The following is a 230,686-nucleotide window of genomic DNA, read 5'->3' on the forward strand; positions in this document are numbered from 1 at the left end:
GTTTTGTATTGGGCCTGGGTGCCTTTTTAATTGCACAGTCGATTTATGCCGCAGGCTTTTTTGTGCGTCGCGCGCAACCGATTAGCGCACAGCATAAGGGACGTTTATTTTTTGTGTTGGTAATAAGCCTGGCCTTGGCCACTATCATTTTGCCGCGCACCGGCGCCTTGGCAATGCCCGTCACGGTTTACCTGTTGGCCATTGCTGCCATGGCGGCAACCGCAGCCACTGTCCCCAAGGCGGGGGCCGCGTTATTTTGCGGGGCCTTATTGTTTGTACTTTCAGATGCCTGCATAGCAATCAACAAGTTTGTGTACCCTTTCAACGGCAGCGACATTGCCATCATGAGCACCTACTACGGCGCACAGGCACTTATTTGCTATGGGGTGCTACGCCACCAGCGTCAGGTGCAGCGCTAAGGTCTTGGCAGTCAGCCACTGATTGATCGGCCGCGCGCTGAAAAAACAGCGTTACCCGGGCCACGGTAATTCCCCACTTTTTGATTGCCGCCTGATTAAACAAGTGGTCGTTATCCAGCTGGTACATCCAGTCGTCAAAGCGCACATGGTATTGGGAATCGCCCACGGGCAAATCCATTGCATACTGCCACTGCAGGGCAAACCCTTCACTGCGCCCGGTAGCTGTGCCACTGATGTCTGCCGCACGCCCGGTGTAATGACCTGCGCTACTTTCATCAATAACCCATTGCCGGAACTGCGTTTCACCGTCGTCATAAAGAAAGTGCTCGTCGAGCACCAGCTGACCATCGCGCACGCACCCAACAAGATCTACGGTGAAACGTCGAACCACCTTGCCCGTGTAATCCCGCACCATGCCCCAGGCGCGGGATTGGCCGTTAAAAAAATGCAAAAGATCTACCCGCTGCTGCTCAGCGGGCGTGGCCGGTGCGTAACTCTCTATGCCGCTGCACCCCGCCAGCGCCAATAACATCGCTGCAGCTATAAGCCATTTTTTAAAGCAAATCATTCCGCAAGCCCCGCCAGTTGATTGCGAACCGATGTGTTGCGGGCATTGGGGTGCAACCAAATGGCTGCGAAGGTAGACGCAAACTGCGCGTGTTCTACGGCGCCTAACAGCTGGCCGTTCATGTAAAACTTCGCCCGGTCATCGGTATCGACCCACAAAGTCAGCTCGTCACCTGCTTCTACGCTTTGCCAAATAGCCCGAAGCTCGGCAAGCCACGCTTGCGTGTGTTCACCGACAAGGCCCAAGCGTTGCCACTCGTCGCGGGTGGTTTCAATCAGGTCTTGGCGGTCAATGTCCCGGTGATAGTGAATCACCAGGGCAAAGGGTTTCGGCAAGGCCTTGTGATCAACAATTGCGCGCCCTTCGCAGCCGAAGGTGTGCGCGCGATAAATTTTAATTCCCCAATAGCGCAACTCGGCTGCCCCGATTTTTTGCAACTGCTCAGTGGCAGGCGCTTCAACCGGGCGTTCGCAGGCTACACTTGGCAGAGCGCAGATCAGCATCACCAACAGCAGGAAAAACCGTTTCATAAAAGTGTCACCCATAAACCCTATGTACTGGCATACGGCCAAATCCTAAAATTGGATGAGACTTACAGGCCCAGCCCGTTTTCCGGTAGAGTGGCCACCTTTTTTCCGGCAGCAGGACTCGGTGCCATGAGCCACACTCAAGAACACGCCCACAGCGAAAGCCAGGTTCAGCAAAAGGGCCTCTGGGGCATGACCCGGCCCATGTTGCTAGAACAAGCGCTGGTGCTCAGCATTCCCATGACGGATTTGTTTTTTCTGAGCCGCATATCCGACAGTGCAGCAGCCGCCGTGGGTGCCATCACCCCTATTTTGTACTTTTCTTTCACCTGCCTGTGGGTGGTGGCCTTTGCGGGCTCCGCGCTGACCTCCCAGCGCATGGGAGCAGGCGATTACCAAAAGGCCAATGCCACCATAGGCGTGTACGGGCTGTGGCTTTTGCTGTTTAGCCTGCTGGCTACCGCCATGGTGTTTTACGGCGGCCCTTTGGTTTCCGGCTGGATGGGCCTTGAAAGTGCAATAAAAGCCGATGCCGATACCTACCTGCGCATTACTGCCTGGATGATAGGCGTGTGGGGTATTCATTCACTCACCCACAGCATCCTCACCGTCTACGGCCTGCCCCAATGGAACCTGCTGGCCAATGCCGTGTATTTCATCAGCAATGTGATTGGCAACAGCTGTGTGGTTTTCGGCTTGTTTGGCCTGCCAAAACTCGGGCTCGAAGGCGTAGCCTGGGTGAGCGTTTTTTCATCGCTGCTAGGGGTTGTGATCGCAATACTGGCCATTAGATTGAAACTTAAACTGCACATTGCATGGGCCAGGGTGCGCGCTGATTTTCGGGGTCACTCCCGCCAGCTGGGGCGCATTGCGCTACCCAGCATTGCCGAGCCACTCTCCTTTGATGGCCAAATGATTGTGCTGAGTGCCATCGTGGCCGTGGGCGGTACCACGGAATTGGCGGCGCGCGCCTACACCTTTAATACCTTTATGGTGCTGCTGATTTTTACCATTGCCATCAGTACCGCTACCGAAGTTCTGGTGGGGCAACATGTGGGCGCCGGCCACTTCAAAAAGGCGCACAAACAATTGCACCAAAGCCTGAAGGCGGCCTATTGGGGCGCACTTGGCCTGGGTGTACTACTGACGCTATGTGCGCCCCAGATCATGGCGCTCTACACCAACGACGCCGCCATCCTCGCCATGGCCTACTTCTACTTTGGCTTATCGCTGCTGGCAGAGCCCGGGCGGGTAACCAACATCATTGTGGGCAACACACTCAGGGGCACCGGCGACGGCTGGTTTATCTCGATTGCCGGGGTTCTGTTCAGTTGGCTGGTGGCCGTACCACTGGCCTGGTTGCTGGCCATTCACTTAGGCTGGGGGCTTTTGGGCGTGTTGGTGGCAGCAGCCATGGATGAGTGTTGCCGCTCGCTGATTTACTACCGCCGCTGGGGCCAGGGCCACTGGCGCCATAAAAACGCCACCGCGCTCGAACGAGCCCAACAACAATTGAACCAAACCGGCGATGGTATTTAGGGCAGGTTGCGTGGTTGGGCCATAAATTCCATAAAGCGCGCGTGCAGTGCGCGCGCCTCCTGTGGCTGGCCAGCCAAAAACAATAATTCAATGGCGCACTCAACCGTGCACAGGCCACCCGGGCGTTGATTGCGCCGCAGCCGAAACAGCGAAGGCCCCTCACGCACCAGAGCCAGGCGCGGTACATCGGCCAAATAAGGGCTGTGGTTCACCATTTTCTGTGCTTGCTGCCAGGTGGCATCCATCAAAATCACTTTTACAGGGCCACCCAAGCGCGCGCGCAGCTGATTTTCAAGGGGTTCGCGCTGCAGGGATTCAGGCACACAATCAAACGCCTCACCCTGCATGCCAAGCAGCGGGTATACCAACCAGCACTCCTGTCTGGCGATGGCCGTTAATAGCGCGGCATCCGGTGCTTTGCGCGCCCAAATAATTTGCCTGGCGCGAATTGCAGGAAAGTGCATAAGCAACTGGCCGGTGTTGGATTTCTTAGCCAGCTCACGCTCATGGCACAGCAAAATAAATTCAAGCAACTGATCACCCTCTGTTGCCGATTACAGCCGTTAAAGACATAAAACAAACGCCCATAAAAAAGCCCCGGCAAGCCGGGGCCTTTTAACTACACAACAATTACTCGGCAGCGGGTGCCGGGTCTTCGTTGGCAGCTGCAGCTTCAGCAGCGGCTTCTTTGATAGACAACTTAATGCGGCCACGCTGATCTACGTCCAAGCACTTAACGCGCACAACCTGACCTTCTTTCAGGTAGTCGTTTACGTCATTCACGCGCTCTTCAGCAATTTGCGAAATGTGCACCAAACCGTCTTTGCCTGGCAAGAAGTTTACAAACGCACCGAAGTCTACAATACGCACTACAGTGCCTTCGTAAATGGCGCCCACTTCTGCTTCGGCAGTAATCGCACTGATACGATCCAATACGCTGCGAATCACATCGCCGTTGGCACCGAAGATACGCACAGTACCGTCGTCTTCGATATCGATAGATGCGCCGGTTTCTTCGGTCATAGAGCGGATAACGGCGCCGCCTTTACCGATGATGTCGCGAATCTTGTCGGGATCGATCTTGATCACTTCAAAACGTGGCGCGTTATCAGAGATCTCACCACGTGGTGTGGCGATCACTTTGTTCATTTCCGCCAAGATGTGCAAACGCGCGTGCAGAGCCTGCTCTAACGCAATTTCCATAATCTCTTCGGTAATGCCTTCGATCTTGATGTCCATCTGCAGCGCAGTCACACCGTTGGCGGTACCGGCTACTTTGAAGTCCATGTCGCCCAGGTGATCTTCATCGCCCAGAATATCGGTCAGTACGGCGAAACCGTTGTCTTCTTTAACCAGGCCCATGGCAATACCGGCCACAGGAGCCTTCAAGGGTACACCTGCATCCATCAGCGCCATGCTGGTGCCACACACAGAAGCCATTGAAGAAGAACCGTTAGATTCGGTGATTTCACTTACCACGCGCAGGCTGTAAGGGAAATCATTCATGTCTGGCAGCATGGCGGCAACACCGCGGCGCGCCAGGCGGCCATGGCCGATTTCACGACGACCGGTAGCACCCATACGACCGCACTCACCCACTGAGTAGGGCGGGAAGTTGTAGTGCAGCATGAAGGGGTCTTTGCGCTCGCCTTCCAGGGCATCAATAATTTGGGCATCGCGGGCACTGCCCAAGGTAGCCACAACCAATGCTTGGGTTTCACCACGGGTGAACAGAGCAGAACCGTGAGCCTTTGGCAGCACGCCCACTTCCACATCAATGGCGCGCACGGTTTTGTTGTCGCGGCCATCAATACGCGGCTCACCAGCCACCACGCGGGTACGCACAATATTTTTCTCAAGCTTGCCAAACGCTTCGCGCACGTGCTCTTTGGTTACGCCAGACTCTTCGTCTACCAGCTCTTCAATGGCCTGGGTACGCAACTCACTCAAGCGGTCGTAGCGCTTGGCCTTATCGGTAATGCGGTAAGCAACACCAATGGAGTCTTCAAAGCCTTTCACCAGTGCGGCTTTAAGCTCTGTGTTTTCAGCAGGCGCTTTCCAATCCCATACGGGCTTGGCGGTATCGCGGGCCAAATCATTAACCGCTTGAATAACCGCTTGCAGCTCCTGGTGTGCGTAAAGCACGGCGCCCAGCATGATGTCTTCAGGCAGCTCATTGGCTTCGGATTCAACCATCAGCACGGCGTCTTGGGTACCGGCAACCACCATGTCCAGCTCGGAATCTTTAAGCTCGGTGTAGGTTGGGTTCAGCACATAACCCGATGCCTGGGTGTAACCCACGCGCGCGGCACCAATGGGGCCGGCAAAGGGAATACCAGAAATCGAAAGCGCAGCCGAGGTGCCGATCATTGCGCAAATATCGGGATCAACATCGTTGTTTGCAGACAGTACAGTACACACCACCTGCACTTCATTTTTGAAACCATTGGGGAACAGCGGGCGGATCGGGCGATCGATCAAGCGCGAAGTCAGGGTTTCTTTTTCGCTCGGACGGCCTTCACGCTTGAAGAAGCCACCGGGAATCTTGCCCGCAGCGTAAGCCTTTTCGATGTAGTGTACAGACAGGGGGAAGAAGTCTTGACCATCTTTTGCTTCTTTTGCGCCCACTACGGTACATAAAACAGAGGTGTCACCAATGCTGGCAATTACAGCGCCATTGGCCTGGCGCGCTACGCGGCCAGTTTCGAGGGTGACAGTTTGGTTTCCGTATTGAAACGATTTAATTACAGGATTCACTTATATCGTCCTTTTCTCTTTGCTTTCAATTAATTCTAAAATTCGACTAACTACTTATAACGAACGTGTATTTAACAAGCTTGCTCGCACAAAGCCTTGCACAAGCATTGGTGTGAGCCACCACGACACAATTTGATTTCGGTATGCCGACAGCCTTACTCACAGCGTTGAGGTGCATATCACACCCATCGCATTCTTAAATTCCAAAGCGTGCAGCCGCACACAATTTTGGCTGCACATAAAAAAGCGCCCGCTTGCGCGGGCACCGAAACTTAGCGACGCAGGCCGAGTTTCTGAATCAGGGCAGTGTAACGCTCAGCGTTTTTACCCTTCAGGTAATCCAGCAACTTACGACGCTGGTTTACCATGCGGATCAGACCACGACGTGAGTGGTGATCTTTCTTGTTCTCGGAGAAGTGACCCTGCAACTTGTTGATGTTGTAAGTCAACAAAGCTACCTGAACCTCTGGAGAACCAGTATCGCCTTCAGCTTGCTGAAAGTCTTTTACGATGTCCGCTTTTTCTTGTGCACTAAGTGCCATATCATTCACCTTTACGTATGACTACGTTTAAATATGCAAGTTACTTAACCACAGGGTGGTTATAGCAACCGGTTATAAAAGGCCTGTCCGTGCATATTTACAGACAGGTCTGCGCCCCACCGGGGCTATTCGGTAGCCGTTAGCTACCAGAATTTGAGGCCACCAGCCGCTTGGGAGCGACCCGGCCATCATCGGCAAGGGTGCCGATGCCTAAAAAAACACCAGTTTGATCAAAGACACGCACCATATCACCTTCATCACCCAAGGCAAAGGCCCGCGCATCCATCACCGGATTACCCTGGCGAAAATAGTAGGCGGTGGCCTCGGGAAGCGCCAGCGACGGCAGCTGCGCCACGGGTGCATCCACAGGTAATAACAGTGAATCCAATACCTCAGGCTCCCCTTCACCGCGCATGTCAGCCAGAGTTTCCAAGGATACGGCCTGTGCATCCGTAAAGGGGCCAGCCTGGGTGCGATGCAGGCGTGCCACATGGGCACCCACGCCAAGGGCTGCGCCCAGGTCTTCTGCAATGCTGCGGATATAGGTGCCTTTGGAGCAGTGCACGGCGATATCTGCCTCGGCCACTTCACCGGGGCGAAAGGCCAGCAACGCGATGCTATACACCGTTACCTGGCGGGCTTTGCGCTCTACCTCTATGCCTTGGCGGGCAAGCTTGTAGAGCGGTTGGCCATCTTTCTTCAATGCCGAAAACATCGACGGCACCTGGCTGATCTCGCCTTTGAAGGCCTTTAGCTGCTCAGCCACCAAAGCCTCGGTAATATGTGCCGCGCTTTTGGCTTCGATTACCTCGCCATCAGAATCGCTGGTATCGGTGCGCTCACCAATACGGAACGTACTGGCATAGCCTTTATCGGCATCGAGTAAAAACTGGGAAAACTTGGTTGAATCACCAAAACACAAGGGCAACACGCCCGTTGCCAGCGGGTCCAGGCTGCCCGTGTGGCCTGCTTTGGCGGCGTAATACAACCGCTTGGCCTTTTGCAGGGCGGCGTTTGAACTCATGCCGCCGGGCTTATTGAGCACCAGCACGCCACTGATCGGGCGACCTTTAGGTTTTCTTGCCATAAAACGTGCGCTACTCGGCCGGATCTTCGGGGTTTTTGGCTTTGTCGTCAGCCACTGCCCGGTCAATCAAATTGGCCAATTGGTTGCCGCGAATGGTGGTTTTATCGTACACAAACTGCAGGCGCGGTGTAGTACGTAAATCCAAATCCTTCGCAACAAGGCTGCGCAAAAAGCCGGCCGCCTTGTTGAGGATTGCCAGCGCAGCTTCACACTCTGCATCGGTTTCGCGGCCAACAAAAGTGACAAAAATTTTCGCAAACGCCAGATCACGGGTTACCGTTACATCGTTTACGTTCACCATGCCAATGCGCGGATCGCGGATTTCTTGCTGGATAAACCGCGAAACAGATCGCTGCAGCGCATCTGCTACGCGATCTGTACGTTTAAATTCACGAGCCATTGCAGTACCTCAAGCAGGAGAGCTAATTAAAGCTCTCTTGCTACTTCTTTAACGTCGAAGACTTCGATCTGATCGCCGACTTTTACGTCGTAGTTCTTCACGCCAATACCACATTCCATGCCGTTGCGAACTTCTTTAACGTCGTCTTTGAAACGGCGCAGAGATTCCAGCTCGCCCTCAAAAATTACCACGTTATCGCGCAATACGCGGATGGGCTTGTTACGGTACACAGTGCCCTCAGTCACCATACAGCCGGCTACCTGGCCAAACTTGGGCGAACGGAACACTTCACGTACATCGGCAATACCCACAATCTCTTCAACACGCTCGGGCGCCAACATACCGGCCAGTGCTGAACGGATTTCATCAAGCAGCTGGTAAATAATGCTGTAGTAGCGAATCTCAACAGATTCAGCTTCAGCCAAACGACGCGTTGCAGCATCGGCACGTACGTTGAAACCAAGCACGATCGCGCCAGTAGCCAGCGCCAGGTTCACGTCGCTCTCGGTAATGCCGCCCACACCGGAAGACACCACATTCACTTCAACTTCTTCGTTGCCGATATCAGCCATGGAACTCAAAATGGCTTCCAGTGAACCACGCACATCGGCTTTAACAACCACGGAGAGAATCTTCTTCTCTTCACTGCCCATGTTGGCAAACATGTTTTCGAGCTTGGCTGCCTGCTGGCGCATGAGCTTTTCGCTGCGCTCTTTCTCTGCGCGGTGCTCAGCCACTTCACGGGCCTTGCGCTCATCGGGTACCACGGCGAAGTCTTCACCGGCACCGGGCGCGTTGTTCAAGCCCAAAATTTCAACGGGCGTTGAGGGGCCAGCTTCTTTCACAGTTTGGCCTTGCTCATTTACCATCGCACGCACGCGGCCATAGGCCTGGCCTGCCAACAGCATGTCGCCACGCTTCAGCGTACCCTGCTGAACCAATACCGTGGCAATGGCACCGCGGCCTTTATCAACACGGGATTCAACCACCACGCCCTTGGCGGGCACATCAACGGGCGCTTCCAGCTCCAGGATTTCAGCTTGCAGTGAAATAGCTTCGAGCAGTGAATCCACACCGGTACCGGTGTGTGCCGACACCTCGATAAACTGCGTATCGCCACCCCAATCTTCCGGAATAACTTCATGCTGAACCAACTCGTTTTTCACGCGATCCGGATCGGCAGCTTCTTTATCACACTTGTTGATTGCAACAACGATTGGCACGCCGGCAGCCTTCGAGTGCTGAATTGCCTCAATGGTTTGCGGCATCACGCCATCGTCGGCGGCTACCACCAAAATAACCACGTCGGTTGCCTGGGCACCACGTGCACGCATGGCGGTAAACGCGGCGTGACCGGGAGTATCCAGGAAGGTAATTTCACCCAGGCTCGTTTTTACACGGTATGCACCAATGTGCTGGGTAATACCACCGGCTTCGCCTGCGGCCACTTTGGCTTTACGAATGTAATCGAGCAGTGAGGTTTTACCGTGGTCAACGTGACCCATTACGGTAACTACCGGTGCACGGCTGATCATTTCGCCATCGTGAGTGATAGAAAGCTCCAGCGCCTCTTCCAGCTCGTTATCGCTCTTGAGCTTGGCCGAGTGGCCCATCTCTTCAACAATCAGCTGTGAGGTTTCTTGATCCAGAGAATCATTTAGTGTGGCCATCACACCCATTTTCATCATGCGCTTGATCAGTTCATTCGCTTTGATGTTCATGCGTGATGCCAGGTCGCTGACTGTAATCAGCGGGGGTAATTCAACTTCCAAAATTTGCTTCGCCGTCGGCTTCTTGAAACCGTGTTTGTTATTTAGCTTCAGCGAGCCACGTGCACGACGCGGGGTTGCCAACTCATCTTCCAACTCATCCAGACGCTTCAAATCAATACGTGCGCCCTTCTTGGGTGCGGCAGGTGCCACAACTTTCTTGCTGGCGCGGTGGCCGGCTTTTTTCGTGTGCTTGCTAGCCTTGTCTTCGGCATCATCTACTTCAACATGGCGCGATTTTTTCGGCGCCTGGCCGTGCTTGCCTTTGGTCTCTTCTTCTTTCTTGGCCTTGGCCTCAGCATCAGCGCGCTGCTGGCGCAACTCTTCTTCGGCCTTGCGCTTGGCTTCTTCGGCCTTCAGGCGCTCTTCTTCTTCCTGCTTGCGTCGCGCATCCAGTGCCGCCAGGCGACGCTCTTCCATATCGTCTACACGAGTGCTGGCAACCTTGGGGGCAGCGGGCTCGGCCGGGGTTGGTTCGGCGGCCGCAGTTTTTGCAGCTGGCGTTGCTGCTTCAGCAGCGGCACTTTTCGCCTCTTCTTCAGCGCGCGCTTTGGCAGCGGCTTCGGCTGCGTCTGCTTCGGCTTGGGCCTTGGCGGCGGCTTCAGCTTCCGCTTTGGCCGCAGCTTCTGCAGCGGCCGCTTCTGCAGCTTCCACTTCAGCCGGGTCACGCTTTACGTAGGTGCGCTTTTTGCGCACTTCAACGTTAACCACTTTGCGCGAAGCACCGGAACCTGTTTTCAAGGTAGTGGTGGTTTTGCGCTTCAAGGTAATTTTACGTGGCTCGGCCACTTCCTCACCGTGACTGCTCTTTAAAAAGCGCAGCAAGGTTTGTTTTTCTTCATCAGAAACCGACTCATCAGCTTTCTTGTGCTTCAAACCGGCTTCTTGCATCTGCTTAAGCAGACGCTCGACGGGAGCACCGACTGATTCGGCGAGTTCGCTTACAGTTACTTCAGCCATTCTCTTTCCTCGGTATTATTGCTCGCCTGCGCTGTCTGACTCGTCAGCAAACCAGGGTTCACGTGCTTTCATGATCAGTGCCGCTGCGCGCTCTTCATCCATACCTTCAACGCCCAACAGGTCGTCTACGGATTGCTCGGCCAGATCTTCCATTGTGATAACGCCGTTAGCCGCCAGCAGGTAGGCCAGGTGCTTATCCATACCTTCCATGGTCAGCAAATCTTCTGCGGGCTCGGTATCCAGCTTCTCTTCAGAGGCCAGTGCCTGGGTAAGCAGTGCGTCTTTCGCGCGAGCACGCAATTCTTCGGCGATATCTTCATCAAAACCTTCAATGGCCAGCATTTCCTCCAGGGGAACATAGGCCACTTCTTCGAGGGTGGTGAAGCCTTCGTCTACCAGCACCTCGGCAACTTCTTCATCCACATCCAGTGCGGCCATGAAGTTTTCAACAATGCTGCCAGATTCTTCCTGCTGCTTGGCACTCCACTCTTCTTCGCTCATCACGTTGATGGTCCAACCGGTGAGCTCGGATGCCAGGCGCACATTTTGGCCGCCACGGCCAATGGCCTGAGCCAGGTTATCTTCGGCTACGGCCACATCCATGGAACCTGCGTCTTCATCAACCACAATGGATTCGATTTCAGCGGGCGACATAGCGTTAATAACGAACTGGGCCGGGTTGTCGTCCCACAGCACAATATCCACGCGCTCATTGCCAAGCTCATTGGATACCGCTTGTACGCGTGAACCGCGCATGCCCACACAAGCACCTACCGGGTCTATGCGGCCATCGTTGGTTTTTACGGCAATTTTGGCACGCGAGCCAGGATCGCGGGCCGCACCCTTGATTTCAATAACTTCTTCTGAAATCTCCGGCACTTCAATTTTAAATAATTCGATCAGCATCTCGGGGCATGAGCGGCTCAGGTAGAGCTGCGGGCCACGGGCATCGGGGCGCACATCCAATAGCAGTGAGCGCACGCGATCATTCATGCGAAACACTTCGCGACCCACTAACTGATCGCGCGGCAACAGGCCTTCTGCGTTGTTGCCCAAATCTACAATCACGGCATCGCGGGTGACTTTCTTAACAGTACCGTTAATCAGCTCGCCTACACGGTCGCGGTACTCTTCCACGATTTGCGCGCGCTCGGCTTCACGTACTTTTTGTACAATCACCTGCTTGGCGGTTTGCGCGGCAATGCGGCCGAACTCCACGTTCTCCACCTGCTCTTCGTAGACGTCACCGGCTTTGAGCGCCGGGTCTTTTTCCGCGGCTTCTTCCAGCGTGAACTGGGTGCCAAGCTCTGCCAGGGTGTCGTCATCTACCACCAACCAGCGACGGAAGGTTTCGTAGCTGCCGTCTTTGCGGTTAATTACAACGCGAATATCGGATTCTTCGTCGTAGCGCTTTTTAGCAGCCGTTGCCAGCGCTATTTCAATGGCTTCAAAGATCACATCACGGTCGACGCCTTTTTCATTGGAAACCGCTTCGGCGACCAGCAAAATCTCTTTGTTCATCATGGTTTAGCCTCTTAAATTCCATCTGGCTCCGGCAACTAGAATTGCGGAACGATGTTAGCCTTTTCAATCGAATCTATGGGAAACAGGTATTCTTCGTTTTCTACCTGCAATATCACTTCGTCGTTTTCGATACCGCTAATGACGCCACTGAACTTGCGGCGGCCATCAAATGGGGTGCGTAAACGTAGCTCGGCCTTGTGGCCTTGAAAGCGTTGGTAGTGGTCTAGGGTAAAGAGCGGCCGATCAACGCCGGGAGAAGAAACTTCCAAGGTGTACTCGCCACTGATGGGGTCTTCGACATCGAGCACAGCGCTAACCTGGCGGCTGACTTTTTCGCAATCTTCCAGCATGACGCCGTTTTCGCGCTCGATGAAAATGCGCAAGGTGGTGTGACGCCCCTGGGATAAATATTCCATACCCCAAAACTCACATTCCATAGCCTCAGCTACGGGTGCAATCAGTGCCTGCAAGGTTTCTTGCTTTGTCGCCATATACGCTTCTGTGTTCTCGTAAAACAAACAAAAAATGGGCACTAGGCCCATTCTTATTATGACTGCCTTAGCTGGCAGTAATATCTTGCGCCGCCCGGAGGCTTGGCAATTCGCGCATACAAAAAAGCCCCAAACTGGGGCTTCTCGGCACGTCTTGCGACGCAGTTCGATAGCCAAAAGCCGATTCTGGTAATTCGGCCTTCGCCCGGCTATGCCGGCCTGTTGTAGCTCACTATAACCCAGTGGCGCTACGGGTACCAAACTTCAAAATTGGTAGCGGGGGCTGGATTTGAACCAACGACCTTCGGGTTATGAGCCCGACGAGCTACCAGGCTGCTCCACCCCGCATCAACAACTTGCTTCAGAGCTGTGCTCTCAACCAAGGCCGCGAATTATAGGGAGCACCCCACCCTCGGTCAACCCCCTTTTGCATTTATTTTATAAAAACAATTACTTAGATTAGTTTTACAGCAATAAGCACAAAAACACGGCAACCACAGCCCCATCGAGCAGCGCACCAAGCGAGCGCCTATACAAAAGCACCAGCCACAGCGCTACGCAAACTTCACAAGCCCCTCTCCAGCAAGGCGGCGAACGGCCCGAAGGGTGAGCGCATCGCGCGAATCAACGCCGGACCTTGGTCCGGCCTGGCAAGTAAAAAAAAAGCCCGATGCGTTAGCATCAGGCTTCTTCAATTGGTGCCCACTAATCGAAGATTAGGACCGCGCAGCGGCCCGGAGGGTGAGCGCACTGCGCGAATCAACGCCGGACCTTGGTCCGGCCTGGCAGGTAAAAAAAGCCCGATGCGCTAGCATCAGGCTTCTTCAATTGGTGCCCACTAATCGCAGATTAGGACCGCGCAGCGGCCCGAAGGGTGAGGCATCGCGCGAATCAACGCCGGACCTTGGTCCGGCCTGGCAGGTAAAAAAAAGCCCGATGCGTTAGCATCAGGCTTCTTCAATTGGTGCCCACTAATCCCAGATTAGGACCGCGCAGCGGCCCGAAGGGTGAGCGCATTGCGCGAATCAACGCCGGACCTTGGTCCGGCCTGGCAAGTAAAAAAAAAAGCCCGATGCGTTAGCATCAGGCTTCTTCAATTGGTGCCCACTAATCCCAGATTAGGACCGCGCAGCGGCCCGGAGGGTGAGCGCATCGCGCGAATCAACGCCGGACCTTGGTCCGGCCTGGCAGGTAAAAAAAAGCCCGATGCGTTAGCATCAGGCTTCTTCAATTGGTGCCCACTAATCGCAGATTAGGACCGCGCAGCGGCCCGAAGGGTGAGCGCATCGCGCGAATCAACGCCGGACCTTGGTCCGGCCTGGCAGGTAAAAAAAAGCCCGATGCGTTAGCATCAGGCTTCTCCAATTGGTGCCCACTAATCCCAGATTAGGACCGCGCAGCGGCCCGGAGGGTGAGCGCACTGCGCGAATCAACGCCGGACCCTGGTCCGGCCTGGCAGGAAAAAAAAAGCCCGATGCGTTAGCATCAGGCTTCTTCAATTGGTGCCCAAGGCCGGACTTGAACCGGCACGACTTGCGTCACTACCCCCTCAAGATAGCGTGTCTACCAATTTCACCACTTGGGCTAAACCTTTACTCACTGCTCTGGCGCCTGCGGCACCTCATCAGCGGCATCTTCAACTACGGGTACTTCGGCGTCGCCAGCAGACTGCTCGACAATGGCGGGAATACCGGCATTGGAAGAAATATCTGCTTTGTTTTTGGCCACAATGGCCAAGCCGAAGCTGGTGATGAAGAAAATCAATGAAAACACAGCTGTGGCGCGCGAAAAAAAGTTACCACCACCAGAGCTGCCAAATACTGTTTGCGAGGCACCACCACCAAAAGACGCGCCCGCTTCGGCACCTTTACCTTGCTGCAGCAAGATCAGGCCGATAATGGCCAAAGCTGCAAGCACGTGCACGATAATAATCAACTGTTCCATAATATTCTCTACATTCGAGCCTTAAGCCAAGTGACTTATAGCACTCTCACAAATTTTGCTGAACTCAACACTGTCAAGCGCCGCTCCGCCCACCAAGGCGCCATCAATATCTGGCTGCTTGAACAGCTCATCGGCATTGGCAGATTTCACGCTGCCGCCGTATAGCACACTTACGCGGCTACCGGCTGAACCCAGCTGCTCGCGAATGGCTGCGTGCACTGCCTGGGCTTGCTCAGGTGTTGCCGTTTTACCGGTGCCAATGGCCCATACCGGCTCATAGGCAACCACGATTTCGCTAACATCTTCAACCGCTTCTATAACTGCGGCCAACTGCCGTGCTACCACAGCAAATGTTTGCTCTTGCTCGCGCTCTGTAAGGGTTTCCCCTACGCAGACTACCGGCGTGACACCTGCAGCCAACGCCGCCTTTGTCTTTGCCGCCACCAGCGCATCCGACTCTGCCTGATACTCCCGGCGCTCGGAGTGGCCAACAATCGCATACTCACAGCCGACATCTTTTAACATGGCACCGCTGCACTGGCCGGTAAAGGCACCATTGGCTAGCTGATCGCTCACATCTTGCGCTGCCAGTGCAATACCTGCGCGCTGAAACCGCTCACTCAGCACCGCCAGGTAAGGCGCAGGCGCTGCGATTGCGACATCCACAACGGCGGCCTCCGGAATTCTGAAACCCTCAAGCCACTGCGCATTGGCAGCGTGCGAGCCGTTCATCTTCCAATTGCCCATCACCAGCGGACGACGCATAGATTCTCCTTGCTATAGGTCGCACCCAAGGGCGACTTATTTGCTCCCAATAGCGCAGGCGAAGCCTGGCAGGGGGCTTGAACACACCACACTCATGGGTGCCTCTCAAGCGGGCGCCAATGTTAGCGAAGTCGGTGCCGAGATACAACGGCTTTTTGCTCACTAAATCAATCAATTAGCAGGCGCACTAACTAGGCGCCCACAGCGGCCTGAACCACCTCTGCAAGCTCGGCGGCCAACTTCTTGACGGCGCCTGCCTCATCGCCTTCAACCATCACCCGCACCACAGGCTCAGTGCCCGAGGGGCGCAAAAGCACGCGCCCGCGCCCGGCCAGCACAGATTCGGTTTCAGCAATGGCCGACTGTATAGAGGCGTTGCCCGCCAGCAACGATTTGTCTTTCACCCGCACATTTATCATGGTTTGCGGGCACTTGGTCATGGCGGATTTCAATTCGTGCAACCCCTTGCCGGTAGACACCATGGCGAGCAGCACCTGAAGGGCGGCCACAATGCCATCACCGGTGGTGGTTAAGTCGCCACAGATAATGTGCCCGGAAGATTCACCACCCAGATCCCAGCCGTTGTTGCGCATGGCTTCAATCACGTAACGGTCGCCCACATCGGCACGCACCAGGTCTACACCGATGTTTTTCAGGCCCAGCTCAAATCCGAAGTTGCTCATGAGCGTGCCCACCACACCGGGGCATTCACGACCCTGTTCTATGCGGTGCGCGGCAATGATATACAAAATCTCATCGCCATCGACCACCTGGCCTTTGTGATCTACAAAACAGACGCGGTCGCCGTCGCCATCAAAGGCAATGCCTAGGTCGGCGCCCAGCTCCAACACTTTTTCGCGCAGCACTTCGGGCTTTGTGGAGCCGCACGCGCGGTTGATGTTGGTGCCGTTCGGCTCGTTGGCAATGGGCACCACCTTGGCACCCAGCTCACGGAACACGTCCGGCGCCACGTGATAGGTGGCGCCGTTGGCGCAATCCACCACTATTTTGAGGCCCTGCAGAGAAAAGCCCCAAGGCAAGGTGCCCTTACAAAATTCAATGTAACGCCCGGCGGCATCTTCAATGCGACGCGCCTTGCCCAGCCGCTCGGCGGTGGACATCGGCTCATCCAGCATTTGCTCAATTTTAAGCTCTACGCTGTCTGGCAGTTTGGTGCCTGAACCGCTGAAGAATTTGATGCCGTTGTCGCCATAGGGGTTGTGCGAAGCACTGATAACAATACCGGCTTGCGCTTGAAAGGTGCGGGTTAAATAGGCGATGGCAGGCGTTGGCATGGGGCCGAGCAGCCCCACATCCACACCGGCGTTAATCAAGCCCGCCTGCAATGCAGATTCGAACATGTAACCGCTAATGCGCGTATCTTTACCAATCAAGATGCGCTTGGGGCCCTCAAAGCGCTCCCCCAGCACATGGCCGGCCGCCCAGCCGAGCTTCAGCATAAAGTCTGGGGTAATGGGGAATTCACCCACGGCACCGCGAATACCGTCGGTACCAAAATATTTACGAGTCATTGAATGTGTCCTATGTGGCGTCCATGCAGGAGGCAAAATAATGCAAACCGCCGATTCTACTGGAAATATGGCAGCCGCTAAAGTTGGCCGTGCACGGCAGTCAGCACCTTGAGTAGATCGCAGGTTTCCGCCACATCATGCACGCGCAATATGTGGGCGCCGGCCTGGGCTGCCAGTAGCGCAAATGCCAGGCTGCCCGCAAGCCGCTCTGGCACCTCGCGACCGCATATCTGCCCCACCATGGATTTACGCGACACACCCACCAGCAAAGGGTACTGCTTTGCAAAATGGCTGATCGCCCGGAACAGTTGCAAATTGTGTTCAAGGGATTTACCAAACCCGAAACCCGGATCAAGTATCAGGCGATCAGGCCCTATGCCCGCGGCCAGGCACGCCTGCACCCGCTCGCCTAAAAACTGCTCAACTTCTGCCACAACATCAGAATATTGCGGGGCTGCCTGCATGGTTTTGGGCTTGCCGCGCATGTGCATTAAACACACGGGCAAGCCCGTGGCGGCCGCTGCTGATAGCGCGCCTTCTGCGGTGAGCGCACGCACATCGTTAATCAGGCCCGCGCCACCGCGGGCGGCTGCAGTCATCACGCTCGCCCTGCTGGTATCCACGCTAATGACCGCAGAAAAGCGCGCGCAAAGCGCCTCTACCACAGGTACAACCCGATCGAGTTCTGCCTGCTCGGGCACAGGCTCGGCACCGGGGCGCGTGGATTCGCCGCCCACATCCAATATGCTGGCACCGGCGGCCAGCATGCCGGCCGCCTCATCAATCACCCGCTCAATGCGCAGCCCGCCATCAAAAAAGCGCCCGCCATCGCTGAAGGAGTCTGGTGTGACATTGAGTATGCCCATGACCTGTGGGCGCGAAAGATCAAGCGTAGGTGCACCAAAAATCATTCAATACCTCATTGAGTAGCGGTTCGCACACCGCTTGGGATAGTTGCTAATCAAAGCGCATAAAACCTGCAGAAATCCCGCACCACGTAATTCAATACATCATAAAAAAACACCAGCGCAAGGCTGGTGTTTTTAATCAGTGATCCTTGGCCGGCCCGCCGATTGGGCTTGAGGGCTTATCAGGATCTTTCCCGTCGTGCGATTCCTCGCCGCGGCCACCTTTGATGTGGCCGTTGAAATCGTTGTCGTCCCAATCCCTTGGCGGGCGCACCTTGCGACGGGCCATCAAGTCATCAACCTGCTCGGCATCAATGGTTTCGTATTCCATCAAGGCGTCTTTCATGGCCTCAAGAATATCGCGATTATCTTCAAGAATTTTGGTTGCACGGGTGTAACAGCTATCCACAATGCGGCGCACTTCTTCATCAATCATGCGCGAGGTGCCATCAGAGTGGGCAGCGTGGAAGGTGCCCGGGTAGGCGCCCTCTTCTTCACCGTAATTGAGCGGGCCCAATTTTTCCGACAACCCCCACTTGGTAACCATATTGCGCGCAAGCTGGGTGGCGCGCTCAATATCGTTGGAGGCACCGGTGGTAACGCCCTCAAAGCCCAGGGTCATTTCCTCGGCAATGCGGCCACCAAACAGCGTGCACAACTGGGATTCCAGCGCGCGCTTGCTCAGGCTGTACTTGTCGTCTTCGGGCAAGAACTGGGTTACACCCAAGGCCCGGCCACGGGGAATAATGGTGACCTTGTGCACAGGGTCGTGCTCTGGCACCAAGCGGCCAACAATGGCGTGGCCCGCCTCGTGGTAGGCGGTGTTTTCCTTTTCTTTCTCGCCCATCACCATGGTCTTGCGCTCGGCACCCATCATGATTTTATCGCGGGCTTTTTCGAACTCTTCCATGGTTACCAGGCGCTTGTTGGCACGGGCGGCGAACAAAGCGGCCTCATTCACAAGGTTGGCAAGATCCGCACCAGAGAAGCCAGGGGTTCCGCGCGCAATAATGGATGCCTGCACTTTTTCATCCAAGGGCACTTTGCGCATGTGCACTTTCAGAATTTGCTCGCGCCCGCGAATATCCGGCAAGCCTACAAACACTTGGCGATCAAAGCGGCCGGGGCGCAAGAGGGCCTTGTCGAGCACATCCGGGCGGTTGGTGGCAGCAATCACGATGATGCCTTCATTGCCTTCAAAACCGTCCATCTCAACCAGCAGCTGGTTCAGGGTTTGCTCGCGCTCATCATGGCCACCGCCATGGCCGCCGCCACGGTGGCGGCCCACGGCATCAATTTCATCAATAAAGATAATACAAGGCGCCTGCTTCTTGGCCTGATCGAACATGTCGCGCACGCGCGAAGCACCCACGCCCACAAACATTTCAACAAAATCTGAGCCGGAAATAGAGAAGAAAGGCACCTTGGCTTCGCCTGCAATGGCCTTGGCCAGCAGGGTTTTACCGGTACCGGGTGGGCCCGCCATCAACACGCCCCGTGGGATCTGGCCGCCCAAGCGCTGAAAGCGCGATGGGTCACGCAGGAACTCCACCAGCTCCTGCACTTCTTCTTTGGCTTCATCCACACCGGCTACGTCTGCAAATGTGGTTTTAATCTGGTCTTCACCCAGCAGCCGCGCCTTGCTTTTGCCAAAGCTCATGGGGCCGCCACGGCCGCCACCACCGCCCTGCATCTGGCGCATAAAGAACATAAAAACGGCAATAATCAGTAAAATCGGGAAACTTGCGAAAAACAGCTGCTGCCAGAATCCGGCCTGCTCGGGCTGTTTACCTACCACCTTGACGTTGTGGTTGAGCAGATCATCCATCAATTTCATATCCACCAAATTCGGGCGAATCGTTGTGAATTGCGAACCGTCTGCCTGGCGGGTCCCCTCGATGACCAGGCCATCGATTTTCACCTCCTTCACCCTGTCGGCCTGCACTTCCAGTACAAACTCCGAGTAAGGAATTTCCTGCTTATTTGGGGTGGCACTAAAGTTCTGGAATACCGATAACAGCACAGCGGCGATAATCAGCCACAGAACTAGATTTTTTGCCATATCATTCAAAGGGTTACCCTCACATCATTACGTCAGCAAGTTACTTTGCAACCGGGATTTCCGGGGTGTTTTACCAAGGCGGTATGCATACCTATCAGCATGATACAGCTACGCACCGGTGTAAATGGTGGATTTCACAGCGAAGGACAAAAGCCCACACAAAGCCGACCAATTGAGCCGTTGGGGTAAAATGGGGGCCAAGTGCGAAAATACAAGCACCGCCCACCAATTGCACCGACTGACTGCTAACTTTAGGCTACAATGCCGGCTCTGGGGTATGAGCCCCAATACGATTAGATAGAGTTCAGGATTTTATATGCCAGTCAGTGCAGAGCGCAGAAAACAGTTTCGACAAATTGGTCACAACCTCAAACCCGTGGTTATGGTCGCCGAGAAAGGCTTATCAGAGGGTGTTCTGGAAGAGCTTAACCGCGCCCTGGAAGATCACGAGCTGATTAAAGTGAAGATGGTGATCAACGATCGAGACGCACGCAAGGCTGCCATTGAAGCCATGTGCAAGGCCGCCAGGGCCGAGGTTATTCAGGAAATCGGCAAGATCGCCCTGATTTTCCGCGCCGCACGCGAGCCCAACCCCAAGCTTTCCAACATCCTACGCTGATTGGCAAGGGCGCCCAAAGGCGCCCGTCACCCCTAGCGGTGATACACCGCGTCTATTTCGTACTCCACTTCACCCGCGGGCGTGCGCACCAACGCCACATCGCCCACTTCTTTGCCAATCAAAGCACGGGCAATAGGTGAGGTAACCGAGATCATATTGGCTTTAACATCGGCTTCATCTTCACCCACAATTTTGTAGGTTTGAATGGCATCGGTTTCCAGGTTCAAAATATCTACGGTGGTACCGAAAATAACCTTATCGCCCTCCGGAATGGTGGAGATGTCGATCACCTGCGCATTACTCAGTTTGGCTTCAATTTCCTGAATCCGCCCCTCGCAAAAACCCTGCTGTTCACGCGCTGCGTGGTATTCGGCATTTTCTTTTAAATCGCCGTGCTCGCGGGCTTCTGCAATGGCCGTAACAATGCGCGGGCGCTCAACTTTTTTCAGATGCTCGAGCTCGGCGCGCAACTTCTCGGCGCCGGCTACGGTCATTGGATATTTGGTCATGCATGTATCCTCTTATGCAGATCTTGCAGGCGGCGAACCTCTGTCTTTAACCCGAAACGCAAGGCAACACACAGCGCTTCTGCCGCTGCCAGCGTAGTGGTGTAATAGACGCGATGGCCCTCTGCGCCCCGGCGAATAGACGCCGAGTCTTTAATGGCTTGCTTGCCCTCGGTTGTGTTGATAATCAAATCGATTTCATCGTTTTTGATCATGTCCACAATGTGCGGGCGCCCTTCTGTCACCTTATTGACGATCTGTACCGGCACACCCGCAGCTTCAATTACCGCCGCAGTGCCCCGGGTCGCCACAAGCTCAAAGCCCAAATCTGCCAGTTCTTTGGCCACGGTCAACATGCCGTCTTTATCGAAGTCGCGCACTGAAATGAACGCGCGCCCCTTGGTGGGCAGCACATCACCGGCACCCAACTGCGCCTTGGCAAAAGCTTCGGCAAAGGTTTCGCCCACCCCCATTACCTCGCCCGTTGAGCGCATTTCCGGGCCCAGAATCGGGTCTACCGTTGGGAACTTGTTAAAGGGGAATACAGCCTCTTTAACGCTGTAGAAATCTGGCACGATTTCCGATGTAAAACCCTGCTCGGCAAGGCTTCGGCCGGCCTGGCAACGGGCCGCAACTTTCGCGAGCGACACACCAATGCACTTAGACACAAACGGCACGGTACGCGAGGCGCGCGGGTTTACTTCAATTACGTAAATCTCGCCGTCTTGATAAGCAAGCTGCACGTTCATCAAACCCACAACACCCAACTCCAGGGCCATTTTGCGCACTTGCTCGCGCATTTCATTTTGCACGTCCTTATCCAGTGAATAAGGCGGCAGCGAACAGGCCGAGTCACCGGAGTGAACACCGCACTGCTCAATGTGCTGCATGATGGCACCAATCACCACTTCTTTTCCGTCGGAGACGGCATCAATATCCACTTCAATGGCATTGTTAAGGAAGTGATCTAGCAACACCGGCGCATCATCAGATACCTGCACGGCTTCGCGCATGTATTGCTTGAGCTCGGCTTCGTTGTACACAATTTCCATGGCGCGGCCACCCAACACGTAGCTGGGGCGCACCACCAAGGGGTAGCCCACGGCCTCGGCTGCGCGCAGCGCTTCTTCCGTTGAGCGCACAATGGCGTTGGAGGGCTGCTTCAAGCCCAAGCGAATCACCATTTGTTGGAAGCGCTCGCGATCTTCGGCGCGATCAATGGCCTCAGGGGATGTACCAATGATCGGCACGCCGGCCTCTTCCAGTGCGCGGGCAAGTTTAAGCGGCGTTTGGCCACCAAATTGCACAATCACGCCTTTAGGTTTTTCCAGCGCTACAATTTCCAACACATCTTCAAGGGTAACCGGTTCAAAGAACAGGCGATCACTGGTATCGAAATCCGTGGACACTGTTTCCGGATTACAGTTCACCATGATGGTTTCAAAACCGTCTTCGCGCATGGCGAGCGCTGCGTGTACACAGCAGTAATCAAACTCAATGCCCTGGCCAATGCGGTTGGGGCCACCACCGAGCACCAGAATTTTATCGCGATCAGAGGGCGCTGCCTCACACTCTTGCTCGTAGGTAGAGTACATGTAGGCAGTGGAGGTAGAAAATTCTGCGGCGCAGGTATCCACACGCTTGTAAACCGGGCGAATATCCAGGCTATGGCGGTGCTTGCGGAAGGTTTTTTCGGTAACACCCAAGAGTGTGGCCAAGCGTTTATCGGAGAAGCCCTTGCGCTTTAAGGCAAACATCTTATCGGCATCTATGGCCGATAAGGCCATGGAGGCAAGTGCGGTTTCCTCTTTCACAATGTCTTCAATTTGCACCAAAAACCACGGGTCGATGAACGAGGCTTCAAACACCTGCTCAACAGTCATACCCGCGCGGAAGGCATCTGCCACATACCAAATGCGGTTGGCACCGGGTGTGGTTAAATCGCGACGGATTTTGGTGAGCGCATCGGCCTCTGTGAGATCAACAATGGGCTCAAATCCTGCGCTGCCCACTTCCAGGCCGCGCAGGGCTTTTTGTACGGATTCCTGGAAGGTGCGCCCGATGGCCATCACCTCACCCACAGATTTCATCTGCGTGGTCAGGCGGGCATCGGCATCGCCGAATTTTTCGAAGGTAAAGCGCGGCACCTTAGTGACCACGTAATCAATGGAGGGCTCAAACGAGGCAGGCGTGGCGCCGCCGGTAATTTCGTTTTGCAGCTCATCGAGGGTGTAACCCACAGCCAGCTTGGCGGCAATCTTGGCGATGGGAAAGCCCGTGGCTTTGGAAGCCAGCGCCGAAGAGCGCGAAACGCGCGGGTTCATTTCAATAACAACCAACCGGCCGGTTTTGGGATCTACGGCAAACTGTACGTTAGAGCCACCGGTTTCAACGCCAATCTCACGCAGCACCGCCACCGAGGCGTTACGCATGATTTGGTATTCTTTATCGGTGAGGGTTTGCGCCGGCGCCACGGTGATTGAATCACCTGTGTGCACACCCATCGGGTCGAAGTTTTCGATAGAGCACACGATAATGCAGTTATCGTTTTTATCGCGCACCACTTCCATTTCGTACTCTTTCCAACCAATGAGCGATTCATCAATCAACAGCTCGTTGGTGGGCGACAAATCCAAACCGCGGGTACAAATCTCTTCAAACTCTTCCCAGTTATAGGCAATACCGCCGCCGGAGCCTCCCATGGTGAACGATGGGCGAATAATGCACGGGAAACCGAACTCTTTAGGCACTTCGCGCGCCTGCTCCATGGTGTGTACGATTTTCGCACGCGCACACTCAAGGCCGATTTTTTTCATGGCCTGATCGAACAACTCGCGGTCTTCGGCTTTATTGATGGCCTCTTCATTGGCGCCAATCAATTCGACATTGTACTTTTCAAGCACGCCGTGCTTGTGCAGTGCCAGCGCGCAGTTGAGCGCTGTTTGCCCACCCATGGTGGGCAGCACCGCATCCGGGCGCTCTTTTTCAATAATCGCCGCCACCGTTTGCCACTCGATGGGCTCGATGTAGGTGGCATCGGCCATGGCCGGGTCGGTCATGATGGTGGCGGGGTTGGAGTTCACCAAAATTACGCGGTAACCCTCTTCGCGCAATGCCTTACAGGCCTGTGCGCCGGAGTAGTCGAATTCACACGCCTGGCCAATCACGATGGGGCCGGCGCCGAGGATCAGGATACTTTTAATGTCAGTTCTTTTTGGCATTGCTGTCTGGCCTGAAGCTTAAAGTGTTTAAAAAGGGTTAGAGGGCGCCGATCTAGCGGCGCGCTGCCATCAACTCGATAAAGTGATCGAACAAGGGCGCGGCATCGTGCGGGCCGGGGCTCGCCTCTGGGTGCCCCTGAAAACTGAAGGCCGGTTTGTCGGTGCGGTGGATGCCTTGCAGCGAGCCGTCGAACAAGCTTTTGTGGGTGGCACGCAAGTTTTCCGGCAGGCTGGCCTCATCTACGGCAAAGCCGTGATTTTGCGCGGTGATCATCACCTTGCCGGAATCCAGATCCTGCACCGGGTGGTTGCCGCCGTGATGGCCAAATTTCATTTTTACGGTTTTGGCACCACTGGCCAGCGCCAACAGTTGGTGCCCCAGGCAAATGCCGAACACGGGAATGTCGGTTTCCAGCAGCTGGGTGATCGCCTCAATAGCGTAATCACAGGGCTCCGGGTCGCCTGGGCCGTTAGAGAGGAAAACGCCATCGGGCTTGAGTGCCAGCACGTCCTCGGCTGTGGTTTGCGCAGGTACTACAGTGAGATCGCACCCGCGATCCACCAGCATACGCAAAATGTTGCGTTTCACGCCGTAATCAAAGGCCACCACCTTGTAGGGCTTGTGGCTGGGCGTGCTGTAGCCCTCGCCCAATGCCCAGGAGCCTTCTACCCAGGGGTAAGCTTTTGCCGCCGTCACTTCTTTGGCGAGATCCATGCCTTTCAGCCCGCCGAAAGCCTGCGCTTTTGACAGGGCGGCATCAGCGTCCACATCGCCTGCCATAATGCAGCCGCTTTGTGCGCCTTTGTCGCGCAGAATACGGGTGAGCCTGCGGGTATCTATGTCGGCAATACCCACAACATTGCGCTCGGCCAGGTAATCCTGCAGTGATTGCTCGTTGCGGAAGTTGCTGGCCAGCAGCGGCAAATCGCGGATCACAAGGCCTGCAGCCCAAACGCGATCACACTCTGCATCCTCGGCATTGGTGCCGGTGTTGCCGATGTGGGGGTAGGTTAAGGTGACGATTTGGCGGGCATAGGATGGGTCTGTCAGGATTTCCTGATAGCCGGTCATGGCGGTGTTAAACACCACCTCGCCAACGCTCGCGCCAGAGGCGCCTATGGCTGTACCTTTAAAAATGCTGCCGTCTTCAAGAACAAGAATGGCGGGACGTGGGGCACCAGTAGACAAGTCGACCTCCTAGGCAATGGCTGGCATTTTGACTTTTTTCAGGCTGAGCAAAACAACCATGCTTTTGACGGCATGTTGTGCGAATTTCGCATCATTTTTCGTAAAGAATTTCACCGCAGGTTGTAAAAAAGCGAGATGAAACCACTGTCTCATCTCGCTTTTTTAAAATTCTGTCTCGATCTATCCCCTGCGGTCGAAAAGGCGATTTTGCCCTGCTCTGACCTAAAGCAACTTAACCGCGCATTTTACGGAAAGCGCCCTTGGCTGTCCACGCGCAATTTAAGTTAATTTCCGCAAGCCCCGCCCGTTAAACCTTAAACTGCTTCACAATCTTGGCCATACTGGCCGCCATTTCTGCCAATCGTGCTGTGCTGGCCGCAATTTCCATAGAACCTTCCGACGCCTGACGGGCCACACCGGCAATGTTTTCCATGTTGCGCTCCATTTCACGGGTAGCGGCGGATTGCTCTTCAGTGGCACTGGCAATTTGATTGGTTTTGTCTTTGATAGACCCAACCCCTGCGGTAATGGCATCGAGCGCGCGATTGGCCTCTTCGGCCTGGGTTACCGATTCACCAGCTTGCCCCGTGCCTTTATCCATCATTTGCACAGCTTCACGGGCGCCCGACTGCAGGCGCTCAATCATTACCTGAATTTCCTGGGTGGAGGTTTGGGTTCTGGAGGCCAGTGTGCGCACCTCATCGGCTACCACGGCAAAGCCGCGGCCTTGCTCACCTGCGCGCGCAGCCTCGATGGCGGCATTCAACGCCAGCAGGTTGGTTTGCTCGGCAATGCCGCGAATGACATCCAGCACGCTGCCAATACTGTCGGTTTCAGAGCGCAGCTTGTCGATCACCTCTGCCGCGGCATTGATATCGCGTGCGAGGCCTTCAATTTTGATTACCGTGGAAGACACCACCGCCTTGCCACTATTGGCCTGGCGATCCGCCTCTTCGGCGTTGGCCGCAGCCTGTGACACGTTGCTGGACACATCGCCCACCACCTCGGCCATTTCGCGCACGGCAGTAACCACCTGCTGGATTTCTGTTTGCTGGCGCACCACGCCGCGCTCGGTTTCTTTGGCCGTGCCTGAGAGCGAGGTAGCCTGCTGGTTGAGATCCGTTGCGGTGACCGAGAAGTCGGCAATAATGCCGTGCACCTTATCCACAAAGGTGTTGAACGCGGTAGACAGGCGCCCTACCTCGTCGTCTGAATTAACGGGCAAGCGCTGGGTGAGGTCGCCACCACCACCGGCAATATCTTCCAACGCCTCTGCCACCTGGTTGATGGGGCCCACAATGCCGGCCTGCAGCACATAACTGATAATGGCCGCCAGAATGCCAATCACCACCACAGTGCTAACCGCACCCCACACAGCGTCTGCTACCGCCTTGTTCAGCTCATCCAGGCTGGCAGAGAGGTATATGGTACCCACTTTGGCGCCATCAGCCTGAATGCCTGCCATTACATCCACCCGTTCATCGTGCACGGTAATGCCCAGGCTACCGGGCGAGCGTGGCGCGATGGCGGGCGGGCTATCGGCGCCTTTCACACCGCGCTCATACCACACAAACGGCTTGCCGTTTTGGCCGTAAATCACCGCCCCCAACACACGCCCCTGCTGCTGCAGGCTACCGAGAATGTCCCGCGCCGAGGCGCTATCGCCAAAAGCTATGGCGCCCACAGTGGCATTGCCGATAATTTCGGCCAAATCCTGGGTGTCTGATTGAATGGTGGCCTCCACGCGCTGCACCTCGGCGCGCACGGCCAGGGTGCTGGAGAGGATTACAGCCAGAATACTGGTGACGGTAATACCTAAAAACACCTTCAATTTCAACGACATACTGAACATATTCATCAACAATGCACCTTGTTATTTCGCGCCCCAAATACGCCACTGCGGCCTGGCCCCGGGCAAGCACCCCTTCATCGGGCCGCCCGGCGATTACTCAATGAGGTTATCGCGCAGGCCAACCAAATCTTTAATTAATCACAAGCGCCTAAGCACAGCGGGCTCGGGCAAGCTGCCATGAAGGGGCAAGCAGGCACTATTGAGCATAGTCAGCACTGGCGAAATCACCAAATACCGCGCCCAATGGCGTGCAGGCCCGGCAAGGCAGCGCTTGGGCTGCCAAATGGCCAGAAAAACTACGGGAAAGTGCAGAAAAACAGACGCAGGCGCACGGGCGCCCGCAACAACAGAGGGGAAAAAGCGCGAGGGTTAACGCAGGCCCAAGACATCTTGCATGTCGAACATGCCGGTTTTTTTCGCTTGCAGCCACTGGGCCGCACGCACGGCACCACGGGCAAAGGCCATACGCGAGGAGGCTTTGTGGGTGATTTCAACCCGCTCGCCCTCGGCCATGAACATAACGGTGTGATCACCCACCACATCGCCGCCGCGCACAGTGGCAAACCCGATGGTATCGCGCGCGCGCGCGCCGGTTTGGCCTTCGCGCCCGTACACAGCCACCTGATTGAGGTCGCGCTCCAGGGCACCGGCCAACACTTCACCCATACGCAAGGCAGTGCCTGAGGGGGCGTCTACCTTGTGGCGGTGGTGCGCTTCATACACTTCCACGTCGTAGTCGTCGCCCAGGGTTTTGGCGGCCTCGGCCAGCAGCTTGAACACCAGGTTTACGCCGGTGGCGTAGTTGGCAGAAAAGCACAGGGCCGTGGCATCTTGCGCGGCCAGCAGCGTGCTTTTTTGTGCTTCATCAAAGCCTGTAGTACCCACAACAATTTTTTTATGGGCATCGGCACAGATGGTCACATTTTCAAGGGTGGCCTTGGGTGTAGTGAAATCGATGAGCACATCAAAATCTTCCACCACTTCGTGCAAATCGCCCACCAGGCGCACACCATTTTTACCAATGCCGGCAAGCTCACCGGCATCGGCGCCCACAAGGCTTGAGCCCGGGCGTACCACTGCGGCAGTTAAGGTCACACCTTCGGCTGCTGCAATGGCTTCAATCAGCATTTTGCCCATGCGCCCGGCGGCACCGGTCACTGCAAGTTTAACGGTCATAAATGATCCTGTATTGCGGTCACGCGTTGCTAGCAACTAGCCGCTTTTATATTTTCATGTCGCCGAAAAAGTTTTTCATGCCCTCAAACCAGGAGCTTTGGCGCGGCGAGTGCTTGCTGTTGCCCATGGTTTCCTGGAAGTCGCGCAGCATTTGCTTTTGCTTGTTCGAGAGGTTCACCGGGGTTTCAACCACCACGCGGCACATGAGGTCGCCCGGGGCGCCGCCGCGCACGGGCACCACACCCTTGCCACGCAAGCGGAACATCTTGCCGGTTTGGGTTTCCGGGGGCACTTTCAGCTTCACCCGGCCATCGAGTGTGGGCACTTCCAGCTCGCCACCTAAGGCTGCATCCACAAAACTGATGGGCACTTCACAATAGAGGTTGCGACCGTCGCGCTCGAATATGGGGTGATCATTAACGTGCACCTGCACATACAAATCACCGGCCGGGCCGCCGGCCTCACCGGCCTCACCCTCACCAGACAAACGAATGCGATCGCCCGTATCAACACCTGGCGGCACTTTTACAGACAGGGTGCGGGTTTCTTCCTTGCGGCCCTGGCCATGGCAGCTGGTGCATGGGTCGGTAATGATGGTGCCGCGGCCACGGCAGTTCGGGCAGGTTTGCTGCACGGCAAAGAAGCCTTGCTGCATACGCACCTGACCCACGCCACCACAGGTGCTACAGGTGCTGGCCTTGGTGCCCTTTTTCGCGCCGGTGCCATCACAGGGGTCGCACGCAACCAGGGTGGGCACTTTGATTTTTACCGTGGTGCCTTTAACGGCACTTTCCAGATCGAGATCCAGGGTGTAGCGCAAATCGGAACCGCGCGCTGGGCCTCCGCGCCCACGGCCGCCTCCGCCGCCACCAAAAATATCGCCAAACACGTCGCCAAAAATATCTGAAAAATTACCAAAGCCCTGGCCACCGCCACCACCGGCCATGCCTTCCACACCGCGATGACCGTATTGGTCGTAGGCGGCACGTTTTTGGCTGTCTGATAAAACCTCGTAGGCTTCACTCGCCTCTTTGAACTTCTCTTCGGCGGTTTTATCGTCGGGGTTACGGTCGGGGTGAAACTTCATGGCAACGCGACGATAGGCCTTTTTCAGTTCCTTTTCGTCAACGCCACGCTCCACACCCAGCACTTCGTAATAATCACGTTTTGACATACGCTGCTAACTTCACTTGGGTACCCCACACTTACCGGGGTACTGGGTTAATGCACTACGGCAAAAACAATGGCGCGACTCATTACAAGCCGCGCCCTGTTCGCTTACGATCAATTCACTTCGGGGTTAACCGAAACTTACTTTTGATCGTCTTTTACCTCTTCAAACTCGGCATCTACTACACCGTCGTCTGCTTTGGCTTTGGCGTTATCGGCGTCGGCTGCACCGGCACCGCCGGCGGCTTGGCCTGCCTGGGCCTGCTCGGCGTACATCTTCTGCGCCAAGGGTCCTGAGGCTTCGGTCAACTTCTGCGTTGCCGCATCCATTGCCGCCTTGTCATCGCCTTTCACTGCCACTTCCGCTTCTTTCAGGGCTGCGTCGATGGCGGCTTTCTCTTCATCGCTCGCCTTGTCGCCCGCCTCTTCCAGGGTTTTCTTGGTGGCTGAAATCAGGCCATCAAGGGTATTGCGGGTGGTCACCAGCTCTTCGAACTTCTTGTCCGCTTCGGCGTTGGCCTCGGCGTCGCGCACCATTTTTTCAATTTCTTCATCAGACAAGCCAGATGATGCCTTGATCACAATGGACTGCTCTTTACCGGTGGCCTTGTCTTTCGCGCTTACGTTCAAAATACCGTTGGCATCGATGTCGAAGGTCACTTCAATTTGCGGCATACCGCGTGGAGCGGGCGGAATATCGGCCAAATCGAAACGGCCCAGCGACTTGTTTTGTGCCGCCTGCTTGCGCTCACCTTGCACCACGTGAATGGTTACCGCGGTTTGGTTGTCTTCAGCGGTTGAGAACACCTGCGACTTTTTGGTCGGGATGGTGGTGTTCTTTTCAATCAGTGGTGTGGCTACACCGCCCATGGTTTCAATGCCCAGAGTCAGTGGTGACACATCCAGCAGCAGAACGTCTTTTACATCGCCAGAGAGCACGGCACCCTGAATGGCTGCACCAATGGCTACCGCTTCATCGGGGTTGACGTCTTTACGTGGCTCTTTGCCGAAGAAATCGGTGACGTATTTCTGCACCAGTGGCATACGGGTTTGACCGCCCACCAAAATTACGTCGTTGATCTCGCCCACTGAGAGGTCGGCATCGGCCAGCGCCTGCTTAACGGGCTCCATGGAACGCTTAACCAGCTCTTCAACCAAAGACTCAAGCTTCGAGCGCGTAAGCTTCACAACCAAGTGCTTGGGGCCGGTGGCATCTGCGGTGATGTACGGCAGGTTCACTTCGGTCTGCTGGCTGGAAGACAGCTCGATCTTGGCCTTTTCTGCGGCTTCTTTCAGGCGCTGCAATGCCAGCGGGTCGCTGTGCAAATCAATGCCGTTGGTTTTCTTGAACTCGTCGGCCAAGTACTCGATCAGGCGCAGGTCAAAATCTTCACCGCCCAGGAAGGTGTCGCCGTTAGTGGCCAGCACTTCAAACTGGTGCTCGCCGTCTACATCGGCAATTTCGATGATCGAGATATCAAAGGTACCGCCACCCAAATCGTATACCGCGATGGTGCGATCGCCTTTCACTTTGTCCATGCCGTAGGCCAGTGCTGCCGCCGTTGGCTCGTTGATAATGCGCTTAACTTCAAGGCCTGCGATCTTGCCGGCATCTTTGGTGGCCTGACGCTGGGAATCGTTGAAGTAGGCCGGTACGGTAATTACCGCCTCGGTCACTGTTTCGCCCAGGTAATCCTCGGCGGTTTTCTTCATTTTCTTCAGCACTTCGGCAGAAATTTGTGGCGGCGCCTTGCGATCGCCTTTCACTTCTACCCAGGCATCGCCATTGTCTGCACCCACAATTTTGTAGGGCACCATTTTGATGTCTTTTTGCACAACATCGTCGGTGAACTTGCGGCCAATCAGGCGCTTCACCGCGAACAGGGTGTTGTGGGGGTTGGTGACTGCCTGACGCTTGGCGCTCTGGCCCACCAGTACCTCACCGTCATCGGTAAAGGCCACGATGGAGGGCGTAGTGCGATCGCCTTCAGCGTTTTCGATCACGCGCGTTTTCTCGCCGTCAAGTACAGACACACAAGAGTTGGTCGTACCCAGGTCGATACCGATGATTTTACCCATGAAATTTCTCCAATTACTTAATCGTAAAATTCTTTAATGCGTTTCGGTGGCCAGCCACCGCTGTTCAATTTGTCTTGGTTTCGCGATGCGCTTGGCGCTATCGGCTACTTGCTGTGTATATTGGCGCATTTGGCGGGTTTTCAACCCCTGTACGCCAATTTATCGCCCTTATTCGGGCGCTTTGGCCACCACCACCATGGCCGGGCGCACCAAGCGACCATGCAGGGTGTACCCCTTCTGGAACACATCCATCACCGTGTTGGGCTCAACCTCGGGGTTGGGCACCATGGTCATGGCCTGATGGAACTCGGGATCAAAGGGCTCGCCCTTAGGATCTATTTGCTCCACCTTGTGGCGCTTCAAACCGTCGATGAGTGATTTGAGCGTGAGCTCCAGGCCTTCGGTGACAGACTTGAACTGCTCGTCGGCGCCTTCCACCGAGGCCAGCGCGCGCTCCAGGTTGTCTGCCACTACCAGCATGTCAGACACAATCTTCTCCTGGCCGAATTTGTGGGCTTTCTCCACATCGGCTTCCGCCCGGCGACGAATATTCTGCGCCTCGGCTGCTGCGCGCAGGGTGTTTTCCTTGGCTTGCTGCAATTCGGCCTCAAGCTCGGCAATGCGCGCCTCAAGGCCCGCGGGCTCAGCAGCTTCTGCACCTTCGGGATTGGCCTCTGCCTGGGCCTCGGGCGCCTCGTCTAGGGGTTCTACCTGTGGATTTTCTTGCTCGGTGGTCACTGTGGGTTGCTCCATCTCAATGTCTTCAATGGCGAGGGCTCGCCTTATAACAATGCAGCCTATATGGGGCCGCGCCAGAGACATTCAAGGGAAATTTACTCAAGGGATTGCATACAGTGAATTTTACTGTATAAATACACAGCAAAAGAACCTAGGAGCCAGCCATGCTCACACACCTCAGCATTCACAACTTCACCCTGGTAGAACACCTGGAGCTGGAGTTAGACCAAGGCCTCACCGCCATTACCGGCGAAACCGGAGCCGGCAAATCGCTGCTACTGGATGCACTGGGCATGGCGCTGGGCGACAAGGCCGATGCCGATAAGGTGCGCGCAGGCTGCGACCGTGCCGACATTTCCGCCACCTTTGATTTAAGCCAGCTGAGCAAGGCCTGCAAGTGGCTGAAGGCCCACGAACTAGAGGCCGAAAGTGAGTGCATACTACGCCGCACAGTGAGCGCTGATGGCCGCTCGCGGGCCTACATCAACGGGCAATCTGCCACCCTTACCCAGCTGCGCAGCCTCGGCGAGCTGTTGATCGACATCCACAGCCAACACGCCCACCAGCGGCTCTTGAAGAAAGACCATCAGCGCGCGCTCATCGACCTCTACGGTGGCCACACCAGCCTCTACCAGGCCGTAAAGCAGGCTTGGCAAAGTTGGCAGGCGCTCGCCACGCAGCTGCAAGAACGCCAGCAAAACGATGCCGAAATATCCGCCCGCACCCAATTGTTGCGCTATCAGGTTGAAGAACTCGACCAGCTGGCACTGCAACCCCAAGAGCTGGACGCCCTGGAAGCCGAGCACCGCCAGCTGGCCAATGCAGAATCTGTGATGGAGGCAAGCCAGCAGCTGGCAAACCTCTGCAATGACGATGAGCAAGGCCTGCTGGAAGGGCTAAACAAGGGGTTGCAGCTGCTAAAAAGCCTGCCCGATAAAAGCGAGCAGCTGCAAGAGGCCGAACAACTGCTGGTTACCGCACAGATTCAAATAGAAGAGGCCAGCCGCGCCATCGACCACCACATAGACAGCTTCGATGCCGACCCGCAGCGCCTGCAATGGCTGGAGCAGCGGCTGGACGCCATCTATCAGATTGCCAGAAAACACCGGGTGAGCCCGCAGGAGCTGTGCGATTTGCACCAGTCTCTGGCTATGGAGCTGGCGAAACTGGCCGGTAGCGATATCGACCTGGATCAACTGGCGGCAGATACCCAAAACGCGGAAGCCGGCTACCGCAAACTCGCCCTCGAACTCGGCCAGCAACGCCGCCAGGCCGCCATGCGCCTGGGCCGCGCCGTGAACCGCCAGTTGCAGCAACTGGCCATGACCAACGCCTCCATTGAGGTGAGCTTTACCGATTGCGCGCCTTCGGCCACGGGCCTTGAGGAGCTGGAAGTGTTAGTAAGCACCAACCCCGGCCAACCACACCGCAGCCTGGCCAAGGTGGCCTCTGGCGGTGAGCTCTCGCGCATCAGCCTTGCCATTCAGGTGTGCCTGGCGCATAAGTCTGCCATTCCCACATTGATCTTTGACGAGGTAGACGTAGGTATTGGCGGCGCTACAGCCGATATTGTGGGCCGCCTGTTGCGCCAGCTTGGCCAGGCAGGCCAAGTGCTGTGTGTAACCCACCTGGCGCAGGTGGCCAGCAAGGCGCACCAGCACTTGCAAGTGCGCAAGCTCACACGCAAATCCGGCAGCGAATCCACATTAGTGGCACTGGAGGGCGACGCCAAAACCGAAGAAATAGCCCGTATGTTGGGCGGCGTAGAGCTTACAGAGCAGTCGCGTGCCCATGCCCGTGAAATGCTGGAAATGGCCCAATAAACGCCAATTACGCGTAGGCAAACAAAACACGCCGGGCGCACCTCTACACACTGATTTATAGGGCCGAGCGGATATATCGAGCGGGTTGAATTAAAGAGGCCAGAAACAGCAGCCGCGCCAACGCGCGGCCTGGGCGGGATTACTTTTTAGGCTTAACGTAGAGCACCAGGTTGTGGTCGGTGAGCTCGTAGCCGTGCTCTGCGGCAATTTTTTCCTGCAGGGCTTCAATTTCATCATTGTGAAACTCAATCACCTTGCCGGTTTCAGTGCACACCATGTGATCGTGATGCTCGCCGCGATCAATTTCGAACACCGAGTGGCCCCCATCGAAGTTGTGACGGGTTACAAGGCCTGCGCTTTCAAACTGGGTAAGCACCCGGTATACGGTGGCCAGGCCCACATCTTCACCCTGCTCCAGCAAGGTTTTGTAGACTTCTTCTGCACTGTAATGGTGGCTGCCGTCAGACTCCAAAATTTGCAAAATTTTCACCCGTGGCAACGTGACCTTGAGGCCAGCTTTGCGCAATTCCTGATTTTCCGAAGTCATCTAGCATCCTCTATGCAGTGTCTGGCGAGTCCGGTATTATCCCCGTTCGCTTAAGTTTGTGGAAGCCCTACAATGTTGTCCCTGTTTCGCGCACCGGTTGCGCACCTGTTTTGTGTAAAAACTGTACTGATATTAAGCTTGGTTCTGCTTAGCGGTTGCAGCTATTTCCGTTTTCCCGGCGTGTACAAGATCTACATTCCCCAGGGCAATATCGTTAAAGAAGACATGGTGGACCAGTTGCAAGTGGGTATGACACGCCGCCAGGTGCGCTTTGTATTGGGTACGCCGCTCGTTGAAGACACCTTCCACGCCGACCGCTGGGACTACGTATGGACCTTGAAAGATCCTAAAGGCGAAACCCAGAAAAAGATTTTCACCGTATTCTTTGAGGGCGACCAGCTCACACGCTTTGAGGGCGACTACCACAAAGGCGCCGTACAAAAAGAAGAGGAAAGCCCGGCCTCTATAGCCGAGGCCAATAAAGTAGATGAAACCGCAGAAAAAGCGGCGGAAGATACCGTTGGCCCGCCGAAAGAAGACATCTAAGGCAATGACCAACTGTTAGCGCCCGCGCGCTAACAGTGCCCTTGCAGACGAGATAGCGCAAAGCAGACCAATAGCGCAAACCCCGGCTATGTAAATTCCACCCCCATCACGCTATAACCCGCCTATTCCCGCACAGCTAGTTCCCGCACAGCTAGCTGCGGTAAACACTCGAACATAAACAAGCCTGGGGCATAAACCCAACCGGCCCATCGCAGGAAAGCGTTCGGCAAGCCCTTAACTTTCTGCTTTGGCTTTCTCGGCCCGGCGCCTGCGCGCCTCTTTCGGGTCTGAAATCAGTGGGCGGTAGATTTCTACCCTGTCACCCTCTTGCAGCTCATGCTCGCGTGCAGCCTTCAGGCCCTTGGTACCCAGCGCCTGGCCGAAAATGCCCATTTTGGCGGTTTCGATATCAAGATCGGGAAAGAAGTCGGTAATGTTCGAGCGTACCACTGCCTGATAGGCGGTGGTGCCTGGCTCTACCAGCAACGCCACAATTTTTTGCTGATGGGGCAGCGCGTAGGCCACCTCCACTCGAATTAAGTCGCGATCAGGCATCTTGGCTCCTCAGCCGCTGTAGAGTTGTTCGGCGCGCCGGCATAGGCAGTCTACTTGTTGGGAGGCCACGGCCTCAAACACCTTGCCCGCAGCCAGCGCGACCAATCCGTTCTTTAAATCAAAATCCAGGCTGAATACAATTTTGCAGCCAATATCCCCCAGTGCAATGAATTGCCATTGGCCGCTGAAGTGCGAAAAAGGGCCTTCTACCAGCACCATGTCCATGCGGGTGGGCGGCGTTAGCGCATTGGTGGTCACAAAGCTTTGTTCAACGCCTGCCGCTTTCAAGGTCAATCTGGCCGTCAAGTGGCTTTCGCTCGCCTCAAGCACCTCAGCCGCCACACAGCCTGGCATGAATTCCGGGTAGCGGGCCACATCGTTTACCAGTGCAAACATCTGCTCAGTGGAAAATCGCACCAGCGCACTGCGCTCAATTCTGGCCATAACAGGGTTGCCCGCCATCCAAGGGATCTAGTTGCTGCCGGAACGCTGCCGGCAAACACAAAAGGAGGGGCATTTTAGCCATAGGGGCCCCCCGCGGCCAGTGCCGACTTGTGGCAAAGGCTGTTAAGATCGTCTCTTTGATGCCTGCCATCGGGCCAAGGGCCGGATGCGCGGGAAATCTGCGCAAAAAATAACCGCAACACAAAATAATAGAAGAAGTGACATCTATGACTGCACCCAGAGAGCAATTCGGTTCCCGCCTTGGCTTTATTCTCGCAGCGGCGGGTTCCGCTGTCGGCATTGGCAACCTGGTGGGCTTCCCCGTGAATGCCGCCAAAAACGGCGGTGGCGCCTTTTTGTTGATGTACGCCATTTTCGTGTTTGTGATCTGCGTGCCCGTGATGATGGCAGAGCTCGCCACCGGCCGGCACTCCGCCAAGGGCCCGCTGGGCGCCTATGCCTCGCTCACCCAGGGCAACCGCCTGTGGAGCATCGCCGGTTGGCTCTCGACCATAACGCCCTTCATGATTGCGGTGTTTTATACGGTCATTACCGTTTGGCTGTTTGAATACCTGTTCAGCGCCATTACCGGTGATCTGGATTTATTGGCCAATCCGGAAACCTTTGGCACCTTCATTACCAGTGGCGACATTTTTATCCACCTGGCCATTGTGGTGGGCATTGTTAACCTGATTTTGGTGGGCGGTGTAAAAGAAGGCATTGAGCGCAGCGCAAAAATTCTCATGCCTACGCTGTTTGTGATGCTTATTGGCATGGTGATTTTTGTACTCACCCGCGATAACGCCATGGCCGGCCTGAAGTTCTACCTGATTCCCGATTTCAGCAAAATTACCGGCCCCGTAGTAAGTGGCGCGCTGGGCCAGGCGTTTTTCTCACTAAGCCTTGGCATGGGTATTCTGATTACCTACGGCTCTTATATGGATAAGCGCAGCTCCATATCAAGTTCGGCCAAAATGGTAGCCCTGGCTGATACCTCGGTAGCTTTTTTTGCAGGCCTGATGATTTTGCCCGCCATTTTCAGCTTCAACCCCAACACAGACCCAACCCAGCTATCAGACTCCTCCGTTAGCCTGATTTTCACCTTCCTGCCCAAGATTTTCCTGGCGCTGCAGGCAAGCATTGGCTACCTGGGGGCCAGTATCGTGGCCAGTGTGTTCTTCTTGCTGGTGTTCTTTGCAGCACTCACCTCGCTGGTTTCCATTATTGAAGTGCCAGCGGCAAGCCTGGTGGACCAAAAGTGCTATAGCCGCCGCAAGGCACTGTTGGTTCTTAACATCGGCATGATTGTGTTCACCATCGCCTGTACCGCCTCTTTCGGCATGGTGGGCTGGCTTACGGAGTTCGTAAACTACGCAGGCGCGCCAAAATCCCTGTTCGATGTGGTGTACGACGTCTTCTACGACACCATTTTGCCCTTGAACGGCCTGCTCATTTGTTTGTTTGTGATTTACCGCTGGAAGAAATCCAACTTCAATGAAGAGCTTGAAACCGGCGATCCGGCCTTTAAGGGCTCGCTGCTTGAGCGCTACATGAACTTCTCACTCAGCACCTTTATCCCGGTCATTCTGGCGCTGATTTTCATCAATACTGTGGCCATTAAATTCTTCGGCCAATCGCTGCTGGCCAGTATTGGTTTCTAGGCTTGCCAACACCCGCCCGCCTTTTGGTAGGCGGGTGTTGTAGCGCTCCTCACCGCTCCCCTATATAATCGCCGCCCTATGGCTAAACCTAAGAAAAAACCCGCAGACAACACCATCGCGCAGAACAAAAAAGCGCGCTTCGATTACGCCCTGGGCGAAAAGTTCGAGGCGGGCCTGGAGCTGCAAGGCTGGGAAGTGAAGAGTTTGCGCGCCGGTAAAATTCAACTGGTAGACAGCTTCGTGCAATTTCACAGAGGCGAAGCCTGGTTGATGGGCGCGCTCGTCTCGCCTATGCAGTCTGTATCTACCCACTATGTGGCCGAGCCCAACCGCAAGCGCAAGCTGTTGTTGCACCGGCGCGAGCTGGCACGCCTGCAACAAGGGGTGGAGCAAAAGGGCTATACGGTGGTGTGCACCGCACTCTACTGGAAAAACCACCTGGTGAAGGCGGCCATCGCCCTGGCCAAGGGTAAAGCTGAACACGATAAGCGCAATACGGAAAAAGAGCGCGACTGGAATCGCGAAAAACAGCGCGTAGTGCGCGACCACAACCGCTGATATAGTCCCATTTAGGCGGCCCGCCACTTGCGGAAACCCGCCCGCCAACCGTTTTACCTAGGCGCCCGGCCAGACACCGGGGCCCAACACCGGCCAAGCGCCGGTTTTTCACAATAATAATCGTAAGATGGACGCGTTCATGAGTGCACCCAGAGGTCAGTTCTCCAGCCGATTCGGATTCATCATGGCTGCGGCAGGTTCTGCCGTAGGCCTGGGCAACATTTGGGGCTTCCCCACCCAAACCGCCAGCAACGGCGGTGCCGCCTTCGTGTTGGTGTATTTGGTGTTAGCCTTCGTACTGGCCTACCCCGCGCTCATGGCAGAGCTGGTGATCGGCCGCCACGCGCGCGCCAATATCGTAACGGCCCTCGGCGGCTTGAGCCATAAACCCTGGCTCAGCCGGCTGGGCAGCTTCACCGGCCTCTACGGCGTGCTCACCGCCAGCCTGATCCTGAGCTTTTACACCATTGTGGCCGGCTGGATGATGAGCTTCCTGGCCGCCTCTGTTACCGATATCGCAGGCCTTGATGCCGCCACCGCGTGGCTCACCACCATGTCCGTTGAGCGCAACCTGCTGTTTGGCTTTTTGTTTGCAGCCTTAACGCTGTTCATTATTTCTTCTGGCGTGCAAAACGGCATCGAGAAGTGGTCTAGCCGCTTGATGCCCCTGCTGGTGGGCCTGTTGGTGCTGCTGATCATTTACGTACTGATGCAGCCAGGCGCCATGGAAGGATTGCGCGTGTACCTAATGCCCGACATGAGCCGCGTGCTGGAGCCCAAGCTGATCATCAGCGCCATGGGCCAGGCCTTCTTCTCGCTCTCGCTGGGTGTGGGCACCATGCTCGTTTACGGCTCTTACCTTTCCAAACAAGACAGCCTGCCGCGCCTGGGCGCCATTGTGACGGTGGTGGATTTGGGCATCGCCTTTATAGCAGGCCTATTGATTCTGCCGGCCATGTTTGTGGCCAAAGAAGCGGGCATCAACATTACCGATGCCGCAGGCAATCTGATTGGCGATTCCGACATTATCTTCCAGGTATTGCCACCGCTATTTGATTCTATGGGTGGCGCCGGCCAATTTGTGGCCATGGCATTTTTCGCACTCATGACCATCGCCGCACTCACCTCCTCCATCAGCATGCTGGAAGTGCCCGTGTCACTCGCGGTGGAGCGCTTCGACGTGCAAAGGCCCGTGGCCGCGCTGGCCATTGGCGGCAGTATTTTCGCGATCTCCGCTGTGATTATCTTTAACTTTGGCAGCCTGTTCGGCTGGGTGATAGACCTCACCACCAAGTACTCACAACCCCTGCTGGGCGTGATGATCTGCTTGTTCTGTGGCTGGGTTTTCAAGCGCAACCAGTTATTGGAAGAGCTGAAACAAGGCCACGATGGCCTGGAAGACGGCCTGTTCTGGAAGATTTGGCCCTTCTACGTAAAGCTTGTGTGCCCGCTGCTCATTCTGTTTACCTTCTGGCAATCTATTGCCTAGCACCCAGTTGCCAGTTCGAAAGCGCCGCGCTCAGCGGCGTTTTTTTTGCTAAAAATTCGCACCTTTTCCTCTTGAATTCCGCCGCTGCGCCCCTAAATTCCCCCCGATCTTTCGCAAAACTCCATAAGGCGCTGTTGCCTGCCACTCGGGAACCTGGACATGGCTTTTTTCGCGAGATACCCCACTCCTATTCCGTGCTTCCTGCGGCCCTTTGCACTGCGCCCTGATTTTTTCTACCCGTTGACTTTTTCCCACAATAACGGAGGACGCTATGCTGGAAGTCAGCCAGTTAAGCCGGCGCTACGGCGAATATCTCGCCGTGGATTCGGTGAGTTTTTCAATAACAAAGGGTGAAATTGTAGGTTTACTGGGCCATAACGGCGCGGGTAAAACCACCATCATGAAAATGCTTAGCGGCTACCTTGAGCCCGATACCGGCAGCATTGTGGTAGATGGCCTAAACCTGGCCCAGCACACCAAGAAAATTCAAAAGGCCTTGGGCTACCTGCCAGAAAGCCTGCCGGTGTACCCTGAAATGACGGTGGCCGACTACCTAGATTATGCCGCCGATCTCAAGGGGCTGGCTGGCAATCACAAGCGCGAGGAAATCAAACACGCCATTGGTGCCACCGACATAAGCGCAAAGCTGAACGCGCCCATTGCCACTTTATCGCGCGGCTTCAAACAGCGCGTCGGCGTGGCCCAGGCCATACTGGGGCGCCCGAAGCTGCTGATTTTGGATGAGCCCAGCAACGGGCTGGACCCAGAACAAACCCTGCAAATGCGCGCGCTGATCCGCGATATCGCCAAAGATGCCACGGTGATTTTATCTACCCATATCATGCAAGAAGTAGAGGCCTTGTGCTCGCGGGTACTGCTGGTTCGGGCAGGCCAACTGGCCGTAGATGCACAGCTTGCCGAGCTGCAACAAAGCCACAAAATTACCCTAGACACCAACCTGCCCCTCAGTGATCGCCAACTGCTTGAGCAGCTGGCAGAGGTGAACAAAGTTGATGCCGCTCCGGCAGAGGGCGCTGCAGACCCAACACCTGGTTATCGCTATACGCTCACTGTCAATCCTGCAGCGAACCAGCGTGCACTGCTGGCGCGCATTGCTGAAAAGCTGATCACCGCTGGCTATCAGTTATGGTCGCTCACACCCCAAAGCCGGGATCTTGAATCCCTGTTTAATGAATCACAAGACATCAAAAACCCACATCAGGAGGTGAACCGTGCAGCCTGATCACAACACACTTGTAAATAAATCCGCACGCCACCCTGCGCTGCGGGTGGCGGCAAAAGAAATCAGCCTGTTCTTTGCATCGCCCATCGCCTACTTATTTTTGGGCGCCTTTGCCGCCATTACCTTGTTTGTATTTTTTTGGGGTGAGGCATTTTTCGCGCGCAACATCGCAGATGTGCGCCCACTGTTTGAGTGGATGCCCCTGCTACTGATATTCCTCAGCGCCACGCTCACCATGCGATTGTGGAGCGATGAGCGACGCACCGGTACCCTTGAGCACGTACTCACCCAATCGGTGCCACTGTGGCATTTTGTGGTGGGTAAATTTTTAAGCTGCCTGTTTTTACTGGTGCTTGCCTTGGCGATTACCCTGCCACTGCCCATTACCGTGGCGCTGCTGGGCGACCTTGATTGGGGGCCTGTATGGGCGGGCTATTTGGCCACACTGGCGTTGGGCGCGGCCTATATAAGTATTGGCTTGTTTGTGTCGGCGCGCAGCGATAACCAGATTGTCAGCCTGATTATCGCCTCGGCGCTGTGCGGTGTACTTTATTTACTGGGCCACCCGGTGCTCACCAACCTGTTTGGCCACGCCACCGCCGAATGGCTGGCAGCACTAGGCACCGGCACCCGCTTTGATGCCATCACCCGCGGCGTGATAGACCTGCGCGACTTCTACTATTACCTAAGCATTATGGCGGTGTTTCTCACGCTCAATACACTGGTGCTTGAGCGCGAGCGCTGGGTGCAACATGCGCGCAATTCGCAACACCGCCGCTGGCAATTTGTTGCGGGCCTGTTGATAGCCAACGCCTTGGGCGCCAATTTATGGCTTGGGCAAATAACGGCCTTGCGAGTGGATGTGACCCAGGGGCAAATGTATTCGCTGTCTGATGCCACCGATAACTACTTGCAACAGTTGCAAGAGCCGCTGCTGATCAGAGGCTATTTCAGCAACAAAACCCATCCACTGTTGGCGCCACTGGTGCCGCAGATGCGCGACCTGATGCGCGAATACGAAATCGCGGGCCAAGGCCAGGTGCGGGTGGAATTTATCGACCCGCTCGCAAACCCGGAGCTTGAGCAGGAGGCAAACCAAAAATACGCCATTACCCCGGTACCCTTTCAGGTGGCCGACCGCTACCAGTCGTCCATTGTGAGCAGCTACTTCAATGTGCTGGTGCAATACGGCGACGAACATCAGGTACTGGGTTTTCGCGACCTCATTGAAGTACAGGCCCGCTCGGAATCCGATTTAAATGTGCAATTGCGCAACCCCGAGCACGACCTCACCCGCGCCATCAAAAAGGTACTGCAAAGCTACCAGGCCGGTGGCAACCTGTTTGATACCGTAAAAAGCGAACTCACCTTCACGGCTTACTTGTCTCCTTCAGAGAAACTGCCGCCACAACTCGCCACTTTCCGCGAGACAGTGGAAGCTCAACTGACACAATACCAGGCACAAGCCAAAGGGCGCTTGCGCGTGCGGTGGGAAAACCCAGAGGCAAACGGTGGCGAGCTCGGCCGGCAAATTGCCGAAGACTACGGCCTGCGCCCCATGGCCACCAGCCTGCTCAGCAACGAGAGCTTTTACTTTTACCTCACGCTCACAAACGGCGAGCAACTGGTACAACTGCCCCTAGAAGACCTCAGCGAAGCAAGCTTCAAGCGCAATCTGGAAGCGGGCATCAAGCGCTTTGCCACAGGCTTTACCAAAACCGTGGCGCTGGTGGCACCGGAAAACGGCTATTCGCCCTACGGGAGCCCGCGTACATCGTTTCATCAGCTGGAGCAGTTTCTTAGTGCAGACCTGAATATTCAGCGCGAAGATCTAACCGATGGTAGCGTGAGCGGTGAAGCCGATGTATTGATGCTACTGGCGCCTGAAAACCTTGATGAGAAATCACTCTTTGCGGTGGATCAATTCCTCATGCAAGGGGGAACAGTAATTGCGGCAACCTCGCCCTTTTCGGCGTCATTAAGCAACCGTTCGCTCAGCCTGCAAGACGTCAACAGCGGCCTGGAGAGCTGGCTTAAGCACCACGGCATCCACATTGAAAAGCAGTTGGTGTTAGACCCGCAAAATACGGCGTTTCCGGTGCCAGTTACACGCAATCTGGGGGGATTTCAAATTCAGGACATGCGCCTGATAGACTACCCCTACTTCCCCGATTTGCGCGCCGATGAAATCAACCAAGTTCACCCCATGACCCGCGCATTGGGGCAACTGACGCTCGCCTGGGCCTCACCGATTACAGTAACCGAAAGCCAAGAGCGTACCGTCACTGAGCTGCTGCACTCCTCTGGCAGCGCGGGCCTTTCAAGTGCGCGCAATATTATGCCGCAGCTCACCGAACAAGGGCTTACCCCCATGCAGCCCGAGCAGGATATTGGCCGCCATCTGCTTGGGGTAGTGAGTGAAGGGCGCTTTGAGTCTTACTTCAAAGATAAACCCTCACCCCTCATAGAGGCGAGTGAGGCCGCAGCCGAATCAGATGCGGCCAAAGACGCGAGCACCGAGGCCGCTACAAGCTCGCCCTTCAGTCGCGTGATCAGTCACTCGCCCGAAGCTGCACGAATAATCCTGTTTGCATCAAACGATTTTTTAAGCGATCAGGTGGTGCGCTTAACCGGCAGCGCACAACAGGGTGAGTACCTGGCCGGCTTACAACTGGCCAACAACGCCATTGACTGGGCGCTGGAAGACGCAGGCCTCACGAGCATTCGCTCGCGAGGGCACTTCAATCGCACCCTGCCACCGCTAAGCCAGAATACACAAATGTTCTGGGAATACCTGAACTATGTACTGGCCGCACTGGCACTGGCTCTCATTGCCCTGCTCGCCCATTACCACAAACGCGCCAAGGCGCAACGCTACAGCGCTTGGCTGGCACATTAAAGGAGGCTCCAATGACCACATCTTTCAAACGGCTGCCCCATTGGCTAAGCGGTTTGCTGGCAGCGCAGCTGCTGTTGGCAACTGGCATTTTCTGGGCCAATCAGCAGGGCACGCAGGTGCCTGCCACACCGCTGTTGGCAGACATACAACAGCCAATCAATAAACTCACATTCACCGAGGGCGACCAACACACCACCCTCGTAAAGCAGGGCGATCAATGGCTAGTTGCCGGGCACCACAAGCTGCCGGCCAAACAATCCGAAGTGGAGGATTTACTGCAAGCGCTTAAGCAGCAAAAAACCCTGCACCCCATTGCCACCCAGCGCAACAGCCACGCGCGCTTTGAGGTGAGTGATGAGAATGCACAACACAGGCTTGAAGCCTTTGCCGGTGATACAAAAGTGGCCGAGCTACTGCTCGGCAGCTCACCGGGGCTGCGCCAGGTGCACTTGCGACGCGCCGGTGAAGACGCAGTATTCGTAGCCAAACTCAATCGCTACGATTTCAGCGCCCAGGCCGAGCATTGGCTGGATCGCAAGCTTTTGGCCACAGAGGCCCCCATTGAAATTTCAGGCCCGGATTTTACCCTGGCCAAAAAAGACGATCAGTGGAGGCTCGCCAACGCAGAAGACAAACCCGTAGATTCCGGTAAAGCGAGCGAGCTTGCCCGCGCACTGGAAAACCTGCAGGTGCAATCGGTGGCAGAGGGGGTTTCACTCGAGTCTCTGGAAAGCACAAAACTGGAGGTTAAAATCCAAGGCCGAACTGAACCTTTGCGCTACCGCTTGGCAGAACTTAAGGGCAACCACTACATTGCCCGCGATGACATACCTGCGGTATTTAATGTCAGTGAGTTTGACTTCAAACGGCTCAATCAAACAGCGCTAACAGACCTTATAGCCAACCATGAAGCAGACGCCCATGCAGGCCAATCAGGCTCCTAACCCCTAAACGCATCACGCGTTTACCTGGCCCCGCAAAGCGGGGCTTTTTTATTTCAAAATAAAATATAAACCCCTGCGGTTTTTACCAAAAAAAATAACCGGCATCCTTGAAATTGGCCAGCGCGCTACTAAATAGTTACCTGCCAAGGGCGAAGCTTTACAAGATTGCCCGCGGCAACCATTGTTTTTCACATGTATCGCTTAAAGTGAGGATATATTATGAATGCAATAGATCTTACCCCCCTCTACAGAAACAGCATTGGCTTTGACCGTTTGGCGCAACTGCTCGATAGTGCGCTAAGTGCCGATACTGTCACTTCCGGATACCCTCCCTACAATATTGAGGAGCTGGAAGAAAATCGCTACGGCATCACCCTGGCTGTAGCCGGTTTTGAAGAAAGCGAACTCGATATCACCGTAGAGAAAGGTGTACTTACCGTGCGCGGCAAAAAGCACAAAGAGGAAGACCGCAAGTACCTGCACCAAGGCATTGCCAATCGCGCCTTTGAACGCAAGTTCAACTTGGCAGACTATGTGAAGGTATTGGGTGCAGAAATGAGCAATGGTCTGCTGACCATAAGCCTTGTGAAAGAAATCCCCGAGGCGATGAAGCCACGCACCATTACCATTAACCAGCGCAGCAATGTGCTGGAACACAAATCTGACAGCAAGCGCGAGCAAGCTGCCTGACGTTCTCGGCCGGTGCCACTAAGGTACCGGCCTTTTTATGAAAGTCGCGTCACCCGTGCAGGAGCTCGCAGCCAACATTGCATTGAACTACCCAATGACGCTGATATTGCCACCCTGGAAACCCATTGGCACGACAACGCCTTGACCTTATCACTCAACCGCAAGCAAGATAGCCCCGGTTAAAACATGGGCGGCCTTCGCCCGCCAATGCACAGATAAATACTTAAGGACACACTATGAATTTGGTGCTTCAGCGCACCCTCGTGGGCGCAGGCCTTTGGTTAATTGCCACCTTAAGTGGCGCGGCCCTGCCCGCAGAAGGTGCAGACGGCAAGCCCTTCCCCTCGTTGGCCCCCATGCTGAAAGCCGTCAACCCGGCGGTGGTGAATATCGCAACCTATTCCACGCAGCAATACAGCTACAACCCTTTGCTGAACGATCCCTTCTTTCGCCATTTTTTTAATGTACCCCGTGGCTACCAACAACCGAAAAAGCGCCAACAAAGCGCAGGCTCCGGTGTGATAGTGAACGCCGAAGACGGCATTATTCTTACTAATTATCACGTTATTAAAGACGCAGATCAGGTACAGGTTTCACTGGTGGATGGCCGAAGCTTCGCGGCAAAAGTGCGCGGCACAGACCCGGAGCTGGATGTCGCGGTTCTGCAAATTGAGGCCCGCCAACTCACCGCGGTACCCACACGCTCACGCCACCGGCTGGAAGTGGGCGATTTTGTAGTGGCTATCGGCAACCCTTTTGGCCTTGGCCAAACGGTGACCACGGGCATTGTAAGCGCACTGGGGCGCAGCGGTTTGGGGATGGACGGCTTTGAGAACTTTATTCAAACCGATGCCTCTATTAACCCCGGCAACTCCGGGGGGGCATTGGTGAATCTGGCCGGCGAGCTGGTGGGCATTAACACTGCCATCATCGCGCCCGCCGGTGGCAACGTCGGCATCGGCTTTGCCATTCCTACCGCCATGGCACTGGCCAGCATGGAACAAATTTTAACCCATGGCGCCGTACGCCGGGGGCATTTGGGGTTAAGTGCGCAAGACATCAGCTCGGATTTACGCAGCGCATTTAACCTTCCCCCCGGCCAACACGGCGCGCTGGTGGTAGAGGTTTACCCCAACTCCACAGCGGAGGCTGCGGGCCTGCGGGCCGGCGACATAATCGTCGCGGTAGATGCCGAACCCGTTCACTCAAAAGCCCAATTGCTGAGTTTACTGGCAGTGAAAGCGATTGATGATCAAGTGCAACTCACCTTGCTGCGCGAAGGCCGTGAACACCGGCTTACAGCACGCATAGAAACCTTCCGCCTGGCGCATACCGACACCGCAGAAATACACCCGCTGCTGGCAGGGCTGGAACTTGAAAATGCACCCGATAACCAGGGCGTTTGGGTCACCGGCATGGTTCGCAACGCGCCTGCGGCTTTTAACGGCCTGAGGCCCGGCGACGTAATAGTGGCGGTCAACAAATACAGGGTGAAAAACCTGCGGGAGCTAAGCACACGTGCCGCCGCCGGTGGGCCCACCTTACTGCTACAAATTGTGCGCAATGGGCGTAGCTACCACGTTCAGTTGCGCTAGGCCGGCCAACACCTTGCAAGGCGTGCGCTGCTACAGCTCAGCGGTGCGCGCCTAGCCAAGCCTGCACCACATTGGCCAACGCTTGTGGCTGCTCCAGCGGCAACATATGGCCACAATTTTCTACGCTGTACACCTTTGTGGCAGGCCGGGCCTCAACCAGGCGCGCTACCCACGCCTTGGATACAAGCGCATCCTGCTCACCAAAACAAAGCGCCAAAGGCTGGGTAAACCCAGCCAGCGCGCCCAATAAATCCTCTCGCTTGCTGGTAGCCGCCAACTGGTTGAGTAGATGCCCGGCCCCAAGGCGTGCATCCATAGCTTTCATACAGGCACTGATTTCGGGCCGGCCAATATTTGAAGGCCCTACCATCTGCGCAATTTTTTGGTTATTCAGGCCACGGTAGCCCAACCTTTTAATGGCCTGCACCAGCTGCTCGCGCCCGCGAACTTCTGCTGCGGGCAGTGCGCAGGCACTGTTTGCACACACCAATAACCGGCTCACCCTCGCAGGGTATTGGGTTGCCAGGCGCGCACTTAAATAGCCGCCAAGGGAAAACCCAATGAGCGCAACCGGCGCCTCAGGCAATTGCGCCAACAGGCCTGCAACCATCTCATCAATTGAATTGGCCAGAGGGATGCTGAGATGGGTGCATTCATGTGGCGCAAGCAAAGGCCAAAGCCCGTGCCAAAGCTGTTCATCACATTGGGTGCCGGGAACAAAATAAAGGTGCGCGGGTTTCATATTCAGCCTGCAAATTCAACTGGCGCATACTTACACAAGCGCCCGGTGTACGCCAGCCAGTGCTTGGTAAGGGCCTTCGGTGAACCTTGGGTGAATAATGGCTGCGCGCGAGCCACCCCAAACTACTGGGGGTTGGCTTGCAATATGCGCCGGGCGGCTTGCAGATGTTCTGCCACTTCACGCCCCAGGGCCGTTAGATAACCGCCATCCACGTGATCCACCAACCCCTTACGGTAAAGCCTGGCAGCAGCTTCAACCGCACTCGCATCGGCCTTGCTGTGCACCTTTAAGCCCGCCAGGGTTGTGCTTAAATCAAACTGCAACAGCAGGTTTACTTCTTCTTGTAACTCGGGTGACAACGCCATGGCTTACCTCTGTTTTATTGTTGTTGAATTTCGACATTAGCAGCCCGTCACCCCATATGCCAATGAAACGCTGAAGGCCTGCGGGCTTTTGCCACCCGGCCATTGCCAGCCAATAAAAAACCCGATGCTTCGCCCGCGCCGGCCTTTCATGTAACCTGCCCAAAGGCTGCACACTGGCAACACCGCGATGGCCCACACCTGGCAGAGCCACAGCCGGGAAAAACAACCGGGCGCAAAGTGTGCAAACTTACAACTACCCAGTAAAAAGAGACAGAGGCGCCCATGAAGTTCTTACTCGCACTAGCCGCAACACTGTGCTTCATTACCCAAAGCCAGGCAGACGAGCGCGACCTGCTCAGGGCCTCTCTGGATGCCTTTTTAGCCGGTGCTGCAACCGACGTAGCGCAACATCAACGCTTTTGGGCTGATGATCTCATTTATACGTCATCGGGTGGCGAGCGCTTTGGCAAAGCAACAATCATTGAGGGTATGCAGGCCTCAAGTGCGCCGGCCACGGTGCGCTACTGGGCTGAAGATGTAGAAATCAAACTCTATGGCAATGCTGCAGTGGTGGCGTTTCGCTTAATGAGCGAGCCTCTTATTGAACAGCAGATCCAACACCAGGCCCAAGAACAGGCCCCGACACAGGGCCAAGATGCCAAGCACCAAGAGGCAACCGCAAACCGGGCTGCCGGCGCTTACGGCCAGCAGTATCTAAACACCGGCACCTTTATCAAACGCAACGGCGAATGGGCCGTGGTCGCCTGGCAGGCCACCAAAACAGCTTCAAGTACGGGGCGCTAGGCCTCGGCCATAAGCGCCTGCTCAACATCAGACAGCTTGCAGCCTTTGCCCTCGTCATTTAACAACTCATCCAGAGTTAACTGGTAGCTGGGGGCAAACACCTGCAGAAAATAATCAACCTCTGGCAAAGCGTAGGCCACCAGCCGCTCGGCAATGTCTTCTGCCGCCTTGCTGAACTCGCGGTTGCCTGTGGCAAGCTCCGCCTGGCACTTTAAATAGGCAGAAAGCGTATCTGCGGCTTTTATAAGCTGGCGGTGCTCTGCCGGCAACCGGTGCTCCAGCATCACCCGGGCGAAATCTTCTCTGAGCGCCTCCGGCAATAGCCCTACCAGCTCTTGCTCTGCCTCATGCTCAATGGCCTTGTAGGCATGCTGAATAGCCGGTGAATGGTATTTGATGGGTGATGGCATATCACCGGTAATGACTTCGCTGCAATCGTGGTAGAGCGCGGCAGTCACCACTGCGTGAGCATCTACATTACCGCCGTACACGCGATTGCGAATAACCGCCAGTGCATGGGCAATGGTAGACACCTCCCAACTGTGCTCCATCACATTCTCGGCAATGGCATTGCGCTTCAGGCCCCAGCGAATTATCCAGCGGATTTTGCTGATGTAAGCAAAGAAATGGCTCACCTTAAACACTGTATATATCCCCAGTAAAAATGCCATTGTAGGCTTATCAGCTGGATGCTTCAAGGCCCAGGCGCCGGTTGCCCTTTAGCCATTAGGTGCTAAATTTAAAGGGTGTGCCCCAGCTACAGCCCCCTATTCACTGGGCCGTTCACCCGCTCGCCTCACGTGCTGCAACCAAGGGATCACTCGCTCACACCATGTTGAACTGCCACCGCAACTCACGCCATCACAACTTACGCCATCACAAATGCAAATGCCTGCTGTTTGCGGCGGTTGCAGCCTTATTCAGCAGCACGGGTTTCGGCAAAACGCAGGTGTTGGCCACCTACATCCCCTTGGCTGATCACTACCCCGCTATCGTTGCCTACGAGCGCTACCGCGATGCCATGGAGCACGCAGACTTCAACATCCAACAAATGCGCAATTGGGATCTACTGCGCGCGCACTTTCGCAGCGGCCTTGCCGACATGAGTTTTATGATGAGCCCCTTGGCGCTCGACACCTACGCCAAAGACGGCAACTTCCGCTGGCTTGGCTTGATGCACCGCGATGGCAATGCGTTGGCTATTAACGCAGTACTCGAAGCAGACATTCAACTGCCCCCGCACCGGCAGGCGCGCAAGCCCGACGCGCAATTGGCTCACGCCATTGCCGAGTATCACCGCGCTACCGGGCGCCCCGTTGAAATTGCCGTTCCGCACATTTTATCCACCCACACTGTGGTGCTGTATCAATACCTGCAAAGCCACGGTGTGGCCATGAGCCTCGCCACAGGCACTAGCCTGCCCGCGCGGGCACTGGCTATTGCGCCATCGCAATCACCGGCGTTTATTCGCGATAAAAGCAACCGTCGCCTGCCGGCCGCCTTTGAGCAATCGCTGCCTTTTGCAGACATTGTTGAAACACAAAACTACGGGCGTATTGCCTGGTACTCCAAAGATATAATTGTGCACCCCTTGGGGCATGTTGAGTGCCTGGTGATTGCCACAGATGCAGCTCTTACAAACAAACGCACGGCAATTCGCGAGGTCAACCGCTATATTCGCCGCGCCGCAAGCGATATAGAAACGGCGAGAACCGCCGGTGGCCCGGCGCTTGATGAAATTATCCGCCTGATCCGAAAACACATTCCCTCGCATACGGAAACTGCCATCCGGGCAAGCTTGAACCCAAGCCTTCGTGTGATTAATTACGAAAGCCTGGATGTGGACATTGAAGGGCTCAACACCATCATGGGCATTGCCCTGCGCGCAGGCCTGCTTGCAAACCCCGTTAACTTGCACGAATTTTCGGAAGATCTTGAGGCGGGTGATGAATAGCGAAACGCACACACCCAAAAGCCCCCGCCCGGAAGCGGGTATACCACTGGAAAGCACTGATGCAGAAAACGCCACAGCAAATAATCCAGACACAGCAAAATGCGGCAGCATTCGCAATGAACTGTTGCGCTGGCTAATTCCCGTCACCCTTATTCCGCTCATACTCGTTGCCACAGCAACATACGTACAAACCAGTAATCTACTGAAAGGCCAAATGGAGGCCGCGCTTACAAAAGAATCCAACTACATCAAAGGCTTTATTAACAATTGGTTTGACTACCGTTATATGGATTTACAGCGCAAGGCAAAAGATCCGAAAAATGCGGAAATTATTGAGCGCATCAATTCCCGATTCACGCCGCTGGAATTAAAAAATGGCAATCTCTCGGCCAACTACCAATGGGAACTCATCGCCTCGGACTACAGGCAATCCCATATCCACCTGATCAACAGCTACGACTACATCAAAGATATCTACCTGGTTGATAACAGTGGCCACCTGCTATTTGCCACCTTTAACAGCCAGTATATCGGCCGCAACCTGTTTACCGGCAACTACCCGCACAAGCACTTTGCCAATGCCATTCGCGCCAGCATTCAATCAGGCACTACCAGCTTTTCCGACTTGGCCAGCAACAACGATGGCGATACCGCGCTGATTGCCGCGCCCGTAACCAATACCTTGGGCGATCGCATTGGGGCCGTAGCCATTGAAATTGAACTCAAACGTATAAAGGGTGTACTTAAAACCACGCACGACTACAACATAGTGCACTATTTGGTAGGCACAGACGGCAAGCTTAGAAACAACACCCTAGCGCTGCGTGAATCCCCGGGAGCGCACACCGTTGACACCGACTTGGTAAACGCGTGGATAAACCTGCCCGGTGAAAATTTGCAGCAAGGGGTTAACGAATACACAGGCCCCTCGGGCCGGCCGGTATTCGGTACCCAACACGAAATTACTGTGATGAACCAGCGCTGGTTACTGGTCAGTGAAATTGATAAAAACCTGGCCCTGCTGCCCGCTACCTGGCTTGCGTGGATTATCGCCAGCATCACCCTTGCCGCCATTTTTGTAGCCACAGCGATCATTTTCTATGTATCTGGCCGGCTGACCAAGCCCATTGCAGATCTTTCCTTGTCTGTACAACAAGCCGCCCAGGAAGGCAGCAACCAGCAAGTAAATGTACACGCCAACAACGAATTAAAAATGCTTGCCAACAGCGTCAATGCCATGCTGGATGCACGCCACAAATATGAACAAAACTTAATCAGCGCCCGTATTGCCGCCGAGAACGCCGCCAAAGCCAAGAGTGAATTTTTAGCCGTCATGAGCCATGAAATCCGCACGCCCATGAATGGCGTGCTGGGCATGCTAAAACTCATGATCAATCGCGGGCTTGATAACGCACAAACACGCATGGCCAATATGGCGCTCTCAAGCGCCAACAGCTTGCTGAATGTAATTAACGATATTCTGGACTACTCCAAAGCAGAAGCCGGGAAAATTGAACTCGAAGCCATCGATTTTAATTTGGCACGGCTCACCGCCGACATCGCCAACCAGCTGGCCATACGTGCAGAAGAGCGAGACTGCGAACTCATTCTTGATTTAACCGAAGTAAACACCAGCAGCGTAAAGGGCGACCCGGCCCGTTTCACGCAGGTAATCAACAACCTGGTGGGCAATGCCATTAAGTTTACCGAGGGCGGCGATGTCATTATCAAACTCCACACCCGTGCAGAGGCGGATAGCCAAACCGTTTGGGTAACACTCACCATTAGCGACACAGGCATTGGCATTCCCGAAGATAAACTCACCCACCTGTTCGACGCCTTTACCCAGGTAGACAGTTCCACCACCCGCAAGTACGGCGGCTCGGGCTTGGGGCTTGCCATCGTGAAGAAAATTGTCTCCTCCATGGAGGGCACTATTACAGCGGCAAGTGAGGTGGGCAAAGGCAGCACATTTACCGTGCAAGTGCCAATGGCGGCTGGCCTTAGCGAACAACACAGTATCCCAGATGTGGATATGAGCACCCTGCATATTTTGATCGTGGACGACAACAGCACCAATCGCTACGTGCTACGTGGCCAGCTGGAAATTTGGGGCGCCAGTGTTGAAGAGGCCCAAGACGGGCAAAGTGCGCTGAACCTTTTGGAATACAAAGCCGGGCGCAGGCGCACTGACGAACAACCGATCTTTCATATTGCGCTGCTCGACATGAACATGCCCGGCATGGACGGCATGGAGCTGGGGAAACGCATGCAAGCAGACCCGCGCTACAGCGCCATCAAACTCGTGATGATGACATCCCAAGGGCACTTGGGTGAGCACAATGAATTTGCCGCCGCCGGATTCAGGGCCTATTTTCCAAAGCCTGTAAACACCGATGATCTACTGAATGCGCTGGCCATAATCAGCACCGATGATGAAACAACCCCCAATAAAGCCATTGTTACCCACAGTTATTTGCAAAGTTTTAGCATGCGTCACCAGCAAGCGCTCACACCAAACGACACAGCATGGGCACAAAACGCGCGCATTATTATGGCCGAAGACAACGCCATAAATCAGGAGGTGGCGCTGGGCATGCTGTTGGATTTAGTGCTAGAGGTAGACGTGGCAATCCATGGGCGTGAGCTGTTAAACAAGCTATTGCTAAGCACCGATAGCGCCCCCTATCAATTAATACTGATGGATTGCCAAATGCCGGAAATGGACGGCTATGAAGCCACACGCCGTATTCGCATGGGTGATGCAGGTGCCAGTTACGCGAATATACCCATAGTGGGATTATCGGCCAACGCCATGGAGAGCGATCGCAAACTCGCACTTGCCGCCGGTATGGATGACTACATTACCAAGCCGCTGGAAATGGAAGATCTGGTCAATTGCCTAAAGCGCTGGCTGACAAAAAACAGCGCCCCCAACCCCATGCAAACTGCGCACTTGGCACCGCCACAGGCCGCAGCCCAACCCCCAAAAAAAGTCATAACCAAAGATGAAACCCAGGCGGCAATCCAAAACACCCCCAAGGAAGAATTGAGTGCCCCGCCGCTCGACTATAATGCCTTGCTGAGGCGCACCAAAACCCCCGAACGCGCACACCGAATTTTGCAGTTGTTTGTTCAGGAAGCGCCTAGGCTGGCCGCCGAAATAGAAACCTGTTACACACGCCGTGATCATGAGAATACACAGCTTCACTTACACAGTTTGAAAGGCGTGGCTGCAAACGTAGGTGCAACAGCGCTCGCCGATTATTGCCTGGAGCTTGAGCAATTGGCCAAAGGCCATGAACTTATTGATACAAACCTGGAGCACTTGCGGGCATTGGTTGAGCAAGCACTAAGCGCTGCAGAGGCAGCGCCCGAAAGCTAGCCGCTAACGCTGAAATTTGCGCAAATACACACAAACCGGTAATCACTGACTGCTACCAGCGCTCACCGTAATCTTGCCAATCCAGCCCTGCCACACGTAGCTGCTCTGCGTCTGAGAAATGATACGCCCGCAACGACTGCACCAAGGCGCTCGCCACCGGGGGCTGTGCCAACAGGCTTTCCAACTCAACGCGGTAACGCGCAAGGCGCGCTTGCCACTCGGCCCGGGCCTGGTCACGGGCCGCCAACCGCTGAGCTGCATCGGTGCCAAAAGCCGCCTGCCTTCTTGCCTGCAACTGGGCGGGCTGATGTGCATCAGCCTGAAGTTGTGCATCAGCAGCCAACTGGCGCGCCAGCAATCGATCACTTGTAGATGCCCGATCAACACCTGCAACTTGTGCGGCCTCTGCCAACCGCGCTTGGCGCTGGCTTTCGTTTAACGAGGCATCCTGGAGAATTGCAACCCGTGCCAGCGCATAATCTTCAAGGGTGTCTTGCGCGGCAAAGAGCGCGCTTGTATCTGCTACTGAAAACAACTGGCCACGGGCCATACGCATGGCCGCTTGCATGGCGCGGGCCTGCTCGAGGCTAAAGCCTGCATTGAGCTCGATATAATCGCTGCGAATAATATCTTGCTGGTTGCGATATTGAATAAACGCCTCTAACAGCGCGTTTGCTTGGGCAAGCGCTTCACCTTGCAGTGAAAGCCCAAGCTGATGACGAATGCGAACCAACACTTGAGCCAACGGCTCCTCACCCAAAGCCGATAAATAGTGCTCAAAGAGCAGCCGCAAGCGGCTATCAACAATTAACTCACCTGCGGCATTTACCGCCGGTGCCGCAGGCGGCGGCACATCTTTGAGCGAAGCCGGCACTCGGGCCAAAAACGCCGCGCGCCCCAGATCTTCTTGGGTAGCGCTTAACACAGAATCAAGTGCCGCCGCCTCTAGAGGCGCGCCTTTGATAATCGCCACAGGCTTAGCCGTAATCGCAACCTGGGGCTGCACTGCACTTACAACAGCAGGCACTCGTTTGAATCCAACCAGGTACACAGCTAGAAGCAGCAGGCCCCCTGCAACAGCAAAGGCAAGCGACCTTAAAGGCAACATGTGCATCACAAACCTGCCGCTTTCAACCTGCGAGCATGGGCAACATACAACTGCAGGGGGTTAGTACTCCACAACCCCCGCAAGCCAAACATGCCGTTCACTTCGTCTGTGTGATTCAAGGTGTAGTCATCGCGGATTACCTGCCCCATGTGCGACGAACAACGCCCAACAAGGCCATCGTTTGCCTCACCAATAGCAAGCCAGGTAACGCCTAACAGCGCATCGGCCGGGTCCAGCAGGTTGGAGTCGAAGGCGGGCGTATAGGTACCGCTCCAGGAGTAGTAACGCACACCGTTCACTTTGCGCGGACCATCGTTTACTGAATAGTCTTTCACATAGTTAGGCCACCACCAGCTGCCAGCATTATAAGTGGGCGTGGTTTTACAGCTGCCCGTGCGTAAGCCTTGCGGATGCAGCGCATTAAACGCCTTGGCCCCTGCGGTATTGAGCGAGGCGAGCGCACCCATGGCATTTTGTTGTTGCGAGGCATCACCGGAAAGTGCAGCCAAGAGCGCACCCACGGCGTTGCCAATGGCCAGCGCCGGGCCTTCAAGGGGTGAGTTTTGCAATAAATCTGCCACCGGCGAGCCAAAATGCGGCGAGCCCACCGATGTGACCGAAGCCACGAGTTCCGGGCGTACGGAAGCCACATAGCGCGCCGTGGCGCCACCTTGGGAATGGCCAATTAAATTTACTTTGGATGCACCGGTTATGGCCAGCAAATCCTCAACATAGGCAAGCAGCTCTTCACCGCGCGCCTCGTTGCTGGCAAAGGCCGTCACCTGTGGTGTGTACACCTGGGTGGCACCCACATCGCGCAGTGCACCTTTAACGCCGAAAAAGTAATCTGCCAGAATGCTGTCGAAGCCCGAAAGGCCATGCACTAATACAATGGGGTGCTGCGTGCGCCCGGAGTTATCTGCACTGTGGGCTGGCAAACCAAAAACAATAAAAGAGGTGAACAAACTGACGAAAATCAACACATACTTGATAGGTTTCATGGGGAGCTCTCGTGATAATTTTATTATTTTTCACGCGCGCGACGCCTAACAACACACCTGCCGCGCGTTCACTCACTCTGCCTGACCATTTACCTCAAAAAACGCCGTGGTTTACCCCATTGTGGCCAAAGGCTAGCCGCTGAATAGTGGCGCTATTGGCTTATACATCTCCACAAACCATCCACGGTGGCCGCGAGAAAGTGCTAACAATCTAGCCAGCGCACCCTGCCTGCACAAATAAATTCGCCAACTTTTCGTGACGCACGGGTCACTGTTACCGAAGGAAACCGTGACCGAAAAGTCACCTAACCGCCCGCACACCTACCGAAAGGCCAGTAACAGATTTCGGTACGAAAGTGCCACGCAGCAGCCTGGGTGCAAATACAGCCGCAAGAAAAACCCCCGGCAAATACGCACGGTTTATTGCAATGTAAATAGCTAGATTATTGGAAACCAGCTCAAACACGCGAAAGGGGGAGAGGGGGAAGCATGCCGCAAGGCCGCGGCATGCTTTGGCAACAACTAGCTGTAGTTTTGCACCGGCGTGCCCGCCAGGGCTGCGATATTGAGCAAGCCGCGCGCGGTGATGGTGGGTGAAACAATGTGGGCTTTATTGCCCATGCCCATCAAAATCGGCCCAACTTCCAGGCCATCTGCACAGACTTTTAAAATATTGCGCGCAGCACTTGCGGCATCGGCATTGGCAAACACCAACACATTGGCCGGCTCACTGAAGCGCGCATTGGGGAAAATACGATTGCGCAGCTCAGGGTCCAGAGCTACATCGAGTGTCATCTCCCCTTCGTAGGCAAAATCCAGCGCCTGGGCATCGAGCAGTGCAATGGCCTCACGCATGGTATTGCCCGAGCGCGAATCCATATTGCCAAACTGCGATTGCGAGCAGAGCGCTATGCGTGGTGTAAGGCCAAAGCGCCGCACATGGCGGGCCGCAGCAATAACGATATCTGCAATTTGTGCAGGCGATGGCTCCGGGAAGACGTGGGTATCGGCAATAAACAGCGGCCCCTTTTCCTGCAGCATTAACGAAAGCGCACCCACCGGGCGTAGATTATTTGAGCCCAATATCTGTTGCACGTAATTCAAGTGCCAAAGGTACTGGCCAAAGGTGCCGCAAATCATACTGTCAGCATCGCCGCGCTGTACCGCAACCGCGGCAATGGCGGTGGCGTTAGTGCGCATGATGACCTTGGCAAGATCTGGCGTTACCCCTTTGCGCTGCATTAAGGTGTGATAACTCGCCCAGTAATCTGCGTAGCGCGCATCGTGCTCTGGGTTAATCAGCTCGAAATCACGGCCGGGCTTAATGTGCATGCCAAAGCGCTCAAGGCGGCTTTCAACCACTTCAGGCCTGCCAATCAAAATGGGTTTGTGGTTCATTTCCTCGGTAACGGCTTGGGCTGCACGCAGCACCCGCTCGTCTTCACCTTCGGCAAAAATAATGCGCCTTACGGCACTTCTGGCCACATCAAAAACCGGGCGCATGATAAATGCCGATTTAAATACAGAGCGGTTTAATGTGTCTTTGTAAGCGTTCAGGTCTTCAATGGGGCGCGCGGCCACTCCCGTTTCCATGGCGGCCTTGGCCACGGCACAGGCCACCGTTGCCAAAAGCCTTGGATCAAAGGGTTTGGGAATTAAATACTCGGGCCCGAACTTTAAATTTTCCCCTTTGTAGGCAGCGGCTGCTTCGGCACTTGTTGAGGCCCGTGCCAGTGCCGCAATACCCTCTACGCAGCCGATCTCCATGGCATCGTTAATTTCGGTGGCACCCACATCCAGCGCGCCGCGAAAAATAAACGGGAAACACAAGACGTTATTCACCTGATTCGGGAAATCCGAGCGGCCGGTGGCGATAATGGCATCGGGCGAAACCGCGCGCGCCTCATCGGGCATTATTTCAGGCGTTGGGTTGGCAAGCGCAAAAATAATGGGCCGCGGCGCCATTTTCTTTACCATATCGGGTGTTAATACACCGGGGCCAGATAAACCCAAAAACAAATCGGCACCCTCAATGACATCGCCCAGAGTGCGCAGGCTACTCGCTTGTGCAAAGGCCGCTTTTTGCTCGGTCATTTGGCTGGTGCGCCCTTCGTACACTAGCCCTTCAATATCACAGAGCCAGATGTTTTCGCGCTTTACACCCAGTTTTACCAACATGTTCAAACAGGCAATGCCCGCTGCGCCGCCACCGGTTGATACCACTTTAATATCGGCGAAGGATTTTTCGGCCACATACAGGGCGTTGGTAACTGCCGCACCCACCACAATGGCGGTGCCGTGCTGGTCGTCGTGAAATACCGGAATATTCATGCGCTCGCGGCACAACTTTTCCACCACAAAGCAATCGGGCGCTTTAATGTCTTCCAAATTAATGGCGCCAAAGGTGGGCTCAAGGGCGGTAACGATATCGGCAAGTTTTTCCGGGTCTGATTCATTTACCTCAATATCAAAGCAATCGATATTGGCGAATTTTTTAAACAGTACCGCCTTGCCTTCCATAATGGGTTTAGAGGCCAGCGGGCCGATGTTGCCAAGCCCGAGTGCCGCCGAGCCATTGCTTACCACCGCCACCAAATTGCCGCGGGCCGTGTATTTGGCTGCCGCTGCCGGGTCTGCCACAATTTCCATACAGGCCTCGGCCACGCCAGGTGAATAGGCGCGCGCCAAATCGCGGCCATTAGCCAATGGCTTGGTGGCGCGAATTTCTAACTTTCCGGGCTTGGGGAATTCGTGGTAATCCAGCGCCGGGTGGCGGCTGGGGGGTTGGCGATCGTCCGACATGAAAACCTCTGAATATTCGATGGGCAAAGCCCGGGGCCGCGCGAAATGCGCGCCGCTGATGGCGCAAAGGATAGCACTTCACACACCCCCAAACGAACCCCGCCCATGAGGCCAATTGGCCACAGGCTAAGGGGCCAGTGGGCGCGCGTCTCAATTATGAACTTCGCTGTCGCATGGCTGCAGGCACAGCAACCGCCAAGGCCTTGCGATAGGTTAATCAGCAGGCCAATGGCTCGCCTTGGGCGGGTGGGAAATAAACCCGAGCGTGGCCTTGCGCCCACTGGGGGTATTTTTTCATGCACGCAAGAAATGTCTCAGATGCCAGCCAGCGCTCAAGCCAGGCAATCACTAATGGGTAGGGGCTTTGGTTAAACCAGGCCTTATCCACGTGCGCGAACTGGCGCACAAAGGGCATGATGCCAATGTCCAGCCAGCTGGGCGCTACACCCAATAAATAATCGCCCTGCGTGGCTGCAAGCTGCTGCTCAAGGCGTACCAAAAATGCTTCACCCTGGGTGCGGTATTCACGCTGTGAACCCTCGGGGTAGCGATCTGCGTACTTGTAGCGATCTAACCAATATTTAAATTGCTGGTCGTTGTCGTCGAGCCAGGCGTTAACAAGCGCAGGATTTACCGCGCCATAGCTGCTGCCCGGCCCCTGTGTGAATGCCCAGGCCATAATATCGCGGCTTTCATCTATTACCTCGCCCGCTGGCAGCACCAGCACCGGCACCGTGGCCTTGGGTGACACCGCGCGCAATTCGGCCGGTTTATCGCGCAACACCACTTCGCGTAACTCAACCTGACACCCGGCCACCAACAGCGCCAAACGTGCGCGCATGGCATAGGGGCAACGGCGAAAGGAATAAAGTACGGGCGCGCTCATGGTCTGGCCTTTAAAAAAGGGCACAATTTTAACAGCTTTCCCACGGCCTATGCATGGGCTGCCAGCGCACGGCGGCACAGGGCGGCCAGGGCTTCAACGCTGGCCAGGCGCGAATAGTTCGGGCGCACCACAAAGGCAATGCGCCGGTGCGGGCCGGGTTCATTCAGGTGTAGCGCTGAAAGCTGGTCGTTGTGTTTAATGAGCGGCTCCAGTGCCATGGCCGGCACCAGCGTGCTGCCAAGGCGCCCCACCACCATTTGAATAAGGGTGTTTAAACTTGTGGCACCAAAGCCATGGTTGGCCGTTTGCTCGCTTAATTTACAGGCTTCCAAAATGTGATCTTTCAAGCAGTGGCCTTCTTTTAACAACATCAGCTTGGCCTGATCCAACTCGTGGCTGGCAATGTCTCGCTGGCGTTTGTTCACCTGGCTTTTGTGGGCCACCCAATAAAAGTCTTCCGCCCAAAACTCAAACGCCAGCAAGCCATCAAGGGCATAGGGCAGCGCCAGCACTGCGGTATCTATTGCACCTGTGCGCACCTGCTCAAGCAGTTGCTGCGACTGCTCCTCCACCACCGCCAACGAAAAATCCGGGTGCTCGGCCTGCAACAACGGCAAGATGCGCGGCAGCAAATAAGGCCCCACAGTGGGAATAAAACCCACGCTCATGGGGTAGCTTAAGGGCGCCTTGTGGGCATCGGCTAGGCGCTCGAGCTCTTGTACTTCCTGGGTAATGCGCCGGGCACGGGCCAACACTTCCCGGCCCTGGGGTGTCACCAGCACGCGCTTGTTGTCGCGTTCAAATAAATGAATACCCAGCTGCTTTTCCAGTTCATTCAGCGCCGTGCTCAGCGCCGACTGGCTCACATGGCAAGCCTCTGCTGCGCGCTTGAAATGCAGGTGTTGCTCTACCGCCAGTGCGTAACTTAGCTGCTTCAGGGTGACCATGGGTGCTCCTCACAGGGTTTCATATACCGGTTTTGCCACAACCTATGATCTATTTTATAGATCATTAAGTACAATTTATTAAATTATACTAATCAATAGCCTGCCCCTATAGTGAGCCTCGTTCCAACGGAAACCCGTTCATTCACTTAATCAGGAGGCGCCCATGGCCCTAATTAACACCCCCATCAAACCCTTTAAAGCCCAAGCATTTAAAAATGGCGAGTTCATTGAAATTACCGATGAGGCCTTAAAAGGCCAGTGGTCTGTATTCTTTTTCTACCCTGCAGATTTCACCTTCGTATGCCCCACAGAGCTTGGCGACCTGGCCGATCACTACCAAGAGTTCCAGCAGCGCGGCGTAGAAATCTACTCGGTATCCACCGATACCCACTTCACCCACAAGGCCTGGCACGATGCCTCAGACACCATCGGTAAAATTCAATACACCATGATTGGCGACCCAACCGGCCAAATTACCCGCAACTTTGATGTGATGCGTGAAGATCAGGGCCTGGCAGATCGCGCCACCTTCGTGGTAGATCCAAACGGCATTATTCAAGCGATGGAAATCACCGCCGAGGGCATTGGCCGCGATGCCGAAGATTTACTGCGCAAGGTAAAAGCCGCCCAGTTTGTTGCCAACAACCCAGGCCAGGTGTGCCCGGCTGCCTGGAAAGAAGGCGAAGCAACACTGGCCCCTTCACTGGATCTGGTTGGCAAAATCTAAACGCTGTCACCCACGTTTTTACTTCTCACCTAAAACCAAGAGCCGGCAAGCCGGCTCTGTTAATCACCAAAGGAGTCGCCTTGTGTTAACTCGGGAATTACTCACAACCCTCAAGCAATACACTGAAACGCTGTCACACAATGTTACCTTTGTGGTGCAAACCGGTGATCACCCGAAGCGTGCGGAGCTATTAAGTTTTTTAACCGATTTCGCAGCCGTAAGCGATAAGCTTTCAATCACCGAACGCGATCACGCGCTTCAAAGTGCGGTGAGCTTCAGCATCGAAGCCAACCACCAGAATACAGGCATTCGCTTCTCTGGCATTCCCGCCGGCCATGAATTTAACTCATTGGTGTTAGCCGTTCTGCAAGCAGGTGGCAGCACCATTAAGCTTGATACCAGCCTGCAAACGCTGATTGCACGCGCGCAGGAGCCACTGCACTTTGAAGCGTTTATCAGCTTAAGTTGCCACAATTGCCCCGACGTTGTGCAAGCGCTCAACCAATTTGCCCTGCTAAATCCGAACATCACCAGTGAAATGATTGACGGTGCGCTATTTCCCGCGTTAATTAAGCAGCGAGACATCCAGGGCGTGCCTTCGGTTTACCTAAACGGTGAACCCTTCGCCACAGGCAAGGTAAATGCCGCCGAGTTGATTGAAAAACTTTTGGCGCGCTACCCGGAGCTGGCCGCTGCCAGTAATGATCAGCCGCTGCCATTGCAAGACGTTACGGTTATTGGCGGCGGGCCCGCCGGGGTTGCCGCTGCAATCTACAGTGCGCGCAAAGGTTTAAAAGTGAGCCTGATTGCCGATCGCATTGGCGGCCAGGTAAAAGACACAATAGACATTGAAAACCTTATTGGCACACCCAAAACCACTGGGCCTGAACTTTCGAACGCATTGCTTGCGCACCTGCAAGATTACGACATCACCCTCAAAGAGCACTTGAAGGTTACCGAGATAAAATATGGCGACATCAAGCAGGTCACGCTTTCATCCGATGAAATCATTCACACCAAAACCCTCATTGTTGCCACCGGTGCCAGGTGGCGCGAGCTGGGTATTCCGGGCGAGCGGGAGTACGTGGGCAAAGGCGTGGCCTACTGCCCACACTGCGATGGCCCCTTTTTCAAAAACAAAGACGTGGCGGTTATTGGCGGCGGCAACTCAGGTATTGAAGCGGCGCTGGATTTATCGGCCATTGCAAAATCGGTCACGGTGTTTGAGTTCATGGCCGAACTTAAAGCAGACAAGGTGCTGGTAGATAAAGCCACCGCAAAAGCCAACATCCGCATACACCGGAATGCAGCCGCACAGGAAATCACCGCCCAAAACGGCAAAGTGGCGGGCCTGCGCTATCTTGATCGCGCTACCAACCAGGCCTATGAACTGGCACTTGATGGCGTGTTCGTACAAATAGGCCTGGTGCCCAACAGTGGCTTTCTGGGCGATGGGGTTGCACGTACAGCCGCAGGCGAAGTGCAGATCAACGAGCGCTGCCAAACCTCGGCTACCGGCGTTTTTGCCTGCGGCGATGTCACCACCGTGCCCTACAAGCAAATTGTGATTGCCATGGGCGAAGGCGCCAAAGCGAGCCTCTCGGCGTTTGAGTACCTGTTAAAAGAAAGCGACAACCTAGATGCCGCCTTTGCGCAAACAAGCCCACGCGCACCGGAAAAACTCGCCTCCTAGCAACCACGCGTGCCGCGGCAGCTCAAGGCCGCGGTAACCATGCCCGCCATGCAACATCGGCATAGGTCGGCTAGGCTAACCTGTGCCACATAGGGATTTATGGACAACCGCCATGCGCATATTCACGTCACTCTTGTTGCTGGCCGCACTCTGCCTTAGTCATTTGGCGCTCGCGCAGCCGCTCGATGAGCTTGTGTACCTCTCTGAAGATGCCCCGCCCATTAACTACTACGATCAAGGTGTATTCAAGGGCATCGCCGTGGATCTACTGGAGCAAACCACCGCCGCCGCAGGCGCGCCTGTAACTCGCACGCAAGTTCAGGTGAAGCCCTGGGCGCGGGCTTACCGCGAAGCCCTGCGCGGCCCTAAACGCGTAATATTTGCCATTTACCGCACGCCAGAGCGCGAGCATCTGTTTAAGTGGGCGGGGCCCTTCAATAAAAGCGAGCTGGTGCTGGTGGCAAAAAAACGGCGCCATATCACACTTAAGGATTTAGGCGCGCTGAATCAGTATGTGGTGGGCGCACAGCGCGAAGATGCGGCAGAAATTCACCTGCGCAATCTGGATTTAGAAAACATGGCCATCACCTATACTGTGAACCCCCTGCTATTGGCGCGTATGATGATGAGCGATCGCATCGACATCTGGGCCGGTGGCCTGCACGGCATTTTTGCGCATTTGAATCAAGCCGGAGCAAACCCTAACGAGTACGAAGTGATAGGCACGCTGCACCAGGCGGATTTATATTTTGCCTTTAGCCGTGACGTAAGCGACGGTACCGTGCAACGCTTCCAACAAGCGCTAGAGCGCGTATTAAATTATCAACCCGTAAACATCTCCAACCGGAGCAACTAGCCGCGCGCTTGGCAACTAGCCGCGCGCTTGATAATAACTGGCAATTTTTGGCAGCTGCATCATCTGCTTGGCGTGCTCAGCCACTCTGGGCGCTACCTCTGCCAGCAAGTCCGATGGCACGTGATCCAACTGGCCAGACATCAGCCACTGGGCAAATACAAACACTTTTAAATCTGCAATGGTGGGGGAGCCTGCGGCAAAGTAATCACCGCCTTGCTTCACCAAGCGGGAATTCAGCCAGGTTAAATAGGTACTAAAGGGGCCTGCCACCAGCGCCTGGCGGGCAGCTTTTAACGCATCACCTTGCAGCCCAAAGGTGGCCACCACCTTGTGGGTAACATCTTCAATGGCATCCATCACTTCATCACACAAAAGCGCTTGGTAGTCATCTTTGGGGTAGAGCCCGGCCTGCTTGCCAAAATAGCGCAGCAGCGCATTGGATTGCGTAATCACCTCGCCATCGAGGTTAACCACCGGCACCTGCCCAAACGGCGTGTGCGCCCGTACATCGGCAAATTCTGCAAATGAAAAGCGGTGATCTTCAAACTGGGTGCCCGCCCAATGTAGCGCCAGGCGCAAGGGCTCTGCCCGCCCACCGTTTACGTCAAAATAGGTGACTTTAATACTTGTCATACTCACTCCCGTTTAAAAATTATGCCAAGGCGGCAATGGCCTTAAGTGCTTGCGCGATATCCTGTTCGCTATTTAACAGCGAAGGGGCAAAGCGTGCATGGCTCACCCGGTAGGGCGTTGAGCTCATGATAATACCCTGCTTATGCAATTTACCAACCACGGCATCGGGCTCCATACCAGCCACATCAAAACACACAAGGCCAGAGGAAAGCTCTGGCGCTATGGGTGTGTGCAGTTTTACATGGCGCATACCCGCCAAGCCCTCTTTGGTGAGCGAATTAAGCGCGTGAATGCGCGCCTGCACCTGGGGTTTGCCCAAGGCCAGATGCAATTTAAATGCCTCTGGCAATGCCCAGCGGTGCTCGAACGAGTGAAAGCCGCCCGGTGACATATGCTCACCCACGGGTACTTTATCCTGGCTTAGCAGGCCCATCCACACCTCATAAGAGGCGCTAAAACTCGGAATAACCGGCTGGTTTTGCGCCCACGCGCTCGTTGCCCCAAATCACCCCCGTGCCCCTTGGCCCGAAAATCCATTTGTGGGTGCCGGCCACAAAAAAATCGCAGCCCAACAGGCTTACATCCTGGTCTTCAATACCAAAACCATGCACACCATCTACACAAAATAGAATCTGGTTGCGGGCTTTGCGCTTGGCGTTAACTTTTTGAATTTCATCGGCCATAGCGCGAATGGGCAATTTCACACCTGTAGATGAATGCACCCAGGTTACCGCAACCACTTTGGTGCGGGCTGAAATACCACGGGTTAAATTTTTCAGTATTTAATCCACACTTACGTCAGCAGGCTCATCATAAAGCGCAATTTGCCGCACCTTGGCGCCGGTGCGTTGGGCGCGGTAGTGAATCGACATATCGGTGGAATAATGATCGTGGGTGGTTTGCAAGATTTCATCGCCCGGGGCAAGTGCCAGGCCACTGTAAATCATCGCAAGCCCCATGGTGGTGCTGTCTGTGAGTGCGATCTGCTCGCCCTTGCCGCCCATGTAATCGGCAGCAGACCGGGCGATATCACGGTCTATGGTTTGAAAGTGTGCGTGCCAATAATCTGCGGGGTTTTCATCAAAGGCGCGACGGTGGCGCTCTATGGCATTGCTAACGGGCAAGGGGTGTGAGGCTAATAAAAACGTGGCCAGTTGCACGTGATCGCGGGTAAGGGGGAAGAGCTCGCGCAGTGTGTGCCAGTCGCCCTTGCCAATAGCCACTGCCTTCGGCTGTACAGTTGCAGCGGCTGGCGCACCGGCCAAGGCTAATGGGGCCAATAACGATTGGGCACCGGCCCCTAAACTGCCCAAACCCAATGCGGCCAAAAATGAACGTCTTAGCATAACTCACTCCTTGTCATGATGAGCTAGAACGCGCAGCCCCACACACAAGGTTGCCCGCGTACACTCGAAGCGCACCAGTATAAAGCGCAGCATGCCGCCACTAATCTATTGTTTCGCTATATAAAGAATTTTTGTTAAGCCTTAATTTTTCGCACCACCCTTGGCGCTGGCTGCAGCTTTCGAAAATTCAGCTGCCGTAATCCATCAGCGCGTTAACCAAATTGATGGCAGGCAGTTGTTGCACCTGGTTAGCACGGGTATTGGCAAGCGCCGGGTTGCCCACCACTACCGCCAGGCACTGGGCGCGCGAAACCGCCACGTTGATGCGGTGCCTGTCGAACAAAAATTCTGCGCCACGGGGCGACTCATTGGCATCGCTGGCGCACATACTTAACATTACCACCGGCGCTTCCTGGCCTTGAAATTTATCCACACTGCCAACGCGCGCCTGCTCGCCCAATGCCTGTTGTAATAAACGCACCTGCATGTTGTAGGGCGCAACAAAGAGGATGTCTTGCCAATCAATTTTCCGTGTGGGGGCCTCTTTTTTACCGGTATACATTGTGCGCCCAAGTAAGGTGTGGGTAAGCGCAACAATGGCCTCAACTTCTTCGCAGGCCGCCTGGGTATTGCCCATGTGATGCACCGGCACAAACGTGATGCCCGCGGGCTTATCAAGCAAGCCCCGGTAGCCCGCGGGCACGGCAATGTAGCGTGCATCGTTAGATGGGTGTGATTGCAGCTGGCCTGCATAAATGTGCCGGCTAATAAAATCGTTTACACGCGAATGCATACGATAGGTTGTGCCCAAAAACACGCCCATGTGCGGGCTGATGGTGGGCGCGTCGTGTAACAGGTAATCGAGCACACTCAAGCCAGACTCCCCCGGGTGGCTGCCCTGTGATGGCTGGCCCAACTGCATTTGATCGCCCATGAGCACCAGATTTTTTGCGCTGCGGCTCATGCCCACAAGGTTCGCCACCGATACCTGGCCTGCCTCATCTATAAATAAATAATCCAGTTGGCCGGCCATGTCTTCACGGGCAAAGCCCCAGGCAGTGGTGCCCACTACGCAACCGTCCACAAGCGATGCCGCCAGCGCGTTGTTTTTAAGCTCAACCACTTCCAGCGCCTCAAATTCGGGCTCGGTGGCCTTGCTGCAAAAAAACTGGCCGCGAATTTCGGCCGCGCGGCAATATTTGGCAGCCCCAAGCAATAGATTATTGATGGCCTTATGGCTGTTACTGGCAATGCCCACGCGCGCACCTTGTGCCAATAGCGCGCCAATAATGCGGCTACCTGTGTAGGATTTTCCGGCACCGGGCGGCCCTTGCAGGGTGAGGTAGCTGGCATCAAGCTGTTGCACCCGCTCGATAATTTGCGCCAGCCGCGCCTCGGGCGTTGTTGCCGTAATCAAGGGCGCGCCCACAGGCAGCTCGTGGCTCAGGCGCGGTGCACTGCGGTTAAGAAAATCGGTAATGGCGCAGGCGCCCAGCTCGCCCTGTAAAAAAGCGCGTGCCTGGGCTGCAATGGCCGAGGGCACGGGCTCAGGGTTAATAAATTCATCAGGCACAAGCGTTACGCGCGCGGGCAATTCAGTATTGCTTTGCAACGCAATAATGCCTGCATCCAATTGGCTGTGGGATTTTTGAAGGTTTGCCTTTACGGGTTTGCCCGCGTCATCTTCCACCCCCAACACGTAAAATGCCGTGTGCGCGGCTTTAAAGGCCTGGGCAGGCTCAAAGCGGTATTCAAAGGTCAGGTTGCGCGCGCGCGGGCTGTGTTTAAAGGGGGCTTTTTCCGTGCGTGTGCAGCCTGCCAGGCAATCAAGATCATCGGCCAGCTCGTCTTCACTTAACCCTAGCCTGTCGAATAAACGCCAAAACAGCGGCTTGGCCTCACGCCGGTGAAACTCCAACAAGCCCGCCCAGGTTTCACACAACTGGCAGGCCAGAGGCTCACTTTCGCGCAGCTGCTCTGCACGCGTAGTCAATGCATCGCGCAATTCGGCGGTGGCAGTGAGTGTGTCGCTCTCGGGGGCGGCCACAGGTTCCGTGCGCCCAAGGTAGGGAATATTGTGTGCGCTTTGTTGTTCGCGCAGCCATTCAACCAGCTCTTGGGTGGAATCGCTGTCATCAATATTGTAGGCGCGAATGCTGTTTAATATGGGCGAGCTCTGCCAGCTATCGCCTTCAATGCCCTGTTGATTCAAGGCGCGCCAGCGCTCATACACCACCACTGAATCGCCGCCATTACCCACATCGGTTGCGCGCGCGGGCCGGTAGAGGTGCTCTACATTTTTAATAGAGTAACGGGGCTCGCCCAGCACCAGCGCCCCCTTCACCAGCGTGTATAAATCCACAAACACGTCATTGCGCAGCAGCTGGTCTACCTGATGCTCACACACGCCGTAGCGGCCCATGAGTTTTCGGCAGGCGGCGATTTCGTAATTGGCATAGTGGTAGATGTGCATGCTTGGGTCTTGCTCCCAACGCGCGTACACCCAGGCAATAAATTCCACAAAGGCCTGCTTTTCCTGTTCGGCATTGTGGGCCCAAAAATCGCGAAACTGGCGCTGGCCCTGCTCGTCAAAGTAGCTTGCGCCCCACAGGTACTCCAGCCCGCCGGGCACCAGCGGAAAACCTTCAATATCAAAAAACACATCCAGCCTGGATGCCGGCGGCAATAGCGCAAGGCCTGCTTTTTCGCCGGGCGCAGGTTTCAGAATTTCATACCAGGGCTGCGCCTTGCCCGCAGCTTGTTGCTGACGGCTGTGTATTTGGGCACGGGCTTGCACCTTCAGGCGCGCCAATATCGCCGGTGCCATGCCCGCAATGTAGGGCTGCTCGCAATCGGCCAACTGGCGCAAGGTGTGAATACCTGCGCCATTGAGTTTTTTAATTTGGCCCTTGGTAATGTTGGCCACCTGAAACAGATGATCGCGCGCGATCAATTGCGCCTGCGCCGCCTGCGACCACTCGCCCCAGCTGTCGGATTCCGCGGGATCTGGCATTTGGTTCGGCTCAAAATGCAGCTGCTGGGCCAGAAAGGCCTGTTTGATGGCGCGGTAGTAATAGAAGAAATCGTCTGTTCGAAATAGGTGATGTTCGCCATCACCGGTAACCACGGTCAGCTCTGCCGGGCGTACACCTTGCAACTGTGCCAGCATATCGGCGTAGCAACACAGTTGCACCAAATGTGCAGGCTTGGGGTTACCGGTGAGTTTGGTATCCCACACGGTGTAGTGATAATCGCCCAGGCTACTTTGCCCGGGCACCTTAATTAAAAAGTCGGCGTAGCCTGCAAAGGGCGCGTGCGCCAAATAGCCCTGAAAAATCACATCAACACCGCGCGCCATGGCCGCCCGGGTATTAGCAAGGCGCGCGCACGCATCCTGCCCATCTATCGTTTCGGCACAGAGGCCCTGGCTTGTAAGCTCGCGCAGTATGCGCGTTTCGTGCTCGAAACCACGGCGTTGCAACACATCCATCAGTGCCTCTGGGGCGTCGCGTTCGGGCGCCTCGTCCGGGCACTGCAAGGCCTGCCTGTTCATCCAGCTGGCAAAGGGGCTGGCTAAATAGGTGGTGAGGTCTGACGGGGCAAACACCCATTGGCCCTGTTGCTGCTGCATACGCTCTCCTGTTGGCTGGCTGCCGCGCTAGATTAACACGCCCATTTGAGTGGCATGGCCGGTGTGGGATGCACCTCTGGCTCCGGGGTATTGCACCAGGCCACGCACAGGCCCGCCGCGGTCATTTCATTGAGCTCTTGCACTGTGTAGGCACGATGTACGGTTTTGCCGCAGTTGTTGCAATAGCGCACGCTGTTATCGGTGGTGCTGGTGAGGTCGTCCCACTGTTTAGTGCACTTGAATTGGCCCTGGCTGGTTTCGCAGGCAATCATGGTTTTACCGCGGACAAGATTTTTCATGGCGTAATTCTCCGAAAGTTGTGTGTGTTGTCTTATGGGCTTTGCGGCTTGCGTTTGCCACTCGTTAAGGCCATATTAGTCGCCAGCGGCTACATGTCTACACCGGCTACATATTCATGTCGCTTTTTCAATCACATTCACCCACACATCAGAGGCACCCATGACAGATACCTGGGCTATTCGCTGGGATTTACTGGCACGTTACCGGCTGATTGAAATTATCGCCCTGTGGGAGGGCCGGCTCACCACCAACCACCTGTGCGACACCTTTGGCATGGGCCGCCAGCAGGCCAGCAAAGACATCAACACCTACCTGAAAGACATAGGCCCGGGCAACCTAGTGCTTGATCGCTCCATCAAGGGGTATGTGCCCACCCCCACCTTTAGCCCGCAAGTGACCAAGGGCGTGGCAGACGAGTATTTGCAGCTGATGGCGCGCAATAACGACCTGAGCCTGCGCTTTGAGAACCTGCCGTTGAATGTGGCCAATACCGAGGTACTCAGCCTGCCCATTCGCAATGTGGAGCCGCGGGTAATCCGCACCCTGGTGCGCGCCGCCCGCGAGCAAAAGCGCGTAGAGGTAGATTACGTAAGCGTGCACAACCCCAACCGCGAGGGCCGCATCATCGCCCCGCATACCCTGGTGTTTACGGGCATTCGCTGGCATGTGCGCGCCTGGTGTGAAAAGAATCAGGGCTTTAGGGATTTCGTGCTGAGCCGGTTTCGCGGCGAGCCGGAATTGCTGGATATGTCGCCTAAACAGGCAGATGACGATACCGCCTGGAACACCCAGGTGCCCATAGAGATCACCCCCGACACCCGCCTAACGCCAGATAAACAAGCCGTGGTGGCAGCCGACTACGGTATGGAAGACAACCGCCACCGCTTCACCGTGCGCGGCCCACTGGTGCACTACGCGCTGAAGCTTTTGCAGATTGATTACAAAACCATGGAACCCACGCCCGAGGCCCAGCAAATTGTATTGGCCAACCGCGAAGCACTGAAGCCCTGGCTGTTTGATTAGCCTTAAAACGCAACAAGCACCTACAGCACACTGAGGCCTCGGGATATACTCGCAGCCGCAAACCGGAAGCTCGACACAAAAGGACGCCACCGATGAATCACCTAGCCCCCCTCCCCTTGCGCGCCTTGCTGCTGGTGGCCGCCCTACTGGCCGGCTGCGCCACCAAAAACCAATACACGCCCATTGCCCAAGCACCGGCATTTGAAGCGGGCAACCTGCCCCCCATTGCGGTATTCACGCAGCATCCAAGCAACGCATTGCGCAAGGCCTGCAGCGAATTCACGCAACAATCTTTAATGCATCACTGCCGGTTAAATACGGTGAGCGGGGAAAAAATTCAACAAGCACTATATAAAAGCGGCCAATTCAGCGCGCAAGATGAGCCCCAATACACGCCCGACTACACCCTGCAGCTAGCCACCGCCCGCTATCATGAAGAAAAGGTAGAAGACTTGGGCAACGCAGTGGTTTCAGGCTTGTCGCTCATGTTGGTGCCCCTGTTGCAAACCTTTGAATTTCACACAGAGGTTAACCTGCGGTGGCGCGGCCAATTGCTGGATACCTTTTCTGTAACCGCACCCTTTACCCAAAGTGTCAATTTGGCCAACCCGCAAACCAAGTTTTTTCAACAAACTGCCGAGGCCGTGGCCGCAGCCCTTTTGGCAGAGCTCTCCGCGCGCAACAGTTTCTCGCCGGAATTTTTGGCGGAAAAGCTGCAATCCACTCACTATGGGCGCGATTTACAGCTGCCCCAAAGCGCAGGCAATTACCTGCTTGATGAACGCCTATGGCTGCGCCACCCGTTGCAGGGCACAGTGGTAAATTTTATTCACAAAGATTTTCAGTTTGATCAATTCACCCTCAGTATCTACCCGCTGCGCCGCCTAGACTGGCACGACACAGAGGCCGCCATAGCCTACGAGGCCAACGCCCTGCAAGCAGACATACAAGCAACGGCGGCCGCGCACAATACCGAAGTAAGCTTTGATACACCGGCACATCTCACCTGGAAAATACGCAATACCAAGGTGCCTGTAATCTACCTCACCGGGAAACACACAGGGCCCGAAGGTGAGCAACTGACCTCACGCATTTACATACTGGCCCAGCAAGATAAAGCCCTGCTGGCCTCCAGTACCCTAGAAGGTGAAAACCCGCCACTGGCGGGTTTTGAACAGGCAGTGCAAGCGCTGACGGCGGAACTTCAGGTGCCGCCGGAATCGCCTTTTATGGCCGGCCTGCGCACGGAGTTACGCAAGCAACAAACCAAAGCCGCTAAACAAAATTGAGGCTAGGCGCCCGCGCGGCTCTGGGCCAATACGGCGTCAATATCGGCCGCGCTATGGCGCTCTTTGAGCTGACGGGCTTCATCGCCCCACACTTTATTTACCAGGCGCCCGCGCTGTACCGCCGGGCGCGCCTTAATGGCATCGGCCCAGCGTTTGACATGGGTGTATTCATGCACCGATAAAAACTCCCCGGCCTCATACAAACCGCCCTGCACCAGCAAACCATACCAGGGGTACACGCAGATATCGGCAATGGTGTAGTCATCACCGGCCAGAAAGTTGCGCTCACTGAGCTGCTTATCCAACACATCAAGCTGGCGCTTTACTTCCATGGCGTAGCGATCAATGGGGTATTCCAGCTTCTCGGGCGCGTAGGCATAAAAGTGGCCAAAGCCACCGCCCAAAAAGGGCGCGGCCCCCATTTGCCAGAACAACCAGTTCAGCGTTTCAGTGCGGGCGGTAAATTCTTTAGGCAAAAACGCATCAAACTTTTCGGCCAAATACAGCAATATTGCACCCGACTCAAACACCCGGGTGGGCGTGGCGGTGGCGTGATCTACCAGCGCTGGAATTTTTGAATTGGGGTTTGCCGCCACAAAGCCGCTGGCAAACTGCTCGCCCTCGCCTATGTGCACAAGCCAGGCATCGTACTCGGCCTCTGAAAAACCGAGCGCCAACAGCTCCTCCAGCATAATGGTTACCTTCACCCCGTTGGGTGTGGCCATGGAATACAACTGCAGCGGGTGCTTACCTACGGGCAGTGCCGCCTCGTGGGTGGCCCCGGCAATGGGCCGGTTGATATTGGCAAATTTTCCACCGCTGTCTTTATCCCAGGTCCATACCTTGGGTGGGGTGTATTTGGTTGAATCAGACATACATTACTCCAACTGGGTGGTACATAGGGGCGGGCATGCGCCCGCCGTATCATCGCCTTACAGATCAACAATGTAGCCTGTTGTTACGAAATCAACCGCAGAGCTCATCACAGCCGGTAAATGCGCTGCCACATTGTGCAAAAAACACCCAACCCGCTCGACTTCGGCCCGCCAACTCTTTATAGTGCGCCCCCCTCGCGTTGGCCCAGGCCCGCATTCCGGCCCCGGCCACACACGCACACCCAGGTATTTTTGTGATCTCCACCGCTAACATCACCATGCAGTTTGGCGCAGCGCCCCTGTTTGAAAACATTTCCGCCAAATTCGGCAATGGCAACCGCTACGGCCTGATTGGCGCCAACGGCTGCGGCAAATCCACCTTCATGAAAATCCTGAGTGGCGCACTGGCCCCCAGCGCAGGCAATGTGTCTATTGAGCCCGGCTGCACGGTGGGCACCCTAAGCCAGGATCAATTCGCCTTTGAAGAACACACAGTGGTAGACACCGTCATCATGGGCGATGTAGCGCTATGGAAAATCAAGCAAGCGCGCGATGCCATCTACGCCAAAGCCGAAATGACAGAGGCAGACGGCATGGCCGTGGCCGAGCTGGAAGTGCAATTTGCCGAGCGCGACGGCTACAGCGCCGAAAGCCGTGCCGGTGAAATTCTGCTGCAGGCAGGCATAGATGAAAGCTTTCACTTCGGGCTGATGAAACAAGTAGCCCCTGGCTGGAAGCTGCGCGTGCTGCTAGCCCAGGCGCTGTTTGCCAACCCGGATATCCTGCTGTTAGACGAACCCACCAACAACCTGGACATTCACACAATCAGCTGGCTGGAAGACATGCTCAATGCGCGCTCAAGCACCATGATCATCATCTCCCACGATCGCCACTTCCTGAACGCCGTGTGCACTCACATGGCAGATATAGACTATGGCGAGCTGCGCATCTACCCCGGCAACTACGAAGCCTTTGTGGCCGCCGCCAATTTAGCGCGCGAGCAATTACTGAGCGAGAACGCGAAGAAATCCGCGGAAATAGAAGACCTACAGGCCTTCGTAAATCGCTTTTCCGCCAACGCCTCAAAAGCCAAACAGGCCACTTCACGCGCGCGCAAGCTAGAAAAAATCAGCCTGGATGAAGTGAAAGCCACAAGCCGGGTAGCCCCATTTATTCGCCTAAAGCAGGATAAAAAATTACACCGCCAGGCACTGGTGCTGGAACAACTTGGCCACGGCTTTGAAGCCCCGCTGTTTGCCGGTGGTGAACTGATTCTGGAAGCCGGCGCCAAGCTTGCCGTCATTGGTGAAAACGGCGCGGGCAAAACCACATTGCTGCGTTGCCTGATTAACGAAATCACTGCCAATCACGGCACGGTAAAGTGGGCCGAAAACGCCACCATCGGCTACTGCCCACAAGACAGCACCGCCGACTTCAACTGCGACCTCACATTGTTTGAATGGATGTCGCAATGGCGCACACCCAAACACGACGACCTGCAAGTGCGCGGCATGCTCGGGCGCCTGCTGTTCACCGCAGACGACGCCAACAAAAAAGTGCGCGTATGCTCCGGCGGAGAAAAAAATCGCCTACTGTTTGGCAAGCTCATGATGATGGATTTAAACGTGCTGGTAATGGATGAACCCACCAACCACCTGGACATGGAAGCCATTGAAGCACTCAACAACGCCCTCAAAGGCTTCGACGGCACGCTCATTTTCGTAAGCCACGATCGCGAGTTTGTGTCATCACTTGCAACCCGCGTGCTGGAGATAAAAGACCGGCAGCTAATCGACTTTCAAGGCACCTTTGATGAGTATGTGGCGCACAGGGCGGGGGCTTAAAGCGGCTTGGTGCACGGGTAGAGGCTCGAATTTTATCTAATGGTTATCGCTTTTAACCTCACCGTTGATTCCGATCCCCGCATTCACGCCAGTAAAAGCTTGATACATCTGCCCGCCACCTTTGCAATGGATTTGTTGGAGGCGGACAGAAATTGATTCAGGCGATGCTTGATAGTGCTGGGAGCCTATCTCGCCTAGGGTAATTAACTCCGACCCTTTTATCCGGACAATATGCTAGTTTATTGATCGAAGATCTGCACTGGTTTCACTGTCAACGCCACTCATTGGCCGCCGTCCAACTTTTAACAAAAGGCTGACCCGAGCGTGCTGCCTCTATGACAGGCGCAAGAAAGCTTGTTACTTGAGCGACGATATCAGAAAAATCGTTTGGTAAATGCTCCTGATTAATTCGCCGGCAAAATGCTGCCCACTGAACCTGTTTTTCTTCGATGAATGGTGCTTGGAATGCGACGATATTATCTGACAGGGCTGTGCCGCGCTGTTTAAATGTAAGCTGAATTGCTTGGGCTAATTGACTGCCATTGAAGTTAAACTGTCGCGAGAGCAGCCAAATATCATAAAAGTCCTTCATTCGGCTGTTCAGAACTCCGAGCTTGACCATCGCTTCGAACTTCTCCGCGATAGCGCTCTCACGGCTGTAGCAGAGCAATCTCGGAGCAGTGAAGTCGAGCATGGTCGGCAGATCACATTCCTCCGGACATGGGTGCACAATATCGCCGAACCCAATGTCAATCTGCATATTAATTCTGGCTGAATCAAGAGTGCCGCGAAACCTTATGCGAACACCCTGATAGTCTGCATCCTCTTTGATGCGTTCAGATTGAATTGAGTCAACGTCGAAATCCAAACCGTCGGGCTCAACCGCCAAATTAAGAATTTCAGTTATCTGCGATACGATATTGGCTTCATCATTGCTGGTTTTTCCCAGCATATCGATGTCCATCGTTGGCCTGAATTCCGGTGATTCCCAAACACGCAGCATCAGAGCACCTTTAAGGATGAAGTGCTTTGAGTGGGTTGATTGGGACAAGCGATATAAAAATCTCTCCATGGCATAGTATTGGAGCAATTCGGCAAATGGCCGTTTATCGCTTCTTGCGCGGTTCAGTAGTTTTTGGCGTACCGAGGCTGCGATATTTTTAGTTGTGTTCATGGCGCACATCCTTGTGCGCCACCCTTACGGGCAGCCTGCGGCTGTGCAAAATTTCTATCCTGAAATTTTGTCAAAGTGTGGCCTCTAAGTAGGGGCGCATTATTTTTTCGACTCGGCAGACTCTTGCATACATTATTAGCTTTTCGAGATTAAATGTTTTGCGCGCTTTATAGAATTTCAGTGCTTCTAGCACTATGTCCATTCCCAGCTTGTTTCTGAATTTAAAGCAGTCAGCCAGAGTCTTTTCTGGGCAGTAAATATTGATTGAAACACCATCAATCTGATGCGTTTCAACCCCTTCTTTCAGTGCAGCCTCAGAAAACCTATGCACCGAGATCGGTGGATAGTCTACCCGAGGAGTTTCCGCGCCTTTGGGCAGAGCAATAGAAACAGCATGCGGAATTTGGGTGGTGATATCGTGATAAGCCAGTGCCGAAACGAGGCAGATGACTGCTTGAGGAACCCGTTTGGCAACGATCACAAGGTCCGGATCAGATATTTGGTCCTGATCCATAAGGCGATAAACACCACGAGATAGGACCTCTAGCTCACCGGAATCTCTGAGTTGGTACAGAGTTCGAGGGTGAATCCCCGCCTGGATTGCATCCATTGTCCGAATTGTGCCCCCCAGCTCTCGGATGGCATCAAGGGCCTTACGGCAGGCTTTGCTTGTTGCAGGCATTCTGGCCACGGATAATAAAACCTATAGAAATAAATATGTATAGGTAATACTATCCATTTGAGTGGGAGTCGGCAAGTAATGAATGATGAAGGGTAATTGCCGTGTAACATGGCTAACCACCTGAGGAGTGACTTGCTCACCGGCCCGCAGCTTCATCCATGATGTTGCTAAATGTCGGCAATTATCAGGATTTGCCGACGTTTAGTTACAGGTGATGGGTTTAGAATTGTCGTGATACTTAAACCCAGGGTTTAACAATCGACGATATTTCAAACCATATGCCTTTCCCGCTGTTCCGACCACAGCCTTGGTGGATCCACTGCCAAGTCAAACAGGGTGATATTAGGCGGCAAGCAGTCATCCAAAATGGCCTCGACGATGTCCGGCGCCAACGTGGTCAGGTTAACCATCCGGCTGATGTAGCTATTGTCGAGCCCCTCCAATTGGGCGATCTCGCGCAATGAGCTGACCTCGCCTGTTTCCAGCATCTGCAACCAACGGTGCCTTCGAGCCAGCGCCAGCTGCAGTGGTGTTGGCTGGGTATCCCAAGGCCTGGGCTCCTGGACGGTTCCGTCTGGCAAGGTGATCAAGCGCCACCCGCTACGGCGCTTCAGGTTGATGGGGACGTTGATGCTCAGCTTGCCGTCACTGGACTCGACAACACTGGCCGCACCTGGTCGCTCGAGCTCAAAGGGGTAGCCGCTACCTTTGTTGCTCACCCCGTCCTTCGGGCTCGCCGCTTCGCGGTCCACAGAGCGGTCTAATTTTTTTCCTGAAAAATTTGTCATGCCACATCCTCCTGCTTGTAGAAGTCCGCGATTACAAAGGTGGCGAAATCCGTAAACCCTTGCCAAATAGGGCCTGTAATGTGGCGAACCGACAATAAGAAACCCCACCTTCCTTCGAAGGTGGGGCTTTGTATTGGTGGTGGGTCGGGACGCCGGTTCGATTCCCTCAATAGGAACTCAATTAGCCCCTCAATTACGTCAGCAAGCTAATGCGGGTTTATGCTTCCGCAGGAACATCAGAATCTTGTTTGACAGTGTTTTGTCTTAATAGGCAATGCTCGGGAAAATATCACTTTTAAGCATGTGCTTGCGGTGGCTTGATCAGAGACTCAGCCGGAATACCCAAGCCCTCATGCAGCTTCCAGATCATTTTTAGGGTGAGCGAGCGTTTGTGATTGAGAATTTCATAGACCCGGTTGCTTTTACCAATCATGGGCTCGAGGTCTTTCACTGTTAGACCTTTGCGCTCCATCTCGAACTTGATGGCTTCTACAGGATCAGGCAAATCCATAGGAAAATTTTTGGCTTCATAAGCTTCGATAAGTGTGACCATGACATCCAGCTTTTCACCTTCGGGTGTGTCAGGGCCAGCCATCATCAGACTTTCAATTTCTTTTAATGCCGCTCGGTAGTCGGCATCAGTTTTGATCGGTTTGATGTCCATAATTTTTACCTCTCGTTTCTACCTGGTAGGCAATTAAATAGTTTGCACGTCAATTTTGTCGTATTGCGCATGGGTACCGATGAATCGGATGTACACAACGCGATAGGCATAGTTGATCCACGCGACCAAACGGTACTTGTTACCCGCAATATTGAAAACCGCACGCCCATCTTTGAGGATGCTGGCATTCCTGAAATCCTGCTTTATATCAGCTGGTGCGCTCCAGTCAGCCACTAAGGCATGTCGATACCAAGCAAGCGTAGGCTCTTTCGCATCCATGTATTCCGGGTGTTCTTCCCAGAAAGCTTTCAGTGTCGATAAGGCAATGATTCTCATAGAGTCAATAATAGTCCCAAAATGGGACTTGCTCAACTAAAATTATATCCACGGATGGATGGTATGCCGCGAGCGCATGGATGTGCAGGAGCGGCTGGAGGATCAATATGAATGAATTTCAAGCACTTATGACAGAAAGAGAGCTGTGTAATCGATGGCAGGTAAGCGAGGCGACACTGGAGCGATGGCGATCTGAGGGCATTGGCCCAATTTGCGTGAAACTGGGCGGCCAAGTCAGGTACAGGCGAGAGGATGTGGCCAGTTGCTTGAGAAGGAGCTCATTCAGCAGGGCTTGTTGTTTGTCGGTTAAGTTGGTCATCCAGGCCTCCTTGGTAGCCTATAAGATAACCACTTACACAGTTTGATTTACACCCTCTCTGGGCGACAGGGGATGTTGATTTAGGTGCCACAAGGGTCCGCCGCGCCGATGCATTAAAACACAGCGTCATTTTTAGAGATTGTTGAAATTTGTTGAAATTTTGACCAAGCGATTCCTCTGCATGATGCAGTTTTCCCGCTGTATAAACACCTATGAAAACCAAATCCTATACCTCAAACAACCGTACTGACTGCTAGAGAGGCTACCAATCACTCAAGTACACTGGCTGGCGCTTAACGCAAACATGGAGAAGTAGCGTGATTAAAGATATGACATTTAACGGCAGACAACTCATTTGGCCGGGTAAGGGAACGTTTAAGGCGACCTCTGGACTGCCAGAACACCAAATGCCCAAGCACCAGTGCGTTAAAGATTTTGGCCCCATTCCGGAAGGCAACTACAAGGTGTTCATTGCTGACCAGGGTACCGCCAAGGATGATGGAACGGGGCGCTGTGCCATTTCTCCAGCATGGGGTATTCAAACTATCCCACGCGGTGAAGCCGCCAAATACTGTGAACCGTATTGGGCCAACTGGGGGTTTAATCGCGCTCGCATGGAACCTGCTGATAACGCCACCAAAAATCGCTGCGCACCCATTTTTAGGAACGGCTTCTATTTACACGATTCAACGAAGGGTTATAGTCACGGCTGCATTGAAGTGGAAGGGCGCATTTTCCGCATGCTGCGTGAATACAATCGAACTTCCAACAAAAGCACATTACTCATCAATGTGACCTACACACCAGGAGTGTCTACCAATGGCGGCACCAAACGTTAAGTGGTTAGCGATACCACTGCTCGCTTCATGTGGCCAACTTTCAGTAGCCAACCCGCTAACGATTGAAAATAACTTGGCGTCTTGCCTAACCGTTGAAAAGGCTACGCTCCAGCGCGTGGAGGGTTACGCCATAGCAAATCTAAGCTTCAAACTTACCCAATCCACTGCCGCCTGCGGATGTAAATCAAGATTAAATGACTACACCGTGGTGGCTCAGTACGCAGACTGGCAGCGTGTGGTCATGCAGGGTAAAGTTGCGCTAAATGACAAAGGCCAGCAAAGTATTCCTGTAAGTGCAGACTACGCATTGGTTGAAAACCAGCCGCTTACGATGACTATTGGCTGTGCCGAAGCGGACTAACACTGAAAACGTAAGGCGCCTTTCTTAAAGCGCCTTTGCTTCAGCTATCAAAGATCATTTGTATTGGTGGAGGCGGGGCGGTCCGACGCTTCGGGATTTCATTCGGGCAGTCCTTGGCCCTCACCCCTTGGGGCGCCTTTGGCGTGCAAAGCGGCTGTCCTGCCGCTTTGTGGCCGCGCCTGCGTATCCATGCGCTCTCGGCATTAGTGCATCCCTGCACGTCAACCATAAGGGGGTTCTGCATACCACCTTCTTCCAGCCAATAAAAAACCCCACCTTCCTTCGAAGGTGGGGTTTTGTATTGGTGGAGGCGGGGGGATTTGAACCCCCGTCCGACAGTACTCCGCCGTCAGCTCTACATGTTTAGTTCCACTATTTGATTTAACAACTTACAGCCCAGTGGCCAAGACGTAAGAAGCGATCCTGATAAGTTTTAGCAGATCCACCCCAGGCAGGCTTCACAGCGATCCAGTTCTATATGACAGTCTTCAACGCGGTACTGGCACCTTGCTAAAGACCGCTAAGGGCGAACCCTTAGTTAGTGCTTCATCAGCAGCTTACGCTGCTAACTGGGCACCGTAGTTGTCGTCGTTGGCAACTAATAGTTTGCAGCTTTGGATTAAGGTGATTAGCTACCCTCACCACATGCACATCGGGTTTTGTTACCGCCGTCGAATCCTAATCGCCCCCTTTTCTTCGTAGAAGCGCTTATGGCTGCGTTGCGGTGCTGTCTCGCAGTGCTCATGTACCTGTGTACACTCCGCGCTACCGCGTTGCGCGCCTTGCCCTAAACGCTTCTACTTAAACCTTTGGGGTAACGGATGCGCCGTTACGGCCAGAACACCGGCAGCGCTGGGCGGCCGGGCTGGGGATTATAGGAAATCCCCGTACTTATATCTATGGGCAATTTGGCGGCACTTCAAGCAATTGGCCGCAAGCCCTGTTTACAGGCAGGCCAACGGATGCTGGGCTAGACTTTCCCTACCTATCAAGGCGCCTTGCTATGCAGCTTGTTTACATACTATTGGCCGCAGGGGCCTATTACCTTGCGGGCCGCTTGGGGCTGCTTTTGGCGATACCCCCAGGCTTTGCTTCGGCCGTGTGGCCCGCAGCCGGTATTGGCCTTGCCTGCGCACTGCTGCTTTCGCGCCAAGCGGCCTGCGCGGGCGCCGCTATTGGCTCGTTTTTTCTCAACCTTGGGGTTATAAGCCAGGGGTTTACCGAGGTGAACGCCGCGATGCTGCCACTGCCCACGGCCATCGCAACCGGAGCCGCCATTCAGGTGTGGGTTGGGCACGGGCTTTACCTTCGCCTTATAGGCACACACCTGTGCATAGATACCCCACGCCAGATTGGCAGCTTTCTTGCCCTTATCAGCCCTCTCGGATGCCTTGTGGGGGCAAGCGTGGGTACCACAGGCTTACTCTTCAAGGGCTTTATAGAACCCAGCCAGCTGGGCTTCACCTGGTTTACCTGGTGGCTGGGCGACACCATAGGGGTCATGCTTTTTGCCCCATTGCTGCTTACCCTTGCCGCCAAAGATACACGCCTAACCCCGCTGCGGCGGGTGAGTATTGCCACACCCATTGCGGTTATTTTTACTGCCGTTACGTTGCTGTTTGTGTGGTCTAGCGGCAATCGTGCAGAGCAAGACGCAAAATATATCGACACAGAAAGCGCAGAAATCTTTGAAGATGCCGAGGCGCGCCTGCAAATTGCCTCGAACCTGTTAAATGCGTTTGATGCAGCTCTGGCCGATGCCGGCAATCTGACCCAGGCACAGTTTGACCAGATGGCGAGCATTTTGCTCACTGAGGCAGACTGGGTAAAAGCTGTCAGCTGGGTACCTATTGTGCCCCAATCTGAACGCAAGGCGTTTGAAGAGTTGATGCAGAGGCACACCCATGAAAATTTTACACTGGTAGAAATTGGCGGCGCCCAAGCGCTGGTACCTGCCTCAGAACAACATACCTATTACCCCGTGCAGTTTATCTACCCCCAACAGGGCAACGAGCGCGCCATTGGCTTGAACCTTGGCGCAAACGGCTCACGGTTAAAAGCACTCGAAAACGCCCATGCGCTGCGCAGGCCTGTTGCCACAGAACCCATTCAGCTGGTGCAATCTGAGCAAACGGTACCGGCGATGATTTTATACAAGCCCATTTATCAACGGGCGCTAGAACAGGTAAGCGCCCAACATCCCATATTCAGCCGCACAAAACTGCACGGTTACATTAGCGGCGTTTTTACCTTCCCAAAACTGTTTGGCGATTTGTTTGAAAGTGCTGCCCACAAGCAGTTAAGCGTATCTCTGGAAGACCTAACAGAACCAGCCAAGCCCCAAATACTTATTACCAATAGCGAGCCCGCGCTGGCGGGCTATACCCCGCTCACCTACGCCACTCATTTTGGTGAGCGGGTATACCGGTTTACCTTCACACCCAGCAACGCCTTTGCCAGCTCGGCTAAAGATTGGTCTAGCTGGAACATTCTCACCTTCGGTTTTCTACTTGCGGCCCTGTTCCAGGGCTTTATTCTTCTACTTACCGGGCATACCAAATCCGTAGAAGCGGAAGTTGCCCGGCAAACCAAATTGCTACAGCACGCAAAAGAACAAGCAGAAAGCGCGAGCAGGGCCAAAACCCGATTTTTAGCCAACATGAGCCATGAGTTGCGTACGCCATTGCATGCAGTAACCGGGCTTTTGGCCATGAGTTTGAAAACACCCCTGAACGCCCAGCAACAACACTACCTTAACAAGGCGCAGGTGGCAGCCAGCGCGTTGGTGGCTTTGATCAACCAAACCATAGACTACTCAAAAATCGAAGCCGGCAAACTTAGCCTGAAACACGAAGCGTTTAGCATTAAAACCCTGCTGCACCGGGTGCACACTATTTTTACCGTTGAGGCAGAGGCCAAAGGCATAAGCCTAAGCTTTCATCTGCCACAACAGGTGCCAGAGCACTTTATTGGCGATTCTCTTAGAATTGAACAGGTGCTAACCAACCTGCTGGGAAATGCCGTTAAATTTACCGAACAAGGCAGGGTAGATTTTTCACTTTCTATTGAGCTTGATGAAACGCCACACACCTGTGCAAAGCTGGCATTTGAAATAACCGATACCGGCATTGGTATTTCACAGGAGAATACCGAAACCCTGTTTGAAGCATTTCAGCAAGGTGATAGCAGCAATACACGCAAGTTTGGCGGCACAGGGCTAGGCCTGAGCATTTGCAAAAAGCTGGCAGAAACCATGCAGGGCAGCCTTGCCATCAGCAGCCAAGCCGGCCAGGGCACTTGCGCGCGGTTTTCAATCGCTTTGCCCGTAGAAAACCCAGAGGCAACCGTTAACCTGCAACTCACGCCCAGCCAAACCAAGAGTGCACTGGCACAATTACCCGAAATAGATGCAACCTTCTTGCAGGGGCACTCGGTATTAATTGTTGAAGACATTGAGATTAATCAAGAGATTGCACGCTTCATGCTAGAAGACCACGGCGCAGAGGTATGCGTGGCAAACAACGGCCGGGAAGCCCTTGATATTCTAAGTAACAAGCCGGGGTTTGATTTGATTCTTATGGATATTCAAATGCCGGAAATGGACGGGCTGGAAGCAACGCGTAGAATTCGCGAATTAAATGATGTAAATCACATACCCATAGTAGCGATGACAGCAAACGCCATTAAAGGTGACATACACGACTGCATGGCGGCGGGCATGAATGCACATGTTGCCAAACCCATAGATGAACAAGACCTGATGACCAAAATTCACCAATGCCTGTTGGGCAATCGCGCGAGTAACGCCAACGCCTAGTGATCTGCCCCGCTTTTTAGCAAGCGATTCAAATGGCGCTCGTATATTGCCTCATACTCACCCGAGGCCTTGAGCTCAGCCAAGGCTACGTCAAACGCTTTACACAACGCCTCGTCTTTAAAGCCCATACGGGTTTCAAGCGCCGGAAATATTTCATGGAACACCACATCGGCAGTGCCCTGCCCCCGCGCGCGCAAAGCCTTGCGCGCATGCAGGAAGATAAACATGTCGCCCGCGCTTACCTGGTAGCGGCCACCGTATAGCATTTTGGCCTGCAGGCTTGGCTTGTTAACCTCCTGATAACGGCCCTCTTCTACCACCGCCGCAAAACTTTCACCAAAATAGGTTACCGCCCCTTCAAAGGTCACAATGCTCTTGCCGCTCAGATCACTCACACTGCTGATGGCAAAACGGCTATCGGCAAGGGTGATTGCCACATCGCGAAACCGGAACGCAGGCTCGCTCTTGCAGGCCTCAAAGGGCATGGCTTCAAGAATGTTCGCCACTGAATCAAGGCGGCCGGCCTCGAAGCTTGCCCACAGGCCTTTATTGCTGTGGCCGAACACAAAAGCCGGCTCGTAGTTGGGAATTCTGGCGAAGGTTGCGCGAATGATGTCGGCAAATACGCCCGACTGGCTCTCTGCGATGAAATAGGGCTCAAAATTGCCCATGCCCACGGTAACAGCCTGAACCTGAGGCCCAGCCTCTGCCATATGGGCCACTGGCCCTTGGCCCAGCGCGGGTAAGGCCGCCCACCACAAGGGCAGGCCCAGTAAAATTGGTTGTAACGACAACTTGGCTCGTTTCATCTACCCCATTCCTCTTGGGCGCACATTCCATCTAATGACTATAGCTTAGTTTCTGAACAGGCATTCACTCAGCCAAAGCGCTACCCAAAAGCCACGCCATTAGGGTTGCCAAGGGCCATTTGTTAACATGAGCGCCTTTTATGCGCCCAGATGGAATTTCATGACTATTGAACTTAGTAGACGCCTAAGCGCCCTCACCCGAATCATTGAGCGGCAGCATGCGCGTGTTCACTACCAAATACTATGGGATTGCTGCTGCGATCACGGCTTGCTTGGCCGCCATTTTCTTGCACAAGCATCTATTGAAAGGGTGCATTTTGTAGACAGGGTTTCAGACATCACGGCACGCCTTTCGCCAATGCTTCGCGAATTTGGCCCAAGCCGCTACCAGCTACTTACACAGGATGCCGCAACACTGACGCTCGACACTGAATCACAGCATTTGATTGTAATTGCAGGTATTGGTGGCGAACTGGCCACCCACATCCTTCAAACCCTGGTAGAGAACAATCCGCACGCCCAAGTGGACTTTCTGCTGTGCCCGAACAACGCAATTTTTAACCTGAGAGATTACCTGGCAGCAGGCCCTTTCAACCTGCTACACGAGCAGCTAATCAGAGAGCGCAAGTGGTTCTATGAAGCCATACTGGTAAGCAAAGGAGTCGCAACCACGCCGGTATCAGTCACCGGTGAATTTTGGAATGAGGGCAATAAAGATCATGTGGATTACATGCAACGCTTGGTTGGGCACCTGCATTCTCTAACGAAATCCAAAACGCCAGAGAATGCGAAAGCAAGGCTGAACGCCTACAACCTGTGCTTCAAATAAATCTGAAAAATCCGCTTGGCGCGCTGTGAACTTAACTGTGAACTTAGCTTTGAGCTTATGAGGTACACCGCAAAATCGCGTAGCGCCCTTCAAATGTTACCGCCTCACTACCGCCACAAGCGATGCTGGCCTGAAGGGTAATACTGGCTTTACCCCGTGAATGAAAGGCTTCAAAAAATTGCGCGAGCGCATCGCTACCGGGTGTTTTGCAAATGGCCGTAATATCCCCTTTTACCGGTGCCAAATATTTGATGTGGCCCTCTGCCACCACCTGATTACATACAATACCCGCCTCTTGCGTTTTGAGGTAGGCAAAGCCCCAGCAGGCCATAACGGCTGCATTGTATAAGCTGCCGCCGAAGGCTGTGGATTTATCGTTAATGTTGGGGGCCAAGGGGGCTTTGAGCACCAGTGTGTGGCCGTCGTAACTTGCAAGCCGCAAACCCATAAAGCCCGTGAGCGGCAGGTGTTCATCAAAAAAGTGATTCAGTGTGTGGGCAACGTCGGCAGGTGGCTTCATGGTGTACAACTTTTACTAAAGGTGTTTTAGTGCGTGACTTTTTGTATTTGGTGTATCGCAGTCAACGTTTGGGGCGAGCGGCGCACTACTAGAGCAAATCCACAATGGTCTTTGCGGCTAACAAGGGCGTGGTAGTGTTTTCAACTACCGCCTGGTGAAGTTCACCCATGCGCTTTTGCACCTGTGGATTTTCTTTCAGGCGCTGCTCAAGCAACTGGTGAATCAGCTTTTTCATCCATTGGGCATTTTGTTTGGCACGCTTGCCTTCAAAGGCACCACACGCTTCGGCCAATTTTTGATAACTGGCAATCATATCCCACACGCTGTTTATGCCGGCCTTATTCAAGGCCGAACAGGTTTCTACACGGGGCGTCCAGAAGTCGCCGTGGCGAATTAAATGAAAGGCGTTTTGGTAGTGTTGTTGGGTGCGTGCGGCCAAATTTACACTCTCACCATCGGCCTTGTTAATTACCAGTGCATCGGCAAGCTCCATAATGCCGCGCTTGATGCCTTGCAATTCATCGCCGGCATTAGGGAGCATTAATACCAAAAAGAAATCCACCATGGCGGCCACTTCATATTCCGACTGCCCCACGCCCACGGTTTCTACCAAAATTACATCGTAACCTGCGGCTTCACACAAGAGCATTGTTTCACGGGTTTTTTGGGCAACGCCGCCTAGCGCACCTTCCGAGGGCGAAGGGCGAATATAAGCGTTTGGGTCGCGGGAGAGTTCTTCCATGCGGGTTTTATCGCCCAAAATACTGCCACCGCGCACCGGTGAGGAAGGGTCTACCGCCAGCACCGCCACTTTTTTACCCAGCCCGATAATGTACTTGCCAAAGGCTTCTATAAATGTGGATTTACCCACCCCGGGAATGCCGCTAATGCCAATGCGCAGGCTCTTGCCGGTATCGGGCAGCAGGGTTTCAAGCAGTTGCTGCGCTTCAATGCGGTGCCGCTCCAGCTTGCTTTCCACCAAAGTGATGGCTTTAGCCAGCGCGCGCCGGTTGCCCTGCTTTAACTGCTCGATATCAATCATAAAGTTTGCGTAGGCACCTAATTGCGGGCGGCTTTAATGGCTTCCAATACCTGGCGGGCAGACACGGGAATTTTTGTGCCCGGGCCAAAAATGCCCTTAACACCTGCCTGCTCAAGGAAGGGATAATCCTGCTTGGGAATCACACCGCCGGCCACCACTATGATGTCTGTAGCGCCTTGTTTTTCAAGCTCGGCAATCAGCTCGGGAATCAGGGTTTTGTGGCCGGCCGCCTGGGATGATACGCCTACCACGTGTACATCGTTCTCCACTGCCTGGCGCGCCACTTCTTCAGGTGTTGAAAACATGGGCGATAAATCAATATCAAAACCCACATCGGCAAAGGCTGTGGCAATCACCTTGGCGCCGCGGTCGTGGCCGTCTTGGCCCATTTTACACACCAACATACGCGGGCGCCGGCCCTCGGTTTGCTCGAAGGCTTCAATGTCGGATTTGATGGCGGTCCACTCAGGGTCATTCTCGTATGAGGCGCCATACACACCGGAGATGGTGCGCGCCTGTGCATTGTACCGCCCGAATACTTCTTCCATCGCGTCTGATATTTCTCCCACCGTGGCCCTGAGCCTTGCCGCTTTTACCGACAAGTCTAACAGATTACCCTGCCCGGTTTTGGCGGCTGCAGTAATGTCGGCCAGCGCCTGCTGCACGGCGGCATTGTTGCGGCTGCCACGCACCTGATTGATGCGCTTGATCTGCGATTCACGCACGGCCACGTTATCGATATCAAGAATTTCCAGATCTTCCTCTTCATCGAGCACATATTTATTCACGCCCACAATCACGTCTTCACCACGGTCAATGCGGGCCTGCTTTTTGGCGGCAGATTCTTCAATGCGCAATTTCGGCAGGCCCGCCTCAATGGCTTTGGCCATGCCGCCGTTTTCTTCAATTTCTTCAATCAGCTCCCAGGCTTTATCGGCAATTTCCTGGGTCAGGGTTTCCATCATGTAGGAACCGCCCCATGGGTCTACCACTTGGGTAATGCCGGTTTCTTCCTGAATAATAATTTGGGTGTTGCGGGCAATGCGGGCCGAGAATTCCGTAGGCAGTGCTACGGCTTCATCCAGCGCGTTGGTGTGCAGCGACTGGGTGCCGCCAAACACCGCGGCCATCGCCTCAATGGTTGTGCGAATCACATTGTTGTATGGGTCTTGCTCGGTAAGCGACCAGCCGGAAGTTTGGCTGTGGGTGCGCAGCATAGATGACTTGGGGTTCTGCGGCTTGAACTCTGCCATGATTTTATGCCACAGCAAACGGCCGGCGCGAAGCTTCGCGATTTCCATGTAGAAGTTCATGGAAATACCCCAGAAAAACGACAGCCGCGGGGCAAAGGCATCTACATCCAGGCCCGCAGCCAGCGCCGTGCGCACATACTCACGGCCATCAGAAAGCGTATAGGCAAGCTCAAGCGCCGCATCGGCACCGGCTTCCTGTATGTGATACCCGGAAATGGAAATGGAGTTGAATTTGGGCATGTGCTGGCTTGTGTAGCCAATAATGTCGCCGATAATTTTCATGGAAGGCGCAGGCGGGTAAATATACGTATTGCGCACCATGAATTCTTTCAGAATGTCGTTCTGAATGGTGCCGGCAAGCTTATCTTGCCCCACACCCTGCTCTTCTGCCGCCACTATGTAGTTTGCCAAAATTGGCAGTACGGCGCCGTTCATGGTCATGGAAACAGAAACTTTATCCAGAGGAATGCCATCGAACAGAATCTTCATGTCTTCCACGGAATCGATGGCCACACCGGCTTTACCTACATCACCGGCTACCCGCGGGTGATCTGAATCGTAACCACGGTGCGTGGCCAGATCAAAAGCCACAGACACACCCTGCGCACCGGCTTTCAGGTTTTTACGGTAAAACGCGTTGGATTCTTCGGCCGTTGAAAAGCCAGCGTATTGGCGAATGGTCCAGGGGCGGCCTGCGTACATGGTGGCCTGCGGGCCACGCACGTAGGGTGCAAGGCCCGGCAGCGTATCGGCATAGGGCAGCTTATCCAGATCGGCCCGGGTATAAAGCGGCTTGATGTGAATGCCCTCCGGCGTATGCCAGGTAAGGTCTTGGGGCGTTAAGCCTTTCAACTGCTTGGTTGCCAGGGCTTCCCATTCAGCCAGGGTATATTTCTTTTCTGTCATCAGAGCCTCTATGCCCGCTTGGCGAGCGAAATCATGTTAAATCGCGTGTAATCAGTGCTCGCCCATGGGCTGGCTCAATTCAATCAACACGCCGTCACAGCTTTTGGGGTGAATAAAAATCACCTTGCAATTGTGCGCGCCCATGGAGGGCGCCTCCGATAAAAACTGGTAACCCTTGCCTTTTAGCCGCGCAACGTCTGCCTCTATGTCGTCTGTACGAAAGCACAAATGGTGCAAGCCTGCACCGCGCTTTTCCAGAAACCCCGCAATGGGGCCTTCACCGTTTAAGGGGTGTACCAGTTCGATTTGCGTTTCCGGCAACGGGAAAAACGCGGTGCTGGTTTTCGCACTGGCAACGTCTTCACGGCCGTTATAGGGCAGGCCAAAATCCTCCATAAACCGCTTGATGGATTTCTCCAAATCGGGCACGGCAATGGCGATGTGATCGAGTGCAGTTATCATAATTTATCCCTTGATGCTGGCCAGAAATTTGTCGGTTTGTTCACGGCGCCTGGCAGCAACGGCCTCGGGCGATTCGATTTCTATTTTTTCTGCCGGCGTTATTTTAAATAACGGCTGGCCTTTTTTGATGATGGCGCCGTCATCGGGTATCAGTATTTCATCAATGGTGCCAGCAAAGGGGGCGTTCACCTTGTTGAACATTTTCATCACTTCAACAATGTAGAGCGGATCACCGGCCTTGAACCGGCTGCCCACTTCCACAAACGGCGGGCGCCCGGGCGCCTCACGCGCATAGAACATGCCACCGCTTGTGGCCAGAATTTCATCAGATTTTGCCACCGGCGGCGGCACCAGCACCTTGGCCATGGCGGCCTGCAATTTGGTATCGGCCAGCCGCTCTGGAATGGTGATGGTTAAATCTTCATTCACGCACAGCTCAAAAAATGCCGTTTGCGTGGCCAGGTACATGGGCAGCGCCAGTATTTCCATGCCTGCCTGATAACCGCGGTGGGCGGCCTGTACCTTGGCCCAGGTGGTGTCGTCAAAGCCTTCCTGGGCGGGGGCCTCCAGCAGTGTGGCCATGGTGTTGTAATCGCGCTCGCCAAGCTTTTCTTCCAGCGAGCTGTAAAACGCAAGCGCCGCACTCAGCACCTGGTGATCGTGATCCCAAATCATGTTGGCGGCTGGGCGATCCGCGCGGTAATCCATGTTCAGAAAATTGTAGGTGTCGGCCAACAAGTGCACGGGGTTAATGCGCCAGCGAATGCCCGCCGGGGTTAGCTCTGCGTGGTGCTTGTGGATAGACACCCACCCGGCCAACACATGGGGAGATTCTAACAGCAAGGCAATTGGGCGGGTAATGAGCAGCTGTTTCTGTGCCAGCACCGCTTGCAGGGCCTCTTGCTCACTGGCCTCAGCACGTGCAGCCAATTCGGCACACAATTGCTGGTAGGCGTATTCCAAATCCTGATTGTCGGCCGCTTGTTTCAGCAGGCCAACAGCTGTGAGGTAGGGCACAATAAAGCGCGTGGTTGGCCGGGCGTTGATGTTGTTACCCAAAAACCAATTCACCAGGCCGTAGTGAAACTCAAGATTGGTGGCTAAATCTTTGCCTCGCAATTGGGTAACGCGCAAAATTTCCGCCATGCGCTCGTAGGTTTGGCGGCGGTTATCACCCACGCTCAAAAGCAGCGCAATGTTGGAATCGTAGGCGCCGGCTAAGTGATACTTCATGAACACATCGGTATCGGGGTTGTGCAGGCTGATGCCCTGATCATCGCGGATTTCACCGGAGATTGCATCAGACCACTTTTCAATCACACCGCCTGCGTGGGGCTGCAAGGCCTGATTGGTTGCATTCAGCCGCGCTTCAACAGCCGCCTTGTGGCGCATTACCCGGGCAGGCTTGGGCAGCCTGGGGCCGTGGGCTGCCAGCAACACCATTGCCTCAACCAGCGAGTTCACCACAAAACTTTCGTGGGGCTGTTCGGGGTTGGTAAATTTGAGGGCGTAACACAACTCGGTTACTCGGTGTTCTACCTGAATACGGGTATTCATTTCCATAAAAAAGTGTTTGTCGCGATCAACAATACACTCGAAGGTAGACACAGAGTCCAGCCCTACCGCGCGCCCAAAGATCTCTGATTCCTGCTCCATTTTTTCAAGGGTTTGAATATCCTGACGCAGCACGCGGGCTTCGGTTTCATTGCCGCTTTGCTCGGCCTCGGCCAGTGCGGCTTGCAAATCTTCTGAGATAACCGAAACTTCCAGCAGCTTTTGCTCGTGCATTTGCAATGAGCAATCGCGCCCGCCGAGCGCGAGCGCCCAATCGCCATTACCAATCACCTGGATTTCCTGGTGACGGGTGGTTTCAATATTGAGCTCTACCAGTACGTTTTTGTTGTCGCCAACGCCTGTGGTTTTTACCTCGTTTAAAATCTCAAGCACAAGCTCCGGCGCTTTGGCAGCTGCTTGCTCAATGCGTGAGGCCAAATCACCTTCATAGGCAGAAGGCGAGTTCAAGATGCGCTGGCCCTTACCGCCACCGCCGCCGATGGCCTTCAGGCGAATGCGATTTTCCGGGTAATCGCGGCTCATCGCCATCACTTGCTCGCGAATGGTCTCGGAAAGCTCGGCAATGGTGTAGAGATCTATGCCCTTGTCGTAACTTCCGGCCAACACAAGATCGGCCTTTTCTTCAAGGCTTGTGGCGCTATCAGACAGTTTGCTGCCATCCACTGCCAGCCCGTGCTCATGAACCAGCGCCTGCAGCGCTGCGGTATCGGGGCATTTTTTCAAAAGCGTGAGGGCCGTGGCGTTATCTACCCCCGGTGTAACCGACACACCCACCTTCAAGGCTGTGCGCTTGGCTTCATCTTTTAGGCCCGCATCATGCACGGTGCGCGAACAGGGGCCAATGAAATTAAGGCCCGCGGCCTCCATAGCGGCCACCATGGTTTCATCTTCGGCCATGAAGCCATAGCCTGCAAAAATGGCGTTGTAACCATTGGCGCGGGCAATGTTAATAATTTGCCCAATGCGACTTTCCCGCTCGGCCTTGTTGGCGCCGGTGTAATCGGGCACGCGGTGTACGCGACTTGGGTCTGTCAGTTTACGCAGCTCCGGCGCCAGTGCATTCTGGTAAACAATTGAATCTTTTTCAGAGAGCAAAATGCCATAGTGGTTTATGCCCATTTCTTCAAACACATCCATGGCTTCTTTGCGAATGGGGCCACGGCAAATAATGAGCGGGCGAATATGCGCGCAATCGAAGGATGTTACCCAGGCGCTATCGGCCTGTCCCAGGCGGCGGTCGCGGTGAATAAGCGGGTTATTTAAGTAATAATTGTTTGAGTGTTCCACTGTGTCAGTCTCTGTATTTTTTGTTTGCCATGAGCCGTGGCTCAGTGAAATTCACGCTGCACGCCGTTAAAAGGCTCAGCCACATAGTGCGCCAAATGAAATGCCATGTTTTTGCACAGTAGCGCACGCAGATCACAGGGCATCACAATTTGTGAAATTGAACCCAGCGATAGTGCTTCATTGGGGTTCATCAACTCGCGTTCATAGCGTACTTTCAGCGCCGCCTCCTGCTCTGTTTGCCAGGCTTTTACCGAGGCTGCATCTTCACCGCCGGCGATGCGCAGCGATACTTCGGCGCGCATTTTTTGCAGCTCTTCCTTGTACACAAATTCCACACCGGCAGGCCCCATTACGGCGGCGCGGGTTGACGGCAGGGCCACCACCAGATCGGCGCCGGTGGGGTAATTGTTATAGGAGGCGTAGGCACCACCAAAGGCGTTGCGCACAATCACCAAAAAGCGCGGCGTGCGCAGATCAATAATGGCATCTAGCATGGCGCGGCCGGCTTGTACAATGCCATTTTGCTCTTGCTCTTTGCCGGGCAAAAAGCCTGTGGTGTCTTCCATGAAAATCACGGGGATGTTGTAGAGATTGCAAAAACGGATGAAGCGCGCATTTTTATAGGCGGCGTCTATGTCTATCTGGCCCGAGGCCACCGCCGAGTTGTTGGCCACAAAACCCACCACATTGCCACCCATGCGCCCGAGGGCGGTAATGGTGTTGCGCGCGCGATCGGGTTGCACTTCCATAAAATCGCCGTGATCACACAGCTGCTGAATGATGATGGAGATATCCAGGGGCGTATTAAAGCCGCTCGGGGAGTTAAAGGCTTTTTTCAGCAGAATGTCGATATCCCAGGTCTTGCGATCTACCGGATCGGAGGTGGGCTGGAAGGGTGCCAGCTCGCTGTTGTTGCTGGGCAAATAATTCAACAACGCCCGCACTTTGCGAAGCGCGGCTACTTCATCTGGCACCACAAAATCCGTAACGCCGGATTGCGAATGTACGCCTGGGCCACCCAGCTCATCGGGGGTGACATCTTCACCCAGCACCGATTTCACAACCCCCGGGCCCGTTAAGCCGAAAAAGGTGTTGTTTGGCTGAATTAAAAAGCTGCCCTGGCGTGGCAAATATGAGCCGCCGCCTGCGTTAAAGCCAAACATGCACATGATAGATGGCACCACGCCCGAGATTTTGCGCAGCGCCGTAAAGGCCTCGGCATAGCCATCGAGCCCGCCAACACCGGCGGGCACATAGGCGCCGGCAGAATCGTTCAGGCCCACCAGGGGAATGCGGCGCTTGCCCGCAAGCTCAAACAGGCGCGCGAGCTTTTTGCCGTTGGTGGCATCCATAGAGCCTGCGCGCACGGTGAAGTCGTGCCCGTACACTGCCACATCGCGCCCGCCAATTTTCACCACCGCCGTTACCAGCGAGGCGCCATCGAGATTCTTGCCCCAGTTTTGAAACAGTACCGTGGGCTCTTCATCGGTAAGCACCGACAAGCGCTCCCAAATGGTCATGCGACCCTTGGCGTGTTGGCGCTGAATGTTGCGCACGCCTGCGGCCTTGCGCGGGCGCTGAATCAGATCGTAGCCCTGTTGCAGGCTGGCCTCATACAGGCCTGGCTCGTAGCTGGCTTGCCCCGGCACCGAAAACTCCTGCGGGCGCGCGGTATCGAAGGGGTTCTCCAGGCTCACTTTTGGCGTGGCTGATTTTGTCATGGCAATTCCAAGAGTCTTTAACTATGGGTAAGGGCCTTTAAAAGGCCGGCCTATTACAGATGGCGCGATGATAAACAACAATGTCTACCTTAAAAACTCGCACGATTCGCCTAAAAATTACACAAATTCATCTTATATTATTGATTTGTATAACAATATAATTAATTACAACTGAAACCAATCACAAAAATCTATACATAAAATAGACATTATCAACCACGTAATGTCGCTATATGTCTTAAGCTTTGATGGTTTTTGTCTATTGCGGCAGAAGTTTAGGGCGTAACCCCGCGCCCCATGGCGCCTGCTTCACAGCATAGCCCACGAGCGCGCGCGCCCGTGACGCACGTGGCTGCCTGGCAAATGGCTAACGGAACAGGTGGTCGGGCAAATCCAGGGCGCCACGGGCTGCACGCTCGGCACGAAATTGGGAGGGGGTTTTGCCTTGCCATTGGCGAAATGCCCGGGTGAAGGCGCGCGGCTCACTGAAACTCAATAGCCTGGCCACCTCGCTAATGGACAGGCTGCGATTTGCCAACAACTCTGTGGCCACATCGTTGCGCAGGTTGTCTTTTATTTGCTGGTAGCTGATGCCCTCTGCCGTTAATCGACGGCGCAGGGTTTGCTCGCTGATGCCTAAAAGGTTTGATACCTCCGCCGCATTTGGCAACGCCAGCACCTGGCCCTGCTGGGGTTTTAGCAGCTGGTTAATACGCGCGGTAAGGCTTGTGTCTTCGCCGGGAATGGTGAGCATGTCGATAGGGGCGCGGCGCAAAAACACCTGCAGCTCGCGCCGGCTTTTAACCAGTGGCTGGCTCAAATAACCGCGGTGAAACACCAAACGGTTAACCTTGCTTTTAAGGTGCGTTGGGCAGCGAAATAACAACCGGAATTCTTCGGCATCGATGGGTGTGTAGTTGATGTAGGCGCCCACAAGTTTTATGGGCTTACCGATGTACCAGCTGGCAAAGCGATGCCAGATGACGTGCCAATATTCAATATAAAAGTGCTCGAAATCCAGCTCCGGGCGTTTGAACACTGTGGTGAGATATACATGCTCGCCTTCGTAATCGAGCGACATCTGCAATTCATCGGTAATCTGGTTGTAAAACCGGATGCCACGCTGCAGCAGGCCCTCTAAGGTTTCCGCCGTTGATACCCACTCGGCCATCAAGGCGAAGGTACCAAGTTTGATGGGGCGCTCGGTAAAGCCCATAAACTCATCGTTGAGTGCTTTGGCGATGCCGTAATAGAGCCTGGCCACCAAATCCACATGAATACGCGCCTTCGGGTCGCGCAGCGGGCGCTCGGGAATGCGCGCCATGCGCAGCAACGCCTTGGGGTTCAGGCCTCGGGCCTTGGCACCACCGAGTGCGCTTTTGATGTAATGAGTGCCAATGGTCGCCATGAAGATGTGCCGTTATCCAGCTGTGAGGGTGCGGGCTTAAATCTTACCAAAGCGCAGGCAGCACACACCAGCTACGCCAAAGCGAGCCCTTGGCGCGTCCAACCGAACACCCAAGGCCACACCAGCGATTAACCTTGCGGCCAGGCACGGTTGAACCGTCAATTTACGGTGCGATGGCAACGCCGAGGTGCAGCCATTAGATCGCGCTTAATCCTAATGACGTTAATTATTCCAATACATGGGTTTATCGCTATGAAATCCTGGTTCACTTCAATTGCCATTGTTGCCCTGGCCGGCAGCGCGCTGCTTGCCTGCACCAATGCGCCGGATAAATCGACCGCGCTCACGCGTAAAGACGCACCCTTACTCGAGCGCCACGTCGCTGCCGCACGCGCAGAGCGGGTGAGCAATGTGCATTACAAGTTCGCGCTTAAATTACCGGCAGACAATGTGCCCTTTACTGGCACCGCGCACATCAGCTTTGATCTTTCCGATGCAAGCCGGCCCCTTACCCTGGACATGATTGACGGCGAGGTGCAAAACATCGAGCTAAACGGCAAGCCTGTGGCTGTGGATCACAACGGTTTTTACATCACCTTGCCTGCCAGCGCGCTCAGCACCGGCAAACAGGCGCTTACCATTCACTACACCCACCCCTACCGCCGCGATGGTTCCGGCCTGCATTGGTTTAAAGATCCGGAAGACGGCGAAACCTATTTATACACGCAATTTGAAGACTACCACTTCAACAAAGTGTTTCCGGGCTTCGATCAGCCAGACCTCAAAGCCACCTACACCTTGGTGGTGGATGCACCAGCGCACTGGCAGGTGATTTCAGCCAAGCGGGAATCACAAGTAGAGCCGCTTTCAGAAAATTACCAACGCTGGCATTTCCCGCGTACAGAGTTATTTTCTACGTATATTTTCTCTTTGCATGCAGGCCCCTACAAAGTGTGGGAAGACAACAGCCACAAGGTACCCATGCGCTTGTTTGCCCGCCAAAGCTACGCGCAATATGTTGGTGTAGAGCAGTGGTTTGAAGTCACCCGCCAGGGTATGGATTTCTTCGAACAGTATTTCGAATACGACTACCCCTTCTCCAAGTACGACCAAGTACTGGTGCCCGATTTCAACTTTGGCGCCATGGAAAACGTAGGCGCCGTTACCTTTACCGAGCGCCTGCAGCCACGCCGTGCCCACACACGTAAAGACCAGGAAACCATGACCATGGTGGTAATGCACGAACTGGCACACCACTGGTTTGGCAATCTGGTTACCATGAAATGGTGGGACGACATCTGGCTTAACGAAAGCTTTGCAGATTTCATGGGCTACTACGCCACCGCCAAGGCCACGGAATTCACCGAAGCCATGGACAGCTTTTCCGGCAGCCGCAAGAGTTGGGGCTACAACGAAGATCAATGGATCACCAGCCACCCCATCGTGCAAGACATTCCCGATACCGAAGTGGTGATGGCAAGTATTGATGGCATCACTTACGCCAAAGGTGCCTCGGCACTGATTCAACTAAAACACTACATAGGCGACGATAAATTCCAGCAAGCCCTGGCGCTGCACTTTGATCGCTACGCCTTTAAAAATGCCCAGCTCAAAGACTTTCTGGCCACGCTCAGTGAAGTGGCCGGTGAAGATTTAAGCACCTGGAGCGCCCAATGGCTTGAAACCGCCGGCGTGAACGCACTGCAGGCGAAATTCAGCTGTGACAACGGCGCCATCACCCACTTCGATATGGTGCAGTACCCGGCCAACGTGAGCGGTAGTCTGCGCACCCACAAGCTGGATGCGCTACTCATTGGCAAAGATGGCAACAAAACCACCATTGATGTCAATGTAACCGGTGCCAGCAACCCACAACCGCAAGCGGTAGGTAAAGCCTGCCCGGCATTTGTATTGCCAAATGTTTCAGACTACACCTTTGCGCGCATTTTATTAGACGAGCAGTCGGTTGATTATTTACAGAATAATCTGGGCGCGTTCAAAAACCCCATCCAGAAAGCGATGATCTGGCGCAGCCTGTATGAATCTATGATTGACGGCAAGCTTTCGGCCACTGCACTGCTGGATTTAGGCCTTAAAAACCTGCCCGCTGAAACCAACCCAACGCTATTGCGCTCGGCCCTAGGCAGCGTTGAAACCGCCTACAGCTACCTGGTGCTGCGCCCTTATGTGCGCAACACCGATGGCGCAAGAGCAGCGCTTTACAGAAAGCGCCTGGAGCAAATGGCCTGGCAGGGCTACCAAAAACAAGCGGGAGCGGCACAACGCGCCTGGTTTGGCACCTGGTTAAGCATGTTGCACACGCAATTGCCACAGGCCATTACACTGCTTGAAAAGGCAGAGTTAAGCCTGGATGACCGCTGGCGCATTGCCGGTGCACTGGTGCGCGAGCAACACCCCAATGCCGAACACTGGGTGGCCAAGTTGAGTGAAGAAGACCAATCCGCCGGCGGCAAAGTGAACCAGGCCGCGGCCCTTTCGCAAGCGCCCAATGCAGAAATCAAGCGCCAATGGATTAACGAGGCCACCCAAGCAAGCAGCGAATTTGCCTACAGCGAAATGCGCAGCATCTTGTGGGGGTTGATTCCCGTTGAACAACACGGGTTAAACCTTGAGCTTGAAGCAGACATCATGGCGGCCTTCAACCGCATGACCAATGTGCAATCGCCGGTACTGCAGGCGACTTTTGCCGGGTCTCTCATACCCCGCCACTGTTCGCTGGAGGCACAGGCCACGCTTTTGGCCTTGGCTGAAAACCCTGAGCTTCCCGCTACTGTCGTGAAAACTATAAAGAAAACCTCACAAGCCGAAGCGCGTTGTGTGAAGGTGCAACAAAAACTGGATGCAGAGCTGTAACTCTGGTGCGTAATATCGAAGCCACCTATGGGTGGCCTTTTTTATGGTGCTTTAACGCCAAAGCGATAATCTCTGGCGCCCCGCTTCAATCTGGGCAGCCGCGCCAGAGGCCTGCCCTGCCCGCCCCTCACTCACCATTGGGCCAAGCCCGTGGGCCTGCTAGGATAGATGCACGCAATATTAAAATTACCCGATCATAAACAGGAGCACCCCGTGGGCAACAGATTGTCTAAAATTTACACTCGCACCGGCGACGACGGCACCACAGGCTTGGGCGATGGTGCGCGCATTGCAAAATACGACTTGCGCATGCAAGCCATTGGCGATGTGGATGAAACCAACTGCGCAGTGGGCCTACTGGTGGCAGAACTGCCCGCGGCAGACCCGCTCCAACCCTGGCTCTCGCGCATACAGCATCGGCTGTTCGATTTAGGTGGCGAACTTTGCCTGCCTGAATATGAGCTGATAAAAGCCGAGCACACAGCCGAGCTAGAAAACTGGCTAGATGAACTCAACGATACCCTGCCACCACTTAAAAACTTTATATTGCCGGGCGGCTCAAAAGCCGCAGCCTTTTGCCACCAGGCGCGCGCCGTGTGCCGACGCGCCGAGCGAACCATTGCCCAACTGGCCGCCCCCGATGCCAACACAAAACTGCCGGGCATTCGGCCAACACTTACCGCTTACATAAATAGGCTCAGTGACTTTTTATTTGTTGCCGCACGGGTCATTGCGCGCCGTGACGGCGGCAGCGAGGTGCTGTGGGTGCAAGGCCAATGAGGCTTTTGATTTTGGGCGCAACCGGTGCCGTAGGCGCAGAATTGCTACACCAAGCGCTGAAACAAGAGCAGATTACACTGGTGATTGCGCCCACACGCAGGCCACTGCAAGCCCACCCCAAGCTCATGAATCCGGTTGTGAATTTTGATGCACTGGACCCAGAGGCAGATTTCTGGCATGTGGACATTGCCATTTGTGCACTCGGCAGTACACGTAAACAGGCCGGGTCAGACGATCAGTTTATTCGCGTCGACAAGGGCATTCCCCTGGAGGTCGCAGCCCTCGTAAAAAAAGCCAATGCAACCTGCTTTGGCCTGGTGTCATCGCTGGGCGCCAGGGCCTGCAAGAATTTATATTTGAATACCAAAGCAGAGGCAGAACAAGGGGTGCGCGCACTGGGATTTACGCGCACCGTGATTGCACGCCCGTCATTAATAGACACAGAGCGCACACCAAAACGCACCGCAGAATCCTTAGGGCTAAGGGCCGCCAAATTGTTGGGCCCATTACTGCCTGCCCGCCTTCAGCCTATTAAACCGGCCACCATTGCCCGCGCGCTACTCACCCAGTGCCTGGAAAACACCGCAGGCACCGTGGTTTTGGAATCTGGCGACCTACAAGCCATGGGCGAAAGCCCCACATAGCACCCTGCCAAGCCACTAGGTTTCAGTAACCTCAAAGGGCCTATCAACCGCCGCCGGAAATTCCGAAGCTGGCCGTGCACGCCACGCGGCCCGGTAGCGATAAAATGGCACCGAGGGGTACAGGTGGTGCGACAAGTGATAATTTTGCATGGTGAGCAACGGGCACAACAGCCAATCTGCATACAATAAATTAGCGGTTGCCTTGTGGGGGTTATCTTTGGCGCGCACCTGATGCGGGTGGTGCGGCAGAAAATCAAAACAAAAGGCCAGAAAAAATACCGCAATGCGCGTAGGTAAAATAAACAACACCAAGTACTCATAGGTATAAGGCGTGCTCACAAAAAATAACAACACCAATAGCGCCCAGCCCAGCGCTAACAAAAACGCCCTTTGATCTGCACGGGAACGGGCGCCAAAACAGCCCGGCTGTAAATAGCGATACATGTAATACAGATCGAGCGTTGCCCAGCGCAGCGGCAAACTATACCAAGGGCCAGTGCCGCAGTAGTGATCGGGATCAACAACCGGTTCATTCACATGCCGGTGGTGCTGCATATGCATAAAGCGGAACATACGGAAAAACGGCACTGGCGATAGCAGCAAGGTGCTTAAAAAACCGGCGCCGTCGTTTAGCCAACGGTGGCGGCTTACCGCACCGTGCGCCGCATCGTGGCCCACAGTAAACACAGCGTAAGCAGCAATAGCGTTAATGAGCACAGCCGCTCCCCAATGCAGCCCGCCTGTGATGGCGGCCCATACACTCAGCCCGAACGCCAACCAACACCCCAACAACAAGGCCAAGGTGGGCCAGGCGATCTCAGGCCTTTTTAACATTGCTTTAAACGCTTGCTCTGTGCTCATGTGTGCCCCGCTTTTTATCCTGTTTTACGGCCTGATTGCGCCAGGCGCAACTGCCAGCCTTCAGGGTGCCGCATCCGCCCGCCCCGCCCCAGAGCCCAAGGTGACAACCGGGGGACATTTGATGACAAAACACCTACACTCATGGCGCACACGAAAACATTGGCCAACCCATGCACATTTCCGCCCCCTTTCCACTTACCTATGCGCGCATTGCCTACCGGTTTTTAAACCCCAACGCAGAGCAAGCCGCCCGCCTGTTTGCCAACACCGGCCTCAACGAGAAGCAACTGTTGACCCTGGAGCATGCACTACCGCTGGCACAGCAATGGCAATGGTACGAGAACCTGCTAGAAGTCAGTGGCGATGCAAACCTTGGCTGGCGGCTCGGCCGCCATTTGCAGCTTTCGGCACACGGCGCACTGGGCGTGGCGTTTTATTCAGCGCCCCGTTTGGGCGAGGCCATGGAGTGCCTGGCGCGCTTTATTCACCTGCGCGAACCTTTCTTTCACCCGCGCCTTGAGCGCACCAATACCGGCATTACCGTAAGTTTCACCACGCAAGTGCCGCTGGGTAGGCTTGCGCGATTTTTTACCCAAGCGGTGGCCGGCGCTGTGTGTTCTGCCATTAGCAGCTGCATTGGCAAAGAGTTTGATGGCCAACTGCACCTGCCATTGAATGACCCACCCGGCGCGCGCACCTGGATGAACTTGCCAGAGGTAAGCTTTAACGCACCGGCGCTTGCCTGGGAGATTCCAACGTCACTGCTTGCCTTGCCATCGCTCCTTGCCGACGCGCCCCAATTCCAGCGAGCACTGGCCGAGTGTGAAGCGGCGCTTGCCACTACCGCAGGCACCCACTCGCGCACCAGCCACCCACGCCCCTATCGCGCGCGGGTGGCTGAACTTATGCGCAACAACCCGGGCCAACTCTGGACGCTTGAAGATTTGGCCGAACAGCTGCACATCAGCGCGCGCACGCTGATTCGCAATCTGGCAAAAGAAGGCACCCACTTCACCGCACTAAAAGAGCAGCTGGTGCTGGAGCGCGCCTGCCAGTACCTGGCCAACCCACATTTAAGCATGGATGCCATCGCAAGCCTTTTGGGGTTCCACGATGCCGCGAGTTTTCGCCGCAGCTTCAAGCGCATGACCGGGTTTACCCCGTCGGCCTATCGCCGCGCGCAAACCTAGGCCGCGGCTTCTAACGGCCTTGCAGGCGCGCTACCATACACGCCCACTTTCAAAGAGCAGACGTTATGTTAAAGCCCGTTTCCCGCCTGCTTGGCTGCACGGCTGCATTCCTTGCCACCACACTTGCACAGGCACAAACCACGCAAGGTGCCGAGCTTTGGGTGTACGCCGGTGGCGGTAAACAGTTGCACACAGATAACCAGCACAACCAGCTTGTGGGTGTGGATGTGAATATGCTGCACCATCAATACAGCGACATTCAAACCTGGAGTTTGGGCGCGGGCATTACCCACCTGAAAACAGATCAAGGCGAGATAAACGAACTGGTGGCGGTTTCCGTTTACCCGCAACTCACCCTTAAATTGCCCACAGCACAGGGCATTAAGCCGTTTTTCTTTGTGCGGGCACTGGGGCCTACGTATTTATCTGCGCGCGGCTTGGGCGAGCGCCGGCAGGCGTATTCCTGGGCGTTTCAATCGCAGGTGGGTGTGGGCGCATATTTGGGTAATACGCAACAATGGACGGCCAATGTGTCTTTCAGGCACTACTCCAATGCCGATACGGGCAAACCCAACGAGGGTATAGACGGCCTGTTAATTTTCACGCTGGGGCATCGTTTCTAGCCCCGGCAGGGAAGGCCCGGCGGCTTTATCGGCCACGACGGGCACCCGCTCGCACCCGGCAGCGGCACGCTTGAATGCGGCCTTGTAACCGGGCAGTTCTGTGCCCATCCAGCGATCCCACCAGGTGAAGTACAGGGCGTAGTTGCCGTTGAATTTCTGGTGATGTAAATCGTGGTGGGTGGGCGTAGTGAGTGCATCGAGCGGGGTATCTACCCACCAATGCGGGTGAAACTCAACACCGCAATGGCCCATCGCATTGCGCACAATCATCACCGCCAGAAAAATAAAAATCACCCCCACATGCAGTGGCATCAGCACCACCACCAGCGGCATAAATAACGCCATCACCACCGCCTCCCCCGGTGCAAAACTGTAAGAGGCCCAAGAGGTGGGCGTGCGTGACAAATGGTGTAACCGGTGAAAGCGCTTGAAAAGCTTCGGGTGATGCATGAAGCGGTGTACCCAGTAAAAATAGGCATCGTGCACTATGAGCACCAAGGGCACACTCAACACCGTGTACACCCAACCGCGTTCGGCGACCTCCATGTAAATCAGCGAATAGCCGCTTTGCTCAACGCGCATGGTGAACAAGCCCACCAGCGCAAACACCGCCGTGGTTACGAGCGACCAGGTGATTTCACGGCGCACATCGGCGCCGGTAGCGCGCCGTTGCTGAATACGCCGGCGTTCAGACCAGCGGCGCGCCAACACAAATAATACAAACAGCACCACCCCCACGCCTGCAAAGTAGCGCAGGGTATCCACCGTAAAAATGGCAAGCCAGGCCAATGCTTCTCCCTGAAGCACGGCCCAAAACTCATTCGAAAGCGTGACCATTGGATGCCCTTCTAATTATTTATTGCTATGCTAAACCACCGACTCACCAGCAGCGATAACCCCATGAATGCCACTATCGGCCAACTTGCCAAATCACTGGGCATTGGCACAGAAACCATTCGTTACTATGAGCGCGAAGGCCTCATTGCTCAACCGGAAAAACCGGTGCAGGGGTACCGGCGCTACTCGGAGGCGGTGCGCGACCGCATCTTGTTTATTCGCAAAGCCCAGAGCCTCGGCTTCAGTTTGGCACAAATCAAACACCTGCTAAGCCTGAATAATGCGCCCTGTAACGAAGTGCAGGCCCTTGCCACCGAGAAGCTTAACGAGGTACAAAGCCACATCGACGACCTGCAACAACTAGCCAGTGCACTGCAGTCGCTCATACAGGCGTGCCACAACAACCGGGGCGAACAGTGCCCGATTATTGAAATCTTCTCCAAAGCTTGACCCTGTACCCCACTACGGGCCTTAGAATGCCCAACAGTTAACTCACAGGCCTCCGGGAGCTGCCCGGCCCAAGACGATGCAAAATAAACCCAATACTCCACAAATTCGCAGCGTAATTACCTGCCCCCATTGCAAGGCTGCAGCGCTGGAGCACATGCCCCTGGATGCCTGCCAGTGGTTCTACCGCTGCAATAGCTGCAATGAATTGCTTACCCCCAAAACCGGCGATTGCTGCGTATTTTGCTCTTACGGCACCATCCCCTGCCCGCCTGTACAGCTGGGCGATTCTTGCCGCAAGCCTGCCTGATCATTAGACTGCGCCTCCTGAATTAACCCGGAGGCCCCATGGACGCCTTTCTCACTGCCACCCTGGCCGTTACCCTGGCTGAAATTGGCGATAAAACCCAATTGCTGGCACTGGTGCTCACCCTGCGTTTTGCCAACAAACCGGCACTGGTTGCGGGCATTTTGGTGGCCACATTGGTAAACCACGGGGCATCGGCCTGGCTTGGCCACTGGCTCGGTGGCGTGCTGGATGCCACTTGGGGGCAGGCTGCCATGGCCATCAGTTTTATTGCACTGGGTGCATGGCTTTTGGTGCCCGACAAACCCGATGACGAAAACCCCGGCTTCGACAAATACGGCGCCTTCATGGTGGCGCTGGTGCTGTTTTTTCTGGCGGAAATTGGCGACAAGACCCAGGTGGCCACGGTAGTACTCGCCGCCGAGTTCCAGTCACTTTTGTGGGTAACATTGGGCACCACCCTCGGCATGCTGATTGCCAACGTGCCGGTAGTGTATTTGGGGGAATCGCTCATGCGGCGCATTCCCATGGCGCTAACCCAGCGCCTGGCTGCGGCCTTGTTTATCGGGCTTGGGGTAATTGCGGCGGGCCAGCTATTGGCCTAGCCCAGCCACACAGGGGCAAGGGGCAACTCTAAGCGCTACACTGACAACCAATACCCGCTGATAGACGTATCACACTCATTACTCAAGACTTCAGGTATGCCCGCCAAAAAGCAACTATGCAACCGAATTCAGGCGCCCACCGCTCACGTCTAACCTCGCCGCGCTTGGTGCAGCTAGTGGCTGCGCTGTGCCTATGCGCCGCAGGCACACTGGCCGACACCGCCCCGCCGAACGCAAGACCAACCATTACCTTCACCTGCGCCGTGGTACCCGATTCACGGGTGATTGCCGTACTGCATGCGCTCTATACCTCAGCCTTCGACAGCCTCGGCTACGACTTCGTGCTAAAAGAACGCTCCGGTAAACGCAGCCTGGTTGACGTAAATCAAGGGCGGGTAGATGGCGAGTGTGCCCGCAACGGCCAGCTGATGGCCGAGAGCGGCTACCATAACCTAGTGCGTGTAGATGCCGAATTGATTCGGTTTAACATCAACCTTTACAGCTTTGATGCCACCCTCGACGCACTCACTACGGCCCAGATTATCGAACGCAATCTCACCGTTGGCTACCAACGTGGCGCACTGGTGCAAGACCTGCTACTGGCAACGTTGCCCTCACACAAGCGCATTTTATTTACCGAGCTAACCAGTGGCCTGCGCATGCTGCACGCCGGCCGCATTAACCTTGTTGCCGCTCCGGGCGCACTGATGGGTGCTGCGGTAAACAAAACCCAGCTGCCCGCACCCACGCGAGTTGGCGTACTGGCAAGCTTTGGTGCCTACCCCTACCTCAATAGCCAGCACGCAGATTTGGCCGCGCCGCTGGCGGCCGCAATTAAGGCCCAGCTCAATAACCCCGCCCACCCCTTGCACCAATTTAGCGAACCCCACTAGCACGCAAAGCCCATAACTCAGCTGAAGGTCACTCAACTGGCTGGGATTCAGGCCGCATATACGATATTTCATATATACGAATTTTCATATATATTGCACGGAAATTGCCAAAGCCCGGGAGTTGCCGTGCAACCCACTGCCTTTTTCAAATTGCTGGCCGATGAAACCCGCCTCAAGAGCCTCCTGCTGATCACCCGCGAGGGCGAGCTTTGCGTGTGCGAACTCACCTGCGCGCTCGGGGAAAGCCAGCCCAAAATATCGCGCCACCTGGCGCAGTTAAGGGCGGGCGGCCTGCTGGAAGATCGGCGCCAAGGCCAATGGGTGTATTACAGGCTTAGCCCCACACTGCCCGAATGGTGCCAATCACTGCTGGCCGATACGTTGGCAGCCAACCCCCGCTTTTTAACCCCTGCGGTTGCACAGCTCGCGAAAATGGGCGATCGCCCGGCACGCGCGCGCGCCTGCTGTTAACCCTGAACAACCAATACACAACCCAGCACACGAGAACATCATGAGCATCAAAGTAGGTATCAACGGATTAGGGCGCATGGGCCGCTTGAGTTTGCGGGCCGGTTTCAATCAGGCGCCGCTGGAATTTGTACACATTAACGAACCCGCCGGTGGCCCAGAAACGCTGGCGCACCTGTTGAATTTTGATTCCATTCACGGGCGCTGGGCCAACACAGCGGAGCACTCTGCAACGGCCATTAGCATCAACGGCAAGCCAATCCCGTGCAGCCACAACAGCGCCATTGCCGATACCGATTGGTCGGGCTGCGATCTGGTGATTGAAGCCTCCGGCAAATTTAACCGCTCGCAAGATTTGCAAGCCTACCTAGACCAAGGCGTGAAGCGCGTGGTAGTCACAGCGCCGGTTAAAGAGGCGGGGGTATTGAATGTGGTGATGGGCGTTAACCAGCATCTGTTTAACTCGGCCGAACATCCCATTGTGACGGCAGCCAGTTGCACCACCAACTGCCTGGCCCCGGTGGTGAAAGTGATTCACGAATCTCTTGGTATTGTGCACGGCTCCATGACCACCATTCACGACCTCACCAACACCCAAACCATTCTGGACGCACCCCACAAAGATCTGCGCCGTGCGCGCGCCTGTGGGCAGAGTTTAATTCCCAGCACCACAGGCTCAGCCACGGCCATTACGCACATTTTTCCCGAGCTTAAGGGCAAGTTGAACGGCCACGCCGTGCGCGTACCCTTGGCCAATGCCTCACTCACCGATTGCGTGTTTGAAGTCGCCCGTAAAACCAACGCTGAGGAAGTAAACGCGCTTTTGCAAACCGCAGCCCAAGGCGAGCTTGCGGGCATTTTGGGCTTTGAGACCCGCCCACTCGTGAGCGTCGATTACAAAACCGATGCGCGCTCTTCCATCATTGATGCGCTTTCAACATTGGTGATTAACGGCACCCAGGTAAAAATTTACGCCTGGTACGACAACGAATGGGGCTACGCCAACCGTGTAATAGACCTGGCCCGATTTGTCAGTAGGCACCCATAGCCATGGCTCTCACACCGGCGCTGCGCCAATACGCCATTATCACCGGCAACTACTGGGCCTTTACGCTCACCGACGGTGCCCTGCGCATGTTAGTGGTGTTGCACTTTCACGCCCTGGGTTTCAGCCCGCTGGCCTTAGCCATGCTGTTTGTGCTCTACGAATTACTGGGCGTGGTGACCAATCTCTTAGGCGGCTGGCTGGGCGCACGGCTGGGTTTAAACCACACCATGAATCTGGGGCTGGGCCTGCAAATTGTGGCGCTGGGTTTACTGCTGGCACCCACCCACTGGCTAACCCTGCCCTGGGTGATGGTAGCCCAGGCCATTTCCGGTGTTGCCAAAGATTTGAATAAAATGAGCGCGAAAAGCGCCATTAAACTGCTTGTGCCTTCCCATGCACAAGGCAAGCTCTTTCGCTGGGTGGCACGGCTTACGGGCTCAAAAAATGCACTTAAGGGTGTGGGGTTTTTCCTGGGCGGTGCCCTGCTTAGCGGCTTTGGATTTGCCGGTGCGGTGTTGGGTTTATTGCTCTTTTTATTGCTGGTGTGGGTGGCAAGTTTACTCAGCCTTTCCCGGGGCCTTGGCAAAGCCACACGCAAGCCGAAATTTCGTGAACTGTTTTCTAAAAGTGCGCCCATTAACTACCTTTCGGGTGCCCGGTTGTTTTTATTCGGCGCGCGCGATGTGTGGTTTGTGATTGCACTGCCTGTGTACTTGGCCAGTACCTTTGGTTGGAGCCACTGGGGCGTGGGCAGCTTTCTGGCCTGCTGGGTAATTGGCTATGGCGTAGTTCAAAGCCTGAGCCCGCGCCTGTTTAGCAGGCCTCCTGAGCGCCAACACGCCATCGGCTGGGCGCTGGCGCTGGCGGCAATACCTGCACTTCTGGCGCTTGGCTTGATGCCCGCACCCGGCGCACTTGCCACCGGCGCGCTCGGCGGTACATCTGCCCAGTTATTGATGGTTGTTGCAGGCCTTGGAATTTTTGGCGCGGTGTTTGCCATCAACTCTGCGCTGCACAGTTATTTGATAGTGCGCTATGCAAACCGCGATGGCGTATCGCTGGATGTGGGTTTTTATTACATGGCCAATGCCGCAGGGCGCTTAATGGGCACGGTGCTTTCGGGATGGCTGTTCCAAAGCGCGGGCTTTACGGCTTGCCTTTGGGTGTCGGCGGCGTTGGTGGTACTGGCTGCTGTGTGCTCACTAGGGCTCCCCGCCGAAGAGCTGCCCGCCCGGGAGCTGCCCGACAAAAATTAGCGGGGTAATGGTTTGCTAGCGGCCTGCGCCACATACTGCTGCAGCCGCGCGGTAAAACGCTTACTGGCAGCAGCCACAGCTGCAATACTGGACTTCAAACCGGTGGCATCACAACGCGCGGCATCACCCTCCAGGGTATCAGCGCAGGCTTGTAGCTCGCGCCCGCCAAGCTGCCCGGCGGCACCTTTTACGGTGTGCGCGAGCAACTGCAACGCCGAATAGTCTTCCGCTACCATGAGCGTCTGGGCGCGCTGGGCCACATCGCCAAAGGAATCCAGGTAGCGCTCTATTAACCACAGTAAACGGTCTGTGCGCTTGCGCACGGTTTGCAGGGCAAACTTTTCATCCCACACGGTGTCGGCCGCCACAGGCTCAGCAGTTTCCACCGTTTGGGCTGCGTGGGCCAACCAACGGGTCAACACCACCTGCAGCTCATCTTCTTCAATGGGTTTGCTCAGAAAATCGTTCATGCCTGCGTCCATGCATCGCTCGCGATCACCGCGCATGGCATTGGCGGTGAGCGCCACTACCGTGAGTGAACGGCTGTGCTCACCGGCATCGCCCGCGCGAATACGGCGGGTGGCTTCCAGGCCATCCATTTCAGGCATCAAGCAATCCATAAACACCAGGCTGATATCGGTATTGGCTTTTAACACCGTGAGCGCGTGACGCCCGTTTTTAGCGGTGAGCACGCGGGCGCCTAAATCCTCCAGCATCATGGTGGCCACTTCGCGGTTAATGGCGTTGTCTTCCACCAGCAAGACTTTTTGCGATTGCGCCACAACCGCGGTAGCCGCTTTCGCCACGCTTTGGCTGCCACCTTCAGTGAACAACGCCAACAGGCGCGACTCGGTAACGGGTGCGGCCACTCTATCGGTAAAGCCGAGCTGCATCATAAAATTGGGATCCGGGTCTAGATGCTGGCCATGCACCAGTACCCGCGCCTTGTGCGCCCGCGCCCAACCGGGGCTTGTGGCACTGAGCCCGCCCGCCAAACAAAACTCACGCCCCACAAATACCCATTGATAATCGCGTGCGGCCAACAGTTCCTCGGTATCGGCCAAATTATCCGCCTGAAACACCTCGGCTCCCGCCTCTTGCAGCAAATTTGCCAACGCTTGGATAGAGGGCGCATTTTCGAGCGCAATGAGTACAAATTGGCCGGCCAGCGAAGGCAGTGAACCACGGCGTGTGGGCGTGACATTGGTAAGTTCAATGTGAAAGCTGAAGGTTGACCCCACGCCCGGGCGAGATTCCACCGATACCTCGCCCCCCATCAGCTGGCACAGCTTGCGGGTGATGGCCAGGCCCAAACCCGTGCCCTCAAAGCGCCGGGTAGACGAGCTGTCTACCTGGGAGAAAGGCGTAAATAAATCGGCCAATTGCGCCTGGCTCATGCCAATACCGGTATCGATCACAGCTACCGTTAACCGAGTACTTTCAAGGGCAACCCGCACCACCACCTGGCCAACTTCTGTGAATTTAATGGCATTGTTGATCAGGTTTATTAAAATTTGGCGCAGCCGGTCTGGGTCTGCGGTGACTTTAACGTGGCCTACTTGCGCTTGATCAAGCACCAGGTAAATGCCGCGCTGGTGTGCCGAGAGCGCCAGAATTTGCACCACGTCTTCCAGGGTTTGGCGCAAATCAAATGCACGAGGCATAAGCTCAAGCTTGCCGGCATCCACCTTGGAAAAATCCAGAATATCGTTAATGGTTGAAAGCAGGGTAATGGCGCTGCGCTGGGCAATATCCACATGGTGCGCCTGATTGGCGTTCAGGGGCGTGCGCTTTAGGAGGTTCAGCATTCCCATTACACCGTTTAACGGCGTGCGGATTTCATGGCTCATCATGGCCAGAAATTCACCCTTCACTTTCACCGCGTTTTCAGCCTGCTCTTTGGCAGCACGCAAGGCCTGCTCTACGGCCTTGCGCTCGGTAATATCCTGAAAGGAGCCGTACATGCGCACGCAACGGCCATCAACCATGTGTGAACGTCCCGTTGAGGCAAGCCAACGGCGCTCACCTTGGGCGGTAATAATGGGTAACTCCACCTGCCAGGGGGTGCCCTTTTTCAAGCCGTTCATCAGGCATTCAACAATGACTTTTTCGCTGTCGTCTACCCGGTAGAATTTGAGGGTGTCTTCAATATGGGGTTCAAAGCTTTCATCCACACCGTGAATTTGTTTGGCCATGAGCGACCAGGTAGATTTCTTGGTGTGGGCATCGTATTCCCAGGCACCAATGCGCCCTTGCTCACTCATGGCCTCCAGCATTTCCTGTTGGCGCTCGAGCGCCTGCTGGGCGCGTATGTTGTCGGTCATGTCTATGCCGGTGGAGTAATATTTTTTGCGCATCGGATCTGCGCGGGTGCTCCACACGAGCGTAATGTAATCGCCGTCTTTTTTTCGAAACCGGCTGGTAAATTCCACACTCTGCACGCCCGAACGCAGCTTGCGCATTTCCTGTTTTACACTTTCAAGGTCGCCTGGATGAACCAGATCAATAATGGGGGCACCAATCACTTCTGCGTGGTTATAACCCAGTTGCCGCGTGAAATGGCTATTGACCACTTCAAAATAGCCTGCGTCGTTTGAGATACCCATAAACACGGGTGAAAGCGAGAAAAAGCTATTGAGTTGCTCCTGCGATTCAATCAACTTGTGGGTGGCGCGCTTGCGCTCGGTAATATCGAGCACAGTGCCCACCATGCGCACAGGTTTACCCTCGGCCCATTGCACTATGCGCCCGCTAAAACTCAACCAAACCCAATGCCCGGCCGCGTGACTGACGCGCACATCCATGGCAATGCTCGGCTCCACATCTTCGCGAGCGGTAGCCACAAAATTTTCCAGTTGAATGCGGTCTTGCGGATGCAGCCAGGCAAGCCAGTCGCTGGCATCCACCCCCTTCTGCTCTGAAACTTCGCGCCCCAGTAACTGTTGCCAGCGTGCATTTAGCACAATGCTATTGCTCACCAATTGCCAATCCAAAAAGCCGACGCCGGTGCCATCTACCACCAGATTAAGCTGCTGATTGGATTCCTTTAACTGGCGCGACGTGCGCTCGCGCGCGGTGATGTCTTCTACCATTACCCAAATAAACGAGGCAGCGCCGGTGCCCGCCACGCGCACGGCCTTCACCAAAACCGACTGCACCTTGCCTGCTTCGCTGACAAACGAGGCGCGAAAATCAATAGCAGAGGTGGCACCTGAAAGCAGATCAATCCAGACACCTTTATAGGCGCGATCGGGGGGGAGTAGTTTTTCTGCAGAATTGCCGTAGGCACTTTGGCCCAGAATCACTTTTAAGGCTTCGTTGTGATGAAGCACTGTGCCGCCTTCTGCATCGCACAGTGCAAGGCCCACAGGTGAGTGATTAAACAAGCCCTGTAGCCGCAGCTGTTCGGCCAGGCGATGGCGCAACAACACGGTAACAAAGCCCAAGGGCAACATAATAAGCGCGATTATCAGCGCCAGGCCCGCCTGCAACCAATGGCGGTTGGGCGCAAGGTGTGACCAGCCGCCAATGGGTGTGGCGGCCATTACCCAATGGCCGCTGGGCAGATTGATCTCCTGCAGTACGGGCGCCTGGTCAAACAAGGTGGCATCGCCATAAAACACCGCACCGGCTGCCCCTTGCCCATCCTTGCCGCGCAGCGCCACGTTGAGTGGCGCACCCAACAGCCCGCTGGCGGCATAAAAGCGCTGCACATCAATTACCGCTGATATCATGCCCCAGAATGTTTCACTGGAGCCTGCAAACACCGGCACCCGCCCGATAAACCCCTGCCCGCCCTGCACCAGGTTAACGGGGCCTGCCACAACAATTTCGCCCGTAATTTTGGCCCGCAACGCCGCGGCCTTTTGGGCCTCATTAGCGGCCAGATTAAGGCCAATGGCGCCCTCGTTGCCGGCCAGCGGGTACATCAGCTGTATGACCATGTCCGGCGCGCCACCCAGGTTCCTGAGTTGGTTGCGACCGGCAAAAATCTTGCTGGCATACTGGCCAAACTTGGCCTGATCTAGCGCGGGCTCTGCAGCAATGACTGCGGCCAAGCCCAACACAGATTGGATGTTGTTGTTAATATTGCCCTCTAGCTGGGCGCGCAGCGTAGAGCTTTGCGCCAGCACCAGCGAGCGCTGCTGCTCCAAAAACCGCTCACTGTTAAGGTTATCCAGGTACCAGGCACCCACGCCCAACCCCGCGCCGAGTGCGAGCATCAGCACCCACATCACCGGCAGCGCAAAGGAGGACAGTTGGGCCAGGCGCAAGTAGTTCTCCCGTTGTATTTAAAGACGCAGCGTTCAGTATAGCCAGCTCACTGGATTCAGCTGGCCGTTGTATTGGGCTGCCACTCTTCCTACAATCGCGCCATCAACCAAGCAGGACACCCCATGGATAAGGCCGAACTCCAGCGCCAACTTGAGCAAATCGCCTCCCATCCAGACAAGCACGCCCTGCGCGCGCTGCTGGCGCACCGCCACATCGCCGATCTCTCTGACGCGCTGGCAAGCTTTACGCCGGAAAACGCGGCCAAATTGCTGGATTTGCTCACCCTGCACGACCACGCCGAAGCCTTTTCCTACATGCCCGAAGAACGCCAGGCAGAGATTGCCTCGGTGATGCCGCGCAATGATCTAGCGGCGCTGTTTTCACAAATGGAGTCCGACGAGCGCGCCGACCTCTACAACCGCCTCACCGAAGACCAACGTCACGCGGTGCTACCGGGGCTGGCACAGGCCGAGCGCGAAGATGTGCGCCGCCTGGCCAGCTACCCGGAGAAAACCGCCGGCGCCCTGATGACCTCAGACTACGCCACACTCAGGGCCCACTGGACGGTAAAAAAGGCCCTCTTGCGCATTCGGCTTGAAGCGCCCGACAAAGAGACCATCTACCAAGTGTATGTGGTAGACAAAGACCGCACCCTGCGCGGCACCCTGTCGCTCAAGCAGCTGATATTGGCCCACCCTGAAGCCTCCATCGCAGACCTGATGCTCACCGACGTAGTGAGCGTTGATGTACAGGAAGATCAGGAAAAAGTGGCCGAGGTGATACGCCACTACGACCTGCTGGCGGTGCCGGTGCTCGACAACGAGCAGAAGCTTGTGGGCATTATTACCTACGATGACGCCATGGATGCCGCCGTAGAAGAGGCCACAGAAGATGCCCAAAAGAGCGCCTCGGTGGCCACCCTCGGCTCATCGTTTAAAGACATAAGCCTCGGCCAGTTGTACTTAAAGCGCATCGGCTGGTTGCTGTTGCTGGTATTTGGTGCACTGTTTTCCGGCGCAGGCATTGCATTTTTTGAAGACATCATCGCCCAACAGGTGGCGCTGGTGTTCTTCCTGCCCCTGCTGGTGGGCAGTGGCGGGAACGCGGGCTCACAGGCGGCAGCCCTGATGATCCGGGCGCTGGCCACGGGCGAGGTGCAAATGCGCGACTGGCTGACGCTGGTGGGGCGCGAGATTTTAGTGGCCGGCGCACTGGGCCTGACGCTGGCCGTGGCGGTGTCGGCACTGGGCTGGCTGCGCGGCGGGCCGGAGGTGGCAATCACCGTGGCCGCGGCCATGGTATGCGTGGTGCTTACGGGCTCGCTGATTGGCCTGTGCCTGCCGTTTGTATTGTCGAAAATCAAGCTCGATCCGGCCACCGCCTCTGGCCCCTTGGTAACCACCATTGTGGATGCCACAGGCGTGATCATCTACCTGGGGTTTGCCTCGCTGATTCTTACAGGCGGCATCAACTTCTAAGGCGCTTACGTGGCTCTGGCGCCACAGTTGGCTATGCTAAAACACTCGCCAACCCAACCAGCTGCAGGCCCGCCATGATTGCACCCGGTATGCCGCCCAACGAACCCCAGCGTCTGGCAGCGCTGCGCAGCCTTGAGCTGTTTGGCAAGCCGCCCCAAGAGCGCTTCGACCGCTACACCCGCCTGGCCCGGCGATTGTTTAATACGCCCATTGCGCTCATCAGTTTAGTGGAGGCAGACGAGCTGTGGTTTCTCTCGCACCAGGGCTTACCCCTTGAGCGGGCACCCAGGGCCAACGCCTTTTGCGCACAGGTGGTGGCCAGCAACCAACCACTGCTGGTGCCCAGCGCCCGGCAAGATGCGCGCTTTAAGCACAACCCAAGTGTGGTAGGCGCAAATGGTTTGCAGTTTTACGCAGGCTGCCCGCTGTGCATTGATCACAAAACAACCCTCGGCACCCTGTGCATTCTCGATAAAAGGCCGCGCAATTTCGGCGTCGATCACCTCAAACAACTGAACAAACTCGCCCAGCTGGCAAGCCATGCCCTGAGTAAACACCTGCCAGACACGGTGGACGGCCTCACCCACATCTCCAATCGCCAGGGGTTTAAAACCCTGGCGCAGTTCGTTATTGATACAGGCCTTGAGCGCGGGCGCAGCACCACATTGCTGCTGTTTAACCTGAAAAATTTTCGGCCACTGAACGATCATTTCGGCCGCGCCGAGGGCGATGTGGCACTCAAAGCGTTTGCCAGGCTGCTGTGCCAGGGGTTTCGCGAGTCGGACCTTGTTGCCCGGCTGGGTGGCGACAAGTTTGCCGTACTGCTGGGGGAATCTGACGATGCCGGTGCCGCCATTGCGCTGGATCGTTTTAAAAAGAATCTTGGCAAGTACAATAGGCAGGCGCTGCGCGGGTATGATCTACGCTTTGAGGTGGCCCGTATGGGCTACAATCGCGATGCATTCGGCTCGGTGAACAGGCTGCTTACCGCAGCCGACGCCACACTCGCCGAGGCCAGCAGGCACAGCCGCCGCTGAACCGGCACCAAATTCTGAGGTAGTTTTGTTAACCGATCCCCTTTTCTGGCTGCTGGGCGGCCTTGGCGTGATTTTAACGGGTATTTCCAAGTCCGGTTTTGCCGGTGGCGCGGGGGTCGTGGCCGTGCCACTGCTGGCGCTCATCATGCCATTGCCGCAGGCCGCAGCACTCATGCTACCGGTGTTGCTGGTGATGGATGCCAAAACCGTGCACTACTATTTTCGCCATGCCCACTGGCCCAGTTTAAAAGCATTGTTACCGGCGGCGTGCCTGGGCATTGGCGCTGGCGCGCTTGGCATGGGCACGCTCTCTGACGCCGCGCTGCAATTGTCGCTTGCCTTACTATGTATCGTGTTTGGCCTGTGGGCGCCATTGTCACACTGGTTTAGCAAATTTCGCGGCGCCGGCTGGGTGTGGGGCGCGGCGGCGGGCACCAGCTCCACCCTGATTCACGCAGGCGGCCCGCCGCTCAACATCTATTTGCTAGGGCGAGGCCTGCCCAAGCTGCAATGGCTGGCAACGGCAAGCATCTTTTTTGCCGTGTTGAATGTGATAAAAATTCTGCCCTACGGGCTCTTGGGCCAGTGGCAGGCCGATACCTTGAGCCTTTCATTGGCGCTGCTGCCACTGGCGCTGCTCGGTGTGTGGGCCGGCAAAGTCATTGCACAAAAAATTGACGATGCCACTTTCATGAACGCCTGCCGTGGCTTGTTGATTATCTCGGGCCTGTTGCTGCTGGCAAAAGCCGGGCTCTGGTGATTTTTGCGTTAGCTGGCATGGCTGTTGTGCGCGCAATAATGATTCCCGCGAGCGGCATGAGATTGACAAGGCTGCCAAATCAAGCAGCCTTATAAACGCGACACGCGCCAAATATTCACCGGGAAATTCCGCCGTGCTAAGGTGAGTTCACGCACAATCACCGGAGCGCCCAGATGCCCTTGTTTACTTTTACCCTATCCCGCCTTGGGCCAATGCTGGCAGCCCTTGCCTGCACCTTTAGCCTTATTGCCTGCACAGGCCCTGGCCAAAAGGCTGGCGCCACTGAAACATCCAACACACATCAAATACCGGCAGCATCGGCCGCGCTGGGGGCCATTATTGACGACCACTGGCGCTATAGCCTGGCCGAAGACCCCATAATGGCCTCGCGTATGGGCATTGCAGGCTACGCCCATGCACTGCCCGGTGTCACCCAAGCCGATCGCGCACGCAGGCTCGCCGCCGAGCTTGCCTTGGTTGCACGCCTGGATGCCATAGACACCCAATCCTTAAGCCAAACAGAGGCAGTTAACCATCAACTGCTGCGCTGGGTGTTGAGCAACAGCATTGATGCCAACAAGTTATTTCTGGAGCGCATTCCCCTTAACACCTTTTACAGTTTTTATGCCGAAGCGCTAGAGGCCAGCAGTGGCCTGGCCATGCAAACCGAGCAAGATTACCGCAACTACATTAGCCGCATTGAGGCCTTTGGCCGCTACTTTGATGAAAATCTCGCCAACATGCGTGAGGGAATTCGCACGGGCTTTGTACTGCCAAAGATTGTAGTGCAAGGCATTGCGCCCACCGTGCGCGCCCAGGTATATAAAGACCCAACCCAAAGCAGCCTCTACAAACCCTTCAGCGAACTGCCCACAAGCCTAAGCGCCAAAACCCGCAAGCAATTGCAAGCAGACGGTGCCCGCGCCATTGCCGAGGTGGCCATGCCGGCGTTTAAACGCGTAGCGGATTTTCTGGAAGGTGAATACCTGCAGGCGGCCACAGAAACCTTGGGCGCCTCGCAGCTGCCCGGCGGCCAGGCCTACTACCGCCACGCCATTCGCACCTACGTAACTCTGGATGAATCGCCAGACAAAATTCACGCCATCGGGCTTGCTGAAGTTGCACGCATTAAAGCTGAAATGCAGGCGCTTATTAAAGCCACAGATTTTGAAGGCAGCTTTGAAGATTTCACTGAATTTCTGCGCACCGATCCGAAATTTTATGCAACAACACCCGAGCAACTTTTAAAAGAGGCCGCCTTTATAGCCAAGCGCGCCGATTACCAACTGCCGGCATTTTTCAAGAAGCTGCCGCGCATGTCTTACGGCATAGTGCCGGTGCCTGCAGAAATCGCGCCCAACTACACCACAGCCTCGTACAACCCGGCCGCCATTGGCGGTGTGCGCGGTGGCGCCTATTGGTTAAATACCCATAACCTCAATCAGCGACCTTTGTATGAATTGCCCGCACTCACCCTGCACGAGGCGGTGCCCGGCCACCACCTGCAAGGCGCACTCTCCCAGGAACTTGAAGATGTGCCGCACTTTCGCCGCAACCTGTACCTCAGTGCCTTTGGCGAAGGCTGGGGTTTGTACGCAGAACACCTGGGCATAGAAATGGGCATGTACACCACGCCCTACGAGCATTTTGGCCGCTTAAGTTATGAAATGTGGCGCGCCTGCCGCCTGGTGATAGATACCGGCATTCACTCCCAAGGCTGGAGCCGCGCACAAGCGCTGGCGTATCTGGCCGCCAATACATCGCTTTCGCAAGACAATGTACGCGCAGAGGTAGACCGCTATATTTCCTGGCCGGGCCAGGCACTTTCTTACAAGATGGGTGAAATAAAAATTCGCGCCCTGCGTGCAGAGGCCGAACGGCAACTGGGCGCGCGTTTTGATATACGCGACTTCCACGACGCGCTACTCAGTGACGGCGCGTTGCCACTGTCGATGCTTGAAGAAAAAATGCGACGGTTTATTGAACGCCATAAACACTAGCCTGCAGCCTTTCACTTGCCGGCCTTCAATGGCCGGCAAGTAATGGCGATTTCAACTGAAGCTGTTCACAAAATCGCGAATGCCGTTGAGCAACATTTGCGTTGCCAGAATCACCAGAATCATTCCCATCAAGCGCTCCAGTGCGCGCGAACCTTTTTCACCGATCACACGCATAATCAAAGGCGATGCCAAAAGCAACGCAGAAGATCCGCCCCAGGCCAGCATCAGCGCTACCGTCCAATCCATAATTTGGCCTGGCTGGTTTGAACTTAATAGCAGCAGCACGGCAATGGTGGAGGGCCCGGCAATCATTGGCACGGCCAGGGGCACAATGAATGGCTCTTCGGCGTGGCCATCTTCGCCGCGCTCTTGGGCTACGGGAAAGATCATGCGCAGTGAAATAATAAACAGCAACACCCCGCCTGCGATATTCAGGGAGCTTTGGGTCAAGCCCAGGAATGCCAAAATTGCGTTACCGGCAAATAAAAACAGCAGCAAAATCACCAGCGCAATTATCAGCTCACGGGTTAGCACCCGGGTTCTGCGCTTGGCATCTAACCGTGAAAGCACGGCGTTAAAAATGGGCACATTGCCGAGCGGATCCATAATGAGAAATAACGTAACCGCGGCTGGTGCAATTTCAATCCAATTCATGGTGTGTGCCTTTGGTGATGATTTCAGATGTGGTGGCAGGTGTGACAGCCGTTGTTGGGCTGGATGGTGTTGAGGATTGGTGTGAAAGCCCCAGTTTGTAAATATCCCCATGCTCTCTGAGTACTGCGTCTACGGCGGTTTGCAGTTGCGCGACCAGTGCCGGCGCCACATCAAGACTTAGGGCAAAGTAGTAATCGCGCGAGGGAAAGTGGTGCACCACCTCAAACAGACGCTCATCTAACCCTGTGGTTTCCAGCACATGCAGCCAGCCGCCTTCCCCAAAGGCCCACAAATCAATACGCCCGGCGTGCAACATTTTGGCCAGGTGGTTAACTTGTGTTGCCAGCACCAGATTCTCATCAGGCAGGCCCACGGCACGCAGATGCTCGGCCGCCGCATCGTCGCGCAACGCACCTATCACGTATTTGTGGAAATCTTGCGGGTGGGTAAAACTGAAGGCATGAACCTTGCGCCCGATGAGCACATCACGCTCTTGCCCTATGGGTCCCACCCATTGAAAATGCGCCTCGCGCTCCGGTGTTCTGAGTGTGCTGAATAACACCGCATGCGGGCCCTGCTTGGCGCTGCGAAAGCCCCGCGCCCAGGGCAGCACTTCAATTTGTGCGCGTGTCATGGGGCTGCCAGCATGCCTGGTTGCCGCCAGCAATAACTCCACCGCCGGGCCATGGGGCTTGCCCTCAAATACGTAATTGAGCGATGCACTTTCTTCGGTGATAAACCTCAGCTCGTTCAGCTCGCCAGCCAGTAGCCCCATACTCCCCGCTGCCAAGGCGAGCGCAAGCATCCATTTTCGCACCCGCTTACCAGGCCTGCCAACGGGTGTACTAATCACTGCTCGCCATCCACTTACCCCTAATAAGCTTGGTTGCCACGCTTTAACGCTATAGCTTAGTGCACGCAGCAGCCTGGGTGAGATCAATAAAGAAGTTGTGGGCGGCTGCGTTGCCCTCAGCCCACAGGCGCTGTATGTCATTCAAAGGCACTGCTACAGGCTCTTGGCCCGAACCTATTGCAAGCAGCAGGTATTCAGAGCCTCGGCGGGTGTTTATATCCAGTGCCTGCCCCACGCGCTGGGTGCCATCGGCCAAGGCCACACGCACGCGCGATTGGCGCATACAGACTATTTCAAAGTAATCGTGTTGTTCGCAGCTAATTGCCATAGCAAGCCCCCATGTAGCAGCAATCAGGCATGACTTGCCTGATTTTCCTAACAGCCTATTGCAACAGCTATTTATACAGCGATTCGTACAAGGCTTAAAGTTATCGCCCCCGGCGCTGTTTGGCTATGCTATAACGGTTGTTCACCGGCAGCACCGCGTTACGTAGCTGCCCCACCAATAAGCCTGAAACCCCAAAAGGATAACTATATGGATTTCGCCAGCTTGAATATTTTTGCAATTTTATGCGCCGCTCTCATCAGCTTTGCATTGGGCGGTATCTGGTATTCCCCTTTGCTGTTTGGCAAGCGCTGGATGCTTGAAACCGGCATATCCGAGGAAGACGCCAAAAAACAAAACATGGCCCGCGTTTTCGGTTTGGCATTTTTGGCAAACCTTGTTATTGCGTTAAATCTGGCCATGTTTTTGGGTGCCGAAAGCACACTGGCCAGCGGTGCCTTTTATGGATTTTTGGCAGGCTTTGGCTGGGTAGCCATGGCCATGGGCGTAAACGATTTATTTGAGCAACGCTCATTCACACTCTACGCCATTAACGCGGGCTTTAATGTAGTGGGTTTTACCTTGATGGGTGCCATCATTGGCGTTTGGCACTAGCCACTGGCTGCTCTGATAAACCCAAGGCCATATAATAGCGCCGGCAAGAATTCTGCCGGCCGTTAAAGGGCGTGCGTTAAAGTGCAAATTACAGTGTGGGCTATGTAGCGAGGCGGCGCGTGTAATACACCACCTCTGCATCACCCAGCGGATCTTTATGAATATCCGTTTTTACATAGCGCATACCAAGCTTTTTCATAACGGCAATAGAGGCCGTGTTGCCCGGCAGTGCAATAGCCGAAAGCGATCTAACCCCCGGTGCGCCGGCAACGGCCTCCGCCACTTGTGCGGCCGCTTCTGTCGCAAAGCCCTTACCCCAATAGGCCTGTTTAAACCGCCAACCCAACTCGAGGCATTGGTAATCTGGCGCGGGGCTGAAAAACTGCATGGGGCGCACCAGTACCCAGCCTAGAAACGCCTGATCTAGCCGGCTGTTTACTGCCCATAAGCCCCAACCCAACGCAGGATTACGGTATGCAGCCATACGTGGGATCATCACCTCGTCAATGGTTGAGCGCGCAGTCACTTTGCCGCCATTGATGTAGCGCATGACCTCTGGGTCTTGATCCAGCTCAAATAATAAATCGCCATCGTTTGCATCCATCAAACGAAAACACAAACGCGCGGTGGGGTTTATATTCATAGCAAGTCTCGGCTTTGGCGCAGCGGTTCGCGGTTCGCGGTTAGGCTAACTGTAAGGCAAGGTAAATTGCACCCATCAAAATTGGCTGATGCACAAGATAAACCAGCAGGCTGTGCCGGCCAGGCCACAAGAGTTTAGCGGAAATTCGCAAGCGGGCGGCCGGGTCGCGCAACAGTGCCGGGCTGTGCGCCAACGCAATACCCACCCACACCAATGCAAGCCAGGGGATGAGCGGCACCCAGTCGGCCGTGTAATCGGGGAACCACTCGGGCCAGGCTGCCACCAGATAACTAAGCGGCCAGGCATGAGGCCAATCTAAAATTGTCGCGCCTAAGAGCATAACCAAGGCCGCCACCAATGCCAGGCGCGGGTGATTTACCAAGGGCAAACTAACGAGGCTTGCCACGGCAATAAAATGTAACACGCCAAAATAAATCCATTGATCGCGCGCCAATATCCAACTTGCCAGGCTGATGGCAACCGCACCCGCCACCAGAGTCAATTCACGCCAGAAAAATAGCCGCCAGCGGATCACTGGCCCATGGGCGAACACCAAGCCCACGCCCACGCACAGGAAAAACAGCGACAAAATCACATAGCGAAATTCCCGCCAGCCTGCGCCATCGGGAATATCCCACTGATGCAGTCCAAACATTTTCAAATCGAAAATAAAGTGAAACACCACCATTAAAACAATGGCAATACAGCGCAATAAATCGACGGTGATGTTTCTTTGTGTATTGCTGTTCATGTGTTTTTAATATCTACACCGGGTTCAGGTATTTTCCGCAGTGATTGCGCGCGGCAATTGACGGGCTCGCCACAGCAAATACACCGCCGGCAATACCAGTAACGTTAACACCACAGAGCTTGCCATGCCGCCCACCATGGGTGCAGCCAACCGGCTCATGATTTCAGAACCCGTGCCCTCGCCCAACAACATGGGAACCAGCCCTGCGATGGTGGCCAGGGCGGTCATGAGTTTCGGCCGCAGCCGCAACACGGCTCCTGCCATCACCGCTTGCTGTAGATCACAAACTGTGGGGCGGGCCTTGCGCTCACGCAATTCGCACCAGGCTTGATCCAGGTATACCAGCATTATCACGCCGGTTTCCACCGCTACACCGGCAAGCGCCAACATACCCACGCCCACCGCAACGGAAAAGTGATAGCCCATGGCATCAATCAACCAGACGCTGCCTACTAAGGCCAACGGCAGCGTTAACATAATAAGCCCCACCTGGGCGAGATTACGAAAACACAGGTAAAGCAGTATCACAATTATCATCAACGTGAGTGGCACCACATACAATAAACGGGCCTTGGCGCGCTCCAGGTATTGGTATTGGCCTGCCCAGTTCAATGAGTAGCCCGGGGGCAACTGCAGGTGCTGTGCCAGATGCGCTTGGGCCTGTGCAACGTAGGTGCTTACGTCGGTATTATCGATATCGATAAACACCCAGGCATTGGGGCGGGCATTCTCACTTTTTATACCCGCAGCACCTTGTTCAACATAGATGTCTGCCACATCGCCCAGAGTAACCTGAAGGCCCGCGGGTGTCACAATGGGCAAAAGTGCCAGTTGTTCGGGCGAGCTGCGGTACTGCTGGGGGTAGCGAATATTCACCGGGTAGCGCTCTTGGCCTTCAACGGTTTGGGTGACATTGCGCCCGCCCACTGCCGTGCCAATCACTTGCTGAACATCACCAATGTTCAGGCCAAAGCGCGCTGCCCGCTCGCGGTTGATGTCTATTTTTATATAGCGCCCGGCCGCCACCCGCTCTGCATACGCAGAGCGCGTACCCGGCAGCTGGCCCAGCAGACGTTCGATTTCTGCCCCCAGGGTTTGCAGCTTATCCAGCGAAGGCCCCGCCACCTTAATACCCACCGGCGTTTTGATGCCCGTGGCCAACATGTCGATGCGCGTTTTAATAGGCATCACCCAGGCATTGGTCACACCGGGCAAATTCACCCGCGCATTCAGCTCAGCTTTCAGCGCCTCTGGCGTTAGCCCTTCGCGCCATTGGCTTTTGGGCTTAAGCCTGATGAAGGTTTCAATCATGGTCAGTGGTGCAGGGTCTGTAGCGGTATCAGCACGGCCCACCTTGCCAAACACCGTTTCAACTTCCGGAATGGTTTTAATGAGTTTGTTGGTTTGTTGCAGCAGTTCGCGCGCCTTGCCAATGGAGATGCTTTCATAGGTGGTGGGCATGTACATCAAGTCGCCTTCATCAAGCTCTGGCATAAACTCGCCACCCAAGCGCGCGAGCGGCCAGAGGATCGATGCAACAAGTAAGGCCGCCAATAGCAGGCAGGTTTTCGGCCACTGCAACACCCAGGTCAACAAGGGCCGGTAGCAGGCCTGGGCGATGCGATTAACGGGATTGGCCTGCTCTGGGCGCATGCGCCCGCGAATAAAGTAGCCCATAAGCACCGGTAACAGCGTCACGGCAATTAACGCACTTGCGGCCATGGCGTAGGTTTTGGTGTAGGCCAAGGGCGCGAACATGCGCCCTTCTTGCGCCTGCAAAGTAAATACCGGAATAAAGCTCACCGTGATAATCAGCAGGCTGAAAAATAACGCAGGCCCCACTTCTGTTGCACTTTTAATCACCAGCTGCCAACGGTTGTGTTTCGTAATTGGGGTGCGCTCTGCATGTTTGTGCAGGTTTTCAATCATCACAATGGCGCCGTCAATCATGGCGCCAATGGCGATGGCAATTCCACCGAGCGACATAATATTGGCATTGAGCCCCTGTGCCCGCATTACCAAAAAAGCCATAAGAATGCCGAGCGGCAGGCTTACCATCGCCACCAGTGATGAGCGCAGGTGAAATAAAAACACTGCGCACACCAGCGCCACCATGAGCAGCTCCTGGCCTAACTTATGCCACAAATTTTCAACTGCCCGCTCAATGAGCAGCGAGCGATCGTATACCGTTACCCATTCAACACCGGGTGGTAGGCTGGGCGTTAAGGCGTCTAGCTTTGCCTTTACATGTTTGATGGTTTGCTGGGCATTTTCACCCACGCGCATGGCAACAATGCCACCCACTGCTTCGCCTTCACCGTTCAACTCGGCCACACCACGGCGCATGGCCGGGCCCAGTTGTACCACTGCCACATCGCGCAACAAAATGGGCGTGCCCTTGTTATTCACCCGCAGCACAATGGTTTCCAAATCGGCAATGCTTGAAATGTAGCCGGTGGCGCGCAGCATGTACTCGGCCTCGGCCATCTCTACCACGCTGGCGCCAAGCTCCTGGTTGCCGCGCTCGATGGCGGCCTGCACCATGGCCAGCGGTATGCCGTAGGCGCGCAATTTTTGCGGATCTACCTGCACCTGGTATTGGCGCACCATGCCGCCAATGGCTGCCACTTCACTGACGCCGGGCAACGCTTGCAGTTCGTATTTTAGAAACCAGTCTTGCAGGCTGCGGAGCTCACTTAAGTCGTGCTGGCCTGTTCGATCAACCAGTGAATAGATAAACACCCAGCCCACACCTGTGGCATCCGGCCCCAATTGAGGGGTGGCACCGTTTGGCAAGCTGGGCGCCACCTGGCTTAGGTATTCCAACACCCGCGAACGCGCCCAGTAGAGATCGGTGTCGTCGTCGAAAATAACATACACATAGCTGTCGCCAAAAAACGAAAAACCACGCACGGTTTGTGCACCGGGCACACTGAGTAGCGCAGAGGTGAGCGGGTAGGTTACCTGGTCTTGCACCACTTGTGGCGACTGGCCCGGGTAGCGGGTTTTTACTATCACCTGCACGTCAGATAAATCAGGAATGGCATCCACCGGCGTTTGCTTAACCGCAACCAAGCCCGCGCCCACCACCAACACTGTGGCAAGCAACACCAGCAGCCGGTTGTGTACCGACCAGCGTATAAGCGCGTTGATCATTGCTCACCCCCGGCCGGCATCACATCGGCAATTGGGGTTGCGCTAATTACCGTGAAAACGCCCTTGCGCGCACGAAACCTGAATTGAATGCGTTGGCCGGGTTTTAAGGCGTTGATATCCACCGATGCTGCAATGCTGAAATCAACCGTGGCCGGGCCACGGCCCCATTTGGCCACCGGCCCCCGGCTGATGTTGGCCTGCCGGTGTTCGGTATCGAGTGTATTAATAACGCCTTGGGCTTGTGCAATATCGGCATCATCTGCAGTTGCATCAGGAGCTAAAGCGCTCTGTGACTGTGCAGACTCTGGCCTGTGAATGTTGATGATCCGAAAGGCTTGGCCGAGCTTTTCAATTTCAATGTGAACAGGTGCACCGGTTGTGAGGTCATCCATTGCAAGGCCCTCTGCCATGGCAAAATCCATGGTCATGGCAGGCCAATCCCATTGCGCTACAGCTTCGTGCTGCACGGTAAGCGTGCCAGCCGGTTGATTTACCGCCTTCACTTCTGCGGCCACCCACACAGAAGACTGGCCGCCCACCGGGCTCATGCGTAAAAAATCCGCGCTTTTGGAAGATTCCGAATCCAATAAAAATTGTGCAGATATCACCACTTCATCGCCAGGGGCCAGGCCCTCTGTGATTTCTATGTAGTGATCATCCATACGCCCCAATTGCACAGCCACCGATTTGAACCGGCCAGCCCCTAAGGCCTGCACAACACGATTTTGCGTGCCCGTGCGAATCACCGCTGCCCGTGGCACTGTCAGGGTGGGCGCAATGGTGTCGGTTTCAATATCAAGCTCGGCAAACATGTTGGGTTTTAAAAACCCTTTGGGATTTTCAAACCGGATGCGCACCGGCAATGTGCGGGTATCGGCATTCATTGTGGGGTAGATGTAGGCAAGCTCACCGGTAAATGTTTTACCCGGCAAGTGCGGCACGCGGATACTCACACGCTGGCCTTTACGCAGCAAGTTCACTTGCCGCGCGTACACATCGGCGTCTATCCACACGGTATCAATGGCGCCAATACTGAACAGGGTGCTGCCCGGCATGACATAAAAGCCCTCGCGAATGGCGAGCGACTCCACCACACCCGCTTGCGGTGCAAAATAGGTGAGCGATTGGCGCACCTTGCGCTCTGTCACCAAGGCATCTATGTGTTGCTCGGCCACTTTCAACGCCCGCAGGCGGTTCTTTGCGCCCTCGATCAAACGCCCCTCACCGCGCGCTAACGCCAGCAGCAAGTCTTCTTGGGCGTTCACAAGTTCTGGCGAGTAAAGGTCGTAAAGCGGCTGACCTTTTTTGACCGGGTCGCCCTCGGCTTTGACATAGAGCTTTTCTATCCAGCCGGCCACGCGCGGGTGCAGGTGTACGAGTTTATCTTCATCGTAACCCACGTAACCTACCGTGGTGATGCGCGCACTCAGGCTGCGCGCGCGCGCTGTGTCTGTGCGCACGCCAATGTTCAGTTCAACCTCGGGGCTGATGGTAACCGTGCCGGGCGCTTCGGTTTCTGTTTCATATACCGGCACAAGATCCATGCCCATGGGTGATTTACCCGGGCCATCGCGCCGGTAGTTTGGGTCCATGGGGGCCACCCAGTACAAGGGCCCTGCGCTGGCCGATTCAGTGGCCACCGGGCCTTTAGCTTCCGGTAAAAGGCTGGCCAGCAACAGGCCCAGCAGCGCGCCACAAACAAGCAGCAATATCGATTTCATAACACATCTCTTCTGGGGTGCGCGGGGTGCGCAATCACTCAACGTTTGCTGTTGGGAGTAAAAGCCACAAACGGCAGACGGATTTTGGGTGTGTTAGCTTTTGCGGGGCGGGTGGTAGAGAGGGTCTTGCAGAAATGAAGGGGCACGATTGGCGAGTGCCTGCATTATGGGTGCGCGGGTAATAGCCCAAGCCTCGGGGCCCGCAACGGGCAGTGCAGCGGCCAGGCTACATTGGCTCATGTCGCAATCACCTGAATCGCAGCAGGCACCTTGAGGGGCATTATTTACGGCACTCATCTGGTGGTGTGCGTGCGGGTCTTCGGCCTCAAAAGCGGCCACTGCATTCATCATAGCGTGGTTGCTGTGCAGGCCTTCTGAAGGCGCCATATCGCTACACCCTTGCGCAGCCGCCATCAGCTGGCTGCCAAAGGCAAGCAGCAACAGGGCAACAATGAGGGTGCGCAGACGTATCAGCATGTGAGGCTCGGCCGTTTGGTGTGCCGCAATAGTAGCCTTTGGGCTGGCGGTTCTGCAATCCGGGCAGCCACCCCCAAGGCACAAAGGCCCCTTGGGGCCCATCGTCAACCTTGGGTGCCGGTGCCCAGGGTATCTGCCATGGCGCCCGGCCCGCGATCGCGAAACCACTTGGTGATGATGGACTTGGTGCCCTCAACAACAGGCATACCGTGATGCTCGGTAAGAGGGTTGGGCGCGCCTGTGGGCTGCAGGTTATTCCAGATGAGCGCGCTGCCCTGGCGCGGGTAAAAGCTGCGCTCCAGGCGGGTAAAGTGGGTTGCACCGCCGGCCGGGGTATTGTTCAGGTAAATCATGAAGGTCCAGCTGCGCTGGCCGCGCGCACCGGCAAACTTGGCGTATTCAGGGGTTGCCGGTTGAAAGTAATCGGTGTGGGCCTTGAACTCCTCGCCTACCTGGTATTTTTGCCCTTGGGTGGCCTCGCCCCAAGCGGGATTAATACCGAGGGTCTGGGCAATGCGTGCATCCACCTCAGCCACAAGCGGATCGTTCATTTGGCCCAAATCGCAGGTTTGACTGGTGCGAAACCCCGCGTAAAGGCTGCCGGTGGTCACCGTGGAAGGCCTGAGCCAGGCATCCATCAAGGCCATAATGGCCTCGCACCGGGCGGCATCCAGAAAGTCTGGGATTTGGTAAAGCTGCACGCGGGTGTCGTCAATTGGGCTCGCGCCCACCGCCTGTGGGTTAGCCACAAGGCTTGGGCGCGACAATGCCACATAATCCACCTCGGCATCGGCCGTGGCTGTCGAGGCCAGGGGGGCACCGGCCAGGGTGAGCGCCTCGGTAATTTCACAGGCCGCGAAGCCTGCCCGCGCCAGTATGGCCTGTAACTCCTGCACATCGCAGCCGCGCGCCACGTTGTGACGCGTCCACTCTAGCCATTGTGCATCCATCCTTGCCTCCGCAAAGCGTTGAATTAACGGCCCCACCTCAAGCAGACCAAGGCCCTGTACGCGCGACTTGTTAGCGAATAAGCCCGAACTGCTGGTGCAACACCTCAATAATTTCGCCTTTCGGGTCGGCCGACAGAGCGATGGGCTGGCCGGTAATTTTTTCAGCAATGCCCGTGTAGGTGCGTGAAATGTCCATGAGCGCCTCAAGTGGCAGGGCGTTGTCGCGCGCCAGCGCCAGGCGCTCCGGGAAGCGGTCTTTATTGAGCAGTATGTCTGGGTCTGGGAAGTGGTTCAGCAAAAACTGGCGGAACCCCTCTTTGGAGTTTTCAACGATTTGCCCTGAGCGGTAGGCCTTGCCATCCCAAATGCGCGATGAATCGGGCGTGCCCACTTCATCCATGTAAATCAGCCGCTCTTGGCCCTCGGCATTTTTTACGTAGCCAAATTCAAATTTGGTATCCACAAAAATCTGATCGATACCCGCCAAGGCGTCGCTGATCACCCCGAAGCCTTCTTTTAACAAGCGCTCGTAGGTATTGATGTCGTCCAGGCTCGCAAAGCCGAAGGCGTTGGTATTTTGCTCTAGATTGGCGCGACTGATGTTAACGTCATCGGCCTCGGGCACTCCCGGAATGCCCTTGAGCACACCCTTTGTTGAGGGCGTAATTAGCAATTCATAGAGCTTTTGATCTTTTTGCAGGCCGTCGGGCAGGCGAATACCGCAAAACTCACGCTCGCCTTTGCTGTAGGCGCGCCACATAGAGCCTGTGATGTATTGCCGGCAAATGGCCTCTACCATCACCGGCCGCGCCTTCTGCACAATCCACACCAAAGGGTGTGGAATATCCAGTATGTGGCTGTCGGCCAAGCCCTGCGCCTTGAACAAGCCAAACCAGTGGTTGGAAATGGCGTTCAGCGCCGCCCCCTTTCCGGGCACACCGCGCACATCACCCTCGGCGTGCCAAATGCAATCAAAGGCCGAAATGCGATCGCTGATCACCATAATCGCCAAGGGGGCATCGGGCGCAACGTTGTAGCCGCGCTCGGTAATCAGGCGCTGGCTGTCTTCGGGGGTCAGCCAATAAACAGAGCGCACCTTGCCGCTGTGCACGGGTTTATGGGTGCGAATGGGAAGGTCATCGTTTACGGCGAGCACTTGGCGAGCGAGGGTCATGGAGGTACCTGATGGGGTAGAACAATAGGGCCAATTAAAGGCTGGCGATTTTACCAGCCTTCGGGCCCTTGCACAGTAACCTAGGGGTTATTTGACGCGTTCAACCCGGGCGAATCCAGCCTTGTCCTCCACATAAAGGTTATTCGCGCCCAGTGCACCTTTTTCAATACGGATTTTGGTGCCAGCTTTGTAGCGAAAACGGGATTTCTCTTTTTCACGCCATACATGGCCATTATCGAGCGTCAGGTAGTATTTACCGTAGGCGGCTTTCTCAGCGGCAGTCACTGTAGCGTGCAGCACGGGCGCCTCCTGTCCATTAGCCTCGCTACCATTAGCTGCACGGGCGGGGAATGCTTGTTCAATGGCGGCATCGGCGGGCGCAGCCACGGCAGCCTTACTGGCCGCGGCCTGAGCGGCAGCCTGGCCCTGAGCTTGGGCACTGAGCTTGCCTGAGTCTTTGGTAAATAACCGGTCAAAACAATCCAGGCGCTCAATGGCTGTGGTTATTTGGCTGCACTGCAGGCCTTGGGCAACCAGCTGCTCGGCTTTTGCGTTGTCTGCCAGTGCACTGCCGGCACCCAGTAACCCCATCAACCCCACTACCCCAAAAAACCCTGTTTTGCGTACCGCTTCTAGATGATTCATACCTTCTCTCTACTCCGTTTTTTTATTTGTACTGATACCGCGCAATTTGGCACCCTGAATGGGTCATTCACACACAGGCGCTGCCCTTCGGCCCAATTCTGCCACCTCGCTATGAGCCATGGCATATCAACTGGGCATTATCTGCCTTTTCTTCATAAAAATGCCAACCAGCGCATAGATTTTTTAAAAACCATTCGAAAACGGTATTGGCCAAAAAATCACCTGCTCACTATAGTGGCCTTCGTCTAATCAAATACCCATCCGGATTGGAGAGCCATCTTGAAGAATGTTTTTGCACTTTTAGTCACTGCTGCCTTGTTTTCTGGCGCAACCTTTGCTTGCGACAAACCGGCGGCACCCGAGCTGCCAGACCCCGCCAGTGCCGTAACGGCGCAAATGATCAAGGCCAAAAACGATGTAAAAGCCTACCTCGATGCTGCCAATAGCTACATTGAGTGTGTTAAAGGCAATGCCAGCCGCCACAACGCCATGATTGGCGAAATGGAAACGGTAGCCGCCAACTTCAACGAGGCCGTTCGCGCCTACAAAGAGCGCATGACTGCAGGCTAAGCCCCTGGTTGCGTTTCCCAAAGCCGCGTATTCACGCGGCTTTTTTATTGGCCGCGGCTCGGTAAACCCCTGGGCTTGGCTAGCTGCGAGCCTTAGCTAACCAGGCGCCGCAACCAACCTTCACATTAACGCTTTAGAAAAAACATTAAGAAAATTCACTTTAATTTCATTTCTTTATATGCGGCTAGCAAGTCAAGCTGCAGCCACCCACTAAATACCCTTTCCGCTCAGCCAAACCGACTACACTTTCCTGGCAAACAAAGGCTCTTAAACACTTAAGGTGCCGGCTGCCTGCGGGCAGGTGTATTGAAGCCACCCCAGCACATTCACTCAAAACGCCAAAGCATGTACGAAGGGATTATTGCATGAATATTTTCTACCTTGGCCAGCAGGTCATTGGCAATCTCAAGCTTAGCCACAAGTTTTCCGTTATTCTGGCACTGCTGTTGTTACCCATGATTTATGCCACCGTCGAGATAGTGGGCAGCTTCAGAGCTAACATCACCGCTTGGGATACAAAGCTCACCGGGGCAAAATTGATTTACACCCTGCACCCCATTCGCATAAACACTGCGTAACATCGTGGTTTAACGGCAAGCTGGCTGGGCAACCCCAATGGTGATGGCGCCAATAAAATTACCGCCAAGCGCCAACAGCTCAACAGCCTATACACCGCGGCCATTGACTAAGCAAAAACTCTGGGTTTCGACCAGGCCGCAGAAAACCTTGCCGATTTACAACAACGGTTTCGCACCTTTGCTGGCACCATTAACCGAGCCAGTAACCCAGACGAAGTCTTCACTCAGCACTCAAAATTTGTAGCCCAAGTTAATGCAGTAATAGACGGCATCGCCACCAAAAGCGGGCTGATTCTTGATCAACAGCTCACCACCTACTTATCAATGAATCTGTTTGTGTATGAATTGCCTGAAATTGCCGAAATCACCGGCAAACTGCGTGGGAGAGGTGCCGGTGTGGCCGCCAAAGGCAGTTTTACACCCGAGATCTTTATTGAAGTATCTGGCTATGTAGAGCGGCTGTCTCAAATGCAGCAAAAGATTAAAGGGGCGAAAGAGGCACTGATCGCCACCGACAAAACCTTAAGCCAAACGCTGGACGGGCCCGCTAACAATACGCTTTCTGCACTTGAGAAATTTGTTGAGCTAACCGATGCACAACTGCTAAAACCGGCAATCCCCACCATTTCTGCAGCCGACTATTTCGCTTTGGGCACCTCAGTAATCACAGCTCAGGGCGAATTGTATGAACAGGTTTTTCAGCTGTTTACAGAGCGGGCGCGCTATGCACGCAACAACGCCGCCACTCAACAGTTCATGGTGCTCACCATTTACGCGGCATTAACCCTGTGCGCACTCTATTTACTGATCAGCTTTCAGCTCAATACCCGCGCGTCCATAAAAAGCATTCTTGATGCAGCCCATTCACTCAGAGATGGCAAACTCAACGTACTGCTAAAACCCAGTTCAAGCGATGAACTCAGTGAAGCCATTCACGGGTTAAACGATGCCATGCAATCACTGCAAAAACAGGTAAAAGCCATTGCCAACGAATCAACCCTGCTGAATAACACAGCGGAATCCCTGGATAAGGTTTCCCAAGCCACGCGCCAATCCGGTGATAGCCAGCAACAGCAAATTGCCCGCGTACTGACTGATGTTGGGCACTCAAGTGAATCCGCCCAAAGTGTATTGCGACTGTGTGAAGATGCCGCTCTGCGCGCCAAGCAAGCCGTAGGCGCCTCTGAGAACTGCTCGGCAAGCTCACTGCTCTCTGCCGATGCCAGCCGCGAACTGGCTACAAACATCACCGCAGCAGCCGGTGAAATCAGTGAACTTTCCAACAGGGTACAAGACATCTCCTCGGTGATAGATGCCATTCGCGGCATTGCTGAACAAACCAATTTACTGGCACTCAATGCAGCCATTGAAGCCGCTCGCGCCGGTGAACAGGGCCGGGGCTTTGCGGTAGTGGCTGATGAGGTGCGCACACTTGCCAGCCGCACCCAGGAAGCCACCCAGGAAATTCACAAGTCGATCCAAAGCCTGCAAGCAGGCGCCGCCAATGCCGTAAGTGTGATGGAGCAGTCCTCCTCGCAGGCTGGTAAAAGTGAAGAACAAACCCGTAAAACCGGCAAAGAACTGGACGAGGTAACCACCGCCATCAAGGCGATGGCTGCGGTGATTGGGCAGGTGGCCGCGGCCGCCAAAGAACAAGCCACTACCGCCAGCAACATTGAAAACGCGGTAGGCCAAGTAAGCCACGCCTCGGCAGAGCTGGTAAACGGTGCCGAGCAAGTGGCCGAAAACGCCAAGTCTGTATTTGCCCGCAGCAGGGAGCTGGATCAAGTGGTGGCAGGCTTTGAGGTTTAGGCCCGATGGCGCGGGCAGGCTGTGACGCACAGCAGGTTTACAGGTTTTGTTGAAGCGCCCAAAATGCTAGGCTGATACCGGCTGCAACGCGCCGCACCAGGCCACATAAAGCAGGCCGAATTAGCAACGGGCCAGCATCATAGGCCAGCCACTAATTACACGCGAGCGCCACACTGCAGATAACCATAACAAGCGATCTACTCGCCGCCCAACCACTTGATACAAAAGGCCAGGCCATGGATTTGAAGCAAATTATCAAGCAATACAACGACCTCTGCGAAGACAACGATTGGCAGGTTTTCCACACGCCAAAGAACCTGGCTTCCGCAGTGTCTGTGAGCGCCAGCAAAATATTGCAGCACTACCAGTGGATCACCGAGGAAGAATCCATCACCCTCGGGCGACTGCCCCAAAGCCGCGAGCGTATTGAGGCGGGCATTACTGAAACCTTTTTTTACCTGCTGGCACTGGCTAACCGTTCAGGCATTGATCTTGAAAAGGCCATCGCGGCCAAGGCGGCCAAAGATGCCGAAGAGTTTAAAGGCGCGCCCGACTAACCCACTCAAATCTCTCTTGCGAACACCTGTGCGCCATTCGTCCTACTGGCCACAGGTTTCTGTAATCACATTCATAGCATTTAGCGAGGCCACCATGCGCGCTCTAACCCTTGCGGCAACCTTCTGTGCCGCCACCCTGCTCGCCAGCTGCGGGCAAAAAACCGACGCTCCCAAAAACACCCAGCAAGCGAAAGATCCACACACCCTGGCTGCAATAAGCAAAGATCGTTTCGATATCTACGCCAACTATACGCTCACCGCCGACCTCAGCCATTTGTCCAGCAACCAGCGCCAGATGATTAGCCTGCTCATTGATGCCAGCAAAATCATGGATGATTTGTTCTGGGCACAGGCCTACGGCAACAAGCAAGCCCTGCTGAATGCCATCAGTGATCAGCCCACTCGCCGGTTTGCAGAAATTAATTACGGCCCCTGGGATCGGCTGGCAGGTGACGCGCCATTTCTCAAGGGTATTGCCGATAAACCCAAAGGTGCGCAATTTTACCCGGCAGACATGACCAAAACCGAATATGAGCAATGGCGCGCCGAGCACGAAGTCATGCTCAACACCACCCGCGATCTTGAGCTCTACTCTATGGTTGAGCGGGGCCCGGAGGGCCAGCTATTGGTGGTGCCCTACAGCAAGAAATTTTCCGAACAGCTTACCCGCGCAGCCAAGTTGCTGCGCGAGGCCGCCAAGCTTGCCGACAACGCCGAGTTCAAAAACTACTTGAACATGCGCGCCCACGCCATCGAAACCGATGACTACCAGCCCTCAGACATGGCCTGGATGGACATGAAAACCAACCCGGTAGAACTGGTGATTGGTGCCATTGAAACCTATGAAGACCAGCTATTTGGCTACCGCGCAGCCTATGAGTCCTACGTGCTGATCAAAGATCAGGCATGGAGCGAGAAGCTGGCGCACTACGCGGCCTTCCTGCCAGAGCTGCAGGCCAACTTGCCGGTGGATGAAGCCTACAAAACCGAAACACCCGGCACAGATGCCGACCTGAACGCCTACGATGTGGTCTACTACGCGGGCCACTCCAATGCGGGCTCGAAAACCATCGCCATCAATCTGCCCAACGATGAGCAGGTACAACTGGAAAAAGGCACGCGCCGCTTGCAATTAAAGAACGCCATGCAAGCCAAGTTCGACAAAATTCTGGTGCCCATAGCAGAGCAACTGATTGCCAAAGACCAACAGCAGCACATCACTTTCGATGCCTTTTTTGCCAACACCATGTTCCACGAAGTGGCCCACGGCCTGGGCATTAAAAATACTATCAATGGCAAAGGCCTGGTGCGCTCGGCACTGAAAGAAACCGCCTCCTCCATGGAAGAAGGCAAGGCCGACGTACTGGGCCTGTACATGATTTCTGAGCTTTACAAGCGTGACCAAATCGCCGAAGGCGAGTTAATGGACAACTACGTCACTTTCCTCGCGGGTATCTTCCGCTCGGTACGCTTCGGCGCCACTTCCGCCCACGGCAAAGCCAACATGGTGCGCTTTAATTATTTCCGCGATGCAGGCGCCTTCAGCATTGATGACGACGGCCGTTACCGGGTGGAATTTGAAGCCATGAACAAGGCGGTGAACAACCTCTCCAACCTGCTGCTTACCCTACAGGGCAATGGCGACTATGAAGGCGTAGTGAAGCTGATTGAAGAGAAAGGCCAAATGGGTGCAGACCTGCAGGCCGAGCTGAATAAGCTCACAGCCGCGGGCATTCCAGTAGACATCGTATTTGAACAGGGCAAATCGGTACTGGGTTTAAAATAAATCCCGGCTAGCAGTTAAAAAGGCCGCCGTTTTTGCGCGGCCTTTTTATTTTGTACTAGCAACGCCTCTGCCGCCTGATCAAGGCCTGGCCTGATCACGGCCTGGCCTGAAATCTTTGCGCCCATCAGCTCCCAACATTGCTGACCTGCAACACCCTAGGGTGCAGCTCCTAGCTGCAAGGCGATTGGTTTCGATCTGGCGAGACACTTTCAATCAACCTTAAGGGTTGCACTGCAAAAGTTTGCATGCGTAATATGCGGGCTTTCACTTGGAGCGGCCCCGGCCTTGAACATCATGGAAGAACACATCAGCAGGTGGTTTTGCGCCTGCATTCTGCTTGCGCTGCTCACCGGTTGCGCCAACCTGGTAAGCCCCGCCCGGATTCACGAACGCGACCTGGCGTCACGCCTGTTCGATATTCAGCAGTTTCACGCCGGCCACCCAGAGGTTCACGCGCCGCTGGAAGTGGTTGGGCACGGCGCCGGTGCCTTTCGGCAATACCCCATGAATGTGTTTGAATCCGAGAGCACCGTGCAGGTGCGCGGCAACCATTGGCCGCTCAAGGCCGCCTACGCGCTGCCGGTAGAACAACTAATCGATAAATCTTTTCGCTTTTATCAGATAGATGCCGTTGAAATTGATGTGCAGGTGCCACCTGAAAATCACCCTTTGTGCAGAGCCCTTGGCGACACATGCGCAGTGGTAATGCACGACACCCCAGACTGGGATGCCATCGCACCCGGTAGCCCCGCATACCAGTATCTGTTGGAAAATTCGCTGGTGAATATTCTGGATTTTGTGGTGCAACAAGGCTTTCATGAGAAGCACATCATTTATCTGGATCTGAAATCCCCACGCAAATGCCAGCTCACGGATTATGCCAACGACAGCTGTAAGCGCTACCCGGACCTATTGCTGCCAATATTGAAAAAGTACGTAGCTATTGAAAGGCACAAGGCACCCACGGCTACAGGGGGTGCCTCCTGGCTGCGGCTGGTTTCTTTTTCTCCGGGCCTTTTGCGCTACCTGCACCAGAGGTTTGAAGGGCACACACCCAGTGGCAAGGCGTTACGGGATGCCACAAGCTTCGGCTTTATTGCAGGCTACTCAGGCAAGGGATTTTTAGGCTTGAAACCTTTGCTCGCGCAAGCAAAAGGGCCTGTACCCGAGCTTTCAACAGCCATGAGCGAAACCATTGCCGCCGCACCCTACATCGATCGTATCTGGTTTTCCGTGCGAGGGCTTGAAAGCCCCGCAGAAGAAATTAATCGGTTGGCAAGCCTGCGCACTGTAGCCTTGAAAAATAACAGTGCACTTAAGCCCTTTGCATTTAGCGTAGCCACCTATGATGTTTCCTGGCAGGACTATCAATCAGGGCTTAGCGCACTAAAACCCGCACTGACCTCTTTTATGATCGACGTGGATACTTCGCCTTGATTACAACCTTAGGTAGCCAGGCTGTGAATATTGCGTTCAAGCAGCCAAAAAAGCACCAGATTTTGGCGGCGCCTGCTACCGCTGCCTTAAACTTTGCAGAGTGCTCAACCACACAACGTTCACCTATTGCTAAACAACCTCATCTTTGGCTGGCTACCTAGCAAATTTATGTAAGTAAAACTTCAAGGCCCCAGTTTTAGAAAAGCCTGCCCTTTGTGGCAGATAACAATCTACCTTCCAACTACATTCTTTGAAATCACGCATCTACACATTACGCACCAAAGCGCTCGATCAGCAAAAACTGGTGTTGCGCTAAGGTTTCCAGCTCGCCACACACCTGCGAGGTACTGACAGTTTCTTCACGTGTGGTTTTGGAAATAGACTCAATGGTTTGCGTGTTATCGTCTATGGCCACTGCCATTTCAGATTGACGCTTGGCAGACGATGCAATTTCACTGGCATTGCGGTTAATAATAGCCACCGATTCACTGATAGTCCCCAGTGCCTCACCCACGTTTCGCATCTCGGTTAAACTTGAATCTGCAAAGCGTGAGCACTCTTCCATGTTGGTTGCGGCATCTGTGGTAGCTGCACCCAAGTTCGCAATAATCTCCTGGATGTGCTGCGTAGATTCCTGAGTGCGCTGCGCCAGTGTCCGTACTTCATCGGCCACCACGGCAAAACCGCGGCCCTGTTCACCTGCGCGCGCAGCCTCAATAGCTGCATTTAAAGCAAGCAAATTGGTTTGCTCGGCAATGCCACGAATTACATCAACAACAGAGGCAATTTTCCCGCTATCTTCCGTCAGGCGCGCCATTACCGCTTCCAGGCTGCTCACCATATTGGTGAGATCTTTGATGGCGCCGTCTGCGGTATTTAACACTTGGCGGCCATCAGCCACCTGGGTTAATGCGCTTGACGTTAACTCTGATGTTTCACCGGCCCCTTGGGCCACTGAATGAATTTGCGACACCATGTCTCTGATGGCGGCACTCACCCGGCTGGTTTCGCTCTGCTGTTTTTCCATGCCTTGATTGCTGCTATTGGCCTGATTTTGCGCTACCTGGGCTTTACTAAGTAGCTCTTTCGAGGCCTCGCCAAATCGCAGCAATGCAGTGTTCAGCCTTGCCTGCTTGGCCAGAAAGGCAAGCTCAATAGTTCCGGCAGAATGGGTTTTCCCGGTATAAACGTAAGTGGCGAGCGGGTCGTCTAATTCGGCCTTGGCGGCCGCAAGCGCATCACTAATACGCGATTCACTAAACCAATGCAGCAGGCAACCAAACCCCACGCCTATGGCCAATTCAACAAGTGCTGCACTCAGGCTCAGCTGGCCCATAACGCCGAGCAGCACCCATAAAGCTACGGTCACCAAACTGCCCGCGCACACCGCGGCCGAAAACTTATCCCACAGCACTTTTGAGGCAGGCACCGCGTCTTTACCTGCGCGCAGGCGCCCATAGGCCTGTTCTGCCCGTGCCCTTGCCGGCTCCGGCAGTGCCACGCGAACGGATTCGTAGCCCACTATCTGGCCATGTTCTTTAAGCGGCGTCACATAGGCATCCACCCAATAGTGATCGCCATTTTTGCAACGATTTACTACAGCACCCATCCACGGGCGGCCGCTTTTCAAGGTGCTCCACAGGCCTTCAAACGCCGCCTGGGGCATATCCGGGTGGCGGATAATATTGTGCGCCTGACCTATTAATTCATCGCGTTCATATTGGGCGATTTCACAGAAGTAATCGTTACAGTAGGTGAGCACCCCCTTGGTATTGGTAGCGCTGATGATCTCTTTTCCTGGTTGAACCGGTACATTGCGCCCGGTCACTGGGCCTGTTTTACGCACCCTAGCCTCCTCAACATTTTGTCAGCTGCCCATCGGCAGGCCACCTTGCTATAGCAGCTTAGACGCTATCGGCGTGAGATCCGAAAATTTAAGCGGCAAAGCCCATCATGGCGGCTCAATCAACCTGTGCGGGCGAAACGCGGAGTTTTTACAGGGGCCAATACAAAAGGCCCTCAACTTATGTTGAGGGCCTATGCAAAGTAGTGGGCGAACTATTTGAACAGAAAAGCCTGCAGCACTTGGGAGCTACAGGCTAAAGCCTGCGCTTTATGCATCGGGCCCAGCCACCACAACCACCAGGCGCGCGGCAGTAAAAGTGTCGGTTTCTGGCTCCCAGCGGCCGCTGGCACTTAGGCGTGCAAGCTGTAACCCGGCTGTGGCCTGTTCATTGAGGGCGCTGCTGAATTCGGCAAAGTTTAGAAATACCTGCACCGATTCGCTGCCTTTCACCACCAGCGAATACAGCGCATTGGGAGCGCCTGCAGGTGCAATGGTCAACCGCTCTGTGCCCGCCAATGGCTCGCGAAAGCCGGCAAAGCTCACCAGGCCTTTATCGCTCTCAGTCACACTTAGTGCAATGGATTCAGCACTGGATTCCAACAGCCCGGAAGACGCCTTATCCCACGAGAGGTGCAAACCCGCACCCCGGTTAGCCACCTGTAAATCAATCAATGTGGTGGCTTCAAAATCCCAGGGGTTAATGGCGGCACTAGCACTGAAATCGTAGGGCGTAACCCAGCCGCGCGCTTTCAGGTAATCACCGGCTGCCAGCGTGTGCGGCAAACCGTTCTCGTAAATGCGATACAGCGCGGCATCTGCTTCGCTATCAACCCATTGGTAGGCGGCGGGCCTGCGGCCATTGAACAGCGACAACTCGGAAACCAGTATGCCATTGCTCACCTCTGTGACTTTTGCCCGCAATTGATTTTTCAGCAGGCCCACATGGCTAGCCTGCACGCCGTCACCGGCAACCTCGTCATACACGCGCACGCGCTGGCCGATGCTGACCGCCGAGCTGTCGAGCATATCCATCGCGCCTGGGCGGGAGATGTTTGTGCTGTCTGTTAAAGTGAACATCAACTCCGGGCTCACTTCAACAGACATGTCATCCGGTGTGAAACGCACGCCTTGCACCGTCACTTGATTGCCACTGCGGGCAGTTACCACGCCTTTAATAAACTCACCGCCAGCCCAGGGCACACTGCTGCCCGCATACACGGTATCCACCACCACACGCGCATCGGCTTCAACAAAGTGCCCGTGAGCAACAAGTGGCGTGTCTGCCGCCATTGCGGCCAAGGCCGTTAAACCTTCAGCGCCGCTATAACTTTGCTGATCAATTTCATAGGCGGCATCTTCCGCTACCGCTAAAGTAATTTCACCAAAGGCGCCATCGCGCAAATGAAACGGGCGAATAGCCAAAGTCATACTCGCATCTGCTTCATTCACGCTTTGAAGCAGGCCGCGAATGCGGTGATCGCGCGCGGCGTCGAGCAGCGGTTCGGCCACCCACACAGCGGCCACCTCGGTGGTTGCCGTGTCGTCAGTCACATCTTCAGGCGTGCCTGCGTCATCTGTCACCACCACATTGGAGGCGTCCAGATCGAAATCCAATGTAAAGCGCGCGGGCATGCCCGTGCGCAAACGCAAACCGCGATCGTCACCAAAGCCTGCCAAGTCAATCGCCACGCTTACCTCGCCAAGGGGGTTGTTTTGCGCATCTATCGCGGTGGCAGCTAACAGGTTGCCTTCTGCATCCTGCGTTACGATGTTGGCGTCGGCAAAGTTGAGGTTTGCTATGGCCTTGGTATATACACCCACAGGCACAGACGCCACCGATAAAATTTCTGTCACATCTGTGTACTGGGCAAAATCAATACGGGCGCTGTTTGGCAACACGCTGATTTCATCGCCGGCAAGATTCACCAGCTGCAAGCTATCCACGGCAACTTCGTATTGAATAAAATCGCCTTCGGCATCGGTAATACCGATGGTGAGGCTGGTGTTTTCAGCCGCGGGTTCTACCACCGGTTGATCTGGCTCGCCACTGGCACTGCCGCCGCCACAGGCCACCAAGCCACAACCCAATATCGCCAGAGCCAGCGGCCCCACCACAGTTTTTTTGATTTTCGAATATTCCATTGTCAGCTCCCAAAGCCAATTCGTTGAATGAACATTGGGTACAACGGCGCATCCGGCCATCGGTTGACACCTATACAAAAAATTAGTGCGCGGACATCAATTTTGCGTTACAGGCCAGGCTTCTAGGGCCTGCTGCAAATGGAGGAACAAGGTGAGCCGGCTACGGGGCACTAAAATCCGGCGCTGGAATTCATCGTGTGGCTGACGGGCGACGTAAAAACTGCCGGGTGCAGTATGGCTTGCCTGCCAATAGCGAAACAAGGATTCACTCACAATCCCAAAATCGCAGCGGTCCTGATCAAGCATTTCCAGCACCACCTCTTCACGGGTTGTTTTTATTTGGCGCAAAACACCTTCGGAGACAGCTTCACTCACACCCACATAGTAATTGCCCAACACCAGACAGGCGAGCTTACCGTGCAACGAGCTTGCATCGACAAATTCAAAAGGGCGAAGCGCCTTGGACACAAATATATCGCGATCGTTGAAAATGGCTGAAGTCCACCAGTAGCGCTGTTCATCCGGGTCTTTAAACCAGAGTGGATTAACGCCGATCACCGGCCCATCAAGCTGCCCCTGAGACAGCTTCCGATCCACGCGATTGCGCGGCAGATACTCAAGATAAAAGTGATACCCGCCAGGCACATTGTTCAGGTGGCTAACCAATTCAAAATAGTCACCCTGCTGGCTCGAGGGATCAACGATATAGGGCGGTTTATCGTGGTAGTAATAGAGCGGGATACTTTCGCGCTGGCTTTCAGAGTGCGCCTCAGATGCAGCAACGCCCTGAAACCCGCGCGGCGAAAACTCCTGGCCATAGAGCACACCACTGCCCAAGGCCGCGAAAAGTGGCAACGCTCGCGCTACCCGTAAAATTTTCACCCGCACCACGTTCAACAGCGCTACCAACGTCAGGCCTTGAATGAGCGACCTCCAATGTAGGATTGCAAAAAACGATCTGCCAGATCGAACGAGGCCCCGCCATGACCGCGGGGCAGGGATTTACTTCATTTTTACCATAGGGCGACCGGCCTGCCCCCACTCAACATGGTACTTCTTGCCACGGGGTTTATCGGTGCGCTCGAAGGTGTGGGCACCAAAGTAATCGCGCTGGCCCTGCAACAGGTTGGCGGGCAGTACCGCCGTGCGGTATGCATCATAGTAGCTCAACGCCGAGCTTAACGCCGCCACAGGCACGCCCCACAGGCTTGCGTTTGCCACGGCTTTGCGCCAGTTGGCTTGGTAGGTTGAGATCTGCTCGGCGAAGTAGGCATCCAGCAGGAGATTATCCAGCTCTTCATCGCGCTCGTAGGCATCGGCGATGGATTGCAAAAATACCGCGCGAATAATGCAGCCGGCGCGCCAGATTTTGGCGATTTCACCAAAGTTCAGGCTCCACTCCTGCTCACTGGCTGCGGTCTTCATCAAGTCAAACCCCTGTGCATAGGCACAGATTTTGGCGCAGTAAAGGGCGTCGTGCAGCTGCTCGATAATGGCTTCGCGCTCGGCCACATCGGGCAGGGCTTGATCTGGGCCTGCCAGCAGCCGGGCGGCTTTTACGCGCTGATCTTTCAGGGTGGAAATGGAGCGCGCGAACACCGCCTCTGAAATGGTGGGCGCGGGGCAGCCAAGCTGCAGGCTGCTGACGGCGGTCCACAGGCCTGTGCCCTTCTGGCCGGCCTTATCCAGAATCATGCTTACCAGCGGCTCGCCGGTTTCGCTATCTCGGGTATCCAGCACTTCGGCAGAAATTTCAATCAGGTAGCTGTTTAAACGGCCCTCATTCCAGCGCCTGAATACCGCGGCTACTTCGGTGTCGGTCATGCCCAGGGCGTCGCGCATTACCTGGTAGGCCTCGCATATCAGCTGCATGTCGGCATATTCAATGCCGTTGTGCACCATCTTTACATAGTGGCCTGAACCGCTCGGGCCAATGTAAGCCGCACAGGGCTCGCCCTTGGCCACTACTTCACCGGGGGCTTTGCGCTCAATGGGCTTGCCGGTTTCGGGGTCCACCTTGGCGGCAATGGCCTCCCACAGGGGTTTGATGCGCGTCCAGGCGTAGGGGTCGCCACTGGGCATGAGCGAAGGCCCGAAGCGAGCGCCCACTTCGCCGCCAGATACCGCCGTTGAGAACAAAATAAACTTGCCCTCATACTCTTTTTCACGGCGCTGGGTGTCTGTCCAGAGGCTGTTGCCGGTATCTACTACAATGTCGTCGGCCTGCAGGCCTGCATCTATCAGCTTGTGGCACACATCATCTACCGGGTCGCCAGCAGGAACAGAAACCACAATCAAGTGCGGCGCACTCAGGCTTGCCAGCAAATCTGTATAGGAATTGCAGGTAAATACCCGGGGGCTGGCATCGCCACGCTCGGCTTCATCCTGCGCCCTGAGCGCCTCAAGCTTGGTTTGATCAAGGTCAAAGGCAATCACGCGAAAGCCGTTATCCACAAGGTTCATGATGAGGTTCTTCCCCATCACGCCGGCGCCAATGAATCCAATATCACAAGGCTGATCAGTTACGGGCATGGGGCTAATTCCTCTGGCGGGTAAAAAGCCGCCATTTTACGCCAATCGCGCGCCCAATAGGGAGCCAATTTTCAGGAAATACCAAGGCCTGCCCCCGCCGCGCCGAGCCATATCAACTACCATTTATTATATTCTTGGTATAAGTCACTAATATTTATAACTTGCGAGCAACTAATATCCCAAGTGGCACCTTAGGCCCCTCAAGATAAGTAGGACTCACCAAAGCCTTGCATGCTAATTTTTTGGGCTATTGGCTGGGGTTGGAGCGACTACACTCAGAGACCCTGGCCGGGCCGGACAGAGCCACCGGCTAGACCTGCACAACAGCCATAACACGGCAGGCAGATGCTTATAAAAAGTCTCAATCCACACCACCTACGGGTAAGAGGTAACAGATGAGCGACAAAATCACCCACCAACTGCGACTGATGTCCGGTTTCGAACTGCCCATTCCCACCCTGAGCCTGCTAAAGGCCGACGGCACGCTGCACACCGGCGCCAAAGCGCCCAAGCTCAGCAAGGAAACCGCCCTGCGCATTTACGACACCATGCTGTTTATCCGCGTGTTGGATGAACGCATGGTAGGCGCCCAGCGCCAGGGGCGGCTGAGCTTCTACATGACTTGCACCGGCGAAGAGGCCGCCGTTATCGGCTCTGCCGCCGCCTTCGAAGACAAAGACATGATCATGGGCCAGTACCGCGAGCACGGCGCTTTGCGCTACCGGGGCTTCAGCACCGAACAGTTCATGCACCAGATGCTATCTAACAGCAAAGACCTGGGCAAAGGCCGCCAGATGCCCATTCACTATGGCAGCAACGCGCTCAACTACATGACCATATCCTCGCCACTGGCCACCCAGATTCCACAAGCGGCAGGCTATGCCTACGCACAAAAATTGGAAGGCCAGCAGGCCTGTACGCTGGTGTATTTCGGCGAAGGCGCCGCCAGTGAAGGCGATTTTCACGCAGGCATGAACATGGCCGCGGTACTTAAATGCCCCACGGTGTTTTTCTGCCGCAACAACGGCTACGCCATTTCTACCCCGGCAGATGAACAGTACGCCGGCGACGGCATTGCCGCGCGCGGTGTGGGCTACGGCATGAAAACCATTCGCGTAGACGGCAACGATGTACTGGCCGTATACGCCGCCTGCGTAGAGGCGCGCAAAATTGCCGTGGAAAACAACGAGCCGGTGCTGGTTGAAGCCATGAGCTACCGCCTGGGCGCACACTCCACCTCAGACGACCCATCCGGCTACCGCTCGCGCGATGAAGAAGACAAATGGCGCGCAGTAGACCCGGTGCTACGCATGAAAAACTGGCTGATTGCCAAAAAGTGGTGGAGTGAAGCCGAGGAAAAATCCCGGCTGGAAGCCTACCGCAAAGAGGTGCTGGATACCCTAAAGGCCACCGAAAAAGTGCCCGCACCCGAGCTTGCCGAGTTAATTACCGATGTTTACGACAAACCTTGCGCCAACCTGGAAAACCAGATGGCCGAGCTACGCGAACACATCGCCAAATACCCGGAAAAATACCCCAAAACCGCAGCCAGCGTTACCGGTAAGGAGCACTGATCATGGCTAAAATGAATTTACTGCAAGCCGTAAACAGCGCACTGGATCTGGCCATGGCCAACGACAAGCGCGTAGTGTGTTTTGGTGAAGACATCGGCAAGTTCGGCGGCGTGTTCCGCGCCACCAGCAACCTGCAAGAAAAGTACGGCCGCGCCCGCTGCTTTAATACCCCGCTCACCGAGCAAGGCATTGCAGGCTTTGCCATTGGTATGGCAGCGCAAGGCCATGTGCCGGTGGCAGAAATGCAATTTGCCGATTACATCTTCCCGGCGTTTGATCAAATCGTGAATGAAGCGGCCAAATTCCGCTACCGCTCGGGCAACCAGTTTAATGTGGCCGGCCTCACCATTCGCACGCCCTACGGCGGCGGCATTGCAGGCGGCCTGTACCACTCGCAATCGCCCGAGGCCTACTTCACCCAAACACCGGGTTTGAAAGTGGTTGTGCCCTCCACACCCTACCAGGCAAAAGGTTTATTACTGGCCGCCATTCGCGACCCCAACCCCGTAATTTTCTTCGAGCCCAAGCGCCTGTATCGCGCAGCCGTTGGCGAAGTGCCCGAAGACGATTTTGAATTGCCGCTGGGCGTTGCCGAAGTGGTGAAAGAAGGCGCAGACATCACGCTGCTGGCCTGGGGTGCCCAAATGGAACACCTGCAAGCGGCGGCCGCCATGGCCGAAGCCGAGGGCATTTCCTGTGAGGTGATCGACCTGCGCACACTGCTGCCGTGGGATGTAGACACTGTGGCCAAATCCGTGAAAAAAACCGGCCGCCTGCTCATCACTCACGAGGCCCCCATTACCGGCGGTTTTGCCGGTGAAATAGCCGCCACTATTCAAGATCACTGCTTTTTGTATCTCGAATCACCCATTGCGCGCGTGTGCGGCCTGGACACCCCCTTCCCCCTGGTGCACGAAAAAGAGTACATGCCCGATCAGTACAAAATTTTCGAAGCCATTAAACGCAGCATTCACTACTAAGCAATCAGGACAAGGATAAGACACCATGATTAAAGATTTTATTCTGCCCGATATCGGCGAAGGTATTGTGGAGTGCGAGCTGGTTGAGTGGCTGGTAAAAGAAGGCGACACCATTACCGAAGACCAGGCCGTGGCCGATGTGTCTACCGATAAAGCCCTGGTGCAAATTCCCTCAATGTACGATGGCAAGGTGGTAAAGCTCTATTACAAAGAGGGCGACATCGCCAAGGTACACGAGCCGCTGTTTGCCATTGAAATTAATGAAGGCCCAAGCACAGAGCCCGCCCCTGCGGCGAAGGCCGACGCCCCCGCACCAGATACCAAACCACCGGCCGCGCCGCAGCAGGCCGCCGTAGACGACAGCGCAGACGTCGCCTTTGAGCGCAACACCTCGCGCGCGCTCACCACACCTGCCGTGCGCCGCATTGCGCGGGAAAATGATGTAGATTTAAGCACCGTGCCCGCCACGGGCAAAAACGGCCGCATCTTGAAAGAAGACATGCTCAACTTCCTGAGTGGCGACACCCAGGCCAAGGCAGAGCAGCCGGCCACCAGCCCCAAGGCAAGCGTTGATCGCACCGAGCCCATCAAAGGTGTGAAAGCCGTGATGGCGCGCGCCATGCAGGAATCTGTGTCTAGCATTCCACACTTCACCTACGTGGATGAAATCGACATCACCGATCTTGTGACACTGCGCCTGCAATTAAAAGCCAAGTACCCGGACATCAAAATCACCATGATGCCCTTGTTCATGAAGGCCCTTTCGCTGGCGCTGCAGGAATTCCCCACCATGAATTCCCGCGTGAACGAAGACTGCACTGAAATCACCTACCTGGGTGCGCACAACATTGGCATGGCGGTAGATTCCAAAGTGGGCTTGCTGGTACCGAACATCAAAAACGTGCAGGCGCTCAGTATTCTGGAGCTGGCCGGTGAAATTTCTACACTTACCGAAAGCGCACGCTCGGGCCGCGTAAGCCCTGAAACATTAAAAGGCGGCACCATTACCATCTCGAACGTTGGCGCCATTGGCGGCACAGCGGCCACACCCATCATCAATAAGCCGGAAGTGGCCATTGTGGCGCTGGGTAAAATGCAGGCGCTGCCGCGCTTTAATGCCAAAGGTGAGGTAGAGGCCCGCAAGATCATGACGGTTAGCTGGTCTGGCGATCACCGCGTCATCGACGGCGGCACCATTGCGCGCTTTAACAATCGCTGGAAGGAGTTTCTGGAAGACCCGGCCAGCATGCTGGTTGCCATGCGCTAACAGGCGCTGGAACATAAAAAGGCAGGCGGGGTTACCCGCCTGCCTTTTTTATTGCCCGCCGCTTCGCCCGGCGCGTGATAACATCATCAAAATCTAAAAAATTCTAGCCATTCGGCCATAAATCAAGCCACTATAAAGTAACTCACCCCTATTCAGGAGCAGGCCCATGAAACACACACTCTTGGCATTCATAGTAACAACCACAGCGATCACAGCGTGCGATAGCAAACCACCGCAAGACGACACCCAGCCAGATGGCGTTATTCCACAGCATCAATTAGATGCGCTGGAGAAATCCAAAAATGTGGAAAACCTGCTCAAAGAAGCCGACAAAAAGCGCAGCCAATCTGCCGATGGCGATGGCGATGAATGATTAATCAGGCTCTGTAAAATAAAATTGAGGACACACCATGCCCGTACTGGCACTTAACCTATTCGATGTAGCAAACAAAGAAGAATACCTGGCCTATGTGCGCAAATCCGGCAAAGCGGTGGCAAGCCACGGCGGTGAAGTGATTTCCATCGGCAAGTTTCGCGAAGCACGCGCCGGTGACTTGGCGCCCCGCCAAGTAATGATTCTGGTGCAGTGGCAATCGGTTGAACATTTTGAAAACTACTGCAATAACCCGGCGCTAGCCGATATGCACCCGCACCGGGAAAAAGGCACCAGCAATTATATTTGGCAGCTGTTTGATAAACTGGAAGACTTCCGGCCCCTGTTAAAGGCCATGTAAGCAGGTAATCATCCGTAGCTGCCATGCTAATGGCGAAACCACCACCGGAAACGACATTAAATTTTGCGCACTTTCAGCCTTAAGTTAGTGCAGCACATGACCTAAACCTTGGTTTTAGGCCCGCTCAACCTAGCCGGCCGCCCTAACGCTTATTGGCGCAGGTTATGAGTAATTTATGCAATTGCTGTTTTTCTACAGGTTTAGCCAAGTGACCATTCATACCCGCCGCAACACAAAGTTCAATTTCCTCGCTGAGCACGTGGCCTGTTAACGCAAATATTGTGCACGCTTCCAACGCATGCGACTGCTCGTGCTCACGAATCGCTTTTGCAGCCAGCAGGCCATCCATAACCGGCATTTCACAATCCATAAGTATCACTTGAAAGGGCACATTCTTGATGACGGCGTTGAGCGCCTGAGCGCCGTTGGCCACCATTTCGGGTCGGATCTGGTAACGCGCAAGCAATCCCTTGATGACCATCTGGTTCACAGAGTCGTCTTCGGCAACCAGTACCCGTAAATGGCTCAAATCAGGCAATACCTCAGACGGCGCAATTTCCTGCTTGGGAGCCTGAGTGTCGGCCAGTGGTAACCACAGGGTAAAACAGCTACCCACGCCCACCGTAGAACGCACCTCTATGCGCCCCCCCATAGCCTCTGCAAGCCCTTTGCAGATGGCCAAGCCAAGGCCGGTGCCGCCAAACTTGCGGTTTACGCTGCTGTCGCCCTGCACGTAGCGGTGGAACAGGCGCGCAAGCTTGTCTTTGGCAATACCTATACCTGTGTCTTCAATGGCCACTTCCAGGCCTTGGCGCCACCCCAGCCTCACCTGGACTTCGCCTTCACGGGTAAACTTGAAGGCATTGCTTAACAGATTGACCAGGATTTGGCGCATGCGCGTGCTGTCGCCCTCCACCCATGCGGGCACGGCATCATCTATATCAAGGTGCAACGCAATGGCACCGGTTCTATGCTGAAAAAGCGCCGCAACCTCATGCACCAATGTGCGTAAATCAACGGGCCTGGCTTCCAGCTCCAACTGCCCCGCTTCCACCTTGGACCAATCCAGAATATCGTTAATTACGCCCATTAAATGCTGGCCGGAATGGGTAATAATTTGTGCCAGCTGTTGTTGCTCTGCCGTTAAACCGGCATCCATCAGTAAATCGGCTACCCCCAACACGCCGTTTAAGGGGTTGCGGATCTCATGAGACATTTGCGCCAGAAATTCACTCTTGCCGCGATTTGCCTCTTCTGCTGCAGCCATGGCATCTTCCAGTGCCGCCGTGCGCCTTTGCACCCGCAATTCCAGAAATGTCTGGTGCGCGCGCAACTCGTCATTGGCGCGGGTTAACGCATCATTAAGTTCGTGATTTTCAATTTCGGCCGCAATCCGGCCGGCAAATAATTCAAACAGGCCCTGCACCCTGTCTGGGTGGCGAATTTCCGTTTTATACAGAGCCACAATCAAGCCCAAACACTTACCAGAACGGTTATATAAAGGTGTTCCTATATACCCTTCTATTTGCATGTCGATCAGTAGCTGATCTTTCGGGTAAAGGCTGCAGATATCGCGTGGGTAAACACACACGCTGTTGTCTAGCACATCCTGGCAAGGGGTGTACGCTAGGTCGTACTCCATGTTGTCGCCCAGCTGGCCTCCGGCGCAAAGTGCCAAAGTTTTTACCCGGGTTTCGCCAGGTAGCAACCGGCTGATGAAGGTGAAGTCTGAGGCGATACAGGTTGCAAGCTGCTGTGTGATCGCCTGATAGAAATCCTTCCCGGCACTGTTGCCAATGCCTGACATAACCTTCGGGATGGTACTGCGGTAATAATCCAGCTCAACAATATTACTGTTCATCGTATCCTCCAACCACTGGCTTTCCAGTATAGCCAAGCTGACGGCGTTACTCGTTTGCTGGTACAATCTCGCCCGCCAAGGGGTGTCTGGCGCGCCAGACTGAGATGTCTTCGACGAACCCTGGAACCTGATCCGGCTAGCACCGGCGTAGGAATGGGCACAAAAGCGATAGCTATCGCCTGATAACTTTCCCCACCATCACGTCCTTTGCCGGATCTCAATTTTCCTGTTTGAATTGAGGTCCTATGAAACAGCTTTCTCATCACTTGCCACATAGCCTGCTGGCTGCATCCATTGCCATGAGCTGCGCCAATGCCAGTGCAAACGCACTGGAAGAGGTTACCGTAACGGCAGATTTCCGCGATGTTGCACTCACACAAGTGCCCGGCAGTATTACCGTTATTAACGCCCAAACCCTGCAAGATGAAAGCGCTCGCCACTTTGAAGATGTGCTTAACAACATTGCCAACCTGAACTGGTCGGGCGCCACCAGCCGCCCCCGTTACTTCCAGATTCGTGGCGTAGGCGAACAGGAAGACTACCAGGGCGCGCCCAACAGCTCGGTGGGCTTTATGGTTGACGACATAGACCTCTCGGGCCTGGGCATGGCCGCCAGCACCTTTGATGTGCAGCAAGCGGAAGTACTACGCGGCCCCCAGGGCACCCGCTTTGGCGCCAACGCAATGGCCGGCATGATCTACCTGAAAACCAACGACCCTACCGATGCGTTTACTTTCAAAGGCCAGGCCACGCTCGGTGAAGACAACCAGCAAGGCCTGGGTGTTGCGATTTCCGGGCCGATGACCGATACCCTAAGCTACCGTGTGGCAGTGGAAAACCAGCAACAAGACGGCTACCGCAACAACAAATTTTTAAACCGCACAGACACCAATGGCCGCGATGAGCTCACCACCCGCGCCAAATTGCGCTGGGCGCCAAGTGATGCATGGCAAGTTGATCTCAACTACCTCTACGCCAATCTGGATAACGGCTACGATGCCTGGACCCTCGACAACAACGGCTTTGACACCCTCACAGATAAACCCGGCGTAGACAGCCAGGAAACCCATGGCGGCAGCCTGAAAATTCACTGGGCCGGCGAGCAGTTGCAGGTAACGGCGATTACGTCTGGTACCGATACCGATCACCGCCACGCCTATGACGGCGATTGGGCAAACCCCGCCTACTGGGCAAGCAAATCCTGCACGGCCTACGACAGCGACTGGAACGTAATAGGCACTGAACCCTGCGTGTACGACTACATTTGGGATAAACAGGCAAGCCGCCAAACCCTGAGCCAGGAAGTGCGCCTGGCCTCTACTGCCAACAGCCAATTGTTTAACAACACCGATTGGCTAGTGGGTGTGTATCAACACACACTGGAAGAAAACAACGATCTCTACTCCGAATACAACACCTGGCCTGATGCGGTTTTACAATCAGACTACCAAGCCACAAACACGGCCGTGTTTGCCCAAACCGATACGCAGCTTTCCCGTGCGCTTGCGCTATCGATCGGTGTGCGCAGCGAAACCCGCGATGCCGATTACAGCGATTCCAACAGCGATGCGTTTTCGCCCTCTGAATCTATGTGGGGTGGCCACCTGGCGTTGAGCTACAGCCTGAATGATGCGCACACCAGCTACGCCCGCATTGCCCGCGGCTACAAAGCCGGCGGCTTTAACATGAGCCTGCCAGCCGCGCTTGCCGATAAAAAGCAATTCGACACCGAAAGCCTGCTGAACTACGAGCTGGGCGTTAAATCCGTTTGGGCAGAGGGGCGCGCCAGCACCGGCATTACCCTGTTTTACATGAACCGCGAAGATCAGCAGGTCTCGGCCTCGCAGCAAGATCCGGACGACCCGCAACGCTTCGTGTTGTTTACCGAAAATGCCGGCAACTCCAACAACTACGGGCTTGAAATTGAAGGCCAATTTGCCGCCACCGAAACCCTGGAAGTGTACGGCAGCCTGGGCTACCTGCAGGCCCAATACGGCGACTACAGCTACCAGGATAAATACGGCAGCCCCGTAGATCTCTCTGGCCGCGACCTCGCCCACGCACCGCGTTACACCTACAGTGCCGGCATCACCTTCAGGCCTGCAAACGGTTGGTTTGCCAACCTCAACGCCAATGGCAAAAGCGACTTTTACTATTCAGACAGCAACGATTCTACATCTGAAGCCTTTACGCTAGTCAACGCAAAATTCGGCTACGAAACCGAACAGTGGGCCGCCTACTTATGGGGCCGCAACCTCACCGATGAACGCTACGGTGTACGCGGTTTTTATTTTGGCAACGAGCCGGATCAGGATTGGGCCGACAAGCAGTACATCCGCTTTGGCGACCCGCGCCAGTTAGGCCTCACCTTTAATCTGAAATTTAACTAATCGTTAATGCTTTTCAATAACTCGCGCTTTCATCGCGTGAAGGTCAAAAAATAAACAGGGCTCTGCATGCAGCGCCCCTGGAGTGAATATGAAGCTGACCGTTGAAATCGCCATGTACCCTTTTCGCGAGGGCTACCTAGACCCAATTAAATGGTTTATTGATCGCCTGGATCAATACCCCAATATCGAGCGCGTCACCAATGCCACCGCAACCCAGGTGTGCGGCGATTACCAAGAAGTGATGCACATGCTCGCAACCGAAATGCAAGCGGGCTTTAAGAAATGGGGCAAAGCCGTGTTTGTGTGCAAGTTTATTGGCGATGCACTCGACCTTTCCTTTCGGCAATAAACACCATGACGGCCCTCACTGAATTTTTAAGCACTGCCTTTCAGCAAGCCACTAGCCTGGGCATAGCCGAAGCCATTGCCGTGGCACTCGCCATGGCATACATAATATTTGCCATTAAAGAAAGCCTATGGTGCTGGCCGGCGGCATTTTTAAGCACCGCCATTTACACCTGGCTGTTTTGGGAAGTGTCGCTGTTAATGGAATCGGTGTTGAACGTTTACTACATGGCCATGGCCGTGTATGGCTACTGGCACTGGCGAGCAAATAAAAATGCCCACCAGGATACCAAACCGGTAGTGAGCTGGTCGCTGGCCCGCCACGGTTGGATTATCGGCATAAGCACCCTGGGCTCAATAATACTCGGCTACCTGATGGCCACCTACACCCAGGCCCACTTCCCCTGGCTGGATGCAGCCACCACCGTATTCGCGGTAGTTACCACGTGGCTTGTGGCGCAAAAAGTATTGGAGAATTGGCTTTACTGGATTGTGATTGATGCAGCCAGCATTTATTTGTATATCCAAAAAGATCTGATGCTCACCGCCGCACTATTTTTAATTTACATTGTGTTGGCTGCAATCGGCTACTTACGCTGGCAAGACACACTGCCCTATAACAGCGATCAGCCCAGCCGTTAATCAACCTTATGCACACACCCTTAACAGCCCCACAGCAATGCACACTCGCCAAAGCAGGCTTTGCCCATATTGAATGGGTAGCGCCGCTGTGCGCCGGTACCAGCAACCAAAATTTTCACATTCGCGCGCGCGGCCGTGAGTGGGTGCTACGCATTAACAACCCGCTCACCGAAGCCCTTTGCCCGCGCGCCAATGAAGTAAGTTGCTGGCAGTTGGCGGCAGACGCAGGGCTGGCACCGGCGCTTGAGTATGTGAGTGACGATCACGCCATATACATCAGCCAGTTTATTGCGCAAGCCACACCTTGGAGCGCGCACTACCCACACATTGAAAACGCACCCCAGTTAATAGATGAGCTGCTGCAAAGCCTTGCCAAGCTTGCACTGCCCAAGCACCGGGTAACGCCAAGCCAGCAGTGGGCGCACTACCGCCAGCTGCTTGAATCACACCCGGCAATGCCTTTGCACTTACAGGCAGAATGCCATCAGGTGCTCTCGCTCAATGACGAGATGTTACAGAGCCTTACACGCCTGAGCGAACGTGAAAATACCCGGTTTTGCCACCGCGATCTAAACCCGCACAACCTGCTACTGCACAAAGGGCGGCTCATGTGTATAGATTTTGAATACGCCTGCGCAAGCGACCCACGCATGGAATTGGCGGCACTGCTAACCAGCCATACGGCGCTCAATTTTGAACCCGATTTACTGCACCACCTAGCTGGCACCGCGTCGCAACAGCAACAAGATTTGGCCGATGCCAAGCTATGCTATTGGGTGTTTACCAGCGCGTGGAGTTTATTAATGTGTGCAGACGGAAAACCGGCCCGCCCATGGCTTGAGGGCGCACTTAAAGAAATAGCGCGGATTATCGGCATCAGATAAGCATCTTGACACCCTACTCTTCTTTTACGCAGGCGTATGGCAACTTGTGCCCCTAAGCCAATTGCGCCAACCAATGGGCGTATACTGCCAAATATTGTCAAGAACCAAAACAAACCTGACGGCTATTACCACGCTCTGCACTAGGTGTTGCGGAATGCCCAACGGGCATATGCGGGGAAGTATTGCCATGGCAGCATCCTTGTCACCATTGATTGAAAGTTCTGTAACCCTAGCATAACGCTGGCGCAAGCGAAGAGCTGCAATGCGCGCCAAAATGCTTATCTGACTCAAATTATCCTAAACAGCGCTCCTATAGCGTTGCTGCAAATAAGCATACATATGCTCAGTAAAAAAACCGTGCATTAAAAATCGCTGACCCAAGTTCCAGGGGCCCACCAGATAATGAGGATATTTATTATAAGCCATCTCGCGCAAGCTATTGTCTCCCACCAGATTACCAATGCGGATGGCAATAGATTGGTCGAGGTTAAAACCATTAATGGCATCACGGTATTCTTCGCGAGTTAACAACAGACTAAACAGACACATGAACAACGCATGTGAAGTCTCAAAATCAAGGCACTGAGTGAACTTTTCACTCACTTCGAATTTTTCCATATCAATGCTTTGCCAGCCTTTCCATTTCAGCTCCCCTGCCTCAAGCGGCTGCTCTGGGGGCCTCCAATGACCCAGCTCACTAAACAAACGAAAGAGTTCCTGGTCGTGCTCAACGAAGCTTGCGCTTATCATATCGGCAATCTTGTTCGGATAGAGGCGCACCGGAGTAAACTCCACCTCGGGGCTGTTTTCAGCAAGAAAGTTGAGGATATTAGACTCAGTGGCATAGTGGCGTAAAATCAGCAAATTGGCTTCTTTACTTACAAAATGAGTGCAGAACCAGCAGATGAGCCGTTGCAGGGTGACATGCGCACTAAACTGCGGAAGCGGCAAGCGCTTAAACAACCAAATCAGGTGCAGTAATACAGCAAAAAAGAACTGCAGTAGCGGCCGCACACTCCAACGCAACGGGTTTTGCAGATCTTTTAGCCAGAGATCCAGCGCCGCCTGTTCAATCGGCAGTGAGTTATCGCTGGCAATGGCACGCAGATAGGCACTGTAGCTGGCTTTTTTATCAGTAGTCATTATCCACCTCTTCCATTTGCAGGCAATATAGCCTGGCCGTCACGCGGGCGGTGCGCACTATCGCAGCCAACTGGGTCGGGCTTTCGCATAAACGGTTAAGCAGCTTATAAAGCTTTTGCATATGGGCATCATCATTCGCGCCATGGTAGCGCATAAAGCGGGTATAGCTGCCATCACCGCCAGTAGCCTTGTCGATTTGGGTAGCCCAGTTGTCAGCCATCTTCTGGCCTAGACCTTCAATGATCCACATCGCGCCCACTAAATCGACCGGATTTGGCTGACTGGCGCGATACATCAGGAATCCATGCAAGGCTTCGGTACCGATATTGCGCGGTGCGCTTTGAATATCTGCCAAGTTGCCGCCGGCGGCAACAAAGTCGCAGTCGAGCATTTCGTAATCACGGTGCTCTTCACGGGCGTGGCCGATTATGGTGGATCGCACGTCGCTATAGTCGCGATCAAAGCTAGACGCGCAACGGCTTATCCAGCGCGAACCCTCGATTACTTGCTGGCGCCAATTTAAAAGCAGTTGGCAATAGTCGGCTTTACTGAACTGGCCCCGGTCTAACCGCTGCAGCAATGGCACCCGGCCCAGCTGTCGCTCAAACTCGAACCAAACGCGCATCAGTTCCTGCAAGCACTGCTGGCTCTGCGGACTCAATTCCTGCTCTTTCATTCAGGCCTCTACGACTGTTAATTGCATATAAGCATTATTAAAGCGCCCACTCTCGGGCACCATACATAAAATAGTATCACCTGGCTGATGCGGCTGACTGGTTCGAAATTCGTCCAACATGATAAAAATAGAGGCGCAACCAGTATTGCCGCGGCTATACAAATTGGTGTACCACTTGTGCTCGGCAATACCTACACCGGCTCGCTGCATCATGTCGAAAATTTTACTTTTAAAATAATGAGATGAGTAATGGCATAGTACATGGTCAATATTTTCCGGCTGCACTCGCCCCTCACTGATTAAACGCAGATAACCGTCTACACCTAACTTGACGATATTTTCCAGCAGGCGAACGTCCTGACGGATTAACAAAGCACCGGCAGCTTCAGCCTCGCCATAGCTGGGGTAGTCCTGCCAGCTTTTGTGTTGGCTGTCGCCTGCCGGATAGCCAACACTCATACACACCGGATAGGCATCGGCATGGGAGAAGCTACGAATCCAGTCAATGCGAAAGCATTTACCACGCGGCTGGGTTTCCAGCAACAAAGCACCTGCACCGTCAGATAGCATCCAGCGTAAAAACTCGGCATTAAAATCGAGCTTGCTGCCGGCGGCTTCATAGCGGCTGGCTTTAAACAGGCGCGAGGTCAGCTCGCTGGCCACCACCAACGCATTGGATTGTTCGCCAGCTTTCAAGTTAGTAAAGGCAGCTTTCAAAGCCATCAAACTACTGGAGCAAATGCCGTGACTGCTGTGCAATTCAACGTCACTCAACGCCAGCTCAGCCTGCAACATAGAGCCGAAACCAGGCAGCACAATATCCCCCTGACTGGTGGCGGCGCTGAGCATTTTAATCTGGCGTTTGCCTAAAAAGCTGCTGCTCAAGCAGTGCTCTGCGGCTTTGGCAGCCATAGCAGCATTGGAAATAGTCGTATTGTGATCAGCATCAATTGCATAATGCCGCGTTTGAATACCGTTAGACTGCAAAATACGCCGCCGCAGCCTGCTAGGTTTACCGTGCACCATACCCAGCAGGGGCTCCATTTCATCGTTAGTGATCGGCGGGCCAGGTAAATAATTGCCACTACTCGTGATGTAAACGCTCATTCTTGCTCCCGACGACGCTTCAGTGCGACCAACAAACAACGCATATTTTCTTCCATATAAGGCAGCACGCACACTAAAGCCATAAAGCCGAGGTAATACGGCAGATAGGCCTCCCCTCCGTGGGCATAAGGCATGGGGTTAAGTTTAAACTCACCTTGCCAATCAAAGCTCACCAGCTTAATAAACACCGGGTAATTAATTACGATGATCAGCAGCAGCATATACAAAGGCAAGGTAGCCAGATAATTGTGTGCATGCATTTCCCAGATACTGATATAGCGCTTCGGCGCGGCGTAGTGCACATCGTAATGCGCCACCAACTCGTGTGCCAACCAGGCTACGAGGCATATCAACATAATCAGGACATTCACCTCGAAGAGTAGGCATAGCAAAATTGGGACTGCCATTTGCAGCCCCATTAGCGAGTGAATAAGTGACTCTTTTAGGCCAGAGTTATGCTCTATGCGTGTAGATCGGTGACAGCACCAGTCAACAAACCCGGCAATGCCCCAAAGCGGTAAAAACACATACAGTATTAACTGAATAAGTAAATAATTGGTTTGCAACACCGAATTCCTTTTGGCGCTTAGTCAGTTGTGCACTATAACTGAAAGATTATTAAATGTGGATGTACCAAGCTAAAAGACAATAATTTCACATAGCAACCGATTTCATTTAGTCAAAGCGAAAATTAGTCAGTGCGATCCAGCTACTGATCAATAGGGTCTTTGATCTCGTCTATTCTTGTAAGCAGCCGATTTTCTTTCACCACATTGCCGGACGAGTGAAGCTCTACGCCGGGTCTTGGCTTCGATCCGCACAATGAATGGAACATCACCCGGAGCCTTGGCTTTATTGGTACCACCAGAGAAATCAAATGAGTCGGACCCTATTGATCTTGACCCTATTGATCTGTCCAGTGGAGCGAAGCGGAACGATGTTTGACCGCCTTGTTAGTTGCATTTCTCTAGCTCGGCTTTCAGTACATCAACATGAACCATCCGAGCAAGCCCTTCACCGACAGAAGTTGCGCAAGTAGCGCACCACTGTGCTCTTAAAATAGCTTCCTCAAGCATGAACCGCTTCACTTCAAGATTTGAGGCTTGCGCGCTTTTAGATTGCAATACCAACGAGCCAAAATCAGTGTCTTGAGGCCAAGGAAGCTTTTCCGCTTCAACAATAAAAATCCTAAATATTTCCTTTGCACAGCTAAGGCTCTCAGATGCTGAAATAGAAGCTGCTATTACCTCAACAACTTCGGGATCAAAGCCAGCTTGAATAATTGCTTTCCGAGTATGCAAATACATCTACTGGCCTCACTAACGCCCGGAGAAAACGCGAGCGGAGCGAGTCGAGGCCGACAGGCCGTTTTGGTTGCGTTTGTTAAGCATTATGCCCATATAATTTCAACTTCACTGGCCTGGCGCTTGTTTTCTTGTTTCGTTTCTTTGTTGTAAACGCGTATATGATGTCCTACAGATAGGATTAGCTTCGCTGCTTCCTCCAACGTTTCAACATATACTTTCGTAGCACTGTAATTTAGTGGTTTTTTAGTTTTTCTTGAAAGCTCTTCTGAGTGAAGAACATAGTAACCATTCTTCGGAGTTGCAATAAACTTCTTACCCTCTACAGAGCCTTTGGTCCCCCAAGCAATAATTTCCTTTACCTTTCGTGACATAGCTCATCCCAGATTCTTAACGCCAATAGCAAGCGCGCCGCTTTTCGGCGTCGCATTGCCTATTTTTGTTAGTTGTCATAGACCGGAACTCCATAGAAGTTACCTTCCTTTTCTCCACCAAACATACTGACTGGATAGTGCTCCCCAGAAACGCCAACCAACGTAAGCTGACCCATCAATTCATAGCCCGCGTCACACAAATTGGCCGATAAATCGACGATCAATGCGGCGCCGCTCAAATAGTAGGCAGGCTCACCCAGAATGATATCGCTTCCGTTAGGATACGTATTAACTACATCTAATACTCTCCAATCACCCGAGGAACAGGAATCTGCAACGGCTTCAGTGAATTTAACCGTGAGCCGTTGCTTAATGGATCCTTCGTTATCCAAGATCACGAGAACCCACGGCTCATTCACTTTGAAAGTCCTTGGAGTCTCCTGTGACGACCAAACCTGATAGGGATATGGCGCCGTAGAAGAACAACCTAAGGTCATCATTAATAAAATATTTAAGATCAGTAAATTCTTCATAAAACAACTAACGCCCAGCGCAGGCGCAGCCAGCGCGGATCGCATTTTGTGTTAATGTTTGAGCGCCAGCGAGTAACACAAAATGTGCGTAGCGTTGGCTGTCGCTCTGCCGCTGTTTGTTACGTGGTTATGGCACGGACTATGACTCTCGCACACGATTCCGGGGCCGTTTGTGCAATGAAGTGTCCGCCTTCCACAGATTCGATACTCAAGTGGGGATAGATATCACCCAAAACTTTAACTGCATCATATGAAACCAAGCGATCATTTGTTGGCCGGATATACACGGCTGCAGTTGGTAGATGACCTTTTGGCTCATCAAGTTCAGCAATATTCAATAAACGCTGTTTTAACGTGCTTGGCCCAACCTCTGCGATTGCTTGGCGAACTTGATCCATTAGCACCCATTTGCCAAGGCCGTTAAAACATAGCATTTTCATAAGCCAGTTTGGAAACAGATTAGGCTTAATAACAGACTCCGGCAAGGAGGCAGCAAACCTTGCCAGCTTTCCGGGACGGGAAACAAAGCTAGCTATAAAAACTACTTTCGAGACTCTACCGCCAAGGATATTGCATAATTCATACGCAATTCTTCCAGAATATGATTCAGCAACCACCACAACGTTTGAAGATCCAATTTTTCCAGCTATCTCCTCAGCCTGCTGGCGGTAGCTCACGGCCTGCATTTCATTGAGGCAAACAACTTCAAGGTCTATTTCTTTCGGGATATTCTGAATTAGCTCGTTGAAGAGCAAACCCGTTCCATCCATTCCTGGTAGAAATAGAATTTTCAATGTTTAGCTACCATCACGTAACGCCAAGCTTTGGGGCGCGAACGTAGTGAGCGTCCCAGCCGCGTTTTTAGCGGCGACAACAGCGCCTTGTTATGCGATTTACTCTGCACTAGATTTCAGCCTTTTTATACCATTGTATGTATCTACTTCAATCTCTTTGGTTTTAGCCATCGCTTCCTCCCGAGGAATTCGTATGAACGCATAGAAATCGACTTCTCCATGCGCCATTGATTGGTAATGGAGCTCTGTACCAACTGGAAGTACACCAGAGCCTTGCGAACTATTAATGGAAAGCGGTTCATTCAACTCATAGGTCGTTGAATATACAAATTGCCAACTTGCAGTTAGATATCCAGCAAAAAAAGTGATTGCTACCAGGGCTGTAATTCCTATTACTTTTCTCAAGGCTGATTCCTGCTTACGCATAACGCCGCAATTACCGGCTGAAACGAAGTTGTGGATTTTGCGGTAGCGTAGCGATTAACCGCAAAAGGAACAACGCAGTGGAAGTCCGGTAAATTGCCTTGTTATGCACTTTGTTCGACTCTCCATGGAGGATTTAAACGGTTTTCACCAGCCCAAAATAGTTTAATTTTATTACCCGATGGGTCATGCAGCACAGCTTCTCTCCATAGATAATTCATATCCATGGGCTCTTGATCGAACTTAAACCCTTTTTTCTTTAGGCCAAGAACTAACTTATCCAACTCTGTATTCTCAAAGTAGATTACCGCACCATTTGAATATTGATTTGCTTCGAGAGAAAGGGAAAAAGTGGCTTCACCCTCAGGACATTCAAACCGGGCATAGTGGGGAGTATCTACTATTTGAAGAAATCCCATTCGCCTATAAAAATCTGTTGCCTCTTCCATATTTATTACTGGCAAAGTCACCTGATTCATATTCATACTTTTACTCTTTAGATTGCATAACGCCCAGCTAAGCCGCCGGAACGGAGTTGATTGTTTTGTGCGAGCGTAGCGGAAAAGCACAAAACGAGCAACGCAGTGGAGGTCAGTTTGAGCTGTTTGTTAGGCATTGCTTGCCTCGATTTTAATACCCAGTGTCATCGGAGGAAACACATGCCTTATTACTACCTTTTTGTCATTTTTGAGCGTGAATTTCGTTTGGTTTTCTACACCCTCGCCAAGGTAATCATCCTGCTTTATTTCCAATATTTTTGAAGGAAGGCCCTCCATTTCAAGTAGAAAAGACTGCTCCTGAAATTTCCCCTCACTCACCTTCAGCCCGAGCGCGGGAAAGCGACCTGGCAGTTCTACTTCGCACGGCTTAATCGTGAATGTAGATTGATCATCAAAAACCAATTCAATCGAATGGCAAAAAAGAAAACCCTCGTTCGCATCATCTTTCCAAGCCGAATGAACTTCATCATGACTTATTCCCGTTCGAATTTCGATAAGGTTCTTATTTTCGAAGATGGTAGTTTCTCTCATGGCTGCCTAACGCCCGGTTTAGGGGCGGCCGGAGCGTCAGCGTAGGCCGTCCCAGCCGCACGTTTTTTGTGCGGTGACTAGAACCGCTTGTTATGCGCGACCTAGTTACGCACCGCCCTTTGTTTATTTAGCCCAACTTACAGGCCATTTATTCTTAAATTAACACTGCCATTGCCTGGCAGCGCTAGAAAAACCCCTTAAGAAAACGGAGTTTACAACAATGTTTGTTTCAAAGAGTTCGCTTTGACGCCAAACTTTTCTTGACTACGAAGTTACCAGCGATGGGCGCCACCAATCAATTCTGATTTTATCCGAACTACTTGGAGCCACCCTACTTCGACGCCTTTTGTTCATGACTACGAAGGAATTTGTGTGCCATCACTCTCGGGATTTCGCTTTTCCGCATAACGCCCGGTTTAGGCGCGGCTGGAGCGTAGCGTAAGCCGTCGCAGCCGCACGTTTTTTGTGCGGCGAACCTACAACCGCTTGTTATACAACTGACTCAAGCCTTCTGTGATCCTTATCTAATTTAACGCTAACGAGATGTTCAACGCCATACTCTGTTAACACTGCTGAGACTCGGTCTTTCAGAGATTCAAGATATTCTGAATCCTCAATAATTGTAGAGTTCCATAAAAGACGCTTAATTTTTTTATTTGAGGTTAGATGAATCCTGAACTCATACTTTTCTATATCATCCGTAAACACATCAATTGCGTAGCTAAATGGATCACTTTTTCCGTTATTAAACCAAATGAACCAACCCCAATCTTCTTGCTCCGACTGAATATCAGTAAACTCCTTGACCAAATGACTCAATAGATCGACAAAGTGCTCACCGCCGTAGCAACATTCATTGAAGTAAAAATCTTCATCCGCATAATCGACCTTTTTACGGAAGCTTATTTCATATGGCATAGATGACCTTTGTATAACGCCGCAATATGGGGCGGCTGGAACGAAGCGCAGCGTAGTGTACGCCGTCCCAGCCCGCGACTTTAGCGGGCGATATAATTGCCTTGTTATGTTTATTTTTCACTTCTTGGTTTGAATTCCTTTAGGCACTTCTTTTCATCCTCCTGCAAACCGTAGCTAAATCCGGTGTCAATTGGATGAAGGGTATCCATATTAATAAGTAAATGCTTTTCAAAATCGTATGGATGGCTACTCTTCTGAAGAGATATGTAAGGTGGCAACCCTCCTGGTTCGGATCCGTGATACCACGAAGCGTGGAGAGTAATTATTTCGTCGCCTTTTAGTGCGAACAGCTCTTTCATACATTTAGGAAAAGTAACTGATTTACTCCCAAGCCTTAGCTCCAATTTACTTTCTACAAAAATAGCAGGCTGATAGTCACTCGGAAGTCCAATTAGTATATCGCCATCTCTTTTAATAATGGTATCTTCATGGCCAACCGCGGCTAGAGAATACAGAGCTATTAACAGTATTAGAATTATCTTCATCGTTCACCTAGAAACATAACGCCTCAAACAGGGGCGCGCGTTAGCGCGTCCCGGCCGGAGGCCCTTGCTGCTTTGGCTTGTTAAGGCATTTTAGCCTGCTTAGTATATTTTTGTAATCATATAGCAAGTCAGATTTAGGCTCTCCATGGAATTGATTAAAACTAGTATCAGGAATCGATTGCTCAAATACCCTATACCGCTTATGCCATTCACTATGAGCCTCTGCAAATACCGTTTTTGCTGTAGATGAAAACTGATTTGCTGTTATATCTATATCCATTTGACCTAACCTAAGCCACACGTGTCTCTGTGATATTTTGTATCTGTTTTCACCTCGCAGCATCATGATCCCTTTATGATCAAGTTCTTCAACTAGAAACTTTGCCAAAAGGTATGACGAATACTCACAACAAGCCTTGGGGAATTGTGAGAATAGACCGAATCTAAACTCCTCAGGATCAATGGAAAGTAAAGATTTTCTAAATAGTCTTACTTGTTTGTATATTTCCATGCTTGATACTGATTGAGCCTTAACGCCCGGTTTAGGGGCGGCCGGAGCGTCAGCGTAGGCCGTCCCAGCCGCGTATTTTGCGGCGACCCTAGAACCGCTTGTTATGCGCGACCTAGTTACGCACCGCCCTTTGTTTATTTAGCCCAACTTACAGGCCAATTATTCTTAAATTAACACTGCCATTGCCTGGCAGCGCTAGAAAAACCCCTTAATAAGACGGAGTTTACAACAATGTTTGTTTCAAGGAGTTCTCTTTGACGCCAAACTTTTCTTGACTACGAAGTTACCAGCGATGGACGCCACTAATCAATCTTGATTTTATCCGTACTACTTGGAGGCACCCTACTTTGATGCCCTGCCGATCATCGCTACGAAGTGCTTGTTGCGCAACCAAACTCCGGATTTCGCTTTTCCGCATAACGCCTCAAACAGGGGCGCGCGTTCAGCGCGTCCCGGCCGCAGGCCCTTGCTGCTTTGGCTTGTTATGCAACATCATGCTTCTTTTTAATGGCATCTAAGACTATTTCGCATGCTTCAAAAGCATACACATATGCATCAATGTAGTCTTGCTGAGAGCCTGATCCTGTAATGTTTCTCACTTGCAAAAGGAGTTGATCTTCATATTTAGTTTTGAGTCTTTTCAAGACCGGCAATACCTTTGCTGGCTCCACACCTTCGAGATACTCAAGCGCTGACCGGACTCTCTCTTCCTTTGTAGAGTTCCATCCATTATCAAGTATTCCATCAAGTCGATTAATGTCCATATATCTTCCACTGCATAACGCCCGGTTTAGGGGCGGCCGGAGCGTCAGCGTAGGCCGTCCCAGCCGCGTTTTTTGCGGCGACCCTAGAACCGCTTGTTATGCGCGACCTAGTTACACACCGCCCTTCGCTTATTTTGCCCAATTTACAGGCACATTATTCTTGAACCAACACCGCCAATACCTGGCAGCGCAAGAAAAGCCCCTAATAATGTTGACCTTACAACAATATTTTTAAAGAGTTCTCTTTGACTCCAAACTTATCTTGAATACGAAGTTAACAACAATGGGCTAGCCCAATCAATTAAATTTGCAACCTTACTTCTTTGATCTGCTTCACTTTAATGCCGCGCTGATCATGACTACGAAGTAATTTGCGCGCCATCATTCTCGGGATTTCGCTTTTCCGCATAACGCCCGCATAAAACGCGGCTAATACGGAGGTTGATTTGTGTTAATTTGAGAGCGTTAGCGAACAACACAAAACAACCGGAGTATTGGCCGTCGATTTTAATGCGATTGTTATGTGGTAGTTTACCGCCCACTTTATTATTTACCACCAAGGCTAAATGCCCTATACACTGCCAATACAATTGGGTAAGCAGCCACAGCACCCGCTATAAGTATGCCAAACAAACATAGCAAATTCTTTGACCAACCAGTTAACGTATATTGAAAAACTGAAATTTCATTTACAAAAAAACCATAGATAGACCCACCAACTAAAAACAAATACGCAGCGGAAAAAACATAAAACATTATTGAAGAAAGGTTGTTACCCATAAATATTCCGTAAGACTCGCATCACAGAGAACACATAACGCCGCCATTTGCGGCAAATTTTGAGTGGAGCGTTTTGAGCTAGCGTAGCGTTAAAGCGCAAAACGAACCACGGAAAATTTGTCCAGCCAGCTTTGCTGGCGGTGCAAGATGGCCTTGTTATGTTTTTAGTTTCACCCGATGTTTTCTTGTGCAACCTGTGTTTGCTCACCCTTTTTATCAAGACCTAGCAAAAGAGGAAGCAGAACAGCCATTACAAAAACGTAGAAAAACTGAATAGCCCCACTATCGGTAAAGGAAAGCCCTAATAGGGCCGCGCTAAACATCATGCTTTGACCAAGAAATCGATCGGCAAACTTTGAATCTTCTTTTTGGTAGCTCATTGGATTTTACTCTCCCTGAAATCAATTGAACCTGAAGTAAACATAACAGCTTATTCAATGGCCAGTCTAAATCTAGACCAGCCCTCCATATCTAGACATGCCTGTGTCTATATCTAGGCATGCCATCCATTTGAGCCAAATAATGCCATAAGTTAGCGGGCATGTGTCTATATTTGGCGCCAATGAAACCCTTAGCCCGGCAAGATGTGTCTAGATCTAGCCTCGGGTTGTTAATTTTCGGGCCTGGGTCTGGATCTAGACATGTCCAGATTTAGACATAGCCATATTTAGACATGTCTAAATCCAGGCCTGTGCATATATAGACTCGCCTGCTATTCCTCTGTACCTAAGTACGGTTATTTTACGGCGCGTTTTCGGGCTGTAGTTTCGGGCTGTAGTTTCGGGCTGTAGAATGGCTAAATCTCAGCCTGTGCAGCGGGCGAATGATGCTGCCTACCAGGCCCAGCGCCGCGAGTTATCGGGGAAAGATAAAAACACTGGCGTCATTCAGCCTCACCTGAGCGCTCCAACATTTCACGCTCACGCTGATATTGCTCGTAGGACTTTTCCGCACGGGATATACACTCGGCTTGCTGGCTTGGCGGGCGCTGCATGCACGCCGAGCGGTTACTGGTTTGAATGCCGTCGTAAATTTGCCGCTGGCTGCAAGCCGTCACAACAAACAACAACACGCCCAGCAACCCGACAATAAGAATACCTGGCCATTTATTCATGTTAGAAGGAGGGATTAATTGATTCATATACGTCCTTTTAAAGTCATCTATTAATTAACTTACACAAACGCTACAGGCTTTACACTTATTTTGGAAAATACCGGTAATGGCCGGTAACAGGGTAGGCAAAGAGTATGTCTTCCACTACAGGCCCCTTGCCAATATTGTGCACAATCAGCGGGCGCAGCTCATCTTCTGAATGCTGATCAATCACGATGCCAATGTGTGGCAGCGCCCCTCCTACTCGCCAGGTGACCAAATCCCCCGGCAGATAATCCTCAGGCGCATCTGTTACCGCCAGCGCTTCACCATAGCGACTGAAAAAAGTTTGTAGATTCGGCACCCGCCGGTGATCTATGTTGGTATCGGGTGCGCGCAATCCCCAAATTCTGGCTGATGGATAGGCCGAAAAATTTTCGCGCATGTCTTCATGCACCTGCTGCTGTAAATCAATACCCAACGCGCGATAACTGCGAATAACCACATCGGTACACACACCAATAGACGCAGGTACATCCCCCATGGGGTAACCTATTGACAGATAGCGCCCATCGTACACAACAGACTCGCGGGTGCGCGCTATAGCCGCCTGCACCAAGGCGGAAGCCTTAGGATTTTCAGCAGGCCAATAATGCGCAGCCCCCTGACTTTGCTGTTTTGGCTGCTCGCTTTGTGCATTACAGAGAGGGGCAAGCATTAAGCAGGCACAAAAAAGAAGCCCTTGAGCGAATTGGCAAAAGGCTCTTAGGGTACCCGCAAAGTTTGGCCCACCAATCAAATTTATAGCGCCAACCATGCACAGGCCTCGCTGCGGGATTCAAAATACTTTACTTCACCGCCCACAAACCAGTTGCCCACGGTTGCCGCCAACGACTGCCACCCGGCACTGCCAAGCAGCGCAATTTTCCGAAATTGCCGCCCATGCGCCAGTCCCAGTTTCAGATCGTCCCAGGCTGCGCGTAGCTCCCAACCTTCGAAAGCCGTGATATCCATAAATACGTCTACAGATTGCTCGGGCACGCCGGCCAATGCAGCTTCAAGCAGTGGCGTCATTTGGGTGTAATCTTCATGGGTGAGCTTGCCGTAGGCGCGCAGATTTAAATGCAACCGCCCTTTATGGCGCTCTATACCAATGGTGAAACCGTGGCTCATAGGCGGCTCCTGTTCGTCAAAATGTGCAAGGCCACCCCATTTACAGGCAGCACCTACGCTTTAGAGAGTTTAGCCAACAATCGGTCTAGTTGATCTGCAAAGGTTTTGCGGTCGCCGTGATTGAGCGGTGGCGGGCCGCCGGTGTGTACACCACTTGAGCGCAGCGTATCCATAAAATCGCGCATATTAAGCCGTGCCTTGATATTGGCCTTGGTGTAGGCCTCGCCGCGCGGATTAATGGCGTAGGCACCCAGGGTTAGCACCTCATCAGCCAGAGGGATGTCTTGGGTAATCACCAGGTCGCCCGGGCTCAGGCGCTTTACAATTTCGTTATCTGCAACGTCGAAGCCTGCGGCCACTTGCACACTGGAGATGTATTTTGACGGCGGCACTTTAATGTACTGGTTTGCTACCAGTGTAGTGCCAATACACTTGCGCTCGGCTGCGCGAAAAATAATCTCTTTGATTACCACCGGGCAGGCATCGGCATCAACCCAAATATGCATATTTCATTTACCAAAAATTTTAAATTGCAATTAACGCGCGAGCTGTGCAAAGGGCAGCGCGGTTAGCTCCACATTGCCGCCAGACAAAATTACACCCAAGCGCGCACCGCGAAATATTTCCGGGTGCTCAAGTATGGCGGCAACAGGTACCGCAGCAGAAGCTTCTATCACGATTTTCAGGCGCGACCACACCAGCGCCATTGCCTCAATAATACCGGCCTCTGAAACGGTGAGAATATCGTGTACGTGGTTTTTAATCACGGCGAAATTTTCAACACCCACCAAGGTGCGTAACCCATCGGCAATAGTATTTGGCGTTTGTTCGGTCACGCGCACGCCGGTTTTGAACCCGCGCGCGGCATCGTCTGCGCCAGCCGGCTCCGCACCAATCACCCGTAAACCTTTCACACCAGCCGCGGCAAGCGCCGTGCCCGCCAGCAGGCCGCCACCGCCCACGGGGGCCATAATAATTTCTAATGGCTCAGGCACTTGGGAGATTAACTCAAGCGCCGCCGTGCCCTGGCCGGCAATGATGTGCGCGTGATCATAGGGCGGCACAAAGCAGGCGCCGGTTTCTTCAACTAACTGGGCAGCGGTAGCTTCACGGGCGGCCTGTGTGGGCTCGCATTCCACAATATTGCCGCCATAAGCCGCCACCGCAGCTTTTTTAACAGCCGGCGCGTTGCTTGGCATTACGATGTGGGCCGTTAACCCGAATACGCCGGCTGCATAGGCCAGTGCCGCACCGTGGTTGCCCGATGAATGGGTGGCCACGGCGTGCGCGCCCGTGAGCTGGGCCACGGCATTGATTGCACCGCGAGCTTTGAAAGCACCCACCTTCTGGAAGTTTTCACATTTGAAAAAAACATTAGCACCCAGTGCCTCATTAATTAAAGCACTGGTAAGCACCGGTGTTTGATGTACAAAGGGGCGAATGCGATCTGCGGCGCGCACCACATCCTGGTAGACAACAGCCATAGCGCTACCCCTAAATTAAAGTACGAGCAGCTGTTGAAAGCCGCCGTAGATCAACCGCTTGCCATCAAAGGGCATGGGGTTAACGGCCGGGTCTAGGCGTTCATCGGCCATGATTTTTGGCATGGCCTCATCGCGCACTGCCTTGGAGGGCCACTCCACCCAAGAGAACACCACCGTTTCATGGGGCTCTGCCATTACCGCCTGCGGGAAAGAGGTGAGCTTGCCGGTGGGTACGTCATCGCCCCAACACTCCACCAGCTTTAAGGCGCCATAGGCCTTAAACACCTCTGCGGCCTTGTGCGCATGTTCAAGGTATTGGGTTTTATTTTCAGTGGGTACTGCTGCAACAAATCCTTCTACGTAGATCATCACTGCCTCGCTATATTAAGGTGACGCAGGGGCATTAACGGCCTTGCTGTAACCGTACAACAACACCCACAGCCCCACTGTTTGAATGAGGTGGTAAACACCGTTGTGGTCGAACGCCCAAACCAGGGTAAAACTCAGCGCCTTGGTGGCCTGCACAGCCGAGGCAACAATGGTTATCGCAATGCCCAGTGCCAGCCAGCCGGCCCCGGCACGCCCAACTTGAACTGCAAGCCAACTATAGCCCGCCAGCGCACACAGCATCACACTCACTTGGTAGATAACAAAGGGTAAAAATGAGCTTGGGAACAACAGGGTATAGGCGAAAAAGCCCCCACCTAACAATACCGCCGGCCCCATAATTTGCCGGGCGCGCGCGGGGCCGAATAGATCCCACACAAACACCACAAGAAAGGCCGCCACCAGTAGCGCCAGCGCTAAATAAATTACCGCCCACAGGCCTTCATAAACAGGCTTACTGATCACCAGCCCGTGCGCTACAGCGCCCAGCACTGCAGCCAGTGCCAGCAGCAAAAAAATGGCACGCCATAGCGTACGGTAGCGTGCGTGTTGGGGTTTGGGTAAACTTTTGGCGCACCATAATGCTACACAGCCCAGTAAGAGATCTGTGGCGGCCGTGGTGAGCTCGGCCTGGTTATTGATAAATTCAATCATGGTGTGTGGCTACTGATTCTTCTTACGCGTTGCGCTGTAACACGGGCCCTGCAGCTAGTTAACCGCAAGCGGTGGTATTGGGTGGCCCGCATGCCAATCTTGCAGGCCGTACTTTGCCATAATTTTTGCCAATTCACCCTGCTTACGTAGGCGTGCAGTACCCTCAGATAGCAACTTTGCATAGCGCATGCCCTCGGCCGTAGGGCTAAATGCGATATACAGATCAACCCCCTGCTCCGAGCCCGGAATAGGGCCGGCAGCGCTAAAGGCCGAAAATGCATGTGACGCAGCTGTGTAGGTAAATACGGATTGGTCTTCAATCACCAAATCTATGCGCCCACTTTGGAGCATACGCATCAGCTGCTGCAAAGGCTGACTGCCCGAGGCCAAATGCACCCGCACACCGGGGCCGGCAATGTAGCCGTCTATAATCGCGCCATATTCATAATCTTTAATCACACCCAGCTTGCGCTCGGCCAAACTCATGGGGCCAAGGTAGCGCCAGTCATCGCCCGCTCGCACCCAAAACAGATTGCGCATTTGCCCCTGAGCAAGGCTTGGAAAGTGTAAATGCTGGGTATCGGGGTCTGTGCGTGTGGCGCCTACCAGCCCATGCACCAGGCCTTCACTCACCCGCGCCTTGGCCCTGGGCCATGGGAGGTTAACGTAGCGCACTTCAATACCCTCACGGGCGAACACGCGGGTGGCAATATCTATCATAAAGCCCTGGGGCTGCTGGCTGGCTGCACAATTGAAGGGGCACCACACATCTGCCGCCAACAGCAGCGGCGCTGAAGCAGCACTCAAGCAGGCATACCCCAGTAGCCATATTCCCAAGAGCAGGCGCAATAGTCCCTCCTTGTGTTATCCCTCGGTTTCGCAACAACTAGTGCAAACGCTAGCACAGCAACTTGCACAACTACAGGGCAAGTGGGCGCAATGGGACCTAGTGCATGCAATTGTAGTGATGCGGGCCGAGAAATCAGCCAGCGATACCAGCAGGTTGCAATGCACCCGGGCTTAATGCCAATGAAATGAACAGTGGCGCAGCGCCCCGCAACCGCTAACCGGCGGGGGCATAGTGGCGAATGAAGTCCTGATGGCTGGGTAATTGGGCTACGGTTTTTTCAACATTGCTACGGATACCCGTTAGAAAGTCTTTAAGCTCTGCCTCGCTCATCATATTCACAATGGGGTGGTACTGCTCAGGCATAATGCCTTGGCCCAGCATTACCTGAGTCCAGGAGTTTTCGCCAAACAATTCCGTGGGAACCTTGAATACGCGCCCGGTTTGCTTGAATAGTTCGATGCGATGCGTCAGGGATTCAGGCACTTCCATGGATTGGCAGTGACGCCAGAACTCGGTGTCCCGGCGGTCGGTTACGTGGTAGTGCAGAATAATGAAGTCGCGGATGTTATCTGATTCAAACTTCATTTGTGCGTTGAATTCTTCGACATCCGGTGTGCGAATCCCGTCGTAGGGGAACATTTGCATCAGGCGTACTACTGCGCGCTGAATCAAATGAATACTGGTAGATTCAAGTGGCTCTATAAATCCGCTAGACAACCCCATGGCCACACAGTTTTTATGCCAATGCTTGCGCCGTTGGCCGGTTTTAAATTTAATTACCCGCGGATCATTCAGTGGTTTACCTTGAATGTTACTGGTTAAACAATCTATGGCCTGCTCATCACGCCAGAATTTACTGGAAAACACCAAGCCATTGCCCACGCGATTTTGCAGCGGTATACGCCATTGCCAGCCTGCGCCATGGGCGATTGATCGGGTGTAGGGGATGGGCGCCTCGGTGGCCTCTGTTTGCACAGCAATTGCGCCATCGCAGGGCAACCAGTGGCTCCAGTCGTCGTAGCCCACATGCAACGCTTGCTCAATCAACAGGCCACGAAAGCCTGTACAGTCTATAAATAAGTCGCCCTCAATTACCTGGCCGCTTTCCAACAGCAGCGATTCAATAAAACCGTCATCGGAATTTAACTGCACCGCGCGAATCTTGCCTTCCTGCCGCTTGGCACCATGCTGCTGCGCAATGCCACGTAAAAACTTGGCGTACAGGCCAGCATCCAGATGGTAGGCATAGTTAAGGCCTTCTCGGCTGAGCACTGCAAATTTATTGGCCTTGGCGGCAGCCCATTCGGGGCAATAGGCACCAAACTCTTCGCTAATGCCTAAATCCACGCCCTTTTTCCAAAAGTGTTGAAAGCCAGCCGCCCAGCAATCTTTACCCGTCCAGCCGAAGGAGTGAATATAATCCTTGCCCACATCGCGCCAGTTTTCGAAGGATATACCCAGCTTAAAGGTGCCTTGTACTGCCGCCAAAAATTCCTTTTCGTTAATCTTTAACAATTGATGCAGTGTCAGAAGCGTGGGAATGGTGGCCTCGCCCACACCCACTGTCGGAATGTCGTCAGATTCCACCAGCGTAATATCGAGTGTTTTGCCCAACAATTTCGCCAGCGAGGCCGCCGCAATCCAGCCAGCCGTACCGCCGCCGGCGATCACAACCTTGTGTACTTTTTTGTGATGCCCCATAGTATTTTTTGGTGTTTTAACACTCACGTCACTACCTCCGGGCGGGCACATGCCTGCCTACTTCAATTTATTGATTAACTCAGCCCGCAATTGATTGGCCAGCGCCCTGTCAACCTCGCCTAACACACCGCGCCCCGCCTCTGGAATGTGGGCAAATGCGTCACTCTCTGCTTCAAACACATAGTGCTCAAATAACGCCTGCCATTGCTTGCGCTTTGCTTTCGGCAGGCTTTTTAACGCCAGTATGGCGTGCAGCAATGCAGAAGAAGGTGAACCCAGATAATCTGGCGTATCCAACCACCAATAATTCACCAGCATATTAAATTTCGATAAAGACGCCACATGGTGCCACCACATGCCAGGTATAAAAATGGCATCACCCGGCGCAAGCTCAGCCACCTGCGCTTGCGCCATGGCCTTGGCAAAGCGCGGAAAACGCGCGAGATCCGGCCGTTCAAAATCCACCAAACTGATGGGTTGGCCTGCGGGCGTTACATCAACCGGGCCCACGTAAAGGTTTTTCAGCTGGTCAGGCGGAAACACCGTAAATCGGCGGCGCCCAGCCACAACACAGGCGATATTCAGCGGAAAATCATAGTGGGCCGAGATGCGACTTTCGTTGCCGAGCCACGCACTCACCAAGGGCTCGACCCCCGTCATCGGGAGATCGTTTTCCGCCCGAAAGCCCGGCAAAAATTTGTCTACCATGGATGATCCCACGTAGATCACTGGTGGCTTTTCATCCTTGCTGTGTTCATTCAGTTTTTGAAACACCTGATGCAAGGGCGCAGCCCCTCGCCTAAAATTAAAGCCCGTGCAATCTTCGTTATAAAACAGGCGGGTTTCACTGCCAGGCTCTGTGACATAAGCGGTCACCGGTTGCTGGGTCCAAAAGCGTGACAGGTAGCTCGCCGCATCGCCAAGCGATCGCTGGCATTGCTGGGTAGCAGGCCAATCGGCTACCAAGCCACGGATTATCGCAGGCTCAGTGCGCTCACCCAGTAATTGCGCGAGCATAGTCGGGTCGATGCCTGTGAGTTCTTCCATCGCGCGTGGTTTGGGCAATTTTTCGAGCGATGGCTCGGGCCGTAACAAAGGCATTAGCTCAGGCCGTCGCGCTGGTTCTTTTTGTCAACCAAATGGCCGATGTTACTCATAGAAGCCAGCATCATGAAAATTGGCATCAGAAAACCCTGTTGCGATAAATCAGCCAGTGCATCACCAGATAGCGCCTGCAGTTTTTCTTCATTAATGAAATGAAAGCCCAGCAGTTGGTTTTTAGAGCCATCATTGAGTGTGATATCCAGCGTAATGGATTCAATCAGCTCATAGGTTTCCAGTGCCGCTACAAATTTTTGATTGTGTTCGTGGCCTGCGTGGATTGCTTCAAGCATGTGAGCCGCCTCGTCAAGGAAAGGTGTATTGGCGCCAAAACTGTCAAACAACAGCTCACCTTCGGTTGTGCTGATGCGCGGATTTTCCATGTCGATAGACACCACCCGTTGCCGGTTGTCTACGCCCCCCGCTTGCTCGCCTTGAAAGCCGATAAGAAAGGGCTGGCGCCGAATCATTAAAGGCTTGTAACGCGCCTGCCAGCTTTGTTCGTCTAGATAGAGATTTTCACCATTTTGAAAACCGAACAGCGCCACCGGATAGGTCACATTGTTATCCATATCCTTGTGCAACAAAATCGGGTACTCGCCCTGTAAAGAGCGAAATTCAAAGGGGAAACTCATGGCATACATTACCGCGTCGCCGAAGCGTGCGCCAAATTCGGTAATCACCCGAATATCTTTGTGTTTGTCTTTATTTAGCAATTCAAAATTCGGCATACCGTGAACCTGTTTCTTTGCTGTTTATTGTTAATACCACTCTATTAGCTATTAGCCTTGGCAGTGATCTTGTTGAGTAGCGCTCTATTGGTTTCCAAGGCCTGGGTCATGGCCACAGCCTTGGTGTGCACATCCTGCATTAACTGGCGGGCACGCGGCCATTGGGCGGCGAGCCGCGGGCGACTGACGGTCGCGGCAAGATGTTGTGGCATAAAGCCCATACCATAGAGCACGAATTGATAGCTGGCCGAAGGGAAAAGCTCATCAATGCGCGGCGCATCTTCATGCCAAGGCGGCTGCTGCTCCCACAGTAAAAGCTTATCTGCAAGTGCTGCCGAACAGCTTTGCCTATCGCCCATGGTGCGCCAGTAGTCGCTGCTTGCGCGCTGATTCAGCACATAGTGCAATTTCAAAAAATCAGCAATGCCCTGCCAGTGATAGCGCATCTTTTGATTGAACCGCCGCGCCACGGGCGCCATTTTTTGTGAATCGCTTGGCAATTGCTCGGCAATGAACGCGGCACTTTGCTCAACCAGCGCCAGCGCCGAAGCCTCCAATGGCTCTACAAAACCCGCAGCCATACCCACGGCCACACAGTTTTGCACCCAGAAAGATTCATAGTGGCCCGGGTTGAATTTCAATTGCCTGAAATCCTGCTCATTGATCTTTATGTGTGGCGCAGTTTTTGTGAGATAAGCGGCCAGCTGCTCACAGGCGGCACCCTCACCGGAAAATTCGCTGGCATACACAAATCCCACACCGCGGCGGCTTTGCAAACCGATATCCCACACCCAGCCGTTGCTCAATGCAGTTGAGTGAGTAGTAGGCGCTATAGGCGCATCAGCCTTGGCATAGGGCACCCCTATGGCCAGCGCCCTATCGTTAGCCAGGCTTGCCTTTAAAGAAATAAACGGCGTACGAAAATGTTCACCAATCAACAACGAGCGCGAGCCACTGCAATCGATAAACAAATCACCGGCAAGCTGCTCGCCTGTATCTAACTGCAACGCTTGCACATCACCGCCAGGATCAGACACCACCTCCGTTACCCTGGCCAAACGGTGTTGCACACCCAGCGCTTCAACACCATGACGACGCAACAGCTCGGCAAATTTACCCGCATTCAGGTGATAACCGTAATTGAGGTTAAACGCATACTCTGGTGTGGTGGCTTGCTTAGGTGCACGCCCCGCATCAATGACTGCCGCTTGGGGAGTTACGGAATGGGCAAAGGCAGGTAAGTGTTGCGAACCCCGCTGGGATTCTGCCAACCAAAAATTGGCAAGGTTCAGCTGGCTGTATTCCGGCGGCAGGCTAAAGGGGTGCAGGTATTGGGTATTTGGCGCCCGCCAGTCTACAAACCGTGTGCCCTGCTTAAAACTGGCATCACAGGTGCGAATAAATTCCGCCTCGGAAATGCCGATGCGCTGCAGCGTCATACGCATGGAGGGCCAGGTGCCCTCCCCAACGCCTAAAATTGGTACATCGGGCGATTCAACCAGTGTGATATGCAAAGGCTGCGCGCTGTTGCCCTGAAATTCCGCTGCCAATACCCCGGCCGTTAACCAACCTGCAGCACCGCCGCCCACAATCACCACCCGGCGCACGGGCTTTGCCGTTTTGGGGGAATCAGGTGTGGTTTTATCAGACATCATGGGGTATCGCCTGGAATTCATTACGCCGGTTTTAGCAGGCCTCACGCTGTGGGAGGCTGCAAGAATCTGTTTTAAAAATATATCACGTGTAGAGTGCCTGAGGTGCATCTACTTAGTTTAAGCGCTAGCACTTGCCCGATCACAAGTACTGCAAACACTGTTTGCGTTAGAAAAAAGGGAGAACCACCAGAGGTGATTCTCCCTATCACTTAATGCCTTTCAGGAACTAACACTTAAAACTTATAGCGAGCACCGATGGCGTAGCGCGGGCCGATTTGTGCAGCAAACAGGGTTTGCTTTTCATCGCGCCCATACACATGGGTAGTCTCTTCAGTCACATTCAAGGCTTCTACAAAAATAGAGGCATTGTCGTTGATTTCATAACTGGCGTTCATATCCCACTGACCGTAAGCCGCAACGTAGGTTGGGCCTACGCCAACGTTCGCCTGCCCGGTACCGGCAAGGAAGTCGTCGCGCCAGTTGTAGGCGATACGCACCTGGATACCGTCTTTATCGTAGTAGCCGATAAGGTTGGCAGAATCACTCAGGCCGGTTACCACAAACTGGGACTCCAGGCTGAAGTCATCGTATCCCACATCGGCATCTACCAGGGTAGCGTTGGCAATTAGGCCAAAACCTGATTCACCAAAGGCGTGCTGAACATTTAACTCCCAACCATCTACCACAGCCTCTTCCAGGTTTGCGGGCACAGTCAGCGTGAAGTTGGTTGGGCCATCGCGCCCCTCAACACCCACAATGGAGCCACCTGCAACATCAACGCCCTCTGCTGTCGGGTAGTTAGTCATGATGTAATTAAAGATATCGCCTGGCTGGGTATTCCCTGCAGCGATCGCCTCTGCGTACATAGGACTATTTGTTGGACTTGGCAGATCAAAAGTAGGTTCGTCGACAAAATCAATGCCAATAAAATTCTTAACCTGCTTGTGGAAATATCCAACTGAGGCATAGCTACCTTCGTCGTAATACCACTCGAAGGAAAGATCGGTATTTTGCGATTCCAGCGGCTTAAGATCAGGATTACCACGATCACCCGTGCCACCATCGGTGCGCAATGGATTATTAATCGTCACGCCACCTTGAATATCACGGTAGTTTGGCCGGCCAATGGTCTTGCTCCACGACGCTCGCGCAACAAGGCTCTCAGTCATTTCAAGACTGAAATCTAGATTAGGTAGTAATACGGAATAGCTACCGCCCAATTCGGTGAAAGCGGAATCGCCACTTCGCACAGCCGAGAGTTCATTGCCACCACCCCAGGTAACATACTCGTAGGCGGGCACGAGCGCTCGCGAAGTCACGTCGGTGGATTCATGGCGAAAGCCTACATTGATTTTGGCGGGCATATCGGCAATTTCAGTGGCCATATTCAGTTGCACATAGGCCGCTGTGGAATCTTCTGTTGTCCGGCGATCAGTTGTGAAGTCACTCGATGCACACAGGGGCGTGCCGCAATCGCCAACGCCATTAATCTGATCTGGATTGCCATAAGTTGCATCACCGGAGGCAACCAACGCATTGAATCGGTTGATCAGTTGGACCATATCAAAACCAAAGAATTCCGTTTGTCCAAGATTTTTTCCGCCGTCGACAGAATCAAACTCGCCATCGATTGACATAGGCTCCATCAAATCTGCAATAGCCCCAACATCGGTATTTGCGCTCCAGGTATCGCGCTGAATTACAGAACTGGCTGAGCGGTTATTCACCTCACTCAGCTCTATACCAAAATCAATGCTTTCAACAATACTGCTATCTATAAATGCATATGTGCCAGCAAATTTCGTTTGCTGGATATCCATCTTTGACTGGTTATTGGTAAACACGCTACCGGTGATTTGCATGTCGTCAGGCGACAAGGGATTGGCTAAGCCCAACTCCAGAATCGGCAAATCTGAATCAAAATAGCCGGTGGTTTTATCTCGGGTGTAAGCGGCAATGGAAAGTAATGCGCTGTCGCCGTAAGGGCTATTGGGTTCAGATTCAGCAGTCGAATTATGGTGATCAAACTCAAGGGTCAGATTTTCAGTGGCATTCCACTCAACGTTGAAGCCAACCGAATTATTTTCAGTGCGGTAAGCATCTTTACCCGCTCCCATAGAGAAATCGCTGCCCGCTAAATTTTCTGTATACACCAGAGGTGACGCAATGGGGCCATCAGTCCAGACAGTTTCCTGGGCACCGAAGTTAAACCAGGCAGACATATTGTTGTAGGTGCGCTCAAGCTCCAACTCGCTGTAGGTGTAATCAAGCGTGGTGCGCACAGATTCCACTGGCTGCCACTGCACGGTCAGCTGGCCGTTGGTACGCACGCGGTTGTATTCCGCCAGCTCATAGCCAATGGTTTGCGGTACGGAGTAAATATCACCGGCACCCGGGCGGTTCACCTGATTTGGATCACCTTCCGGTGGAATGCCACCCCACTCGGAGGGGTTTGCCGTACACCAGCAGTTATCTACTTCGCCGGGGAAGGTGCGCCAACCACCCACGCTGGCAGTGGCCGCTCCGCTGTCGCGCTCTTGGCGGCTGGCAGTCAGTGCTACACCGATAGTGTCGTCGGCAAAGGTATTCGAGAACAGGCCAGAAATTTCTGGCGTAAGGTTGTCGCCGTCGCGGGTAGAGGTATCGTGCACACCCTTGATACCAACCGTTGCCGCCAAGCCAGGCGACTCCAGCGGGCGAGTGGTTTTGATGTTGATGGTTGAACCAATGCCCCCGGTGGGCATGTTGGCCTTGCCGCTCTTGTACACTTCAACGCCGGCAACGCCCTCAGCGGCCAGGTTGGCAAAATCAAAGGAGCGACTGGTACCACTGGCTGTAGGCATCTGGCGGCCATTGAGCGTCACCAGATTATAATCCGGGCCAAAGCCACGCACTGTCACCTTGCTGCCTTCGCCGCGCGAGCGGTCAATAGACACACCGGTAATGCGCTGCAGAGATTCCGCCAAATTGGTATCGGGCATTTTGCCGATGTCTTCTGCGGAGATGGCATCCACCACGCCCTGGGCGTCGCGCTTGATGTCCATGGAGCGCTGCAAACTGCCGCGAATACCGGTTACCACGATTTCTTCCAGCTGATCCAGCCCTTGCTGGCCCTCTGTTTGCGCGTGCGCAGGCAGCATCGCCGCCGCACCGAGCACCATGGAGATGGTGGCCGCCAATTGCGATTTCTTAAAGCTCTTGTATTCCATAGCTCTGACCCGAGTTATTTGATTATTGTTCAGCGGGTTAATTAATTCTTGTCGCTTAGTTTAACCCATATGTAAGCGCTTACAAGTCTTTTCAAAAAAAAGCGCGAGGCGCCAAGAAGTAATGTAAGCGCTTACAAAATTAATGGATAGCCTTTCAACTGTCAAGGGTTATGGAAGTGCTTAAAGCGTGCTAATGACTTCAGCCTGCAACCCTTTTCGAATACAGCGCGAAAAGTGTAAGCCATTGAAATTGTGAGGATTATTAAACATTCATAGGAATAACCGCGGTTCGGCGCGCGGATAGGCTTTCAACTGCCAAGGGTTATGGAAGGTGCTTAAAGCGTGCGAATGACTTCAGCCTGCAACCCTTTTCGAATACAGCGCGAAAAGTGTAAGCCATTGAAATTGTGAGGATTATTAAACATTCATAGGAATAACCGCGGTTCGGCGCGCGGATAGGCTTTCAACTGCCAAGGGTTATGGAAGTGCTTAAAGCGTGCGAATGACTTCAGCCTGTAACCCTTTTCGAATACAGCGCGAAAAGTGTAAGCCATTGAAATTGTGAGGATTATTAAACATTCATTGGAATAACCGCGGTTCGGCGCGCGGATAGGCTTTCAACTGCCAAGGGTTATGGAAGGTGCTTAAAGCGTGCGAATGAATTCAGCCTGCAACCCTTTTCGAATACAAGGCGAAAACGTAAGTCTCTGAAATTAAAAGGATTTTTAAAAATTCATAGGAAATAACTGCGGTTCGCCGCATGGATAGGCTTTCAACTGCCAAGGGTTATGGAAGGTGCTTAAAGCGTGCGAATGAATTCAGCCTGCAACCCTTTTCGAATACAAGGCGAAAACGTAAGTCTCTGAAATTAAAAGGTTTTTTAAATTTCATAGGAAATAACTGCGGTTCGCCGCGTGGATAGGCTTTCAACTGCCAAGGGTTATGGAAGTGCTTAAAGCGTGCGAATGACTTCGGTCTGCAACCCTTTTCGAATACAAGGCGAAAGCGTAAGCCTTTGAAATTAAAAGAATTATTAAACATTCGCAGGAAATAACCGCGGTTCGGCGCGCGGATAGGCTTTCAACTGCCAAGGGTTATGGAAGTGCTTAAAGCGTGCGAATGACTTCAGCCTGCAACCCTTTTCGAATACAGCGCGAAAAGTGTAAGCCATTGAAATTGTAAGGATTATTAAACATTCATAGGAATAACCGCGGTTCGGCGCGCGGATAGGCTTTCAACTGCCCAGGGTTATGGAAGGTGCTTAAAGCGTGCGAATGACTTCAGCCTGCAACCCTTTTCGAATACAAGGCGAAAAATGTAAGCCATTGAAATTAAATAAATTATCAGGCTTTCGCGGGGCAGGTGGTTGGGCGCTAGTCGCGGCGATGCACGGAATCACGGCCCACAAGCTGTGGGCTGAAGGTATTTTCAATACTGAGCCTGCCCTGATCGTACACATGGCGCAGCACCCAGTGAGTGGCCATGGCCGCCATGTCGCGCACCGGGTAGTTCACGGTACTGAGTTTCGGGAATACAAAGCGGGAGTAGGCCACGTTATCAAAGCCCACTATCGAGAGATCATCGGGCAGTGCAAGGCCCGCCTCGCGTGCAGCGGCCATGGCGCCGGCGGCCATTTCATCGTTGCCGCAAGCAAGCGCGCTAAAGGGTTCACCCACCGCTAACAGCTGGTTCAGCCCGCTCACGCCGCTCTCTTCCTGGAAGTCGCCCTCGTACAGCAGGCGCTCATCGAAGGTGAGTTTGTATTCCGCCAGCGCGCGCCGGTGGCCGGCAAGGCGCTCTTGGGTATCGTGCTTCCAGAGTGGCCCGGCAAGGTAGGCAATGCTGCGGTGGCCGGCCTCCAGCAGGCATTTCGCCGCCAGATACCCGCCCTGCTCGTTGTCGAGGTTGATGCACTGGGTGGCAAGGCTTTTAATGTCGCGGCCAAGCACCACTATGGGCGTGCCTTGGGCATTGAGCGCCTCTAGAAATTCATCGCTCACTGCCTCTACGTATAAAATCAGCGCATCGCACCGGCGGCTAAGCAAAAAATTTACGGCGTCTTCTTCTTTGGCTGCATCACTGTGGCCGGCAGCAAAAATGGAATGGATGTCGTACTTGCGCAGCTCCGTTTCAATGGCGCTCATCATCATGCCGTAGAAGGGGCCGTGCAGTTCTGAAATCAACACGCCCACACTGTTTGAGCGGTTGGAGGCCAACCCCTTGGCAATGGCATTCGGGCGGTAGCCCAGTTCTTCCATGGCGCGCTGCACTTTTTCTTTGGTTTTATCGCTCACGCGGGCATTTTTGTTCATTACCCGCGACACGGTAGCCAGCGATACGCCGGCGCGCTCGGATACATCGTAAATTGTCACCATTGGGGTCTGTCGCTCTCTGTTTCAGCCGGGCAGTGTGGGCCATTATGCACTGCGGGCGCTAATCTCTGCCTGAATATTTTCCATGCGTGCCTCATTTAAGGTGTACCAACGCATCACCCAAGCCACCAGAATAGAGGCGAGTGCAGGCACCAATGTAAAAGACAGCACAATGCCCTGCAAGGTGCGCTCGCTCAGAGCGGTATTGGCCTGGTAGCCGTAATAGGCCAGCAGCCAACCGCCCAGTGCGCCGCCAATGGCCAGGCCCATTTTGATAAAAAACACAATAGAGGAATAGACCATACCGGTAATGCGCACTCCGGATTTCCAGTGGCCATAGTCCACCACATCGGCCATTTTAGCCCACAACAAAGGCGTGGCCATTTGCAGGAAAAAGCACCACACAAAATACAAACCAAACGCCAACAGCGTTTGATCTGGCTGCACAAAAAAGCCCAGCACGCAGAACACTGCCGCAATCAGTTGCAGTGCGATGTAGGCCCTAACCTTGCACACGCGCTTGGCCAAGGGCTGCGCGCAGGCACAGCCCAAAATATTGCCAACCATGCCCAGCGTTACAAAGGCGGTTACCCAGTCTTCGCGACCCAAAAAATATTTCACGTAATAAATGGCGAGCGTGCTGCGCAACACCATGCCCGTGAGCAATATGAGTGCGGCAACACTCAGTACGCGCCATTGGTCGTTTTGCCACAGTGACTGCAAATCGCCGCGAATGCTGGTGCGCTGGCTTTTGGGTGGGGTAATGCGCTCTTTGGTGCCGGCAAAGCACAACAAAAACAAAATTACCCCGAAAATGCTGAGTACGCCGATGGTCATTTGGTAACCCAGCGCCTGATCGCCCTGGCCGAAATAGCCCACCAGCGGGAGTGTACAGGCCGTCACCAACAAGCCGCCCAGCATGCCAAACACAAACCGGTAAGACTGCACAGACACGCGCTCTTCGGGTTTATCTGTAAGCACGCCGCCCAGCGCTGAATAGGGAATATTGATGGCGGTGTAGGCAAGCATCAGCGCGGCATAGGTTACATAGGCATAAATCACCTTGCCCTGGGGCGAGAAATCCGGCGTGGTGAACGCCAATACGCTGATGGCGCCAAAGGGCAATGCCAGCCACAGCAGGTAGGGCCGAAACTTGCCCCACCGGGTGTGGGTGCGATCGGCAATGCCGCCCATGAGCGGGTCTGTTACTGCATCAAAAATGCGCACCACCAAAAACATGGTGCCCACCACTGCAGGCGAAATGCCGAAGATATCCGTGTAGAAAAAGGTCAGAAACAGCATGACCGTCTGGAAAATAATATTGCTTGCCGTATCACCCAGGCCATAGGCCACTTTTTCACGGAACGTCAGCATTGCTACATTGCCTCACAGCGTTTTCATTATTATTCGCGCCTATCCTAAGCCAGATTCAGGCAGGTGTCTGCGCGTTAAATCGGCCAATAGACAGTGTTCATGGTTGAAACCCAGGCCACGGGGTTGACCTTTAACAGCCAAACCCCTAACCTAAATGTAAGCGCTTTCACCAACCCGGTCAATCGCGCACGTGAATCCGCTGGTGCGCGAGCCGCGCCACAATAACCGTTAGCCAAGAGCAGCCGCGCACGCACATGAAAATTCAATTACCGGCCCATTCACCGCTGGCAACCAACACCTTTACCTACGGTGTGGCCACTGCCGCGTTTCAGATTGAGGGCGCAGCCGACCAACGCCTGCCCTGTATTTGGGATACCTTTTGTGCACAGCCCGGTACCATTAGCGATGGCTCAAACGGCCTGATTGCCTGCGATCACATAAACCGTTGGCGCGATGACCTTGCGCTGATTGAGCAGCTCAATGTAGATGCCTATCGCTTTTCCGTTTCCTGGCCGCGGGTGATGCACGCAGACGGCAGCCCCAACCATGCGGGCCTCAATTTCTACCTGGCACTTCTGGATGCGCTGGGCGCCAAGGGCATCAAAGCCTATGTGACCTTATACCACTGGGATTTACCCCAGCACCTGGAAGACGCCGGCGGCTGGCAAAATCGCGAGACGGCCTACAAATTTCAGGCCTATGCCGATTTGGTTAGCCGCACCTTTGGCGATCGCGTGCACTCCTACGCCACCTTGAACGAGCCCTTTTGCAGCGCCTATTTAGGTTACGAAGTGGGCATTCACGCGCCCGGCATTGCCTGCCAAAAAGCCGGCCGCCAAGCAGCGCACCACCTGTTATTGGCCCACGGCCTAGCCATGCAGGTGCTGCAAAAAAACAGCCCCAACAGTCTTAACGGCATTGTGCTCAACATGAGCCCCGGCTACCCGAAAACCCAAAGCCTGGAAGATCAAGAGGCCGCGGCACTGGCGGAAGACTTTCTATTTCACTGGTACGCTGAGCCACTGTTTAATTGCCGCTACCCTGCCCGCGCGCTGGCGCACATTCCAGCCGATGCGCACCCGCACATCGAGACCGGCGACATGGAAATCATTGGCCAACCGCTGGATTATCTGGGCCTGAATTACTACACCCGTGGCGTATACCATGCAGACCCGGCCACAGGTTTTGGCGAAACCATTCCCAATGGCGCCCAAGTAACCGACATGGGCTGGGAAGTTTTCCCACAGGGCCTTACCGATTTACTGACCGGCCTCAACGCCCGCTACGCGTTGCCGCCTGTGTACATCACCGAAAATGGCGCAGCCATGAAAGACCAGTTGCGCCAAGGCGAGGTTAACGATCAAAGCCGGCTTGCGTATTTTCAATCGCACCTGCGGGCGGTGCACAATGCGGTGGCCGCAGGCGTAGACGTACAAGGCTATTTCGCCTGGAGCTTAATGGATAACTTCGAATGGGCGCTCGGCTATGAAAAACGCTTTGGCATAGTGCACGTAGATTACGCCACTCAAAAGCGCACCATCAAAGCCAGCGGCCACGCGCTGGCGGCGTTTTTTGGCAGCCGCTCGCGCGACTGAACCGCCGCGCTGTAGGCATTCCAGCCTGCGGCCATAGGCGCATTTTACCCGCACAGGGCAAGTCTCAGCACCACCACCACACGCGCGCCAAAGCTTGACTTATGACCACCAATTCCCTAACTTAACGCACAAATGTAAGCGCTTACATTTTGATAATAAGCAGCCCTAAGAGCGCGCTGTGCCGGCCAGGCAACGCCCGCACCTAGCGGGCATCTAGGATCAATACTCAGCCGATGGGCCGCCAGGTTTGAACACACTGAAAACACATGAGAATTGCTATGAAAAAATCGTTGATTGCCGCGCTCTGCGGTGCCGCTTTGATGGGGTGTGAACAGCCCGCCGCACCCTTGGCGGCCAGTGGAGATTCAGCCAGCTCACAGGTGGCGTCGCTGTGGCCTGCACTCACGCCTGCACCACACTCGCCTGAAATAGAGGCCAGAATTGATGCGCTATTGCCACGCCTGAGCCTTGAGCAGAAAGTCGGCCAAATTATTCAGCCGGAAATCCGCCATGTGAACGCCGAAGATGTGCGCGAATATTACCTGGGCTCTGTATTAAACGGTGGCGGCTCCTTTCCAAGCCAGAATAAATATGCAAGCCCCAACGATTGGCTGGCCCTGGCAGACAGCTTCTACCAAGGCTCCATGAGCGTGGATGCCGAAGTTAAAATACCCATTCTCTGGGGCACCGACGCCGTGCACGGCCACAACAATGTGATTGGGGCCACGCTCTTTCCGCATAACATTGCACTGGGTGCTGCCCACAATCCTGAATTGATGCGCCACATTGGCGCGGTTACCGCCAAAGAAATGGCCGCCACCGGCATCACCTGGAGCTTCGCACCAACCCTTGCAGTGGCCCGCGATGATCGCTGGGGCCGCACCTATGAATCCTACAGTGAAACGCCTGAGCTGGTGGCGCAGTATGCCACCGCCATGGTTGAAGGCCTGCAAGGCGCGCGCGCTGGCGAGCAATTTTTGGCCGATGGCAAAGTGATTTCAACGGCAAAACATTTCATTGCCGACGGCGGCACCACCAACGGTATAGACAGGGGCGATACCCGGCTTGGCGAGCAGCAGTTAATCGACATACATGCGCCCGGCTACTTCGCCGCCATCGAGGCGGGCGTACAGGTGATCATGGCATCGTTCAGCAGCTGGAATGGCGACAAGCTGCACGGCCATGAATACTTACTAAACGATGTACTAAAAAAACGCCTGGGCTTTGACGGCTTTATTGTGGGCGATTGGGCCGGCCACGCCTTTGTGCCCGGTTGCACCGATACCCACTGCCCGGCCGCCATCAATGCGGGCCTGGACATGTTCATGGCGCCCGATGGCAACTGGCGCGAGCTGTATAAAAATACCCTGGCAGACGTCAAGGCCGGACGCATTTCCGAGGCCAGATTAAACGACGCTGTTCGACGCATTTTGCGCGTAAAAATGCGCGCCAAATTATTTGAACGCGGCAAGCCCTCAAGCTACGCCCTGGCCGCCAAAGCCGAGCTGATTGGCGCACCCGAACACCGGGCCATTGCCCGCCAGGCGGTGCGCGAGTCTGTTGTACTGCTGAAAAATCACGCCCAACTGCTCCCCCTTGCCGCCAACAGCCGATTGCTGGTAGCCGGTGATGGCGCCCATAATCTGGGTAAGCAAACCGGCGGCTGGACCATCAGCTGGCAGGGCACCGGCAACATGAATGAAGACTTCCCCGGCGCCACCACTATTTACGATGGCATTAAAGCCGCCGTTGAGCTCGCCGGCGGCCAGGCCCACTACAGCGAAGACGGCAGCTACACCAAAAAGCCAGATGCCGCCATCGTGGTATTTGGTGAAAACCCCTACGCAGAAATGCAAGGCGATGTGGAAGATTTGGCCTACCGCTCGGCAAAAGATCTGGCACTGCTTGAAAAATTCAGCCGCGAAAATATTCCGGTGGTGGCGCTGTTTATTACCGGCCGGCCGCTGGCGGTTAACCCCTTTTTGAACGCCAGCGACGCCTTTGCGGTAATTTGGCAACCGGGCACTGAAGGCGCGGGTGTGGCCGATGTACTTATTCAAAAGCCCGATGGTTCCATCAACTTTCCGTTCACCGGCAAGCTGAGTTTCTCTTGGCCCACCCACGGCCAGCAAACGCCACTCAACGCAGGCGATGGGGAATATCAGCCGCTGTTTGCACGCGGTTTTGGATTAACCAATGGCCAGCAAAGTGAATTGCACTACCCGCTGGCGGTGGCCAAAGCCGATGTCGCTGTGGCCGATACGCGCACCCAGGCCATCTTCCACCGCCGCACCTTCGCACCCTGGACGCTGCAGCTTAAAGGCACCAACGGCGTGGCCACCGATCTCAATGGCGCGAGCCTGAAGGTGCCAGGCTTAAGCCTTCAAATGCGCGATCGCTTTGTGCAGGAAGATACGGTACGCCTGCAATGGCAAGCCCCCGCCCGCGCCGGTTTTTACAGCCCTACACCACAAGATTTAAGTGAATTTGCAGGCGGCACCTTGGTGTTTGATTTACAGGTGGCTGAGGCTCGCGAACTGGCCATACAACTGGCATGCGAACAGTGCCAGGCACGTAACCTTGCGGATTTTGCACGCCTAGACCGCAACCAGTGGCAACAGGTACGCATACCCCTGGCGTGCCTGACAGAAGATCTTGCAACCGTAGCAGGTGGCTTTGAAATTACCGGCAGCAAAAACTCGGAGGTGTGGCTGTACAACATCCACCTGGAAAAAGGCGAGCACGGCTGCCCCAAGCCTTAAGCTGCCATTGCGGCAAACCCGCCCCGGGCAGCGCCCGGGCTGCACACAAATTAATAACAATAATGTAACGAAGAGCCACCATGAAACTTTCAACAATTTGGCTTTGCACCGCCGCGTTACTCGCGGGCGCCTGCAAGGAGGGCGCGCCGCCCGCGCCCAGCCCTACGCCTACAAACACTCCTACGCCAACACCAACGCACAGCTGGCAACTGGTGTGGAGTGATGAATTTGATGGCCAAAGTATTGATGCCAGCAAGTGGCGCCACGAAAAAAACTGCTGGGGCGGCGGCAATAACGAGCTGCAATGCTACACAGACCGGCCCGAAAACAGTTTCTTGCAAGACGGCAAGCTGCACATAGTTGCACGGCACGAAAGCTTCAGCGGCCCGGCCCACAATGACGACGACCCCAATTACAACCCCGCCGACACCAGCGCCACCCAGCCCTACACCAGCGCGCGGTTGCGCAGTAAAAATCAGGGCGACTGGCGCTATGGCCGCATAGAAGTGGCCGCGCAAATGCCCAAGGGCCAGGGCCTGTTGCCCGCAGTGTGGATGCTGCCCACCCAATGGCGCTACGGCGGCTGGCCGTTGAGTGGCGAGATAGACATAGTTGAAGTGGTAAATCCCGGTGTGGGCGCACACGCCAATGAAGCCCATGGCACCCTGCACTATGGCCGCCTGTGGCCCAACAACAACTACAGCGGCAGCCACACAACAGTGAACGGCAATGTGTGGGAAGGCCTGCACCAATACGCCATCGAATGGGAACCCGATGAAATCCGCTGGTACGTGGATGGCAAGCACTATGGCACCCAGCGGCCGGCCACTGAAACCCGCCCGGGCTGGTTCACTTATTTCTGGAACCATGAGGAAACAGGCTTCAGTTTTGGCGAAAACGGAGCGCCGTTTGATCAAACCTTTCACCTGCTATTGAACCTTGCCGTGGGCGGCAACTGGCCCGGTGCGCCCGATGCCAACACCCAATTTCCACAAACGCTCTCGGTAGATTATGTGCGCGTGTACCAGTGCACGCTGGGCGATGAACCCACACCCGACGGCCGCGGCTGCGCAACCAAGGTGGATGAAGCCGTGCAACCGGTGGGCACGGATCTACCCGGCACGGAAACCTTCAGTTTGTTCGACAACGGCCTGACACCGCTGCCGCTCAACCACGAGGGCTACGAGTTTCAACAACCTTTGAACCTTTATAGTTGGTCGGCTATTGATGGCGATGTGGAAGTGGCCATGGTTACCGAGGGCGATGCCACCCACTGGGCGGCAACCTACTTCAGCGCCGGCAACAGTTTTGTAAATGTTGCCGAAAGCCCCCTAGCGCATGACGACACAGGCGTGAAATTCGTCAACATGGCCGACTATGGCGAGCTCAAATTCGATATGAAAATTTTAAGTATCGACCCCGCCACCCGGCTGAAAGTAAAGCTCGACTCCGGCTGGCCCAATGTCAGTGAAACCACGCTCACCCTGCCCGACCACAACGACTGGGCAAGCTACGCCGTCGCATTCGCACAAATGGCCGACAACAGCATCGACCCGGGCCGCGCCAACCTCGAGCAGGTGCACAACCCCTTCGTGCTGGAAGCCACCGGCCCCGCCGACCTGCGCATTAACAATGTCCGCATTCAGTGCCTTGGCCCGTGCGGTATCCAGCCACGGGTGAATGACCCGGGCTCGGTAATTACCGAAACCATCAGCGTGTTTGAAGATGCCGTAAACGGTGCCTGGGAGCTGGGCCTGCTGTTGTGGGAAACCGGCTCCCCGCACGTGCAACTCTCCGCGGTAGATGCCGCCGACAATACCCGCGGCCAGGTGATCGACGTGCAATTTACATCCAGCAGCCACAACGGGCTGGCCTTTATGCAAACCGCCTCGCCCAAAGATCTCTCCGCCTTTGCCAGCAGCGGCTACTTCAGCTTCGACATTCAGGTGCTGGACTATGCGGCCGCCACGGGCCTTGTGATCAAGGCCGACTGCGTGCACCCCTGCAGCTCTGGCGACATCGCCATCGGCCAGCCAGGTATGGGCGGCTGGCAAACGGTTCAGGTGCCAGTGGCCGATCTGGTGGCCGGCGGTTTGAATCTGTCGCAGGTCAATACACCTTTCGCCATTCTGCCCACCTGGGGTGAACAGGCAGGCGTGCATTTACAGCTGGATAACATCCAGTGGGTGCTGCCTTAAAAATTTTCTCAGCGTAAAGCGTTCTCCTATTGGGCAATGGAGTGCCCGCCTGATTGCCTGGCACCAGCGGCACTATGCTGGGGCAGGCGCCAAAGGCAAATCTGCGCCCGCGGCCCGGCCTGCTAAACTCAAACAAGCCCTTGGAATGAGTTTAGCGATGGAAACCTACCAAAACCTCTACCGCGACAATCACTGGCGCGCGCCCCTGCCTGCCAACACCGATGCCCAGCTGGTGTTGCTGTTTGGCGACCGCGAATTGGCGCTCAGCGCAGATATTAACGCAGCCCTGGCCGCAAGCTTTCCCAATGCCCAGATTGTGGGTTGCAGTACCTCCGGTGAAATTCTGGGCACCGAGCTGCACGATCAAAGCCTGTGCCTGACGGCGGTGCGCTTTAACCACACACCCGTTAAAGCCGCGCGCGCTGATATCCGCAACCGCCCACTACAGGCGGCTGTAGATGAACTGGCAAACGCGCTTGGTGCGCCAGATTTAAAGTACCTGCTGGTGCTTTCCGATGACCAACGGGTGAATGGTACCGAGCTTGTCAATGGGCTCACAGCCGCACTGCCCAAGGGCGTGGTTATTACCGGCGGGCTGGCAGGTGATGACACCCGCTTTGAACGCACAGCCACCTGGCACAATGGCCGCGGTGGTGAAGGCAATATTGTGGCTTGCGGCTTTTATGGCAATTGCATTGAGGTGGGCCACGGCAGCATGGGCGGGTGGGACCCATTTGGCCCAGAACGCCTGATTACCCGTGCGCGCAGCAATGTACTTTACAGCCTGGATGATCAGCCGGCGCTGGCGCTCTACAAGCGCTACCTGGGCGAGCACGCCAGCGCCCTGCCAGCCTCGGCGCTGTTATTTCCGCTGCTAATAAAACGCGAAGGTGAAGAGCAGGCCGTCATTCGCACCATACTGGGTGTGAATGAGCAAGATGAATCCATGACCTTTGCAGGCGACATGCCTCAAGGCGCGAAAGCGCAGCTGATGCGCGCCAATTTTGACCGGCTGATAGACGGCGCCGAAACCGCGGCAAGCGCTGCATTAAGCGGGCAAGCAGACGCCAACGGATGCGGGCTTGCGCTATTGATCAGCTGTGTGGGGCGCAGGCTGGTGCTCAACCAACGCATAGAAGAAGAACTGGAAGCCGTTGAAGACGTACTGGGCAATGGCTGGCAATTTACAGGCTTCTATTCCTATGGCGAAATTTCACCCATGGCCGGCGGAAACCATTGTGCACTGCACAACCAAACCATGACCATCACAACCCTGCAAGAACGCGATGCATAAATTATTGCGCGGCCTTTTAGACGAGCATTCGGCCACCCTTAAGCCGGATGATCCTCTGGTAGAGGCGCTGTCAGATGCATTTAGCCTGCAAGATAACCTGCTTTCAAACATCGAGCGCTCGCTGGTGCTTACCTCAAAAGAGCTCACCGAGCAAAATGAAAGGCTCAAGCACAACCTAACCGAAAGCCAGGCACTGTTAAGTGAGCTGCAAGCAACAAGCTCGCGCCAGCACGCGCTATTAGATGCCTCACCCGAGGCCATATTCTGCTTTGCCCCGGGCGGGCGCATGGTACAAATCAACCGCGCAGCCTGCACGCTAATGAACAAGACCTGGGATCAACTGAAAAGCAACACACCCGAAACAAACCTGGAGCTAATTTTAGAGATCATCAGCAATACTGAAGATTTCCTGGGCGACATAGAAAAAATTCGTGCAGACCCAATGGCCGTGTTGCACAACTATATGGATACGGTAAACGGGCAAAACTACGAATATAACTCTATCCCTATACGTCACGGCGACCAGTACCTGGGCCGCATCTGGTGCTACCGCGATATCACCAAAATCCGCCAACAACAGGCGCAACTGGAGCATCAGGCCTTTTACGATACGCTCACAGGTTTACCCAACCGGCGCCTATTACTTGAAAAGCTCGCGCACGCCTTGAAAAAAGGCCAGCGACACGGCTGCAAAACCGCCGTCATTTTTATAGACCTTGATGACTTCAAGAAAATTAACGATACCGCAGGCCACGCCCAAGGGGATAACTTTCTGGTATCAACCACCGCGCGGCTGGCCAGCTACCTGCGCGACTGCGATACCCTGGCGCGCCTTGGCGGCGATGAATTTATTCTGATAATGGAAGGCTTGCAGAACCAACAGCAGATAATTTCTCTACTGGATCGCGTGCTGAATCTCTTTAATACGCCGTTTCAAATTCATGAAACCCACTATGTAGTGACCGCAAGCGTTGGCGTTGCGCTGGCGCCGCAAGATGGCAAACAGCCAGAAGAGCTTATTCGCAAAGCCGACATGGCCATGTACCAAGCCAAGCAAGCGGGTAAAAACAAATTTCATTTCTTTGATGCACGCCTTGAACGAATGGCGCTTCACAGGGTAAGCACCGAGCAAAAACTGCGCAAGGCGCTCGACAACAATGAACTGTTGCTACATTACCAACCTAAAATTTCGCTCGGCTCCGGCACCCTTGTGGGCGTGGAAGCGCTCCTGCGCTGGCAGTTGCCAGACGGCCAGCTCATCTTCCCCGATCAGTTCATTCCCGTAGCCGAAAGCACGGGCTTAATTTACGCCATCACCCGCTGGGTTTTTGCCCAGGCCCACGATCGCATTCATGCATGGCAAGGCACAGCGCTTGCCAATGTAAGCTTGTCTATTAATGTTTCAGCACAGGATTTCGACGACCCGGTATTTTTACCCACGGTGATACAAGCACTGGATAACAAGCCCATCCCGCAGGGCAAGCTGGAGTTTGAAATCACGGAATCCACCTTGCTGGATAACGCGCGAGCCAACAAAGTTATCAGCCACTTGCACCGCCACGGGGTAGAGGTGGCCATAGACGATTTCGGCACCGGCTATTCCTCATTCAGTTACCTGCAGGAAATGCGCATAAACAGCTTGAAAATTGACCGCAGTTTTATCACCGATTTACACATTCACCCCCGCAAGCAAGCCATCGTAAAGAGCATTATCAACGTGGGTGAAAACCTGGGGCTGAAAATTGTGGCCGAAGGCGTTGAGCTGGCCGAGGAACTCACCTGCCTTAAACAACTAAACTGCCATCAGGCGCAGGGCTATTTATTCAGCAAACCCATACCAGAAGCCCAACTGCTGGAATTTGCCGACAACTTGCCCGCCAGAAACGGCGCATAGTGGCCAGGCACAGCAGGCCGCACCGGCCAATGCACTTGCCACAATAGCCCCAGAGTTACTCACCCAATTGGCCAAACCCGGTGTGACCCTGCCCCATCAAACCTGCTAACCTAGCAGCATCTGTTGGCATTCGAGCGATTATGGAACACCGCAACCTTCAGCACTTCTATATCAATGAAGAGCAGTCAATCTACCTGCTGAGCCACCGCGACGCCAAGAAACTCAAATCCTGGCTGGGCCTGTGTGAAGCGCAGTTGCGCAGGCTCGGCTATTCGGGCACCCGCATGATTGGCAAAGGTGCCTACGGCTTTGTGTTTGCCGCCAAAGACAGCAACAACCACGATTACGTGTTTAAGTTTTCGCGCATCACCTTGCCCCAGCACGTGCAAGACAGGCTAGAAGATGAAGGCTACATGCTCTCACAAGTGCGCCTGCCGGGAGTGCCTGCATTTGTGGAATTTCAGCGGGTGCACGGGCAATCCATATTGATGATGGAACGCGCGCCCGGTGTAAATCTGGACGACTATGCCCGGCGCGTAGGGCGCCTGTCACCCAGGCTGATTCTAAAAATCGCGGCCCAGCTGGCTGAAATTCTGCAGGGTTTAAGAGATCAAGCCGATCAAGAGCACCGCGCACCCATTGTGCATGGCGACATCAAGCCCTCCAACCTCATGTGGGATGAAACCACCGAAAAACTGCGCCTTATAGATTGGGGGGCTGCGGTATTTGCACAGCTAGACGCCCAAGGCCAATACGCCACCAATAGCGGCCTAAGCGCCCTAACGGTAGATGCCGCCCAAACCAATGCAAAACTTGGCGACATTTATTTTATTGGTGAAGATCAACTTAACGGCGGCCTTTCTTCACCGCGTTTCGATGAACAAGGCGCGGCCGGCACCCTCTACGCGCTGGCCTCTGGTCAATCCAGCCGGTTTGGGCGCCATGTCATTACGCCAAACTCATTAGGCTTACCTAAAGAGTTTGCCCGCATGCTCACCCATTTGATGAGCGAGGAAAAACAACACCGTGACGCCGCCGGCGATTACTGGCTCAACAACATGCGCTACATGAAGCACATAGTCACGGGCAATCAGCAGCAGGTGGATAACAACGATGCCCACTCGCTGCTGCCCATAACCAGCTACCCCAAAACACGGGAAGTAGATACCGTGGTATACAGCTCGCGCAAATCTTTTTTGCGTCGCGAAATGGATGACGTCACCTTTGCAGCCATTGACCCAACCGAGCTGGATAAATACTACAAGAATTTTTTAACCGGCATGGGCGACACAGAAAAAGCCTTTGTAACCGCCGTAAGCCACCTGGGCCGCTACCCCTTGGTGGGCGGGCTTGCCATTCATTGGGATGACGCCGGCATTCACATAGATTCAAGCCTGAACCTCTACGATGAATCGCTAGTGCCGGCCTTTACCACGGCGGTAAACAACATGGTGCACCTTGGCCGCGCCATCAATAAGCAAGGGGTATTTAAAAGCTGTATTTTTGATGCCCGAAAAACGCTGCACATTGAACGAAAAAGCCCAGCAGACCCATTCCGTATTCAGCCCAACCAAACCATCGAGTTTGACATTGTGGCTCCCCACACGGGCGATCAATCTTCGCGCTCGCATTCGTACTTTGAAGATGGCGACGACCCGGATGAAATGCTGGAACTGCCGCCAGAAATCATGGCGCCGATCCGGCAAATGAACCAAATTTATCACTCTGGCTGCATTATTTTTGAAAGCCTTGAGAAAGATCTTAAAATTCACAATTACCTGCGCCTGCGCGACCCAAGCCGCGAGCAGGAATTTCGCCGCTGCCTCAATACCATTTTGGCCAACATTCACCACATAAAAGGCCTTGGGGTTTCGGGATTCATGAAACTCCCCTATCGCGACACAAAAGTATTCCCATTAATGCGCGAACAGCCCGAGCGGTTTTTCGATTTCACCACACTGCGCCGCTAGCTAAATACAAGGTGCAGCCACCCGCGGGCGAACGCCGTGAGCTGTGCCCCTGCTGGCCGCCACATGGGTTACAATGGCGCCTTTTGCAGGCCCATTGCCATGCCGAAAGCCAAACCTTCAGCCAAAACACAACAAGACGCTCAGGATATTGCGCGAGCCACCCAGCGCCCGGGCCAAACCAAGGAGCAAACCAAGCTCATTGCCCAGGGCATTCAAAAGGGCATAGAGCAATATAAAAAGCAGCAAAAAGCCAAACTGCGCGAGCGCGACAAGGCCCAGAAAAAGGCCAAGACAAGCGAGCCACAGGCAGTGGCAAACCCCACGCCCGCGGCTACCAAGCAGCACCCGCTGCCCTGGTGGCTACTCGGTATTTCCTGGGCCGCCTTTGCCGCCTACCTGGGCCTTGGCGGCGGCAGCCTGCTTTAAAGGTTTAGTACTTTCGGTTAAGCTCGAAAATCAACCGGGGTACCGAACCAGGACGCAACCTAAGCCCAGAAGGCGCGCATGGAATCCGCAGCACATAAAAACAACGAAAACATCACCGCCGAGCTGATTCGCATGCTGGCGCAACAGGGCCGGATTACCCCAGCGCCCATGCTTGCCGCACTTGCGGTTATCGCCTTTTTCGCCTCAGACACTTTGCCCCGCGCGCTATGGGCCGGCTGGTTTTCCGTGGCCGCAATTTTGCTGTTCGTGCGCGCCCAGCTGCTGGCCCGGCTGCCAGAGATGACCCAGTTCAGCCAGCGCCAACGCCTGAATTTCACCTTGTTGATTACCTTTTTGAACGGCGTGATGCACGGCCTGCCACTGCTGTGCTTTGGCTACTTCACCGAGCTTGAGCGCGCCGTAATCACCATGATTTTACTCGGCACAAGCTCTATTAATGTGTCTACCACTGCCGGTTACCGGCCCATTGCCGTGGCCTACACCCTGCCCACGCTCGGGCTTGCAGCCTGCGTATGGGGCGTGCATGGCTGGGGCACCCCCATGGATTGGACATCGCTCTCGGTGGCCGGGCTCATTGTGTGTTACTTGCCACTGCTGATAAAACTTGCCGGTAACGGCTTTCGGATTTTTGAAAGCTCTTACCGCGAGCGGCTGGTGCAGTCGGCCGTAAATACCCAGCTGCAAAATATTTTGGAGCAGGCTGAATCTGCCTCCTCTGCCAAAACGCGGTTTTTGGCCTCGGCCTCGCACGATTTGCGCCAGCCCATTCACGCGCTCTCGCTGTTTGGTTCGGCCCTGAGCAAGCGCCCGCTGGATGAAGAATCGCGCGATATCGTGATGCACATGGAAACCGCCCTCAAGGCCTTGGCCTCACAACTGGATTCACTCCTGGATATCTCCAAGCTCGATGCAGGCGTGGTAAATATCAACAAGCAAACCTTTAACCTGCTAGATATGGCCGAACGGTTGCAGGTGGAATTCGGGCCTGCCGCCGAGGAAAAGGGCCTGTCGGTATGGCTGGATTGCTACGTAGATGTGTACGTTGATACCGATGAAATTTTATTTGAACGCATTTTGCGCAACCTTTTATCCAACGCCATCAAATACACAGATCACGGCAAGATCATGCTCTCGATCAATGCCGAAGAGGAGCTGGTAACCGTGTCTGTGGTAGATTCCGGCCGCGGTATCCCCAAGAACGAGCAGCAGCGCGTATTTGAAGAGTTCTACCAGCTGGAAAACCCCGAGCGCGATCGCCGCAAGGGTTTGGGGCTGGGGCTTGCGATTGTGAAGCGGCTGGTGAAACTTTTGGATATCAAGTTCTCGCTCTACTCGGTGCCCTCCGATGGCACGCGTATTTCCCTCACCCTGCCCATCAGCGAGTCCACGCCCGTTACCACGCCAGACAAACCCAAGGTAGTGGCCTCGTGGGAGTCACTGAGGTTGCTGGTGGTAGACGATGAAATGGAAGTGGGCCTGGGCATGCAGGCACTGCTGGAAACCTTCGGCGCCACGGTGGATGTGGCCGATTCCACCGCCAGCGCACTGGAACTGGCACTGGCCAACCGGCCCGACATTTTGCTGGCAGATTTCCGCTTGCGCGGCGAAGACAACGGCCTTGAAACCATTCGCAATCTGCGCGCCATCTACCCCAAACTGCCCGCTATTCTCATTAGCGGCGATACCGCGCCAGACCGCCTGCGCGAGGCCAACGAAGCCGGTATTAAACTGTTGCACAAACCCGTGGCCGCCCCGGCCCTGGAAGATGCCATTGCCGAGGCCTGTAACCTGGCGGTAACGGAAACCTAGCCACATACACCCAAATCATAAGGACCGCGCACATGGAACGCGCCAGCCAATGGATTTCTGAACGCTTCGAAAACCTGGTTCAACAAGCCACAACAGACACCCAAAAACTCGCCTTCGACCTGCTAATTGTGGGCAGCGGTTACGGTGGCGCCATCGCTGCGGCCACCCTGGCCGGCAGCACCCACAATGGCAAACCCCTGCGCATTGCGGTACTTGAACGCGGCGATGAATTTCTTACCGGCATGTTTCCAAGCGCCATGGAAGAGCTGCCCACCCAGGTGCGGGGCCTGGCGGGCAACAACGCCTTTGGCCAGCGCCAGGGGTTGTTTGATATTCGCGCCAACGGCGACATGAACGTGCTCACCGCCAATGGCCTGGGCGGCGGCTCGCTCATTAACGCAGGCGTCATGGCCAAGCCCTCGGCCCGGGTGTTCAACCAGCAGTGGCCGGCGGCCCTGCGCGAAGCACAGGCGCTGGATTTCACCCGCACAAGCCAACTGCTGGGCGCCACCGATGCCGAAGGCCAGGCCAACACCATTGAGCGCGCAGCCCACATACCACAGAAGTACCACCAACTGAGAAAACTGGCGCCCAATCAGGCCAGTGCCGCGCCCATTACCGTGGCGCTCACCGACGGCGACAATCAGGCCGGTGTGAGTATGAGCGCCTGCAACCAATGTGGCGACTGCGCCACCGGCTGCAATCAGGGCGCCAAAAACTCGCTGGATGTGAATTTGCTGGTACAGGCCAAGCGTAAGGGCTGCGAGCTCTACACGGGCGTGAGCGTCTCAAAACTGCAAAAGCAGGCCGATGGCAGCTGGTGCTTGGCCTGCTACTACACCCACGACAAATTGCGCGCTGGCCAAAAAAAGCCCATAGAACTGCACGCCCAGAAGGTGATTCTGGCGGCGGGCACACTGGGCAGCACCGAAATTTTAATGCGCTCGGCCAGTGATGCCCTGCCACTTTCGCGCAGGCTTGGGCAGGGGTTTTCCGGCAATGGCGATGCCATCGTTGTGGGCTACAACCAGCGCGAGGCGGTGAACGCCATCGCCTGGAGCAAAGACAAGCCCAGCAGCCGGGCCGTGGGGCCAACCATCACCGGCATGATTGATCTGCGCGATCAGGCAACGCCGTTGATCATTGAGGAAATGGCCGTGCCCGCCCCCATGGCGCGCATTTTTGCCGAGCTCTATACCACCACCAACAGCCTGCATAACCTCGGCGAGCCAGATAACGACGATCACCCCCGCGACCAACCGAAAAACGACCCGCTGTCGCTCAATCGCAAACACCTGGGCCACACGGCCCTTTATGCCGTGATGAGTGATGATGGCGCCGGCGGCTCATTGGAGTGGCCCGCAGATCCAGCCACCCTTGCCAGCGCCCAAAGCCTGCCCGAAGGCGCCCTGCAGGTGCGCTGGCCCGAAGTTCGCAACAACAAACTATTTGAAAAACACATTTGCCAGCTGCGCAAACTTGCCGCCAAGCACCTAGGCGGGCGCATACTCAGCAACCCCGCCTGGAACCCGCTACCAGACAACATGGCCAGCCTGTTTGACAGCGAAAAAGGCCCGCTGCTTACGGTGCACCCGCTCGGCGGGTGCGCCATGGCCGATGATGCCCAGCAAGGCGTGGTGAACCACTTGGGGCAGGTGTTTAACGCAGGCCCCGAAGGCGGCCTGCACGAGGGGCTGGTAGTGCTGGACGGCGCCATTATTCCCACCGCACTCGGCATCAACCCGGCGCTCACCATCGCGGCCCTCGCCCTGCGTGCAGCCGAGCAGCTGCAAAGCCTGTGGCAATGGCAGGCAGCCACAGCAAAGGCCGATAAAGCGAACCCCTTAACGCTGCGCCCGCGCTGGCGCGATACCGACTTTCCACAAACCGGGTGCGCCACCGAAATAGAAGTTAACGAGCGCCTCAATGGTGAAATCACCCTGCAAACCCGCCAGGGCAAGCAGCGCTATATTGCCGAGCTGACCTTAAGCTTTGCCCCAAAGGCCGCCGAGGATTACTTCTGGACCGAGGGCGAAGACGAGCCGCAAAAACGCAAAGTACACCTTAAGCGCGCGGCCGATGGCAGCGCCTTGAGCGAGCTGCGCCTGTTCGAACCCGGCGAATGGCACGCCCTGATGCGCGCCAAAGCCACCGAGGCCGAAATGGCCGCGCAGGCCAAGCTCATTGCGCCGGTAAGCGGCGAGCTTGAAATCATGCACCGGCAAGCGCGTACGGCGCGCGCGCGCGTAGTGAAAGCGGCCGCCGCCTACATTGTGAACCGCGGCCTGCGCGATTTTGCAGACGCCGCCAGCGCCCGCGTGCGCGGCTGGCTTTACCGGGCGCCGGCGCCACGCACGAGTGTGGTCCAAAAAATACGCGACCTGTGCACCCTGGCCAGCCACTCGGGGCAGGTGCGGCTATTTGAATACCGGCTGCAAGTGCACCGCCCGGAGGGCGGCAAGGGGGGCTGGCCTGCGCCTTTTAGCGCATTTGAAAGCGCGCCAACCCATGAAATTCACGGTGAAAAACACATCACCTACACCTGCGCCGCCAACCCTATTCAGCAACTGTCGGAACTCAGCATTACCCGCTTTCCCGGCTGCAGCCAAAAAGCCGTCACGCTGGCCTTCGACAATCGCTACCTGGCCCGGCGCGACAAGCCGCTGCTGCGCATTGTGAAGCAGGCGAATTTAGTACGAGGGTTTACTGACCTGCTCTCGTTTCACTGCTTTTTTGTGCGCCTGCTGATTCACACCCACGTGTGGACCTTTCGCAAGCCAGACGCCCCCGTGGCGCGCCAACCGCGGCGGCTGGCAGGCCCGCTAACCGGCCTGCCCGCGCCCGAAATCCGTGAGCTGGAAGTAGACAGGCTAGAGAACGGCCTGCCCATTCACATTCGCCTGACCCGCTACCCCAACCCAAGTGCCAAAGACAAAACACCGCTGGTGATGCTGCACGGCTACTCGGCCTCCAGCACCACCTATGCGCACCAGGCGCTGGATACCAGTGCGGCGGCCTATTTTCACAAGGCCGGGCGCGACATCTGGCTGGTGGATTTGCGCACCTCCTGCGGCATGCTCACGGCCATGCTGCCCTGGCACTTTGAAGACGTGGCCTTTAAAGATATTCCCTTGGCGTTCAGTGAAATACTGTCTATTACCCGGGCCTCCCAGTGCGATGTTATTGCCCATTGCATGGGGGCGGCCATGCTCAGCATGGCTGTGCTACAAAAGCCACCGGCGGGTGCCCCCTACTTCAAAATGCGCAACGAGCTGCCCGATAAGTTGCGCCACGTGGCCCTGAGCCAGGTAGGCCCCAAGGTCAGCTTCAGCCCAGACAACATGACCCGCGGCTACCTGTTAAAAAATGTGCGCCACCTGCTGGGCAACCTGCCCTACCAGTTCCGCCCGAGCGATGCGCCCTCTATGGCGGAATCGGTATTAGACAGGCTCTTGCAGGCACTGCCCTACCCGCGCGCAGATTTCGCCCGTGAAAACCCGCTACTGCCCGGGCGCAAGGTGCGCTGGTCGGCCACCCGCAGGCGCATTGATGCCCTGTTCGGGCGCGCCTTCAGCTTGCAAAACATGCCCGACCGGTTGCTTGATCACATAGACGACATTTTTGGGCCGCTGTCGCTCGGCACCCTCGCGCAAACCATTCACTTTGCCTTGCAAGAGCAAATCACCAACTACCAGGGCGAGAACTGCTACGCCACGCGCGAGAACTTTGCCGAGCGCTGGCGCTTTAATACCCTCACCCTGCACGCCGCCGACAGCGGCCTGGCCGACGTAGGCACGGCCACCCTCATGGCCTCGGCACTGGGCAACCTTGAACGGGACGGCCCACCCGTAAGCACCCGGCACCACATCTTCGAGGGCTTTGGCCACCAGGATCTGCTTATCGGGCGCGGGGCCAATAAGGTATTCAAGGAAATTAAGCGGTTTTTCGACGCGCCCGCGCGCTATCAGCAACCCGAAGCCAGCAAGGCACGGGTGCGCCTGGCGCCCACCGTAGCGCTGGATGCACCGGCGCTGGGGCCGGTGATTGGCCCGGCCACCGCCTGCCAACTGCCGGTAATGCTTGGGGTAGACGCCGCCGGGCGCGCGCCCGAGTACCTGCTGTTTGTGCGGCTCGACCAACAAGGCCAGCCCACGGGCACCCTGGCCGCCGATGCGCCAGGCCTCAGCGAACACTTTCAACTGCACTACGCGCACCCTGTACGCCATCAGTGGATGAAGTTCTTACTGCCGGTGGCTGCGGCCAATGCGGCAGCGCAGCGCTGGCTGCCGATTTTGGTACACGATTATGCCGAGCCCTTGGCCCAGCTGCCGGTACACGCAGCACTGCCGGCCAACCTGCTCACCCTGTTCAATGAAACCCGCAGCACTGAAATTGGCGCCCGGGTGAAAGCCACACTGGCCCGGGTACTGCCGGCCTGCGCCAAAGATCTAGCCGCAGGGCTCGCCCGTGCGCAGGCCTGCCAGCTGCACTGGCCCGCCCCGCGCACCGGCAGCATTGAGCTGGCGGTAGCGGCCTGCCAGTACCCGGCCATGCTGTTCGATCACGCCTGCGCCTACCGCTCCTACGAGCGCCTGGGCGAGCGGCTGCACAAGGGCGCATCGCCATCGCTGATGCTGCTCATCGGCGATCAGGTATACGTAGACCCAACCGCCGGCATGGCAGATGCCCAAACCTATCACGAGCGCTATGTGGCGCCCTACCACGAGTGGCTAAAACAGCCCCCCGTGCGCGATGTGTTGCGCAGGCTGCCCAGCTACATGATGCCCGATGATCACGAGATCGCGAACGACTGGGATCAGCAGCAAGGCCAAACCCAGCACTACGCCCAGTGGACGCCCGCACGCAGCAGCTACCTGTTGTTCCAGCGCCAGGCCAATATCATGCCCGCGCCCAACAACCGCTGCCAACCGTTGGAAAACACCCCGGCCGAGCCACCCACGCCACCGCTTTGGCAAACCCTAAGCCACCAGAAGCTTGCGCTCTTTCTGGCCGATAGTCGCACCGAGCGCAGCGGGCGCACCCCCGCCAAACCGGCCCAGCCGCTCATGCTGCCAGCCCAGTTTGATGCCCTGAAAGCCTGGCTGTTGGCAACGCCTGCCGAACAGCCCAAGCTTGTGGCCACCGCCTCCATGCTGCTGCCGCGCCGGTTGCGCTCGGTCACAGGCAGTGGCGCTGCCTGCCAGTCAGATGCCTGGGATGGCTACCCGCAACAGCTGCATGCACTGCTGGCCTTCATTGCCGAGCAGCGCATTCAAAACCTGTTGTTTGTCTCGGGCGATGAACATTTATCCAACTGCGTGACCATCACCTTCAATACGCCCGACGGCCCGCACCGCTGCTACTCCATTCATTCCTCGGCACTCAACGCACCCCTGCCGTTTGTGAACACCCGGCCAGAGGAGCTTGCCGGCAATGAGACCTTTGTGCTGAACACACCCAACGCCAACATCAGCTGCAATGTGGCCACCGAGTATTTCCCCGGCGACGGATTTGCACTGCTTAAACTGGAAGAAACCGCCGCAGGCCGCTGGCGCTTTAAGTGTGAATTTGATCGCGAGCAAGGCACGCGCGCGCCCGTTGAGGGGCACTGGGAGTAATGTAAGAAAGCAGTAAACTAGGGGACTTTCGGTGTAGAAGTAGGCGTAGGTGTAGGCGCTGGTGTGGCAGGCAGCCTCTGGTAGTAGCCATCAAACAGGGTATGCCAGTCAGGCGCCTTGGCCCCGGTTGAGCGCGCCTGCCAATGCTGGCGCACCCGTCCATCAGGGCCTGCCGACCAGCTGATGCGGTGGTACTGCTGCCCGTCGGCACTCTCGCCTTCCAGCACCATCTTGCCCTCTGTCAGGCCGCCTTCCAACAACAGCAAGCCGCCCTGGTTATCTACCCAGGTTTGGTGCCAGCGCGAGCGTGCGGCATCAAAGAGTGTGAAACTCTGGCCGCTGTAACCTGTGGGTGTGTGGTAGCGCTCGTGCAATACACAGCCGTTTTCAATGGGCTGGATGTGGTTGTAACCGGCCAGGCGCCCGTCTGGCCGTAGCACTTGCCACTGGCCTAGCCAGAAATCGAACTGCCGGTATTGCGGGCCATCGCAGCCGGCGGCCCCGGCAGGCAATACCAGCAAGGCCGCGAGCCCCGGCGCACGCAAGCCACGCCAGAGCTTGCTCAAACAACCGGGTTTAACGGGGGGTATAGCCATACTTTTGCCCGGCAATGGCCGCCTCATACATAAGCCCACCCTTGGCCACAGTCATCACCGCCATGCCCTTGGTGTAACTGGCCTCGGCCTGCCTGGTGCGCTCGGCGTGCGAGCCGGTACTGGCACTTACGCCGGTGGTACTGGCCGAGGCCTGGGCGGCAGCGGTAATGGCGATCGCGCTGGCGCCGGCGCCAAATTCAAAGTTGCCGGAGGTAAAATCGTCGAAGGCGCGCTTGTCTTGCAGGAAGATAATCTGGCTGTAAGCCTGGCCGCCCATCTGCAAGCCTACCGAGAGCTGGGTCATGGAGGTTGAACCCACCACCTGCTCACCGCGATACACCCGGCCATTGCCGTGGGCCGCACCCACGCCCAGGCCCCCCTTCACAATGGAAGGAAACACCGCATAGGCGTAGGCACTGTCAAAAAACTTTTGCGCCACGGGTGATTGCTTAAAGGTGGCCAACGCATCGGAATACACATCGGCCCGGGCAACCATGGGCAACAGCATCACTAACAAAAAATACAGGGCTTTCAAACGCATCACATACCTCCTGATAGACAAACTCACCCGCGCGAGACTAACCCAACTGCACAGAAATAACAGTGAACCGGCCAGCAAGGCTTGGTTATTAGGCTAGTATTTATTGAACATCTGCGATTTTTCAGCCCATGAAGACACCCACAGCCCTGACTGTCGGCATTACTGCATCACTGCTGTTGGGCACCCTCGCAGGCGCCTACACCGCCCATGAAAACAGGCAGCTTGCAGAGCGCCAGCTCACGCGGCACACCCACCTGGCAGCCAATTTACTCTACAGCCAGATGCAGCAAATAGACCTCAAACTGCAGGCCTTGCAAGGCTTGGTCATGGGCGCAGGGCTAACCCCGCATACGATACCCGATCACGAACATCTGGGCCGCTACCTGGCCAATACCCCGCCGCTCGCAGGCTTTCCGCTGATACGCGGCTTTTGCCTGATCCAGCCGGTAGAGGCTCACCAAACAGAAGCGTTTGTGGCCCTGGCGCGCCAGCAAATACCAGACTTCACGCTCAAGCAATACGCTGACCACGAGGGTTCGCGTTTTGTGCTGACCTACATCGAACCGGTGGCAATCCTTGGCAATGCCTATGGGCTGGATTTAGCCTCAGAGCCCATGCGCAAAGCGACACTTGAACGCGCCTTAGCGCTGGGGCGCGCACAGCTTACCCCGCCCTTGGCGAGCACCGGCAAAGCGCTGCATTCAACGCCCGATTATTTAATAACCCTGCCCGTGCGGCTGCCAGAAGATCAGGCGCTACTGGGTTGGGTGGGCGCGCCTGTGTATACCGAGGATCTATGGCCCGCCATTACCAGCACCGATTGGATCACTTTCACCCTGCAAGACGGCGCAACAACCTTTAGCAACCGGCCGCAAAATCCTGCGCCCAAAACTGCAGAGAGCCTAGCCACTCGCCTGCTGTTGGGCAACTTTACAACTAGCCGCCCAGGCCAGCCGTTGAGCGCTGAAAAAACCTTCAAGGTGATGGGCCGGCAATGGCAATTACAGGCCATGCCAACGCCTGCGTTTTACCAGCAGCTCAACACGGCCTCGGTGGCTTACGCCGCGTTCTTGGCCAGTGTGTTGGGGCTAACTATTACGCTGCTCGGCCTTTATGCAAGGCGCCGCCAGTTAGATAAGGAAGAGCTGGAAAGAAATCAACAAACGCTACTGGGCCAACTGATTGACGCCGCGCCCTGCGGCATGATGTTTATTGATCAGGACCATCGCTTTGTAGCCGTTAACCAACGCCTGTGCGACCTCACAGGCCACCCACGCGGAAAATTGATCAACGCCTACTTTCACTTGATCATGGGCAAAACCGATGCCGGTGAAAACCTGCTGGCCAACTCCACCAGCCAACCCTCGCACACGATTGGTGACATCAGCTTTGAGATGATGGCCAAGCGTGCAGACGGCAGCCAGTTCCCGGCAGCGGTGGGGTTTTCAACCTTGGCGGTGGGTGAGCAACGCTACATAGTCGCCACACTGGATGATATCAGCGCCCGCAGGGCCATCGAACAACGGGTACAAGATAGCGAATACCTGTTTCGCAGCCTGGCCAGTGCCATGCCACAGCACGTATGGATGGCAAACCAAGATGTTGGGCTGACATTTATCAACTCACGGATGAAAAACTACTTTGGCCGCGAGTTGGATCAACTGCAAGTAAGGCACTGGCCCGAGATGATCCACCCGGAAGATTTAGCGGCCACCCAATCTGCCTATGAATACAGCATAAAGCATAGTTCGGAGTTTGAAGCCGAGTGCAGGTTAAAACGCCATGATGGCCAGTACCGTTGGCACATCACCCGAGGCTACCCTATTGTTGACCAAAAAACACAAAAACTTATGTGGTATGGAACCAACACCGACATAAGCGACTATAAAAAAATTCAAATTGAAAGTCAGAATCACGCAAAGAATACCCAAGCAATATTAGATAGCGTTGCTGACGCACTCATTACTATTGATGAGTCTGGCATCATGACAACTGTCAACCAATCAGCCACCACAATGTTTGGCTACTCCGAGGCAGAGATGGTGGGTGAAAATGTCAGCCTAATCATGCCAGAACCTCACAAATCCATGCACAACCGTTACCTTGAAAAATACCGGCGCACCCACGAAGGAAAAATCATCAGGCAGGTTTCAAATCTTGAAGGGCGACATAAAGACGGAATGCTATTTAAAATTGAATTACGGGTGGCCGAAAACAATCAATTTGGAAAGCGCTACTTCGTAGGCATGATTCGCGACATCACAGAACGCTACTACAATGAAAAGCTGCTTGAATCCCAGGATAAAATACTCAGCCTAATTGCCCGCAATACTGAAATGCACATCATTCTTGATGAGCTAGTTCGTGACATTGAAAATCTCACCCCAGACCTACGAGCCTCCGTTCACACCTTAGACCCGAATAAAAACCGGCTCATGCACGCCGCAGCCCCATCACTCCCCGCCAACTACAACGCAGCCATGAACAACTTGGAAATTGGCCCAAAGTCAAGCTCATGTGGGGCAGCTGCGTTTTTTGGAAGACAAATTATTGTGGAAGACGTACTTAAAGACCCGACATGGAATGATTTCCATAATCTTACTGAAATAGGAGGGTTTCGCGCTTGCTGGTCTACCCCAATACTCGCCAAAAACGAACTGCTTGGTATATTTTCGCTTTACCTAAGCAAGCCACTATCTCCCTCAAGGCTACATCAGCGCATTATCAATATGGCCACCCACGTGGCATCGCTTGCCATTAGCCACGAGCGCCGCGAAACCCAAATTCGGCAATTGGCCTTTTACGACTCGCTCACCAAGCTACCGAATCGCTCGCTCGGGCTAGACAGGCTCACTCGCGCCATTGCCGATGCGCACCGGCGCGATGAAAGGTTGGCGGTAATCTTTATTGACCTGGACGGCTTTAAAAACATTAACGACAGCCTGGGCCACCATGTGGGCGACAAGCTGCTGGTGATGGCCAGCAACCGATTAAACGACTGTGTGCGCGAAAACGACACCGTTGCACGCCTGGGTGGCGACGAATTTTTCGTCATACTAAACGGCACATCAGACAACATCGCCGATGTGGTTTCAGAGAAAATTCTGGCTGCCATGAGCGACGAATTTCAAATAGACAACCAATCGCTGCACGTTTCCTGCTCAATGGGCATCGCACTGTTTCCGGCAGACGGTCACGATGCGGCCACTCTGTTGCGCAACGCCGATGCCGCCATGTACAAAGCCAAAGAAGATGGCCGCAACACGGTGAAGTACTACACCGCCGACATGAACCGATCAGCTGTTGAGCGCATTACCATTGAACAGGAAATTCGCTTGGGCCTTGCCCGTGGCGAGTTCGAACTTTTCTATCAACCACGGGTAAATAACACCACCAACACACTGATTGGGCTGGAGGCACTGGTGCGCTGGCAGCACCCACAACGCGGATTTTTGCCGCCCAATGTGTTTATTCCCATTGCCGAGCAATCCGGGCTCATTGTGGCACTTGGCGAATGGGTATTGCTGAAAGCCTGCAGCCAACTTAAAGAGTGGCTAGATGCCGGCTACCACCCGCTTGCCGTGTCGGTAAACTTGTCGCCACGGCAATTTCACGACCAGACGTTGATTGAGAAAGTTACCCGTGCCTTGACGCAGGCCGATCTTCCGGCCCAGCACCTGGAACTTGAGATTACCGAAAGCATGGTAATGGATGAAGGCCCCAATATTATTGCCACCTTGAATGAACTGAAAGCCGTGGGCGTAAATCTGGCCATTGACGATTTTGGTACCGGCTACTCAAACCTTGCGCGGCTCAAACACCTGCCGGTGGATGTAATCAAAATAGATAAATCTTTTGTAGATGGCATCCCACATGATGCAGACGACGTTGCCATTGCAACTTCTATTATCGCCATGGCGCGTCATCTTCGCTTAAAAATTGTGGCAGAAGGGGTAGAAACCCATGAACAGCGGCAGTTTTTACGTGCACAACAATGTGATGAAATGCAAGGCTATTTGTTTGGCAAGCCGGAGTCTGCCAGCCGCACCTGGGCACTCTTAAGCGACGCAAAATCCCAACCCACGGCCCGTTAATTTAAGGTGCCTGCACCTAAGTTTTTTTGCGGGCCAAGTACTTAAGGGCAATCTGTTCGCTGCGGGATGCTTTTAGCCAGTGGCGCGAGGCCTCTACATGGCGCGCCATTTTATCGGCCAGTAAATTTCTCAGCTGCTCCGCCAACATCACATCGCGCTCAAACAAACGATCAAAATTCAGCTCGAACAATTGCAGGCAGGCGATGTCTTTCACATAGTGCAGCCCGCGCAGGCTTTTAAGCTTTGCCAGTGGCAGCACTTGCTTGCTGTGCAGTTTATTGAGATCTACCAAATCTTCCCAGTCGGCCTGAATGAATTCATTATGGCTGGTGTCAAAGGTGGCTAACTGCGGAAAGTCGGTATCGTCTGAAGGGTCGTAATACAGAAAATGATCGCTAGGCATCAACCAGCTTTCGGGCAGTTTAAAGTGGGTGCCGGCCTTGGGCTGAATGCGGGGCAACTGGCGGCTATTGCCAGTATCAGACAAGCGGTACTCTACTACCAAACGGTGTGAGCTGCCCGTGTGTATCGCAAAGCCGCGCTCCATCACCAAACAAAAAAGCTCGAAGTGTTCATCCAGGGTTTTTTGCGACAGGTGCGCGGGCCTATGGGCGCGCGCCAATAAGGCTTTTACGCTGGCGGTGGCGTCATCCATGGCGACTCATTCCCCCGCCGCACGGGCGGCCAGCAGACGCTCGCCGGTTGGGGCATAGCTGCGAGCGCCAGAAAAGAGAATGTGGCCACCAATGAACTTGGCGTTTATAAACGAGCGAGGTGTGTGCATGTCCCTGCCTGGGCGTGTTTCCTGTGGCGCATCATAACGCCGCGCCCTGCGCAAAACAATTACACAGGGGCCAGGCAATAGGCCCATTCAGCGCTCACTGGATTACTCGGCCGGAGGCAGCGTAAAACAAATGCGGGTGCCGGCGGTGTAATCCCTATCCAACCAAATGCGCCCGTGCTGCATTCGCACAAAATCATAACAAAGGCCCAAGCCAATACCATGGCCATGCTCACCATAGCTGCCTAGCTGGCTTTCCACAGGCCCGGTAAAAAGCTTGCCGGCAAGCTCGGCATCTATGCCCGGGCCCTGGTCTGTCACGCTCACCACCACTTCACCCCCCAAATGCTCAGCATGTAAGGTGATCTCACCGCCTTTAGGCGAGTATTTAATGGCATTGGCCAACAGGTTGCGCAGCACGGTATTGGTAAGGGTTGAATCGGCCCGCACTTCAAGCTCTGGCGGAACCTCTTGCGTTAAGGTGAGCGATTTGAGCGGCAGCGCATCGCCCAGCAGCTGCAAGTCGGCATTCACAAGCTCGCTCAGGGGCAGGTTCTGCAGCTGCAGGCTGTAAGCGCCCATGCGCTGCTGCGACCACTGGAGCAATTCATCGAGCAGCTGATACACATTGGTTGCTGCATTCAAAATAGAGTTGGACATCTCCACCACCCGCTCGGGCTTTGCGGCATCTGCCTTGGAGCTGAGCCTGCGTGAAAAACCCAAAATGCTGTTGAAAGGTGCACGCAAGTCGTGGGCAATCACGGCAAACATCTTTTCCCGGTTTTTATTGAGCTTGATCAACCGGCGGTTGTGCAGGCGCAGCTCCAGCTGGGTTACTACCTGTTTGGCCAAAGTTTTCAGTGCCTGGCGCTGAACATCGGTTAAGTGTTTGGGCTGCTGGTCTATCACGCACAGGGTACCCAACGGCAGGCCCTGTTCGGTAATGAGCGGTGCGCCTGCGTAAAAGCGGATATCGGGGGCGCTTTCTACCAGGGGGTTATCGGCAAAGCGTTCATCTTCTGTGGCGTTGGGCACCTCAAACACTTCATCTTGCAAGATGGCGTGCGAGCAAAACGCAATGGAGCGCGGGGTTTCATCGGCATCCAGCCCCACCTTGGATTTAAACCACTGGCGATTTTCATCCACCAGGCTAATAAGCGAGATGGGCGTGCCGCAGATGGCGCTGGCAATTTCGGTGAGGTCATCAAAGGCGGCTTCGGCCTCTGAATCCATAATCTGGTATTGCTCTAATAGCGCCAGGCGGTCAGATTCTAACGGGTGAAAGGGTGCGCTCTTCATATTAATGAGAACCTTGTGCCAATAAATGTCAACTCACCCAACAAGTATAGGCACAAGCAGCCAAACTGCAGCGCTAGCTGCAAGGTGCCGTGCAGGTGCGGCCTTTGCTTAACTGCCCGCCTCCCAAGCCGGGCGGGTTTTACGGGCCAACACCAGCGCAAGCGACACACTCGCCAACATAATCAACGCCATGGCCTGGGGCAACGCCATGGGCAGTACCGTGGCCAAACTGCCCAAAAGCCCGCCGGCGCTAAAGCGCACGGTGGTTTCAAAGGCCGTGGCACTGCCAAAGTACTTATCCAGCACGTTTAAAAACATGGCCGAACCCGAGGGCCCAATGGCCGCCGCCGTGCCGATGGCCACCATGATAGTGGCGAGCGTGAGCGCCAGGGGTGGCTGCATAAACACGCTCACAAGGCACATAGGCACCAGCGATGCCCACTGGATCTTAAGGCCCGTGCGGAATATATGGCTTGGGGCAAAACGCCCCACCAACCACTTGCCCAGCCGGTTGCCCAACAAAATAGACACCGCAAAGGCCCCAAAGGCAAAGGGAAACTGCGCCGCACTCAGCGCGTAGCTTTCCATCAACAAAGGGCTGGATACCGTCACAAACACCAGCCCCAACAGCCCACTACAACTGATAGTAAGCGCTTGCAAACGCGCCAGGTGCATGCCGTGCTTGGTGAAGGTCCAGATGTAGGCATACTGGCTAAAACCCGCCGCTAACGAAAGTTTGCCACTGATGTGCTGATTGGTTTCACGCACCCAAATAAATACCACTACCAACATCACTACAGCGGCGGCAAAGCTCAACCAAAATATGCTCTGCCAACCCAGGGGTAACATGGCAGACCCCACTAAAGGCGCAAGAATGGGCGTGAGCATTACCACAAACACAATTTGCGCAATTTGCGCGGCCAGCGCCTGAGGCGGGGTGACATCTTTCACAATGGCGGTGGCGGCCACCATAATCAGGCCGCCGCCAAACCCTTGAAGTAGGCGCCAACTATTGGCCCAGAGCAATGTGTCTGACCACACCAAGAGCAGCGAGCTTAGGGTAAACACCACCAGGCCAAACAGTGCCACCGGCCGGCGCCCCTTTTGGTCAGACACAGCGCCCCCCAGCAGCTGGCCCGCCGCCAGCCCCAACAGGAAGTTACTCACCGTCCAGCTCACCGCGCCGGCACTCACCCCTAGGTGCGCCGCCAGCAGCGGAATGGCGGGCAGGTAGCTGTCCATAGCCAAGGGCGACAGCGCCACCATGGCGGCTATTACAATCATCAAACGGGGTGTGCTCAAGCTGGATACTCCTCAGCGGCAGCGTAATAGGGGCGACGAACAAGCCTTGATGTTAGACGAGGAGAAGAACATAATTACGAAAGATAATAGTTCTCATCTTGCTTAAGGTGCCACGGCACTTAACAGATGACAACGCCCACCCAGCTGCACAGGATAGTTTTGTGACTCTTGATCAACTCAATCTCCGCCAATCAGCCCGCGTTGTTGCCATTCATAGCGACAGTTCCGTGCTGCATAGCCACTGTGCCCAGCTGGGTATCGCCCCGGGCGCACCCATCGAGGTGCTGCATCGTGCCGTGGGCCGCGGCCCTATGCAAGCCAAAGTCCAAGGCGCGCTCTACGCCATTCGCCAGGAAGACGCAGCGGCCATCGAAGTCACCGTTTAATCCTTTATAGGCCAATCTGTGAAACAAATTGCTCTGGTGGGCAGCCCCAATTGCGGCAAAACCACCCTCTTTAACGTATTGACCAAATCCAACCAACGCACCGGCAACTGGGCGGGCGTCACGGTTGAACAAAAAATCGGCACCCTCACCCTCGGCGGCGAAGCCTGCGAGCTGATAGACCTGCCCGGGGTGCACATGCTCACCGATTGCCCCCTGAGCATTGATGCAAAAATCACCAACGACTACCTGCACAACGCCAAGCCCGATGCCATTTTGCTGGTGCTCGATGCCACCCAGCTGCGCCGCCAGGCAGAGCTGATCCCGCAGGTGATGGCCACAGGCCGCCCGGTGGTGATTGCCCTGAACATGATGGACGCCCTGGCAGATCACGGCCTGGAGCTTGAGCTCACCGAGCTAAAGGCCCTGCTGGGCGGGCGCTTGATTGAAATTTCTGCCGCCAAAGGCACGGGCCTTGGGGCGCTAACCCAGGCGCTGGGCTTTGCCCTTCAATCCCAACCGGCCCCCGCCGCCGGCGATGCAGAAAGCGGTGCGGTTGATTGCAGCTGCAACCCCCTGCCCCATGAGCCACTGTCGCACGACGGCCTTTTGGCAGCCATTGATCGCGCCACCACCTTTACCGGCCAGCCCACCCTTACCGAACGCATCGACCGCTGGCTGCTACACCCGGCACTCGCCATCCCCAGCTTTTTACTGGTGATGTATTTGCTGTTTATGGTGTCTGTGCAGTTTGGTGCCATATTCATTGATTTCTTCGACATCTGGCTTGGCAGCTGGGTGGTGGAAGGCCTGCGCTGGGTGCTCTCTATAGCCGGCGCACCCGACTGGCTGATCGCCTTTGTGGCCGACGGCATTGGCGCAGGTATTCAACTGATTGCCACCTTCATCCCCGTTATTGGCGCGCTTTATCTGTGCATGTGCTGGCTGGAAGATTCCGGCTATCTGGCGCGCGCAGCCTTTGTGATAGATGGCGTAATGAGCCGCATCGGCCTGCCGGGCCAGGCGTTTATTCCGCTGATTGTGGGCTTTGGCTGTAACGTACCCTCGGTGATGGCCGCACGCTCTTTGAACTCTATCTCCGCACGGCTCACCACTATTTTTATTGCGCCTTTTATGTCGTGCAGTGCGCGCCTGTCTGTGTATGTGTTTGTGGGCAGTGCCTTTTTCCCGGAGCAGGCGGGCCTGGCCATTTTCTGCCTGTATTTGCTTGGCATTATTGTGGCGGTGGGCTCGGCCTGGCTGCTGCGTAAAACCCTGTTCGGGCGCTACCACGAGCCCTCCATTCTGGAGATGCCGTCTTACCGGCGGCCCGTGTGGCGCAACGTATTCACCCAAGCGGGCCACCGGCTGCACAGCTTCATGATGCGCGCAGGCAAGCGCATTATGCTGGTGGTGATAGTGCTTTCGTGCCTGGGTGCGGTAAAAACAGACGGCAGCTGGGGCGCCCCGGGCAGCCCCGATTCCGCCCTGGCCTGGATAGGTAAAAAACTCACTCCCATGCTTACGCCCATTGGCATTGGCGAAGACAACTGGCAAGCCACCCTTGGGCTTTTCTCTGGTCTGTTTGCCAAGGAAGTGATGGTGGGCACCATTCAAACCCTCTACACCCACGAAGGCGAAGATGCAGCCTTGGCCAACACCGACATGCCGGATTTCATGGGCGATTTGGGCGAGGCCTTTGGGAGCGTGGCCGACAACGCCAAGGCGCTGGTAGGTATTGAGGCAGAAGCAGACCCGAATGCGGATTTAAGCCTGATTGCCAACAGCCCCATTGCCAACCTCTTCCCGTCGGCGTGGGCTGCATTTTGCTTTTTGGCTTTCGTGCTGCTGTACGCGCCTTGCGTGGCCACCTTGGGTGCCATGCAACGGGAGGCGGGCTCTGGCTGGCTGCGCTTTTCGTTGATCTGGAGTTTAATGCTGTCTTACTGGATTGCCTCAAACCTGTGGCAACTCAGCCACCTGCTTGAGCGCCCCATTTATGCAAGCCTCTGGTTTGTAGCATCAACGGCGGTGCTGGCACTGGTTTACAGCCTGATAGTCAAGCGCGTGCGCGATAAGCACCTGGGCGAAATTCAAGTGGTGAACCTGACCTAAGCGCACACTCAGCACCCTGACGGCCTTGCCAGCCGTTTGCTATTTGCCGTTTGCCGTTTGCTGTTTGCTGTTTGCTGTTAACTGTGAACTATTCACTAACCACGCACTACACGCCACAAACCCATAAGCTACACTGCATACCTAAATCACCTGCAGCGATAGCTTATGGAGCGAATGGATCACGCACACCGATTACCCCGGCTGCTTGTGGCCTTCGTCGGGTTGCTTGGGGTGATCGTCATTATTGGCTGGCACACGGCCTCGCCCACTATTGTGCAACTTAGCCCCAACTGGGCGCCCATGCAGTACAACACGGCGCTGTGCATGCTGCTTACGGCTTGCATGCTGCTTGCAGATTGGGCCGCACGCACACGCACTGCCCGTATACTTGCCACAGCACTCATTGCCCTACCACTACTGACCTTGGTGCAATACCTAACGGGCGCAGACTTTGGCATAGACCAGCTATTCATCACCCCGTTTGTGGATACACAAACCTCGCATCCGGGGCGCATGGCACCCAATACCGCCTTGGCATTTATCATGATTGGTGCCACCGGCTGGTTACGCCCTGAGCACCGCTACCAGCACCTTCTAATCACGGCACTCGCCTCGCTCACCCTTTGGCTGAGCCTGCTCGCGCTGATGGGCTATTTATCAAACTTAACGCCTGCTTACGGTTGGGGCAGCCTGACGGCCATGGCCGCACACACTGCCATTGGTTTCGTGCTTTTATCGGCCGCCATTATTTTAACGGCCCTGTTTCGCTACCAGGCCGAGGCACCCATTGAGTGGCAACTGGCCTGTGCAGCCCCGTTGATGCTAATGCTGATACTGGCGTTTCAGCTAGTGCCCATACGCAACAGTGAAATCTTGCGTGAAGAAAAAACCCAGGCAGATCTGGCACTGCTACAAGAGCATATTTACCTTAAGCTCAACTGGCTGGATTTAATGCTGAATGAAAACTTCACCGGCCTGCCTTCCAGCGAGGTAAGCAATCATTTCGCAATTCGCGTCCAAAGCACTCAAAATGCCTCCGTGCCGCTGCTGTTTCACATGGGTTCACAACGTTTCATCAGCCTCACCCCACTGAAAGAAACCATTCAAACCTTTGCTCAGGCAAACGACTACAGCTATCAACTGGCAAATGCACAGGGTATTGCATTACTGGGCGCGGCCGATCTGCCAATCAACACCTTTACCGGCCAGTTGCAACTTACTTTTGGTGGAGAACCCCTTACCTTAACCATCACCCCAAACACCCTGGCCAGCAACAACCGGCTTACAGAAACCAACACCTTTATTCTTGCCATAAGCCTCACAACTTTGGTGGGCTTTTTTGTGATACTGCGCAATATTCGCAGGCGTTCAAAAGCAGAGGCCGAAGCCGCAGCACTTTACGCCCGCTTCAAACAGGCGATAAACACCTTCAACGAAGGGTTTGCCATTCTCACCCCTGATGGCACCATCACCGACAAAAACAACAAACTCAACAACCCGCACGCCAAGCACTTGTGCGACCTCATAGAACCCACTGCCGCACGCGAGCTGCTGGATTACCTATATTCACCTGATACAGAAAGTAAAACCCTGAAAACCACAAGCCGTGATGGTGCCCCCCTGGCGGTAAATCTTGCGAACATTCCAGGCTCAGACAGCTTTGTACTGGTATCGGTCAATCTGCGGGAATCCTTGGGGCAACTGAAAGTACTCGAGCACCAACAAGCGCTCATTAACAGCGCCTTTAATGCCAGCACCAACGGCCTGTGCGTACTGGACGGCAAGCTCACCGTTGTAAAAGCAAATCAAACCCTGTGCGACTGGTTCAAAAAAAGTGAAGCGCAACTGTTAGGCCAGCCGCTGGCAAATGTCCTGCTGGGTGAAAATACCACCAAACTCATAATTGAGCTGGAAAGCATCAGCGCCAACCCGGGTATTACCCGGGAGCTTGAGATAAAACTGAACATAGACAACCACACCTCCTGGATGCAGGCCCGTGGAGCTTCCGAGTTTTCACCTGACAGTAAATCTATGCTCACCACCTTAAGCCTCAAGTGCATAGACCAACAGAAATCGCTAATTGAACAACTCAACCAAAGTATCCTGGAGCTCTCGAAAAGCAACGAGGAACTAGACCAATTCGCCTATGTAGCCAGCCACGATTTAAAATCGCCCCTGGTGGGCATCAAAAATATCAGCGACTGGCTAGACGAGGATTACCACCACCTGCTGCCCGAAGAGGGCCGTAAACACCTGCAGCTGATTCGCTCGCGCTGCCGTAGAATGATGACCCTGCTAGACGATTTACTGCAGTATTCCCGCGCAGGCAGGCTGGATAAGGCCTATGACACCATAGACTTAAAGTCCTTTGCCCAAGACATCCTCAGCATGTACGACATCCACCAAACCTTTAGCCTTCACTGCGACGACACCACACTGCACGCACCAAGGGTACCCCTGGAAACACTGCTGAGAAATCTCGTTAACAACAGCATAAAACACCACCACTGTGATAGCGGAAATATCTATATCACGGTAGAAGAAACCAGCAGAGGGGTCACCCTGCACTACAGCGACGACGGCCCAGGTATTGACGAGAAGTACTACACTAATGTTATTAAGCCTTTCACCACCCTTGCCCCCAAAGACAAAACCGAAGGCAGCGGCATGGGCTTGGCAATCATTGCCAAGATCGCAGACAGCCTTAACGGCAAGCTTACCTTGGGGCGAGGCCCTGAAGGTGGATTGAAAGTCAGCCTGAGGTTACCCAATAAGGAGATCCAATAGCATGACGCACAAAGACATTACGCTATTGCTTGTTGAAGATGACGACGTAGATGCCATGACCATTGAGCGCAGCTTTAAAAAGCAGCGCATCAGCAACCGCATTGTGCGCGCCGAAGACGGCGCTGCCGCACTTACGCTTATTCGCAGTAATAGTGTGCCAACACCCTTTGTTGTGCTGTTGGACCTCAACCTGCCAAGAGTGAGCGGCCACGAATTTCTGGATGCCCTCAGGCAAGATCCAACCCACAAAGACACCGTTGTGTTTGTGCTCACCACCTCATCCGACGATAAAGACATGGTAAAAGCCTACGAAAAATTCATTGCAGGCTATTTTTTGAAAGGCGAAAGCGGTGAACAATTTATGAAACTCATTGGCATGCTGGATGGCTTCTGGCGCATCGTACGCATGCCTGAAAAGGATGTGTAATTATGCGCGCCCTGATTATTGATGACGACGAACTAGACAGAATATCCATCACCCGTACACTGCGCAAAGCGCGTGAATCCTACTGCATAGATACCGCAGAGAGCGCAGAAACAGCCCGCCAGAAAATCTCTGGAAAAGCCTACGATGTGATATTGCTAGACTACCGCCTGCCCGATGTGGAAGGCCTTGAGTTCATCATGGAAATCAGAAAACGATTGCAAAGAAAGCAAACGGCAGTGGTGATGATTTCAAACATGGAAGATGAAGATCTCGCCATGCGCTGCCTTAAGGCGGGCGCGCAAGATTTTTTACTTAAAAGCTCTATCAACCCCATTATGCTTAAAATGGCTATTGCCAACTCCATTTTACGGCATGAACTGGAAACGGCGTTGAAATCCAGCTTTGAACAAGTGAAAGTGCTGGCCGAGCGCGACAGCCTCACCAAGCTTGCCAACCGGTTTTTATTTGAAGAGTCTGTATCGCTTGCGCTACAGCAGCGCCACCGCAAAAACCCCGTCACACTGTTTTTCTTTGATGTTGATAACTTTAAAAAAATCAACGACACCTGGGGCCACACCTACGGCGACCAACTGCTAAAACGCATCAGCAGCCGAATATCCAGCTGCCTGCGCGGCGGTGAACTACTGGCGCGCATTGGTGGTGATGAATTTGCCCTGTTTATGGACGATGCCCAATCCAGTATTGAAGCCAATCATGCCGCATTACGTATTATGCGCGTAATGCAAAGCCCATTTTCCTTCGATTCCTTTGATTTTTACGCCTCACTCAGTATTGGCATCACCGTTCAAGACCGGCGCCAGGCCACTGTAGACCAGCTACTTTCGCAAGCAGACATAGCCATGCACAAGGCCAAGGCGCTTGGCAAAGCGCAAATCTGCTACTTTGAAGACGCCATGCAAGAGGAGTTCGTTGAACGGGTACGTATAGAGACAGGGCTGCGACACGCCCTTGATAACAATGAATTTGTCATGTACTACCAGCCCATTATTGAGCCAAAAACCGGTAGTATTCTGGGTTATGAAGCGCTCATTCGCTGGCAACACCAAGGCCAACTGATATCGCCTGATGTGTTCATTCCCATTGCCCAGGAATCACACCTGATAATGGATATTGGCCGTTGGATTATTGAAGATGTATTTGCCAACCATCCACCGTTAAGCTCAGCAACCGGTTACCTTTCAATCAACCTTTCCCCTTTGCAGTTAATAGATACCCAGTTGCCAGCCTTCATTTTAGAGCAGGCGGCCAAGCACCAGGTAAAACCCGGCAATGTGGAGCTTGAAATAACCGAAACCGCCTTCATTGACGACTCGGATGACACACAAAGCCTGATTCGTGAACTGGTAAAGCACGGTTTCAACTTCGCTCTGGATGACTTCGGCACGGGCTACTCCTCACTTTCACACTTGCAAAGCCTGCCAATCAGCACCGTTAAAATTGATCGCTCGCTACTACTCACCGAGCCGGCTGAAAAGATGCATAAAATTTTGCAAGGGCTCACCGAGATAATTCTGGCGCTGGATTTTAACGTGGTACTTGAAGGGGTTGAAACAGAAGACCAGGCAAGGCTTGGCACGCGCCTTAATATCAACAGGGCACAGGGTTATTACTACAGTAAGCCGTTACCTGCACAAGCCTTTCTGCAAAGCCCCCAGTCGCAGATCACACCTGCCCCAGGGTGAACGCCTAGCGGACCAAGGGCAAGTTGAAATAATAATACTCGTGATCACGCTGCCAGCCCAATTGCCGGTATAAAGCCTGGGCGGCCTTATTGTTCACACCGGTTGCCAGTTCCAATCGATCGGCACCCTGGCCGCGGGCCCAGTGGGCGGCGGCAGTTAAAAGCTGTGCGCCCAAGCCCTTGCGCCGGTGGGCCTGATCTACATACAAATCGTAGAGTATGAAATAGCGCGCAAGGGCCAGGCTGCACCAACCGGGATACAGCTGGGTAAAGGCCACGGGTACCGATTTTTCCACTGCAAGCAAAATATGCGCATCACCTGCGTGCATGCGCGCATGTAGAAACTCTACCAGTTGCGCGTTATCAGAGGGCAACCCGTAAAACTGCCGGTAGGCTGCAAAAAGCATTGCAATGCCGGGCACATCCTCTGGCTGAGCAGATCTCACGCTGTAGGAATTTGATATAACCATTCAGTATTACCACCTCGCACAGGGCCCTGATGATTTACCTATACTGCACTTGCGGGCCCGTTTTCGCTAGGTTGTATTCACTAGGCGGTTTTTTAAAGCCTGCTTTCAGAAGGCTGAAGCAGTAAGAGGCCAACTATGCGCGCACTTTTCACTTTCCCGCTATCGCTTTGGTCACCTTTAAGCTTGTGCCCATTGAACGCGCCTCGATGGGTACTCATAGCACTTGCATGGCTGCTAGTTTTCTCGCTTGCGGCCCACGGCCAAAACCGGCAAGGGCAGGCCAGGTCTTTGAACGAGCTGGAGTACATCACCGAAAACTACCCACCGTTTAACTATGAAGAACAAGGCGTACTAAAAGGCGAGGCAGTAGAGCTGTTGATTGCCGCCACGGCGCTGGCCGGCAGCCCCATAACCGCGCGCGATATTTTAATGCAACCCTGGGCCCGGGCCTTTCACAACGTGCTGGAAGGGCCAAATCGCGTGCTGTTTTCCACCACCCGCACACCCGAGCGCGAAAACCTCTTTAAATGGGCAGGCCCCATAGGCAGCAATCACATAGTGCTGGTTGGAAAAAAATCCCGCAACATCACCCTTAACGATTTGGCAGACTTAAACAAATACCGCGTAGGCGCCGTGCGCGATGATGTGGGCGAGCTGTTTCTACGGGACTTACAGCTGGAAAAAACCATTATCACCTTAGGCGTACAGCCTGAAAGCATTGCCAAAATGCTGCAGAGCAACCGGGTAGACCTATGGATCTACGGCGAATCCAGTGCGTTTAACGTACTTAAACGCACGGGTGCAACACCGAGCGATTACACCGTGGTAAAAGTGCTGAAATCTCTAGAGCTTTATTACGCATTTAGCCGCGATGTAGACGACCGGCTGGTGCAAGAATTACAAGCGGCCATTGAAACAATTAAAGGGGCACAACAAACACCCACTCAGGCTAAATCTGTGCAAAGCCAGCTTTACCGCCAGCCCGAGCAACATTAGCCACAAGCCGAACCGGAACCTGTGTACTCGCACCTTTGGTGCCGCGATTCAAAAAACAAATTACACCTGCCACCAATCCGGCAATAGCGCCTGCACTTCGGGGCTGGCAAACCTGTCATCCAAAAGGTACAACACCCCCCTATCTTCAACCGTGCGAATAATACGGCCCGCCGCCTGCACCACTTTTTGCAGGCCCGGGTACACATAGGTGTATTGGTAACCCTGGCCCACAAGGCTATCTAACTGGGTGCGAATATCTTCGTTAACGGGGTTAAATTGGGGCATGCCCAAGGTGGCAATAAACGCACCTACCAATCGATCACCGGTGAGATCTATACCCTCACCAAAGGCGCCGCCCAACACGGCAAGGCCAATACCACAACCGCCGGGCACAAATTCGGCAACAAACGCCGCCCGCTCGGCTTCTGCCATGCCACGGGTTTGGGCCCACAATGGCACGCTGAGGCCCCGCGTGCGGGCAGCCTCTTCGAGTGCCGCTTGCGCCTGTTCCAAATAGGCAAAGCTTGAAAAAAACACCAGGTAGTTGCCTGGCTCGCGGGCGTATTGGTTGAGCACACAGGCCACAAGTTTCGGCAGTGATTGGCTGCGATCTTTAAAGCGCGTAGAGATAGATCGCTCAATCACCACGTTCAGTTGCTCACCACTAAAAGGCGAAGCCACCACCAAATCTACAGCCGACTCAGGCACCCCCAACAAAGTGCGCACAAACGATTGCGGGCGCAACGTGGCGGAAAATAACACGCAGGGTGCTTGCTCAAACCGCGGTTGCAGCCAAGGCGCAGGCACCACATTGCGCACATTCAGTGCCGCCTGCCCTCGGCCGGTTTTCTCAACATCAACTATGAAATTTTCATCGGCAATCTCCAGCGCTTTTACCATTTGCAGCGCTGCAAAATACAGGCTTTGCACGGCATCCGGCATCGGCCGCTTAAGCTCCAGTTGCAGCCGGTTACATTCGTACACCAGGTTATTGAGTGCCAGCACCCAGCGCGCAGGCACAATGTGCAGGCGCTTGCGCTCACCTATTGCCAAGGCCTTTGACAGGCTCGCCCACTGTTTATCGAACTTGGTAATGGCAGCATCAATAACCGCGCCACCCTGCTTGCGCGCAGCCTTTAGCTGGCGTCTGGTTATGCTGGCCGAATACATGGCCCGTGCGCGCTCTATGAGATTGTGCGCCTCATCCACCAGCACACAAAGGCGCCAATCGTTGAGGCTTGCCAGGCTATACAACAGGGCCCGCTGGTCAAAATAATAATTGTAATCGCCCACGATCACATCCACCCAGCGGCACAGCTCCTGGCTTAAGTAGTAAGGGCAAACTTGATGGGCCAAGGCCACCCGGCGCACCGTTTGGGCATCCAGCATGGGCTCGGCCAGGGCTGCTTCACGCGCAGGCGGGAGCTTGTCGTAAAAGCCCGCAGCCAGTGGGCAATCTTCACCGTGGCACGCTTTGGTGGGGTGCTCACAGGCCTTTTCTTTGGCGATGAGTTCAAGGCTGCGTAGATTTTCCGTTTTGAGTTGGGCAATGCCATCGAGCGCAAGCCGGCGGCCGGGGGTTTTGGCACACAGAAACAATAATTTGTCCCAATGGGGAGCCGCTTTGAGCGCCGGAAACAAGGTGCCCAGGGTTTTGCCAATGCCGGTGGGCGCCTCTGCCACCAAGCAACGCCGGCTCACCACCGCCTGGTACACATTTTCTGCCAACACCCGCTGGCCACCGTGAAAATCTTTGTAGGGAAATTGCAGCGCGGCGAGTGAAGTATTGCGAGCACTTAAGTGCGCCGCCTGCGCTTTAGCCCACTGGCCGAAAATTTCGCAGGCTTGGTGCCAGTAGGCTTTTAACGCCTGTGCAGGCCAGTGTTCAATGAACGGATGCTCGCTGCCGTCTGCGGCGTCAATGTAGGTGAGTGCCAGGGTAATTTCTTCAAGCGCCTCAGACTCACAGGCCAGATGGCCGTATATTTTCAGCTGCGCCCAGTGTAAGGCGCGCTGATTTTCCCGCATTTTCGACAGTGCACCACGAAAACTTTTTACCTCCTCAAGGCGCGCCTGCTCGGGCGCCCAACCATCGGCGCGCCCGCGCACCCGCAAACCCTGATATTCACCTGCCAGCGGCCACTCAACTACATAGGCTTCGCCATAGGTCTCCCGGCGTCTGGCCGCCACTTGCTGGTGTAGGGCTATGCCCTCTTGCGCGGTGGGCGACGGGGTAAAACGCAAATCCAAATCGCCGCATTTGGCCACAAATTCACACAGCTCGCGCACCGAGACGCAGTATTCATGCTGCTCACTCATTGCTCGCCCACTGCACTTGCACAACGCTTGCGTCCACTCCCAGCCCATTAAAAAAATGCAGCCAGCGCTTTTGATTTTCCTGCAGGCTATCACCCGGGCCCTTGACCTCCAGCAGCGAAAAGCCCGCATGCTGATAAACAATAAGATCGGGAAAACCCGCGCGGTTGGCGGGCAAATCAAACAGCATGCGCTCAAACACCTTGCGTAAAATGTGGGGGCCTATGGCCTTGAGCGCCTGCGCCAAACAGGCCTCATCAAAACGCGGCCAATGCACAAAGTGCGATGCAATGCCCTGCTTTTCCTGCAGGCGTCGGGTGAGCAAGGCGCAGATATCCGGGCGCGCCAGATCATCCAGGCAAGCATCAAAAAGCGCTTGCCTGCGCTCATAAAAACGCGGCAGGTTGATGTCTTTGGGGGCCGACTGAAACGGGTGGAAAAACGCACCGGGTACGGGCGCATAAAGCGCAGGCCACATCACCAAACCAAACAGGCTTGTCCATAGCCAATTTTCAGACCAAAGCGCCTGTTGATTGTTATTTGACATGGCCTCGGCCACCAACAGTTCAACACGCATTTCACGGGGCGGGAGTATCAAGGTTTGCGTGGGCCAATTGGGTTTAGCCTTGGCCATGGGCGCCTTGCCCAGTGCGCGCGCAAGCCTGGGTTGCATGCGCTGCAATTGCTGGCGCTCGGCTTCATCAAGGGGGGCGGCATGGGCCGATTGCCATAGCTCATAGGCCCGGGCTTGCTGGCCTTGTTTTTCAAGCACGCGAATAGTGCGCGTACGGGCCATGGGCAACTGCGTTAAACGGTAGCCCTCTAACGCCGCCTCCCACAGGCCTTGTTGCTCAAGTTTATAGGCGCACTTGTAGGCCAGGCGATCATAGCGGCGCGCAAGGTGCAAAGCCTTTGGCCGAACCAATTGCTTAAGGCCTGCAAGCAATTCACTGGCGCTCACCCCTTGTTCAAATCCTTCGGCCAATGCCGCCAGGGTTTGATAGCACTCAAGTGCCTCGCGCGAATCGAAGCTTCTGCAATTTTCGCTAAAGGCCACGGTTTCATAGCGCATGATACCCAAATCAGATAACACAAATTCCGCCAACGACTGATGTCGATTGCCGAAAAACAACCATTGGTAGGTATCGCTTATATCCATGATGGTAATGGCCAACAGCCTGTCTGAGATAGGTACTGCGCCAAATTCTTGTTGCCACTGGCTTAAGGGCAAGGCGCACGGATGTTGCGCTTGTAACTCGCACAACTTCTGGGCCTTGGTGCCCGTGAATGCACCAAGCCAGTTGGCCAGCTCGGCTTTGGTGAGCAATTTAAACAGTGCATCGAGCGAGAGTTGCGGGTCGTGCTCTACCCAGGCATCCGGCAGCTTTGCAAGTGCCTGCTCGGCATCGCCAATTTCAGCGTAGTGTAATTTGGCAGTGCGAAACACAGCGCCCTTGCGGGTAATCATACGCACCAGCAAGGCCTGCGCATTTTCAGGCAATTGCGAAAATGTGCAGGCGTAGGCCTTTTCGGCGGGCTTTAGCAAATCGCCGTAGCGCTCTGCCACCCAGCCGATCAGACGCTGATAATTTTCAAGGTAGTATCGCGGTGGGGGCGAATGCTCCGGGGCCATTGTGCACTAGCCGTTTGCCAATCTGCGCTTAAGGGCGGCCAGCTGACGGTCGTGTAGTCGCGCCAGTAGCACCAAGGCGCTGATGGCACCAATCAGTGCAAACATCATGTCTGACTGGGTATCCCAGGCGTAGCCTTGGGTGCCTAAAAAGGCCTCGGCGTTTTCACCGGTGGCCGCCGCAACCCACCACTCAATCAGCTCATAAAAAGCGCTAAAGGCCAAGCAGATACTTACCACAAACAGGTTGAGCCAGGCGCCGGTTTTCACCACCGCTTTACGCATTAGTATTTCACGGGCAAGTATGGCGGGAATAAACCCCTGAGCCAGGTGGCCCACCTTGTCGTAATTATTGCGCTCAAAACCAAACCAGCCTTTCATGCTGTCGAACAATGGCACTTCGGCATAGGTGTAATGGCCACCCACCATTAACACCACGCAATGCACCAATATCAAAATCGACAGCAGCGGCGTTAAGGGAAATTTCGCGCGCGTGCCAACCACCAACGCCAACCCGATAAGTGCCGGCAGCACCTCAAGAAACCAGGTAAATCTGTCTTTGGGCGCAATGGCAGACCAAATAAACACTGCAATAAAAATGGCAAGCCAGATAACATGTGTAACGCGCATGGTGTGACCTTTTATAAAGTTATTTGAACATAGATTATTTAGCCAGCAGTGCGGCCATGGCCTCAGCCAGCTCAATATCACCGCGGTTGCGGAGCGTTTCAATCACGCGCAGGCGATCATCAAGTGTGCGATTCTGACTCAGCTTCTGTTTGAACGCCACATCAACCACCTCTACATGAAAGGCACGAATGGCCTTAACCAGCCTTTCGTTAAACACAGGCTCCCAAGGGGTAGGCAGAGAGGCCTCATAGTGGCGGCTAAGTGCAACCAGTATTTCTGTGGCCTGGGCTTCGTCGTCCACCCACCGGAGCCTGCCTTGCAGGTGTACCGCCTCGTAATTCCAGGTGGGCACACCGGGCTCGGTATACCAGCTGGGGGAAATGTACCCGTGCGCGCCTGAAAACACGCAGGTGATTTGTGCGCCTTCGGGCAGTTGCGCCTGCGGATTGGCGCGCGCCAGGTGGCCGGTTAAAAGGCCGCCCTCAGCCGCCAAAAAAGGTAAATGGGTACAGGCAATCTTGCCGTCTATGGCGCTGATTAGCTGGCCGAAACTGTGGCGGCTGATGAACGCCATGGCATCGCCTGCGCCTTTGAAGTGAGACGGTATAAACACTGCGCCATGCCTTTTGTAATGGTTTGGGGCACTATATCAGCTTGGGATCTACGCGCGGGAAAATGCAGCGTCAATTTTTGGCCTATTGCCACCAACGTGTGAGTGCAAAAGTGCTTGAACAGCCAACAGGTGCAACATGAAAAAAATCGGATTGATCGGCGGCATGAGCTGGGAATCTACCGAGCGCTACTACCGTGCCATTAACGAAGACGTAAAAGCACGGCTTGGCGCGCACCACTCGGCGCGGCTGGTATTGGAAAGCGTGGATTTCCAGCGTATTAAAGACTGGCAGTTTGATGGCAACTGGGCGGCCTGTGGCACGCACCTTGCGCAATGCGCGCAAAATCTGGAGCGCGCAGGTGCAGACATGGTACTCATTTGTACCAACACCATGCACAAGGTGGCCGATGAGGTACAAGCGGCCATCGGCATCCCGCTGGTGCACTTGGCCGATGCCACGGCACGCGCCGTGCTGGCCGATGGCATTAGCCGCGTGGCATTTTTAGGCACCCGCTTTGCCATGGAGCAGCCCTTTTATATAGAGCGGCTTGCAAGCTACTACAAGCTGCAGGTGTGGGTGCCAGAATTGCCCGCACGCGAGCGCATTCATCAGGTGATTTACGATGAACTTTGCTTGGGCGTTATCAATGAACAGTCGCGCGAAGAATTTTTGAAGATTTTGGCACAAGCGTCACAGGCGGGTGCAGAGGCCGCCATTCTTGGCTGCACAGAAATAGCCATGCTGGTTGGCCCACAGCACACCCCAATGCGCCTGTACGACACCACTGCCATCCACGCCCGCGAAGCGGTGCGCCTGGCATTGGAAAGCGCGTAAAGCCAAGCGAAAACTGACCACCAACAAAACCGAACAGCCCCAGGTATTATGATCAAACCAAAAAACACCGCGCACCTTTCACCTTGCCGCCAATACCGCTACGCCCTCTGGCGCACCTGGGATACCCGCCTTGCCAGGGTGATGTTCATTGGCTTGAACCCCTCCACCGCCGATGAAACCCAAGACGACCCCACCCTGCGCCGGTGCATGAACTTTGCCCGCCAGTGGGGCTATGGCGGCCTGGTGATGGCCAACCTGTTTGCCTTTCGTGCCACCGCCCCCGACGCCATGAAGCAAGCCGCAGACCCTATCGGCCCGCAGAATAATCGCTGGCTGAAAAAGCTCGCCAATGAATCGGATTTGGTCATTGCCGCCTGGGGTAACCATGGCGATTTCATGGGCCGCGCCACGGCAGTTCGCAAGCGCTTTAGCGTGCTGCATTGCCTGAAGATCAATAGCACCGGCACCCCCGGCCACCCCTTGTACCAGCGCGCCGATTTAAGCCCTGTGCCCTATCCCTCCAACGCTGGCCGCTAATGCCGGTTGTGGTAAAGTAGCCGCCCTTACTTTGCAGCAAACATCGCACCTACTTATGGCCCAGCTCTATTTTTATTACTCCACCATGAATGCCGGCAAGTCTACCAACCTGCTGCAATCTGCCTACAACTACCGCGAGCGGGGCATGGAGGTGAGCCTGTACACTGCCGCCATCGACGACCGCTTTGGTGCGGGCAAAATCAGCTCGCGCATCGGGCTTGCCGCCGAGGCCAACCTGTTCGATGAAAACACGGATTTTTGGCTGGAGATCAACGAGCAACTGCGCAAGAAAACCATCGATTGTATTTTGATGGATGAAGTGCAGTTTCTTAACAAGGCACAAGTGCGCCAGCTGGCAAAAATTGCCGATGAATTAAATGTGCCGGTGCTCTGCTATGGCCTGCGCTCAGACTTTCTGGGCAATCCCTTCGAGGGCAGCATGTACCTGCTCACCTGGGCCGATAAGCTCTCTGAGATTAAAACCGTGTGCCACTGCGGGCGCAAAGCCACCATGGTGTTGCGGGTAGATCCAGACGGCCGGCCGGTAAAAGAGGGCGCGCAAATTGAAATTGGCGACAGCACCCGCTATGTCTCTGTGTGCCGCAAGCACTATTTCTCTGAAATTACCGAGTAGTTAACGGCACAACTCATACACGCTCATATTCACGGCACTCGCAAGGTTGAGCGATTCAATAGCGCCGCAACCTGCAATGCTGAAGGGGCGCGCCTGCATGGCCGCCAGCGCGTCGCGGGGCACGCCCTGGGCCTCGTTGCCAAACACATAACACTGCTGCGCGCCAAAGGCCTCACCGGTGAGCGGGGCGCCTTCGATATCCAGGCAGCCAATGGCGTCAAATTGCTGGGCCAATGCCGCAAGCGGCACCTCTTGGGTAATGGGCACGTGAAAAATCGCCCCCATGCTGGCACGCACCACCTTCGGGTTGTAGGGGTCTACGCTGCCGGGGCTTAGCAGGCAGCGAAAACCGCCAAACCAAGCCAGGGTGCGCAAAATGGTGCCCAGGTTGCCAGGGTCTTGCACCTGCCATAAATAAATGGCTTTGCTTTTGCCTGCCGCCTTTGGCGCCGCGGCAGGCAACGGCACCACTGCCACTATGCCCTGGGGCGATTTGGTGTCGGCAAGCTGGGCCATGTGCCGCTCGCTGATGACCGTGGTGGCAAAAGGCGTGGCAAAGTGCGCGTAGCGCTCGGTAACAAAAAGCTGCACTTGGGCGCCCGCCAACGTTTGGGCGCCTGCGTCCAACGCCCGCGCAAGCTCCAGCACCAAATGCTCACCCTCTACCAAATAGTGCTGAAACTGCTGCCGGTACTTTTTCTGGTGCAGCTTTTTGGCGTCCTCGAACTTCATTTGGCAGCCCCGGCCAGCATCGAAAGCGCTACCGCCTCGGCCACCTTAATGCCATCTACGCCCGCGCTTAAAATGCCACCGGCGTACCCGGCACCTTCACCTGCCGGGTACAGGCCCCGGGTGTTCAAGCTTTGCAATGTGTCGCGGTCGCGGGTAATGCGCACGGGTGAGGAGGTACGGGTTTCAACGCCGGTGAGCACCGCGTCGCTGCGATCAAAGCCGCGGATTTTTTTGCCAAATGCCGGCAGCGCTTCGCGAATAGCCTCAATGGCGTAAGGCGGCAAGCTGGGCGCCAAGTCACCCAGCTTCACACCGGGTTTATAGGAGGGCTCAACCTCGCCCCAGGCGGTTGAGGGCTGCCCCTTAATGAAGTCGCCCACCAGCTGCCCCGGTGCACAGTAATCGTGGCCACCCAATACATAGGCCTGCGATTCCAGCTGCTCCTGCAGCGCCAGGCCCGCCAGCGGCCCGCCGGGGAAATCTTCTTGCGGATTGATGCCCACCACAATGCCGGCATTGGCGTTGCGCTCGTTGCGCGAATACTGGCTCATGCCGTTGGTGACCACCCGCTCGGGCTCGGAGGTGGCCGCCACTACTGTGCCGCCGGGGCACATGCAAAAGCTGTACACTGCGCGGCCATTGGCGGCGTGGTACACAAGCTTGTAATCGGCCGCGCCCAGCGCCGGATGGCCGGCATATTTGCCAAGTCGCGCCTTATCTATCAGCGATTGCGGGTGCTCTATGCGAAACCCTATAGCAAAGGGCTTGGCTTCAATGTGCACACCACGGGCGTGCAACATGCGGAAGGTATCGCGCGAGCTGTGGCCGAGAGCCAGCACCACGTGGCGGCTTTCAATACTGCGCCCGTCGGCAAGCCCCACGCCGCACACCTGCCCGTCTTCTATTAGCAGGTCTGTCACTTTCGATTCAAACCGCACCTCACCGCCCAGCGCCTTGATTTCTTCGCGCATGGCCGCCACCACACCGGTTAACCGAAAGGTGCCGATGTGCGGCTTGCTGACGTACAAGATTTCCTCTGGCGCACCGGCGCGCACAAACTCCTGCATCACCTTGCGCCCGTAAAACTTCGGGTCTTTGATTTGGCTGTAGAGCTTGCCATCAGAAAACAGGCCCGCACCGCCCTCGCCGAACTGCACGTTGGATTCAGGCGTAAGGGTTTTCTTGCGCCACAGTGCCCAGGTATCTTTGGTGCGCGCGCGCACTTCCTTGCCGCGCTCAAGCACAATGGGCTTGAACCCCATTTGCGCAAGGGTGAGGGCGGCAAATAACCCGCAGGGGCCAAAGCCGATAATCACCGGCCGCTCGGCAAGATTTTGAGGGGCACTGGCAACGGGCTGGTAGCGTGTATCGGGCGCAAGGCCTATGTGTTGATCGCCACTGTGGCGGGCAAGCACGCGGGCTTCATCGCGCACAGCCACATCCACTATATAAACAAATTTGATTTCGGTATTTTTCTTACGGGCATCGTAGCTGCGCTTGAACACCTGGATTGTTTGCAGGTCTGCATCGGCAACGCCCAGGCGCGCCACAATGGCGGCGCGCAAGGCGGGCTCCGGGTGATCTAGGGGCAGTGCGAGTTCGGTAATACGGATCATGGGGCGTCCTGGCCGGTGGCTCCGGCAGAGGTGAAAGTGCTTAAGTGTAGTCGAGGCGCGAATTGTACCCACGCCCGGGCCAGTTGGCACCCTCGGCAGAGCACCGTATTTTGCAAGCCCTGCCACCGGCCTTTTGCGCAAGCCCCGAGGTGCGTACAATAATGCCCCCGCGTTCACCCACCGAGACACTCAACCATGGCCCGTTCCAAAAGCAGCAACCGCTGGCTCGAAGAGCACGTAAACGACCCCTATGTAAAACGGGCCCAGGTGGATGGCTACCGCTCACGCGCCAGTTATAAGCTGCTGGAAATCAACGATAAAGACAAACTCATCCGCCCCGGCATGCTGGTGCTCGACTTGGGCTCGGCGCCGGGCGGCTGGTCGCAGGTGGCAGGCCATTTAGTGGGCTTGAAAGGCCGTGTGATTGCCTCGGACATTCTGCCAATGGACGCCCTGGAACAAGTGGATTTCATTCAGGGTGATTTCACCGAGCAATCGGTGTTCGACGAAATTATGGCCGCCCTGGGCGGTGCCCAGGCCGATCTTGTGATTTCCGACATGGCGCCCAACATCAGTGGCGTGGCCGCTGCTGATCAGGCGGCCTCTATGTACCTGGTGGAGCTGGCGCTGGATATGGCCCAGCAAACCCTGAAACCCAAGGGCAACTTTTTAGCCAAGGTGTTTCACGGTGAGGGCTACGATGAATACATAAAAGCCGTGCGAGAGGTGTTCGACAAAGTGGTTATCCGCA

At 54.7% G+C, this 230,686-nt stretch carries 195 protein-coding genes, 2 tRNA genes, 1 other RNA gene, 2 pseudogenes and 1 riboswitch (2 of these 201 only partly in view); of the genes and pseudogenes, 79 read left to right on the forward strand and 121 right to left on the reverse strand.

Features of this window, described 5'->3' with window-relative positions; genetic code table 11:
* A protein-coding gene (locus tag L1F30_RS12670) for a lysoplasmalogenase (protein ID WP_253356602.1) crosses the window boundary here: on the forward strand, positions 1-419 show its 3' portion. 244 nt of this gene lie to the left of the window's left edge; the window shows 419 of its 663 coding nt (coding positions 245-663); the start codon falls outside the window, past its left edge; its stop codon occupies positions 417-419.
* Here the strand turns inward: L1F30_RS12670 and L1F30_RS12675 are convergent.
* Together L1F30_RS12675 and L1F30_RS12680 are read right to left on the reverse strand one after the other, a co-directional pair.
* Positions 373-987 (reverse strand): DUF3833 domain-containing protein, encoded by a 615-nt coding sequence (locus tag L1F30_RS12675; protein ID WP_253356603.1) that lies wholly within the window; start codon positions 985-987, stop codon positions 373-375. The genes L1F30_RS12670 and L1F30_RS12675 overlap by 47 nt on opposite strands.
* Positions 984-1,517 (reverse strand): chalcone isomerase family protein, encoded by a 534-nt coding sequence (locus L1F30_RS12680; RefSeq protein ID WP_253356604.1) that lies wholly within the window; start codon positions 1,515-1,517, stop codon positions 984-986. The genes L1F30_RS12675 and L1F30_RS12680 overlap by 4 nt, the downstream gene beginning before the upstream one ends.
* A 126-nt stretch (positions 1,518-1,643) precedes the next feature.
* Here L1F30_RS12680 and L1F30_RS12685 point away from each other — a divergent pair, with 126 nt between their 5' ends.
* Positions 1,644-3,053, forward strand: a complete 1,410-nt coding sequence (locus L1F30_RS12685) for an MATE family efflux transporter (RefSeq protein WP_253356605.1) — start codon at positions 1,644-1,646, stop codon at positions 3,051-3,053.
* Here the strand turns inward: L1F30_RS12685 and L1F30_RS12690 are convergent.
* The 15 genes from L1F30_RS12690 to ftsH all read right to left on the reverse strand — a co-directional run bounded on the left by L1F30_RS12690 (position 3,050) and on the right by ftsH (position 19,794).
* Positions 3,050-3,586, reverse strand: coding sequence for a DTW domain-containing protein (locus L1F30_RS12690; RefSeq protein ID WP_253356606.1), 537 nt, complete (start codon positions 3,584-3,586; stop codon positions 3,050-3,052). The two genes, L1F30_RS12685 and L1F30_RS12690, sit on opposite strands and share 4 nt — an antisense overlap.
* A 97-nt stretch (positions 3,587-3,683) precedes the next feature.
* Positions 3,684-5,810 carry a polyribonucleotide nucleotidyltransferase gene (gene pnp, locus L1F30_RS12695; protein WP_253356607.1) on the reverse strand — a complete coding sequence of 709 codons (2,127 nt, stop codon included), beginning with the start codon at positions 5,808-5,810 and terminating at the stop codon, positions 3,684-3,686.
* Between the two features lie 272 nt (positions 5,811-6,082).
* On the reverse strand, positions 6,083-6,352 hold the full coding sequence (gene rpsO / locus L1F30_RS12700) for a 30S ribosomal protein S15 (RefSeq protein WP_253356608.1): 270 nt from the start codon (positions 6,350-6,352) through the stop codon (positions 6,083-6,085).
* Positions 6,353-6,491: 139 nt separating this feature from the next.
* The gene (gene truB, locus L1F30_RS12705) at positions 6,492-7,439 is read right to left on the reverse strand and encodes a tRNA pseudouridine(55) synthase TruB (protein ID WP_253356609.1); all 948 of its coding nucleotides are present in this window, start codon (positions 7,437-7,439) and stop codon (positions 6,492-6,494) included.
* Positions 7,440-7,449: 10 nt separating this feature from the next.
* A complete protein-coding gene (rbfA, locus tag L1F30_RS12710) occupies positions 7,450-7,839 on the reverse strand; it encodes a 30S ribosome-binding factor RbfA (RefSeq protein WP_253356610.1) in 390 nt (129 codons plus the stop codon).
* A gap of 26 nt (positions 7,840-7,865) precedes the next feature.
* On the reverse strand, positions 7,866-10,568 hold the full coding sequence (gene infB / locus L1F30_RS12715) for a translation initiation factor IF-2 (protein ID WP_253356611.1): 2,703 nt from the start codon (positions 10,566-10,568) through the stop codon (positions 7,866-7,868).
* A 15-nt stretch (positions 10,569-10,583) separates the two neighbouring features.
* Complete coding sequence (nusA, locus tag L1F30_RS12720) at positions 10,584-12,089, reverse strand: transcription termination factor NusA (RefSeq protein WP_253361831.1); 1,506 nt, start codon at positions 12,087-12,089, stop codon at positions 10,584-10,586.
* A gap of 38 nt (positions 12,090-12,127) precedes the next feature.
* Positions 12,128-12,583: a ribosome maturation factor RimP gene (gene rimP, locus L1F30_RS12725; RefSeq protein ID WP_253356612.1), complete on the reverse strand. Its 456-nt coding sequence runs from the start codon at positions 12,581-12,583 to the stop codon at positions 12,128-12,130.
* A gap of 271 nt (positions 12,584-12,854) precedes the next feature.
* Positions 12,855-12,931: transfer RNA gene (locus tag L1F30_RS12730), tRNA-Met, on the reverse strand.
* Positions 12,932-14,083: 1,152 nt separating this feature from the next.
* Positions 14,084-14,168, reverse strand: a tRNA-Leu gene (locus L1F30_RS12735).
* A gap of 11 nt (positions 14,169-14,179) precedes the next feature.
* Positions 14,180-14,527, reverse strand: a complete 348-nt coding sequence (gene secG, locus L1F30_RS12740; RefSeq protein WP_253356613.1) for a preprotein translocase subunit SecG — start codon at positions 14,525-14,527, stop codon at positions 14,180-14,182.
* 21 nt (positions 14,528-14,548) lie between these two features.
* Positions 14,549-15,292, reverse strand: coding sequence for a triose-phosphate isomerase (tpiA, locus tag L1F30_RS12745; RefSeq protein ID WP_253356614.1), 744 nt, complete (start codon positions 15,290-15,292; stop codon positions 14,549-14,551).
* A gap of 191 nt (positions 15,293-15,483) precedes the next feature.
* A complete protein-coding gene (gene glmM, locus L1F30_RS12750) occupies positions 15,484-16,824 on the reverse strand; it encodes a phosphoglucosamine mutase (protein WP_253356615.1) in 1,341 nt (446 codons plus the stop codon).
* Positions 16,825-16,901: 77 nt separating this feature from the next.
* Entirely contained in the window at positions 16,902-17,735 is an 834-nt protein-coding gene (folP, locus tag L1F30_RS12755; RefSeq protein ID WP_253356616.1) for a dihydropteroate synthase, read from the reverse strand.
* Between the two features lie 136 nt (positions 17,736-17,871).
* Positions 17,872-19,794 (reverse strand): ATP-dependent zinc metalloprotease FtsH, encoded by a 1,923-nt coding sequence (gene ftsH, locus L1F30_RS12760; RefSeq protein ID WP_253356617.1) that lies wholly within the window; start codon positions 19,792-19,794, stop codon positions 17,872-17,874.
* A gap of 316 nt (positions 19,795-20,110) precedes the next feature.
* Between ftsH and L1F30_RS12765 the strand changes: the two genes are divergently transcribed.
* Complete coding sequence (locus L1F30_RS12765) at positions 20,111-20,413, forward strand: YhbY family RNA-binding protein (protein ID WP_253356618.1); 303 nt, start codon at positions 20,111-20,113, stop codon at positions 20,411-20,413.
* A gap of 32 nt (positions 20,414-20,445) precedes the next feature.
* Here L1F30_RS12765 and greA read toward each other — a convergent pair whose 3' ends face one another.
* The 8 genes from greA to grpE form a co-directional block, all read right to left on the reverse strand.
* Positions 20,446-20,922, reverse strand: coding sequence for a transcription elongation factor GreA (greA, locus tag L1F30_RS12770; RefSeq protein WP_253356619.1), 477 nt, complete (start codon positions 20,920-20,922; stop codon positions 20,446-20,448).
* On the reverse strand, positions 20,919-24,140 hold the full coding sequence (gene carB, locus L1F30_RS12775) for a carbamoyl-phosphate synthase large subunit (protein ID WP_253356620.1): 3,222 nt from the start codon (positions 24,138-24,140) through the stop codon (positions 20,919-20,921). Before carB ends, greA begins: the two co-directional genes overlap by 4 nt.
* Before the next feature lie 52 nt (positions 24,141-24,192).
* Complete coding sequence (carA, locus tag L1F30_RS12780) at positions 24,193-25,329, reverse strand: glutamine-hydrolyzing carbamoyl-phosphate synthase small subunit (RefSeq protein WP_253356621.1); 1,137 nt, start codon at positions 25,327-25,329, stop codon at positions 24,193-24,195.
* A gap of 307 nt (positions 25,330-25,636) precedes the next feature.
* On the reverse strand, positions 25,637-27,187 hold the full coding sequence (locus tag L1F30_RS12785) for a methyl-accepting chemotaxis protein (protein WP_253356622.1): 1,551 nt from the start codon (positions 27,185-27,187) through the stop codon (positions 25,637-25,639).
* Between the two features lie 363 nt (positions 27,188-27,550).
* On the reverse strand, positions 27,551-28,357 hold the full coding sequence (gene dapB / locus L1F30_RS12790; RefSeq protein WP_253356623.1) for a 4-hydroxy-tetrahydrodipicolinate reductase: 807 nt from the start codon (positions 28,355-28,357) through the stop codon (positions 27,551-27,553).
* 46 nt (positions 28,358-28,403) lie between these two features.
* A complete protein-coding gene (gene dnaJ / locus L1F30_RS12795) occupies positions 28,404-29,531 on the reverse strand; it encodes a molecular chaperone DnaJ (protein WP_253356624.1) in 1,128 nt (375 codons plus the stop codon).
* Between the two features lie 137 nt (positions 29,532-29,668).
* The gene (dnaK, locus tag L1F30_RS12800) at positions 29,669-31,606 is read right to left on the reverse strand and encodes a molecular chaperone DnaK (RefSeq protein WP_253356625.1); all 1,938 of its coding nucleotides are present in this window, start codon (positions 31,604-31,606) and stop codon (positions 29,669-29,671) included.
* 168 nt (positions 31,607-31,774) lie between these two features.
* Positions 31,775-32,359: a nucleotide exchange factor GrpE gene (gene grpE / locus L1F30_RS12805; RefSeq protein ID WP_253356626.1), complete on the reverse strand. Its 585-nt coding sequence runs from the start codon at positions 32,357-32,359 to the stop codon at positions 31,775-31,777.
* A gap of 149 nt (positions 32,360-32,508) precedes the next feature.
* Between grpE and recN the strand changes: the two genes are divergently transcribed.
* Entirely contained in the window at positions 32,509-34,167 is a 1,659-nt protein-coding gene (gene recN, locus L1F30_RS12810; RefSeq protein WP_253356627.1) for a DNA repair protein RecN, read from the forward strand.
* Positions 34,168-34,306: 139 nt separating this feature from the next.
* Here recN and fur read toward each other — a convergent pair whose 3' ends face one another.
* Positions 34,307-34,714: a ferric iron uptake transcriptional regulator gene (gene fur, locus L1F30_RS12815; RefSeq protein WP_253356628.1), complete on the reverse strand. Its 408-nt coding sequence runs from the start codon at positions 34,712-34,714 to the stop codon at positions 34,307-34,309.
* Between the two features lie 72 nt (positions 34,715-34,786).
* Between fur and L1F30_RS12820 the strand changes: the two genes are divergently transcribed.
* Positions 34,787-35,260, forward strand: a complete 474-nt coding sequence (locus tag L1F30_RS12820; RefSeq protein WP_253356629.1) for an outer membrane protein assembly factor BamE — start codon at positions 34,787-34,789, stop codon at positions 35,258-35,260.
* A gap of 234 nt (positions 35,261-35,494) precedes the next feature.
* Here L1F30_RS12820 and L1F30_RS12825 read toward each other — a convergent pair whose 3' ends face one another.
* Entirely contained in the window at positions 35,495-35,815 is a 321-nt protein-coding gene (locus L1F30_RS12825; RefSeq protein ID WP_253356630.1) for an RnfH family protein, read from the reverse strand.
* Positions 35,816-35,824: 9 nt separating this feature from the next.
* Positions 35,825-36,259: a type II toxin-antitoxin system RatA family toxin gene (locus L1F30_RS12830; protein ID WP_253356631.1), complete on the reverse strand. Its 435-nt coding sequence runs from the start codon at positions 36,257-36,259 to the stop codon at positions 35,825-35,827.
* 227 nt (positions 36,260-36,486) lie between these two features.
* Between L1F30_RS12830 and L1F30_RS12835 the strand changes: the two genes are divergently transcribed.
* The 8 genes from L1F30_RS12835 (at position 36,487) to L1F30_RS12870 (ending at position 47,338) form a co-directional block, all read left to right on the forward strand.
* Positions 36,487-37,920, forward strand: a complete 1,434-nt coding sequence (locus L1F30_RS12835; protein WP_253356632.1) for a sodium-dependent transporter — start codon at positions 36,487-36,489, stop codon at positions 37,918-37,920.
* 78 nt (positions 37,921-37,998) lie between these two features.
* The gene (gene smpB / locus L1F30_RS12840) at positions 37,999-38,478 is read left to right on the forward strand and encodes an SsrA-binding protein SmpB (RefSeq protein WP_253356633.1); all 480 of its coding nucleotides are present in this window, start codon (positions 37,999-38,001) and stop codon (positions 38,476-38,478) included.
* A 139-nt stretch (positions 38,479-38,617) separates the two neighbouring features.
* Positions 38,618-39,967 (forward strand): sodium-dependent transporter, encoded by a 1,350-nt coding sequence (locus tag L1F30_RS12845; protein WP_253356634.1) that lies wholly within the window; start codon positions 38,618-38,620, stop codon positions 39,965-39,967.
* Between the two features lie 271 nt (positions 39,968-40,238).
* Positions 40,239-41,210: an ATP-binding cassette domain-containing protein gene (locus tag L1F30_RS12850; RefSeq protein ID WP_253356635.1), complete on the forward strand. Its 972-nt coding sequence runs from the start codon at positions 40,239-40,241 to the stop codon at positions 41,208-41,210.
* Positions 41,200-44,109: a Gldg family protein gene (locus tag L1F30_RS12855; RefSeq protein WP_253356636.1), complete on the forward strand. Its 2,910-nt coding sequence runs from the start codon at positions 41,200-41,202 to the stop codon at positions 44,107-44,109. The genes L1F30_RS12850 and L1F30_RS12855 overlap by 11 nt, the downstream gene beginning before the upstream one ends.
* A gap of 11 nt (positions 44,110-44,120) precedes the next feature.
* Positions 44,121-45,053, forward strand: coding sequence for a DUF4340 domain-containing protein (locus tag L1F30_RS12860; RefSeq protein ID WP_253356637.1), 933 nt, complete (start codon positions 44,121-44,123; stop codon positions 45,051-45,053).
* 219 nt (positions 45,054-45,272) lie between these two features.
* The gene (locus tag L1F30_RS12865; protein ID WP_253356638.1) at positions 45,273-45,743 is read left to right on the forward strand and encodes an Hsp20 family protein; all 471 of its coding nucleotides are present in this window, start codon (positions 45,273-45,275) and stop codon (positions 45,741-45,743) included.
* Between the two features lie 236 nt (positions 45,744-45,979).
* A complete protein-coding gene (locus L1F30_RS12870; RefSeq protein ID WP_253356639.1) occupies positions 45,980-47,338 on the forward strand; it encodes a Do family serine endopeptidase in 1,359 nt (452 codons plus the stop codon).
* A 37-nt stretch (positions 47,339-47,375) separates the two neighbouring features.
* Here L1F30_RS12870 and L1F30_RS12875 read toward each other — a convergent pair whose 3' ends face one another.
* Together L1F30_RS12875 and L1F30_RS12880 are read right to left on the reverse strand one after the other, a co-directional pair.
* Complete coding sequence (locus tag L1F30_RS12875; RefSeq protein ID WP_253356640.1) at positions 47,376-48,080, reverse strand: alpha/beta fold hydrolase; 705 nt, start codon at positions 48,078-48,080, stop codon at positions 47,376-47,378.
* Positions 48,081-48,202: 122 nt separating this feature from the next.
* Positions 48,203-48,445, reverse strand: coding sequence for a TIGR02647 family protein (locus L1F30_RS12880; protein WP_253356641.1), 243 nt, complete (start codon positions 48,443-48,445; stop codon positions 48,203-48,205).
* Positions 48,446-48,727: 282 nt separating this feature from the next.
* Between L1F30_RS12880 and L1F30_RS12885 the strand changes: the two genes are divergently transcribed.
* Positions 48,728-49,249, forward strand: coding sequence for a nuclear transport factor 2 family protein (locus L1F30_RS12885; protein WP_253356642.1), 522 nt, complete (start codon positions 48,728-48,730; stop codon positions 49,247-49,249).
* Here L1F30_RS12885 and yfbR read toward each other — a convergent pair.
* A complete protein-coding gene (gene yfbR, locus L1F30_RS12890) occupies positions 49,246-49,884 on the reverse strand; it encodes a 5'-deoxynucleotidase (protein WP_253356643.1) in 639 nt (212 codons plus the stop codon). The two genes, L1F30_RS12885 and yfbR, sit on opposite strands and share 4 nt — an antisense overlap.
* A gap of 197 nt (positions 49,885-50,081) precedes the next feature.
* On the opposite strand from yfbR, the gene L1F30_RS12895 reads away from it, so the two are divergent.
* Positions 50,082-51,203: an ABC transporter substrate-binding protein gene (locus L1F30_RS12895; protein WP_253356644.1), complete on the forward strand. Its 1,122-nt coding sequence runs from the start codon at positions 50,082-50,084 to the stop codon at positions 51,201-51,203.
* Complete coding sequence (locus tag L1F30_RS12900; protein ID WP_253356645.1) at positions 51,196-54,588, forward strand: response regulator; 3,393 nt, start codon at positions 51,196-51,198, stop codon at positions 54,586-54,588. Before L1F30_RS12895 ends, L1F30_RS12900 begins: the two co-directional genes overlap by 8 nt.
* 52 nt (positions 54,589-54,640) lie before the next feature.
* Here the strand turns inward: L1F30_RS12900 and L1F30_RS12905 are convergent, their stop codons facing one another.
* The 5 genes from L1F30_RS12905 to L1F30_RS12925 form a co-directional block, all read right to left on the reverse strand.
* On the reverse strand, positions 54,641-55,561 hold the full coding sequence (locus L1F30_RS12905; RefSeq protein ID WP_253356646.1) for a lipase secretion chaperone: 921 nt from the start codon (positions 55,559-55,561) through the stop codon (positions 54,641-54,643).
* A gap of 140 nt (positions 55,562-55,701) precedes the next feature.
* Positions 55,702-56,697 carry a triacylglycerol lipase gene (locus L1F30_RS12910; RefSeq protein WP_253356647.1) on the reverse strand — a complete coding sequence of 332 codons (996 nt, stop codon included), beginning with the start codon at positions 56,695-56,697 and terminating at the stop codon, positions 55,702-55,704.
* A 522-nt stretch (positions 56,698-57,219) separates the two neighbouring features.
* Positions 57,220-59,499, reverse strand: coding sequence for an NADP-dependent malic enzyme (locus L1F30_RS12915; protein WP_253356648.1), 2,280 nt, complete (start codon positions 59,497-59,499; stop codon positions 57,220-57,222).
* Positions 59,500-59,716: 217 nt separating this feature from the next.
* Positions 59,717-60,385, reverse strand: a complete 669-nt coding sequence (locus L1F30_RS12920) for a glutathione S-transferase (RefSeq protein ID WP_253356649.1) — start codon at positions 60,383-60,385, stop codon at positions 59,717-59,719.
* 47 nt (positions 60,386-60,432) lie between these two features.
* The gene (locus L1F30_RS12925) at positions 60,433-61,332 is read right to left on the reverse strand and encodes a hydrogen peroxide-inducible genes activator (protein ID WP_253356650.1); all 900 of its coding nucleotides are present in this window, start codon (positions 61,330-61,332) and stop codon (positions 60,433-60,435) included.
* Between the two features lie 163 nt (positions 61,333-61,495).
* On the opposite strand from L1F30_RS12925, the gene ahpC reads away from it, so the two are divergent.
* The 3 genes from ahpC to L1F30_RS12940 all read left to right on the forward strand — a co-directional run bounded on the left by ahpC (position 61,496) and on the right by L1F30_RS12940 (position 64,608).
* Entirely contained in the window at positions 61,496-62,059 is a 564-nt protein-coding gene (ahpC, locus tag L1F30_RS12930; protein ID WP_253356651.1) for an alkyl hydroperoxide reductase subunit C, read from the forward strand.
* 82 nt (positions 62,060-62,141) lie between these two features.
* Positions 62,142-63,752 carry an alkyl hydroperoxide reductase subunit F gene (gene ahpF / locus L1F30_RS12935; protein WP_253356652.1) on the forward strand — a complete coding sequence of 537 codons (1,611 nt, stop codon included), beginning with the start codon at positions 62,142-62,144 and terminating at the stop codon, positions 63,750-63,752.
* A gap of 112 nt (positions 63,753-63,864) precedes the next feature.
* Complete coding sequence (locus L1F30_RS12940; protein ID WP_253356653.1) at positions 63,865-64,608, forward strand: ABC transporter substrate-binding protein; 744 nt, start codon at positions 63,865-63,867, stop codon at positions 64,606-64,608.
* A 15-nt stretch (positions 64,609-64,623) separates the two neighbouring features.
* Here L1F30_RS12940 and L1F30_RS12945 read toward each other — a convergent pair whose 3' ends face one another.
* The 5 genes and pseudogenes from L1F30_RS12945 to L1F30_RS12965 form a co-directional block, all read right to left on the reverse strand.
* Complete coding sequence (locus tag L1F30_RS12945) at positions 64,624-65,241, reverse strand: glutathione S-transferase family protein (RefSeq protein WP_253356654.1); 618 nt, start codon at positions 65,239-65,241, stop codon at positions 64,624-64,626.
* 19 nt (positions 65,242-65,260) lie between these two features.
* On the reverse strand, positions 65,261-65,674 hold the full coding sequence (locus L1F30_RS12950; RefSeq protein ID WP_253356655.1) for a cysteine desulfurase: 414 nt from the start codon (positions 65,672-65,674) through the stop codon (positions 65,261-65,263).
* 19 nt (positions 65,675-65,693) lie between these two features.
* Positions 65,694-66,587 (reverse strand): annotated as a pseudogene (locus L1F30_RS17605) (aminotransferase class V-fold PLP-dependent enzyme).
* A 187-nt stretch (positions 66,588-66,774) separates the two neighbouring features.
* Entirely contained in the window at positions 66,775-70,218 is a 3,444-nt protein-coding gene (locus L1F30_RS12960) for a TM0106 family RecB-like putative nuclease (protein WP_253356656.1), read from the reverse strand.
* A 32-nt stretch (positions 70,219-70,250) separates the two neighbouring features.
* Complete coding sequence (locus L1F30_RS12965; RefSeq protein ID WP_253356657.1) at positions 70,251-70,517, reverse strand: hypothetical protein; 267 nt, start codon at positions 70,515-70,517, stop codon at positions 70,251-70,253.
* A gap of 160 nt (positions 70,518-70,677) precedes the next feature.
* Here L1F30_RS12965 and L1F30_RS12970 point away from each other — a divergent pair, with 160 nt between their 5' ends.
* Positions 70,678-71,541, forward strand: a complete 864-nt coding sequence (locus L1F30_RS12970; protein WP_253356658.1) for a YafY family protein — start codon at positions 70,678-70,680, stop codon at positions 71,539-71,541.
* Positions 71,542-71,633: 92 nt separating this feature from the next.
* On the forward strand, positions 71,634-72,830 hold the full coding sequence (locus L1F30_RS12975; protein ID WP_253356659.1) for a hypothetical protein: 1,197 nt from the start codon (positions 71,634-71,636) through the stop codon (positions 72,828-72,830).
* Between the two features lie 2 nt (positions 72,831-72,832).
* Here L1F30_RS12975 and yghU read toward each other — a convergent pair whose 3' ends face one another.
* Positions 72,833-73,705, reverse strand: a complete 873-nt coding sequence (gene yghU, locus L1F30_RS12980; RefSeq protein ID WP_253356660.1) for a glutathione-dependent disulfide-bond oxidoreductase — start codon at positions 73,703-73,705, stop codon at positions 72,833-72,835.
* A 254-nt stretch (positions 73,706-73,959) separates the two neighbouring features.
* On the opposite strand from yghU, the gene L1F30_RS12985 reads away from it, so the two are divergent.
* Positions 73,960-75,549: an ABC-F family ATPase gene (locus L1F30_RS12985; RefSeq protein WP_253356661.1), complete on the forward strand. Its 1,590-nt coding sequence runs from the start codon at positions 73,960-73,962 to the stop codon at positions 75,547-75,549.
* A 271-nt stretch (positions 75,550-75,820) separates the two neighbouring features.
* On the opposite strand, the gene L1F30_RS12990 is transcribed toward L1F30_RS12985, so the two are convergent.
* The 6 genes and pseudogenes from L1F30_RS12990 to L1F30_RS13010 form a co-directional block, all read right to left on the reverse strand.
* Positions 75,821-76,723 (reverse strand): nucleotidyl transferase AbiEii/AbiGii toxin family protein, encoded by a 903-nt coding sequence (locus L1F30_RS12990; RefSeq protein WP_253356662.1) that lies wholly within the window; start codon positions 76,721-76,723, stop codon positions 75,821-75,823.
* Between the two features lie 70 nt (positions 76,724-76,793).
* Positions 76,794-77,237: a transcriptional regulator gene (locus L1F30_RS12995; RefSeq protein ID WP_253361884.1), complete on the reverse strand. Its 444-nt coding sequence runs from the start codon at positions 77,235-77,237 to the stop codon at positions 76,794-76,796.
* Between the two features lie 60 nt (positions 77,238-77,297).
* Positions 77,298-77,405: pseudogene (locus tag L1F30_RS17610) on the reverse strand (transcriptional regulator); the annotation flags it as partial.
* 269 nt (positions 77,406-77,674) lie between these two features.
* A complete protein-coding gene (locus tag L1F30_RS13000) occupies positions 77,675-78,193 on the reverse strand; it encodes a hypothetical protein (protein WP_253356663.1) in 519 nt (172 codons plus the stop codon).
* 295 nt (positions 78,194-78,488) lie between these two features.
* Complete coding sequence (locus L1F30_RS13005; protein ID WP_253356664.1) at positions 78,489-78,857, reverse strand: type II toxin-antitoxin system HigA family antitoxin; 369 nt, start codon at positions 78,855-78,857, stop codon at positions 78,489-78,491.
* 33 nt (positions 78,858-78,890) lie between these two features.
* Positions 78,891-79,193, reverse strand: a complete 303-nt coding sequence (locus L1F30_RS13010) for a type II toxin-antitoxin system HigB family toxin (protein WP_253356665.1) — start codon at positions 79,191-79,193, stop codon at positions 78,891-78,893.
* A 128-nt stretch (positions 79,194-79,321) separates the two neighbouring features.
* Here L1F30_RS13010 and L1F30_RS13015 point away from each other — a divergent pair, with 128 nt between their 5' ends.
* The 3 genes from L1F30_RS13015 to L1F30_RS13025 all read left to right on the forward strand — a co-directional run bounded on the left by L1F30_RS13015 (position 79,322) and on the right by L1F30_RS13025 (position 80,712).
* Positions 79,322-79,558 carry an AlpA family transcriptional regulator gene (locus L1F30_RS13015; RefSeq protein WP_253361833.1) on the forward strand — a complete coding sequence of 79 codons (237 nt, stop codon included), beginning with the start codon at positions 79,322-79,324 and terminating at the stop codon, positions 79,556-79,558.
* 271 nt (positions 79,559-79,829) lie between these two features.
* On the forward strand, positions 79,830-80,351 hold the full coding sequence (locus tag L1F30_RS13020) for a tlde1 domain-containing protein (RefSeq protein ID WP_253356666.1): 522 nt from the start codon (positions 79,830-79,832) through the stop codon (positions 80,349-80,351).
* A complete protein-coding gene (locus tag L1F30_RS13025; RefSeq protein WP_253356667.1) occupies positions 80,332-80,712 on the forward strand; it encodes a DUF2195 family protein in 381 nt (126 codons plus the stop codon). The genes L1F30_RS13020 and L1F30_RS13025 overlap by 20 nt, the downstream gene beginning before the upstream one ends.
* Before the next feature lie 302 nt (positions 80,713-81,014).
* On the opposite strand, the gene ssrA is transcribed toward L1F30_RS13025, so the two are convergent.
* Positions 81,015-81,402: a transfer-messenger RNA gene (gene ssrA, locus L1F30_RS13030) on the reverse strand.
* A 313-nt stretch (positions 81,403-81,715) separates the two neighbouring features.
* Between ssrA and L1F30_RS13035 the strand changes: the two genes are divergently transcribed.
* Positions 81,716-84,529 (forward strand): CHASE domain-containing protein, encoded by a 2,814-nt coding sequence (locus L1F30_RS13035; protein ID WP_253356668.1) that lies wholly within the window; start codon positions 81,716-81,718, stop codon positions 84,527-84,529.
* Here L1F30_RS13035 and L1F30_RS13040 read toward each other — a convergent pair.
* Positions 84,526-85,338 (reverse strand): ABC transporter substrate-binding protein, encoded by an 813-nt coding sequence (locus L1F30_RS13040; RefSeq protein ID WP_253356669.1) that lies wholly within the window; start codon positions 85,336-85,338, stop codon positions 84,526-84,528. The two genes, L1F30_RS13035 and L1F30_RS13040, sit on opposite strands and share 4 nt — an antisense overlap.
* Positions 85,339-85,498: 160 nt before the next feature.
* Here L1F30_RS13040 and L1F30_RS13045 point away from each other — a divergent pair, with 160 nt between their 5' ends.
* On the forward strand, positions 85,499-86,167 hold the full coding sequence (locus L1F30_RS13045; protein ID WP_253356670.1) for a tRNA (adenine(22)-N(1))-methyltransferase TrmK: 669 nt from the start codon (positions 85,499-85,501) through the stop codon (positions 86,165-86,167).
* Between the two features lie 55 nt (positions 86,168-86,222).
* Here L1F30_RS13045 and L1F30_RS13050 read toward each other — a convergent pair whose 3' ends face one another.
* From L1F30_RS13050 to L1F30_RS13080, 7 genes are all read right to left on the reverse strand, one after another.
* Positions 86,223-86,687 carry a thioesterase domain-containing protein gene (locus tag L1F30_RS13050; RefSeq protein WP_253356671.1) on the reverse strand — a complete coding sequence of 155 codons (465 nt, stop codon included), beginning with the start codon at positions 86,685-86,687 and terminating at the stop codon, positions 86,223-86,225.
* An 88-nt stretch (positions 86,688-86,775) separates the two neighbouring features.
* Positions 86,776-87,729: a methylmalonyl Co-A mutase-associated GTPase MeaB gene (gene meaB / locus L1F30_RS13055; protein ID WP_253356672.1), complete on the reverse strand. Its 954-nt coding sequence runs from the start codon at positions 87,727-87,729 to the stop codon at positions 86,776-86,778.
* A 17-nt stretch (positions 87,730-87,746) separates the two neighbouring features.
* Positions 87,747-89,888: a methylmalonyl-CoA mutase gene (gene scpA, locus L1F30_RS13060; protein ID WP_253356673.1), complete on the reverse strand. Its 2,142-nt coding sequence runs from the start codon at positions 89,886-89,888 to the stop codon at positions 87,747-87,749.
* Between the two features lie 51 nt (positions 89,889-89,939).
* On the reverse strand, positions 89,940-90,350 hold the full coding sequence (gene mce / locus L1F30_RS13065; protein ID WP_253356674.1) for a methylmalonyl-CoA epimerase: 411 nt from the start codon (positions 90,348-90,350) through the stop codon (positions 89,940-89,942).
* A gap of 3 nt (positions 90,351-90,353) precedes the next feature.
* Positions 90,354-93,212, reverse strand: coding sequence for a biotin/lipoyl-containing protein (locus tag L1F30_RS13070; RefSeq protein ID WP_253356675.1), 2,859 nt, complete (start codon positions 93,210-93,212; stop codon positions 90,354-90,356).
* A gap of 41 nt (positions 93,213-93,253) precedes the next feature.
* Positions 93,254-94,933, reverse strand: coding sequence for an acyl-CoA carboxylase subunit beta (locus tag L1F30_RS13075; protein WP_253356676.1), 1,680 nt, complete (start codon positions 94,931-94,933; stop codon positions 93,254-93,256).
* A gap of 367 nt (positions 94,934-95,300) precedes the next feature.
* Positions 95,301-96,341, reverse strand: a complete 1,041-nt coding sequence (locus tag L1F30_RS13080) for an AraC family transcriptional regulator (protein ID WP_253356677.1) — start codon at positions 96,339-96,341, stop codon at positions 95,301-95,303.
* 252 nt (positions 96,342-96,593) lie between these two features.
* On the opposite strand from L1F30_RS13080, the gene pepN reads away from it, so the two are divergent.
* From pepN to L1F30_RS13095, 3 genes are all read left to right on the forward strand, one after another.
* Positions 96,594-99,215, forward strand: coding sequence for an aminopeptidase N (gene pepN / locus L1F30_RS13085; protein ID WP_253356678.1), 2,622 nt, complete (start codon positions 96,594-96,596; stop codon positions 99,213-99,215).
* Between the two features lie 213 nt (positions 99,216-99,428).
* On the forward strand, positions 99,429-99,995 hold the full coding sequence (locus L1F30_RS13090; protein ID WP_253356679.1) for a cob(I)yrinic acid a,c-diamide adenosyltransferase: 567 nt from the start codon (positions 99,429-99,431) through the stop codon (positions 99,993-99,995).
* Positions 99,992-100,639 carry an NAD(P)H-binding protein gene (locus L1F30_RS13095; RefSeq protein ID WP_253356680.1) on the forward strand — a complete coding sequence of 216 codons (648 nt, stop codon included), beginning with the start codon at positions 99,992-99,994 and terminating at the stop codon, positions 100,637-100,639. The genes L1F30_RS13090 and L1F30_RS13095 overlap by 4 nt, the downstream gene beginning before the upstream one ends.
* Before the next feature lie 15 nt (positions 100,640-100,654).
* Here L1F30_RS13095 and L1F30_RS13100 read toward each other — a convergent pair whose 3' ends face one another.
* Entirely contained in the window at positions 100,655-101,500 is an 846-nt protein-coding gene (locus L1F30_RS13100) for a fatty acid desaturase (protein WP_253356681.1), read from the reverse strand.
* Positions 101,501-101,670: 170 nt separating this feature from the next.
* On the opposite strand from L1F30_RS13100, the gene L1F30_RS13105 reads away from it, so the two are divergent.
* Together L1F30_RS13105 and L1F30_RS13110 are read left to right on the forward strand one after the other, a co-directional pair.
* Positions 101,671-102,690, forward strand: a complete 1,020-nt coding sequence (locus L1F30_RS13105; protein WP_253356682.1) for an AraC family transcriptional regulator — start codon at positions 101,671-101,673, stop codon at positions 102,688-102,690.
* A gap of 65 nt (positions 102,691-102,755) precedes the next feature.
* Positions 102,756-103,313, forward strand: a complete 558-nt coding sequence (locus L1F30_RS13110; RefSeq protein WP_253356683.1) for an acyloxyacyl hydrolase — start codon at positions 102,756-102,758, stop codon at positions 103,311-103,313.
* On the opposite strand, the gene L1F30_RS13115 is transcribed toward L1F30_RS13110, so the two are convergent.
* The gene (locus L1F30_RS13115; RefSeq protein WP_253356684.1) at positions 103,284-104,102 is read right to left on the reverse strand and encodes a sterol desaturase family protein; all 819 of its coding nucleotides are present in this window, start codon (positions 104,100-104,102) and stop codon (positions 103,284-103,286) included. The genes L1F30_RS13110 and L1F30_RS13115 overlap by 30 nt on opposite strands.
* Positions 104,103-104,177: 75 nt before the next feature.
* Between L1F30_RS13115 and L1F30_RS13120 the strand changes: the two genes are divergently transcribed.
* The 7 genes from L1F30_RS13120 (at position 104,178) to arsJ (ending at position 109,174) form a co-directional block, all read left to right on the forward strand.
* Positions 104,178-104,600 (forward strand): MerR family DNA-binding protein, encoded by a 423-nt coding sequence (locus L1F30_RS13120; protein WP_253356685.1) that lies wholly within the window; start codon positions 104,178-104,180, stop codon positions 104,598-104,600.
* Between the two features lie 76 nt (positions 104,601-104,676).
* On the forward strand, positions 104,677-104,907 hold the full coding sequence (locus L1F30_RS13125; protein WP_253356686.1) for a GDCCVxC domain-containing (seleno)protein: 231 nt from the start codon (positions 104,677-104,679) through the stop codon (positions 104,905-104,907).
* A 38-nt stretch (positions 104,908-104,945) separates the two neighbouring features.
* A complete protein-coding gene (locus tag L1F30_RS13130; protein WP_253356687.1) occupies positions 104,946-105,509 on the forward strand; it encodes a TMEM165/GDT1 family protein in 564 nt (187 codons plus the stop codon).
* Positions 105,510-105,625: 116 nt separating this feature from the next.
* Complete coding sequence (locus L1F30_RS13135; RefSeq protein WP_253356688.1) at positions 105,626-106,402, forward strand: hypothetical protein; 777 nt, start codon at positions 105,626-105,628, stop codon at positions 106,400-106,402.
* A gap of 126 nt (positions 106,403-106,528) precedes the next feature.
* Positions 106,529-106,873, forward strand: coding sequence for a metalloregulator ArsR/SmtB family transcription factor (locus tag L1F30_RS13140; protein ID WP_253356689.1), 345 nt, complete (start codon positions 106,529-106,531; stop codon positions 106,871-106,873).
* Between the two features lie 40 nt (positions 106,874-106,913).
* Entirely contained in the window at positions 106,914-107,918 is a 1,005-nt protein-coding gene (locus L1F30_RS13145; protein ID WP_253356690.1) for an ArsJ-associated glyceraldehyde-3-phosphate dehydrogenase, read from the forward strand.
* A 2-nt stretch (positions 107,919-107,920) separates the two neighbouring features.
* Positions 107,921-109,174: an organoarsenical effux MFS transporter ArsJ gene (arsJ, locus tag L1F30_RS13150; protein WP_253356691.1), complete on the forward strand. Its 1,254-nt coding sequence runs from the start codon at positions 107,921-107,923 to the stop codon at positions 109,172-109,174.
* Here arsJ and L1F30_RS13155 read toward each other — a convergent pair.
* Entirely contained in the window at positions 109,171-113,448 is a 4,278-nt protein-coding gene (locus L1F30_RS13155) for a PAS domain S-box protein (RefSeq protein WP_253356692.1), read from the reverse strand. The genes arsJ and L1F30_RS13155 overlap by 4 nt on opposite strands.
* Positions 113,449-113,571: 123 nt before the next feature.
* Between L1F30_RS13155 and mgtE the strand changes: the two genes are divergently transcribed.
* The 4 genes from mgtE to L1F30_RS13175 all read left to right on the forward strand — a co-directional run bounded on the left by mgtE (position 113,572) and on the right by L1F30_RS13175 (position 118,724).
* Complete coding sequence (mgtE, locus tag L1F30_RS13160) at positions 113,572-114,927, forward strand: magnesium transporter (protein WP_253356693.1); 1,356 nt, start codon at positions 113,572-113,574, stop codon at positions 114,925-114,927.
* A 74-nt stretch (positions 114,928-115,001) separates the two neighbouring features.
* Positions 115,002-115,964 carry a sensor domain-containing diguanylate cyclase gene (locus L1F30_RS13165; protein WP_253356694.1) on the forward strand — a complete coding sequence of 321 codons (963 nt, stop codon included), beginning with the start codon at positions 115,002-115,004 and terminating at the stop codon, positions 115,962-115,964.
* Positions 115,965-115,989: 25 nt separating this feature from the next.
* A complete protein-coding gene (locus L1F30_RS13170; RefSeq protein ID WP_253356695.1) occupies positions 115,990-116,724 on the forward strand; it encodes a sulfite exporter TauE/SafE family protein in 735 nt (244 codons plus the stop codon).
* A 173-nt stretch (positions 116,725-116,897) separates the two neighbouring features.
* Positions 116,898-118,724 (forward strand): DUF885 family protein, encoded by a 1,827-nt coding sequence (locus tag L1F30_RS13175; protein WP_253356696.1) that lies wholly within the window; start codon positions 116,898-116,900, stop codon positions 118,722-118,724.
* Between the two features lie 51 nt (positions 118,725-118,775).
* On the opposite strand, the gene L1F30_RS13180 is transcribed toward L1F30_RS13175, so the two are convergent.
* The 3 genes from L1F30_RS13180 to L1F30_RS13190 form a co-directional block, all read right to left on the reverse strand.
* The gene (locus tag L1F30_RS13180) at positions 118,776-119,378 is read right to left on the reverse strand and encodes a YhgN family NAAT transporter (protein WP_253356697.1); all 603 of its coding nucleotides are present in this window, start codon (positions 119,376-119,378) and stop codon (positions 118,776-118,778) included.
* On the reverse strand, positions 119,365-120,195 hold the full coding sequence (locus tag L1F30_RS13185; protein WP_253356698.1) for an ABC transporter substrate-binding protein: 831 nt from the start codon (positions 120,193-120,195) through the stop codon (positions 119,365-119,367). Before L1F30_RS13185 ends, L1F30_RS13180 begins: the two co-directional genes overlap by 14 nt.
* Positions 120,196-120,280: 85 nt before the next feature.
* Complete coding sequence (locus L1F30_RS13190; RefSeq protein ID WP_253356699.1) at positions 120,281-120,559, reverse strand: Rho-binding antiterminator; 279 nt, start codon at positions 120,557-120,559, stop codon at positions 120,281-120,283.
* Positions 120,560-120,766: 207 nt separating this feature from the next.
* Between L1F30_RS13190 and L1F30_RS13195 the strand changes: the two genes are divergently transcribed.
* Complete coding sequence (locus L1F30_RS13195; protein ID WP_253356700.1) at positions 120,767-121,171, forward strand: DUF1761 domain-containing protein; 405 nt, start codon at positions 120,767-120,769, stop codon at positions 121,169-121,171.
* A 100-nt stretch (positions 121,172-121,271) separates the two neighbouring features.
* Here L1F30_RS13195 and L1F30_RS13200 read toward each other — a convergent pair whose 3' ends face one another.
* The 8 genes from L1F30_RS13200 to L1F30_RS13235 all read right to left on the reverse strand — a co-directional run bounded on the left by L1F30_RS13200 (position 121,272) and on the right by L1F30_RS13235 (position 130,688).
* Complete coding sequence (locus L1F30_RS13200; RefSeq protein WP_253356701.1) at positions 121,272-121,814, reverse strand: GNAT family N-acetyltransferase; 543 nt, start codon at positions 121,812-121,814, stop codon at positions 121,272-121,274.
* Between the two features lie 40 nt (positions 121,815-121,854).
* On the reverse strand, positions 121,855-122,565 hold the full coding sequence (locus tag L1F30_RS13205) for a heparan-alpha-glucosaminide N-acetyltransferase (RefSeq protein WP_253356702.1): 711 nt from the start codon (positions 122,563-122,565) through the stop codon (positions 121,855-121,857).
* A gap of 24 nt (positions 122,566-122,589) precedes the next feature.
* Positions 122,590-125,721: an efflux RND transporter permease subunit gene (locus L1F30_RS13210; RefSeq protein WP_253356703.1), complete on the reverse strand. Its 3,132-nt coding sequence runs from the start codon at positions 125,719-125,721 to the stop codon at positions 122,590-122,592.
* The gene (locus L1F30_RS13215) at positions 125,718-127,442 is read right to left on the reverse strand and encodes an efflux RND transporter periplasmic adaptor subunit (RefSeq protein WP_253356704.1); all 1,725 of its coding nucleotides are present in this window, start codon (positions 127,440-127,442) and stop codon (positions 125,718-125,720) included. The genes L1F30_RS13210 and L1F30_RS13215 overlap by 4 nt, the downstream gene beginning before the upstream one ends.
* A gap of 93 nt (positions 127,443-127,535) precedes the next feature.
* A complete protein-coding gene (locus tag L1F30_RS13220) occupies positions 127,536-127,919 on the reverse strand; it encodes a hypothetical protein (RefSeq protein ID WP_253356705.1) in 384 nt (127 codons plus the stop codon).
* A 104-nt stretch (positions 127,920-128,023) separates the two neighbouring features.
* Complete coding sequence (locus L1F30_RS13225; RefSeq protein ID WP_253356706.1) at positions 128,024-128,869, reverse strand: 2OG-Fe(II) oxygenase; 846 nt, start codon at positions 128,867-128,869, stop codon at positions 128,024-128,026.
* 70 nt (positions 128,870-128,939) lie between these two features.
* Entirely contained in the window at positions 128,940-130,043 is a 1,104-nt protein-coding gene (locus tag L1F30_RS13230; protein WP_253356707.1) for a phosphoribosylaminoimidazolesuccinocarboxamide synthase, read from the reverse strand.
* Between the two features lie 87 nt (positions 130,044-130,130).
* Positions 130,131-130,688, reverse strand: coding sequence for a hypothetical protein (locus L1F30_RS13235; protein ID WP_253356708.1), 558 nt, complete (start codon positions 130,686-130,688; stop codon positions 130,131-130,133).
* Positions 130,689-130,967: 279 nt separating this feature from the next.
* Here L1F30_RS13235 and L1F30_RS13240 point away from each other — a divergent pair, with 279 nt between their 5' ends.
* From L1F30_RS13240 to L1F30_RS13265, 6 genes are all read left to right on the forward strand, one after another.
* Positions 130,968-131,258, forward strand: a complete 291-nt coding sequence (locus L1F30_RS13240; RefSeq protein ID WP_253356709.1) for a hypothetical protein — start codon at positions 130,968-130,970, stop codon at positions 131,256-131,258.
* A 365-nt stretch (positions 131,259-131,623) separates the two neighbouring features.
* Entirely contained in the window at positions 131,624-131,836 is a 213-nt protein-coding gene (locus L1F30_RS13245; RefSeq protein ID WP_253356710.1) for a hypothetical protein, read from the forward strand.
* Positions 131,837-132,160: 324 nt separating this feature from the next.
* On the forward strand, positions 132,161-133,648 hold the full coding sequence (locus L1F30_RS13250) for a methyl-accepting chemotaxis protein (RefSeq protein WP_253356711.1): 1,488 nt from the start codon (positions 132,161-132,163) through the stop codon (positions 133,646-133,648).
* A 236-nt stretch (positions 133,649-133,884) separates the two neighbouring features.
* Positions 133,885-134,205, forward strand: coding sequence for a hypothetical protein (locus L1F30_RS13255; protein ID WP_253356712.1), 321 nt, complete (start codon positions 133,885-133,887; stop codon positions 134,203-134,205).
* Between the two features lie 94 nt (positions 134,206-134,299).
* On the forward strand, positions 134,300-135,991 hold the full coding sequence (locus L1F30_RS13260) for a Zn-dependent hydrolase (protein ID WP_253356713.1): 1,692 nt from the start codon (positions 134,300-134,302) through the stop codon (positions 135,989-135,991).
* A 285-nt stretch (positions 135,992-136,276) separates the two neighbouring features.
* Positions 136,277-137,428 (forward strand): hypothetical protein, encoded by a 1,152-nt coding sequence (locus tag L1F30_RS13265; protein ID WP_253356714.1) that lies wholly within the window; start codon positions 136,277-136,279, stop codon positions 137,426-137,428.
* A 271-nt stretch (positions 137,429-137,699) separates the two neighbouring features.
* On the opposite strand, the gene L1F30_RS13270 is transcribed toward L1F30_RS13265, so the two are convergent.
* From L1F30_RS13270 to gndA, 4 genes are all read right to left on the reverse strand, one after another.
* A complete protein-coding gene (locus L1F30_RS13270; RefSeq protein WP_253356715.1) occupies positions 137,700-139,274 on the reverse strand; it encodes a PAS domain-containing methyl-accepting chemotaxis protein in 1,575 nt (524 codons plus the stop codon).
* Between the two features lie 267 nt (positions 139,275-139,541).
* On the reverse strand, positions 139,542-141,416 hold the full coding sequence (locus L1F30_RS13275; protein WP_253356716.1) for a DUF4382 domain-containing protein: 1,875 nt from the start codon (positions 141,414-141,416) through the stop codon (positions 139,542-139,544).
* Positions 141,417-141,512: 96 nt separating this feature from the next.
* Complete coding sequence (locus L1F30_RS13280; protein WP_253356717.1) at positions 141,513-142,298, reverse strand: hypothetical protein; 786 nt, start codon at positions 142,296-142,298, stop codon at positions 141,513-141,515.
* Positions 142,299-142,418: 120 nt separating this feature from the next.
* The gene (gndA, locus tag L1F30_RS13285; RefSeq protein ID WP_253356718.1) at positions 142,419-143,948 is read right to left on the reverse strand and encodes an NADP-dependent phosphogluconate dehydrogenase; all 1,530 of its coding nucleotides are present in this window, start codon (positions 143,946-143,948) and stop codon (positions 142,419-142,421) included.
* A 395-nt stretch (positions 143,949-144,343) separates the two neighbouring features.
* Here gndA and L1F30_RS13290 point away from each other — a divergent pair, with 395 nt between their 5' ends.
* The 5 genes from L1F30_RS13290 to L1F30_RS13310 all read left to right on the forward strand — a co-directional run bounded on the left by L1F30_RS13290 (position 144,344) and on the right by L1F30_RS13310 (position 148,503).
* On the forward strand, positions 144,344-145,522 hold the full coding sequence (locus L1F30_RS13290; protein WP_253356719.1) for a thiamine pyrophosphate-dependent dehydrogenase E1 component subunit alpha: 1,179 nt from the start codon (positions 144,344-144,346) through the stop codon (positions 145,520-145,522).
* Between the two features lie 2 nt (positions 145,523-145,524).
* Positions 145,525-146,502, forward strand: coding sequence for an alpha-ketoacid dehydrogenase subunit beta (locus L1F30_RS13295; protein WP_253356720.1), 978 nt, complete (start codon positions 145,525-145,527; stop codon positions 146,500-146,502).
* A gap of 25 nt (positions 146,503-146,527) precedes the next feature.
* The gene (locus tag L1F30_RS13300; RefSeq protein ID WP_253356721.1) at positions 146,528-147,769 is read left to right on the forward strand and encodes a 2-oxo acid dehydrogenase subunit E2; all 1,242 of its coding nucleotides are present in this window, start codon (positions 146,528-146,530) and stop codon (positions 147,767-147,769) included.
* A gap of 166 nt (positions 147,770-147,935) precedes the next feature.
* A complete protein-coding gene (locus L1F30_RS13305; protein ID WP_253356722.1) occupies positions 147,936-148,142 on the forward strand; it encodes a hypothetical protein in 207 nt (68 codons plus the stop codon).
* Positions 148,143-148,179: 37 nt separating this feature from the next.
* Positions 148,180-148,503, forward strand: a complete 324-nt coding sequence (locus L1F30_RS13310; protein WP_253356723.1) for a DUF1330 domain-containing protein — start codon at positions 148,180-148,182, stop codon at positions 148,501-148,503.
* A 142-nt stretch (positions 148,504-148,645) separates the two neighbouring features.
* On the opposite strand, the gene L1F30_RS13315 is transcribed toward L1F30_RS13310, so the two are convergent.
* Complete coding sequence (locus tag L1F30_RS13315) at positions 148,646-150,364, reverse strand: hybrid sensor histidine kinase/response regulator (protein WP_253356724.1); 1,719 nt, start codon at positions 150,362-150,364, stop codon at positions 148,646-148,648.
* A gap of 68 nt (positions 150,365-150,432) precedes the next feature.
* Positions 150,433-150,535: riboswitch (TPP riboswitch) on the forward strand.
* Between the two features lie 74 nt (positions 150,536-150,609).
* Between L1F30_RS13315 and L1F30_RS13320 the strand changes: the two genes are divergently transcribed.
* The 4 genes from L1F30_RS13320 to L1F30_RS13335 all read left to right on the forward strand — a co-directional run bounded on the left by L1F30_RS13320 (position 150,610) and on the right by L1F30_RS13335 (position 154,625).
* Positions 150,610-152,754 carry a TonB-dependent receptor gene (locus L1F30_RS13320; protein ID WP_253356725.1) on the forward strand — a complete coding sequence of 715 codons (2,145 nt, stop codon included), beginning with the start codon at positions 150,610-150,612 and terminating at the stop codon, positions 152,752-152,754.
* A gap of 88 nt (positions 152,755-152,842) precedes the next feature.
* Positions 152,843-153,103 (forward strand): hypothetical protein, encoded by a 261-nt coding sequence (locus tag L1F30_RS13325; RefSeq protein ID WP_253356726.1) that lies wholly within the window; start codon positions 152,843-152,845, stop codon positions 153,101-153,103.
* A gap of 5 nt (positions 153,104-153,108) precedes the next feature.
* Positions 153,109-153,741, forward strand: a complete 633-nt coding sequence (gene pnuC, locus L1F30_RS13330) for a nicotinamide riboside transporter PnuC (RefSeq protein WP_253356727.1) — start codon at positions 153,109-153,111, stop codon at positions 153,739-153,741.
* 8 nt (positions 153,742-153,749) lie between these two features.
* Positions 153,750-154,625: a phosphotransferase gene (locus tag L1F30_RS13335; RefSeq protein WP_253356728.1), complete on the forward strand. Its 876-nt coding sequence runs from the start codon at positions 153,750-153,752 to the stop codon at positions 154,623-154,625.
* A gap of 297 nt (positions 154,626-154,922) precedes the next feature.
* Here L1F30_RS13335 and L1F30_RS13340 read toward each other — a convergent pair whose 3' ends face one another.
* From L1F30_RS13340 to L1F30_RS13495, 32 genes are all read right to left on the reverse strand, one after another.
* The gene (locus L1F30_RS13340; protein WP_253356729.1) at positions 154,923-155,768 is read right to left on the reverse strand and encodes a hypothetical protein; all 846 of its coding nucleotides are present in this window, start codon (positions 155,766-155,768) and stop codon (positions 154,923-154,925) included.
* Positions 155,758-156,444, reverse strand: coding sequence for an iron-containing redox enzyme family protein (locus L1F30_RS13345; RefSeq protein WP_253356730.1), 687 nt, complete (start codon positions 156,442-156,444; stop codon positions 155,758-155,760). The genes L1F30_RS13340 and L1F30_RS13345 overlap by 11 nt, the downstream gene beginning before the upstream one ends.
* Positions 156,445-157,551, reverse strand: a complete 1,107-nt coding sequence (locus L1F30_RS13350; protein ID WP_253356731.1) for a beta-ketoacyl-ACP synthase III — start codon at positions 157,549-157,551, stop codon at positions 156,445-156,447.
* Positions 157,548-158,120, reverse strand: coding sequence for a diguanylate cyclase (locus L1F30_RS13355; RefSeq protein WP_253356732.1), 573 nt, complete (start codon positions 158,118-158,120; stop codon positions 157,548-157,550). Before L1F30_RS13355 ends, L1F30_RS13350 begins: the two co-directional genes overlap by 4 nt.
* Positions 158,121-158,504: 384 nt before the next feature.
* Positions 158,505-158,858 (reverse strand): hypothetical protein, encoded by a 354-nt coding sequence (locus L1F30_RS13360; protein ID WP_253356733.1) that lies wholly within the window; start codon positions 158,856-158,858, stop codon positions 158,505-158,507.
* A gap of 83 nt (positions 158,859-158,941) precedes the next feature.
* A complete protein-coding gene (locus L1F30_RS13365; RefSeq protein WP_253356734.1) occupies positions 158,942-159,229 on the reverse strand; it encodes a hypothetical protein in 288 nt (95 codons plus the stop codon).
* Positions 159,230-159,297: 68 nt separating this feature from the next.
* Entirely contained in the window at positions 159,298-159,762 is a 465-nt protein-coding gene (locus tag L1F30_RS13370) for a hypothetical protein (RefSeq protein WP_253356735.1), read from the reverse strand.
* Between the two features lie 119 nt (positions 159,763-159,881).
* The gene (locus tag L1F30_RS13375) at positions 159,882-160,556 is read right to left on the reverse strand and encodes an alpha/beta fold hydrolase (RefSeq protein ID WP_253356736.1); all 675 of its coding nucleotides are present in this window, start codon (positions 160,554-160,556) and stop codon (positions 159,882-159,884) included.
* Positions 160,557-160,655: 99 nt separating this feature from the next.
* Complete coding sequence (locus L1F30_RS13380) at positions 160,656-160,982, reverse strand: hypothetical protein (protein ID WP_253356737.1); 327 nt, start codon at positions 160,980-160,982, stop codon at positions 160,656-160,658.
* 101 nt (positions 160,983-161,083) lie between these two features.
* Complete coding sequence (locus L1F30_RS13385) at positions 161,084-161,464, reverse strand: VOC family protein (RefSeq protein ID WP_253356738.1); 381 nt, start codon at positions 161,462-161,464, stop codon at positions 161,084-161,086.
* 123 nt (positions 161,465-161,587) lie between these two features.
* Positions 161,588-162,010, reverse strand: coding sequence for a hypothetical protein (locus tag L1F30_RS13390; RefSeq protein WP_253356739.1), 423 nt, complete (start codon positions 162,008-162,010; stop codon positions 161,588-161,590).
* Positions 162,011-162,499: 489 nt separating this feature from the next.
* Positions 162,500-162,928, reverse strand: a complete 429-nt coding sequence (locus tag L1F30_RS13395; protein WP_253356740.1) for a hypothetical protein — start codon at positions 162,926-162,928, stop codon at positions 162,500-162,502.
* 110 nt (positions 162,929-163,038) lie between these two features.
* Entirely contained in the window at positions 163,039-163,473 is a 435-nt protein-coding gene (locus tag L1F30_RS13400; RefSeq protein ID WP_253356741.1) for a hypothetical protein, read from the reverse strand.
* A gap of 40 nt (positions 163,474-163,513) precedes the next feature.
* On the reverse strand, positions 163,514-163,984 hold the full coding sequence (locus L1F30_RS13405) for a hypothetical protein (protein WP_253356742.1): 471 nt from the start codon (positions 163,982-163,984) through the stop codon (positions 163,514-163,516).
* 482 nt (positions 163,985-164,466) lie between these two features.
* On the reverse strand, positions 164,467-164,748 hold the full coding sequence (locus tag L1F30_RS13410; protein WP_253356743.1) for a hypothetical protein: 282 nt from the start codon (positions 164,746-164,748) through the stop codon (positions 164,467-164,469).
* 546 nt (positions 164,749-165,294) lie between these two features.
* Positions 165,295-165,528: a hypothetical protein gene (locus tag L1F30_RS13415; protein WP_253356744.1), complete on the reverse strand. Its 234-nt coding sequence runs from the start codon at positions 165,526-165,528 to the stop codon at positions 165,295-165,297.
* 170 nt (positions 165,529-165,698) lie between these two features.
* Positions 165,699-165,908 carry a hypothetical protein gene (locus L1F30_RS13420; protein WP_253356745.1) on the reverse strand — a complete coding sequence of 70 codons (210 nt, stop codon included), beginning with the start codon at positions 165,906-165,908 and terminating at the stop codon, positions 165,699-165,701.
* Between the two features lie 503 nt (positions 165,909-166,411).
* On the reverse strand, positions 166,412-166,669 hold the full coding sequence (locus L1F30_RS13425) for a hypothetical protein (protein WP_253356746.1): 258 nt from the start codon (positions 166,667-166,669) through the stop codon (positions 166,412-166,414).
* 58 nt (positions 166,670-166,727) lie between these two features.
* Positions 166,728-167,237, reverse strand: a complete 510-nt coding sequence (locus L1F30_RS13430; protein WP_253356747.1) for a DUF1287 domain-containing protein — start codon at positions 167,235-167,237, stop codon at positions 166,728-166,730.
* Between the two features lie 185 nt (positions 167,238-167,422).
* On the reverse strand, positions 167,423-167,794 hold the full coding sequence (locus L1F30_RS13435) for an STAS/SEC14 domain-containing protein (RefSeq protein WP_253356748.1): 372 nt from the start codon (positions 167,792-167,794) through the stop codon (positions 167,423-167,425).
* A gap of 53 nt (positions 167,795-167,847) precedes the next feature.
* The gene (locus L1F30_RS13440; RefSeq protein ID WP_253356749.1) at positions 167,848-168,300 is read right to left on the reverse strand and encodes a YaiI/YqxD family protein; all 453 of its coding nucleotides are present in this window, start codon (positions 168,298-168,300) and stop codon (positions 167,848-167,850) included.
* A gap of 30 nt (positions 168,301-168,330) precedes the next feature.
* On the reverse strand, positions 168,331-169,278 hold the full coding sequence (locus L1F30_RS13445; protein ID WP_253356750.1) for a pyridoxal-phosphate dependent enzyme: 948 nt from the start codon (positions 169,276-169,278) through the stop codon (positions 168,331-168,333).
* 15 nt (positions 169,279-169,293) lie between these two features.
* Positions 169,294-169,647: a DUF1428 domain-containing protein gene (locus tag L1F30_RS13450; RefSeq protein WP_253356751.1), complete on the reverse strand. Its 354-nt coding sequence runs from the start codon at positions 169,645-169,647 to the stop codon at positions 169,294-169,296.
* A 15-nt stretch (positions 169,648-169,662) separates the two neighbouring features.
* Positions 169,663-170,319, reverse strand: coding sequence for a hypothetical protein (locus tag L1F30_RS13455; RefSeq protein ID WP_253356752.1), 657 nt, complete (start codon positions 170,317-170,319; stop codon positions 169,663-169,665).
* 54 nt (positions 170,320-170,373) lie between these two features.
* Positions 170,374-171,126: an ABC transporter substrate-binding protein gene (locus L1F30_RS13460; RefSeq protein WP_253356753.1), complete on the reverse strand. Its 753-nt coding sequence runs from the start codon at positions 171,124-171,126 to the stop codon at positions 170,374-170,376.
* A 256-nt stretch (positions 171,127-171,382) separates the two neighbouring features.
* Positions 171,383-172,870 carry a tryptophan halogenase family protein gene (locus L1F30_RS13465; protein ID WP_253361835.1) on the reverse strand — a complete coding sequence of 496 codons (1,488 nt, stop codon included), beginning with the start codon at positions 172,868-172,870 and terminating at the stop codon, positions 171,383-171,385.
* A gap of 57 nt (positions 172,871-172,927) precedes the next feature.
* Positions 172,928-173,971, reverse strand: a complete 1,044-nt coding sequence (locus tag L1F30_RS13470; protein WP_253356754.1) for a cupin-like domain-containing protein — start codon at positions 173,969-173,971, stop codon at positions 172,928-172,930.
* A complete protein-coding gene (locus L1F30_RS13475; RefSeq protein WP_253356755.1) occupies positions 173,971-174,702 on the reverse strand; it encodes a SapC family protein in 732 nt (243 codons plus the stop codon). Before L1F30_RS13475 ends, L1F30_RS13470 begins: the two co-directional genes overlap by 1 nt.
* A 44-nt stretch (positions 174,703-174,746) precedes the next feature.
* On the reverse strand, positions 174,747-176,357 hold the full coding sequence (locus tag L1F30_RS13480) for a tryptophan halogenase family protein (RefSeq protein WP_253356756.1): 1,611 nt from the start codon (positions 176,355-176,357) through the stop codon (positions 174,747-174,749).
* 233 nt (positions 176,358-176,590) lie between these two features.
* Positions 176,591-179,566: a TonB-dependent receptor gene (locus L1F30_RS13485; RefSeq protein WP_253356757.1), complete on the reverse strand. Its 2,976-nt coding sequence runs from the start codon at positions 179,564-179,566 to the stop codon at positions 176,591-176,593.
* A 1,373-nt stretch (positions 179,567-180,939) separates the two neighbouring features.
* A complete protein-coding gene (locus tag L1F30_RS13490; RefSeq protein WP_253356758.1) occupies positions 180,940-181,941 on the reverse strand; it encodes a LacI family DNA-binding transcriptional regulator in 1,002 nt (333 codons plus the stop codon).
* Between the two features lie 42 nt (positions 181,942-181,983).
* Positions 181,984-183,312, reverse strand: coding sequence for a glycoside-pentoside-hexuronide (GPH):cation symporter (locus L1F30_RS13495; protein ID WP_253356759.1), 1,329 nt, complete (start codon positions 183,310-183,312; stop codon positions 181,984-181,986).
* Positions 183,313-183,566: 254 nt separating this feature from the next.
* Between L1F30_RS13495 and L1F30_RS13500 the strand changes: the two genes are divergently transcribed.
* The 9 genes from L1F30_RS13500 (at position 183,567) to L1F30_RS13540 (ending at position 202,899) form a co-directional block, all read left to right on the forward strand.
* A complete protein-coding gene (locus L1F30_RS13500) occupies positions 183,567-184,907 on the forward strand; it encodes a GH1 family beta-glucosidase (RefSeq protein WP_253356760.1) in 1,341 nt (446 codons plus the stop codon).
* Between the two features lie 278 nt (positions 184,908-185,185).
* Positions 185,186-187,669, forward strand: a complete 2,484-nt coding sequence (locus L1F30_RS13505) for a glycoside hydrolase family 3 protein (RefSeq protein WP_305879908.1) — start codon at positions 185,186-185,188, stop codon at positions 187,667-187,669.
* Between the two features lie 80 nt (positions 187,670-187,749).
* On the forward strand, positions 187,750-189,867 hold the full coding sequence (locus L1F30_RS13510; RefSeq protein WP_253356761.1) for a glycoside hydrolase family 16 protein: 2,118 nt from the start codon (positions 187,750-187,752) through the stop codon (positions 189,865-189,867).
* 145 nt (positions 189,868-190,012) lie between these two features.
* Positions 190,013-191,161, forward strand: a complete 1,149-nt coding sequence (locus L1F30_RS13515) for an FIST signal transduction protein (protein WP_253356762.1) — start codon at positions 190,013-190,015, stop codon at positions 191,159-191,161.
* Positions 191,154-193,055 carry an EAL domain-containing protein gene (locus tag L1F30_RS13520; protein WP_253356763.1) on the forward strand — a complete coding sequence of 634 codons (1,902 nt, stop codon included), beginning with the start codon at positions 191,154-191,156 and terminating at the stop codon, positions 193,053-193,055. The genes L1F30_RS13515 and L1F30_RS13520 overlap by 8 nt, the downstream gene beginning before the upstream one ends.
* Before the next feature lie 140 nt (positions 193,056-193,195).
* On the forward strand, positions 193,196-195,025 hold the full coding sequence (locus L1F30_RS13525) for a phosphotransferase (RefSeq protein WP_253356764.1): 1,830 nt from the start codon (positions 193,196-193,198) through the stop codon (positions 195,023-195,025).
* Between the two features lie 36 nt (positions 195,026-195,061).
* Positions 195,062-195,451 carry a DUF2956 domain-containing protein gene (locus L1F30_RS13530; RefSeq protein ID WP_253356765.1) on the forward strand — a complete coding sequence of 130 codons (390 nt, stop codon included), beginning with the start codon at positions 195,062-195,064 and terminating at the stop codon, positions 195,449-195,451.
* Positions 195,452-195,529: 78 nt separating this feature from the next.
* Positions 195,530-197,281: a hybrid sensor histidine kinase/response regulator gene (locus L1F30_RS13535; protein WP_253356766.1), complete on the forward strand. Its 1,752-nt coding sequence runs from the start codon at positions 195,530-195,532 to the stop codon at positions 197,279-197,281.
* A 32-nt stretch (positions 197,282-197,313) separates the two neighbouring features.
* The gene (locus L1F30_RS13540) at positions 197,314-202,899 is read left to right on the forward strand and encodes an alkaline phosphatase D family protein (protein WP_253356767.1); all 5,586 of its coding nucleotides are present in this window, start codon (positions 197,314-197,316) and stop codon (positions 202,897-202,899) included.
* Positions 202,900-202,916: 17 nt separating this feature from the next.
* Here the strand turns inward: L1F30_RS13540 and L1F30_RS13545 are convergent, their stop codons facing one another.
* Together L1F30_RS13545 and L1F30_RS13550 are read right to left on the reverse strand one after the other, a co-directional pair.
* Positions 202,917-203,495, reverse strand: a complete 579-nt coding sequence (locus tag L1F30_RS13545; RefSeq protein WP_253356768.1) for a hypothetical protein — start codon at positions 203,493-203,495, stop codon at positions 202,917-202,919.
* The gene (locus tag L1F30_RS13550) at positions 203,476-204,036 is read right to left on the reverse strand and encodes a YSC84-related protein (protein ID WP_253356769.1); all 561 of its coding nucleotides are present in this window, start codon (positions 204,034-204,036) and stop codon (positions 203,476-203,478) included. Before L1F30_RS13550 ends, L1F30_RS13545 begins: the two co-directional genes overlap by 20 nt.
* A 128-nt stretch (positions 204,037-204,164) precedes the next feature.
* Between L1F30_RS13550 and L1F30_RS13555 the strand changes: the two genes are divergently transcribed.
* A complete protein-coding gene (locus L1F30_RS13555) occupies positions 204,165-208,130 on the forward strand; it encodes an EAL domain-containing protein (protein WP_253356770.1) in 3,966 nt (1,321 codons plus the stop codon).
* Between the two features lie 16 nt (positions 208,131-208,146).
* Here the strand turns inward: L1F30_RS13555 and L1F30_RS13560 are convergent, their stop codons facing one another.
* The 4 genes from L1F30_RS13560 to L1F30_RS13570 form a co-directional block, all read right to left on the reverse strand.
* Entirely contained in the window at positions 208,147-208,785 is a 639-nt protein-coding gene (locus L1F30_RS13560; protein ID WP_253356771.1) for a hypothetical protein, read from the reverse strand.
* Between the two features lie 6 nt (positions 208,786-208,791).
* On the reverse strand, positions 208,792-208,914 hold the full coding sequence (locus L1F30_RS17540; protein WP_256475979.1) for a hypothetical protein: 123 nt from the start codon (positions 208,912-208,914) through the stop codon (positions 208,792-208,794).
* A gap of 102 nt (positions 208,915-209,016) precedes the next feature.
* Positions 209,017-210,210: a GAF domain-containing sensor histidine kinase gene (locus L1F30_RS13565; protein WP_253356772.1), complete on the reverse strand. Its 1,194-nt coding sequence runs from the start codon at positions 210,208-210,210 to the stop codon at positions 209,017-209,019.
* A gap of 108 nt (positions 210,211-210,318) precedes the next feature.
* Complete coding sequence (locus tag L1F30_RS13570; RefSeq protein WP_253356773.1) at positions 210,319-211,512, reverse strand: MFS transporter; 1,194 nt, start codon at positions 211,510-211,512, stop codon at positions 210,319-210,321.
* A 161-nt stretch (positions 211,513-211,673) separates the two neighbouring features.
* On the opposite strand from L1F30_RS13570, the gene L1F30_RS13575 reads away from it, so the two are divergent.
* The 5 genes from L1F30_RS13575 to L1F30_RS13595 all read left to right on the forward strand — a co-directional run bounded on the left by L1F30_RS13575 (position 211,674) and on the right by L1F30_RS13595 (position 218,927).
* Positions 211,674-211,898 carry a FeoA family protein gene (locus L1F30_RS13575; RefSeq protein WP_253356774.1) on the forward strand — a complete coding sequence of 75 codons (225 nt, stop codon included), beginning with the start codon at positions 211,674-211,676 and terminating at the stop codon, positions 211,896-211,898.
* An 18-nt stretch (positions 211,899-211,916) separates the two neighbouring features.
* The gene (gene feoB / locus L1F30_RS13580; RefSeq protein ID WP_253356775.1) at positions 211,917-214,010 is read left to right on the forward strand and encodes a ferrous iron transport protein B; all 2,094 of its coding nucleotides are present in this window, start codon (positions 211,917-211,919) and stop codon (positions 214,008-214,010) included.
* Between the two features lie 174 nt (positions 214,011-214,184).
* Complete coding sequence (locus L1F30_RS13585; RefSeq protein WP_253356776.1) at positions 214,185-216,797, forward strand: ATP-binding protein; 2,613 nt, start codon at positions 214,185-214,187, stop codon at positions 216,795-216,797.
* A 1-nt stretch (position 216,798) separates the two neighbouring features.
* Positions 216,799-217,224 (forward strand): response regulator, encoded by a 426-nt coding sequence (locus tag L1F30_RS13590; RefSeq protein WP_253356777.1) that lies wholly within the window; start codon positions 216,799-216,801, stop codon positions 217,222-217,224.
* 2 nt (positions 217,225-217,226) lie between these two features.
* Positions 217,227-218,927: a bifunctional diguanylate cyclase/phosphodiesterase gene (locus L1F30_RS13595; RefSeq protein WP_253356778.1), complete on the forward strand. Its 1,701-nt coding sequence runs from the start codon at positions 217,227-217,229 to the stop codon at positions 218,925-218,927.
* 4 nt (positions 218,928-218,931) lie between these two features.
* Here the strand turns inward: L1F30_RS13595 and L1F30_RS13600 are convergent, their stop codons facing one another.
* Positions 218,932-219,396: a GNAT family N-acetyltransferase gene (locus L1F30_RS13600; protein WP_253356779.1), complete on the reverse strand. Its 465-nt coding sequence runs from the start codon at positions 219,394-219,396 to the stop codon at positions 218,932-218,934.
* A 288-nt stretch (positions 219,397-219,684) separates the two neighbouring features.
* On the opposite strand from L1F30_RS13600, the gene L1F30_RS13605 reads away from it, so the two are divergent.
* On the forward strand, positions 219,685-220,392 hold the full coding sequence (locus L1F30_RS13605; protein WP_253356780.1) for an ABC transporter substrate-binding protein: 708 nt from the start codon (positions 219,685-219,687) through the stop codon (positions 220,390-220,392).
* A gap of 60 nt (positions 220,393-220,452) precedes the next feature.
* Here L1F30_RS13605 and L1F30_RS13610 read toward each other — a convergent pair whose 3' ends face one another.
* Genes L1F30_RS13610 through L1F30_RS13625 form a run of 4 tightly spaced genes read right to left on the reverse strand, consistent with a single transcriptional unit; the run spans position 220,453 to position 225,581 of the window.
* A complete protein-coding gene (locus L1F30_RS13610; RefSeq protein ID WP_253356785.1) occupies positions 220,453-222,711 on the reverse strand; it encodes an ATP-dependent DNA helicase in 2,259 nt (752 codons plus the stop codon).
* Positions 222,704-224,341: a VRR-NUC domain-containing protein gene (locus L1F30_RS13615; protein ID WP_253356787.1), complete on the reverse strand. Its 1,638-nt coding sequence runs from the start codon at positions 224,339-224,341 to the stop codon at positions 222,704-222,706. The genes L1F30_RS13610 and L1F30_RS13615 overlap by 8 nt, the downstream gene beginning before the upstream one ends.
* 6 nt (positions 224,342-224,347) lie before the next feature.
* On the reverse strand, positions 224,348-224,968 hold the full coding sequence (locus tag L1F30_RS13620; protein WP_253356789.1) for a DUF2238 domain-containing protein: 621 nt from the start codon (positions 224,966-224,968) through the stop codon (positions 224,348-224,350).
* 34 nt (positions 224,969-225,002) lie between these two features.
* Complete coding sequence (locus L1F30_RS13625; protein WP_253356791.1) at positions 225,003-225,581, reverse strand: FMN-binding negative transcriptional regulator; 579 nt, start codon at positions 225,579-225,581, stop codon at positions 225,003-225,005.
* A 136-nt stretch (positions 225,582-225,717) separates the two neighbouring features.
* Between L1F30_RS13625 and L1F30_RS13630 the strand changes: the two genes are divergently transcribed.
* The 3 genes from L1F30_RS13630 to L1F30_RS13640 are packed head-to-tail and all read left to right on the forward strand — an operon-like array spanning position 225,718 to position 227,587.
* On the forward strand, positions 225,718-226,416 hold the full coding sequence (locus L1F30_RS13630; RefSeq protein ID WP_253356793.1) for an aspartate/glutamate racemase family protein: 699 nt from the start codon (positions 225,718-225,720) through the stop codon (positions 226,414-226,416).
* A 48-nt stretch (positions 226,417-226,464) separates the two neighbouring features.
* Positions 226,465-226,953 carry a DUF1643 domain-containing protein gene (locus L1F30_RS13635; RefSeq protein ID WP_253356795.1) on the forward strand — a complete coding sequence of 163 codons (489 nt, stop codon included), beginning with the start codon at positions 226,465-226,467 and terminating at the stop codon, positions 226,951-226,953.
* Positions 226,954-227,008: 55 nt separating this feature from the next.
* Positions 227,009-227,587, forward strand: coding sequence for a thymidine kinase (locus L1F30_RS13640; RefSeq protein ID WP_253356797.1), 579 nt, complete (start codon positions 227,009-227,011; stop codon positions 227,585-227,587).
* Here L1F30_RS13640 and L1F30_RS13645 read toward each other — a convergent pair whose 3' ends face one another.
* Together L1F30_RS13645 and L1F30_RS13650 are read right to left on the reverse strand one after the other, a co-directional pair.
* Positions 227,588-228,319 carry an RNA methyltransferase gene (locus L1F30_RS13645; protein WP_253356799.1) on the reverse strand — a complete coding sequence of 244 codons (732 nt, stop codon included), beginning with the start codon at positions 228,317-228,319 and terminating at the stop codon, positions 227,588-227,590. It lies immediately after the preceding gene.
* Positions 228,316-229,935, reverse strand: coding sequence for an NAD(P)/FAD-dependent oxidoreductase (locus L1F30_RS13650; RefSeq protein WP_253356801.1), 1,620 nt, complete (start codon positions 229,933-229,935; stop codon positions 228,316-228,318). Before L1F30_RS13650 ends, L1F30_RS13645 begins: the two co-directional genes overlap by 4 nt.
* A 195-nt stretch (positions 229,936-230,130) precedes the next feature.
* On the opposite strand from L1F30_RS13650, the gene rlmE reads away from it, so the two are divergent.
* A protein-coding gene (gene rlmE / locus L1F30_RS13655; protein WP_253356803.1) for a 23S rRNA (uridine(2552)-2'-O)-methyltransferase RlmE crosses the window boundary here: on the forward strand, positions 230,131-230,686 show its 5' portion. It continues 71 nt past the right edge of the window; the window shows 556 of its 627 coding nt (coding positions 1-556); the start codon lies at positions 230,131-230,133; its stop codon lies off the right edge, out of view.

This window comes from Simiduia sp. 21SJ11W-1 (assembly GCF_024138675.1).
Taxonomy (GTDB): domain Bacteria; phylum Pseudomonadota; class Gammaproteobacteria; order Pseudomonadales; family Cellvibrionaceae; genus Simiduia.

Bases quoted from the DNA above. Each gene is read 5' to 3' on its own strand.
- L1F30_RS12675 (WP_253356603.1), bottom strand. From the start codon at position 987: ATGATTTGCTTTAAAAAATGGCTTATAGCTGCAGCGATGTTATTGGCG.
- L1F30_RS12680 (WP_253356604.1), bottom strand. From the start codon at position 1,517: ATGAAACGGTTTTTCCTGCTGTTGGTGATGCTGATCTGCGCTCTGCCA.
- L1F30_RS12685 (WP_253356605.1), top strand. From the start codon at position 1,644: ATGAGCCACACTCAAGAACACGCCCACAGCGAAAGCCAGGTTCAGCAA.
- rpsO (WP_253356608.1), bottom strand. From the start codon at position 6,352: ATGGCACTTAGTGCACAAGAAAAAGCGGACATCGTAAAAGACTTTCAG.
- truB (WP_253356609.1), bottom strand. From the start codon at position 7,439: ATGGCAAGAAAACCTAAAGGTCGCCCGATCAGTGGCGTGCTGGTGCTC.
- rbfA (WP_253356610.1), bottom strand. From the start codon at position 7,839: ATGGCTCGTGAATTTAAACGTACAGATCGCGTAGCAGATGCGCTGCAG.
- infB (WP_253356611.1), bottom strand. From the start codon at position 10,568: ATGGCTGAAGTAACTGTAAGCGAACTCGCCGAATCAGTCGGTGCTCCC.
- nusA (WP_253361831.1), bottom strand. From the start codon at position 12,089: ATGAACAAAGAGATTTTGCTGGTCGCCGAAGCGGTTTCCAATGAAAAA.
- rimP (WP_253356612.1), bottom strand. From the start codon at position 12,583: ATGGCGACAAAGCAAGAAACCTTGCAGGCACTGATTGCACCCGTAGCT.
- secG (WP_253356613.1), bottom strand. From the start codon at position 14,527: ATGGAACAGTTGATTATTATCGTGCACGTGCTTGCAGCTTTGGCCATT.
- tpiA (WP_253356614.1), bottom strand. From the start codon at position 15,292: ATGCGTCGTCCGCTGGTGATGGGCAATTGGAAGATGAACGGCTCGCAC.
- glmM (WP_253356615.1), bottom strand. From the start codon at position 16,824: ATGACTCGTAAATATTTTGGTACCGACGGTATTCGCGGTGCCGTGGGT.
- folP (WP_253356616.1), bottom strand. From the start codon at position 17,735: ATGATTTTTGGTGCACCTACGCTTGATCTTTCGCGCCCACAGGTCATG.
- ftsH (WP_253356617.1), bottom strand. From the start codon at position 19,794: ATGGCAAAAAATCTAGTTCTGTGGCTGATTATCGCCGCTGTGCTGTTA.
- L1F30_RS12765 (WP_253356618.1), top strand. From the start codon at position 20,111: ATGCCAGTCAGTGCAGAGCGCAGAAAACAGTTTCGACAAATTGGTCAC.
- greA (WP_253356619.1), bottom strand. From the start codon at position 20,922: ATGACCAAATATCCAATGACCGTAGCCGGCGCCGAGAAGTTGCGCGCC.
- carB (WP_253356620.1), bottom strand. From the start codon at position 24,140: ATGCCAAAAAGAACTGACATTAAAAGTATCCTGATCCTCGGCGCCGGC.
- L1F30_RS12785 (WP_253356622.1), bottom strand. From the start codon at position 27,187: ATGAATATGTTCAGTATGTCGTTGAAATTGAAGGTGTTTTTAGGTATT.
- dapB (WP_253356623.1), bottom strand. From the start codon at position 28,357: ATGACCGTTAAACTTGCAGTGACCGGTGCCGCCGGGCGCATGGGCAAA.
- dnaJ (WP_253356624.1), bottom strand. From the start codon at position 29,531: ATGTCAAAACGTGATTATTACGAAGTGCTGGGTGTGGAGCGTGGCGTT.
- dnaK (WP_253356625.1), bottom strand. From the start codon at position 31,606: ATGGGTAAAATCATCGGTATCGACCTGGGTACGACCAACTCTTGTGTG.
- grpE (WP_253356626.1), bottom strand. From the start codon at position 32,359: ATGGAGCAACCCACAGTGACCACCGAGCAAGAAAATCCACAGGTAGAA.
- recN (WP_253356627.1), top strand. From the start codon at position 32,509: ATGCTCACACACCTCAGCATTCACAACTTCACCCTGGTAGAACACCTG.
- fur (WP_253356628.1), bottom strand. From the start codon at position 34,714: ATGACTTCGGAAAATCAGGAATTGCGCAAAGCTGGCCTCAAGGTCACG.
- L1F30_RS12820 (WP_253356629.1), top strand. From the start codon at position 34,787: ATGTTGTCCCTGTTTCGCGCACCGGTTGCGCACCTGTTTTGTGTAAAA.
- L1F30_RS12825 (WP_253356630.1), bottom strand. From the start codon at position 35,815: ATGCCTGATCGCGACTTAATTCGAGTGGAGGTGGCCTACGCGCTGCCC.
- L1F30_RS12830 (WP_253356631.1), bottom strand. From the start codon at position 36,259: ATGGCCAGAATTGAGCGCAGTGCGCTGGTGCGATTTTCCACTGAGCAG.
- L1F30_RS12835 (WP_253356632.1), top strand. From the start codon at position 36,487: ATGACTGCACCCAGAGAGCAATTCGGTTCCCGCCTTGGCTTTATTCTC.
- smpB (WP_253356633.1), top strand. From the start codon at position 37,999: ATGGCTAAACCTAAGAAAAAACCCGCAGACAACACCATCGCGCAGAAC.
- L1F30_RS12845 (WP_253356634.1), top strand. From the start codon at position 38,618: ATGAGTGCACCCAGAGGTCAGTTCTCCAGCCGATTCGGATTCATCATG.
- L1F30_RS12850 (WP_253356635.1), top strand. From the start codon at position 40,239: ATGCTGGAAGTCAGCCAGTTAAGCCGGCGCTACGGCGAATATCTCGCC.
- L1F30_RS12860 (WP_253356637.1), top strand. From the start codon at position 44,121: ATGACCACATCTTTCAAACGGCTGCCCCATTGGCTAAGCGGTTTGCTG.
- L1F30_RS12865 (WP_253356638.1), top strand. From the start codon at position 45,273: ATGAATGCAATAGATCTTACCCCCCTCTACAGAAACAGCATTGGCTTT.
- L1F30_RS12870 (WP_253356639.1), top strand. From the start codon at position 45,980: ATGAATTTGGTGCTTCAGCGCACCCTCGTGGGCGCAGGCCTTTGGTTA.
- L1F30_RS12875 (WP_253356640.1), bottom strand. From the start codon at position 48,080: ATGAAACCCGCGCACCTTTATTTTGTTCCCGGCACCCAATGTGATGAA.
- L1F30_RS12880 (WP_253356641.1), bottom strand. From the start codon at position 48,445: ATGGCGTTGTCACCCGAGTTACAAGAAGAAGTAAACCTGCTGTTGCAG.
- L1F30_RS12885 (WP_253356642.1), top strand. From the start codon at position 48,728: ATGAAGTTCTTACTCGCACTAGCCGCAACACTGTGCTTCATTACCCAA.
- L1F30_RS12895 (WP_253356644.1), top strand. From the start codon at position 50,082: ATGTTGAACTGCCACCGCAACTCACGCCATCACAACTTACGCCATCAC.
- L1F30_RS12900 (WP_253356645.1), top strand. From the start codon at position 51,196: ATGAATAGCGAAACGCACACACCCAAAAGCCCCCGCCCGGAAGCGGGT.
- L1F30_RS12910 (WP_253356647.1), bottom strand. From the start codon at position 56,697: ATGAAACCTATCAAGTATGTGTTGATTTTCGTCAGTTTGTTCACCTCT.
- L1F30_RS12915 (WP_253356648.1), bottom strand. From the start codon at position 59,499: ATGTCGGACGATCGCCAACCCCCCAGCCGCCACCCGGCGCTGGATTAC.
- L1F30_RS12920 (WP_253356649.1), bottom strand. From the start codon at position 60,385: ATGAGCGCGCCCGTACTTTATTCCTTTCGCCGTTGCCCCTATGCCATG.
- L1F30_RS12925 (WP_253356650.1), bottom strand. From the start codon at position 61,332: ATGGTCACCCTGAAGCAGCTAAGTTACGCACTGGCGGTAGAGCAACAC.
- ahpC (WP_253356651.1), top strand. From the start codon at position 61,496: ATGGCCCTAATTAACACCCCCATCAAACCCTTTAAAGCCCAAGCATTT.
- L1F30_RS12940 (WP_253356653.1), top strand. From the start codon at position 63,865: ATGCGCATATTCACGTCACTCTTGTTGCTGGCCGCACTCTGCCTTAGT.
- L1F30_RS12945 (WP_253356654.1), bottom strand. From the start codon at position 65,241: ATGACAAGTATTAAAGTCACCTATTTTGACGTAAACGGTGGGCGGGCA.
- L1F30_RS12950 (WP_253356655.1), bottom strand. From the start codon at position 65,674: ATGGGCCTGCTAAGCCAGGATAAAGTACCCGTGGGTGAGCATATGTCA.
- L1F30_RS12960 (WP_253356656.1), bottom strand. From the start codon at position 70,218: ATGCAGCAGCAACAGGGCCAATGGGTGTTTGCCCCGTCAGACCTCACC.
- L1F30_RS12965 (WP_253356657.1), bottom strand. From the start codon at position 70,517: ATGAAAAATCTTGTCCGCGGTAAAACCATGATTGCCTGCGAAACCAGC.
- L1F30_RS12970 (WP_253356658.1), top strand. From the start codon at position 70,678: ATGACAGATACCTGGGCTATTCGCTGGGATTTACTGGCACGTTACCGG.
- L1F30_RS12975 (WP_253356659.1), top strand. From the start codon at position 71,634: ATGAATCACCTAGCCCCCCTCCCCTTGCGCGCCTTGCTGCTGGTGGCC.
- yghU (WP_253356660.1), bottom strand. From the start codon at position 73,705: ATGTCTGATTCAACCAAATACACCCCACCCAAGGTATGGACCTGGGAT.
- L1F30_RS12990 (WP_253356662.1), bottom strand. From the start codon at position 76,723: ATGAACACAACTAAAAATATCGCAGCCTCGGTACGCCAAAAACTACTG.
- L1F30_RS12995 (WP_253361884.1), bottom strand. From the start codon at position 77,237: ATGGATCAGGACCAAATATCTGATCCGGACCTTGTGATCGTTGCCAAA.
- L1F30_RS13000 (WP_253356663.1), bottom strand. From the start codon at position 78,193: ATGACAAATTTTTCAGGAAAAAAATTAGACCGCTCTGTGGACCGCGAA.
- L1F30_RS13005 (WP_253356664.1), bottom strand. From the start codon at position 78,857: ATGGACATCAAACCGATCAAAACTGATGCCGACTACCGAGCGGCATTA.
- L1F30_RS13010 (WP_253356665.1), bottom strand. From the start codon at position 79,193: ATGAGAATCATTGCCTTATCGACACTGAAAGCTTTCTGGGAAGAACAC.
- L1F30_RS13015 (WP_253361833.1), top strand. From the start codon at position 79,322: ATGACAGAAAGAGAGCTGTGTAATCGATGGCAGGTAAGCGAGGCGACA.
- L1F30_RS13025 (WP_253356667.1), top strand. From the start codon at position 80,332: ATGGCGGCACCAAACGTTAAGTGGTTAGCGATACCACTGCTCGCTTCA.
- L1F30_RS13035 (WP_253356668.1), top strand. From the start codon at position 81,716: ATGCAGCTTGTTTACATACTATTGGCCGCAGGGGCCTATTACCTTGCG.
- L1F30_RS13040 (WP_253356669.1), bottom strand. From the start codon at position 85,338: ATGAAACGAGCCAAGTTGTCGTTACAACCAATTTTACTGGGCCTGCCC.
- L1F30_RS13045 (WP_253356670.1), top strand. From the start codon at position 85,499: ATGACTATTGAACTTAGTAGACGCCTAAGCGCCCTCACCCGAATCATT.
- L1F30_RS13050 (WP_253356671.1), bottom strand. From the start codon at position 86,687: ATGAAGCCACCTGCCGACGTTGCCCACACACTGAATCACTTTTTTGAT.
- meaB (WP_253356672.1), bottom strand. From the start codon at position 87,729: ATGATTGATATCGAGCAGTTAAAGCAGGGCAACCGGCGCGCGCTGGCT.
- scpA (WP_253356673.1), bottom strand. From the start codon at position 89,888: ATGACAGAAAAGAAATATACCCTGGCTGAATGGGAAGCCCTGGCAACC.
- mce (WP_253356674.1), bottom strand. From the start codon at position 90,350: ATGATAACTGCACTCGATCACATCGCCATTGCCGTGCCCGATTTGGAG.
- L1F30_RS13075 (WP_253356676.1), bottom strand. From the start codon at position 94,933: ATGACAAAATCAGCCACGCCAAAAGTGAGCCTGGAGAACCCCTTCGAT.
- L1F30_RS13080 (WP_253356677.1), bottom strand. From the start codon at position 96,341: ATGGCGACCATTGGCACTCATTACATCAAAAGCGCACTCGGTGGTGCC.
- pepN (WP_253356678.1), top strand. From the start codon at position 96,594: ATGAAATCCTGGTTCACTTCAATTGCCATTGTTGCCCTGGCCGGCAGC.
- L1F30_RS13095 (WP_253356680.1), top strand. From the start codon at position 99,992: ATGAGGCTTTTGATTTTGGGCGCAACCGGTGCCGTAGGCGCAGAATTG.
- L1F30_RS13100 (WP_253356681.1), bottom strand. From the start codon at position 101,500: ATGAGCACAGAGCAAGCGTTTAAAGCAATGTTAAAAAGGCCTGAGATC.
- L1F30_RS13105 (WP_253356682.1), top strand. From the start codon at position 101,671: ATGCACATTTCCGCCCCCTTTCCACTTACCTATGCGCGCATTGCCTAC.
- L1F30_RS13110 (WP_253356683.1), top strand. From the start codon at position 102,756: ATGTTAAAGCCCGTTTCCCGCCTGCTTGGCTGCACGGCTGCATTCCTT.
- L1F30_RS13120 (WP_253356685.1), top strand. From the start codon at position 104,178: ATGCTAAACCACCGACTCACCAGCAGCGATAACCCCATGAATGCCACT.
- L1F30_RS13125 (WP_253356686.1), top strand. From the start codon at position 104,677: ATGCAAAATAAACCCAATACTCCACAAATTCGCAGCGTAATTACCTGC.
- L1F30_RS13130 (WP_253356687.1), top strand. From the start codon at position 104,946: ATGGACGCCTTTCTCACTGCCACCCTGGCCGTTACCCTGGCTGAAATT.
- L1F30_RS13135 (WP_253356688.1), top strand. From the start codon at position 105,626: ATGCAACCGAATTCAGGCGCCCACCGCTCACGTCTAACCTCGCCGCGC.
- L1F30_RS13145 (WP_253356690.1), top strand. From the start codon at position 106,914: ATGAGCATCAAAGTAGGTATCAACGGATTAGGGCGCATGGGCCGCTTG.
- arsJ (WP_253356691.1), top strand. From the start codon at position 107,921: ATGGCTCTCACACCGGCGCTGCGCCAATACGCCATTATCACCGGCAAC.
- mgtE (WP_253356693.1), top strand. From the start codon at position 113,572: ATGGATAAGGCCGAACTCCAGCGCCAACTTGAGCAAATCGCCTCCCAT.
- L1F30_RS13165 (WP_253356694.1), top strand. From the start codon at position 115,002: ATGATTGCACCCGGTATGCCGCCCAACGAACCCCAGCGTCTGGCAGCG.
- L1F30_RS13175 (WP_253356696.1), top strand. From the start codon at position 116,898: ATGCCCTTGTTTACTTTTACCCTATCCCGCCTTGGGCCAATGCTGGCA.
- L1F30_RS13180 (WP_253356697.1), bottom strand. From the start codon at position 119,378: ATGAATTGGATTGAAATTGCACCAGCCGCGGTTACGTTATTTCTCATT.
- L1F30_RS13190 (WP_253356699.1), bottom strand. From the start codon at position 120,559: ATGGCAATTAGCTGCGAACAACACGATTACTTTGAAATAGTCTGTATG.
- L1F30_RS13195 (WP_253356700.1), top strand. From the start codon at position 120,767: ATGGATTTCGCCAGCTTGAATATTTTTGCAATTTTATGCGCCGCTCTC.
- L1F30_RS13200 (WP_253356701.1), bottom strand. From the start codon at position 121,814: ATGAATATAAACCCCACCGCGCGTTTGTGTTTTCGTTTGATGGATGCA.
- L1F30_RS13205 (WP_253356702.1), bottom strand. From the start codon at position 122,565: ATGAACAGCAATACACAAAGAAACATCACCGTCGATTTATTGCGCTGT.
- L1F30_RS13210 (WP_253356703.1), bottom strand. From the start codon at position 125,721: ATGATCAACGCGCTTATACGCTGGTCGGTACACAACCGGCTGCTGGTG.
- L1F30_RS13215 (WP_253356704.1), bottom strand. From the start codon at position 127,442: ATGAAATCGATATTGCTGCTTGTTTGTGGCGCGCTGCTGGGCCTGTTG.
- L1F30_RS13220 (WP_253356705.1), bottom strand. From the start codon at position 127,919: ATGCTGATACGTCTGCGCACCCTCATTGTTGCCCTGTTGCTGCTTGCC.
- L1F30_RS13225 (WP_253356706.1), bottom strand. From the start codon at position 128,869: ATGGATGCACAATGGCTAGAGTGGACGCGTCACAACGTGGCGCGCGGC.
- L1F30_RS13230 (WP_253356707.1), bottom strand. From the start codon at position 130,043: ATGACCCTCGCTCGCCAAGTGCTCGCCGTAAACGATGACCTTCCCATT.
- L1F30_RS13235 (WP_253356708.1), bottom strand. From the start codon at position 130,688: ATGAATCATCTAGAAGCGGTACGCAAAACAGGGTTTTTTGGGGTAGTG.
- L1F30_RS13245 (WP_253356710.1), top strand. From the start codon at position 131,624: ATGAATATTTTCTACCTTGGCCAGCAGGTCATTGGCAATCTCAAGCTT.
- L1F30_RS13250 (WP_253356711.1), top strand. From the start codon at position 132,161: ATGAATCTGTTTGTGTATGAATTGCCTGAAATTGCCGAAATCACCGGC.
- L1F30_RS13255 (WP_253356712.1), top strand. From the start codon at position 133,885: ATGGATTTGAAGCAAATTATCAAGCAATACAACGACCTCTGCGAAGAC.
- L1F30_RS13260 (WP_253356713.1), top strand. From the start codon at position 134,300: ATGCGCGCTCTAACCCTTGCGGCAACCTTCTGTGCCGCCACCCTGCTC.
- L1F30_RS13275 (WP_253356716.1), bottom strand. From the start codon at position 141,416: ATGGAATATTCGAAAATCAAAAAAACTGTGGTGGGGCCGCTGGCTCTG.
- gndA (WP_253356718.1), bottom strand. From the start codon at position 143,948: ATGCCCGTAACTGATCAGCCTTGTGATATTGGATTCATTGGCGCCGGC.
- L1F30_RS13290 (WP_253356719.1), top strand. From the start codon at position 144,344: ATGAGCGACAAAATCACCCACCAACTGCGACTGATGTCCGGTTTCGAA.
- L1F30_RS13295 (WP_253356720.1), top strand. From the start codon at position 145,525: ATGGCTAAAATGAATTTACTGCAAGCCGTAAACAGCGCACTGGATCTG.
- L1F30_RS13300 (WP_253356721.1), top strand. From the start codon at position 146,528: ATGATTAAAGATTTTATTCTGCCCGATATCGGCGAAGGTATTGTGGAG.
- L1F30_RS13305 (WP_253356722.1), top strand. From the start codon at position 147,936: ATGAAACACACACTCTTGGCATTCATAGTAACAACCACAGCGATCACA.
- L1F30_RS13310 (WP_253356723.1), top strand. From the start codon at position 148,180: ATGCCCGTACTGGCACTTAACCTATTCGATGTAGCAAACAAAGAAGAA.
- L1F30_RS13315 (WP_253356724.1), bottom strand. From the start codon at position 150,364: ATGAACAGTAATATTGTTGAGCTGGATTATTACCGCAGTACCATCCCG.
- L1F30_RS13320 (WP_253356725.1), top strand. From the start codon at position 150,610: ATGAAACAGCTTTCTCATCACTTGCCACATAGCCTGCTGGCTGCATCC.
- L1F30_RS13325 (WP_253356726.1), top strand. From the start codon at position 152,843: ATGAAGCTGACCGTTGAAATCGCCATGTACCCTTTTCGCGAGGGCTAC.
- pnuC (WP_253356727.1), top strand. From the start codon at position 153,109: ATGACGGCCCTCACTGAATTTTTAAGCACTGCCTTTCAGCAAGCCACT.
- L1F30_RS13335 (WP_253356728.1), top strand. From the start codon at position 153,750: ATGCACACACCCTTAACAGCCCCACAGCAATGCACACTCGCCAAAGCA.
- L1F30_RS13340 (WP_253356729.1), bottom strand. From the start codon at position 155,768: ATGACTACTGATAAAAAAGCCAGCTACAGTGCCTATCTGCGTGCCATT.
- L1F30_RS13345 (WP_253356730.1), bottom strand. From the start codon at position 156,444: ATGAAAGAGCAGGAATTGAGTCCGCAGAGCCAGCAGTGCTTGCAGGAA.
- L1F30_RS13350 (WP_253356731.1), bottom strand. From the start codon at position 157,551: ATGAGCGTTTACATCACGAGTAGTGGCAATTATTTACCTGGCCCGCCG.
- L1F30_RS13360 (WP_253356733.1), bottom strand. From the start codon at position 158,858: ATGTATTTGCATACTCGGAAAGCAATTATTCAAGCTGGCTTTGATCCC.
- L1F30_RS13365 (WP_253356734.1), bottom strand. From the start codon at position 159,229: ATGTCACGAAAGGTAAAGGAAATTATTGCTTGGGGGACCAAAGGCTCT.
- L1F30_RS13370 (WP_253356735.1), bottom strand. From the start codon at position 159,762: ATGAAGAATTTACTGATCTTAAATATTTTATTAATGATGACCTTAGGT.
- L1F30_RS13380 (WP_253356737.1), bottom strand. From the start codon at position 160,982: ATGCGTAAGCAGGAATCAGCCTTGAGAAAAGTAATAGGAATTACAGCC.
- L1F30_RS13385 (WP_253356738.1), bottom strand. From the start codon at position 161,464: ATGAATATGAATCAGGTGACTTTGCCAGTAATAAATATGGAAGAGGCA.
- L1F30_RS13390 (WP_253356739.1), bottom strand. From the start codon at position 162,010: ATGAGAGAAACTACCATCTTCGAAAATAAGAACCTTATCGAAATTCGA.
- L1F30_RS13395 (WP_253356740.1), bottom strand. From the start codon at position 162,928: ATGCCATATGAAATAAGCTTCCGTAAAAAGGTCGATTATGCGGATGAA.
- L1F30_RS13400 (WP_253356741.1), bottom strand. From the start codon at position 163,473: ATGAAGATAATTCTAATACTGTTAATAGCTCTGTATTCTCTAGCCGCG.
- L1F30_RS13405 (WP_253356742.1), bottom strand. From the start codon at position 163,984: ATGGAAATATACAAACAAGTAAGACTATTTAGAAAATCTTTACTTTCC.
- L1F30_RS13410 (WP_253356743.1), bottom strand. From the start codon at position 164,748: ATGGACATTAATCGACTTGATGGAATACTTGATAATGGATGGAACTCT.
- L1F30_RS13415 (WP_253356744.1), bottom strand. From the start codon at position 165,528: ATGGGTAACAACCTTTCTTCAATAATGTTTTATGTTTTTTCCGCTGCG.
- L1F30_RS13420 (WP_253356745.1), bottom strand. From the start codon at position 165,908: ATGAGCTACCAAAAAGAAGATTCAAAGTTTGCCGATCGATTTCTTGGT.
- L1F30_RS13425 (WP_253356746.1), bottom strand. From the start codon at position 166,669: ATGAATCAATTAATCCCTCCTTCTAACATGAATAAATGGCCAGGTATT.
- L1F30_RS13435 (WP_253356748.1), bottom strand. From the start codon at position 167,794: ATGAGCCACGGTTTCACCATTGGTATAGAGCGCCATAAAGGGCGGTTG.
- L1F30_RS13440 (WP_253356749.1), bottom strand. From the start codon at position 168,300: ATGCATATTTGGGTTGATGCCGATGCCTGCCCGGTGGTAATCAAAGAG.
- L1F30_RS13445 (WP_253356750.1), bottom strand. From the start codon at position 169,278: ATGGCTGTTGTCTACCAGGATGTGGTGCGCGCCGCAGATCGCATTCGC.
- L1F30_RS13450 (WP_253356751.1), bottom strand. From the start codon at position 169,647: ATGATCTACGTAGAAGGATTTGTTGCAGCAGTACCCACTGAAAATAAA.
- L1F30_RS13455 (WP_253356752.1), bottom strand. From the start codon at position 170,319: ATGATTGAATTTATCAATAACCAGGCCGAGCTCACCACGGCCGCCACA.
- L1F30_RS13465 (WP_253361835.1), bottom strand. From the start codon at position 172,870: ATGGGGCATCACAAAAAAGTACACAAGGTTGTGATCGCCGGCGGCGGT.
- L1F30_RS13470 (WP_253356754.1), bottom strand. From the start codon at position 173,971: ATGCCTTTGTTACGGCCCGAGCCATCGCTCGAAAAATTGCCCAAACCA.
- L1F30_RS13475 (WP_253356755.1), bottom strand. From the start codon at position 174,702: ATGCCGAATTTTGAATTGCTAAATAAAGACAAACACAAAGATATTCGG.
- L1F30_RS13480 (WP_253356756.1), bottom strand. From the start codon at position 176,357: ATGATGTCTGATAAAACCACACCTGATTCCCCCAAAACGGCAAAGCCC.
- L1F30_RS13485 (WP_253356757.1), bottom strand. From the start codon at position 179,566: ATGGAATACAAGAGCTTTAAGAAATCGCAATTGGCGGCCACCATCTCC.
- L1F30_RS13490 (WP_253356758.1), bottom strand. From the start codon at position 181,941: ATGGTGACAATTTACGATGTATCCGAGCGCGCCGGCGTATCGCTGGCT.
- L1F30_RS13495 (WP_253356759.1), bottom strand. From the start codon at position 183,312: ATGCTGACGTTCCGTGAAAAAGTGGCCTATGGCCTGGGTGATACGGCA.
- L1F30_RS13500 (WP_253356760.1), top strand. From the start codon at position 183,567: ATGAAAATTCAATTACCGGCCCATTCACCGCTGGCAACCAACACCTTT.
- L1F30_RS13505 (WP_305879908.1), top strand. From the start codon at position 185,186: ATGAAAAAATCGTTGATTGCCGCGCTCTGCGGTGCCGCTTTGATGGGG.
- L1F30_RS13510 (WP_253356761.1), top strand. From the start codon at position 187,750: ATGAAACTTTCAACAATTTGGCTTTGCACCGCCGCGTTACTCGCGGGC.
- L1F30_RS13515 (WP_253356762.1), top strand. From the start codon at position 190,013: ATGAGTTTAGCGATGGAAACCTACCAAAACCTCTACCGCGACAATCAC.
- L1F30_RS13520 (WP_253356763.1), top strand. From the start codon at position 191,154: ATGCATAAATTATTGCGCGGCCTTTTAGACGAGCATTCGGCCACCCTT.
- L1F30_RS13525 (WP_253356764.1), top strand. From the start codon at position 193,196: ATGGAACACCGCAACCTTCAGCACTTCTATATCAATGAAGAGCAGTCA.
- L1F30_RS13535 (WP_253356766.1), top strand. From the start codon at position 195,530: ATGGAATCCGCAGCACATAAAAACAACGAAAACATCACCGCCGAGCTG.
- L1F30_RS13540 (WP_253356767.1), top strand. From the start codon at position 197,314: ATGGAACGCGCCAGCCAATGGATTTCTGAACGCTTCGAAAACCTGGTT.
- L1F30_RS13545 (WP_253356768.1), bottom strand. From the start codon at position 203,495: ATGGCTATACCCCCCGTTAAACCCGGTTGTTTGAGCAAGCTCTGGCGT.
- L1F30_RS13550 (WP_253356769.1), bottom strand. From the start codon at position 204,036: ATGCGTTTGAAAGCCCTGTATTTTTTGTTAGTGATGCTGTTGCCCATG.
- L1F30_RS13555 (WP_253356770.1), top strand. From the start codon at position 204,165: ATGAAGACACCCACAGCCCTGACTGTCGGCATTACTGCATCACTGCTG.
- L1F30_RS13560 (WP_253356771.1), bottom strand. From the start codon at position 208,785: ATGGATGACGCCACCGCCAGCGTAAAAGCCTTATTGGCGCGCGCCCAT.
- L1F30_RS17540 (WP_256475979.1), bottom strand. From the start codon at position 208,914: ATGCACACACCTCGCTCGTTTATAAACGCCAAGTTCATTGGTGGCCAC.
- L1F30_RS13565 (WP_253356772.1), bottom strand. From the start codon at position 210,210: ATGAAGAGCGCACCCTTTCACCCGTTAGAATCTGACCGCCTGGCGCTA.
- L1F30_RS13585 (WP_253356776.1), top strand. From the start codon at position 214,185: ATGGATCACGCACACCGATTACCCCGGCTGCTTGTGGCCTTCGTCGGG.
- L1F30_RS13590 (WP_253356777.1), top strand. From the start codon at position 216,799: ATGACGCACAAAGACATTACGCTATTGCTTGTTGAAGATGACGACGTA.
- L1F30_RS13595 (WP_253356778.1), top strand. From the start codon at position 217,227: ATGCGCGCCCTGATTATTGATGACGACGAACTAGACAGAATATCCATC.
- L1F30_RS13600 (WP_253356779.1), bottom strand. From the start codon at position 219,396: ATGGTTATATCAAATTCCTACAGCGTGAGATCTGCTCAGCCAGAGGAT.
- L1F30_RS13610 (WP_253356785.1), bottom strand. From the start codon at position 222,711: ATGAGTGAGCAGCATGAATACTGCGTCTCGGTGCGCGAGCTGTGTGAA.
- L1F30_RS13615 (WP_253356787.1), bottom strand. From the start codon at position 224,341: ATGGCCCCGGAGCATTCGCCCCCACCGCGATACTACCTTGAAAATTAT.
- L1F30_RS13620 (WP_253356789.1), bottom strand. From the start codon at position 224,968: ATGCGCGTTACACATGTTATCTGGCTTGCCATTTTTATTGCAGTGTTT.
- L1F30_RS13630 (WP_253356793.1), top strand. From the start codon at position 225,718: ATGAAAAAAATCGGATTGATCGGCGGCATGAGCTGGGAATCTACCGAG.
- L1F30_RS13635 (WP_253356795.1), top strand. From the start codon at position 226,465: ATGATCAAACCAAAAAACACCGCGCACCTTTCACCTTGCCGCCAATAC.
- L1F30_RS13640 (WP_253356797.1), top strand. From the start codon at position 227,009: ATGGCCCAGCTCTATTTTTATTACTCCACCATGAATGCCGGCAAGTCT.
- L1F30_RS13645 (WP_253356799.1), bottom strand. From the start codon at position 228,319: ATGAAGTTCGAGGACGCCAAAAAGCTGCACCAGAAAAAGTACCGGCAG.
- L1F30_RS13650 (WP_253356801.1), bottom strand. From the start codon at position 229,935: ATGATCCGTATTACCGAACTCGCACTGCCCCTAGATCACCCGGAGCCC.